Annotated in this window: 212 protein-coding genes, 5 tRNA genes and 5 pseudogenes (2 of these 222 running past the window's edge); 176 read left to right on the plus strand and 46 right to left on the minus strand. The window is 73.4% G+C overall.

Translation table 11 applies throughout. The features are described from left to right. The 3 genes in view from ACF0H8_RS04805 to ACF0H8_RS04815 are tightly spaced (at most 31 nt apart) and all read right to left on the minus strand, a layout consistent with a single transcriptional unit that may run on beyond the window. Positions 1-145 carry the beginning of an NAD(P)/FAD-dependent oxidoreductase gene (locus ACF0H8_RS04805; protein WP_395287850.1) on the minus strand. It extends 1,031 nt beyond the left edge of the window, so 145 of the gene's 1,176 nt are visible here — the first part of the coding sequence; the start codon lies at positions 143-145; the stop codon falls past the left edge of the window. After that, entirely contained in the window at positions 142-657 is a 516-nt protein-coding gene (locus ACF0H8_RS04810) for a pyridoxamine 5'-phosphate oxidase family protein (protein ID WP_395287851.1), read from the minus strand. The genes ACF0H8_RS04805 and ACF0H8_RS04810 overlap by 4 nt, the downstream gene beginning before the upstream one ends. 31 nt (positions 658-688) lie before the next feature. Further along, complete coding sequence (locus ACF0H8_RS04815; RefSeq protein ID WP_395287852.1) at positions 689-1,843, minus strand: cytochrome P450; 1,155 nt, start codon at positions 1,841-1,843, stop codon at positions 689-691. 259 nt (positions 1,844-2,102) lie between these two features. Here ACF0H8_RS04815 and ACF0H8_RS04820 point away from each other — a divergent pair, with 259 nt between their 5' ends. The 25 genes from ACF0H8_RS04820 to ACF0H8_RS04940 all read left to right on the plus strand — a co-directional run bounded on the left by ACF0H8_RS04820 (position 2,103) and on the right by ACF0H8_RS04940 (position 31,496). After that, the gene (locus ACF0H8_RS04820) at positions 2,103-2,297 is read left to right on the plus strand and encodes a ferredoxin (RefSeq protein ID WP_395287853.1); all 195 of its coding nucleotides are present in this window, start codon (positions 2,103-2,105) and stop codon (positions 2,295-2,297) included. A gap of 220 nt (positions 2,298-2,517) precedes the next feature. Next, a complete protein-coding gene (locus ACF0H8_RS04825) occupies positions 2,518-3,303 on the plus strand; it encodes an enoyl-CoA hydratase/isomerase family protein (protein WP_395287854.1) in 786 nt (261 codons plus the stop codon). After that, entirely contained in the window at positions 3,300-4,946 is a 1,647-nt protein-coding gene (locus tag ACF0H8_RS04830; protein ID WP_395287855.1) for an AMP-binding protein, read from the plus strand. Before ACF0H8_RS04825 ends, ACF0H8_RS04830 begins: the two co-directional genes overlap by 4 nt. 10 nt (positions 4,947-4,956) lie before the next feature. After that, positions 4,957-5,850 carry an HpcH/HpaI aldolase/citrate lyase family protein gene (locus ACF0H8_RS04835; RefSeq protein ID WP_395287856.1) on the plus strand — a complete coding sequence of 298 codons (894 nt, stop codon included), beginning with the start codon at positions 4,957-4,959 and terminating at the stop codon, positions 5,848-5,850. A gap of 9 nt (positions 5,851-5,859) precedes the next feature. After that, positions 5,860-6,342 carry a MaoC family dehydratase gene (locus ACF0H8_RS04840; protein ID WP_395287857.1) on the plus strand — a complete coding sequence of 161 codons (483 nt, stop codon included), beginning with the start codon at positions 5,860-5,862 and terminating at the stop codon, positions 6,340-6,342. Positions 6,343-6,428: 86 nt separating this feature from the next. Next, positions 6,429-7,589, plus strand: a complete 1,161-nt coding sequence (locus tag ACF0H8_RS04845; protein ID WP_395290808.1) for an acyl-CoA dehydrogenase family protein — start codon at positions 6,429-6,431, stop codon at positions 7,587-7,589. Next, a complete protein-coding gene (locus ACF0H8_RS04850; RefSeq protein WP_395287858.1) occupies positions 7,586-8,746 on the plus strand; it encodes an acyl-CoA dehydrogenase family protein in 1,161 nt (386 codons plus the stop codon). Before ACF0H8_RS04845 ends, ACF0H8_RS04850 begins: the two co-directional genes overlap by 4 nt. Further along, positions 8,743-9,495, plus strand: a complete 753-nt coding sequence (locus tag ACF0H8_RS04855) for an SDR family NAD(P)-dependent oxidoreductase (protein WP_395287859.1) — start codon at positions 8,743-8,745, stop codon at positions 9,493-9,495. Before ACF0H8_RS04850 ends, ACF0H8_RS04855 begins: the two co-directional genes overlap by 4 nt. Continuing rightward, positions 9,492-10,307, plus strand: coding sequence for an amidohydrolase family protein (locus tag ACF0H8_RS04860; RefSeq protein ID WP_395287860.1), 816 nt, complete (start codon positions 9,492-9,494; stop codon positions 10,305-10,307). Before ACF0H8_RS04855 ends, ACF0H8_RS04860 begins: the two co-directional genes overlap by 4 nt. Next, entirely contained in the window at positions 10,304-11,494 is a 1,191-nt protein-coding gene (locus ACF0H8_RS04865) for a thiolase family protein (protein ID WP_395287861.1), read from the plus strand. The genes ACF0H8_RS04860 and ACF0H8_RS04865 overlap by 4 nt, the downstream gene beginning before the upstream one ends. 25 nt (positions 11,495-11,519) lie before the next feature. After that, positions 11,520-12,284: an SDR family NAD(P)-dependent oxidoreductase gene (locus tag ACF0H8_RS04870; RefSeq protein ID WP_395287862.1), complete on the plus strand. Its 765-nt coding sequence runs from the start codon at positions 11,520-11,522 to the stop codon at positions 12,282-12,284. Beyond that, the gene (locus ACF0H8_RS04875; RefSeq protein WP_395287863.1) at positions 12,281-13,045 is read left to right on the plus strand and encodes a crotonase/enoyl-CoA hydratase family protein; all 765 of its coding nucleotides are present in this window, start codon (positions 12,281-12,283) and stop codon (positions 13,043-13,045) included. Before ACF0H8_RS04870 ends, ACF0H8_RS04875 begins: the two co-directional genes overlap by 4 nt. 58 nt (positions 13,046-13,103) lie before the next feature. Further along, a complete protein-coding gene (locus tag ACF0H8_RS04880; protein WP_395287864.1) occupies positions 13,104-14,294 on the plus strand; it encodes an acyl-CoA dehydrogenase family protein in 1,191 nt (396 codons plus the stop codon). Positions 14,295-14,315: 21 nt separating this feature from the next. Then, positions 14,316-15,551 carry a CaiB/BaiF CoA transferase family protein gene (locus ACF0H8_RS04885; RefSeq protein WP_395287865.1) on the plus strand — a complete coding sequence of 412 codons (1,236 nt, stop codon included), beginning with the start codon at positions 14,316-14,318 and terminating at the stop codon, positions 15,549-15,551. A gap of 158 nt (positions 15,552-15,709) precedes the next feature. After that, complete coding sequence (locus tag ACF0H8_RS04890) at positions 15,710-16,411, plus strand: FadR/GntR family transcriptional regulator (RefSeq protein WP_395287866.1); 702 nt, start codon at positions 15,710-15,712, stop codon at positions 16,409-16,411. Positions 16,412-16,746: 335 nt separating this feature from the next. Continuing rightward, complete coding sequence (locus tag ACF0H8_RS04895) at positions 16,747-17,472, plus strand: GntR family transcriptional regulator (RefSeq protein WP_395287867.1); 726 nt, start codon at positions 16,747-16,749, stop codon at positions 17,470-17,472. A gap of 11 nt (positions 17,473-17,483) precedes the next feature. Further along, entirely contained in the window at positions 17,484-19,010 is a 1,527-nt protein-coding gene (locus ACF0H8_RS04900; protein WP_395290809.1) for an MmgE/PrpD family protein, read from the plus strand. Further along, positions 19,010-19,912: a methylisocitrate lyase gene (gene prpB / locus ACF0H8_RS04905; RefSeq protein WP_395287868.1), complete on the plus strand. Its 903-nt coding sequence runs from the start codon at positions 19,010-19,012 to the stop codon at positions 19,910-19,912. Before ACF0H8_RS04900 ends, prpB begins: the two co-directional genes overlap by 1 nt. Before the next feature lie 38 nt (positions 19,913-19,950). Next, the gene (locus ACF0H8_RS04910; RefSeq protein ID WP_395287869.1) at positions 19,951-21,081 is read left to right on the plus strand and encodes a bifunctional 2-methylcitrate synthase/citrate synthase; all 1,131 of its coding nucleotides are present in this window, start codon (positions 19,951-19,953) and stop codon (positions 21,079-21,081) included. A gap of 40 nt (positions 21,082-21,121) precedes the next feature. Next, positions 21,122-22,174 carry a glucose-6-phosphate dehydrogenase (coenzyme-F420) gene (gene fgd, locus ACF0H8_RS04915; protein WP_395287870.1) on the plus strand — a complete coding sequence of 351 codons (1,053 nt, stop codon included), beginning with the start codon at positions 21,122-21,124 and terminating at the stop codon, positions 22,172-22,174. 117 nt (positions 22,175-22,291) lie between these two features. Then, entirely contained in the window at positions 22,292-25,000 is a 2,709-nt protein-coding gene (gene ppdK, locus ACF0H8_RS04920; protein ID WP_395287871.1) for a pyruvate, phosphate dikinase, read from the plus strand. A gap of 169 nt (positions 25,001-25,169) precedes the next feature. Continuing rightward, the gene (locus ACF0H8_RS04925) at positions 25,170-25,949 is read left to right on the plus strand and encodes an electron transfer flavoprotein subunit beta/FixA family protein (protein WP_395287872.1); all 780 of its coding nucleotides are present in this window, start codon (positions 25,170-25,172) and stop codon (positions 25,947-25,949) included. 13 nt (positions 25,950-25,962) lie between these two features. Further along, the gene (locus tag ACF0H8_RS04930) at positions 25,963-26,958 is read left to right on the plus strand and encodes an electron transfer flavoprotein subunit alpha/FixB family protein (protein WP_395287873.1); all 996 of its coding nucleotides are present in this window, start codon (positions 25,963-25,965) and stop codon (positions 26,956-26,958) included. 53 nt (positions 26,959-27,011) lie between these two features. Further along, positions 27,012-27,938 (plus strand): cytochrome b/b6 domain-containing protein, encoded by a 927-nt coding sequence (locus tag ACF0H8_RS04935; protein WP_395287874.1) that lies wholly within the window; start codon positions 27,012-27,014, stop codon positions 27,936-27,938. Positions 27,939-28,034: 96 nt separating this feature from the next. After that, positions 28,035-31,496, plus strand: a complete 3,462-nt coding sequence (locus tag ACF0H8_RS04940) for a pyruvate carboxylase (RefSeq protein ID WP_395287875.1) — start codon at positions 28,035-28,037, stop codon at positions 31,494-31,496. 311 nt (positions 31,497-31,807) lie between these two features. On the opposite strand, the pseudogene ACF0H8_RS04945 reads toward ACF0H8_RS04940, so the two are convergent. After that, positions 31,808-32,077, minus strand: a pseudogene (locus tag ACF0H8_RS04945) (IS5/IS1182 family transposase); the annotation flags it as partial. Between the two features lie 72 nt (positions 32,078-32,149). On the opposite strand from ACF0H8_RS04945, the pseudogene ACF0H8_RS04950 reads away from it, so the two are divergent. From ACF0H8_RS04950 to boxB, 12 genes and pseudogenes are all read left to right on the plus strand, one after another. After that, a pseudogene (locus tag ACF0H8_RS04950) lies at positions 32,150-32,197 on the plus strand (hypothetical protein); the annotation flags it as partial. A 169-nt stretch (positions 32,198-32,366) separates the two neighbouring features. Then, positions 32,367-33,026 (plus strand): putative PEP-binding protein, encoded by a 660-nt coding sequence (locus tag ACF0H8_RS04955; protein ID WP_395290810.1) that lies wholly within the window; start codon positions 32,367-32,369, stop codon positions 33,024-33,026. Positions 33,027-33,171: 145 nt separating this feature from the next. Continuing rightward, complete coding sequence (locus tag ACF0H8_RS04960; protein WP_395287876.1) at positions 33,172-34,785, plus strand: transposase; 1,614 nt, start codon at positions 33,172-33,174, stop codon at positions 34,783-34,785. A gap of 336 nt (positions 34,786-35,121) precedes the next feature. After that, complete coding sequence (locus tag ACF0H8_RS04965; protein ID WP_395287877.1) at positions 35,122-35,865, plus strand: SDR family NAD(P)-dependent oxidoreductase; 744 nt, start codon at positions 35,122-35,124, stop codon at positions 35,863-35,865. After that, on the plus strand, positions 35,862-36,707 hold the full coding sequence (locus tag ACF0H8_RS04970) for a 3-hydroxyacyl-CoA dehydrogenase family protein (protein WP_395287878.1): 846 nt from the start codon (positions 35,862-35,864) through the stop codon (positions 36,705-36,707). Before ACF0H8_RS04965 ends, ACF0H8_RS04970 begins: the two co-directional genes overlap by 4 nt. 58 nt (positions 36,708-36,765) lie before the next feature. Then, complete coding sequence (gene paaZ, locus ACF0H8_RS04975) at positions 36,766-38,325, plus strand: phenylacetic acid degradation bifunctional protein PaaZ (RefSeq protein WP_395287879.1); 1,560 nt, start codon at positions 36,766-36,768, stop codon at positions 38,323-38,325. Between the two features lie 382 nt (positions 38,326-38,707). Continuing rightward, positions 38,708-39,916, plus strand: a complete 1,209-nt coding sequence (locus ACF0H8_RS04980; protein WP_395287880.1) for an ABC transporter substrate-binding protein — start codon at positions 38,708-38,710, stop codon at positions 39,914-39,916. Between the two features lie 9 nt (positions 39,917-39,925). After that, the gene (locus ACF0H8_RS04985; protein WP_395287881.1) at positions 39,926-40,807 is read left to right on the plus strand and encodes a branched-chain amino acid ABC transporter permease; all 882 of its coding nucleotides are present in this window, start codon (positions 39,926-39,928) and stop codon (positions 40,805-40,807) included. Next, positions 40,804-41,826: a branched-chain amino acid ABC transporter permease gene (locus ACF0H8_RS04990; protein ID WP_395287882.1), complete on the plus strand. Its 1,023-nt coding sequence runs from the start codon at positions 40,804-40,806 to the stop codon at positions 41,824-41,826. The genes ACF0H8_RS04985 and ACF0H8_RS04990 overlap by 4 nt, the downstream gene beginning before the upstream one ends. Next, entirely contained in the window at positions 41,823-42,614 is a 792-nt protein-coding gene (locus tag ACF0H8_RS04995; protein WP_395287883.1) for an ABC transporter ATP-binding protein, read from the plus strand. Before ACF0H8_RS04990 ends, ACF0H8_RS04995 begins: the two co-directional genes overlap by 4 nt. Beyond that, complete coding sequence (locus tag ACF0H8_RS05000) at positions 42,611-43,321, plus strand: ABC transporter ATP-binding protein (RefSeq protein ID WP_395287884.1); 711 nt, start codon at positions 42,611-42,613, stop codon at positions 43,319-43,321. Before ACF0H8_RS04995 ends, ACF0H8_RS05000 begins: the two co-directional genes overlap by 4 nt. A 181-nt stretch (positions 43,322-43,502) precedes the next feature. Further along, positions 43,503-44,981, plus strand: coding sequence for a benzoyl-CoA 2,3-epoxidase subunit BoxB (gene boxB / locus ACF0H8_RS05005; protein ID WP_395287885.1), 1,479 nt, complete (start codon positions 43,503-43,505; stop codon positions 44,979-44,981). 60 nt (positions 44,982-45,041) lie between these two features. Here the strand turns inward: boxB and ACF0H8_RS05010 are convergent, their stop codons facing one another. Beyond that, positions 45,042-45,908: a PaaX family transcriptional regulator C-terminal domain-containing protein gene (locus tag ACF0H8_RS05010; protein ID WP_395287886.1), complete on the minus strand. Its 867-nt coding sequence runs from the start codon at positions 45,906-45,908 to the stop codon at positions 45,042-45,044. Positions 45,909-46,065: 157 nt separating this feature from the next. Between ACF0H8_RS05010 and boxC the strand changes: the two genes are divergently transcribed. Genes boxC through ACF0H8_RS05050 form a run of 8 tightly spaced genes read left to right on the plus strand, consistent with a single transcriptional unit; the run spans position 46,066 to position 53,834 of the window. Then, positions 46,066-47,781 carry a 2,3-epoxybenzoyl-CoA dihydrolase gene (gene boxC, locus ACF0H8_RS05015; RefSeq protein WP_395287887.1) on the plus strand — a complete coding sequence of 572 codons (1,716 nt, stop codon included), beginning with the start codon at positions 46,066-46,068 and terminating at the stop codon, positions 47,779-47,781. Between the two features lie 42 nt (positions 47,782-47,823). After that, positions 47,824-49,422 (plus strand): benzoate-CoA ligase family protein, encoded by a 1,599-nt coding sequence (locus ACF0H8_RS05020; RefSeq protein ID WP_395287888.1) that lies wholly within the window; start codon positions 47,824-47,826, stop codon positions 49,420-49,422. A 27-nt stretch (positions 49,423-49,449) separates the two neighbouring features. Next, positions 49,450-50,481 (plus strand): NAD(P)/FAD-dependent oxidoreductase, encoded by a 1,032-nt coding sequence (locus ACF0H8_RS05025; RefSeq protein WP_395287889.1) that lies wholly within the window; start codon positions 49,450-49,452, stop codon positions 50,479-50,481. Between the two features lie 20 nt (positions 50,482-50,501). Further along, on the plus strand, positions 50,502-50,840 hold the full coding sequence (fdxA, locus tag ACF0H8_RS05030; protein WP_395287890.1) for a ferredoxin: 339 nt from the start codon (positions 50,502-50,504) through the stop codon (positions 50,838-50,840). Further along, complete coding sequence (locus tag ACF0H8_RS05035) at positions 50,840-51,703, plus strand: amidohydrolase family protein (RefSeq protein WP_395287891.1); 864 nt, start codon at positions 50,840-50,842, stop codon at positions 51,701-51,703. Before fdxA ends, ACF0H8_RS05035 begins: the two co-directional genes overlap by 1 nt. Position 51,704: 1 nt before the next feature. Beyond that, entirely contained in the window at positions 51,705-52,256 is a 552-nt protein-coding gene (locus ACF0H8_RS05040) for a gamma carbonic anhydrase family protein (protein WP_395287892.1), read from the plus strand. A gap of 25 nt (positions 52,257-52,281) precedes the next feature. After that, a complete protein-coding gene (locus ACF0H8_RS05045; RefSeq protein ID WP_395287893.1) occupies positions 52,282-52,827 on the plus strand; it encodes a DUF6158 family protein in 546 nt (181 codons plus the stop codon). A 53-nt stretch (positions 52,828-52,880) separates the two neighbouring features. Continuing rightward, positions 52,881-53,834, plus strand: a complete 954-nt coding sequence (locus ACF0H8_RS05050) for an LLM class flavin-dependent oxidoreductase (protein WP_395287894.1) — start codon at positions 52,881-52,883, stop codon at positions 53,832-53,834. A 163-nt stretch (positions 53,835-53,997) separates the two neighbouring features. On the opposite strand, the gene ACF0H8_RS05055 is transcribed toward ACF0H8_RS05050, so the two are convergent. After that, entirely contained in the window at positions 53,998-54,852 is an 855-nt protein-coding gene (locus tag ACF0H8_RS05055; protein ID WP_395287895.1) for a PaaI family thioesterase, read from the minus strand. Positions 54,853-55,065: 213 nt separating this feature from the next. On the opposite strand from ACF0H8_RS05055, the gene ACF0H8_RS05060 reads away from it, so the two are divergent. From ACF0H8_RS05060 to ACF0H8_RS05090, 7 genes are all read left to right on the plus strand, one after another. Next, positions 55,066-55,824 (plus strand): enoyl-CoA hydratase/isomerase family protein, encoded by a 759-nt coding sequence (locus tag ACF0H8_RS05060; protein ID WP_395287896.1) that lies wholly within the window; start codon positions 55,066-55,068, stop codon positions 55,822-55,824. Positions 55,825-56,110: 286 nt separating this feature from the next. Continuing rightward, positions 56,111-57,085, plus strand: a complete 975-nt coding sequence (locus ACF0H8_RS05065) for a siderophore ABC transporter substrate-binding protein (RefSeq protein WP_395287897.1) — start codon at positions 56,111-56,113, stop codon at positions 57,083-57,085. Beyond that, positions 57,082-58,125, plus strand: a complete 1,044-nt coding sequence (locus ACF0H8_RS05070; protein ID WP_395287898.1) for an ABC transporter permease — start codon at positions 57,082-57,084, stop codon at positions 58,123-58,125. The genes ACF0H8_RS05065 and ACF0H8_RS05070 overlap by 4 nt, the downstream gene beginning before the upstream one ends. Continuing rightward, a complete protein-coding gene (locus ACF0H8_RS05075) occupies positions 58,115-59,119 on the plus strand; it encodes an iron chelate uptake ABC transporter family permease subunit (protein ID WP_395287899.1) in 1,005 nt (334 codons plus the stop codon). Before ACF0H8_RS05070 ends, ACF0H8_RS05075 begins: the two co-directional genes overlap by 11 nt. Continuing rightward, complete coding sequence (locus ACF0H8_RS05080; RefSeq protein ID WP_395287900.1) at positions 59,116-59,871, plus strand: ABC transporter ATP-binding protein; 756 nt, start codon at positions 59,116-59,118, stop codon at positions 59,869-59,871. The genes ACF0H8_RS05075 and ACF0H8_RS05080 overlap by 4 nt, the downstream gene beginning before the upstream one ends. A 231-nt stretch (positions 59,872-60,102) precedes the next feature. After that, entirely contained in the window at positions 60,103-63,072 is a 2,970-nt protein-coding gene (locus tag ACF0H8_RS05085; protein ID WP_395287901.1) for an FAD-binding and (Fe-S)-binding domain-containing protein, read from the plus strand. Between the two features lie 144 nt (positions 63,073-63,216). Further along, on the plus strand, positions 63,217-64,353 hold the full coding sequence (locus ACF0H8_RS05090; protein ID WP_395287902.1) for a hypothetical protein: 1,137 nt from the start codon (positions 63,217-63,219) through the stop codon (positions 64,351-64,353). 46 nt (positions 64,354-64,399) lie between these two features. Here the strand turns inward: ACF0H8_RS05090 and ACF0H8_RS05095 are convergent, their stop codons facing one another. From ACF0H8_RS05095 to ACF0H8_RS05105, 3 genes are all read right to left on the minus strand, one after another. Then, positions 64,400-65,512: an alpha/beta hydrolase gene (locus ACF0H8_RS05095; protein WP_395287903.1), complete on the minus strand. Its 1,113-nt coding sequence runs from the start codon at positions 65,510-65,512 to the stop codon at positions 64,400-64,402. A 53-nt stretch (positions 65,513-65,565) separates the two neighbouring features. Further along, on the minus strand, positions 65,566-66,762 hold the full coding sequence (locus ACF0H8_RS05100; RefSeq protein WP_395290811.1) for a homoserine O-acetyltransferase: 1,197 nt from the start codon (positions 66,760-66,762) through the stop codon (positions 65,566-65,568). Positions 66,763-66,824: 62 nt separating this feature from the next. Then, positions 66,825-68,165: a bifunctional o-acetylhomoserine/o-acetylserine sulfhydrylase gene (locus tag ACF0H8_RS05105; protein WP_395287904.1), complete on the minus strand. Its 1,341-nt coding sequence runs from the start codon at positions 68,163-68,165 to the stop codon at positions 66,825-66,827. A 424-nt stretch (positions 68,166-68,589) separates the two neighbouring features. On the opposite strand from ACF0H8_RS05105, the gene ACF0H8_RS05110 reads away from it, so the two are divergent. After that, positions 68,590-70,020, plus strand: a complete 1,431-nt coding sequence (locus ACF0H8_RS05110) for an NlpC/P60 family protein (protein WP_395287905.1) — start codon at positions 68,590-68,592, stop codon at positions 70,018-70,020. Positions 70,021-70,127: 107 nt separating this feature from the next. Here ACF0H8_RS05110 and ACF0H8_RS05115 read toward each other — a convergent pair whose 3' ends face one another. Continuing rightward, positions 70,128-70,634 carry an inorganic diphosphatase gene (locus ACF0H8_RS05115; protein WP_395287906.1) on the minus strand — a complete coding sequence of 169 codons (507 nt, stop codon included), beginning with the start codon at positions 70,632-70,634 and terminating at the stop codon, positions 70,128-70,130. Between the two features lie 152 nt (positions 70,635-70,786). On the opposite strand from ACF0H8_RS05115, the gene dacB reads away from it, so the two are divergent. The 15 genes and pseudogenes from dacB to lysS all read left to right on the plus strand — a co-directional run bounded on the left by dacB (position 70,787) and on the right by lysS (position 86,887). Further along, positions 70,787-72,163 carry a D-alanyl-D-alanine carboxypeptidase/D-alanyl-D-alanine-endopeptidase gene (gene dacB, locus ACF0H8_RS05120; RefSeq protein ID WP_395287907.1) on the plus strand — a complete coding sequence of 459 codons (1,377 nt, stop codon included), beginning with the start codon at positions 70,787-70,789 and terminating at the stop codon, positions 72,161-72,163. Positions 72,164-72,180: 17 nt separating this feature from the next. Then, a complete protein-coding gene (locus tag ACF0H8_RS05125) occupies positions 72,181-73,269 on the plus strand; it encodes a zinc-dependent metalloprotease (protein ID WP_395287908.1) in 1,089 nt (362 codons plus the stop codon). After that, positions 73,269-74,372 carry a tRNA lysidine(34) synthetase TilS gene (gene tilS, locus ACF0H8_RS05130; RefSeq protein WP_395287909.1) on the plus strand — a complete coding sequence of 368 codons (1,104 nt, stop codon included), beginning with the start codon at positions 73,269-73,271 and terminating at the stop codon, positions 74,370-74,372. Before ACF0H8_RS05125 ends, tilS begins: the two co-directional genes overlap by 1 nt. 35 nt (positions 74,373-74,407) lie before the next feature. Next, positions 74,408-74,962: a hypoxanthine phosphoribosyltransferase gene (hpt, locus tag ACF0H8_RS05135; RefSeq protein ID WP_395287910.1), complete on the plus strand. Its 555-nt coding sequence runs from the start codon at positions 74,408-74,410 to the stop codon at positions 74,960-74,962. Between the two features lie 192 nt (positions 74,963-75,154). Beyond that, positions 75,155-77,206: an ATP-dependent zinc metalloprotease FtsH gene (ftsH, locus tag ACF0H8_RS05140; RefSeq protein WP_395287911.1), complete on the plus strand. Its 2,052-nt coding sequence runs from the start codon at positions 75,155-75,157 to the stop codon at positions 77,204-77,206. Positions 77,207-77,351: 145 nt separating this feature from the next. Then, positions 77,352-77,945: a GTP cyclohydrolase I FolE gene (gene folE, locus ACF0H8_RS05145; protein ID WP_395290812.1), complete on the plus strand. Its 594-nt coding sequence runs from the start codon at positions 77,352-77,354 to the stop codon at positions 77,943-77,945. 199 nt (positions 77,946-78,144) lie between these two features. Beyond that, positions 78,145-78,936: a dihydropteroate synthase gene (folP, locus tag ACF0H8_RS05150; protein WP_395290813.1), complete on the plus strand. Its 792-nt coding sequence runs from the start codon at positions 78,145-78,147 to the stop codon at positions 78,934-78,936. Beyond that, positions 78,933-79,898 (plus strand): 2-amino-4-hydroxy-6-hydroxymethyldihydropteridine diphosphokinase, encoded by a 966-nt coding sequence (gene folK / locus ACF0H8_RS05155; protein ID WP_395287912.1) that lies wholly within the window; start codon positions 78,933-78,935, stop codon positions 79,896-79,898. Before folP ends, folK begins: the two co-directional genes overlap by 4 nt. Next, positions 79,898-80,380, plus strand: a complete 483-nt coding sequence (locus tag ACF0H8_RS05160) for a DUF3180 domain-containing protein (protein WP_395290814.1) — start codon at positions 79,898-79,900, stop codon at positions 80,378-80,380. Before folK ends, ACF0H8_RS05160 begins: the two co-directional genes overlap by 1 nt. Positions 80,381-80,562: 182 nt before the next feature. After that, a complete protein-coding gene (locus tag ACF0H8_RS05165; protein ID WP_395287913.1) occupies positions 80,563-81,078 on the plus strand; it encodes a PH domain-containing protein in 516 nt (171 codons plus the stop codon). Continuing rightward, entirely contained in the window at positions 81,075-82,568 is a 1,494-nt protein-coding gene (locus ACF0H8_RS05170) for a PH domain-containing protein (protein ID WP_395287914.1), read from the plus strand. The genes ACF0H8_RS05165 and ACF0H8_RS05170 overlap by 4 nt, the downstream gene beginning before the upstream one ends. 118 nt (positions 82,569-82,686) lie before the next feature. After that, a pseudogene (locus ACF0H8_RS05175) lies at positions 82,687-83,661 on the plus strand (Rossmann-like and DUF2520 domain-containing protein); the annotation flags it as partial. A gap of 183 nt (positions 83,662-83,844) precedes the next feature. Beyond that, positions 83,845-84,615: pseudogene (gene panC / locus ACF0H8_RS05180) on the plus strand (pantoate--beta-alanine ligase); the annotation flags it as partial. Beyond that, positions 84,612-85,115, plus strand: a complete 504-nt coding sequence (gene panD / locus ACF0H8_RS05185; protein ID WP_395287915.1) for an aspartate 1-decarboxylase — start codon at positions 84,612-84,614, stop codon at positions 85,113-85,115. The pseudogene panC and the gene panD, both read left to right, overlap by 4 nt. Before the next feature lie 218 nt (positions 85,116-85,333). Continuing rightward, positions 85,334-86,887, plus strand: a complete 1,554-nt coding sequence (gene lysS / locus ACF0H8_RS05190) for a lysine--tRNA ligase (protein ID WP_395287916.1) — start codon at positions 85,334-85,336, stop codon at positions 86,885-86,887. 66 nt (positions 86,888-86,953) lie between these two features. On the opposite strand, the gene ACF0H8_RS05195 is transcribed toward lysS, so the two are convergent. The 7 genes from ACF0H8_RS05195 to ACF0H8_RS05225 form a co-directional block, all read right to left on the minus strand. Continuing rightward, a complete protein-coding gene (locus ACF0H8_RS05195; RefSeq protein ID WP_395287917.1) occupies positions 86,954-87,286 on the minus strand; it encodes a hypothetical protein in 333 nt (110 codons plus the stop codon). Between the two features lie 92 nt (positions 87,287-87,378). Beyond that, positions 87,379-88,074, minus strand: coding sequence for a uridine kinase (locus ACF0H8_RS05200; RefSeq protein WP_395287918.1), 696 nt, complete (start codon positions 88,072-88,074; stop codon positions 87,379-87,381). Positions 88,075-88,211: 137 nt separating this feature from the next. Next, positions 88,212-89,057, minus strand: coding sequence for an SMP-30/gluconolactonase/LRE family protein (locus ACF0H8_RS05205; protein WP_395287919.1), 846 nt, complete (start codon positions 89,055-89,057; stop codon positions 88,212-88,214). A gap of 38 nt (positions 89,058-89,095) precedes the next feature. Then, on the minus strand, positions 89,096-89,506 hold the full coding sequence (locus ACF0H8_RS05210; RefSeq protein WP_395287920.1) for a cyclic nucleotide-binding/CBS domain-containing protein: 411 nt from the start codon (positions 89,504-89,506) through the stop codon (positions 89,096-89,098). A gap of 104 nt (positions 89,507-89,610) precedes the next feature. Beyond that, positions 89,611-91,134 carry a glycerol kinase GlpK gene (gene glpK / locus ACF0H8_RS05215; RefSeq protein ID WP_395287921.1) on the minus strand — a complete coding sequence of 508 codons (1,524 nt, stop codon included), beginning with the start codon at positions 91,132-91,134 and terminating at the stop codon, positions 89,611-89,613. 102 nt (positions 91,135-91,236) lie between these two features. Beyond that, positions 91,237-91,974 (minus strand): MIP/aquaporin family protein, encoded by a 738-nt coding sequence (locus ACF0H8_RS05220; RefSeq protein WP_395287922.1) that lies wholly within the window; start codon positions 91,972-91,974, stop codon positions 91,237-91,239. Between the two features lie 149 nt (positions 91,975-92,123). After that, positions 92,124-93,881 carry a glycerol-3-phosphate dehydrogenase/oxidase gene (locus ACF0H8_RS05225; protein ID WP_395287923.1) on the minus strand — a complete coding sequence of 586 codons (1,758 nt, stop codon included), beginning with the start codon at positions 93,879-93,881 and terminating at the stop codon, positions 92,124-92,126. A gap of 194 nt (positions 93,882-94,075) precedes the next feature. Here ACF0H8_RS05225 and ACF0H8_RS05230 point away from each other — a divergent pair, with 194 nt between their 5' ends. Beyond that, a complete protein-coding gene (locus tag ACF0H8_RS05230) occupies positions 94,076-94,606 on the plus strand; it encodes an amino-acid N-acetyltransferase (RefSeq protein WP_395287924.1) in 531 nt (176 codons plus the stop codon). A 24-nt stretch (positions 94,607-94,630) separates the two neighbouring features. Here ACF0H8_RS05230 and ACF0H8_RS05235 read toward each other — a convergent pair whose 3' ends face one another. Both ACF0H8_RS05235 and ACF0H8_RS05240 read right to left on the minus strand, forming a co-directional pair. Continuing rightward, positions 94,631-95,056: a hypothetical protein gene (locus ACF0H8_RS05235; RefSeq protein ID WP_395287925.1), complete on the minus strand. Its 426-nt coding sequence runs from the start codon at positions 95,054-95,056 to the stop codon at positions 94,631-94,633. 61 nt (positions 95,057-95,117) lie between these two features. After that, a complete protein-coding gene (locus ACF0H8_RS05240; protein WP_395287926.1) occupies positions 95,118-96,044 on the minus strand; it encodes an A/G-specific adenine glycosylase in 927 nt (308 codons plus the stop codon). Between the two features lie 62 nt (positions 96,045-96,106). Between ACF0H8_RS05240 and ACF0H8_RS05245 the strand changes: the two genes are divergently transcribed. Continuing rightward, a complete protein-coding gene (locus ACF0H8_RS05245; RefSeq protein ID WP_395287927.1) occupies positions 96,107-96,724 on the plus strand; it encodes a hypothetical protein in 618 nt (205 codons plus the stop codon). 46 nt (positions 96,725-96,770) lie between these two features. Here ACF0H8_RS05245 and disA read toward each other — a convergent pair whose 3' ends face one another. Together disA and radA are read right to left on the minus strand one after the other, a co-directional pair. Continuing rightward, positions 96,771-97,814, minus strand: coding sequence for a DNA integrity scanning diadenylate cyclase DisA (disA, locus tag ACF0H8_RS05250; RefSeq protein ID WP_395290815.1), 1,044 nt, complete (start codon positions 97,812-97,814; stop codon positions 96,771-96,773). Between the two features lie 271 nt (positions 97,815-98,085). Beyond that, positions 98,086-99,501, minus strand: coding sequence for a DNA repair protein RadA (radA, locus tag ACF0H8_RS05255; RefSeq protein ID WP_395287928.1), 1,416 nt, complete (start codon positions 99,499-99,501; stop codon positions 98,086-98,088). 204 nt (positions 99,502-99,705) lie between these two features. Between radA and ACF0H8_RS05260 the strand changes: the two genes are divergently transcribed. The 12 genes from ACF0H8_RS05260 to xylB all read left to right on the plus strand — a co-directional run bounded on the left by ACF0H8_RS05260 (position 99,706) and on the right by xylB (position 113,881). After that, positions 99,706-101,220 carry a sugar ABC transporter ATP-binding protein gene (locus ACF0H8_RS05260; protein ID WP_395287929.1) on the plus strand — a complete coding sequence of 505 codons (1,515 nt, stop codon included), beginning with the start codon at positions 99,706-99,708 and terminating at the stop codon, positions 101,218-101,220. Continuing rightward, on the plus strand, positions 101,217-102,227 hold the full coding sequence (locus tag ACF0H8_RS05265) for an ABC transporter permease (RefSeq protein WP_395287930.1): 1,011 nt from the start codon (positions 101,217-101,219) through the stop codon (positions 102,225-102,227). Before ACF0H8_RS05260 ends, ACF0H8_RS05265 begins: the two co-directional genes overlap by 4 nt. Further along, a complete protein-coding gene (locus ACF0H8_RS05270) occupies positions 102,224-103,273 on the plus strand; it encodes an autoinducer 2 import system permease LsrD (protein ID WP_395287931.1) in 1,050 nt (349 codons plus the stop codon). Before ACF0H8_RS05265 ends, ACF0H8_RS05270 begins: the two co-directional genes overlap by 4 nt. A 93-nt stretch (positions 103,274-103,366) precedes the next feature. Further along, positions 103,367-104,416, plus strand: a complete 1,050-nt coding sequence (gene lsrB, locus ACF0H8_RS05275) for an autoinducer 2 ABC transporter substrate-binding protein LsrB (RefSeq protein ID WP_395287932.1) — start codon at positions 103,367-103,369, stop codon at positions 104,414-104,416. Positions 104,417-104,506: 90 nt separating this feature from the next. Further along, positions 104,507-105,481 carry a sugar-binding transcriptional regulator gene (locus tag ACF0H8_RS05280; protein WP_395287933.1) on the plus strand — a complete coding sequence of 325 codons (975 nt, stop codon included), beginning with the start codon at positions 104,507-104,509 and terminating at the stop codon, positions 105,479-105,481. A 45-nt stretch (positions 105,482-105,526) separates the two neighbouring features. Continuing rightward, positions 105,527-107,083 (plus strand): autoinducer-2 kinase, encoded by a 1,557-nt coding sequence (gene lsrK, locus ACF0H8_RS05285; RefSeq protein WP_395287934.1) that lies wholly within the window; start codon positions 105,527-105,529, stop codon positions 107,081-107,083. 18 nt (positions 107,084-107,101) lie between these two features. Then, on the plus strand, positions 107,102-107,491 hold the full coding sequence (locus tag ACF0H8_RS05290; protein WP_395287935.1) for a cupin domain-containing protein: 390 nt from the start codon (positions 107,102-107,104) through the stop codon (positions 107,489-107,491). Between the two features lie 36 nt (positions 107,492-107,527). Then, entirely contained in the window at positions 107,528-108,415 is an 888-nt protein-coding gene (lsrF, locus tag ACF0H8_RS05295) for a 3-hydroxy-5-phosphonooxypentane-2,4-dione thiolase (protein WP_395287936.1), read from the plus strand. Positions 108,416-108,551: 136 nt separating this feature from the next. Next, the gene (locus ACF0H8_RS05300; protein ID WP_395287937.1) at positions 108,552-109,709 is read left to right on the plus strand and encodes a class II aldolase/adducin family protein; all 1,158 of its coding nucleotides are present in this window, start codon (positions 108,552-108,554) and stop codon (positions 109,707-109,709) included. Positions 109,710-109,768: 59 nt separating this feature from the next. Next, positions 109,769-110,932, plus strand: coding sequence for an acyl-CoA dehydrogenase family protein (locus tag ACF0H8_RS05305; protein ID WP_395287938.1), 1,164 nt, complete (start codon positions 109,769-109,771; stop codon positions 110,930-110,932). A gap of 319 nt (positions 110,933-111,251) precedes the next feature. Next, positions 111,252-112,442: a xylose isomerase gene (gene xylA / locus ACF0H8_RS05310; protein ID WP_395290816.1), complete on the plus strand. Its 1,191-nt coding sequence runs from the start codon at positions 111,252-111,254 to the stop codon at positions 112,440-112,442. A gap of 11 nt (positions 112,443-112,453) precedes the next feature. After that, a complete protein-coding gene (gene xylB / locus ACF0H8_RS05315; protein WP_395287939.1) occupies positions 112,454-113,881 on the plus strand; it encodes a xylulokinase in 1,428 nt (475 codons plus the stop codon). Between the two features lie 29 nt (positions 113,882-113,910). Here the strand turns inward: xylB and ACF0H8_RS05320 are convergent, their stop codons facing one another. Together ACF0H8_RS05320 and ACF0H8_RS05325 are read right to left on the minus strand one after the other, a co-directional pair. Beyond that, the gene (locus tag ACF0H8_RS05320; protein ID WP_395287940.1) at positions 113,911-114,579 is read right to left on the minus strand and encodes a potassium channel family protein; all 669 of its coding nucleotides are present in this window, start codon (positions 114,577-114,579) and stop codon (positions 113,911-113,913) included. 60 nt (positions 114,580-114,639) lie between these two features. Then, positions 114,640-116,010, minus strand: a complete 1,371-nt coding sequence (locus tag ACF0H8_RS05325) for a TrkH family potassium uptake protein (protein WP_395287941.1) — start codon at positions 116,008-116,010, stop codon at positions 114,640-114,642. Between the two features lie 158 nt (positions 116,011-116,168). Between ACF0H8_RS05325 and ACF0H8_RS05330 the strand changes: the two genes are divergently transcribed. The 3 genes from ACF0H8_RS05330 (at position 116,169) to ACF0H8_RS05340 (ending at position 117,882) form a co-directional block, all read left to right on the plus strand. Further along, a complete protein-coding gene (locus ACF0H8_RS05330) occupies positions 116,169-117,341 on the plus strand; it encodes an acetoin utilization protein AcuC (protein WP_395287942.1) in 1,173 nt (390 codons plus the stop codon). Positions 117,342-117,489: 148 nt separating this feature from the next. Continuing rightward, positions 117,490-117,705: a helix-turn-helix domain-containing protein gene (locus tag ACF0H8_RS05335; RefSeq protein WP_395287943.1), complete on the plus strand. Its 216-nt coding sequence runs from the start codon at positions 117,490-117,492 to the stop codon at positions 117,703-117,705. Positions 117,706-117,783: 78 nt separating this feature from the next. After that, positions 117,784-117,882 carry a 30S ribosomal protein bS22 gene (locus ACF0H8_RS05340; RefSeq protein WP_005504750.1) on the plus strand — a complete coding sequence of 33 codons (99 nt, stop codon included), beginning with the start codon at positions 117,784-117,786 and terminating at the stop codon, positions 117,880-117,882. A gap of 131 nt (positions 117,883-118,013) precedes the next feature. Here ACF0H8_RS05340 and ACF0H8_RS05345 read toward each other — a convergent pair whose 3' ends face one another. Then, entirely contained in the window at positions 118,014-118,847 is an 834-nt protein-coding gene (locus ACF0H8_RS05345; RefSeq protein ID WP_395287944.1) for an HAD family hydrolase, read from the minus strand. Positions 118,848-118,903: 56 nt separating this feature from the next. Between ACF0H8_RS05345 and ACF0H8_RS05350 the strand changes: the two genes are divergently transcribed. Beyond that, complete coding sequence (locus tag ACF0H8_RS05350; protein WP_395287945.1) at positions 118,904-119,158, plus strand: glutaredoxin family protein; 255 nt, start codon at positions 118,904-118,906, stop codon at positions 119,156-119,158. Positions 119,159-119,262: 104 nt separating this feature from the next. Here the strand turns inward: ACF0H8_RS05350 and ACF0H8_RS05355 are convergent, their stop codons facing one another. Continuing rightward, entirely contained in the window at positions 119,263-119,838 is a 576-nt protein-coding gene (locus ACF0H8_RS05355) for a YceI family protein (protein ID WP_395287946.1), read from the minus strand. A 189-nt stretch (positions 119,839-120,027) separates the two neighbouring features. Here ACF0H8_RS05355 and ACF0H8_RS05360 point away from each other — a divergent pair, with 189 nt between their 5' ends. From ACF0H8_RS05360 to ccsB, 6 genes are all read left to right on the plus strand, one after another. After that, positions 120,028-120,552: a MarR family winged helix-turn-helix transcriptional regulator gene (locus ACF0H8_RS05360; RefSeq protein ID WP_395287947.1), complete on the plus strand. Its 525-nt coding sequence runs from the start codon at positions 120,028-120,030 to the stop codon at positions 120,550-120,552. Positions 120,553-120,671: 119 nt separating this feature from the next. After that, positions 120,672-121,355, plus strand: a complete 684-nt coding sequence (locus ACF0H8_RS05365) for a histidine phosphatase family protein (RefSeq protein WP_395287948.1) — start codon at positions 120,672-120,674, stop codon at positions 121,353-121,355. Beyond that, the gene (locus ACF0H8_RS05370) at positions 121,352-121,948 is read left to right on the plus strand and encodes a TlpA family protein disulfide reductase (RefSeq protein ID WP_395287949.1); all 597 of its coding nucleotides are present in this window, start codon (positions 121,352-121,354) and stop codon (positions 121,946-121,948) included. The genes ACF0H8_RS05365 and ACF0H8_RS05370 overlap by 4 nt, the downstream gene beginning before the upstream one ends. Continuing rightward, complete coding sequence (locus ACF0H8_RS05375; protein WP_395287950.1) at positions 121,945-122,727, plus strand: cytochrome c biogenesis CcdA family protein; 783 nt, start codon at positions 121,945-121,947, stop codon at positions 122,725-122,727. The genes ACF0H8_RS05370 and ACF0H8_RS05375 overlap by 4 nt, the downstream gene beginning before the upstream one ends. Further along, complete coding sequence (locus ACF0H8_RS05380; RefSeq protein ID WP_395287951.1) at positions 122,727-124,526, plus strand: cytochrome c biogenesis protein ResB; 1,800 nt, start codon at positions 122,727-122,729, stop codon at positions 124,524-124,526. The genes ACF0H8_RS05375 and ACF0H8_RS05380 overlap by 1 nt, the downstream gene beginning before the upstream one ends. Beyond that, complete coding sequence (ccsB, locus tag ACF0H8_RS05385; protein ID WP_395287952.1) at positions 124,526-125,512, plus strand: c-type cytochrome biogenesis protein CcsB; 987 nt, start codon at positions 124,526-124,528, stop codon at positions 125,510-125,512. The genes ACF0H8_RS05380 and ccsB overlap by 1 nt, the downstream gene beginning before the upstream one ends. Positions 125,513-125,643: 131 nt before the next feature. Here ccsB and ACF0H8_RS05390 read toward each other — a convergent pair whose 3' ends face one another. Then, a complete protein-coding gene (locus tag ACF0H8_RS05390; RefSeq protein ID WP_395287953.1) occupies positions 125,644-126,267 on the minus strand; it encodes a PLD nuclease N-terminal domain-containing protein in 624 nt (207 codons plus the stop codon). Positions 126,268-126,424: 157 nt separating this feature from the next. Between ACF0H8_RS05390 and ACF0H8_RS05395 the strand changes: the two are divergent. Then, positions 126,425-126,577 (plus strand): annotated as a pseudogene (locus ACF0H8_RS05395) (DUF4229 domain-containing protein); the annotation flags it as partial. Positions 126,578-126,763: 186 nt separating this feature from the next. Here ACF0H8_RS05395 and ACF0H8_RS05400 read toward each other — a convergent pair. After that, on the minus strand, positions 126,764-127,633 hold the full coding sequence (locus ACF0H8_RS05400) for a 1,4-dihydroxy-2-naphthoate polyprenyltransferase (RefSeq protein WP_395287954.1): 870 nt from the start codon (positions 127,631-127,633) through the stop codon (positions 126,764-126,766). A 149-nt stretch (positions 127,634-127,782) separates the two neighbouring features. Then, a complete protein-coding gene (gene menE / locus ACF0H8_RS05405) occupies positions 127,783-129,051 on the minus strand; it encodes an o-succinylbenzoate--CoA ligase (protein ID WP_395287955.1) in 1,269 nt (422 codons plus the stop codon). 60 nt (positions 129,052-129,111) lie between these two features. Between menE and ACF0H8_RS05410 the strand changes: the two genes are divergently transcribed. Continuing rightward, entirely contained in the window at positions 129,112-130,248 is a 1,137-nt protein-coding gene (locus ACF0H8_RS05410) for a DUF3048 domain-containing protein (protein ID WP_395287956.1), read from the plus strand. A gap of 138 nt (positions 130,249-130,386) precedes the next feature. On the opposite strand, the gene ACF0H8_RS05415 is transcribed toward ACF0H8_RS05410, so the two are convergent. Both ACF0H8_RS05415 and ACF0H8_RS05420 read right to left on the minus strand, forming a co-directional pair. After that, positions 130,387-131,355 (minus strand): 1,4-dihydroxy-2-naphthoyl-CoA synthase, encoded by a 969-nt coding sequence (locus tag ACF0H8_RS05415; protein ID WP_395287957.1) that lies wholly within the window; start codon positions 131,353-131,355, stop codon positions 130,387-130,389. A gap of 74 nt (positions 131,356-131,429) precedes the next feature. Continuing rightward, positions 131,430-132,986: a DUF222 domain-containing protein gene (locus ACF0H8_RS05420; protein ID WP_395287958.1), complete on the minus strand. Its 1,557-nt coding sequence runs from the start codon at positions 132,984-132,986 to the stop codon at positions 131,430-131,432. Between the two features lie 241 nt (positions 132,987-133,227). On the opposite strand from ACF0H8_RS05420, the gene ACF0H8_RS05425 reads away from it, so the two are divergent. The 3 genes from ACF0H8_RS05425 (at position 133,228) to ACF0H8_RS05435 (ending at position 137,634) form a co-directional block, all read left to right on the plus strand. Continuing rightward, on the plus strand, positions 133,228-134,214 hold the full coding sequence (locus ACF0H8_RS05425; RefSeq protein ID WP_395287959.1) for an o-succinylbenzoate synthase: 987 nt from the start codon (positions 133,228-133,230) through the stop codon (positions 134,212-134,214). Continuing rightward, positions 134,211-135,998, plus strand: coding sequence for a 2-succinyl-5-enolpyruvyl-6-hydroxy-3-cyclohexene-1-carboxylic-acid synthase (gene menD / locus ACF0H8_RS05430; RefSeq protein WP_395287960.1), 1,788 nt, complete (start codon positions 134,211-134,213; stop codon positions 135,996-135,998). The genes ACF0H8_RS05425 and menD overlap by 4 nt, the downstream gene beginning before the upstream one ends. A 91-nt stretch (positions 135,999-136,089) precedes the next feature. Further along, on the plus strand, positions 136,090-137,634 hold the full coding sequence (locus ACF0H8_RS05435; RefSeq protein WP_395287961.1) for a S1C family serine protease: 1,545 nt from the start codon (positions 136,090-136,092) through the stop codon (positions 137,632-137,634). A 721-nt stretch (positions 137,635-138,355) separates the two neighbouring features. On the opposite strand, the gene ACF0H8_RS05440 is transcribed toward ACF0H8_RS05435, so the two are convergent. After that, a complete protein-coding gene (locus ACF0H8_RS05440; protein ID WP_395287962.1) occupies positions 138,356-139,810 on the minus strand; it encodes an isochorismate synthase MenF in 1,455 nt (484 codons plus the stop codon). Between the two features lie 59 nt (positions 139,811-139,869). On the opposite strand from ACF0H8_RS05440, the gene ACF0H8_RS05445 reads away from it, so the two are divergent. From ACF0H8_RS05445 to ACF0H8_RS05525, 17 genes are all read left to right on the plus strand, one after another. Beyond that, positions 139,870-140,565: a demethylmenaquinone methyltransferase gene (locus tag ACF0H8_RS05445; protein ID WP_395287963.1), complete on the plus strand. Its 696-nt coding sequence runs from the start codon at positions 139,870-139,872 to the stop codon at positions 140,563-140,565. A gap of 331 nt (positions 140,566-140,896) precedes the next feature. Then, positions 140,897-142,183 (plus strand): geranylgeranyl reductase family protein, encoded by a 1,287-nt coding sequence (locus tag ACF0H8_RS05450; RefSeq protein WP_395287964.1) that lies wholly within the window; start codon positions 140,897-140,899, stop codon positions 142,181-142,183. 121 nt (positions 142,184-142,304) lie between these two features. Then, positions 142,305-142,667 (plus strand): NADH-quinone oxidoreductase subunit A, encoded by a 363-nt coding sequence (locus ACF0H8_RS05455; RefSeq protein ID WP_395287965.1) that lies wholly within the window; start codon positions 142,305-142,307, stop codon positions 142,665-142,667. 9 nt (positions 142,668-142,676) lie between these two features. Then, positions 142,677-143,231, plus strand: a complete 555-nt coding sequence (locus ACF0H8_RS05460) for a NuoB/complex I 20 kDa subunit family protein (protein WP_395287966.1) — start codon at positions 142,677-142,679, stop codon at positions 143,229-143,231. Continuing rightward, entirely contained in the window at positions 143,228-144,034 is an 807-nt protein-coding gene (locus ACF0H8_RS05465; RefSeq protein ID WP_395287967.1) for an NADH-quinone oxidoreductase subunit C, read from the plus strand. The genes ACF0H8_RS05460 and ACF0H8_RS05465 overlap by 4 nt, the downstream gene beginning before the upstream one ends. Beyond that, positions 144,034-145,383: an NADH-quinone oxidoreductase subunit D gene (locus tag ACF0H8_RS05470; RefSeq protein ID WP_395287968.1), complete on the plus strand. Its 1,350-nt coding sequence runs from the start codon at positions 144,034-144,036 to the stop codon at positions 145,381-145,383. Before ACF0H8_RS05465 ends, ACF0H8_RS05470 begins: the two co-directional genes overlap by 1 nt. Further along, entirely contained in the window at positions 145,383-146,231 is an 849-nt protein-coding gene (nuoE, locus tag ACF0H8_RS05475) for an NADH-quinone oxidoreductase subunit NuoE (protein WP_395287969.1), read from the plus strand. Before ACF0H8_RS05470 ends, nuoE begins: the two co-directional genes overlap by 1 nt. Then, entirely contained in the window at positions 146,228-147,553 is a 1,326-nt protein-coding gene (gene nuoF / locus ACF0H8_RS05480; protein WP_395287970.1) for an NADH-quinone oxidoreductase subunit NuoF, read from the plus strand. Before nuoE ends, nuoF begins: the two co-directional genes overlap by 4 nt. After that, entirely contained in the window at positions 147,550-150,171 is a 2,622-nt protein-coding gene (locus ACF0H8_RS05485; RefSeq protein ID WP_395287971.1) for an NADH-quinone oxidoreductase subunit G, read from the plus strand. The genes nuoF and ACF0H8_RS05485 overlap by 4 nt, the downstream gene beginning before the upstream one ends. Further along, complete coding sequence (gene nuoH, locus ACF0H8_RS05490; RefSeq protein ID WP_395287972.1) at positions 150,168-151,532, plus strand: NADH-quinone oxidoreductase subunit NuoH; 1,365 nt, start codon at positions 150,168-150,170, stop codon at positions 151,530-151,532. The genes ACF0H8_RS05485 and nuoH overlap by 4 nt, the downstream gene beginning before the upstream one ends. Next, on the plus strand, positions 151,522-152,229 hold the full coding sequence (gene nuoI, locus ACF0H8_RS05495) for an NADH-quinone oxidoreductase subunit NuoI (protein ID WP_395287973.1): 708 nt from the start codon (positions 151,522-151,524) through the stop codon (positions 152,227-152,229). The genes nuoH and nuoI overlap by 11 nt, the downstream gene beginning before the upstream one ends. Next, entirely contained in the window at positions 152,226-153,230 is a 1,005-nt protein-coding gene (locus ACF0H8_RS05500; protein WP_395287974.1) for an NADH-quinone oxidoreductase subunit J, read from the plus strand. Before nuoI ends, ACF0H8_RS05500 begins: the two co-directional genes overlap by 4 nt. Further along, entirely contained in the window at positions 153,227-153,526 is a 300-nt protein-coding gene (gene nuoK / locus ACF0H8_RS05505; protein ID WP_395287975.1) for an NADH-quinone oxidoreductase subunit NuoK, read from the plus strand. The genes ACF0H8_RS05500 and nuoK overlap by 4 nt, the downstream gene beginning before the upstream one ends. Positions 153,527-153,537: 11 nt before the next feature. After that, positions 153,538-155,526 carry an NADH-quinone oxidoreductase subunit L gene (nuoL, locus tag ACF0H8_RS05510; protein WP_395287976.1) on the plus strand — a complete coding sequence of 663 codons (1,989 nt, stop codon included), beginning with the start codon at positions 153,538-153,540 and terminating at the stop codon, positions 155,524-155,526. Between the two features lie 17 nt (positions 155,527-155,543). Further along, positions 155,544-157,145 carry an NADH-quinone oxidoreductase subunit M gene (locus ACF0H8_RS05515; protein WP_395287977.1) on the plus strand — a complete coding sequence of 534 codons (1,602 nt, stop codon included), beginning with the start codon at positions 155,544-155,546 and terminating at the stop codon, positions 157,143-157,145. Then, positions 157,142-158,707 (plus strand): NADH-quinone oxidoreductase subunit NuoN, encoded by a 1,566-nt coding sequence (nuoN, locus tag ACF0H8_RS05520; protein ID WP_395287978.1) that lies wholly within the window; start codon positions 157,142-157,144, stop codon positions 158,705-158,707. The genes ACF0H8_RS05515 and nuoN overlap by 4 nt, the downstream gene beginning before the upstream one ends. A gap of 14 nt (positions 158,708-158,721) precedes the next feature. Continuing rightward, positions 158,722-159,726 (plus strand): polyprenyl synthetase family protein, encoded by a 1,005-nt coding sequence (locus ACF0H8_RS05525; protein ID WP_395287979.1) that lies wholly within the window; start codon positions 158,722-158,724, stop codon positions 159,724-159,726. Here the strand turns inward: ACF0H8_RS05525 and rarD are convergent. Then, entirely contained in the window at positions 159,674-160,678 is a 1,005-nt protein-coding gene (rarD, locus tag ACF0H8_RS05530; RefSeq protein WP_395287980.1) for an EamA family transporter RarD, read from the minus strand. The two genes, ACF0H8_RS05525 and rarD, sit on opposite strands and share 53 nt — an antisense overlap. A gap of 229 nt (positions 160,679-160,907) precedes the next feature. On the opposite strand from rarD, the gene ACF0H8_RS05535 reads away from it, so the two are divergent. After that, complete coding sequence (locus ACF0H8_RS05535; protein WP_395287981.1) at positions 160,908-162,305, plus strand: FAD-dependent oxidoreductase; 1,398 nt, start codon at positions 160,908-160,910, stop codon at positions 162,303-162,305. Between the two features lie 80 nt (positions 162,306-162,385). Then, on the plus strand, positions 162,386-163,249 hold the full coding sequence (gene htpX / locus ACF0H8_RS05540) for a zinc metalloprotease HtpX (RefSeq protein ID WP_395287982.1): 864 nt from the start codon (positions 162,386-162,388) through the stop codon (positions 163,247-163,249). Positions 163,250-163,286: 37 nt separating this feature from the next. Here the strand turns inward: htpX and ACF0H8_RS05545 are convergent, their stop codons facing one another. The 3 genes from ACF0H8_RS05545 to ACF0H8_RS05555 form a co-directional block, all read right to left on the minus strand. Next, entirely contained in the window at positions 163,287-163,931 is a 645-nt protein-coding gene (locus ACF0H8_RS05545; protein ID WP_395287983.1) for an OmpA family protein, read from the minus strand. Positions 163,932-164,032: 101 nt separating this feature from the next. Continuing rightward, on the minus strand, positions 164,033-164,167 hold the full coding sequence (locus tag ACF0H8_RS05550; RefSeq protein ID WP_395287984.1) for a hypothetical protein: 135 nt from the start codon (positions 164,165-164,167) through the stop codon (positions 164,033-164,035). A 324-nt stretch (positions 164,168-164,491) separates the two neighbouring features. Next, positions 164,492-164,989, minus strand: a complete 498-nt coding sequence (locus tag ACF0H8_RS05555; protein WP_395287985.1) for a YajQ family cyclic di-GMP-binding protein — start codon at positions 164,987-164,989, stop codon at positions 164,492-164,494. Between the two features lie 126 nt (positions 164,990-165,115). Here ACF0H8_RS05555 and ACF0H8_RS05560 point away from each other — a divergent pair. Next, a tRNA-Tyr gene (locus tag ACF0H8_RS05560) sits at positions 165,116-165,197 on the plus strand. A 184-nt stretch (positions 165,198-165,381) separates the two neighbouring features. Here ACF0H8_RS05560 and ACF0H8_RS05565 read toward each other — a convergent pair. Beyond that, positions 165,382-167,235 (minus strand): HNH endonuclease signature motif containing protein, encoded by a 1,854-nt coding sequence (locus tag ACF0H8_RS05565; protein ID WP_395287986.1) that lies wholly within the window; start codon positions 167,233-167,235, stop codon positions 165,382-165,384. Between the two features lie 514 nt (positions 167,236-167,749). Here ACF0H8_RS05565 and ACF0H8_RS05570 point away from each other — a divergent pair. The 7 genes from ACF0H8_RS05570 to ACF0H8_RS05600 all read left to right on the plus strand — a co-directional run bounded on the left by ACF0H8_RS05570 (position 167,750) and on the right by ACF0H8_RS05600 (position 171,636). Then, positions 167,750-167,822, plus strand: a tRNA-Thr gene (locus tag ACF0H8_RS05570). A gap of 66 nt (positions 167,823-167,888) precedes the next feature. Next, a tRNA-Met gene (locus ACF0H8_RS05575) sits at positions 167,889-167,965 on the plus strand. A gap of 63 nt (positions 167,966-168,028) precedes the next feature. Further along, a complete protein-coding gene (rpmG, locus tag ACF0H8_RS05580; RefSeq protein ID WP_395287987.1) occupies positions 168,029-168,199 on the plus strand; it encodes a 50S ribosomal protein L33 in 171 nt (56 codons plus the stop codon). 32 nt (positions 168,200-168,231) lie between these two features. Continuing rightward, the gene (locus ACF0H8_RS05585) at positions 168,232-168,705 is read left to right on the plus strand and encodes a MaoC family dehydratase N-terminal domain-containing protein (protein ID WP_395287988.1); all 474 of its coding nucleotides are present in this window, start codon (positions 168,232-168,234) and stop codon (positions 168,703-168,705) included. Continuing rightward, positions 168,702-169,166: a MaoC/PaaZ C-terminal domain-containing protein gene (locus ACF0H8_RS05590; protein ID WP_395287989.1), complete on the plus strand. Its 465-nt coding sequence runs from the start codon at positions 168,702-168,704 to the stop codon at positions 169,164-169,166. Before ACF0H8_RS05585 ends, ACF0H8_RS05590 begins: the two co-directional genes overlap by 4 nt. Before the next feature lie 19 nt (positions 169,167-169,185). Further along, a complete protein-coding gene (locus tag ACF0H8_RS05595; RefSeq protein WP_395287990.1) occupies positions 169,186-170,439 on the plus strand; it encodes an MFS transporter in 1,254 nt (417 codons plus the stop codon). A 9-nt stretch (positions 170,440-170,448) separates the two neighbouring features. After that, positions 170,449-171,636 (plus strand): UDP-N-acetylmuramate dehydrogenase, encoded by a 1,188-nt coding sequence (locus tag ACF0H8_RS05600; protein WP_395287991.1) that lies wholly within the window; start codon positions 170,449-170,451, stop codon positions 171,634-171,636. A 4-nt stretch (positions 171,637-171,640) separates the two neighbouring features. Here the strand turns inward: ACF0H8_RS05600 and ACF0H8_RS05605 are convergent, their stop codons facing one another. Genes ACF0H8_RS05605 through ACF0H8_RS05615 form a run of 3 tightly spaced genes read right to left on the minus strand, consistent with a single transcriptional unit; the run spans position 171,641 to position 174,308 of the window. Next, positions 171,641-172,351, minus strand: a complete 711-nt coding sequence (locus ACF0H8_RS05605; RefSeq protein WP_395287992.1) for an esterase/lipase family protein — start codon at positions 172,349-172,351, stop codon at positions 171,641-171,643. Beyond that, positions 172,348-173,277 carry an alpha/beta fold hydrolase gene (locus ACF0H8_RS05610; RefSeq protein ID WP_395287993.1) on the minus strand — a complete coding sequence of 310 codons (930 nt, stop codon included), beginning with the start codon at positions 173,275-173,277 and terminating at the stop codon, positions 172,348-172,350. Before ACF0H8_RS05610 ends, ACF0H8_RS05605 begins: the two co-directional genes overlap by 4 nt. Further along, positions 173,274-174,308 carry an adenosine deaminase gene (locus tag ACF0H8_RS05615; RefSeq protein WP_395287994.1) on the minus strand — a complete coding sequence of 345 codons (1,035 nt, stop codon included), beginning with the start codon at positions 174,306-174,308 and terminating at the stop codon, positions 173,274-173,276. Before ACF0H8_RS05615 ends, ACF0H8_RS05610 begins: the two co-directional genes overlap by 4 nt. A 98-nt stretch (positions 174,309-174,406) precedes the next feature. Between ACF0H8_RS05615 and ACF0H8_RS05620 the strand changes: the two genes are divergently transcribed. After that, the gene (locus ACF0H8_RS05620; protein ID WP_395287995.1) at positions 174,407-175,684 is read left to right on the plus strand and encodes a phosphotransferase family protein; all 1,278 of its coding nucleotides are present in this window, start codon (positions 174,407-174,409) and stop codon (positions 175,682-175,684) included. Positions 175,685-175,734: 50 nt separating this feature from the next. Here ACF0H8_RS05620 and ACF0H8_RS05625 read toward each other — a convergent pair whose 3' ends face one another. Continuing rightward, positions 175,735-175,881 (minus strand): hypothetical protein, encoded by a 147-nt coding sequence (locus tag ACF0H8_RS05625; protein WP_395287996.1) that lies wholly within the window; start codon positions 175,879-175,881, stop codon positions 175,735-175,737. A 138-nt stretch (positions 175,882-176,019) separates the two neighbouring features. On the opposite strand from ACF0H8_RS05625, the gene ACF0H8_RS05630 reads away from it, so the two are divergent. Continuing rightward, entirely contained in the window at positions 176,020-176,877 is an 858-nt protein-coding gene (locus ACF0H8_RS05630; protein WP_395287997.1) for a ketopantoate reductase family protein, read from the plus strand. Between the two features lie 305 nt (positions 176,878-177,182). Further along, positions 177,183-178,583, plus strand: coding sequence for an alanine/glycine:cation symporter family protein (locus ACF0H8_RS05635; protein WP_395290817.1), 1,401 nt, complete (start codon positions 177,183-177,185; stop codon positions 178,581-178,583). A gap of 29 nt (positions 178,584-178,612) precedes the next feature. Here ACF0H8_RS05635 and ACF0H8_RS05640 read toward each other — a convergent pair whose 3' ends face one another. Beyond that, positions 178,613-179,614: a sensor histidine kinase gene (locus tag ACF0H8_RS05640; protein ID WP_395287998.1), complete on the minus strand. Its 1,002-nt coding sequence runs from the start codon at positions 179,612-179,614 to the stop codon at positions 178,613-178,615. Between the two features lie 79 nt (positions 179,615-179,693). On the opposite strand from ACF0H8_RS05640, the gene ACF0H8_RS05645 reads away from it, so the two are divergent. Then, complete coding sequence (locus ACF0H8_RS05645) at positions 179,694-180,008, plus strand: hypothetical protein (RefSeq protein WP_395287999.1); 315 nt, start codon at positions 179,694-179,696, stop codon at positions 180,006-180,008. Between the two features lie 61 nt (positions 180,009-180,069). On the opposite strand, the gene ACF0H8_RS05650 is transcribed toward ACF0H8_RS05645, so the two are convergent. Beyond that, the gene (locus ACF0H8_RS05650) at positions 180,070-181,287 is read right to left on the minus strand and encodes a pyridoxal phosphate-dependent aminotransferase (protein ID WP_395288000.1); all 1,218 of its coding nucleotides are present in this window, start codon (positions 181,285-181,287) and stop codon (positions 180,070-180,072) included. A 231-nt stretch (positions 181,288-181,518) separates the two neighbouring features. Between ACF0H8_RS05650 and ACF0H8_RS05655 the strand changes: the two genes are divergently transcribed. The 47 genes from ACF0H8_RS05655 to ACF0H8_RS05885 all read left to right on the plus strand — a co-directional run bounded on the left by ACF0H8_RS05655 (position 181,519) and on the right by ACF0H8_RS05885 (position 222,849). Next, a tRNA-Trp gene (locus tag ACF0H8_RS05655) sits at positions 181,519-181,594 on the plus strand. Between the two features lie 99 nt (positions 181,595-181,693). Then, complete coding sequence (secE, locus tag ACF0H8_RS05660) at positions 181,694-181,960, plus strand: preprotein translocase subunit SecE (RefSeq protein WP_395288001.1); 267 nt, start codon at positions 181,694-181,696, stop codon at positions 181,958-181,960. A 78-nt stretch (positions 181,961-182,038) separates the two neighbouring features. Next, a complete protein-coding gene (gene nusG, locus ACF0H8_RS05665) occupies positions 182,039-182,932 on the plus strand; it encodes a transcription termination/antitermination protein NusG (RefSeq protein WP_395288002.1) in 894 nt (297 codons plus the stop codon). A gap of 70 nt (positions 182,933-183,002) precedes the next feature. After that, on the plus strand, positions 183,003-183,434 hold the full coding sequence (gene rplK, locus ACF0H8_RS05670; protein ID WP_395288003.1) for a 50S ribosomal protein L11: 432 nt from the start codon (positions 183,003-183,005) through the stop codon (positions 183,432-183,434). An 86-nt stretch (positions 183,435-183,520) separates the two neighbouring features. Continuing rightward, positions 183,521-184,237 carry a 50S ribosomal protein L1 gene (gene rplA / locus ACF0H8_RS05675; RefSeq protein ID WP_395288004.1) on the plus strand — a complete coding sequence of 239 codons (717 nt, stop codon included), beginning with the start codon at positions 183,521-183,523 and terminating at the stop codon, positions 184,235-184,237. Positions 184,238-184,423: 186 nt separating this feature from the next. Next, positions 184,424-185,479: a hypothetical protein gene (locus ACF0H8_RS05680; protein WP_395288005.1), complete on the plus strand. Its 1,056-nt coding sequence runs from the start codon at positions 184,424-184,426 to the stop codon at positions 185,477-185,479. Between the two features lie 598 nt (positions 185,480-186,077). Next, entirely contained in the window at positions 186,078-186,599 is a 522-nt protein-coding gene (rplJ, locus tag ACF0H8_RS05685; protein ID WP_395288006.1) for a 50S ribosomal protein L10, read from the plus strand. Between the two features lie 80 nt (positions 186,600-186,679). Beyond that, the gene (gene rplL, locus ACF0H8_RS05690; RefSeq protein ID WP_152203511.1) at positions 186,680-187,072 is read left to right on the plus strand and encodes a 50S ribosomal protein L7/L12; all 393 of its coding nucleotides are present in this window, start codon (positions 186,680-186,682) and stop codon (positions 187,070-187,072) included. A gap of 227 nt (positions 187,073-187,299) precedes the next feature. Continuing rightward, positions 187,300-190,809, plus strand: a complete 3,510-nt coding sequence (rpoB, locus tag ACF0H8_RS05695; protein WP_395288007.1) for a DNA-directed RNA polymerase subunit beta — start codon at positions 187,300-187,302, stop codon at positions 190,807-190,809. A 127-nt stretch (positions 190,810-190,936) separates the two neighbouring features. Further along, positions 190,937-194,827, plus strand: a complete 3,891-nt coding sequence (locus ACF0H8_RS05700) for a DNA-directed RNA polymerase subunit beta' (protein ID WP_395288008.1) — start codon at positions 190,937-190,939, stop codon at positions 194,825-194,827. Positions 194,828-195,346: 519 nt separating this feature from the next. After that, positions 195,347-195,721, plus strand: a complete 375-nt coding sequence (gene rpsL, locus ACF0H8_RS05705; protein WP_139930145.1) for a 30S ribosomal protein S12 — start codon at positions 195,347-195,349, stop codon at positions 195,719-195,721. After that, complete coding sequence (gene rpsG, locus ACF0H8_RS05710) at positions 195,721-196,191, plus strand: 30S ribosomal protein S7 (RefSeq protein ID WP_395288009.1); 471 nt, start codon at positions 195,721-195,723, stop codon at positions 196,189-196,191. The genes rpsL and rpsG overlap by 1 nt, the downstream gene beginning before the upstream one ends. Before the next feature lie 72 nt (positions 196,192-196,263). Further along, entirely contained in the window at positions 196,264-198,366 is a 2,103-nt protein-coding gene (gene fusA / locus ACF0H8_RS05715) for an elongation factor G (RefSeq protein WP_395288010.1), read from the plus strand. 122 nt (positions 198,367-198,488) lie between these two features. Beyond that, complete coding sequence (gene tuf / locus ACF0H8_RS05720; protein ID WP_395288011.1) at positions 198,489-199,682, plus strand: elongation factor Tu; 1,194 nt, start codon at positions 198,489-198,491, stop codon at positions 199,680-199,682. Between the two features lie 710 nt (positions 199,683-200,392). After that, positions 200,393-200,701 (plus strand): 30S ribosomal protein S10, encoded by a 309-nt coding sequence (gene rpsJ, locus ACF0H8_RS05725; protein WP_006502853.1) that lies wholly within the window; start codon positions 200,393-200,395, stop codon positions 200,699-200,701. A gap of 11 nt (positions 200,702-200,712) precedes the next feature. Then, the gene (gene rplC / locus ACF0H8_RS05730) at positions 200,713-201,381 is read left to right on the plus strand and encodes a 50S ribosomal protein L3 (RefSeq protein WP_395288012.1); all 669 of its coding nucleotides are present in this window, start codon (positions 200,713-200,715) and stop codon (positions 201,379-201,381) included. Between the two features lie 5 nt (positions 201,382-201,386). Continuing rightward, positions 201,387-202,037: a 50S ribosomal protein L4 gene (gene rplD, locus ACF0H8_RS05735; protein ID WP_395288013.1), complete on the plus strand. Its 651-nt coding sequence runs from the start codon at positions 201,387-201,389 to the stop codon at positions 202,035-202,037. A gap of 2 nt (positions 202,038-202,039) precedes the next feature. Further along, positions 202,040-202,339: a 50S ribosomal protein L23 gene (gene rplW, locus ACF0H8_RS05740; RefSeq protein ID WP_152203533.1), complete on the plus strand. Its 300-nt coding sequence runs from the start codon at positions 202,040-202,042 to the stop codon at positions 202,337-202,339. Positions 202,340-202,375: 36 nt separating this feature from the next. Then, a complete protein-coding gene (rplB, locus tag ACF0H8_RS05745) occupies positions 202,376-203,212 on the plus strand; it encodes a 50S ribosomal protein L2 (protein ID WP_395288014.1) in 837 nt (278 codons plus the stop codon). Positions 203,213-203,230: 18 nt separating this feature from the next. Continuing rightward, positions 203,231-203,512 (plus strand): 30S ribosomal protein S19, encoded by a 282-nt coding sequence (gene rpsS, locus ACF0H8_RS05750; RefSeq protein WP_395288015.1) that lies wholly within the window; start codon positions 203,231-203,233, stop codon positions 203,510-203,512. A 47-nt stretch (positions 203,513-203,559) separates the two neighbouring features. Beyond that, positions 203,560-203,958: a 50S ribosomal protein L22 gene (gene rplV, locus ACF0H8_RS05755; RefSeq protein WP_395288016.1), complete on the plus strand. Its 399-nt coding sequence runs from the start codon at positions 203,560-203,562 to the stop codon at positions 203,956-203,958. Next, positions 203,958-204,782 (plus strand): 30S ribosomal protein S3, encoded by an 825-nt coding sequence (gene rpsC, locus ACF0H8_RS05760; RefSeq protein ID WP_395288017.1) that lies wholly within the window; start codon positions 203,958-203,960, stop codon positions 204,780-204,782. The genes rplV and rpsC overlap by 1 nt, the downstream gene beginning before the upstream one ends. A 3-nt stretch (positions 204,783-204,785) precedes the next feature. After that, positions 204,786-205,205: a 50S ribosomal protein L16 gene (rplP, locus tag ACF0H8_RS05765; RefSeq protein ID WP_395288018.1), complete on the plus strand. Its 420-nt coding sequence runs from the start codon at positions 204,786-204,788 to the stop codon at positions 205,203-205,205. Then, positions 205,205-205,444: a 50S ribosomal protein L29 gene (gene rpmC / locus ACF0H8_RS05770; RefSeq protein ID WP_395288019.1), complete on the plus strand. Its 240-nt coding sequence runs from the start codon at positions 205,205-205,207 to the stop codon at positions 205,442-205,444. The genes rplP and rpmC overlap by 1 nt, the downstream gene beginning before the upstream one ends. An 11-nt stretch (positions 205,445-205,455) precedes the next feature. Then, positions 205,456-205,740: a 30S ribosomal protein S17 gene (rpsQ, locus tag ACF0H8_RS05775; protein ID WP_395288020.1), complete on the plus strand. Its 285-nt coding sequence runs from the start codon at positions 205,456-205,458 to the stop codon at positions 205,738-205,740. Between the two features lie 78 nt (positions 205,741-205,818). Next, the gene (gene rplN, locus ACF0H8_RS05780; RefSeq protein ID WP_395288021.1) at positions 205,819-206,187 is read left to right on the plus strand and encodes a 50S ribosomal protein L14; all 369 of its coding nucleotides are present in this window, start codon (positions 205,819-205,821) and stop codon (positions 206,185-206,187) included. A gap of 1 nt (position 206,188) precedes the next feature. Then, entirely contained in the window at positions 206,189-206,530 is a 342-nt protein-coding gene (rplX, locus tag ACF0H8_RS05785; RefSeq protein WP_395288022.1) for a 50S ribosomal protein L24, read from the plus strand. A gap of 2 nt (positions 206,531-206,532) precedes the next feature. Further along, positions 206,533-207,093 carry a 50S ribosomal protein L5 gene (gene rplE, locus ACF0H8_RS05790; RefSeq protein ID WP_395288023.1) on the plus strand — a complete coding sequence of 187 codons (561 nt, stop codon included), beginning with the start codon at positions 206,533-206,535 and terminating at the stop codon, positions 207,091-207,093. A 1-nt stretch (position 207,094) separates the two neighbouring features. Further along, positions 207,095-207,280 carry a type Z 30S ribosomal protein S14 gene (locus ACF0H8_RS05795; protein ID WP_152203494.1) on the plus strand — a complete coding sequence of 62 codons (186 nt, stop codon included), beginning with the start codon at positions 207,095-207,097 and terminating at the stop codon, positions 207,278-207,280. 54 nt (positions 207,281-207,334) lie between these two features. Further along, entirely contained in the window at positions 207,335-207,733 is a 399-nt protein-coding gene (gene rpsH, locus ACF0H8_RS05800; protein WP_395288024.1) for a 30S ribosomal protein S8, read from the plus strand. An 18-nt stretch (positions 207,734-207,751) separates the two neighbouring features. Next, a complete protein-coding gene (gene rplF, locus ACF0H8_RS05805; RefSeq protein ID WP_395288025.1) occupies positions 207,752-208,291 on the plus strand; it encodes a 50S ribosomal protein L6 in 540 nt (179 codons plus the stop codon). 3 nt (positions 208,292-208,294) lie between these two features. Beyond that, the gene (rplR, locus tag ACF0H8_RS05810; protein WP_395288026.1) at positions 208,295-208,666 is read left to right on the plus strand and encodes a 50S ribosomal protein L18; all 372 of its coding nucleotides are present in this window, start codon (positions 208,295-208,297) and stop codon (positions 208,664-208,666) included. A gap of 34 nt (positions 208,667-208,700) precedes the next feature. Continuing rightward, positions 208,701-209,396: a 30S ribosomal protein S5 gene (rpsE, locus tag ACF0H8_RS05815; RefSeq protein ID WP_395288027.1), complete on the plus strand. Its 696-nt coding sequence runs from the start codon at positions 208,701-208,703 to the stop codon at positions 209,394-209,396. Continuing rightward, positions 209,396-209,578 (plus strand): 50S ribosomal protein L30, encoded by a 183-nt coding sequence (gene rpmD, locus ACF0H8_RS05820; RefSeq protein WP_395288028.1) that lies wholly within the window; start codon positions 209,396-209,398, stop codon positions 209,576-209,578. Before rpsE ends, rpmD begins: the two co-directional genes overlap by 1 nt. Further along, positions 209,578-210,042 (plus strand): 50S ribosomal protein L15, encoded by a 465-nt coding sequence (gene rplO, locus ACF0H8_RS05825; protein WP_395288029.1) that lies wholly within the window; start codon positions 209,578-209,580, stop codon positions 210,040-210,042. The genes rpmD and rplO overlap by 1 nt, the downstream gene beginning before the upstream one ends. Positions 210,043-210,240: 198 nt before the next feature. Then, positions 210,241-211,530 (plus strand): preprotein translocase subunit SecY, encoded by a 1,290-nt coding sequence (gene secY, locus ACF0H8_RS05830; RefSeq protein ID WP_395288030.1) that lies wholly within the window; start codon positions 210,241-210,243, stop codon positions 211,528-211,530. Beyond that, positions 211,527-212,105, plus strand: a complete 579-nt coding sequence (locus ACF0H8_RS05835; protein WP_395288031.1) for an adenylate kinase — start codon at positions 211,527-211,529, stop codon at positions 212,103-212,105. Before secY ends, ACF0H8_RS05835 begins: the two co-directional genes overlap by 4 nt. A 65-nt stretch (positions 212,106-212,170) precedes the next feature. Beyond that, positions 212,171-213,001 carry a type I methionyl aminopeptidase gene (gene map / locus ACF0H8_RS05840; protein WP_395288032.1) on the plus strand — a complete coding sequence of 277 codons (831 nt, stop codon included), beginning with the start codon at positions 212,171-212,173 and terminating at the stop codon, positions 212,999-213,001. 711 nt (positions 213,002-213,712) lie between these two features. Beyond that, the gene (locus tag ACF0H8_RS05845; RefSeq protein WP_395288033.1) at positions 213,713-216,178 is read left to right on the plus strand and encodes a LuxR C-terminal-related transcriptional regulator; all 2,466 of its coding nucleotides are present in this window, start codon (positions 213,713-213,715) and stop codon (positions 216,176-216,178) included. A 1-nt stretch (position 216,179) separates the two neighbouring features. Next, complete coding sequence (locus ACF0H8_RS05850; RefSeq protein WP_395288034.1) at positions 216,180-218,570, plus strand: LuxR C-terminal-related transcriptional regulator; 2,391 nt, start codon at positions 216,180-216,182, stop codon at positions 218,568-218,570. Between the two features lie 180 nt (positions 218,571-218,750). Continuing rightward, positions 218,751-218,972 carry a translation initiation factor IF-1 gene (gene infA / locus ACF0H8_RS05855; protein ID WP_043501486.1) on the plus strand — a complete coding sequence of 74 codons (222 nt, stop codon included), beginning with the start codon at positions 218,751-218,753 and terminating at the stop codon, positions 218,970-218,972. Positions 218,973-219,036: 64 nt separating this feature from the next. Further along, entirely contained in the window at positions 219,037-219,150 is a 114-nt protein-coding gene (gene rpmJ / locus ACF0H8_RS05860; protein ID WP_009740505.1) for a 50S ribosomal protein L36, read from the plus strand. 127 nt (positions 219,151-219,277) lie between these two features. Continuing rightward, entirely contained in the window at positions 219,278-219,658 is a 381-nt protein-coding gene (gene rpsM / locus ACF0H8_RS05865; protein ID WP_395288035.1) for a 30S ribosomal protein S13, read from the plus strand. A gap of 65 nt (positions 219,659-219,723) precedes the next feature. Further along, entirely contained in the window at positions 219,724-220,131 is a 408-nt protein-coding gene (rpsK, locus tag ACF0H8_RS05870; protein ID WP_395288036.1) for a 30S ribosomal protein S11, read from the plus strand. Between the two features lie 140 nt (positions 220,132-220,271). Next, complete coding sequence (locus ACF0H8_RS05875) at positions 220,272-221,291, plus strand: DNA-directed RNA polymerase subunit alpha (RefSeq protein ID WP_395288037.1); 1,020 nt, start codon at positions 220,272-220,274, stop codon at positions 221,289-221,291. A 33-nt stretch (positions 221,292-221,324) separates the two neighbouring features. Then, on the plus strand, positions 221,325-221,987 hold the full coding sequence (rplQ, locus tag ACF0H8_RS05880; protein ID WP_395288038.1) for a 50S ribosomal protein L17: 663 nt from the start codon (positions 221,325-221,327) through the stop codon (positions 221,985-221,987). Between the two features lie 85 nt (positions 221,988-222,072). Further along, complete coding sequence (locus tag ACF0H8_RS05885; protein WP_395288039.1) at positions 222,073-222,849, plus strand: alpha/beta fold hydrolase; 777 nt, start codon at positions 222,073-222,075, stop codon at positions 222,847-222,849. A gap of 39 nt (positions 222,850-222,888) precedes the next feature. Here ACF0H8_RS05885 and ACF0H8_RS05890 read toward each other — a convergent pair whose 3' ends face one another. From ACF0H8_RS05890 to ACF0H8_RS05905, 4 genes are all read right to left on the minus strand, one after another. Continuing rightward, positions 222,889-223,635, minus strand: coding sequence for an ROK family protein (locus ACF0H8_RS05890; protein ID WP_395290818.1), 747 nt, complete (start codon positions 223,633-223,635; stop codon positions 222,889-222,891). A 25-nt stretch (positions 223,636-223,660) separates the two neighbouring features. Continuing rightward, positions 223,661-225,445 (minus strand): selenocysteine-specific translation elongation factor, encoded by a 1,785-nt coding sequence (gene selB / locus ACF0H8_RS05895; protein ID WP_395288040.1) that lies wholly within the window; start codon positions 225,443-225,445, stop codon positions 223,661-223,663. Further along, entirely contained in the window at positions 225,445-226,749 is a 1,305-nt protein-coding gene (selA, locus tag ACF0H8_RS05900) for an L-seryl-tRNA(Sec) selenium transferase (protein WP_395288041.1), read from the minus strand. The genes selB and selA overlap by 1 nt, the downstream gene beginning before the upstream one ends. Before the next feature lie 16 nt (positions 226,750-226,765). Further along, positions 226,766-226,860 (minus strand) — tRNA-Sec (locus ACF0H8_RS05905). A 230-nt stretch (positions 226,861-227,090) separates the two neighbouring features. On the opposite strand from ACF0H8_RS05905, the gene selD reads away from it, so the two are divergent. Further along, positions 227,091-227,159, plus strand: the 5' portion of a protein-coding gene (gene selD, locus ACF0H8_RS05910) for a selenide, water dikinase SelD (RefSeq protein ID WP_395288042.1). It continues 924 nt past the right edge of the window; the window shows 69 of its 993 coding nt (coding positions 1-69); its start codon is at positions 227,091-227,093; its stop codon lies off the right edge, out of view.

Below are 227,159 nucleotides of genomic sequence, written 5' to 3' on the forward strand. Positions count from 1 at the left end.
GCGGGCGGTCGTAGGGCAGGTGCGGCTCCGCGCCCACCATGACGAGGTCCCCCGTGAAGCCCTTGCGGCGCAGCGCCGCCGCCGCTCGAGCGGCGGACAGCCCGGCGCCGACGATGACGATCCTGCCTATGCTGGTCCCGCTCATGGCTGACTCTCCTCGTTGCGTCGGGGGCCGCCCCGCCCGTCGCCGGGCATCTTCCTGGAGTCGTGGCTGGCGGTGATGCGCTCCGGTTTGACCTCGAAGATCACGCGATTCGGGCTGTCCAGTAGGCGGACGAAGGCCTGCGGGTCGGCGGGCGCCATCCTGGCCGCGAAGGCGGGGAAGAACCAGGCCTTGGTGGCGCGGTCGTCGTGAACCGTCACCGTCCCCGCCACCGCCAGCATCTGGCGCGGCAGCGACGTGCCCGCGCCGGAGATGACGAGTGTCACCCGCGGGTCCGCGAGCACGGCGGTGACGTGGGCGCGCCCTCGGACCGCGGTGAGCCAGAACCGCTCGCGGTCATAGAGGAAGCTCATCACCACACCCGAGGGCCACCCCGACGGTGACGTGAACGCGACCGTGCACTCCGAGGCGGTACGGACCAGCCCGTCGCGTCCGCCCTTGTCCAGCCCCAGCCCGCGCAGGTCCTCGATGTCGTCGATGCCGAGTCGGCCCATGGTTGTCGCTACCGACCCGTGGGCCCGCCGCTCAGTCCCGGGCCTTGCCCGCGAACAGCAGCTCGCCGCGCCGCTGCCCGGGCGTGAAGGTGACCGGGATCGAGTGGTAGCCGGCGTTCGTGCCCTGGTCGGGGTAGGCAACCACCCTGTCCATGTCGACCTCGTAGTCCGGCATGCGCTCGAGGATCTGGCGGATCATCTCCCGCGCCATGGCCTTGCCCAGGTGCGAACCCGCGCAGCGGTGGACGCCCACGCCGAACGCCATGTGGCGGTTGGGCCACCGGGTGATGTCCACATCGTCCGGGTTCTCGAACTGGTTCGGGTCGCGGTTGGCGGACCCCCAGCCGAGCAGCGCCCGGTCCCCCTTGCGCACCGGGCAGCCCTGAAACTCTGCGTCCCGGGTGATGGTCCGGGCCAGGGCCTGGGTCGGCGAGAATACCCGGAGAAACTCCTCCACGGCGATGTCCACCATGCTCGGGTCGGCGATGAGCCGCTGGCGCTCCGTCGGATTCTGGTAGAGCCAGACCAGGGCGGACGTGACCAGCGAGGCCGTGGTGCCGACGCCGCCGGAGATGATCAGCTCGAGGATCGAGTAAATCTCCTCGTCCGTCAGCTTGCGGCCGTCAAGATCCGCCTCGATGAAGGCGCTCGTCGCGTCATCGGTCGGGTTCTTGCGCCGCTCGGCGATGTGGGCCTTGACCGTCTGCGTGACCCACGGGACGGCGACGTCCTGGGCGTGCAGATACTCCGGCGAGCCGGGGGGCGCGGAGACCAGGGTATGCATGGCGTCCACGTACAGCTTGTACTCGGAGGCGTCGAGGCCCAGCCAGTCGATGGTGACGGCCGCGGGCACCCCGGCGACGAAGGCGAGGTCGGCGTCACCGGACTCGATGATCTCGTCGATGAAGGCGGTGACGTACTTCTTGATCACGGCGTCCAGCTTCGCGACAGCGGCCGGCGCGGTGACCTTGTTGACCACCTTGCGGTAGGGCCGGAACTCCGGCGGGTCGAGCTCGATCGGGATGTGAAAGCTGGTCTGGGCCTTGGGGATGGTCACCGATAGGCCATCCCCCCCGTACTCGGGCAGACGCCGCGAGGTGAACAGCTCGTCGTCGCGCGCGGCCTCGAAGACGCTCGCGTAGTCCGAGAGCACCCAGTAGCCGCCGTGCGCCTCCGTCCATGCCACCGGGGTCTGCGACCTGAGACGTCGGTAGCTGCCGACCGGATCTGCGGCATGCTCGGGCGAGTGGTGGTCGAAGTGGACCACCGGGCAACGTGGCGCTTGGCTCTGGTCTTCCACGGTTATCTCCTACTCTTCTATGAGTGGGCCATTTCATGATAATAGTTGTATTGTCCGCGACGTCAAGGGGTGTGCCGACCGTCCGGCCCGCGGGAGCCGGGCGCCGGTGACGCTTCTGGTGTCACGATCCACATGGAGGTGCGAGATGAAGGTCAACGCCGACTTGAACCGCTGCCAGGGACATGGTCTCTGCCGGATGGCTGCGCCGGAGGTTTTTGAGCTCGCCGAGGAGGATGGTCACGTCCTCGTGAAGATGCCGAGCGTCCCGCCGGAACTGGAGGACGCTGCGGTCACCGGTGTCGAGGCGTGCCCGGAGCTAGCCCTCTCGCTGCGGGACTGAACCGGGAGGGCCGGCCTCGCCCGTCCATGAGGCACCCTTTCGGCTGGCGCTCGGCGGCGCCCCGCGAGCCGCCGAGTCTCGAAGGCTGGCGTCGCCATGCCCGCTCGCAGGCGCCGCTGAGGTGAGAGGGTTGCACCCTGCATGGCGCCCAGAAACCCTTGAAGACCCGCCAGGACTCTGCTAAAGATTATCAGTGTTCTTGAGTCACAGGGAGGTGACGATGCCCGACGTCGAGGTCGAGCGCAGGGCCGGCGCGGTCTGGATCCGTTTGCAACGGCCTGACCGCCGCAACGCCTACGACATAGAGATGGCCCACGCCGTCATCGATGCCGTGGAAGCAGCCGCCGACGCGTACGCCGTCGTCATCACCGGCTCCGGCGGGAGCTTCTGTGCCGGTGGCGCCCTGGATCAGCTCGATGATCCGGACCCGGAGCAGCTGCGCCGGCTGTTCACGACGTCGCTGCGCATGGTGCAGGCCATCCGGGCGTGCCCCCGGCCGGTGCTCGCCGCGGTCAACGGTGCGGCGGCCGGCGGCGGGAACGAGCTTGTCGTCGCCTGCGACCTCGCCATCGCGGCGCGCGGCGCCACCTTCGGGCAGACCGGCCCGCGGGTCGGGTCCGCTCCGGTGCTCGGGGCCACGAACCTCATGGCCCTGCAGATCGGTGAGAAGCGGGCCAAGGAGCTCAGCATGATGTGCCGGCGCTACAGCGCCGAGCAGGCCCTCGCGCTCGGGCTCGTCAACGAGGTCGTGGACGACGACGCCCTGATGGCCCGCGCCGAGGAGTGGGTGGAGGAAATCAAGCAGCTGAGCCCCCGGTACCTCGAGATCACCAAGACCAGCAGCAACCTGTGGTGGAACCTCGCCCAGGACTCCATGACCACGGGCCTGGGCATGCTCATCCAGGCCATGGGCAGCGACGACATGCAGGAGGGTGCGCGCGCCTTCCTCGAGAAGCGGCGGCCGCGGTTCACCCCGCCGGCACCAGCGATGAGGGAGCCGAGATGACACGGCGGTTCTACACCGACCTCAAGCCCACTTTCACCGACCGGGAGCAGTGGGCGTTGCCCACGGTGCTGCGGGCGCGTGCCTCCGGCACGCCCGACGCGACGTTCCTGGACCTCCCGGAAGAGTCCGCGACCTGGAGCTATGCCGAGGCGCTCGCCGCCGCTGAGCGCGTCGGGCGCAGCCTGCTGGCCGCCGGGGGGGCCAAGGGCGACCGGGTGGTGATCATGGGGGCGAACTCCTCTCGCTTCCTGCGCACCTGGCTCGGCGCCGCCGTCGCTGGCCTGGTCGAGGTGCCCATCAACACCGCCTACGAGCACGACTTCCTCGCCCATCAGATCCGGACGGTCCGGGCGAGCCTTGCGGTCATCGACGACGTCCACGCGGCGAAGTTCGCCGACATCCGGCTGGACGCCGACGACATCCAGCACTTCTACGTGATCGACACGGGCCAGGCGGACCAGGCGGTGGAGCTGCTGAGGGCGCACGGTTGGCTGGCCGACCCGTGGGACGTCCTTGAGCGTGAGTGCGATGCCGTGCTGCCCGAGGTCAGCCCACGCGACCTCGCCGCGGTGTTCTTCACCTCCGGCACGACGGGCCCGTCCAAGGGCGTGGCGATGCCGCACGCGCAGATGTACTTCTTCGCCGACGAGTGCGTCTCCCTCACGCGGCTCACCGCAGAGGACGCGTGGATGACCGTCACGCCGCTGTTCCACGGCAACGCCCAGTTCATGGCCACCTACCCCGCGATGGTCGCCGGCGCCCGCGCCGTCGTCCGGTCCCGGTTCAGTGCGAGCCGCTGGATCGACCAGATCCGCGAGAGCCGCGTGACGGTCACGAACTACATCGGCGTGATGATGGACTTCCTGTCCAAGCAGCCCGAGCGCCCCGACGACGCCGACAACGCCCTGCGGGCCGTCTTCGCCGCGCCGACCGCCGCCTCGCTCGTCGACGCGTTCAAGAAGCGCTACGGCATCGAGGCCTTCGTCGAGGTCTTCGGCCTGACCGAGACCTCCGCGCCGATCATCTCGCCCTACGGGGAGGGCCGGCCGGCCGGCGCCGCCGGGCTGGCGGCCGACGAGTGGTTCGACGTCCGGCTCGTCGACCCGGAGACCGACGAGGAGGTGGAGGTCGGCCAGATCGGCGAGCTGGTCGTGCGCCCCCGGGTCCCGTGGATCGTCAGCCTGGGCTACTTCAACATGCCGGAGAAGACGGCGGAGGCCTGGCGCAACCTGTGGTTCCACACCGGTGACGCCCTGCGCCGCGACGAGGAGGGCTGGTTCTACTTCGTCGACCGCTTCAAGGACGCGCTGCGCCGGCGCGGGGAGAACATCAGCTCCTACGAGGTCGAGACCGCCCTGCTGTCGCACCCCCGTGTCCTCGAGGCCGCCGTCATCGCGGTGCCGGCCGAGGCGGAGGCGGGGGAGGACGAGGTCATGGCCTACCTCATCACCAGCGAGCCCACCACGCCGGAGAGCGTCTGGGACTGGTGCGAACGCCGGATCCCGGCCTTCGCCATGCCCCGGTTCCTGCGCTTCGTCGAGTCCCTGCCCAAGACCCCCAGCCAGCGGGTGCAGAAGGCCGAGCTGCGCAAGCTCGGGGTCACCGCGGACACCCACGACCGGCTGCAGCCGGCCCGGACCTGAGGAGGACCCCGTGCACCCCTACCGTTCCGTCCTCTTCGTCCCCGGCCACAAGCCCGCCTGGGCGGCCAAGGCGGTTGCGGGCGGCGCAGATGCCGTGGTCCTCGACCTGGAGGACTCCGTCCCCGCCGAGCTCAAGGCGGACGCCCGCACCGTCGTCGCGGGCACCATCGCAGACCTGCGCGCCGACGGGGTCGAGGCGGGCATCTTCGTGCGCCCCAACGCCTTGGCGACCGGCCTCGCAGGGGCCGACCTCGAGGCTGTCGTGGTCCCGGGCCTCAGCGGACTGTTCGTCCCGAAGGTACGCGAACGCGACGACGTCCTGCGCTGGGAGACGCTCCTGGACTGGTTCGAGGTCCGCAACGGCGCCTCGAACCTCGAGCTCATCGTCCCGGTGGAGATGGTGGAGGCCATCCAGAACTGTCGCGAGATCGCAGGCGCCTCGCCACGCGTCGGCGCCATGGTCGGCCCGACGGCGGAGCACGCCGACATCGCCCGCGCCGTGGGGTACCGATGGACGCCCGAGGGGACCGAGACGCTCTACCTGCGCAGCCGGGTGCTCCTGGCGTGCCGGGAGTTCGGCCTGCACGCCCTCACAGGCCTCTGGGAGGACCTGGAGAACCTCGACGGGCTGCGCGCGTTCGCCGAGCAGGGCCTTCAGCTGGGCTTCCGCGGCCAGATCGCCATCCACCCGAAGCACGTGGCCACGCTCAACGAGGTCTTCTCTCCGAGCGCGGAGGCGATCGCCTTCCGTGAGGGGCTCATCGCCGCCTTCGAGGAGGGTGCCGCCCGCGGCGACGGCGCGGTGCGCTACAAGGGGCTGCACATCGACAAGGCGCACGCCGACACGGCGCGCGAGTGGCTCGAGCACGCCCGCCGGGTCGTGCCGGAACTTCAGCACCGCTAAGGAGTGATCATGCCCGGTCTGTATTTCGAGGAGCTTGAGGAGGGGAGGGTCTACGACCATCCCTACACCCGGACCATCACGGAGATGGACAACGTCCTGTTCACATCGCTGACCATGAACCCCCAGCCGCTGCACCTGGACGAGGAGTTCGCCAAGACGACCCAGCACGGCCAGCGCCTGGTCAACAGCCTGTTCACGATGGCCCTGGTGGGCGGGATGATCGTGCACGACCTGACCTTCGGCACGACGCTCGGCAACCTCGGTTACGAGCGGGTGGAGTTCCCCAACCCCGTCTTCCACGGCGACACGATCCGCGCCAGCAGCACCATCCTGCGCAAGCGCGAGTCTCAGACCCGGCCCGACCGGGGCATCGTCTGGTTCGAGCACCGCGGCATCAACCAGCGTGGTGAGGTGGTCCATGTCTGCGAGCGCAAGGGCATGATGATGAAGCGCCCTGCTGGAGTGCCCGTGCTCGCCGAGCGGACACGCTGAGGAAGTCACGCACAAACCCCTTGCGGTGAAGGCCGCATCATGGGAATCTATGCCTACCAATATAAGAGATGGAAGGGGTGAGGGACATGCTCGAGGTGCTGGACGACGAGCGGCTCGCCGTCAGGGAGGCCGCCGCAAAGCTGGCCGCCGAGGTCTACGCGCCCCGGGCGCTGGAGTGGGACCAGAACCGCACGACGTTCCCCGAGGGCGAGCGGCGCCGACTCGGGGACATGGGCTTCCTCGGCATCTCCTTGCCGACGGAGTACGGCGGGTCCGGTGCCCCGGTGATCGACGCGCTCGTCGTCATCGAGGAGCTCGCCAAGGAGTGCCGCCCCGCCGCGTTCCAGGTGTTCGAGGCGAACACGGGCCCCGCGCGGGCCCTGGCCATGCTCGGCACGGAGGAGCAGAGGGCCGAGGTGCTGCCCAAGGTCGTGACCGGCGAAGCCACCGTCGCCGTGGCGATCTCCGAGCCCGACGCCGGCTCGGCCGCGACCGACATGACCACCGACTGCCGCGTTGAGGGCGACGAGCTGGTCATCAGCGGCGCCAAGCGCTGGATCAGCGGCGGCGGCCACGCCGACTACTACTACACGTACTGCCGGTTCGACGGCATCCCGGGCGCCAAGGGCGTGGGTGCCGTCCTCGTTCCCGCCACCACACCGGGCGTGAGCTTCGGCGCACAGGAGAAGCTCATGGGCTTTCGGGGCATCCCGTCGGCGGACGTGTATTTCGACGATGTGCGCGTCCCGGCCACGAACCTCATTCGCGGCCCCGGGCACTTCCGCGAGCTGTTCACCGGCTTCTCGATCGAGCGCCTGGGCAACGCCACCATGAGCCTGGCGATCGGCCAGGCCGCGCTCGACCGCTCTCTGGCCTACACCCAGGAGCGCCAGCAGTTCGGACGGCCGATCGTGGAGTTCCAGACCGTCCAGGTCGCGCTCGCCGACATGGTCCTGCAGGTGGAGGCCGCACGCGCCCTGGTGTACCGGGCCGCCGGCGACGCCGGCACCGGGCTGCCGGACCCGCTCAAGGTCTCCCTCGCCAAGGTCACCGCCAACGAGATGGCCAAGCGGGTGACCGACTTGGCGATCCAGCTCCACGGCGGCAACGGCTACACCGAGGAGTACGGCATCGAGCGCCTGCACCGCGATGCCCACGGCTGGGCCATCGCGGGTGGCACGCCCACGATGCAGCGCACCCGCATCGTCTCCGAGCTCCTCGGCCGAACCTTCAGCCAGCGCCGATGAGTACGCACACGACGGTGGAGGGTCCCACCACCACGGAGCTGGGCGCCGCGCACCTTGCGGCGCGCGAGGAGGGGAGGGCGCTGGCGCGAGAGCTGGCGTCCTACGCCGCCGAGGCCGACGAGATGAGCGAGCCGCACGCGGCCATGCGTACGGCGCTCGCCGCCAGCGGGCTGGCCGGGCTCGTGGTTCCGGCCGCGTACGGCGGGCGCCACGACAGCGTCGACGCTCTCGCCGTCACCGTGGTGCGCGAGGAGCTCATGGCCACCAGCGCCCACCTCGACTCGCTGTTCTGCATGCAGGGCATCGGCAGCTTCGCCGTGACCACCGGTGGGAGCGAGGAGCTGCGCAGCCGGTGGCTGCCGCGGGTGGCCACGATGGAGGCCCTCGCGGCACTCGCGCTCACCGAGGACGGCGCCGGCTCGGACCTCAAGGCGGTAGCCACCACCATCACGCAGGAGGGCGACGAGCTCGTCGTCGACGGCTCGAAGTCATGGATCTCCAACGCCGGATGGGCCGACTTCTACTGCGTGCTCGGCCGGGAGGGTGATGGGTACTCGATGGTGCTCGTGCCGGCCGGCACGCCCGGCCTGACCATCACGCCCACACCGACGATCATCGCACCGCACCTGCTCGGCGACCTCACCTTCGACGGCGTGCGGGTGCCGGCGAGCCACCGGCTCGGAGCCCCCGGCAAGGGCTTCTCCCTCGTCTTCGCCACGCTTGGCACGTTCCGGGTCTCGGTGGCCGGCGCCGCCGTCGGCCTGGCCCAGGCCGCCCTGGACGAGGCGGTCCGCCACGCGACCGGCCGTGAACAGTTCGGTCGGCCGCTGAGCGAGATCGGGCCCGTCGGCCAGCTCCTCGCCCGCTCGTGGGCCGAGCTCGAGGCGGCCCGGGTGTTCACCTACCACGCCGCCGCCCGGGCCGCCGCCGACCCGCGCGCCGCGCTGGACGTCTCCTCCATGGCCAAGGTCGTGGCCACGGAGACCGCCGGCCGGGTGGTCGACAGGTGCGTGCAGGTCATGGGCAGGGCCGGCCTGCTGCGCGACAGCGTGATCGAGCGGTGCTACCGGGCGGCCCGTCCCATGCGGATCTACGAGGGCGCCTCGGAGGTCGTGCTCGACTCCCTGGCGCGCCAGCTCACCCGGAGGCCGTCATGAGCGGGCAGGTTCTGGCGGGGCGGGTCGCCCTGGTGACCGGTGCGTCGCGGGGCCTCGGCGCGGCGATCGCCGGCGGTTACGCCCACGAGGGCGCCCAGGTCGTCGGCGCGGCCCGCAGCACCGGCCAGCTCCAGCAGCTGGTGGCGCAGGACCCGGAGCGCATCAGCGCCCTGCAGCTGGACGCCCGCGACCCCCGGTCCGCCACCCAGGCGGTCGAAGAGGTGGTGCGGCGGCACGGGCGGATCGACATCCTGGTCAACAACGCCGGCATCGCGCCGGCCGGGGACTTCCTCACCCAGGATCCCGCGGTGTGGCGCGACACCCTGGAGGTCAACGTCATCGCCCCGATGCTGCTCGCCCAGGCCGCCGGCCGGCACTTCGTGGAGCAGGGCGGCGGGAAGATCATCAACGTCGCCTCGACCACCGGGCTGCGCGGCAAGCCGGTGCTGGTCGGCTACTCGACCTCGAAGGGCGCCGTGCTCCGCATGACCGAGTCCCTGGCCGCCGAGTGGGCCCGGCACAACATCCAGGTCAACGCCATCGCCCCCGGGGCCTTCAGCACCGAGGCGCAGAGAGCGGTCACCGAGGACGCCGACCTGCTCGCCAAGCGGGTGCGCCGTATCCCCGCCAAGCGCATGGGCCGGCCGGAGGAGATCATCCCGCTCGCCGTCCTGCTCGCCTCCGCGGGCTCCGACTTCATCACCGGATCGACGTTCGTCATCGACGGCGGAGAGGCAGGCAAGCTGTGAGGACTCCAGTGCTCGACGCGCACACGCACGTCTGGCCCGACCACATCGCCGCCCGCGCGCTCGCCGGACGGGTGCCGGGCATGGACGCCAGCTTCGACGGCACCGTCGCCGGGCTCCGCGCTGCGATGGACCGCAGCGGCGTCGACCGGGCGGTGGTCATGGGCATCGCCGACCACGCCCGGCACGTGCACCGCACCAACGAGTTCATCGGCGGCCTGCGCTCGGAGCGACTGGTGCCCTTCGGCACGGTGCACCCGGAGCTCAGCGTGGAGGAGAACCTCGACAGCCTGCGCCGCCACCACGTCCACGGCGTCAAGCTGCATCCGCTCTTCCAGGGCTTTAGCCTCGACGACCGGCGGATCTGGGCGCTCCTAGAGGCATTCGACGACGAGTTCCCCGTCATCACCCACGTCGGCAAGGGCGGCACGCCCGAGACCGACCGGCGCGCTACGCCCGCCATGCTGGCCGACATCGTCCGCACCTTCCCAAGGCTGCGCCTGGTGGCCTGCCACTTCGGCGGCTTCCACCGCCTCGATGAGGCCGAGGAGCAGGTCGTGGGGCTTCCGGTCGTGCTCGAGACCTCCTGGCCGCCCACCCTCGCCGGGCTTGATGCTGCCCGCGTCCGCGAGGTCATCCGCCGGCACGGCGCCGACCGCATCGTCTTCGGCTCCGACTGGCCCATGTCGGACCCGGCCACCGAGATCGAGGTCCTGCGGAACCTGGGCCTGACGGAGCAGGAGACCGCGGGCATCCTCGGCGGCAACCTCGCCCGCTGGCTCGTGGGTGCCGATGCGGCGGAGGTGACCGCATGAAGAACGCCGTCATCGTCGACGCCGTCCGCTCTCCGATCGGCCGCGGCAAGGCCGGCGGCGCGCTGTCCGGCCTGCACCCGGTGGACCTGCTCGCCCAGGTCTTCCAGGCACTGTTCGACCGCACCGGCGTGGACCCGGGCACCGTGGACGACGTGCTCGTCGGCTGCGTCAGCCAGGTCGGCGAGCAGTCCGCGACCCCTGGCCGGATGGCCTGGTTGGGCGCCGGCCTGCCCGAGCACGTCCCGGCGGTCACCATCGACCGCAAGTGCGGCTCGAGCCAGCAGGCCCTGCAGTTCGCCGCGCACGGCATCATGGCCGGGGGCTACGACATCGTCGTCGCCGGCGGCGTGGAGTCGATGAGCCGGGTCGTCATGGGCAGCGCCCGCCAGGGCGCCGACCCGTACGGGGAGGGTGTGAACGGCCGCTACGCGCCCGGGCTGGTCGGCCAGGGCATGGCTGCCGAGCTCGTGGCCGCCCGCTGGGGCCTGAGCCGACGCGACCTGGACGAGGTGGCCGTGCGCTCGCACGCCAACGCTGCGGCCGCTGCGGACGCCGGCGGCTTCGACACCGAGATCGTGCCCGTGACGGTGCCCGGCCCCGACGGGCTGCAGCGCGTTGAGCGGGACGAGACGATCCGCCGCGGCACCACCCTGGACCGGCTCGCGGATCTGCGCCCGTCGTTCCACAGCGAGGAGATGGAGCGCCGGTTCCCCGACGTGGGCTGGCACATCACGGCCGGCAACAGCTCCCAGATCACCGACGGTGCCGCCGCCATGCTCGTCATGAGCGAGGAGCAGGCGCGGGCCCTAGGGCTGCGGCCACGTGCCCGGCTCCACGCCTTCGCGCAGGTGGGCGACGACCCCATGCTCATGCTCACCGCTCCCATCCCGGCCACCCGCAAGGTGCTGGACAGGGCCGGGATGTCTGTCGGCGACATCGACCTGTTCGAGGTCAACGAGGCCTTCGCCTCGGTGCCCGTGGCCTGGCAGCGGGAGCTCGGCGTCGAGGAGGACCGGCTCAACGTCCGGGGCGGCGCCATCGCCCTCGGCCACCCCCTGGGCGCCTCCGGCGCCCGGCTGATGACCACGCTGCTCAACGCCCTCGAGCAGCAGGACAAGCAGTGGGGGCTGCAGACCATGTGCGAGGCCGGCGGCATGGCCAACGCCACGATCATCGAACGGATCTAGGGCTCGGGCCCGAGAGGAGAACGACATGCGCATCGACGGCAACGTCTTCGTCGTCACCGGCGGCGCCTCGGGGCTCGGCCTGGCGACGACGAAGGAGCTGCTCGCCCAGGGGGGCCAGGTGGTCATCATCGACCTGGCGGCCTCGGCGGGCGAGCAGGTGGCCGCAGAGCTGGGCGACGCCGCGCGCTTCGCGCCCGCTGACGTCACCGACCCCGCCGCGGTCGACGCCGCGCTGGACCTGGCCGGGTCGCTGGGCACCCTGCGCGGCGTCGTGCACTGCGCCGGCCGCGGCGGCGCCATGCGGGTGGTCGACCGCGACGGCAACCCCGGCTCCCTCGAGCTGTTCGAGACGGTCGTGCGCGTGAACCTCATCGGGACCTTCAACGTCCTGCGCCTGGTCGCCGCGCGCCTGGCGCGCAACGAGCCCGCCGACGGCGAGCGCGGGGTCTGCGTGCTGACCGCCTCCACCGCCGCGTACGAGGGGCAGATAGGCCAGGTTCCCTACGCCTCCGCCAAGGGCGGCATCGTCGGGATGACGCTCGTGGCCGCCCGGGACCTCGGCAGCAAGCTCGTCCGGGTGGGCACCATCGCGCCCGGCGTGTTTGACACCCCGATCCTCGCCAAGGTGCCGGAGAAGGCCCGGGCGGCGCTCGGCGACGGCATCCCGCACCCCAGCCGCATGGGGCAGCCTGAGGAGTTCGCCGGCCTCGCCCGGCACATCATCGAGAACCCCTACATCAACGGCGAGACCATCCGGCTCGACGGCGCGGCGAGGATGGCCGCCCGATGAGCGAGGAGCTGGTCGTCGAGCGCCGCGGGCCGGTGCTCGTGCTGCAAATGAACCGCCCCCACGCCCGCAACGCCATGTCCCTGTCCCTCGCCGAGGAGGTTGCCGCCGCGCTGGAGGAGCTGGACGGCTCGCCCGAGCTGCGCACCGGGGTCATCACAGGCGCCGGTGGCACCTTCTGCGCCGGTATGGACCTCAAGGGCTTCGCCCGCGGCGAACGGCCCGTGGTGCCCGGCCGCGGATTCGCCGGTCTGGTCGAGCGCCCGCCGGCCAAGCCGCTGGTCGCGGCCGTCGAGGGGTACGCGCTCGCCGGCGGCTTCGAGATCGTGCTGGCCTGCGACCTCGTCGTGGCCGCGCGCACCGCCGTTTTCGGTCTGCCCGAGGTCCGCCGCGGACTGACAGCGGCGGCCGGCGGGCTGTTCCGGCTCCCGCGCCGGATCCCGTACCACCTCGCCATGGAGCTGGTGCTGACCGGCCGCCACTGGTCGGCCGAGGAGGCGGCGGCCGCCGGGCTCGTCAACCGGCTCACCCCACCCGGCGGGGCGCTGGAGGAGGCGGTGGACCTTGCGCAGCAGGTGGCCGAGAACGCCCCGCTCGCGCTGGCCGCCTCCAAGCGGGTTCTCGTGGAGTCGGCCGGCTGGCCCCTCGAGGAGGCGTTCGGTCGTCAGCACGAGATCGTGGACCCGGTGCGCCGGTCCGCCGACGCGCAGGAGGGCGCCCGAGCCTTCGCCGAGAAGCGCTCGCCCGTGTGGGCCGGCCGGTGACGGGCGCGAGCGGGGCAGGGACACACACGCGAAGAGGCGGACAACAGGAGGCACAGCAATGACGCATACGCAGACCGGCGCCTTGGCGCTCGGCCAGGACGAGACGCACGAGGACATCCGCGCGGCCGTGCGGGACCTGTGCAAGCAGTTCCGGGACGAGTACTGGCTCGAGCACGACGAGTCTCACGAGTTCCCGTGGGAGTTCTACCGGGCCGTCGTCGAAGGGGGCTGGCTCGGCCTGACCATTCCCGAGGAGTACGGGGGCGGTGGTATGGGGGTCACCGAGGCGGCGATTGTCGAGCAGGAAATCTCCGCCTCCGGCGCGGGCATGAACGGCTGCAGCGCCGTCCACATCGGCATCTTCGGCTTCGAGCCGTTGATCCGGCACGGCAGCGAGGAGCTCAGGCGGCGCTTCCTGCCTCGGGCCGCTACCGGTGACCTGCACGTCTCCTTCGCCGTCACCGAGCCCGACGCCGGGACGGACACGCTCAACCTGTCCACCTCCGCCCGCAAGGTCGACGGTGGCTGGCTCGTCTCGGGCAAGAAGGTGTGGATCACCAAGGCCCAGGAGGCGGAGCGGATGTTCCTGCTGTGCCGCACCTCCCCGCGAGAGGAGGGGCAGGGGCGCACCCGCGGCCTGACCCTCATGTTCGCCGAGATGGACCGCGAGCACGTCTCCATCCGTCCCATCCCGAAGATGGGCCGCAACGCCATCGACACCAACGAGCTGTTCATCGACGACCTCTTCGTCGCCGACGAGGACGTCATCGGCGAGGTGGGCGAAGGCTTCAAGGCCATTCTCGCCGGCCTGAACGCCGAGCGCGTGATCTCCGCGAATGCCGCGATCGGACTGGGCAGGGCGGCCCTGCGTCGCGCCACCGCCTACGCCAAGGAGCGCGTCGTCTTCGGCCGCCCGATCGGGCAGAACCAGCTCATCTCCGGCCAGCTCGCCGAGGCAAGGATCCGGCTCGACGCCGCCGACCTCATGTGCCGGCAGGCGGCGTGGATGATCGACAACGACATCCCCTGCGCGAGGGAGGCCAACGAGGGCAAGTGGCTGGCCGCGGAGGCCGGGTTCCACGCCGCCGACGTCGCCATCAGCGTCCACGGCGGGTACGGGTTCGCCAAGGAGTACCACGTGGAGCGGTACTTCCGGGAGGCGCGGCTGATGCGGATCGCCCCGATCAGCCAGGAGATGGTCCTCAACTACATCGCCGAGCACGTGCTCGGCCTGCCGCGAAGCTACTAGGCAAGGCCGGAGGGATCCCAGATGAGCCACGAAGCAGCGCCGCTGAAGGGCATCCGGGTGCTCGAGCTCGGGAGCATGTACGCCGCGCCGACGGCCGGTCGCATGCTCCGCGACTTCGGGGCCGAGGTGCTCAAGGTGGAGGACCCGGTAACTGGTGACTTCGCCCGGCAGTGGCAGCCCCAGCACAACGGCCTGTCCATCGGGTTCGCCCGGATCAACGCCGGCAAGCGGTCGCTCGGGGTGGACCTGCGCTCCCCACGCGGCCGGGACGTCGTCCTGCGCCTCGCCCCGCACGTCGACGTCGTGGTTGAGTCGTTCCGGCCGGGCCGGCTGGAGCAGTGGGGGCTCGGCTACGACGCGCTGCGCGCCGTCAACGAGCGCATCATCCTCACGCGCGTGAGCGGGTTCGGCCAGACGGGCCCGTACCGGGACCGGCCCGGCTTCGGCACGATCGCCGAGGCGGTGAGCGGCTACGCGTTCCTCAACGGATGGCCGCAGACCCCTCCGACAGCGCCGCCCTTCGGCTTCGCCGACTCGATCGCCGGGATCGCCGCAGCATACGGCACGGCGATGGCGCTCTTCGCCCGCGAGCGCGGCGAAGGCGGCCGGGAGGTCGACGTGGCGCTGTACGAGCCGCTGATGTTCATCCTCGGCGACGCGGTCCTGCGGTACTCGGTCAGCGGCGAGATCACGCAGCGGCAGGGGAACGCCTCGGGCGCCGCGTCGCCGCGCGGGATCTACCAGGCCGGTGACGGCGGGTGGCTGTCGATTGCGGCCTCCTCGCAGAGCATCGCGATGCGGCTCTTCGACGCCATGGCCCGGCCGGAGATGAAGACGGACCCGCGGTTCGCCACCAACGCCGCCCGGATGCAGAACAACGAGCTCGTCCAGGAGGTCGTCCGCGGCTGGGTCGGCTCCATGTCCCGGGACCAGGTGCTGCGGATCCTCGGTGACGCGGACGTCGTGGCGGCCGCGGTCAACGACGCCAGCGACATAGCTGCCGACCCCCACTTCCGTTACCGGACACTGGCGGAGCTGACGGGCTCGGCGCTCGGCAGCGGCATCGTCCCCGGCCCGGTGCTGCACCTCGAGGGCTACGCGGGGCCCGCGTACGATGGCGTGCCCGAGGTGGGCCAGCACACGCGCGAGGTCCTCTCCGAGGTCGCCGGCATGGCGGCGGAGGAGGTGCAAAACCTGGCCGACGACGGGGTGCTGGGGGGTGTGACCCCGTTGGTAGGGGCGGAGGACCGGCTCTGATTCCGCGGCCCGCTATGGGGGCGTAATCAGGGTGCGCCAGTGCGGTCCGTTATCCTCATGCATATGATTAGAGCGGATCGCCGGCTCCCCCGGCATCCGGCTGCCAGGGAGACGATGTGATCGGCAACGGTGTGGGCCATCGGCCCCAGAAGACGGCAATGCTCCTCGCCAAGCGCATCGTGGACGACATCCGCCGGGACGAGCGCGGCACGGGCGACAAGCTGGCGCCCGAGCGCGTGATGCTCGAGAAGTACCAGGTCGGCCGGGGAACGTTGCGCGAGTCGCTGCGCTTCCTGGAGCTGCAGGGGGTCATCTCGCTGAAGCCCGGTCCCGGTGGTGGGCCGACCGTGGAGAAACCGGACTCCTCGACCCTTGCCACGACGCTGCTGCTCCTCCTGCAGTTCGAGAACGCCAAGTTCGAGACCATCGCCGAGGCACGCCGGGGTTTCGAACCGCTGATGGCTCGGCTCGCCGCCGAGAGGATAAGCGAGGACGACCTGAGGATGCTGGAGTCCTCGGTGGACACCATGCGCGGCGGCCTGTCGGACATCGACACGTTCTTGCACACCAACATGGAGTTCCACGAGATCATCGCGTGGTCCTCCAAGAACGCGATGTACGGCTTCCTCATCGACGCACTGGTGGGCATCCTCGACGGCAGTGCGCTGGGCGTCGACTATCCCGTGCACCGGCGCACCGCCGTCCTCAAGGCGCACACCAGCATCCTCGAGGCTCTTCGTGCGCATGACGGAGACGCGTCTGGCGAGGCGATGACCCGGCACATCGACGAGTACGTGCGCTACATCTCGCGGAAGTTCCCAGAGGTGCTCGCCCGTCCGGTCACGTGGGACCTCCTCTGAGCTGATCCGGCGGCGGCCGGGCGCGACCGCGCATCCGCCGGCCCGTCTCGGGGTCCCTCCGCTGCCGGGGGGGGCAAGTTCCTGTCGCTGTGCGATCGGGTCACGCGGCGCCTTCTCGAGTGCCGCTGGTGCCACCGCCTCCGCGCGCCGTGCGCCCCGCCCGCGGGACCTCGTGCAGGGGCTGGCCGGGGCCGGGCGCTCTTGCCCGGGTCGCTCCGGGCCAGCCGCGATCGCTGCATACAAGAGGGGGCTGCCGTAGCGCAAAGCTGGCCTATTCCCGTGCGGGCGCACCAAATCTGTATACAAGCGGCCCCAGTGTGTGTAGTCTCGACGTCATGCGGGCCAGTGAACGCGTCTACGCAGCGCTGCGGGAGGAGATCGTCTCCTGCCGCCTGGCGCCCGGCGCCGAGCTCGGCGAGGTCGAGCAGGCCGCGCGCCTGGGGGTCTCCCGCACGCCGCTGCGGGAGGCGCTGGGCCGGCTGGCCCAGGAGGGGCTTGCCGTGACCGGCAAGGGCCGCACCCTGGTCGTTTCGGACGTCTCCGCGGCTGATGTGCGGCACCTCTTCGAGCTGCGCGAGGCCCTCGAGTGCCAGGCCGCCCGGCTGGCCGCCCGGCGCGGCGATCCAGCCGTCTTTGCCGGCCTCGCGGAGCGGCTCGCCGCCGCCTCCACGCTGCTCAGCGCCGATGACCCGGACCGCGTCGCGTACTACCGGCTGGTGGCCGATCTTGACGACGCCCTGGACCAGGCGATGGAGAGCCCCTACCTGCTGCGCGCGCTGGCCTCCCTGCGCTCGCACGTGGCTCGGGCGCGCCGGCTCTCCCACGACAACCCGGACCGGCTGGTCCGGGCCGCACAGGAGCATCGGCTCATCGCCGAGGCGATCGCCGAGGGGGACGCCACCCTGGCGGCCCAGGCCACGGCCGTCCACCTACGGGCCAGCCTGGCCAACATCCTCGCGAGCCTCACCACCCATCCCTCCGACCGGGCCGCGGGTCCGAAGCTTGCCGACGAGGCCGCCGAGAACGAGCTCGGCGCCCACCCCCGAGAGGTCGTCTCATGATCACCCACCGCATGGTCACCCATCACGTCCGCGTCCACCCCAGCGCGGACAATCTGCCCCGCGAGGAGCAGCTCGCGTGGAAGATCGCCGAGGTCGCCACCGACCCGGTCCCCGTCACCGCGGAGGTCACCGACATGGTGATCAACAGGGTGATCGACAACGCCGCCGTCGCCACCGCCTCGCTGCTGCGCGGACCTGCCGTCGCCGCCCGCGCCCAGGCCATGGCCCACCCCTACGCGCCCGGCTCCACCGTCTTCGGCGCCGAGCGTGCCGACCGGGTCAGCCCTGAGTGGGCGGCGTGGGCCAACGGGGTGGCCGTGCGCGAGCTGGACTACCACGACACCTTCCTCGCCGCCGAGTACTCCCACCCGGGCGACAACATCCCCCCGATCGTCGCCGTTGCACAGCACCTGGCCTCGCGCCGCGGGCTGACCGGGGCGCAGCTCGTGCGCGGCATCGCTACCGGCTACGAGATCCAGGTCGACCTCGTGCGCGACATGAGCCTCCACAAGCACAAGATCGACCACGTCGCCCACCTCGGCCCGTCCGCCGCGGCTGGCATCGGCACCCTGCTCGACCTGGAGCCGGAGGTCATCTTCCACGCCATCGGCCAGGCGCTGCACACCACGACGGCCACTCGCCAGTCCCGCAAGGGCGAGATCTCCACCTGGAAGGCCCACGCCCCCGCCTTCGCCGGCAAGGTAGCCGTCGAGGCCGTGGACCGGGCCATGCGCGGGCAGACCTCGCCCACGCCCATCTACGAGGGCGAGGACGGCGTCATCGCCTGGCTGCTCGACGGCCCCGACGCCGCCTACGAGGTGCCGCTGCCCGCGCCGGGCGAGCCGAAGCTGGCGATCCTGGACACCTACACCAAGGAGCACTCGGCGGAGTACCAGTCGCAGGCCCTGATCGACCTCGCCCGCCGGCTGCACCGGACCCGGCCGGAGCTCGCGGACCCGGCGAACGTCGCCTCGATCGTGATCCACACGAGCCATCACACCCATTACGTCATCGGCTCGGGCGCGAAAGACCCGCAGAAGTACGACCCGACGGCGTCCCGCGAGACCCTGGACCACTCGATCCCGTACATCTTTTCCGTCGCCCTGCAGGACGGGGCCTGGCACCACGTGGACTCCTACGCCCCCGAGCGGGCCGCCCGGCCGGACACCGTGGCGCTGTGGCGCAAGATCACGACGGCGGAGGACCCCGAGTGGACGCGCCGGTACCACTCGACCGACCCGGCGGAGAAGGCCTTCGGCGGCCGGGTGGAGATCACGCTCACGGACGGATCGCGCGTGGTCGAGGAGATCGCCGTCGCCGACGCGCACCCGCTCGGCGCCCGGCCGTTCGGCCGGGAGCAGTACGTGGAGAAGTTCCGCACGCTGGCGGCGGGCATCCTCGACCACGCCGAGATCGAGCGGTTCCTCGCCGTCGCGCAGCGCCTGCCCGAGCTGGGGGCCGGCGAGCTGGGCGAGCTGACCGTCACGGCCCCGGCCGGGCTGCTCGCGACCGTCGACGCCCCGGAGGGGATCTTCTGATGCTGTACTCGACCATCACGCCCGCGGCCAAGCGCGCGGCGCTGCGTGCGCGGCTCGCTTCCGGGGAGCTCCTCCGCTTCCCCGGCGCGTTCAACCCGCTGAGCGCCAAGCTCATCGAGGACAAGGGGCTCGAGGGCGTCTACATCTCCGGCGCGGTCCTCTCGGCCGACCTGGGCCTGCCGGACATCGGGCTGACCACCATGACCGAGGTCGCCGGCCGCAGCCAGCAGATCGCCCGCGTCACGGACCTGCCCGCGCTGGTCGACGCGGACACCGGCTTCGGCGAGCCGATGAACGTCGCCCGCACCGTGCAGGCCCTCGAGGACGCCGGGGTTGCCGGGCTGCACATCGAGGACCAGGTCAACCCCAAGCGCTGCGGGCACCTCGACGGCAAGCAGGTGGTCGACGCCGATACCGCCCTCAAGCGCATCCGTGCCGCCGTCGACGCCCGCCGTGACGCGAACCTGCTGATCATGGCGCGCACCGACATCCGGGCCGTGGACGGGCTGGACGCGGCGGTCCACCGGGCCAGGGCGCTCGTCGACGCGGGGGCCGACGCCATATTCCCCGAGGCGATGCGTGACCTGGCCGAGTTCGAGTCGGTGCGCCGCGCCGTCGACGTGCCGGTGCTGGCCAACATGACCGAGTTCGGCAAGTCCGAGCTGTTTACCACGCGGCAGCTCGCCGACGTCGGGATCAACATCGTCATCTATCCCGTCTCTCTCCTGCGCCTGGCCATGGGCGCGGCGGAGCGGGGCCTCGACACGCTCGAGGAGCAGGGCACCCTGGCGCCGCTGGTGCCGCAGATGCAGCACCGCGCGCGGCTCTACGAGCTCCTCGACTACGAGGGCTACAACCACTTCGACACGTCCATCTACACCTACAAACCCGCCTTGACGTAGGCGGAACTGATCGAGCACGTGAGCGCAAAGGAGCGAGCATGACTGCCCAGACCGAGACCCAGACCGAGCCGCAGATCCGCAAGGGACTCGCCGGCGTCGTCGTGGACACCACCGCGATCTCCAAGGTGAACCCGGAGACCAACTCCCTGCTCTACCGCGGCTATCCCGTCCAGGAGCTGGCCGCAAGGTGCTCCTTCGAGGAGGTCGCGTACCTGCTCTGGCACGGCGAGCTGCCCACGCCCGATGAGCGCGCGGCGCTCGAGCGGGACGAACGCGCGCAGCGCGAGCTCGCGGCCAACGTCAAGGCGGTCATTGACTCCCTGCCCACCACCGCCCACCCGATGGACGTGGTCCGCACCGCTGTCAGCGTCATCGGGACCAACGACCCGACGACGGCGGACGCCTCCCGGGACGCCAACCTGGCGAAGTCCGCGCGGCTGTTCGCACAGCTGCCCGCCGTCGTCGCCTACGCCCAGCGGCGCCGCCGCGGCCAGCCGCTCGTCCCGCCGCGCGACGATCTGGGGTACGCGGAGAACTTCCTGTACATGACCTTCGGCGAGGTGCCGGCCCCTGTCGTCGTCGACGCCTTCCGGGTCTCGCTCGTCCTCTACGCCGAGCACTCCTTCAACGCCTCCACGTTCACCGCCCGCGTCATCACCTCGACGCTCTCGGACCTGTACTCCGCCGTCGTCGGCGCGATCGGGGCGCTCAAGGGCCCGCTGCACGGCGGGGCCAACGAGGCGGTCATGCACGTCTTCGACGAGATCGGCAGCGCCGACCGCGCGGAGGCCTGGCTCGAGCAGGCCCTGGCCGAGAAGCGCAAGATCATGGGCTTCGGCCACCGCGTGTACAAGAACGGCGACTCGCGGGTGCCGAGCATGAAGGCGGCGCTGGACACGCTCATCACCCATTACGACCGGCCGGACATCGCCGCCCTCTACGACAACCTCGAGCGGGCGATGGTCTCGCGCAAGGACATCAAGCCGAACCTGGACTACCCGTCCGGTCCCGCCTATCACCTCATGGGGTTCGACACGGAGATCTTCACGCCGCTGTTCGTCGCGAGCCGCGTCACCGGGTGGACGGCGCACGTCATGGAGCAGCTGGAGGCGAACTCGCTCATCCGGCCGCTCAGCGCCTACGTCGGGCCGGAAGAGCGGCACCTCTGAGGGTGGCGGTTTCGCAGACCGGGCAGGGCAAGGAGGAGCGATGAGGCTGACCATCGGGTACAAGGCGTCGGCGGAACAGTTCGGCCCACGCGAGCTGGTGGAGCTGGCCGTGCTGGCGGAGCAGGCGGGGTTCGATTCGGTGTTCGTCTCAGACCATTTCCAGCCGTGGCGGCACGACGGGGGGCATGCACCCGCCGCGCTGCCCTGGCTCGGGGCGGCGGGTGCCCGGACGGAACGGATCGTCCTCGGCACGTCGGTGCTCACGCCGACTTTCCGGTACCACCCGGCGGTCATCGCCCAGGCCTTCGCGACCCTGGGCGTCATGTACCCAGGCAGGGTGGTGCTCGGCGTAGGCACCGGGGAGTCGCTCAACGAGGTGCCGCTGGGCCTGCACTGGCCGGACGGCAAGGAACGCTTCGCCCGCCTCAAGGAAGCCATCACCCTGATCCGTCTCCTGTGGAGCCAGGACCGGGTGACGTACGAAGGCACCTACTACCGGACTGACCGCGCGACCGTGTACGACCGGCCGGAGCGGCCGGTGCCGATATACGTCGGCGCCTCGGGTCCTGCGGCGACGCGCCTGGCCGGGCGCATCGCAGACGGTTTCATCACCACCTCCGGCAAGGCGGCGCAGCTGTACTCGGAGACGCTGCTGCCGGCGCTGGCCGAGGGCGCCGCCAGGGCGGAACGGTCCCTGGACGACCTGGACCTCATGATCGAGATGAAGGTGTCGTTCGACCACGACCGGTCCAGAGCGCTGACGGACACTCGCGAGTGGGCGGCCCTGGCACTCTCGGCGGAGGAGAAGACCGGCGTGGAAGACCCGATCCAGATGCAGCGCCTCGCCGATGCGCTGCCGCTGGAGAGGGCGGCGTCGCGATGGATCGTCTCGGACGATCCGGATGAGCACGTCGATCGCATCCGGGCGTACACGGACCTGGGGTTCAATCACCTCGTGTTCCACGCGCCCGGACGTGATCAGCGGCGCTTCCTCGAGCTGTACGGCCAAGAGGTGCTGCCACGCCTGCGTCGGTTCCCGGCACCGGCGCGTGGCGCCGCCGCCACTGCGGGCGCTGCACCACTCCGTCCGTAGGTCGGCAGGGTGCAGGGTGCAGGATGCGTAGTCTGGCAAGGGTGACTCAGGTCACCGTCATAGGGTGAGGCGACGGCGCCGGCAAGGTGCCTGGCACGGAAGTCCGGGAGGGCGGCCATGGTTAAGTACGTGTACCGGTTCAGCGAGGGTGACAAGGACCAGAAGGACCTGCTGGGCGGCAAGGGCGCGAACCTGGCGGAGATGACGAAGATCGGGCTGCCGGTCCCGCCCGGCTTCACCATCACCACCGAGGCGTGCCGTGCCTACATGCGCGACGGCCACGTCCCGCCCGAGCTGCGGGTGGAGGTGACGATGGCGCTGCGCGAGATCGAGGACACATTAGGACGCCGACTAGGTGATTTTCATGAGCCGTTGCTGGTCTCGGTGCGCTCGGGGGCGAAGTTCTCCATGCCCGGCATGATGGAGACGGTGCTCAACGTCGGGCTCAACGACGCCTCGGTCAAGGGCCTGGCCGAGTTCTCCGGCGACGAGCGGTTCGCCTGGGACTCCTACCGGCGGCTGATCCAGATGTTCGGCAAGACGGTGCTCGGGATCGACGGGGAGCTCTTCGCCGCGGCGCTGGACGCGAAGAAGGCCGAGGTGCGCGCGGCAACCGACGTCGACCTGGGCGCCGAGGACCTGCACGACCTCGTCGAGACCTACAAGCGCATCGTCCGCGAGCAGTGCGGCCGGGAGTTCCCGCAGCACCCGCGGGAGCAGCTGGACATGGCCATCGAGGCCGTGTTCGGCTCGTGGAACACCGAGCGGGCGCGCCTGTACCGCCGGCGCGAACGCATCCCCAACGACCTGGGCACCGCCGTCAACGTCGTGACGATGGTCTTCGGCAACCTCGGCGAGACCTCCGGCACCGGCGTGGCCTTCACCCGGGACCCCTCCACCGGCCACTCTGGCATCTACGGCGACTACCTGCCCAACGCCCAGGGCGAGGACGTCGTCGCCGGCATCCGCAACACCCTGTCCCTGGCGGACCTGGAGAAGCTGGACCCGAAGTCCTACGCCGACCTCCTCCAGGCGATGCGCCGGCTGGAGACGCACTACCGCGACCTGTGCGACATCGAGTTCACCATCGAGCGCGGCAAGCTGTGGATGCTGCAGACCCGGGTCGGCAAGCGCACGGCCGCCGCGGCCTTCCGCATCGCCACCCAGCTCGTCGACGAGAACCTCATCACCATGGACGAGGCGATCGCCCGGACCACCGGTGCCCAGCTCAGCCAGCTGCTCTTCCCGCAGTTCGACGCCGACGCCGAAAAGGTCCTGCTGACCAAGGCCATGGCCGCCTCGCCCGGCGCCGCGGTGGGCGAGATCGTCCTCGACAACGCCCAGGCCATGGAGCGCACGGCCGCCGGCGCGAAGGTGATCCTGGTGCGGCGCGAGACGAACCCGGACGACCTGCAGGGCATGATCGTCGCCGACGGCATCCTCACGTCCCGCGGCGGGAAGACCTCCCACGCGGCGGTCGTCGCCCGCGGTATGGGCACCTGCGCCGTCGTCGGCGCGGAGGCCGTGGACGTCGACGTCGCCAAGAAGGAGGTTCGGGTCGACGGCCGGGTGCTGCGCCCGGGCGACGTCATCGCCCTCGACGGGTCCACCGGGGAGGTCTTCCTCGGTGACGTGCCGGTGGTCGACTCCCCGGTCATGCGGTACATCTCCCACGGGCTGGAGGCCGGACTCGAGGCCGCGCCCGACGAGTCGACGCGCGAGCTGGTCGAGGCGGTGCACCGCGTCCTCACCCACGCCGACCACGTGCGGCGGATGCGGGTGCGCACCAATGCCGACACCGCCGAGGACGCCCGGCGCGCGCGTGATCGCGGCGCCGAGGGCATCGGCCTGTGCCGCACCGAGCACCAGTTCCTCGGCGAGCGGCGCCGCTACATCGAGCGGGTGGTCCTGGCGGACACCCCCGACGAGCGCGACGCCGCCCTGACCGAGCTGCTGCCGCTGCAGCGTCAGGACTTCGTCGACCTGCTCGAGGTGATGGACGGCCTGCCCACCACCATCCGGCTCATCGACCCGCCGCTGCACGAGTTCCTGCCCGACCTGACCGAGCTGTCCGTGAGGGTGGCGCTCGCCGAGGCGAAGGGTGAGGTGGACGAGCGCGAGGTCAAGCTGCTCGCCGCGGTGCGGCGCATGCACGAGCAGAACCCCATGCTGGGCCTGCGCGGGGTGCGCCTGGGGCTGAAGGTGCCGGGGCTCTTCGCGCTGCAGATCCGCGCCATCGCCGAGGCCACCGTGCAGCTGCGGCAGGCCGGCAAGGACCCGCGGCCGGAGATCATGGTGCCGCTCGTCGGCTCGGTCCGGGAGCTGCAGATCGTCCGGGAGGAGGCCGAGGGCATCCTCGCCGAGGTCGGCCAGGGCGCCGGCACGGTGCTGGACCTGCCGATCGGCTGCATGATCGAGCTGCCCCGGGCCGCGCTGACCGCCCACCGCATCGCCGAGGAGGCGGACTTCTTCTCCTTCGGCACCAACGACCTGACCCAGACCACGTGGGGCTTCTCCCGCGACGACGTCGAGGGCGCGTTCTTCGCCGACTACCTCGAGAACGGGGTGCTGACCATCTCTCCGTTCGAGACGCTGGACGCCGACGGCGTCGGGGCTCTGGTGGTCGCCGGCGTCACCGGCGGGCGCTCGGCGAAGCCGCAGCTGCACATGGGGGTGTGCGGCGAGCACGGCGGCGACCCCGAGTCGATCCACTTCTTCCACGACGCCGGGCTGGACTACGTCTCCTGCTCGCCGTTCCGGGTGCCGATCGCCCGGCTCGAGGCCGGCCGCGCCGCCGCGCTGAACCGGGAGGACGCCACCGCCTGAGCCCCGCATTGTCTTGGGAACGACGGCGGCCACCGGTCATCTGCCGCCCGGCCCCATGAGCGCCGGGCGGCACGCGGTTTCAGATGTCGGTTCGCATGGCTAGATTTTCCTGCGCATGAATGGCATGATTCGGGCTATCCGACAAGGACGTTGCAGGAGGAGCGGGCCCATGAGGATCGTCGTGCTGGTCAAGCAGGTGCCTGATACGTGGGGCGAGCGCAGGCTCAACCCGAGCACGGGACGGGTGGACCGGGCCGCGAGCGACCCCGTCATCGACGAGGTCGGCGAGCGCGCCCTCGAGGCCGCGCTGGCGCACAAGGACTCCCACGACGCCGAGGTCGTCGTCATGACGATGGGTCCGAAGGGAGCGACGGAAATCCTCCGTAAGGGCCTCGCCATGGGCGCGGACTCCGCGGTGCACGTCGCCGACGACGGGCTAGCCGGTGCCGATCTGGTCCGGACCGCCGAGGTCCTGGCCGCCGCGATCCGGCGCACGGGCTTCGACCTCGTCATCGCCGGCAACGAGTCCACGGACGGACGTGGCGGTGTGGTGCCCGCGATGATCGCCGAGCACCTGGGCGTCGCGCACGCCACCCACCTGAACTCCGTGGAGATCATGGACGGCGAGGTGCGCGGCGAGCGCAACACGGAGGTCGGCACCTCGGACCTGCGCGCGGCGCTGCCCGCCGTCATCTCCGTCACCGAGCGGGCGCCCGAGGCCCGGTTTCCCAATTTCCGGGGCATCATGAAGGCCAAGAAAAAGCCGCTCGAGGTGCTCACCCTCGCCGACCTCGGTGCCGAGGTGCTGGCGGGGCAGGGGGCCAACCCCCGCTCCATCGTCCTCAGCGCCGCGGAACGGCCCGCGCGCACCGCCGGCAAGAAGATCGTCGACGACGGAAACGCGGGCAAGGAGCTCGCTGAGTTCCTCGCCGCCGCCCACCTGATCTGACGGAGGAACCACCGTGTCTCATATCGTTGTCCTGATCGAGGTCGCGCCCGACGGGGGCGTCCGCAGTTCGGCGCGGTCCCTGTTGGCGGCCGCGGCCACCATCGGCACGCCGGTCGCCGTCGTGGCGACGCGGCCCGGCGAGGCCTCCGGCGCCGTGACCCAGCTGGGCGAGCTCGGCGCAGAGCAGGTGTACGTCGCCGAGTCGGACGCCGTCGGCGCCGCGGTCGTGACGCCCGTGGTCGCTGCGCTGGAGTGGGTGGTCCGCGAGGTGGGCGCATCCGCCGTGCTCGTCCCGCACTCCGTGGACGGCCGGGAGGCGGGGGCGCGGCTCGCCGTGCGGATGCGCACGGGCCTCGCCGTCGACGCCGTCGGCGTGCGCCTGGACGGGGACCGCATCGTGGTCCAGCACTCTGTATTCGGTGGCACCTACACCGTGGACTCCGCGATCGAGGGAGGGCCCGCCGTCGTCACCGTGCGCGACGGGGCCATCGACGGGCAGGCCCCCGCCGCCACCCCGGCGGTCACCACAGGCCCGGTCGAGCCCGGGACCGCTGCCGTGGTCGACGCCGTCCACACCGCACCGGCCCAGTCGGGCCGCCCGGAGCTGCGCGGCGCCGCCAAGGTCGTCTCCGGCGGACGCGGGCTGGGCTCGCAGGAGAACTTCGCCCTGGTGGAGCAGCTTGCCGACGCCCTTGGCGCCGCCGTGGGCGCCTCACGCGCCGCGGTCGACGCGGGGTTCGTATCCCAGTCGGCCCAGGTGGGACAGACGGGGACCACCGTCTCGCCGGAGCTCTACGTGGCGCTGGGGATCTCCGGAGCGATCCAGCACCGGGCGGGCATGCAGACCGCCAAGACAATCGTGGCGATCAACAAGGACGGCGACGCGCCGATCTTCGACATCGCCGACTTCGGTGTCGTGGGGGACGTGTTCAAGGTGGCGCCGCAGCTCATCGACGCGATCGAGAAGCGCCGCCAGGCGGTCGAGGTCACCGCCGCGTCCGTCGTCTGACGGCGTTCCAGACCGACCGGACAGCCGTCGAGAAGGACGAGGAAGGCATCGTGATGACCACTCTCGCTGACATGAAGAAGAGCCGGTTCGCCAGACTCGTATGGCTTGTCCCGACCGCGCTGGCGCTCCTCGTTGTGGCCGTGCTCCTGGCGCGTTGGCTGCGGGGGCTTCCCGCCGTCGAGACGTTCGTCCACCACTTTCCGGGGGAGACCCGGCTGCCCGAGAGCGCGCCCGTCGGATTCCCCGCCTGGCTGGGCTGGCAGCACTTCCTGAACGTCTTCCTGATGGTCCTCATCATCCGGTCCGGGTGGCTCATCCGGACCACGACCCGCCCACCGGCGTACTGGACCCGGAACAACAAGGGCCTACTGCGCACCCGGAAGTCGCCGCAGAAGATGAGCCTGCACGTCTGGTTCCACCTCAGCCTGGACGTGATCTGGATCTCGAACGGGCTGGTGTTCATCGTCCTGATGTTCGCCACCGGGCAGTGGATGCGGATCGTGCCGACCAGCTGGGAGGTCTTCCCCAACGCCGTATCGGTCCTGGTCCAGTACCTCTCCCTGGACTGGCCGACGGAGAACGGCTGGGTGAACTACAACTCCCTGCAGCTGCTCGCCTACTTCGTCACTATCTTCGTCGCCGCGCCCCTGGCCGCCCTCACCGGCCTGCGGATGTCCCCGGCGTGGCCGGCTAGCTGGAAGCGGATCAACCGGCTCTACCCGATCGAGGTGGCTCGCGCGATCCACTTCCCCGTGATGCTGTACTTCGTCGCATTCATCGTCATCCATGTCGCCCTCGTGCTGACGACCGGGGCGTTGCGCAACCTCAACCATATGTACGCCGTGCGCGACGACGCCGGCTGGCTGGGGTTCTGGATGTTTGCTGCTTCGCTGGCGGTCATCGTTATCGCCTGGGTTGCCGCCCGGCCGGTGATCCTCAGCTCCGTCGCATCCCTCACGGGCAAGATCTCGCGGCGCTGACCTTCCTGGGCTGCGCCGACGTGCCCGGCCCGGGTGCGGCCGTGCGCCACTCAGCCGGCGCCGCCCCCGGAACCCCTGTCGCCAACGAGGAGGACCATGTTCCGCAAGATCCTGGTGGCCAACCGGGGCGAGATCGCCATCCGCGCGTTCCGCGCCGCCTACGAGCTCCGTGCCCGCACCGTGGCGGTCTACCCGTACGAAGACCGCGGCTCGCTGCACCGGCAGAAGGCGGACGAGGCCTACGAGATCGGCACGCGCGGCCAGCCCGTGGCCGCGTACCTGGACGTGCAGGAAATCATCCGCGTGGCGGTGGAGTCCGGCGCGGAGGCGATCTATCCCGGCTACGGGTTCCTCTCCGAGAACTCCGCGCTCGCCCGCGCGGCGGACGCGGCTGGGCTCGCCTTCGTCGGGCCCTCGGCCGAGGTGCTCTCCCGCACCGGGAACAAGGTCATCGCCAAGGAGCAGGCCGCCGCGGCGGGCATCCCGGTGCTGCGCTCCACCCGAGCGTCGGCCGACGTCGACACGCTGGTCGCCGACGCCCGGGAGCTCAGCTTCCCGGTCTTCGCCAAGGCCGTCGCCGGCGGCGGTGGGCGCGGAATGCGCCGTATCGAGACTCCGGGGGAGCTGCGCCCCGCGCTCGAGCAGGCCATGCGTGAGGCCGGCGCCGCGTTCGGCGACCCCACGATGTTCCTCGAGGAAGCGGTCCTGCGCCCCCGGCACGTCGAGGTGCAGGTGCTCGCCGACCAGCACGGGGACGTTGTGCACCTCTTCACGCGTGACTGCTCCGTGCAGCGTCGCCACCAGAAGGTCGTCGAGATCGCTCCGGCGCCGAACCTCGATGACGCGGTCCGTCACCGCCTCCACGTCGACGCCGTCGCCTTCGCCCGGGCGGTGGGCTACGTGAACGCGGGCACCGTGGAGTTTCTCGTCGAGACGGAGGGCCCACGGGCGGGGCAGCACGTGTTCATTGAGATGAACCCGCGCATCCAGGTCGAGCACACGGTGACCGAGGAGGTCACCGACGTCGATCTCGTCCATGCGCAGCTGCGCATCGCGGCGGGGGAGTCGCTGGTGGACCTCGGGCTGCGGCAGGAGAGCATCCGGCTGCGGGGTGCGGCCTTGCAGTGCCGGATCACGACGGAGGACCCGGCGGCGGACTTCCGCCCGGACACCGGGCGGATCACGACCTACCGCTCACCCGGCGGCGCAGGCATCCGCATCGACGGCGGCACCGTACACACCGGCACCCAGGTCAGCCCGTACTTCGACTCCATGCTCACCAAGCTCACCTGCCGCGGCCGGGACTTCCCGACGGCGGTGGGCCGCGCCCGGCGGGCGCTGGCGGAGTTCCGCATCCGGGGCGTGGCGACGAACATCCCGTTCCTCCAGGCAGTCCTGGATGAGCCGGCCCTGGTGGCCGGCGACCTCAGCACCCGGTTCATAGAGGAGCGCCCTGAGCTGCTCACTTCCCGCAAGCCGCAGGACCGCGCGACGAAGGTGCTGGCGTGGCTCGCCGACGTCACCGTCAACCAGCCGCACGGCTCACGGCCCGAAGTGGTGCACCCCGCGGACAAGCTGCCGCTGGTCGCACCGCAGCGGCCGGCCCCCGCCGGGTCCCGGCAGCGCCTGGCCGAGCTCGGGCCCGAGCGATTCGCCCGCGCGCTGCGCGAGCAGACGGCGCTCGCGGTCACCGACACGACCTTCCGCGACGCGCACCAGTCCCTGCTCGCGACCCGGGTGCGGACGAAGGACCTGCTTACCGTCGCGCCGTACGTGGCCCGGATGACCCCCGAGCTGCTCTCGGTGGAGGCCTGGGGCGGGGCCACCTACGACGTCGCCCTGCGCTTCCTCGGGGAGGACCCCTGGGAGCGGCTGGCGGTGCTGCGCGAGGCGATGCCCAACATCGCACTGCAGATGCTGCTGCGCGGGCGCAACACCGTCGGCTACACCCCGTACCCGGAGGTGGTCACCCGCGCCTTCGTGGCGGAGGCCACCGCCACCGGCATCGACGTCTTCCGCATCTTCGACGCCCTCAACGACGTCGCCCAGATGCGCCCCGCGATCGACGCCGTCCTCAAGACGAACGCCGCGGTGGCCGAGGTCGCCCTGTGCTACACCGGCAACCTGCTCGATCCCCGCGAGCGGCTCTACACCCTCGACTACTACCTGAGCCTCGCCGAGCAGATCGTCAGCTCCGGTGCACACGTCCTGGCCGTCAAGGACATGGCCGGGCTGCTGCGACCCGGGGCGGCGGGCCTGCTGGTGCGGGCGCTGCGCGAGCGGTTCGACCTACCGGTGCACGTCCACACCCACGACACCGCCGGCGGCCAGCTCGCCACCCTGCTGGCCGCGGCCGCCGCGGGAGCGGACGCCGTCGACGTCGCCTCCGCGCCGCTCGCCGGCACGACGAGCCAGCCGGCGGCCTCGGCCCTCGTGGCCGCCCTCGCCCACACCGAGCGGGACACCGGGCTGTCGCTGCCGGCGGTCAGCGATCTGGAGCCGTACTGGGAGGCCGTCCGCCGGGTCTACCGCCCCTTCGAGTCCGGCCTGCCCGCACCGACGGGCCGGGTCTACTCCCACGAGATTCCCGGCGGCCAGCTGTCCAACCTGCGCCAGCAAGCCATCGCCTTGGGCCTGGCGGACGACTTCGAGCTCATCGAGGAGATGTACGCCGCAGCCGACCGGATCCTCGGGCGCATACCCAAGGTGACGCCGTCGTCCAAGGTCGTCGGCGACCTCGCCCTCCAACTCGCCGCCAAGCGAGCAAGCCCTGACGACTTCGCGGAGAACCCCGGCGCGTACGACGTGCCGGACTCCGTCATCCGGTTCATGGCCGGCGAGCTCGGCGAGCTACCGGGCGGGTGGCCCGAGCCGTTCCGCACCAGGGTCTTGGCCGGCCGTGAGCCCGACCTGGCCGAGCGGCCCCTGACGCCGGAGCAGGCGTCGGAGCTGGCCGTCCCGGGCGCAGAGCGTCGCGCGACGCTCAACCGGCTCCTCTTCCCCAGCCCGGCCCGAGCCTTCGCCGAGAACCGCGACCGGTTTGGGGACGTCTCGGTCATCGACACCTTGGACTACCTCTACGGGCTCCGGGTCGACCAGGAGCACGTCGTGGAGATCGAGCGGGGCGTGCAGCTGCACATCGGGCTCGAGGCGGTGGGGGATCCGGACGAGCACGGCGTGCGCACCGTCATGACGACGCTGCACGGTCAGCTGCGGCCCGTCTACGTGCGCGACCGAAGCGTCGAGCCGACCACGCGCGCTGCCGAGAAGGCCGATCCCGATGCTCCGGGTCACATCGCCGCGCCCTACGCCGGCGCGGTGACCATGCGGGTGGGCGCCGGTGAGGCTGTCGAACGCGGTCAGCAGCTGGCGACGATCGAGGCGATGAAGATGGAGGCCGCGATCACCGCCCCGGTGGCGGGCCGGGTGCAACGCCTCGCCGTGGCCGCCACGCAGAGCGTCGAGGCCGGTGACCTCTTGTGCGTCGTCGACTTCGTGGAAGCACCGTCGCGGCCCGAGCTGCCCGCCTCACCGGCCCAAGTGGCGACCGCACCGTGAACGCAGCACCGATCCGCTTCGGACGTAAATGGCGGGACCATCGTCCCGGCCGCCAAAACGGACTCCTAATCTCTCGTCATGAGGCTCTCCCACTGCCGTGAGTGCACCGAGGTCCGGGTGGTGGGCGTGGCCGGCGGGAAGCCCGTCCCGCCCCTGCTGCAGACCCTTGGCCTGCGTCCCGGCGCCCGGCTGCGGGTCACCGGCCGGGTCGCCTTCGGGGGCGTCGCAGGGGCCCTGGCCGGCGCGCCGTGGCGTGAGCACCGGCCCGCCGTACCGCCTCTCGGCCCCGCCCCGGGCCGTGTCGGTGCCCACCCGTCCGTGCCGTCCGACCCCTCGGCCAGTTCGACGTCCTGCCGGGCGACCACCGCCAGCAGCGCGACCACCTGCGCCTCGTCCTCGTCCAGGGCGTCGATGTCGAGGTGGGATAGCAACGCGGTGGCGTCCTGCACCAGCGCCGAAACGAGCTCGTCGCGGGCGGCGGGGTCGTCCGCGGCGGCGAGATCGTTTCCACCGCCGACCTCCCGGGCGACCCGACGGTTCCCCGCGATCAGCTGGGTCACGGTGTCCTGGGTCGCGACCGAGGCGGCGCTGGACGACGCCACGGCTGGTCGGTGGTGGACCGGGTCCTCACCCACGCCGACGACGTGCGGCGGATGCGGGCGCGGGCCAACGCCGACACCGTCGAGGACGCCCGCCGCGCGGGGGAGCGCGGGGCCGAGGGGATCGGGCTATGCCGCACCGAGCACCAGTTCCTCGGCGAGCGGGCGCGAGTACATCGAGCGGGTCGTCCTGGCCGAGGAGAAGGGCAAGGTCGACGAGCGCGAGGTCAAGCTGCTCGCCGCGGTGCGGCGCATGCACGAGCAGAACCCCATGCTGGGCCTGCGCGGGGTGCGCCTGGGCCTGAAGGTGCCGGGGCTCTTCGCGCTGCAGATCCGCGCCATCGCCGAGGCCACCGTGCAGCTGCGGCAGGCCGGCAAGGACCCGCGGCCGGAGATCATGGTGCCGCTCGTCGGGTCGGTGCGGGAGCTGCAGATCGTCCGCGAGGAGGCCGAGGGCATCCTCGCCGAGGTCGGCCAGGGCGCCGGCACGGTGCTGGACCTGCCGATCGGCTGCATGATCGAGCTGCCCCGGGCCGCGCTGACCGCCCACCGCATCGCCGAGGAGGCGGAGTTCTTCTCCTTCGGCACCAACGACCTGACCCAGACCACGTGGGGCTTCTCCCGCGACGACGTCGAGGGCGCGTTCTTCGCCGACTACCTCGAGAACGGCGTGCTCACCATCTCCCCGTTCGAGACGCTGGACGCCGACGGCGTGGGCGCGCTCGTGGTCGCGGGCGTCACCGGCGGGCGCTCGGCGAAGCCGCAGCTGCACATGGGGGTGTGCGGCGAGCACGGCGGCGACCCCGAATCCATCCACTTCTTCCACGACGCCGGGCTGGACTACGTCTCCTGCTCCCCGTTCCGGGTGCCCATCGCCCGGCTCGAGGCCGGCCGGGCGGCGGCGCTGGCGGGGGAGGACGCCACGGCGTAGCGCCGGCAGGGGCACCAGGGGTCCAGTGGTCGTCGTCGGCTGAGGCACGTCGCGCGACGCGATCGGGGAAGGTTCGTCAGGCATAGGGCCTGTTGCGAAATGGCGTGGCTCCGAGCTCGGGGCTCGGTGTCTTCGAGAATGGGGTATGGCGAGGGGGTACCGGCCGGTCGATCGGGATCAGCAGTACTTGTTGCCTCCGGATATGCGGGAGTGGTTGCCGCCGGGGCATCTGGTGTGGTTCGTGATCTCGGTGATCGATTCATTGGACATCAGCGAATTCGAGGCCGGGTCCCGGCTCGGCGGGGTGGGCCGGGCGGGGTACGCGCCTCGGATGCTCCTGACGGTGCTGGTTTATGGCTACGCGATGGGGGTCAAGTCTTCTCGGCAGATTGAGCGGTTGTGCCGCAGCGACGTCGCTTTCCGGATTGCGTGTGCCCAGGACGTGCCCGATCACACCACGTTGTCCCGGTTCCGCAAGGACCGGGAGGATGCCGTGAAGGGGTTGTTCACCCAGGTCCTCCAGCTGTGCGGGAAGGCCGGTCTGGCCAAGCTCGGTACCGTCGCGATTGACGGGACGAAGATCGCCGCGAACGCCTCGGACTACGCGTTGCGAAGTGAGAAGTGGTTGCGTGAGGAGGTCGAGAAGATCTTGGCCGAGGCGGAGCAGGTTGACGCCCGCGAGGACGCCCTCTTCGGTGATGCGCTCGGCGACGAGCTGCCCGCCGACCTCGCGGACCCGGTGACTCGGCAGGATCGGATCAAGAAGGCGCTGGCAGATATCGAGGCCGAGAAGTCGGCGAAGGTGGCCGAGCGCAGCGAGAAGGACAAGGCCAAGGCTCAGGCGTGGGTGAAGATGATGTCGGACCCCACCCTGCCTAGTTCGGAACGGGAGCATCCGGGCCGCGCGCCGCGGGGTGTCGATCCGGTGGTGGTGGCGCAAATGCGGCTCGACCGGGCGGTGGCGGCCCATCAGCAGAAGCTCGATAGCTGGGAGCGGCGCCAGGCTCAGGCCGCCGCCCTGGGCCGCACGCCCAGCGGCCGGGCCCCGGTGAGCATGGAGGCGTGCGTCCGGGTCGCCAGGGCGCGTGAGGCGCTGGAACGGGCGAAGGAACGCGCCGCTGCCGGGCCGCCCCCACGGGAGAGGCCGGGTGGGAACGCGAAGGAGTGGTTTCGGAACATCACCGATCCCGACGCCAGGTCCATGGCGACCCGCAAGGGTTGGGTTCAGGGGTACAACGCTCAGCTCGCCGTAAGCCAGGACCAGGTCATCCTCGTCGCCGATGTCGTGCAGAACCCTGCCGACAACGTCGCGTTCGTCCCGATGCTCACCGAGTTGGACGAGGCCGTCCGTGTGCTCACCGCCTGCGGGAGCAGTCAGACAGAAGTAGGCGTGGTGCTGGCAGACGCTGGCTACCGCAGCGTGGAGAACGTCACCGTGCCCGGGCCGGCGCGCCTGATCGCGACCGGCCAGGGCCGCGACGACGCACGCCGCGCTCGACAGGAGCCGACCAGCGGACCACCACCGGAGGGGGCGGATCCGTTAGAAGCCATGGACCACCGCCTGCGCACCCCAGAGGGCCGCGAGCTGTACCGGCAACGCGCGCCGATGGTCGAGGGCACGAACGGCCAGCTCAAAGACGTCATTGGGCTCAGACGCTTCTCCCGCCGCGGGCTCCGAGCGGTGCGTAGTGAGCTCCATTTCGCCGCGACCGTTCATAACATCCTCAAGCTGTTCAGGGCAGCACCCGCAATGGCCTGAATGGGCCACCGGGGGGCCGGCGCGGCCTGCCCCCGGAGCCCTCTTCCAGCGGCCGAGCGGCCGCCCCGCGGCCTAGAAACGCCCTACCGCCGCCGAAACACGGTTCGGAGGCCAGCTCTAACCGCAGCACCTCACCACAAACGACAATGCACGCCAGCAAAGCGCGTCACGCCCCATAGCCTGACGAACCTTCCCCGATGACCCGTCGGTGGGACCCGCGCTACCTCGCCCTGACGGCGAGCACGGGGAGCGGGGAGGCGCCCCGGCCGAAGATCTCGCTCCGACAATACGCGACTAGCGATTGACGACACACCGCAAACATGTAGCATGTCGGACATGCATCGCGACGTGGCGGACCGTGGCGTCGCCCTCGTCATCGGCGGCGGCGGCGGCATCGGCTCCGCCGTCACGCGCGCCCTGTCGGAGGACGGCTACGAGGTCGTGGTCACGTACTCGGCCAACCGCGAGCGGGCCGAGGGGCTGGTCGGGGAGCTCGTGGGGTCGGGCCGCCCCGCTGCCCTCCGCGCGCTCGACGCCACCGACAGCGCCCAGCTGGACGGCGCCGTGCGGGAGCTGGCGGGCGGCGGGCGGCTCACGTGCCTGGTGCACTGCGTCGGCCGGTGGACCTTCACCCACCTGACCGAGCTGACCGATGAGGAGATCGACGAGATCCTCCGGCTGAACCTCGTCTCGACCCTCTACGCGCTGCGCGCGGCGGGCCGGCACGTGGCCGACGGCGGATCGGTCGTCACCGTCTCCAGCGCGGCCACCGACCTGGCTCCGAAGCGCCAGGCGAGCTACGTCGCCGCCAAGGCGGGGGTGGAGGCGGCCTCCCGGGTGGCCGCCAAGGAGCTGGGCGCGCGCGGCGTGAGGGTCAACGTGGTCCGCCCGGGCGCCACCGACACCGGCCTGCTGCGTTCGACGACCTCCCCGCGGGCGATCGAGGCGATGTCCACGGCCAACGTGCTCCGGCGCCTCGGGACCCCCGGGGATGTCGGCGAAGTTGTGTCGTTCCTGTGCTCCGACAAGGCCCGGTTCGTCACCGGGTCCGTCCTCGACGTCGCTGGAGGTCTGCGATGAGCGTTCCCGACCGTGTCGGTGTGATCGGCGGAGGCCGCATGGGCTCCGGCATCGCCCACGCCTTCGTCCTCGCCGGTGCCGAGGTGTGCGTGGTCGAGCGGGACGCCGGCGCGGCGGAGGCGGCCCGCGGGGCGGTCGAGCGCGCGGTCGCCGAGTCCGTCCGGCGCGGCGTCGTCGACCACGCGGGCCCCGTGCTGCAGCGCGTGCGCGTGTCCGCCCGGTACGAGGATCTGGAGGGCGCGGGGCTCGTGGTCGAGGCCGTCCCGGAGAAGCAGCTCCTCAAGGTGGAGTCGCTGCGGCGCGCGGAGGACGTCGTCGGGCCGGGCGCGGTGCTCGCCACCAACACGAGCAGCCTCTCGGTGCACCTCATCGCCGAGGACCTGCAGCACCCCGGGCGGCTCCTGGGCATGCACTTCTTCAACCCCGTGCCCGCGAGCAAGCTCGTCGAGGTCGTCGTGGGCCCCGAGACCGAGGACGACCTGCCCGGGCTGGTCGTCCAGTGGGTAACCGCCCTGGGCAAGACCCCCATCGTGGTCAAGGACTCACCCGGCTTCGCCAGCAGCCGCCTCGGCGTCGCGCTCGGTCTCGAGGCGATCCGCATGCTGGAGGAGGGGGTGGCGAGCGCGGAGGACATCGACGCGGCCATGACCCTCGGGTACGGCCACCCGATGGGGCCGCTGCGGCTGACCGACCTCGTCGGCCTGGACGTGCGGCTGGGGATCGCGCGGTTCCTGCACGAGTCGGTCGGGGAGCGGTTCCGCCCGCCGGGGCTGCTGGTGGAGATGGTCGAGCGGGGGGACCTGGGCCGGAAGACCGGCCGGGGCTTCTACGCCTGGGAATGACCGGCGCGGGCCGGGCGCGACGCGCGGCCGGCCGTGACGGCTGACACGAGGAGGCACGATGCTGCAACGCACGACGGTGCGCGCCCTGGAGAGCTGGACCGAGGGGCGCTGGTGGTCCGCGGACGAGCCCGGCGCCACGGTGCACGACGCGGTCACCGGCGAGGAGGTCGTCACGGTCTCCAGCGCCGGGCTCGACGCCGCCGCGGCCGTGGCCTACGCGCGCGACGTGGGCGGGCCGGCGCTGCGGCGGAGCACCTTCCCCCAGCGGGCCGCGACGGTCAAGGCGCTCGCGCTGGCCCTGAAGGAGCGGCGGGAGGAGCTCGTCGAGCTCTCCGCCCGGACGGGCGCCACGCCGGCCGACGCCTCGGTCGACGTCGACGGCGCCATCGGCACCGCGCTGGTCTTCGCCAGCAAGGCCAAGACCCTGCCGGACGCCAACGTGCTGCCCGAGGGTGACGTCGAGCCGCTCGGCCGCGGCGGCACCTTCGCCGGCCGGCACCTGCTCACGCCGCTGACCGGCGTCGCCGTCGAGATCAACGCCTTCAACTTCCCCGTGTGGGGCATGCTCGAGAAGCTCGCGCCCGCCCTGATAGCCGGCGTGCCCAGCATCGTCAAGCCGGCCACTCCTACCGCCTACGTCGCCGAGCACGCCGTGCGCATCATGGCCGAGTCAGGGCTGCTGCCCGAGGGTGCCGTCCAGCTGGTCAGCGGCGGCGTCGGGGACCTGCTCGACCACCTGGGCGGGCAGGACCTGCTCTCCTTCACCGGCTCGGCGACGACGGCGGCCCGGCTGCGTGGTCACGAGGCGGTCACCGCCCGCTCGCTGCGGTTCAACGCCGAGGCGGACTCGCTCAACGGCACCGTCCTCGGCCCGGACGCGACGCCGGGGACCGAGGAGCTCGATCTCTTCGCCGACGCCGTCGTCCACGAGATGACCTGCAAGGCGGGGCAGCGCTGCACGGCGATCCGCCGCGTGCTCGTCCCCGAGGCGCGCCTCGACGAGGTCGCCGGGGCGATCGCGGAGCGGCTCGCCCGCGTCGTCGTGGGCGCCCCCGGCGCCGAGGGCGTCACCATGGGGGCGCTGGCCGGGCAGGCCCAGCGCGAGGAGGTCCTCGCCGCCGTGGGCCGGCTCCGCGCCGCCGCCACCGTCGTCACGGGCGGCGCCGCACCCGCGGAGGCGGTCGGCGCCGACCCGCGCACCGGCGCGTTCGTCGCCCCTACGCTGCTGCGGGCGGACGACGCCGACCGGGCCGAGGTGCACACAGTCGAGGCCTTCGGCCCGGTCGCGACGCTGCTGGGGTACCGCGACACCGCCCACGCCGTCGACCTGCTGGCGCGCGGCGGGGGGTCCCTGGTCGCCTCCGTCGTCTCCCGCGACCCGGACGTCGTGCGCGAGCTGGTCACCGGCGCCGCCCCGCACCACGGCCGAGTCCTCGTGCTCGACCGCGACAGCGCGGGCGAGAGCACCGGCCACGGCACACCCATGCCCCAGCTCGTGCACGGCGGGCCCGGACGGGCAGGCGGCGGCGAGGAGGAGGGCGGCCTGCGGGCCGTCGCGCACCACCTCCAGCGCACGGCCGTGCAGGGCTCGCCGCGGGTGCTGGAACTCTTCGGCTGAGGCCTCGGGGGCTCGAGCTCTTCGGCTCAGGCGCGGGTACGGGAGCTGGTCCGCTGACGCACGGGGGCGCGGCTCCTGCGGGAGTGACCGGTGCGGCTGGGCCTCGCCGATGCCGCCTGGCGCGTCGAGGCCTCGCCCTCACGTCCGACCTGCTGCATGACGTGTGCGCGCCGTCACCGGTCGCGGAGCGCCGCGTCGCCGGCCACGGCGGCGCGGGCGGACGCGGGGGTGCCGTCGACGACGTCAGGCGACGTGGGCACCGCCCTGGCGCGTGCCGATCGTTGTACGACCGTGTCCTAAACGCACTACAGAAGTCGTTGACCACATCGCAAACCTGTGGAAGATTGCGGATTCCTGAGAAGGCACGTCCAATGGAGGATCAATGCCGTCGACCATCTTCCGCGCCCCCCGCCGCGCGGTCGTCCTGTTCTCCGGAGCTCTCGCCGCGAGCCTGCTGGCCGCCTGCGGCGGCAGCAGCCTGGCCGAGGACGACGCCCCCGGGAGCGCGGCTCCGGAGGATGCCGGCCCCGTCAAGATCGGCCTGTCCGTCCCGCTGTCCGGCGTGTACGCGCCCCTCGGCGAGGACATGCAGCAGGGCTTCGAGCTCTACCTCGAGGAGCACGACAACCAGCTCGGCGGCTACGACGTCGACCTCGTCTCCGTCGACGAGGGCGAGGGCCCGCAGGCCGGGGTCCCGGCCACCCAGAAGCTCGTCACGCAGGACCAGGTCTCCGCCGTCGTCGGCATCGTGAACTCGGCGACCGCCGCCGGGCTGCGGGACACCTTCATCCAGGCCGAGGTGCCGTTCATCGTGGCCAACGCCGGCGCCGACGAGATCACCGCCGAGCCGTCCGACTACATCTGGCGCACCTCGTTCGTGAACTCGACCGTGGGCGGCTCCATCGGTGCCGCCGTGGCCGAAGAGGTCGGTGACGGCTCGGTCTACCTCATCACCGCCGACTACGCCGCCGGCCACGAGCAGGTGGGCGGCTTCCGGGAGGCCTTCGAGGCGGCAGGCGGGAAGGTCGCCGGGGAGTCGTTCACGCCGTTCGGCACCACGAGCGACTGGCAGCCCTACCTCAGCGAGATCCGCAGCTCCGGTGCCGCCGCGGCGTTCTCGTTCTACGCGGGCGCGGAGGCGGTCAACTTCGTCAAGCAGTACGACACCTTCGGGCTCTCCGACTCCGTGAAGCTCTACGGCACCGGGTTCCTCACGGAGGGTGCGGTCCTCGAGGCGCAGGGCGGCGCGGCCGTGGGTACCAAGACCGCCCTGCACTACAGCCACACGATCGAGAGCGACCGCAACGCGGAGTTCGTCGAGGCGTACGAGGCCGCCTACGGCGAGGTGCCGACGGTCTACTCGGTCCAGGCCTACGACGCCGCCGCCGCGCTCGACCTGGCGCTCGAGGACGCCGAGTCCACCGACGGTGCCGGCATCGCCGCGGCGCTCGGCGGCATCGGCGAGATCGACAGTCCCCGCGGGCCGTGGAGCTTCGACGAGTCCCACAACCCCGACCAGCCGTACTACCTGCGCGAGGTCCAGGAGGTCGACGGCGGCCTGGTCAATGTCGCGGTCCGCGAGCTGGGGTAGGAGCCTGCCGTGATCTGGCTCGACGCCAACCTGCCCACCATCCTCAACGGCCTCGCGCTCGCGGCGGTGCTGTTCCTCATCGCCGTCGGGCTGTCCCTGGTCTTCGGCACCATGGACGTCCTCAACCTCGCGCACGGCGCGGTCTCCCTGATCGGCGCCTACATCGGGGTCGCGGTGCTGGGCGGGCAGAGCTCCAACGGGCTGTTCCTGGCGGCCGTGCTCGCCGCGGCCGCCCTGGGACTGCTCGTCGGGCTGCTCCTGGCGGTGCTCACGTCCTCGCTCCACAACCATCTGCGGCAGGCCCTGCTCACGCTGGGCGTCGCCCTGGTCGCGGGGGACCTGCTGCAGGAGGTCTTCGGTGCGGACGTGAAGTCGGTGCCCCCACCTGCCGCGCTCGCCGGCACGGTGGGGGTGCTCGGCAGCCCCTATCCCGTCTACCGCCTGGCGATGGTGGGCGTCGGCATCCTGGTCGCCGTCGTGCTGTACCTGGTGATGGAGCGCACGCGGGCGGGGGCGATCGTCCGCGCCACCGTGGCCGACCGGGGCATGGTCGAGGCCATCGGCATCCGCACCCGGCTCGTCCTGGGCGGGGTGTTCGGTGCGGGCACGGCGCTTGCGGCGGTGGGCGGCCTCGTCGCCGCCCCGGTCCTCGGCGCCCAGCCCGGCCTGGACGACATGATCCTGCTGCTCGCCCTGGTCATCGTCGTCATCGGCGGCCTCGGGTCGCTGCGCGGCGCCGCCGTCGGCGCCCTGCTCGTCGGCCAGGTCCAGACCCTCGGCGTCGCCCTGCTCGACGACTTCGCCTCCTTCCTTCTCTTCGCCGCCATGGCGGCCGTCCTGCTGCTCCGACCGGCCGGGCTGCTGCCCGCCAAGACGGGAGCCCACGCGTGAGCGCCATCGGAGACGTCCTCGCGACCGGCACGGTCGAGGCCGGCGCCGCCGCGCTGCCGCGCCGCAACCCTCGCCGCCCTGCGCTGCGCCGGGCGGTGGTGGTCGCGGCGGTGCTGGTGCTCGCCGCCCTGCCGCTCTTCCTGCCCACCTACCCGATCGGCCTCGGCAGCCGCATCCTGGCCTTCGCCCTGCTGGTCGTCACCGTCGACCTGCTCACCGGCGTCACCGGGCTGCCCACGCTGGGCCAGGTCGCCTACTTCGGCGCCGGCGCGTACAGCGCCGGGATGGTTGCCATCCACGTCACCGACAACGCCGTCGTCCAGCTCGTCGTGGGCGCCGCCGCGGCGGCGCTGCTGGCGGCCGTGACCGGCGCGGTCGCCGTGCGGACCTCCGGCATCGTCTTCCTGATGGTCACCCTGGCCATCGGCGAGCTCAGCCACCGGCTCGCGGACTCCCTGGACGTGATCGGGGCGAGCAACGGTCTCTCCGGCATCCCGGCCATCACCGTGGTGCCCGGCGGGGAGCCGCTGACCATCGCCGGCTACGTGTACTGGTGGGTGCTCGCGGTGTTCCTCCTGGGACTGGCGGCCGCGTTCGTCGTGGTCCGCTCCCCGCTGGGCCGCTCCATGCGCGGCGTGCGCGACGGCGAGCTGCGCCTGCGGGCGCTCGGCGAGGACACCTACCCCGTCAAGCTCCTGGCCTACGTCGTCGCCGGCGCCCTCGCGGGCGCCGCCGGCACCGCGTGGGTGGCGGCCACCCGGTTCATCTCGCCGGGGGACCTGGGGTTCGACATGGCCGCCTTCGCGCTGCTGAGCGTGGTGCTCGGCGGCGCGGGCACGCTGTGGGGCCCGGTGATCGGCGCCGCCGTCGTCATCCTGGTGCGTGACTGGCTCTCCACCTTCGTGGACGGCCGCGGCGGCCTGCTGCTCGGCCTCGTCTTCGTCCTCGCGGTGTTCGTCCTGCCGCGCGGCATCGCCGGCGCAGGCGTCCGGCTCCGCCTCCGAGGGGGTAACCGATGACCACGCCAGCGGGCGACGTCCTGCTCGAGGTGCAGGACCTCAAGCTCACCTACGGATCCCTCAACGCCGTCGACGGCGTCAGCCTCACGGTGCGGGCGGGGGAGCGGCACGCGCTGATCGGCCCGAACGGCGCCGGCAAGTCCAGCCTGTTCGCCACCGTCGCCGGGCGCACGCGCGCCACGAGCGGCCGGGTGGTCTTCGGAGGGCGGGACGTCTCGGCCCTCGGGGAGGCGGCCCGTGCCCGGGCCGGGCTCGTGCGGACCTTCCAGCACTCCAGCCTGTTCCTGGGCATGAGCGTGCAGGACAACGTCCGGCTCGCGGTCGAGCGCGCCGGTGGCCGCCCCCGGCGGCCGTGGCCGAGCCCGCGGCGGGACCGCGCCGTGGCCGAGGAGGCCACCGGCCACCTGCGGGCGGTGGACCTCCTCGACCGGCGCGAGGCGCTCACCGGCGCCCTCTCGCACGGCGAGCGCCGTCAGCTCGAGGTGGCCATGGTGCTCGCCTGCCGGCCGCGCATGGTGATGTTCGACGAGCCGACCGCGGGGATGTCGGTCGCCGAGACCTACCGGTTCGTCGAGCTCGTCGAGTCGCTGCCCCGCGACATCACCGTCTTCGTCGTCGAGCACGACCTCGACGTCGTCTTCCGCCTGGCCGAGCGGGTCAGCGTCATGGCCGCCGGCCGGCTCATCGCCCACGGGGCCCCCGCCGAGGTCCGCGCCGAAGAGAAGGTCCGCGAGGCCTACCTCGGCCGGCCCCGCTCGACCGCGCCGCTGTTCGGAGCCGCCCGATGAACGCACGCCCGCTCCTCGAGGTCGAGGGCCTCGTCGCCGGATACGACGGCAGCCGCGTGCTGCACGGCGTCTCCATGACCGTCGCGCCCGGCGAGGCGGTGGCGCTCCTGGGCCGCAACGGCGTCGGCAAGACGACGTTCATGGAGACCGTGATGGGCCTGGTCCGCGCGAGCGCCGGCCACGTGCGCATCGACGGCGTGGACGTCACCCGCCGGCCCCCGAGCGTCGTCGCGCGGGCGGGCGTGGGGATCGTGCCGCAGGGCCGCCGGGTCTTCGCGCCGCTCACCGTCGAGGAGAACCTCCAGATCTCCGTGCGGAAGAGCTCTGGCGAGTGGACGGTCGAGCGTGTCTACGACCTCATGCCGCGCCTGCGTGAGCGGCGGGGCAACCTCGGCTCCCAGCTCTCCGGGGGCGAGCAGCAGATGCTGGCCATCGGCCGGGCGCTCCTCGGCTCCCCGCGGCTGATGCTCCTCGACGAGCCCTCGGACGGCCTCGCCCCCGCCGTCGTCGACCAGGTGGGGGAGGTGCTGCGCAACCTGGCGGGCACCGGCATGGCGGTGCTCATCGTCGAGCAGGACCTGCACCTCGCCTTCGACGTCGCCTCGCGCGTCAACGTCATGGCCAAGGGCCAGATCGTGCACGCCAGCACGGTCGGCGAGTTCCGGCAGGACGAGAAGCTGGCCCGCAGCCTGCTCGGCGTGGGCTGACGCGTCCGGCGACGCGGGGCTGACCTGCGCCGACGTACGCGGCTCCGCGCGACGGCGACATCGGCCACGGCCCGGCGGCCAAGGGCCTTGCGCCGGGCCATATCGTGCTACAGAATGATGACGACAGTATTGTTCGCCGTCGAACGATACGGCGAGCGTCCCCTAGGAGAAGGACGATCGGATGACCACCATCGACGAGCGTGTCGGAGACGCCCCAGACCCCACCGGGCCCGTCAGCAAGATCGACTACAGCGGGAAGATCCCCAACAACGTCAACCTCTCCACGGACCGCAAGCTCCAGCGGGCGCTCGAGAGCTGGCAGCCGAAGTTCCTCGACTGGTGGAGGAACCTGGGTCCGGAGCTCCCCACCAAGGACGTCTACCTGCGCACCGCCATCGCGGTCGGCCGCGACGGCTGGGCCCACTACGACTTCGTCCCGATGGAGGAGTACCGCTGGGGCATCTTCCTGGCCGAGGGCGACCCCGACCGGAAGATCTCCCATGGCAAGCACAAGGGGGAGCCGGCCTGGCAGGAGGTGCCCGGCGAGTACCGTGCGGACCTGCAGCGGCTCATCGTCATCCAGGGCGACACCGAGCCGGCCAGCGTGGAGCAGCAGCGCAAGCTGGGCGCGACCGCGCCGAGCCTGTACGACCTGCGCAACCTCTTCCAGGTCAACGTCGAGGAGGGGCGGCACCTGTGGGCCATGGTGTACCTGCTGCAGGCGTACTTCGGTCGTGAGGGCCGCGAGGAGGCCGAGGAGCTGCTCAAGCGCAACAGCGGCGACTTCGACAACCCGCGCATGCTCGGGGCGTTCAACGAGGACACCACCGACTGGCTGAACTTCTTCATGTTCACCTACTTCACGGACCGGGACGGCAAGTACCAGCTCGGCGCCCTGAAGGAGAGCGGCTTCGACCCGCTGGCGCGCACCTGCGAGTTCATGCTCAAGGAGGAGGCGCACCACATGTTCGTCGGCACCACCGGCGTCCAGCGGGTGGTGGAGCGCACCGCGCAGCTCATGAAGGAGCACGACACCGACGACGTGCTGCCGCACGGCGGCATCTCGCTGAGCATCGTGCAGAAGTACCTCAACGCCCAGTTCTCCATCTCGCTGGACCTCTTCGGCTCCGAGCTGTCCTCCAACGCCGCGAACTACTACACCTCCGGTCTCAAGGGCCGGTGGATGGAGACCCGCCGCAAGGACGACCACGTGCTGCTCGACGCCGAGGCCGAGCTCACCAAGGTCGTCGACGGCAAGTTGGTCACCGAGAAGGTCCCCGCGCTCAACGCGCTCAACCTGGACCTGCGGAACGAGTACGTGGCCGACTGCGAGAACGGCGTGCGTCGCTGGAACCAGGCGCTCGAGGATGCCGGCCTGCCCCAGCGGCTCTTCCTGCCGCACGAGGGCTTCAACCGTGGCGTCGGCGCCTACGCCGGCGCGCACGTCAGCCCCGAGGGCGAGATCCTCGGCGACGCCGAGTGGGAGGCTCGCAAGGACGAGTGGCTGCCGACGGCGGAGGACCGCGCCGCCGTGGCCTCGCTCATGAAGCCCGAGTACGAGCCCGGCGTCTTCGCGAGCTGGATCGCCCCGCCGGCCCAGGGCATCAACCACATGGGCGTCGAGTTCGACTACGTCCACTTCTGGCAGGAGGACAGCTGAACCCGCCTGCCCACGGGCGTGCTGACGGGCCCCGGCCGGATGCGCCGGGGCCCGTCCGTGTCAGGACCGTTGCTCGGCCGCGACGACGAGCCCGGCCCAGTAGGCCTGCGCCGCCTCGTGCCACTCCTGGTGGCACCGGTCGTAGACCGCCCGGGCGCGCGTGCCCGGCCAGTCCTCCTCGAGCAGCTCGGCGGGCAGCTGGGGGTCGAGGAAGGGGAACTTCCGCCAGGCCTGCAGGAGGCTCACCTGGGCGACGAAGGACTCCTTCTCGCCCACGGCACGCCGGTCGGCGAACTCGGCCACGAAGCGCCGGTAGTCCTCGGCCACCTCGCCCAGCGACCAGGCGGCGCCGACCACGTCCCGCGGGGTGCCGATGTCGGCGGCGGAGCCCACCCACGCCAGCGCGTGCCCCTCGATGCCGAGGTCGTGCACGATCCCGGAGATCTCCGGCAGCCGCCGGGTGTCCGGCACCACCCACAGCCCGGGCGCCGGCGAGCCCATCCCCGCCCACGTCAGGCGGGTGCGCAGGCGGTGGCGCAGCTGGCGCTGGCTCTCCGGGACGGTGACGGCCAGGACCAGCCACTGGCCGTCCCAGTGCTGGCGCTCGCGCGCGAAGCCGTAGATGCGTGCGGCCCCCTCCTCCAGCAGGCGCGTGCCCTCGGGCGACAGGCGCCGCCGGGTGCGCCGCCCCACCTTCTCCGAGGCGAGTAGGCCGTCGGCCGCCGTGCGGGCGAGCGCCTGCCGGGCCGCCTTGTCCTCCACCCCCAGCGCGAGGAGCGCGTCGGTGAACGTCGCCGTCCACACCGGCAGGCGCCGGGGGAGGACGAACTCGCCCAGGATCGTCAGCAGCAGCGACCGGGCGCTGACCATCCCGGTCGCCCGGCGGCGGGAGAGCTGGGGAGCCGTCTCGGCGGCGAGCGTGTCCATGGAGGGAGTGTACGGACGTCGAGGTGTCGCACATCGGCGCCGGTGCCTCGCGGCCATCGTCAAGGTTGCCGCCGTGGACGTACTACAACCTATTGACGGCACACGATTGCGCTGTAGAGTCTACTCAACAACAGTCCCAACGCCGGGAGGTTTCCCCATGACCGTTGTCGCTGACGCTGCCACCGGCCCGGGCGCCGGGGAGCAGGGCGGTGCCGTCACCGTCTCGTTCGACACCTCGCCCGAGCGGTACCGCCACTGGCGTCTGGAGATCGATGGCGATGTTGCCACGCTCACCCTGGCCGTGGACGAGAACGGCGGTCTGGTGCCGGGCTACCAGCTGAAGATGAACTCCTACGACCTCGGCGTGGACATCGAGCTCTACGACGCCGTGCAGCGGCTGCGCTTCGAGCACCCGGAGGTCCGGGCGGTCGTCGTCACGGGTGGGCTGGAGCGCATGTTCTGCGCCGGCGCGAACATCCGGATGCTCGCCCAGTCCAGCCACGGCTGGAAGGTGAACTTCTGCAAGTTCACCAACGAGACCCGCAACGGCATCGAGGACGCCACGGCGACCTCCGGCCAGACCTACATCGCCGCCCTCAACGGCACGGCGGCCGGCGGCGGCTACGAGCTCGCCCTCGCCTGCGACCAGGTCGTCCTGGTCGACGACGGTTCCTCCGCCGTCTCGCTGCCCGAGGTGCCGCTGCTCGGGGTGCTGCCGGGCACCGGCGGGCTGACCCGCGTGGTGGACAAGCGCCACGTCCGCAAGGACCGCGCCGACGTCTTCGCCACCAAGAGCGACGGCATCAAAGGCCAGACCGCCGCCGAGTGGGGCCTGGTGGACGCGGCCGTGCCGCGCGCCCGGTTCGCCGAGGAGGTCCGCCGCCGGGCGGACGAGGCCGCGGCGGCCTCCGCCCGGCCGGCCGGCGCCACGGGCGTCGTGCTCACCCCGCTCCAGCGCACGGAGACCGCCACCTCGCTGGCCTACCCCCACGTGGAGGCCACCCTGCTGCGCGACGAGCGGCGGGTGGAGATCACCGTCCACGCTCCCGACGCCGCGCCGCCCGCCGACGCCGCCGGCGTGCTCGCCCAGGGCGTGGACTACTGGCCGCTGGCCGTCACCCGTGCGCTCGACGACCTCGTGCTCCGGCTGCGCACCAACGAGCCGCTCCTGGGGACCTGGGTGTTCCGCACCCGCGGGGACGCCGAGCAGGTCCTCGCCTACGACCGCCAGCTCGAGGACCTCGCCGGGGACTGGTTCGTCAACGAGGTGCGCCAGTACCTCAAGCGCACGCTCAAGCGGCTCGACGTCACCAGCCGCAGCCTCGTCGCCGTCATCGAGCCGGGCAGCTGCTTCGCCGGCCCGCTGCTCGAGCTGGCGCTGGCCAGCGACCGCCAGTACATGCTCGACGGCGTCTTCGAGGACGTCGACCCCGACGCCGCCCCGGCGACCGTCGTGGTGAGCGGGGCCAATCTCGGCGCCTACCCGATGGGCAACGGGCTGACCCGCCTGGAGTCGCGCTTCTACGGCCACGACGACGCGGTCGCGGCCGTGCGGGCCTGCGCCGGGGAGCCCCTGGACGCCGCGGCCGCCGCAGAGCTCGGCCTGGTGACCATGACGCCGGACGACATCGACTGGGACGACGAGCTGCGCATCGCGCTGGAGGAGCGGGCCTCGCTCTCGCCGGACGCCCTCACCGGCATGGAGGCCAACCACCGCTTCGTCGGCCCGGAGACCGTCGAGACGAAGATCTTCGGCCGCCTCACCGCCTGGCAGAACTGGATCTTCCTGCGCCCCAACGCCTCGGGCACTCAAGGGGCTTTGCGGCGGTACGGCACCGGCCAGCGCGCCGACTTCGATCTCAAGCGGGTCTGAGGCCCCACACCGACCCGAGCGAGAGATACGGAGACGACAACGATGTCAGTGCTCTTCAACGCCGCCGAGTACCTGGTGGACCGCCACGTCGCGGCCGGCCGCGGGGACCGGGTGGCCATCCGCTACGACGGCCAGGACACCACCTACGCCGAGCTGCGGGCGGGCACCGCCCGGGTCGGCGCCGCCCTGGAGGGGCTGGGGGTGCGGCGCGGGGAGCGGGTCATGCTCTTCATGGCCGACACCCTCCAGCTAACCGAGGCCATCCTCGGCGCGTTCCGCGCCGGCATGATCGCCGTGCCGGTCAACACCATGCTGTCGGCCGACGAGCTGGGCGAGATCCTCGCCGACTCCGGCGCCCGGGTCCTCGTGGCCACGCCGGAGTTCGCGGAGACCGCGGCGGACGCGACGGCCGGCTCGCGGGCCGTGACCCACCTCGTCGTCCTCGGCGGCGCCGAGCCCGACGTGCCGGCCCACGTGACCCGTGTGGCGTGGGACGACGCGCTCGCTGCCGTGGAGGGTCCCGGCGTCGCGGTGGCCGACACCATCGAGGACTCCCCGGCGCTGTGGCTGTACACCTCCGGCACCACGGGCAAGCCGAAGGCGGCCATGCACCGGCACGCCAACATCCGGCACGTCGCCGAGACGTACGGCAAGGAGGTGCTCGGCATCCGGCCGGAGGACCGCACCCTGTCGGCGGCCAAGCTGTTCTTCGCCTACGGCATCGGCAACGGGCTGATCTTCCCGCTGTCCGTCGGCGCCACCTCGATCCTCGAGCCGCGCCGCGCCTCCCCGCAGCACATCGCCGAGCGCGCCGCGGCCGATCACCCCACGCTGTTCTTCGGCGTCCCGACGTTCTTCGCCGGGATGCTCGCCGCCGGCCTGCCGCCGGAGACGATGGCCGGGGTGCGGCTGGCGACGTCGGCGGGGGAGGTGCTGCCCGCGGCGCTGCAGCTGCGCTGGACCGAGCGGTACGGCGTGCCGATCCTGGATGGGCTGGGGTCCACCGAGGCGCTGCACATCTTCCTGTCCAACCGCCCCGACGACATCGTTCCGGGGACCAGCGGGCTGCCCGTGCCCGGCTACGAGGTGTCCATCCGCGACGGGGCCGGCGAGCCGGTGCAGCCGGGCACCCCCGGCACGCTGTACGTGCGCGGGGAGTCCATCGCCACCGGCTACTGGTGCCGCACCGAGGCCAGCCGCAGCGTCTTCCAGGGGCACTGGCTGGTCACCGGTGACACCTACGTCCAGGACGAGACCGGCAGGTACACGTGCCTGGGGCGCTCGAACGACATGATCAAGGCCGGCGGCATCTGGGTCTCGCCCAGCGAGGTGGAGTCCCGGCTCATGGAGCACGACGACGTGGCCGAGGCCGCCGTCGTCGGCCTGCCGGACGAGGATGGCCTGGACAAGCCCGTGGCCTGCGTGGTGCTGCGCCCGGGAGCGACCGTGACCGAGCGCGAGCTCATCGCGTTCTGCCGCGAGGGCATGGCGCACTTCAAGGCGCCGCGCTCGCTGCGGATCGTCGACACGCTGCCGCGCACCGCCACCGGCAAGCTCCAGCGCTTCCGCGTCAGGGAGCTGCTCGCCCAGCCGGCCGGCGGCGGGGCGGCGCAGCCCACGAGCGCCGTGCCCGCCAGCTGACCCGACCGCCACCGGAGGGACCCCCTCATGAGCACCTTTCCCGCTCCGCCCGGCGAGTGCGTCGTCGTCGACCTGCTGCTCGTCGGCGCCGGACCCGTCGGTCTGTACGGTGCCTACTACGCCGGCGTCCGGGGCCTGAGCGTGGCCGTCATCGACTCCCTGCCCGAGCCGGGCGGGCAGGTGGCGGCGATGTACCCGGAGAAGCCGATCTACGACATCGCCGGCTTCCCGAGCATCCTGGGCCGCGAGCTCGTGGACAACCTCGTCGAGCAGGCCGGCCGGTACGACCCGGTCTACCTGCTCGGCGAGCAGGCGCTGGGACTGAGCGCCGAGCGCCGGGAGGGGCGGGACCGGTGGCAGGTGACCACCTCCGCCGGCCGGGTCGTGGACTGCGGCGCCGTCGTCGTCACCGGCGGCATCGGCACCTTCACCCCGCGGCCGCTGCCGGCGGGCGAGGAGCTGCTGGGCCGGGGGCTGAGCTATTTCGTGCCGTCGCTCGCCGAGTACGCCGGCCAGGACGTCGTGGTGGTCGGCGGCGGGGACAGCGCCTGCGACTGGGTGCTCGCCCTGGTGCCCATCGCCCGGTCCGTCACCCTCGTCCACCGCCGGAAGGCCTTCCGGGCGCACGCGGCGACCGTCGACGCCGTCCACGCGTCCGGGGCGCGCGTCCTCACCGACGCCCAGGTCACCGCGATCCGCGGGCGGGACGCCGTCGAGGCGGTCGAGATCCGCACCGCGGACGGCGCGGAGGTTCTCCCGGCGCAGCGCGTGGTCGCCGCGCTGGGGTTCCTCGCCGACCTCGGGCCGCTGCGCGGGTGGAACCTCGAGATGCACGACAACCGGCACATCGTCGTCGACCCCACGATGGCCAGCAGCGTGCCGGGCGTCTTCGCCGCCGGGGACATCACCGACTACCCCGGCAAGGTCCGGCTCATCGCCGTCGGCTTCGGGGAGGTCGCCACCGCCGTCAACAACGCGGCCGTGCACCTGGACCCGGACGCCCAGCTCTTCCCCGGCCACAGCACCGACGCCGCACCCGTCCCGGCCCCGGTGGCCTGAGCACAGAAAGAAGGACACCCATGCCCTACGTGATCACCTCGAGCTGCATCGACATCACCGACCAGTCGTGCGTGGAGGAGTGCCCGGTCGACTGCATCTACCAGGGGGAGCGCAAGCTCTACATCAATCCCAAGGAGTGCATCGACTGCGGCGCGTGCGAGCCCGTCTGCCCGGTCGAGGCCATCGCGCAGGACCGCCGCGTCCCGGAGGATCAGGCCGAGTACATCGCCGACAACCGCCGGTTCTTCGAGCTGCCGCTGCCCGGCCGGGCGGAAGCCGTCGGCGCCCCAGGCGGGTCCCGCACGGTCGGGCCCATCGGCGTGGACACCGAGCTCGTCGCCCAGCACGCGGGGAACTGATGCTCGACGGACACCGGCTGCTGGTGGACGCCCACGTCCACGTCCCGCGCCTCGACACCCTCGCCCCCGCCTGGAAGGCGTGGGCCCGCGACTTCGGCCCCACAGGGGTGCTCGAGGAGATGTGGTTGCCCGACGGCACCCCGGACCCGGCCCGCCTGGACGCCCTGTTCGAGACGGAGGGCGTGGACGTCGCCCTCCTGTTCTGCGAGTACAGCCCCAAGGCGACCGGCTACCAGCTCTTCGACGACCTGCTGCCCATCGTCGAGCAGAACCCGCGCCGGTTCCGCCCGGTGGCCAACGTCAACCCGCACCTGCACTTCCCCGTCGATCGCGAGCTCGTGCGCCAGCTCGACCTCGGGGCGGCGGCGCTGAAGCTGCACCCGGTGCACGGCGGGTTCCGGGTGGACGACCCCGCCCTGTTCCCCGCCTACGCGGTGCTGTCGGAGCGGCAGGTGCCGCTGGTGGTGCACTGCGGGACGTCGACGTTCCCCGGTTCGATGAACGAGTACGCCGACCCCGAGCTGCTCTACCCGGTGCTGCGGCTGTTCCCGGACCTCACCGTGGTCCTCGCGCACGGCGGCCGGGGCTGGTGGTACGACTCCGCAGCCTTCCTGGCCCTGTCGAACGAGAACGTGTGGCTGGAGCTCTCCGGGCTGCCGCCCAAGCGGCTGCCGGACTACTACGCCCGCTTCGACCTGGGCCGGCTGGCCCGCCGCTGGATCTTCGGCACCGACTGGCCGGGAGTGCCCGGCGTCGCCGCCAACGCCCGGGCCGTCGCGGGGCTGGGCCTGCCCGAGGACACCCTGACCGGGGTGCTCGGCACCAACGCGGCGGCCGTGTACGCCGGGATCGGGGGACGCTGAGATGCCGGTGTACGCGTACGCCGGCCGCCGTCCGCGCGTGGCGCCCGACGCCTACGTCCACCCCGACGCCGTCCTCATCGGCGACGTCACCATCGGCTCCGAGGCGTCCGTGTGGCCCTCGGCCGTGCTGCGCGGCGACGCCGGCGCCATCGGCGTCGGCGACCGAACCTCCGTGCAGGACGGCACGGTCGTCCACACCACCGCGGAGTGGCCCACGCTCATCGGCGCCGGCTGCGTGGTGGGCCACAACGCCCACCTCGAGGGCTGCACCGTGGAGGACTCGTGCCTCATCGGGTCCATGTCCGTGGTGCTCAACCGGGCGCGCGTGGGCACGGGCTCGGTGGTCGGCGCCGCCGCGCTGGTGCCCGAGGACCTGGCCGTGCCGCCGGGCTCGATGGTGCTCGGCGTGCCCGGCCGGGTCCGGCCGCTGACCGGCGAGGAGCACCTGGAGTGGATCCGTTACGGCGTCGAGCACTACGTCGCCGAGGCGCGCCGGTACCCGGAGGTCCTCCGGCAGGTCGACCTCGACGACTGCCGTACCGCCCTGACGTAAGACCAACTGACGCGGAGGAGACGACATGGAGCGCAACGGGGTGCCCGCCGGCGAGCTGTCCGACGAGGAGCTGGAGCGGCAGGGCGCACGCGCGCACGCCACGCGGAACTGGGTGTTCCTGCACGGCACCGCCCAGCAGTACCAGGCCCACACCGACCGGATGCTCGAGCTGGAGCAGGAGTACCTGCGCCGCCACCCCAAGCGGACCTGGCAGGGCACCGCCCCCGGCCCGTCGGAGGTCGACGACCTCACGCGGCTGCGCACCGCCATGAAGGGCATGCTCCGGCAGATGGAGGAGCTGCTCTCCGAGTTCTCCGCCGTCGTCACCGCCTCGGCCGGCACCTCCGACGAGGAGGCGACCCTCGCGCTGCTGCGCCGCATCGCCGAGGCGCCGGGCGGCCGGATGCACAAGCTCGAGGCGCACCAGGTGGCCCGCGAGGTGGGCCTGGACCGCACCGCCCTGGCCCAGCTCTACACCGCCGAGCCGCCGCTGCTGGCCACCCAGCAGCAGGACCGCGTGATCACCGAGGCCGGCCGGGCGCTGGTGGAGGCGGCGGGAGTGCGGCGGTGACCTCGGCGCGAGCGACGACGGCGGATCCCGCCGCAGCGCCCACCAGGACGGCCGTGGCACGCGCGACGCCGGCCCCGGTGTGGCCGGACGGGTCCGTCCCCGTGGCACTGGGCATCTCCGGCGCGCTGGGGATCGACGGGCGCACGGCCCTGGAGCTGGCGCGGCAGGCGCGCGCGGCCGGGGTCGCAGCCGTCCTCGCGACCGAGGTCAGCAGCGTCGACGCCGTCGCGCTGTCCGCGGCGCTCGCGGCCGTCGCGCCGGACGTGGTCACCGGAACGGGCGTCGTGCCGCTGGGCACGCGCAGCGTGCCCGCGCTCGCGATGGGCGCCTGGACGGCGGCCACGGTGTCCGCCGTGCCGTACCTCCTGGGCGTCGGGGTCTCCACACGGCAGATCGTCGGGGGCTGGCACGGCGCCGCCTACGACCCGTCGGTGAGCACGACCCGGGCGCGGCTGCGCGAGCTGCGCGAGGTGCTCGGCAAGACGCGGCGCGGCTCCTTCGCCCTGCCCGCGGCCGGCCAGGCGGACGTCCGCGTGCTGCTCGGCGCCATGGGGCCGCGCATGGTCGAGCTCGGCCTGACCGAGGCCGACGGCGTCATCGTCAACCACACGCCGCCGGCGCACCTGCCGGGGCCCGTGCCGGGCAGGACCGTGATGGCGTACTGCTGGGTGCTCGCCGCCCCCGACGGCGACCTCCGCGCCCGGCGGGACGTCGTCTCCTACATGATGGCCGAGCCCTACGCCCGGCACTTCGCCCGCCTCGGCTTCGGCGAGGTCGTGGCCGAGGCGCGCGCGCTGCACGCGGCGGGACGCCTGCGCGAGGCGCCGGCCCGGCTGCCGGACGAGCTCGTCCACGCCCTGTTCGTGACGCCGGAGGGCCTGCCGCGCCGGCTCGCGGAGCTCCGCGCCGCGGGCGCGGTGCCGGTCCTCATGCCGGTGACCGGCGCCCGGCCGGCCGAGGAGATGTCCGAGCTGCTCACTCGCCTCCCGGCGATGTCGCTGCGCTGACGTCGCCGCCGTGCGCTCCCGGACCTTCCCACACGTCGACGCGGATCGCGCAGCGCAGGTCCGACGGCGGCGCCGTCCTGCAGTCGGGCCGTTCCGGGGAGCAGGCTGGAGAATGTCCCGGCGGTCACGGGCCTCCTCGGCGCGCGCCCGCGTCCTCGGTGCGTCAGCCGGCGGGCCGCTGCGCCGTCACGGTCGCCACCGTCGCGACCTTGCCGCTCGCGGTCAGGGTGCGGACCTGTGCCACACCGAGGGTGCGCCCGCGGTGGAGGACCTCGGCGGCGACCGTGACCTCGCCGCGCAGGGGGGCCGGGCGCACGTAGCTGATGTGCACCGCCGTCGTGGCGAGCGGGTGCGCCTCGGACTGCAGGGCGACCAGGCCGGCGACCTCGCTCACGCACAGCAGGATCCCGCCGTGCACGTTGCCCATCGGGTTCACCAGCCACGGCGAGGAGGGCAGCGCGAGGCGGGCGCGCGCGTCCCCGCTGATGACCGTCGCGCCCAGGGTCTCGAGAACTCCCGGCCGCGGACGCCCCGGCTCGGCGACGCCGATCGCGGGCATGCCCCGGTCGGCGTCGAAGCCGGGGGTCTCGAGCGTGGCCGGTACGCCGGGGCTGAAACGCAGGCGCTGGCTCGCGAACGCGACGACGCGACCCCGCTCGTCGCGCACCTCGCCGCGTGCCAGCCCGCCCGTCGCATCGCGCGCGACCACGCTGCTCGTGGACCGCAGCGCCGAGCCGTCCATCGAAGGGGCGGCGCAGAGCTCCACCGAGATCTCGGTGGAGACCGCCCAGGAGCCCTCCGGGCGGTCGGCGAGGACGGCGTAGGCGAGTGCGTCGTCCACCAGCACCCCGAGGGACCCGAGGCTCGCGCTGCCGTCCGGTCCCGACATCCATGGCCCCGTGTGCATGGAGCCGCTGACGAGCGCGGAGTCGCCGACGACGTCACTGACCCGGAACAGAGCCTCCGGACCGCCCGAGAGGAAGGGCGTGCGCCGTGTGGTCGTTGTCGTCTGGGGCATCGATGAGTCCATCACTCCCGTCGGCGAGTATTGACGACCAAAGGTAACGGACATCTCGGGACGTGTGACATCTCCGTGCCGCGACGACACGGACGGGAGTCGCGTTCGGGCGCGTCCGGACCCTGTCCGGTGGTTAGATGGGCGGGCTGAGACGGAGCGCGCGGGACCTACCACGACGGCGCGGTACCCCCGCCTGACCACGGAGCGCAGGCCATGACCACGAGCTCGACCCGCACCCTGACCACCCTGCGCGTCGAGGAGCGCCCGGACCGCTGGGTCGTCACGCTGGACCGGCCCGAGGTCCGCAATGCGATCGACAGGGCGATGGTGGACGAGCTCCACGAGGTCTGCGCCGCCCTCGAGGCCGTGCCCAAGGTGCTCATCCTGACCGGCGCGAACGGCACCTTCGCCGCCGGCGCGGACATCGCCCAGCTGCGCGAGCGTCGCCGGGAGGACGCGCTGGCGGGCATCAACTCCTCGCTGTTCGCGCGGATCCAGGGCCTGCCGCTGCCGGTCGTCGCGGCCGTGGACGGCTATGCGCTCGGCGGCGGCGCGGAGCTCGCGTACGCCGCGGACTTCCGGCTCGCCACGCCGCGCGCCCGCTTCGGGAACCCGGAGGGTGGGTTGGGCATCATGGCCGCCGCCGGTGCCACCTGGCGCCTCAAGGAGCTCGTCGGTGAGCCGGTCGCGAAGGAGATCCTGCTCGCCGGGCGCGTGCTCGACGCCGACGAGGCTCTCGCGGTGCGGCTCGTGACGGCGGTCCACGAGCCGGACGAGCTGCTGCCGGCGGCCCACGCGCTCGCGGACCGGATCGGCAGGTCCGACGCGCTCGCGCTGCGCCTGACGAAGGCGGCTTTCCATGCGCCCGCGGCGGCGCACCCGCTGATCGACGAGGTCGCGCAGGCCGTGCTCTTCGAGTCGGAGGCGAAGTTCGAGCGGATGACCGCCTTCCTGGAGCGTAAGGGTCGCTGAACGCCTGAACGCCTGAACGCCTGAACGCCTGACGCCGGGCGCGGTGGCGGGCGGCTTCTCCGCGGACCGGCGGGCGCCTCCTGGGGCCGGGCCCCCGCACGCCGCCGCGCCGTGTGGACCGTGCGTGCGCCGCCCCGCCGGGCCTTCCGTCTCCGCGTGGATCGGCCGGAGGTCTCTCACCGAAAAGTACTACAACTACTTGACGCCGATGCGTCCGGGCGTGGAACATCGGTTCACGAGTTAGGTACGCCTTCCCTCACGGGACGACCGAGCAACGGGAGCCGAGATGACCATCGCCCACCGTCGTGGCCGTGCAGCCGCCGGGACCGTCGTCGCCCTCATGACGCTCGCCGCGTGCTCGGCCACCGCCGCGTCCCCAGGCGGGAGAACCGAGGGGGCCGCCGAGGAGCCGGGCACGGTGACCGTGGAGCACGCGCAGGGCGCCACCGAGATCCCGGCGGACCCGCAGCGGGTGGTGGTGTTCGACATGGGCACGCTGGACACGCTCGACGCGCTGGGCCTGGGGGAGGAGGTCGTGGGGGTGCCGAAGGCGTCGGTGCCCTCGTTCCTGAGCGAGTACGAGTCGGCGGACCTCGCGGACGTGGGCACCCTGCAGGAGCCGGACCACGAGGCACTGGCCCGGCTGGACCCGGACCTGGTGCTGGTCGGCTTCCGGTCGGCGGCGGCCTATCCGGAGCTGAGCAAGGCCTTCCCCACGGTGGACGTGACCTACGAGTTCACCGAGGGCCTGGCCGGGGCGGAGCGGTCGGCGGCGCTGGTCGGGGAGATCTTCGGCAAGGAGGCCGAGGTCGAGGAGCTGGTGGCGCAGCTCGACGCGCAGGTCGAGGAGATCCGCCCGGCCGGGGAGGCCGCGGGGACCGGGATGGTGCTGCAGACCTCCGGCGGGGAGGTCACGCTCAACGGGGCGGCGTCGCGGTACGGGCCGATCTTCACCGACCTGGGCGTGGCCGAGGCGCGGACCGGCGTGGCGGCCGCGCAGCACGGGGAGGTGGTCTCCTTCGAGCTGATCCGGGATGCCAACCCGGACTGGATCTTCGCCGTGGACCGCGACGCCGCCATCGGGCAGCCCTCGGGGCAGGCCGCGGAGCAGGTGCTGGACAACGAGCTGGTCGCCGCGACCACGGCGTGGCAGACCGGCCAGGTGGTCTACCTCGACGGGGAGCGGTGGTACGTCGTCATGCACGGCCTGAACAACATCCAGGCCATGCTCGACGAGATCGGGAAGGCCCTGGCGTCATGACGACCCTCGCCCCTCCGCGCCGGCGCGCGGCGGTCGTCGCACCGGCGCCGGCAGCGATCAGGACCGGCCGCCTCCTTCGCTCGCCCGCCCTGGCCGGTGCCGTCCTCGTCGTCCTCGCCCTCGGCGTGAGCAGCCTGTTCGTGGGTGTCTCCGAGCTCTCCCTCGCCGATGTCGCGTCCGGCCTGGGCGCGGAGCAGGTGCAGACGCTGGTGGTCTCGCGGGTGCCGCGGACGCTGTCGATCGTGCTGGCGGGCTCGGCGATGGCGGTGGTGGGGCTGGTGATGCAGCTGCTGGTGCGCAACAAGTTCGTGGAGCCCTCCACGGCGGGGACCACGGAGTCGGCGGTGCTGGGCCTGCTGGTGGTGACGATCGTGGCCCCGGGGCTGCCGCTGGTGGGGAAGATGGGCGTGGCGGCGGTGTTCGCGCTGGCGGGGACGGCGTTGTTCCTGGGCATCTTGCGGCGGATCCGGCTGCGTTCGGTGGTCGTGGTGCCGCTGGTGGGTCTGATGCTCTCCGGGGTGGTCGGGGCGGTCTCGACGTTCGTGGCCTACCGCGCGGGCCTGCTCCAGGCGGTCTCGTCCTGGACCACCGGGGACTTCTCCGGCATGGTCCGGGGCCGCTACGAGCTGTTGTGGGTGGTGGGCGCGTGCGCGGTGGTCGCGTACCTGGCGGCGAACCGGTTCACGGTGGCGGGGCTGGGGGAGGAGTTCACCACCAACCTGGGGCTGAGCTACCGGCGGGTGCTGGCCCTGGGGCTGGCGATCGTGGCGGTGACCTCGGCGGTCGTCGTCGTGGTGGTGGGCGCGCTGCCGTTCCTGGGCCTGGTGGTGCCCAACCTGGTGAGCCTGGCGATGGGGGACTATCTGCGCCGGTCGCTGCCGTGGGTGGCGCTGGCCGGGGCGGGGTTCGTGCTGGTGTGCGACCTGATCGGGCGCCTGGTGATCTTCCCGGCGGAGATCCCGATCGGCGTGGTCGTCGGCGTGGTGGGCGCCGGGCTGTTCTTGTACCTGCTGCTGCGGCGGCCCGCCGATGCGCGCTGAGCCGGCGCCGGCCGGTCCGGGGGCGGCGGCGGGCGCGCCCGCGGGCCCCCGGCCGGGGCTGCGGCTGGCGGTGCTGGGCGCGGCCGCGGTGGCCGTGGGGGCCTTCTTCGTCGCGTTCGGGGCGCTGGACGCGTTGGCGCTGATCGGGCCGATGCGCGCGCGGCGGCTGGCGACCATGGTGCTGGTGGGGGTGGCGGTCGCGGTCTCGACGGTGCTGTTCCAGACGGTGACGGAGAACCGGATCCTGACCCCGGCGATCATGGGCTTCGACGCCCTGTACGCGCTGATCCAGACCGGGGCGGTGTTCGCGCTGGGCTCGACGGCGGTGATCGCCGTGGCGCCGGTGGCGCGCTTCGGGCTCGAGGTCGCGGCGATGCTGGTGTTCTCGGCGCTGCTGTTCCGGTGGCTGTTCGGCGGGGCGCGCCGCTCGCTGTACCTGCTGGTGCTGGTGGGGATCGTGTGCGGGACGTTCTTCCGGTCGCTGTCGGCGTTCTGGCAGCGGGTGCTCGACCCCAACGAGTTCCTGGTCGTCCAGGACCGGCTGTTCGCCTCGTTCACCGCGGTCGACCCGGCCCTGCTGGCGGTGTGCGCGGTCGTGGTGGCCGGGGCGTGCGGGTGGGTGTGGACGGCGCGGCGGGAGCTGGACGTGCTGCTGCTGGGCCGGGACAACGCCGCCGCCCTGGGCGTGGACCACCACCGGCGCACCATGGCGGTGCTGGTCGCGTGCGCGCTGCTGGTGTCGGTCTCCACCGCCCTGGTCGGGCCGATCACCTTCTTCGGGCTGCTGGTGGCGAACCTGGCCTACCAGGTCGCCGGCAGCCACCGGCACGCCGTCGTGCTGCCCGCCGCGGCCCTGCTGGCGGTGATCACCCTGGTGGGCGGGCAGGCGGTGCTCGAGCACGTGTTCGGCCTGGACACCGTGCTGTCCGTCATCATCGAGTTCCTGGGAGGCATCGTGTTCATCGCCCTGCTCGTGCGAGGGGCCAAGCGGTGATCGAGACCCACGCGCTGACCAAGCGCTACGGCGCCGCGGTGGTCGTGGACGACGTGTCGTTGTCGCTGCCGGCGGGCGGGGTGACGTCGATCATCGGGGCGAACGGGGCCGGGAAGTCCACCGTGCTGTCCATGATCGCGAGGCTGCTGCGGATGGACGGCGGCACCGTGTCCGTGGACGGGCTGGACGTGGCCCGCACCCCCTCGGCCGAGCTGGCCAGGCGGCTGTCCATCCTGCGCCAGGACAACCACCTGGCGGTGCGCCTGACCGTGCAGGACCTGGTCGCCTTCGGCCGCTACCCGCACACCCGGGGCCGGCTGACGGCCGACGACCGCCGCCACATCGCCGCCGCGATGGACTACCTGGACCTGGGCCCGCTGGCCGGGCGGTTCCTCGACGAGCTCTCCGGCGGGCAGCGCCAGCGCGCGTTCGTGGCCATGGTGCTGTGCCAGGACACCGACTACGTGCTCATGGACGAGCCGCTGAACAACCTGGACATGAAGCACGCGGTGGCCATGATGCGCCTGCTGCGCCGCACCGCCGACGACCTGGGCAAGACCGTCGTCGTCGTCGTGCACGACATCAACTTCGCCTCCTGCTACTCCGACCACATCGTCGCCATGAGGGACGGCAAGGTGCTGTGCCAGGGCGGCCCGGAGGACATCATCACCCCCGAGCGGCTGCGCGCCATCTACGACATGGACGTCACCGTCGAGATCATCGGCGGCCGCCGCATCGGCATCTACTACTGACCGGCCGCGCCCTGTCGACCGCCGGCCAACAAGGGGGGCGCGTGCTGGCAGCCCGCCGGGGCAGGGACCTTCGTCCTTCCTGAGCTCCGCACAGTGATCTCTGACGTCGCGGCATGTGGCTCTCCCGGTGCCGTGGGCGTCGAGCCCCTCCCGCGCCCGGTGCGCTGACCGGGCCGTCCACCCGGCGGAAGGCCCCAGGGGCGGCTGGGTGCCCCGTGCGAGACTGGCCCGGTGAGCACGGTCACCGAGAGCGACGTCGTCGCGGCCCTGCGCCGGGTGGTCGACGGCGAGGTGGACGACTCCACCCGCCGCCGCGCGGAGTACGCCACCGACGCCTCCAACTACCGGGTGCCCCCGCGCGTCGTCGTCGCCCCCCAGGACGCGGACGACGCCCTCGCGACGCTCGACGTCGCGCGCCGGCTCGGCGTGCCCGTCACCGCTCGCGGCGGCGGGACCTCCGTGGCCGGCAACGCCGTCGGGACCGGCCTCGTGCTCGACTTCTCCCGGCACATGAACGAGATCCTCAGCCTCGACCCCGAGGCGCGCACCGCCGTCGTCCAGCCCGGCGTGGTGATGTCCAGCCTGCAGGCGGTCGCCGCCCCGCACGGCCTGCGCTTCGGCCCCGACCCCTCCACCCAGAACCGGGCCACCCTGGGCGGGATGATCGGCAACAACGCCTGCGGCCCGCACGCCGTGGCGTACGGGCGCACCGCCGACAACGTCCTCGCGCTGGACGTGGTCGACGGCCTCGGCCGCCGCTTCGCCGCCGGCGCCGGTGACGGCGCGCTGGAGACTGTGCCGGGCCTCGAGGGGCTCGTCCGCGGCAACCTCGCCACCATCCGCACCGCCCTGGGCCGCTTCGGCCGGCAGGTCTCCGGCTACTCCCTCGAGCACCTGCTGCCCGAGCACGGCCAGGACCTCGCCAAGATGCTGGTGGGCACCGAGGGCACCCTGGTCACCATCCTCCAGGCCACCGTCCGGCTGGTGCCCGTGCCCACGGCGCCCGTGGTGGTGGCGCTCGGGTACCCGGACATGGCGACCGCTGCCGACGCCGTCCCCGCGCTGCTGGCCCACCGGCCGCTGGCCGTGGAGGGCATGGACGCCCGGCTGGTCGAGGTGGTCCGCCGCCACCGCGGCCCCGGCGCGGTCCCCGAGCTGCCCGACGGCGCGGGCTGGCTGCTGGTGGAGGTCGGCGCCGAGGAGGGCGAGTCCGACGCCGACGTCCTCGCCCGGGCCCGGGCGCTGGCCGCCGACGGCGGCACCTCCGCGGCAACGGTGGTCCCGGCCGGCGAGCAGGCCGCCGCGCTGTGGCGCATCCGCGCGGACGGCGCCGGACTGGGCGGGCGCACCCCGGCGGGCGAGCCCGCGTGGCCGGGCTGGGAGGACGCCGCCGTCCCGCCCGAGCGGCTCGGGGACTACCTGCGCGACTTCACCGCCCTGATGCGTGACCGCGGCGTCGACGGCCTGCTCTACGGGCACTTCGGGGACGGCTGCGTCCACGTGCGCCTGGACCTGCCGCTGGAGACCCCGGCGGGCATCGGCCCCTCGCGGGAGTTCCTCGAGGCCAGCGCGGACCTGGTGGCCGCCTACGGCGGGTCGCTCTCGGGCGAGCACGGCGACGGCCGCGCCCGCTCGGAGCTGCTGGGGCGCATGTACGCCCCCGAGGTGCTCGACCTCTTCGGCCAGGTCAAGGCCCTCTTCGACCCGGAGAACCACCTCAACCCGGGCGTCGTCGTCGACCCGCGCCCGCTCGACGCGGACCTGCGCCGGCCCTTTGCGCGGCCCACGCCGGCCCGGCGCGGCTTCGCCTTCGCCGAGGACGGCGGGGACTTCGCCACCGCCGTGCACCGGTGCACCGGCGTGGGCAAGTGCCGCGCCGACACCTCCGGCGCCGGCGGCTTCATGTGCCCGAGCTACCGGGCCACGAAGGACGAGAAGGACGTCACCCGCGGCCGGGCCCGGGTGCTCCAGGAGCTCACCAACGGCTCCCTGGTCACGTCGTGGGACTCCGACGCGGTGCGCGACTCCCTCGACCTGTGCCTGAGCTGCAAGGCCTGCTCCGCCGACTGCCCCGCCGGGGTGGACATGGCGAAGTACAAGTCCGAGGTGCTGCACCGGAAGTACGCGGGCAAGCTGCGGCCGCTCAACCACTACGCGCTCGGGCAGCTGCCGCGCTGGACGCGGCTGCTCACCGCCGTCCCGCCGCTGGCCAGGCTGGCCAACACCGTCCTGCGGGCCCGGCCCCTCGCGCAGGCCGTGCTGTGGGCCGGCGGCATGGACCGACGCCGCGAGATGGTCACCTTCGCGGAGGAGACCTTCTCCGCGTGGTGGGCGAAGCGTGACGACGGCGGCAGCCGGGCGGCCGGGACGGGCGACGCCCCGGCGGCGGACGGCACGGGCCCGGCGCCCGCGACCGGCTACGCCGTCGGCGCGGCCACCGCGGATGACGGCGGCGCCGCGGCGGCCGGCGCCGAGACGCCCCGCTTCGTCGTCCTGTGGGCCGACACGTTCTCCGACACCCTCGACACCGCGGGCGCCCGCGCCGCCGTCAGCGTCCTCGAGGGCGCCGGGTACACCGTCATCGTCCCGGACGAGCACGCCTGCTGCGGCCTGACGTGGATCTCCACCGGCCAGCTCGACGGCGCCAAGAAGCGCCTGACGCACCTGCTCGGGGTGCTCGCCCCGTACGCCGCCAACGGCATCCCGGTGGTCGGCGTCGAGCCCAGCTGCACCGCGGTGCTGCGCTCGGACATGGTGGACCTGCTGCCGGACGACCCGCGCGCCCCCATGCTGGCGGCCGGCACGTACACCCTCGCCGAGCTGCTCACCGCCCCGGCCCCGCTGGGCCCGGGCCAGGACTGGCTGCCGCCGTCGCTGGAGGGCGTCGAGGTGGTGGCCCAGCCGCACTGCCACCACCACTCCGTCATGGGCTGGGACGCCGACGCCGCCCTGCTCACCCGGGCCGGCGCGAAGGTCACCCAGCTGGCCGGCTGCTGCGGGCTGGCCGGGAACTTCGGCATGGAGGCCGGGCACTACGAGACCTCTGTGGCCGTCGCCGAGAACGCGCTGCTGCCCGCGCTGCGGGAGGCGGGCGCGCAGGCCGTGTACCTGGCGGACGGGTACTCCTGCCGCACCCAGGCCGACCAGCTCGCCGGCCGCCACGGCGTGCACCTCGCCCAGCTGCTGCTCGGGGCGCGGTAGCGGGCGGGGAGCCGGCGACGCCGCCGCCCGCCCCGGCCGCGGCCGGCGGCGGGCGCGGACCCGCGGCGGCGCGCTCCCGCACGACCGTGAGATGATGGGGACAGAACCCATCCGGTAATCGCGAGACAGTCAGGTGTACGTCGTATGCCGTTCTTCGAGTTCGACGAGGGGCGCCTCGTGCCCGCCCAGTTCGGGCGCCCGGTGGCGGACGACATCGACCCCGACCTGCTGCACGCCGTGCGCGCGCAGGTCCTCGAGCTCGTGCAGCTGCCGCTGTTCCCGGTCTCCTGGCACGACGTCCCGCCGGGCGGCGGCCAGGCGGCGCCGCGCCTGACGGCGATGGACGCCTCGGGGCAGGTGGTGACCGTGGAGGTGGTCGAGCGGCTCGACCCGGCCGCGCTCGTCACCGCGCTCGCCCGGTCCGCGCGCAACGCCGAGCTCGACTGGACGACGCTCGGCGAGCTCTACCCCCGCGGCACCGGCGCATTCCGCCGGGACTGGAACGCCTTCCGCGAGTCCATGCCGCCGCGGCCGGCCCCCGGCCCCCGGCTGATCGTCGTCGCCGGCGCGGTGGACCCGGCCGTGCGGCCCGCGCTGGAGGGCCTCACCGGCGCGGGGGTGGCGGTGCACGAGCTCTCGGTCCGGCAGACGTCTAGCGGGCGGCAGTTCCTCGAGATCAGCGAGCTGCGCCCGCACCGGGCGGTCCCCAGCGGCACCGTGCTCATGGGCCGGACGGTCCAGCACCCCGAGCTCCCGGCGCGGCCGGCCGCCGAGCCCGCCGAGCCCGCCGAGCCGGCCGAGCCGGCTGCGCCGGGCGAGCGCGCACCGAAGGATGCCGGCCGGCCCGCCGGCCCCGGACACGCCCACATCGGCGAGGTCGAGCGGCGGGAGTCCGCGCCGGCCGGCGGCGACCCGGACGACGTCGAGGACACCGTGCCGGTCAGGGCCGCCGCGCCCTCGGACGGCGTGGTGGGCGACGACGCCGCCGACCTCGCGCTCATCGCCCGCGCCCTGGGCGGGGACACTCCGCTGACCTGGGTGCAGCTGCGGCGGGGGGTGCGCCACGACGCCACGCTCACCGCCGACGGGCTGGTCCGGCTCACCGACGGGGCCGCCTTCGACGACCCAGACCTGGCCGCAGCGACCGTCTCGGGCCGCGAGGGCGTGGACGGCTGGCACGTCTGGCGCTTCGGCGAGGCCGGGCCGACCCTGGACGAGGCACGCCACGAGCTGGTCTCGGCGGGCGGGCGCTCCGCCGGGCACGGCCGCCGGCAGGCCTGACCACGGGCGGCCCGGCCGCCGGGTTCTTCCCGCGTCTCCGCGCGCCCTACCGGAGGACGTACGCCCGCGACCACCGCCGAAGCTCGGCGTAGACCCGGCCGCGCACGGCGCGCGCGGACAGCGTGATGTCGTGGATGGCGCCGTCGAAGCGGGCCACGGTCACCAGCGGCCCAAGCTGCAGGGCGCGGCGGCGGATCTGCTCGACGTCGAGCACCGTGTCCGCCTCGCGCATGCCCGCGCTCCACCGCGTGGCGAAGAGCGTGCGGCCCGACGTCATCACCAGGACCGGACAGCTGATCTGCAGCCCCTCCGCCACCTGCGCGTGCCCGGCGAGCACGGCGGAGAGCCAGCCCGGCCGTATGGGCGGGCTGGGGGAGATGCGCCAGACGGCCTCGGGCGCCCACCCCACCACGAACGGGTCGTCGTCCTCCCCCTCGGGCGCAGGCCCGTCGGCCTCCGTCCAGCCCATGAGGGTGCGGTGGTAGAAGCCCGGGTCCGACGTCGGGATGACGGCCTTCGGCTGCAGCCGCGCCAGGCTCCCGATGATCGGCTGCGAGACCGCGCGCAGGAATGGCGAGCCCTGCAGCTCCAGCCAGGGCGAGTTGAGCACGAGCGCCCGCAGCGCGCCGGGGTGACGGTGCGCCCACAGCGCCGCGGTCAGGCCGCCGGTGGAGTGACCCATGAGCACGACGTCGGTGCCCACCCCGAGCTCGGCGCGCACCACCCGCAGAGCCGCGTGGAGGTCCTCGTCGTAGGTGGACAGGCCGGTGACGTACCCCCGGGTCTGGTGCTCACGCAGGGACCGGCCGTACTTGCGCAGGTCGAGGGCGTAGAAGGCGCCCCCCAGCGCCGACCACTGGCGGGCGAGCTCGCGGTGGTGGAAGTAGTCGTTCCAGCCGTGCAGGTACAGCACGGCGAACGTCGGCGAGGACGGCGTGCCCGGCAGGGCGCCGGGGTCGTCGGCGGGCACGTGGCGCACGAGCGTCGCGACGACCTCGCCCTCGTCGTCGTCGAGCAACGGCAGCGTGCGCGCCTGGAAGCCGGCGCCCAGCACGTCGTCCGCCCACCGGTCGGCCGGCGGCGCGGGCGGGAACTCGACGACCTCCTCCGGGACGGCGGTCTCGACGGGCGGTGCTGATTCGGACCTCTTCCGCGCCATGTGCCCATCATGCCCTGCCCCGCCGACGCGCGGCCTGCCCGCCCCGCGCTACCTCAGCGCCACGCCCGCGCGGGGGAGAGGCTGCGGAGGAACCGGCCCAGCGTCGCGGCGACCTGGTCGTGCTCCACGAGGAAGCCGTCGTGGCCGTGGTCGGAGCGCACGTAGGCCACCGGCCCGCTGCGTGGGACGGCAGCCGCGATCCGCTCGGACTCGGCGGGGAAGAACAGCCTGTCCGAGTCGACCGCCACCACGAGGGTCTCGGCCTGCACCTGAGCCAGCGCGGCCTCCACGCCGCCGCGGTCGCGGCCGACGTCGTGGGTGATCATCGTCTGGGTCAGCGTCACGTAGCTGCCGGCGTCGAAGCGCAGCGCCAGCTTGTGGGCGTGATGGTCCAAGTAGGACTGCACGGCGTACCGCCCGCCGCTGAGCGGCTCCTCGGCCTGCTGCGGCAGGCGGCCGAACCGCGCGTCCAGCTCCGCCGGGCTGCGATAGGTGGTGTGCGCGATCTGCCGGGCCAGGCCCATCCCGGCGTGCGGCCCCTGCCCCGGACCCGCGCCGTAGTAGTCACCGCCGCGCCACGCCGGGTCCAGCCGGATCGCGGCGAGCTGCGCGTGGGCCCACGCGATCTGCTCCGCGCTGCCCTGCGCCCCGGAGGCGACGACGGCGATCGCCTCCACCCGCTCCGGCGCCATGATCGCCCACTCGAGCACGCGGTGGCCGCCCATCGACGCGCCGACCACCAGGCGCCAGCGCTCGATGCCCAGCAGGTCGGTCAGCTCGATCTCGGCCGCCACCTGGTCGCGCACGGTCAGGACGGGGAACCGCGAGCCCCAGGGGCTGCCGTCCGGCGCGGCGGAGGAGGGCCCGGTGGAGCCCTGGCACCCGCCGAGCACGTTGGGCGCCACGACGAAGTAGCGGTCGGTGTCGATGGCGCGGCCGGGCCCGACCACCTGCCCCCACCAGCCGCTCTCCGGGGCCTCGCTGGGGTGGGCGGTCACGTGCGAGTCGCCGGTGAGGGCGTGCAGCACGAGGACCGCGTTGTCGCCGGCCTCGTTCAGCTCGCCCCACGTCTCGTACGCGAGACGCACGGCCGGCAGGCGCCCGCCCGCCTCCAGCGGCAGGGCGCCGACGTCGACGAACTGACGGAAGCCGGGGTCGTCCCCCTCCCGCCACGCGCCGGACGCGGGGATGGCCGCGGTGTCGACGGCGTGACGGGCGTGCCGGGCGGGCGGGGAGGGCTGGCCCGGCACGCCCGCCGCCGCGGGCGCGGCCGGGTGGCCGGCCGCGCCCCGCGTCGCGTCGTCGTGCACGCTCACGCGCCAGCGTTCGCGGCCGGCTCCGCGGTGAAGGAGGCGGCGGCCGCGAGGCCGAGGCGCAGGTCGGCGATGATGTCCTCGACGTTCTCGATGCCGACCGCCAGCCGCACCAGCCCGGGGTTGACGCCGGCCGCCTCCAGCTCGGCCGGGCCCAGCTGCGAGTGGGTGGTCGAGGCCGGGTGGATCACGAGCGACCGGACGTCGCCGATGTTGGCCACGTTCGAGTGCAGCTTCAGGGCGTCGACGAAGGCCAGGCCGGCCGCGTAGCCGCCGGCCAGCTCGAAGGCGAGCACCGCGCCGGCGCCCTTGGGGGCGTACTTCCGCGCCCGGTCGTGCCAGGGGGAGGAGGCCAGGCCGGCGTAGGCGACCCGCGTGACCTGCTCCTCGCCCTCGAGGAACTCGGCCACCCGCTGGGCGTTGGCGACGTGCAGCTCGATGCGCAGGGAGAGGGTCTCCAGGCCCTGGCCGATGAGGAAGGCGTTGAAGGGGGAGATGGACGGGCCGAGGTCGCGCAGGAGCTGCACGCGCGCCTTGAGGATGAACGCCGGCGCGCCCAGGTCCTTGTACTTCAGCCCGTTGTAGCTCGGGTCGGGCGTGTTGTAGTTCGGGAACCGCCCCGGGTCGGCCGACCAGTCGAACGTGCCGCCGTCGACGATCACGCCGCCCACCGAGGTCCCGTGGCCCCCGAGGTACTTGGTGGCCGAGTGCACCACGATGTCCGCCCCGTGCTCCAGCGGGCGGATCAGGTACGGGGTGGCGATGGTGTTGTCCACGACGAGCGGCACGCCCAGCTCGTGCGCGACGGCGGCGACGCCCTCGATGTCCAGCACGTCGGACTTCGGGTTGGAGATGGTCTCGCCGAAGAACAGCTTGGTGTTCTCCCGCGCGGCGGCCCGCCAGGACTCCGGGTCGTCGGGGTCCGCCACGAACGTGGTGGTGATGCCGTACTTCGCCAGGGTGTGCTGCAGCAGGTTGAACGTGCCGCCGTACAGGCTCGGGCTGGCGACCACGTGGTCGCCGGCCTCGGCGATGTTGAGGATCGCGAGGGTCTCGGCCGCCTGGCCGGAGGCCAGCAGCAGCCCGCCGATGCCGCCCTCGAGGGCGGCGATGCGGTTCTCGACGGCCTCCTGCGTGGGGTTGTTGATGCGGGTGTAGATCGGGCCGGTCTCCGCCAGGGCGAAGCGGCCCGCGGCCTGCGCGGCGTCGGCGAAGACGTAGGAAGTGGTCTGGTAGATCGGCAGGGCCCGCGCGCCGGTGGCCGCGTCGGGGGCCTGGCCGGCGTGGATCTGCAGGGTCTCGAAGGCCCAGGTCCCCTGCGGGGCGGTCTCGTTGCTCATGGTGGCTCCTTCGTGGTGGAGCGGGCCGACGAGCCGCGGCGGTGCGGTCCCGTCAGCCCGCGAGGGGCTGGGCGGTGACGTGCACGTCCGCCGGTGGTGCCGGCGCCCGGCCCCGCGGCGGCGGAGGCGGGCACGCCGAACGTGCGCGTCAGCGGCACATTCGGCACAGGAACATGTCGGCGACCCTAGAAGTGGCCGCTCTTTCCGGAAACCCGCGTCTCAGGGCACGAGACGCCGGCCCCGTCGCGTCCGGATGCCGGACGGCGCCCGAGCCGGCGTGTTACGGATGTGACTGAAGTTCTCAAAGGTGCAGGTGTTTTCATTTCCGCCGCGGTCCGATACCGTCGTGGAGGCGCCATTTCCCGGCGTCAATCCCGACACGCCGTTCGGCGGTCCGGGCAGGCCAGAGCAAGACGGAGGCACGGTGACGGACTCTCCCCGGCGCGGCAGGCGCGCGATCGCCTCGATCGCGGCCCTCACCCTCGGTGGCACCCTCATCTCGTCCGCGGCCGCCGCGGCGCCCGGCGACGGCGAGGGGATCGCCGCGCTCGAGGTCCAGATCGCGCAGGTCGCGGCCCAGGCGCAGGAGGCCGTGATCGGCTCCCAGCTCGCCAACGAGGACTACCTCCAGTCGCAGGTCGACCTGGAGGCCGCCACCCAGGCGGCGGCGCAGGCGCAGGCCGAGGCCGAGGCGGCCGCGGCCGAGCTCGAGGAGGCGCGGCGCCAGCTCGGTCAGGTCGCCCTCGCGATGTACCGCGACGGCGCGGGGGGCCTCTCCCAGATCACGCCGTACCTCTCTGCCGAGAGCTTCGGCGACGCGATGGCCCGCACCACCACGCTGAACCGCCTGGGCGCGCACGCCGACTCCGAGGTGCAGAGCTTCGAGGCCGTGCAGCAGGTCGCCACCACGCTGCAGGAGCGCGCCGAGCAGGCCGTGGCGACCCAGGAGGCGGCCACGGAGCAGCTCGGCGCGGCCGCCCAGACGGCGGAGGCCACCGCCTCCGCCGCCCAGACGCAGCTCGCCGTGTCCACCGAGCGCAGGGACCAGCTGATCGCCGAGCTCGCGGCGGAGCGCGACACCTCGGTCGAGGAGGAGCGCGCGCGTCAGGACGCCATCGACGCCGAGCGGCAGACCCGGCAGGAGGCCGCCGCGCAGGCGGAGGCGCTCGCCGCCGCGGAGCAGGGCCAGGCGACGGCCGCCCCGGCGCCGAGCGGTGGCGCGACCCCCACGCCCAGCCCGGCCCCCTCCGCGTCCGCCCCGTCGACCCCGGCGCCCTCCGCTTCCGCCCCGTCGACCCCGGCGCCGTCCACGCCCGCACCCGCGCCGTCCACGCCCGCACCCGCGCCGTCCACGTCCACGCCCGCTCCCGCCCCGGCTCCCGCGCCGCCGGCCCCCGCTCCCGCGCCGCCCGCCCCCGCGCCGGCCGCCCCGGCGCCGAAGCCCGCCCCGGCTCCCGAGCCCAAGCCGGCCTACGTGCCGCCCGTGAAGACGTCGGCGGCGCAGACGGCGATCGCGTGGGCTCGCACGCAGATCGGCAAGCCCTACGGCTGGGGCGCGACCGGGCCGAACGCCTACGACTGCTCGGGCCTCACCATGCGCGCCTACCAGCAGGCCGGCATCTCGCTGCCGCGCACGAGCAAGCAGCAGTACAACGCCGGCACCCGCATCCCGCTCGACCAGGTCCAGCCCGGGGACCTCGTGTTCTGGTCGAACAACGGCTCGGCCTCGGGCATCTACCACCTCGCCATCTACAGCGGTAACGGGATGCGAATCCAGGCGCCATACACGGGCGCGGCCGTGCAGGAGGTGAAGATGTACTACGCGAACATCATGCCCTTCGCCGTGCGGCTCTGACCGACCGCCGCAGGCGTCGAAAGGCCCCGCCGTCCTTCGACGGCGGGGCCTTTCGTCACCCGCGGGCCGACCGCGCACCCATCCGGGAGGCGGTCAGCGGCGGGGCGTCAGTGCTTGGCGTGGTCGTAGTAGCCGGTCGCCCTGGCGCGCTCGAGAGACTTGCGGATCTCCGCCTCGGCCTCCTCGCGGCCCACCCAGTGCGCGCCCTCGACGGACTTGCCGGGCTCGAGGTCCTTGTAGACCTCGAAGAAGTGCTGGATCTCCAGCCGGTGGAACTCGCTGACGTCGTCGATCTCCGTGCGCCACGACGCGCGCTGGTCGGCGGCGGGGACGCACAGCACCTTGTCGTCGCCGCCGGCCTCGTCGCGCATGCGGAACATGCCCAGCGCCCGGCACCGGATCAGGCAGCCGGGGAACGTCGGCTCCTCGAGCAGCACGAGGGCGTCCAGCGGGTCGCCGTCCTCGCCGAGCGTGCCCTCGATGAACCCGTAGTCGTCGGGGTAGCGCGTGGAGGTGAACAGCATGCGGTCGAGGCGGATGCGGCCCGTCTCGTGGTCCACCTCGTACTTGTTGCGGTTCCCCTTGGGGATCTCGATCGTGACGTCGAACTCCACGGCTTCCCTTCTTCCGCCCCCTCGCGGCGTCGCCGCCGTGCCGGGGCATTGGTACGGACCCGGCCTGGCCTGGCCGGGTGCTCCTGGGCACTAGTGTGTCCCACGAGCCGGGTCCTGTGCGCACAGGACCGAAACGAGTGGGACGGAGCAGCGTGGTCGGTCGGGCAGTCGGCGCCGCCGCGGCCGTGGTCCTCGTGCTCGGCGGGTACGCCGTCGCCGACGCCGCCGACGTCGTCCCGGGCGTGCTCACCACCCGGCCCACCCCCGCCGACCCCCTGCCGTTCCCGGACGTCGAGCTGCCCGCCGGTGCGGCGGCGCCGCCGGAGGCGCCCGGCCCGGACGCCGACGCCCCCGTGCCGACCGCCGCGGCCCTGGCGGCCCTCGCCGGCGACCTGCGCGCCGACGAGCGCATGGCGGGGAGCTTCGGCATGGTCGTGGCGGACGTCCTCACCGGCGAGGTGCTCCTGGACGACGGCGGCGACACGCCGCGCGTGCCGGCGTCGTCCACCAAGGTCCTCACCGCCGCCGCGGCGCTGGACGCCCTGGGCCCGGAGAGCACGCTCGAGACCACGGTGGTGCGCTCCGGGCGGGACGTCGTCCTCGTGGGCGGCGGCGACGTGCTCCTCGGCGCGGGCGACTCGGACCCGGACGCCGTGGTCGGCCGGGCCGGCCTGGCGGACCTCGCCGCGCAGACCGCCGCCTCGCTGCGCGAGGCGGGCGTCACCGCCGTGGGCGTGGCGCTCGACGACACCCTGTTCACCGGCGCCCCGTACGCCCCCGACGTCACCGGCGCCGACCGGAACTACGTCATGCCAGTCCAGCCGGTCGCCGTCGAGACGGGCGGCGCGATCGGGCCCGGCTACGTCGCCGATCCCGCGCTCGAGGCGGCCGAGACCTTCGCCGCGGCCCTGGGCGCCGAGGGCGTGGAGGTCACCGGTCCCGTGCGTCGCGCCGCGGCGCCCGCCGGGGCCCCGCCGCTGGCCGCCGTCAGCTCCGCGCCCGTCGCGGAGCTGGTCCGGCACATGCTCAAGGTCTCCGAGAACTCCGTCGCGGAGGTGCTCGCCCGCCTGGTCGCCATCGAGCGGGGCGCCGCGGCAGACTTCCCCGGCGCGGCCGCGGCCGTGCCGGCCCAGCTCGGCGACCTGGGCATCGACGTCTCGGGCGTGACCCTGGTCGACGGCTCGGGCCTGAGCGCGCGGAACCGCATCCCGCCGTCCGTGCTCGTCGACGTGCTGGTCGCCGGCGCGGGCGACGCCGAGACCCTGCGCGGCCTCGTGCCCGGGCTGCCCGTCGGCGCGCTCGACGGCACCCTCGCCGACCGCCTCGCGGGGGAGGCGGCGGGCCGGGTCCGGGCCAAGACCGGCACCCTGATCGAGGCGCTGAGCCTCAGCGGCACCGTGGTGACCACCGACGGGCGGCTGCTGGCCTTCGCCGTCCTGACCGACGCCGTCCCGGCCGGGGCGGGGCTCGGCACCCGGACGGCCCTGGACGCCTGGGCGCAGGCGGTCGCGGCGTGCGGGTGCTCCTGACCGGTTACGTTGGTGCCATGAGCAGCCCCGTCGACTGGCAGGTGGCCGTGCGCCGCGCCGGCACCCTCGCCCCGGCCGGGCCGCGTGGGTCGCGGGCCGAGCTGCGCGGCCTGATCCAGGTGCTCCGCGACGCGGCCCGCGAGGCCCCCGGGTACGTCGGCGAGATCACCGGCCTCGACGCCGCCGCGGCCGCCGTGGCCAGCGCCCCGGTGTACGTCGTCGACCGTGCCCGCTGGGCCCAGGCCAACGTGGAGATGTTCGCGCACCTCACCGACGGGCTGCTGCCCATCTCGAAGCTCCCCGGCTCCGCCCGGGTGGCGGGGGAGGAGATGGGCGTCATGCTCGCGCTCCTCTCCCCGAAGGTCCTCGGGCAGTTCGACCCGTTCACCCCCACCGCCGACGGTGCCTCCCGCGGAGCGGGGGAGCCCGCCCGCGGCCGGCTGGTGCTCGTCGCGCCCAACGTGCTCAAGGTCGAGCGCGAGCTGGACCTCGACGCCATGGACTTCCGGCTTTGGGTGTGCCTGCACGAGCAGACCCACGCCGTGCAGTTCGCCGCGGCGCCGTGGCTGGCCGACCACCTGGCGAGCCGCATGCGCGGGCTGCTCGAGGGCGTCGCCGGGACCGAGGAGGGCGCCGACCGGGCCGCCCGCGCCGTCGCGGCGGTGGCCGACACGCTGCGCTCGGTGCTCACCGGCGCCGGCGACGCGCCCGCCCACGACGTCGGCGGCCCGCTGGTGGAGGCCTTCCTCACCGACGACGAGCGCGCCCGGATGGGCGAGGTCGTCGCCGTCATGAGCCTGCTCGAGGGGCACGCGGACGTCGTCATGGACGCCGTCGGCCCCGCCCGGCTGCCCTCGGTGCGGCGCATCCGGGCCGCGTTCGAGAAGCGGCGGGACGGCACGTCGACGGCGGACGTGCTGCTGCGCCGGCTGCTGGGGATGGACGCCAAGGTCGCCCAGTACCGCAACGGCGCCCGGTTCGTCCGCGCCGTCGTCAACCGGGTGGGCCACCGCGGCCTCAACGCCGTGTGGGCCGCGCCCGGGAACCTTCCCCTCCCCGCGGAGATCGCCGACCCCGAGGTCTGGGTCCGCCGCGTCCACGGCTGATGTCCGGACCTCACCCCGCCGTCGCCGCCGCGCGCGCGGGGGTCCGCCGGGTGCTCGCCGACCTCCCGCCGGGCGCGCGGGTGCTCGTCGCCTGCTCGGGCGGTGCCGACTCCCTCGCGCTCGCCGCCGCGGCGGCGTTCGTCGCGCCGCGGGAGGGCTGGCTGGCCGGCGCCGTCGTCGTCGACCACCGGCTCCAGCCCGGCTCGGCGGACGTCGCGGCCCGGACCGCCGGGCAGTGCGCCGCGCTGGGCCTCGAGCCGGTCGAGGTCCGGGCGATCCAGGTGCCGGGCGGGACCCGCGGCACCGGGGCCGGCGGGCCGGAGGCGGCCGCGCGCGAGAGCCGGTACGCGGCGCTGGAGGCGGCGGCCGCGGCAGCCGGCGCCGCCGCGGTGCTGCTCGGCCACACCCTGGACGACCAGGCCGAGACGGTGCTGCTCGGGCTCGCCCGCGGCTCGGGCGCCCGGTCGCTGGCCGGCATGGCCCCCGTGCGGGGGCTGTGGCGCCGGCCGTTCCTGGGCCTGCGGCGCGCCCAGACCGAGGCGGTGTGCGCCGCGCTGGGCCTGGACTTCGTCGTCGACCCCGCCAACGCCGCCGACGGGCCGTGGGCGGCCGCCGACGGCTCGGCCCTGCGCCGAGCCGCGCTGCGCGAGCGGGTGCTGCCCGCCCTGGTCGATGCCCTCGGGCCGGGGGTCGTCCCCGCGCTGGCGCGCACCGCCGCCCAGCTCCGGCGCGACGGCGAGCTCCTCGACGCCCTCGCCGAGGACCTCCTGGCGCGGGCGCTGGCCGCGGCCGGGAGCGGGAACGGCGCGACGGACGGGGCGGCGGACGGCGCGGCGGGCCCCGCAGCGCCGGCCGCCCCGCCGGCGTCCCTCGAGCTCGACGTCGCCGCGCTCGCCGCGGCCCACCCGGCGCTGCGGACCCGCGCGCTGCGGGCCGCGGCGCTACGGGCCGGCGCCCCGCCCGGGGCGCTCGCGGCGGTGCACGTCGCGGCCCTCGACGCCCTCGTCGCGGACTACCACGGCCAGGGCCCGGTGCAGCTGCCCGGGGGCGTCGTCGCCCGTCGGCGGTGTGGCAGTCTTGCCCTTGGCCCGGCGGGCGGCTGACCGACCGCGGGCGAGACCTACGGTGAAGGAGCGCAGTGGACGCGTCGGACATGGGCAACGACCTCGAGAAGGTCCTCCTCAGCCAGGAGCAGATCCAGGCTCGGCTGAAGGAGATGGCCGAGCACATCGACGCCGACTACGCTGGCAAGGACCTGCTGCTCGTCGGCGTCCTGCGCGGCGCCGTCATGGTCATGGCCGACCTGTCCCGCCTGATCCACCTGCCGGTGCAGATGGACTGGATGGCGGTGTCGTCGTACGGCTCCGGCACCAAGTCCTCCGGCGTGGTGCGCATCCTCAAGGACCTGGACAGCGACCTGCACAGCCGCGACGTCCTCATCGTCGAGGACATCATCGACTCCGGTCTCACGCTGTCCTGGCTGCTGTCGAACCTGCGCTCGCGTGGGCCGGCCTCGGTGGAGATCGCGGCCCTGCTGCGCAAGCCCGAGGCGGCCAAGGTGGCGGTGGACGTGCGCTACGTCGGGTTCGACATCCCCACCGAGTTCGTCGTCGGGTACGGCCTCGACTACGCCGAGAAGTACCGGAACCTGCCGTTCGTGGGCACGCTCGCCCCGCACGTCTACGGCGGCTGAGCCCGCGCCCGGCCCGGCCGGTGCGGCAGTCCCTGTGGCGCAGATCGCGGAACACCGGCTCGGCGACAGCCGTTGACCACCGTGCAAGCCCTGCGCGAACAAGCCGGAGCCGCTCACCCGCCGGACGGCTTTGTCATATACCGTCGGGGAAACCGTGCGAGCAGGAGGGACCGGGCGAACAGCCCACACTCGATGAACGCTAAGAATATGGTGCGCGGCCCGCTCATCTGGATCGTGCTGATGATCGTGCTGGTCGTCATGGGCTACTCGCTCATGGGGCAGGGCGGCACCCAGCGCATCGACACCTCCCAGGGCATGGAGCTCCTCGCCGGCGACACCGTCGAGCAGGTGGAGATCACGGAGGGCACCCAGCGCGTCCGGATGACCCTCTCGGAGCCGTTCGAGGCTCCCGACGGGCAGGGCGGCACCGTCGACAAGGGCTCCAGCGTGGAGTTCTACTACGTGGAGCCCCAGGGCGACGCCGTCGTGGACGCCGTCGAGGCCGCCGACCCCGAGCAGGGCTACAACTCCGTGGTGCCCCAGCAGTCCTGGCTGACCTCGCTGCTGCTGTTCGTGCTCCCGATCCTGATCATCTTCATCGTCTTCTGGTGGCTGCTCTCGCGCACCCAGGGCGGCGCCGGCGGCATGATGAAGTTCGGCAAGTCCAAGGCCAAGCTGGTCAGCAAGGAGAACCCGCAGGTCACCTTCGCCGACGTCGCCGGCGAGGACGAGGCCGTCGAGGAGCTCCAGGAGATCAAGGAGTTCCTCGCCGAGCCCGGCAAGTTCCAGGCGGTGGGCGCGAAGATCCCCAAGGGTGTGCTGCTCTACGGCCCGCCCGGCACCGGCAAGACCCTGCTCGCCCGTGCCGTCGCCGGCGAGGCCGGGGTGCCGTTCTTCTCCATCTCCGGCTCCGAGTTCGTCGAGATGTTCGTCGGCGTCGGCGCCTCCCGTGTCCGTGACCTGTTCGAGCAGGCCAAGGCCAACGCCCCGGCCATCATCTTCGTCGACGAGATCGACGCCGTGGGGCGGCACCGGGGCGCCGGCCTGGGCGGCGGGCACGACGAGCGCGAGCAGACCCTCAACCAGCTTCTGGTCGAGATGGACGGCTTCGACGTCAAGACGAACGTCATCCTCATCGCCGCCACCAACCGGCCCGACGTGCTCGACCCCGCGCTGCTGCGCCCGGGCCGCTTCGACCGCCAGGTCGCGGTCGAGGCCCCGGACCTGCACGGCCGCGCGGCCATCCTGCAGGTGCACGCCAAGGGCAAGCCCATGGCGCCCGGCGTGGACCTGAACATGGTCGCCAAGCGCACCCCCGGGTTCACCGGCGCCGACCTGGCCAACGTGCTCAACGAGGCGGCGCTGCTCACCGCCCGCTCGGGCGCGCAGCTCATCGACGACCGCGCCCTCGACGAGGCCATCGACCGGGTCGTCGCCGGCCCGCAGAAGCGCACCCGGGTCATGAACGAGAAGGAGCAGAAGGTCACCGCCTACCACGAGGGCGGCCACGCCCTGGCCGCGGCGGCGCTGCGCTACACCGACCCGGTGACCAAGGTGACGATCCTGCCCCGCGGCCGGGCGCTGGGCTACACGATGGTCATGCCCACCGAGGACAAGTACTCCACCTCGCGCAACGAGCTGCTCGACCAGCTCGCCTACGCGATGGGCGGGCGGGTGGCCGAGGAGATCGTCTTCCACGACCCCACCACGGGCGCGTCCAACGACATCGAGAAGGCCACCGCGATCGCCCGCAAGATGGTCGTCGAGTACGGCATGAGCGACCGCGTGGGCGCCATCAAGCTGGGCACCACGCAGGGCGAGCCGTTCCTCGGCCGCGACATGGGCCACCAGCGGGACTACTCCGAGGGCGTCGCGCAGATCGTCGACGAGGAGGTGCGCCGGCTCATCGAGGCCGCGCACGACGAGGCGTGGGAGATCCTCACCCAGTACCGCCACGTGCTCGACGACCTGGTCCTCAGGCTCCTAGAGAAGGAGACCCTCAACGAGGCCGAGCTCGCCGGGATCTTCGCGCCGGTCCGCAAGCGCCCCGCCCGCCCCGTGTGGCTCTCCTCCCAGGAGCGCCAGGTCAGCGACATCCCGCCGGTCCTCACGGCCGCCGAGCGCGCCCGCCACGAGAACATGCTCCCGCAGGACCAGTCCGCCGCGGCGGGCGAGACGCCGCTGGACGGCGTCGGCCCCATCCCCGACGGCGGCCGGGTCGGCGGTCCGGCCGAGGGCATCTGAGGTGACCGCACCGCAGGGGGACGGCGCCGCCGTCCCCGCCGCGCGGGCCGGCGCCGGCCGGGTCACGGCCCCGGGGGGCCTGTCGCCCGAGGAGCCCGGCATCCCCGGCTCCCCGGACGACGCGGTGGCCACCGACGCCGGGCCGTTGCGCACGCCCGGGCGGGCGGTGCGCCCCTACGACGCCGACGGGGTGCGGCGCGCGATCCGCGACCTGCTCGTCGCGGTGGGGGAGGACCCGGACCGTGAGGGCCTGGTGGGCACCCCCGAGCGGATGGCCCGCGCCTTCGCGGAGATGTTCGCGGGGCTGGACGAGGACCCCGCCGACCACCTCGACGCCGTGTTCGACATCGGGCACGAGGAGATGGTCATCGTCCGGGACATCCCGCTGTACTCCATGTGCGAGCACCACCTGCTGCCCTTCCACGGCGTGGCGCACGTGGGCTACATCCCCGCCGCGAACGGCCGCGTCACCGGCCTGAGCAAGCTCGCCCGCCTCGTGGAGGGCTACGCCCGCAGGCCCCAGGTGCAGGAACGGCTGACCTCCCAGATCGCCGACGCCCTCGTGCAGCGCCTGGAGCCGCGGGGCGTGCTCGTCGTCATCGAGGCGGAGCACCTGTGCATGTCCATGCGCGGCGTGCGCAAGCCGGGATCGCGGACCATCACCTCCGCCGTCCGCGGGCAGATGCGCAACACCGCCACCCGCGCCGAGGCCATGAGCCTCCTGCGCGGCCACCCCTGAGCCCGTCCCGCCGCCGGCCGTGGGCCTCCCCGGGATCCGGCGCCGCGCGGCGCCGCGGCGCGCCCGAGGCTGCGCGTCCGGCAGACGCCCCGCCGCCCGCCGCGCGGGGACTAACCTGGGCCGGGTGAACGCTGCCAGGACGACGGACGTGCCCGCCCCGCTGCCCCGGGCGCTGCACGAGACCGGGCGCACGCTGGTCATGGGCATCGTCAACGTCACGCCCGACTCCTTCTCCGACGGCGGGCAGTGGTTCGACACCGAGGTCGCCATCGCCCACGGGCGGCACCTGGTGGCGCAGGGCGCGGACATCGTCGACGTCGGCGGGGAGTCGACCCGGCCCGGCGCGCAGGCCGTGACGCCGGCCGAGGAGCTCGCGCGGGTGCTGCCGGTGGTCGAGGCCCTCGCCCGCGAGGGGGTCGTCGTGAGCGTCGACACCGTCAACGCCTCCACCGCCGCGGCGGTCGTCGAGGCGGGCGCGGCCATCGTCAACGACGTCTCCGGCGGCCTGGCGGACCCCGCCATGGCGGCGACGGTGGCGCGCGCGGGCGTCGTCTACGTCATCCAGCACTGGCGCGGCACGCCGGAGACCATGAACTCCCTCGCCGTCTACGACGACGTCGTCGCCGAGGTGTGCGCCGAGCTGGAGGACCGCGTCTCCGCGGCCCACGCGGCCGGCGTGCGGGACGAGCAGATCGTGCTCGACCCCGGGCTGGGCTTCGCCAAGGACGCCGGGCACAACTGGGAGCTGCTCGCCCACCTCGGCGACCTCGCGGCGCTCGGGTACCCGCTGCTGGTGGGCGCCTCCCGCAAGCGGTTCCTCTCCGGGGTCGTGGCCCCCGCCGTGGCCGACGAGCCGCTCGCCCGCGACCACGCCACCACCGCCGTCACGGCCCTGGCGGCCCAGGCGGGCGCCTGGTGCGTGCGGGTGCACGAGGTGGCCGCCTCCGCCGACGCCGTGCGGGTCGCCGCCGCGTGGCGGTCCCGCCGATGACGGCACCGGTGACGGGCCCGGACGGGCACGAGCTCGACCAGATCCGGCTCTCCGGCCTGCGCGCCGTGGGCCACCACGGCGTCCACCCCCACGAGCGGGCGCAGGGGCAGCCCTTCGGCGCCGACGTCGTGCTGCACCTGGACACGCGCGCCGCCGCCCGGTCCGACGACCTCGCCGCGACCGTCAGCTACGCCGACGTCGCCCAGGACGTCGTCGCCGTCCTCGCAGGCGAGCCGGTGGACCTGCTGGAGACCCTCGCCGAGCGGATCGCCGGGGTGGTGCTCGCCCGCCCCGGCGTCGTCGCCGTGGACGTCACCGTGCACAAGCCGGAGGCGCCGCTCACGGTCCCGTTCGACGACGTCGAACTGCGCATCCGCCGGCGCGCCACCCCCGGCGTGCTCGGGCGGCGCCCCGCCCGCGAGCTGCCCTTCGTCCTGGCGCTGGGGGCCAACGTCGGCGACCGGCTCGCCACGCTGCGCCAGGCGGTCGCCGACCTCGCCGCCGTCGAGGGCCTGCGGGTGGACCGGGTCTCGCCGCTGGCGCTGACCGCCCCCGTGCTGGCGCCGGGTCAGGACGGGCAGCCGGACTACCTCAACGCCGTCGTCCTGGGCGCCACGACGCTGGCACCGCTGGAGCTCCTCGCCGCCGCCCGCCGGGTGGAGGACGCCCACGGGCGCGAGCGGCGGGAGCGGTGGGGCGCCCGGACCCTCGACGTCGACCTCATCACCGTGGGCGACGTCGTCGCCGCCGCACCCGAGCTGGTGCTGCCGCACCCGCGCGCGCACGAGCGCGCCTTCGTCCTGCTGCCCTGGGCGCGGCTCGCGCCCGGCGCCGTCCTGCCCGGTCCGCACGGCGGGCCGGTGGCCGAGCTGGCGGCCCGGGCCGCCGACCGCGCCGGCGTCCGGTGGGTCGCCGAGGACTGGCTGAGCGGCGAGGTCGCGGGGCTGGAGTCGGCGACGTGATGCGCCGGACCTCGTGGGCCTCGCTCGTCGCCCTGGCCCTCTTGGCCGGACTGGTGGCGTTCCTGGCGCTGTCCTGGATGGACGGGCAGGGCTTGCTGCCCGTGCCCGTGCCGCCGCTGAGCGCGCTGGGCCCGGCCCTGCTCGCCGCGGTGCTGCTGGCGCTGGGACGCAGCGTCCGCCGGCTGGTCCGGCAGGAACCGACGTCGATCACGCCGATCGGTGCCTCGCGCGTGGTGGTCCTGGCCAAGGCGTGCGCCCTCGTCGGCGCGGCGCTGGTCGGCTACTTCGCGGTCCAGCTCCTGCTGACGCTGGACAACCTCTCCGCGCCGCTGCCCCGCGAGCAGGCCTGGAGCGCCGGGCTCGCGCTGCTGGCCTGCGTGGCGCTGGTGGTGGTCGCGCTCGTCGTGGAGCGGTGGTGCGAGGTGCCGCCGTCCGACGACGACCCCGACCGGCCCGGCCGCGGGACCGCGACGGCCGCCTGAGCCGCGCCACCGCCGTCCGGGCCGCGCGACGGCTTCCCGGGCCGCGCGACGGCTTCCCGGGCGGCGCGACGGCCCGCGCCGGGTCGCGACGGCCCCGGCGGGGAGTGCCGGGACGGGGCGGGGATCTGCCAGGATGCCCTGAGCACCGGCGCGCGCCGGCGGCCGGCGAGAGGAGCGCACCGATGAGCACGAGCCCGGCAGGCACCCCCGTGCCCCCCGGCGGGCCGTTCGACCCCGAGGGCATCGTCTTCACGCCCGTGTCGGCCGGGCTGATCAGGGCGCGCCTCGTCGTCCTGGCGCTCACGCTGGCGGTGCCCGCGGTGGGTGCGGTGGTGCTCGGCGTCGTCGTGGGCTCTTGGGCGTGGGCGGCGCCGGCGGCCGTCGCCGTGCTCGCCGGCTGGCTGCTGTGGCTGGTGCCCCGCCAGGTGCGGGCGATGGGCTACGCCGAGGCCGAGGACGACCTGCTGATCCGCACGGGCATCCTGTTCCGTACGCTCACGGTGGTGCCGTACGGCCGGATGCAGTTCGTCGACGTCAAGGCGGGCCCGCTGGACCGGTGGTGCGGCGTGGCCGAGGTCCAGCTGCACACGGCCTCCGCGCAGACGGACGCCAGGATCGAGGGGCTGCCGCCGGCGGAGGCGGCCCGGCTGCGGGACCGGCTGACCACCCGCGGCGAGGCCCGGCTGGCGGGGCTGTGAGCGTCTCCCCGCCCGTCCTCCCGCCCGCCGAGGCCGTCGCCGGCCCCGGGTGGCGCCGGGTCCACAAGGTCACGCCTGTGCTGAACGCCTGGAAGGCCGTCGTGGCCGTCCTCGCCTTCCTGGCGTGGCAGGTCAGCGACCAGGTCACGAACGTGCCGGGTGACCTGTGGGAGACCGTGGCCGAGTACCGCGCCCGGGCCGTGCTCGCCGTCGTCGGCGCGGTGGTGCTCGTGGCCCTCGTCGCCGCCGTGTACTCCATGCTGGCGTGGCGGCGGATGCGCTTCGCCGTCGGCCGCGAGTCCGTGGACCTCCACACGGGCATCCTGTTCCGGCAGGAGCGGCACGCGCGGCTCAGCCGCGTGCAGGCGGTGGACGTCGTGCAGCCGCTGCTCGGCCGGCTGTTCGGGCTGGCCCAGGTCCGCGTGGAGACGGCGGGCGGCGGGGAGTCCAACGTCGTCATCGGCTACCTGCGCGAGCCCGAGGCGCAGGAGCTGCGCAACGAGATCATGGCCAGGGCGCGGTACGAGACCGTCCCCGAGGCCGCGGGGCCCGACGCGGGTCCGGCCGCGGCCCCCGAGGTGGAGATGGGCCAGGTCCCGGCCGGGCGGCTGGTCGTCTCGCTGCTGCTGTCGGGCTCGATGATCTCCTTCCTGCTGGTGCTGGCCGGGCTCGTCGCGGCCGCGGTCGTGACCCGGAGCATCGGGCCCTTCGCCGGCGCGCTCCCGGCCTTCATCGGGTGGGGCGGGTACCTCTGGGGCCGCTTCGCCGGCGAGTTCGGCTTCCGGCTGGCGATCTCGCCCGACGGCATCCGTCTGCGCCACGGGCTGCTCGAGACGCGCGCCCAGACGCTGCCGCCGGGGCGGGTCCAGGCGGTCTCGCTGACCCAGAGCCTGCTGTGGCGCCGCAACGGCTGGTGGCGCGTCCAGGTCAACGTTGCCGGGTACGGGGCCGAGACGCCGGGCCGGCAGGCCCCCGTGGAGACGGTCCTGCTGCCGGTGGGCGGCCGCGGCGAGGCGCTCACCGCCCTGTGGCTCGTGCTGCCCGACCTGGGCGCCGAGGACGCCGAGGCGCTGCTGGACGCCGCGCTGGAGGGCTCCGGCGGCGACGCCGGGTTCCTCCCCAGCCCGCGCCGGGCGCGGTGGCTCGACCCGGTCACCTGGCGCCGCAACGCGGTGCGGATCACGGGCACCGCCCTGCTCATGCGCACCGGCCGGCTCTCCCGCAGCCTGGTGGTGGTGCCGCACGGCCGCACGCAGTCCCTGGCGCTGAAGCAGGGGCCGCTGGAGCGCCGGCTCGGCCTGGCCGACCTGTTCGCCCACTCCGTGCCGGGACCGGTGACGCCGGTCCTCGCGCACCTCGACGCCGACCTCGCCGGCACCTTGCTGATGCGGCAGGCGGAGCGCGCCCGCAGCGCCCGCTCCCTGGAGGCGCCCGAGGACTGGCGCCGCCGCGTGGGCGTCCCCGGTGGCGGGCCGGCGACCACCGCCTGACGCGGCCACGCCGCCGCGCCGTCCGGCGGCGGTCTGACGCGGCCGCCGTCCGAGCGGTCGTGCGCCCCCGGCGGCCGGCGACGGCGCGCCCACGGGCCGGCGCCGGCCCGGCCCACAGATGATCCGCGACCGCCGCCCCTGTAATGATGGGGGCGTGAGCACCGCACCGACCGACCCGCCCGCCCCCTCCCGTCCCGGCAGGCTGGGCGTGGGGGTCGTCGGGGCGGGGCGCGTGGGCGCCGTCCTCGCGGCGGCCCTGCGCGGCGTGGGGCACTCCGTCGTCGGCGCCACGGCGGTCTCGGAGGAGAGCCGTGACCGGGTCGAGGCACTGCTGCCCGGCGTGCCGGTGCTGGAGCCCGACGCCGTGGTCGAGCGGGCGGAGCTGGTCCTGCTCACCGTGCCCGACGACGTGCTGCCGGGCCTCGTGAGCGGGCTCGCCGACCTCGGCCGCTGGCAGCCGGGGCAGCTCGTGGTCCACACCTCCGGGCGGCACGGCACCGAGGTCCTGGCCCCCGCCCGCGCCGCGGGCGCCATCCCGCTGGCCATCCACCCGGCGATGACCTTCACCGGCACGAGCCTGGACATCTCCCGGCTGACCGGTTGCCCGTTCGCGGTCACCGCCGCCGCCCCGGTGCTGCCCATCGCGCAGGCGCTCGTGGTGGAGATCGGCGGCGAGCCGTTCGTGCTGCCCGAGGAGCAGCGGCCGCTGTACCACGCCGCGCTCGCCCATGGCGGCAACCACCTTGTCACGCTCGTCGCGCAGGCCGAGCGCGCGCTCGCGGTGGCCGGCATCGAGGACCCCGGCGCCCTGCTCGCGCCACTGCTGACCGCCGCGCTCGACGGCGCGCTGCGGGGCGGCGAGCTGGGCCTGACCGGCCCGGTCGTGCGCGGGGACGTCGGCACCGTCCGGGCGCACGTCGCCGCACTGAGCGCGCTGGCCAGCGCCGGCCTGGACGACGTGCTGGAGAGCTACCGCGACCTCGGCCGCGCCACCACGCGCCGCGCCCTGGCGAACGGCCGCATCCGCGAGGCCGCCGCGGCCGAGCTCCTCGACGCCCTCGCGGCGCCGGCCGGCGCGCCCGGCCAGGGCGCCGCGGCCGGGCGGGGGCCGGAGCCGACGGGCGGCACCCCGGAGGCGGCGCACCGCACGGGCGGGCACGCTCCCGCGCACGGCGGCGCGCCCGGTCGCGGCCCGCTCGAGCCGGTCGTCGCCCGCACCCGGGCCGAGCTCGCCTCCGCGCTGCGGTCCCAGACCGGCACCCGGGCCCTGGTGATGACGATGGGCGCGCTGCACGACGGGCACCTGACCCTGGTGCGCGAGGCGCAGGACCGCGCGGACCACGTCGTGGTGTCCGTCTACGTCAACCCCTTGCAGTTCGGCCCCGGCGAGGACTTCGAGGCCTACCCGCGGGACCTGGAGGCGGACGTCGCGCTGCTCGCCCGCGAGGGCGTCGACGTCGTGTTCGCCCCGGACGACGCCGAGGCCTACCCGGCGGAGCCGCTCGTCCGCGTCGACCCCGGCCCGGTCGCCACGGTGCTGGAGGGCCGCACCCGGCCCACCCACTTCGCCGGGGTGCTGCAGATCGTGTGCAAGGTGCTGAACCTGGTGCGCCCGGACGTCGCGGTCTTCGGCCAGAAGGACGCCCAGCAGCTCGCCCTCGTGCGGACCATGGTCCGGGACCTGGACATGGGCGTGGAGATCGTGGGCGTGCCCATCCGCCGCGAGCCCGACGGCCTGGCCATGTCGAGCCGCAACGCCTACCTCTCGCCCACCGAGCGCACCCGGGCGCTCGCGCTCTCCCGGGCGCTCGAGGCGGGGCGACGGGCGGCGGAGGAGGGCGCCGCGGCCGCCGTCGCCGCGGCACGTGACGTACTCGACACCGCCGAGGGCGTCGCGCTCGACTATCTTGCTCTGGTCGACCCGGACACGTTCGTCGCGCTCCCCGGCGACGCCACCGGGCCCGGCCTGCTGGCCGTCGCCGCACGCGTGGGCGCGACCCGGCTCATCGACAACACGACCGTCCAGCTGGGAGCGAGGCACCCATGAGCACCACGCCGAGTTCCTTGGTGCGCCCGATGATGATCGGCAAGATCCACCGGGCGACGATCACCGAGGCCGACCTGCACTACGTCGGGTCCATCACCGTCGACGCCGACCTGCTCGACGCCGCCGACCTCCTGCCCGGGCAGCAGGTCGACGTCGTCGACGTCACCAACGGCGCGCGGCTGACCACGTACGTCATCCCGGGCGAGCGCGGCAGCGGCACCCTGTGCATCAACGGCGCCGCCGCGCACCTGGTGCACGCCGGCGACCTCGTCATCATCATCGCCTACGGCCAGCTGAGCGACGCCGACGCCCGGACGTACACGCCGCGCGTGGTGTTCGTGGACGAGCACAACCGCATCGTCGACGTCGGCGACGAGCCCGGGCAGGTCCCCGACCACGACGCCGCGGAGGCCAACCACGTCAGGCCGTCGGGCATCCCGGTGGCCGACTACCGCCGCACGCAACCGCCCGCGCCGGGCACCCCCGAGTTCGCGATCTGAGCCCGGGCGGCCCGGCGCGCCGCTGTGACGTCGAACCACGTCGGCCCGGGAGACCCCGGCACCCGTGGCGGGCGGCCCAGGGTCGACGGGCGTCCGGCGCCGACCTAGAACACCGGCGCCACAGATGGCACGGTCGCACGACGGGCACGCGTCTTGTGACGTCGAACCTCACGCGGGGCCGCGAGGGCCGCCGCGCGCGTGGCGGCTACCCTTGTCCGGTGACCGAGCAGACCACCGAGCAGCCAGGCCGCCCCTTGACCGGAGCGCAGGAGGAGGCCGACCACCTCCCCGAGCAGGTGCGGGTGCGCGCGGAGAAGCGCCAGCGGCTGCTCGACTCGGGCGTCGACCCCTATCCGGTCACCCTGCCGATCACCACCACCATCGCCGAGGTGCGCGCCGCCTTCGACCGGCTCGAGGCCGGCGAGGAGACCAGCGACGAGGTCGGCGTGGCCGGGCGGGTGATGTACCTGCGCAACACCGGCAAGCTCTGCTTCGTCACCCTCCAGGACGGCGAGGGCAACCGCCTGCAGGCGATGCTGTCGCGCGCGGCGGTCGGCGAGGAGCCCCTTTCGGCGTTCAAGACCGACGTCGACCTCGGCGACCACCTCTTCGTCCACGGGCACGTGGGCAAGTCGCGTCGCGGCGAGCTCAGCGTCTTCGCGGACTCGTGGCAGCTCGCCGCCAAGGCATTGCGGCCGCTGCCCAAGACGTACGAGAACGAGGCCGGCGAGCAGGTGGCCCTCTCCGAGGAGGGCCGGGTCCGCCGTCGTCACCTCGACCTCATCATGCGGCCGGCGGCGCGCCAGATGCTGCGCACCCGCTCGGCGGTGGTGAGGTCGCTGCGCCGGTCCCTGGACGGCCGCGGGTTCCTCGAGATCGAGACGCCGATGCTGCAGATCCAGCCCGGCGGCGCGGCGGCGCGGCCGTTCGTGACGCACATGAACGCCTACGACGTCGACCTGTACATGCGCATCGCGCCCGAGCTCTACCTCAAGCGCGCGGTGGTCGGCGGCGTGGAGAAGGTCTTCGAGATCAACCGGAACTTCCGCAACGAGGGCGCGGACTCCACGCACTCCCCGGAGTTCTCCATGCTGGAGGCCTACGAGGCCTACGGCTCCTACGACACCATGGCGGAGCTGACCCGCGACATCATCCAGCGCGCGGCCGTCGACGCCTTCGGCGCCACCACGGTCACCCTCGACGACGGATCGCAGTACGACCTCGGCGGCGAGTGGGCGCAGATCAGCCTGTTCGACTCCCTGTCCGAGGCGCTCGGGGAGGAGATCAGCCCCGAGACCCCGGAGGAGCGGCTCCGCGTGCACGCCGAGCGGCTCGAGGTCGAGCTCGCGCCGCACTACACCCACGGCAAGATCGTCGAGGAGGTCTGGGAGCACCTGGTCGCCCACAGGCTCCACGCCCCCACGTTCGTGCGCGACTTCCCGGTGGACACCTCCCCGCTCACCCGCGCGCACCGCTCCAGGTCCGGCGTGGTGGAGAAGTGGGACCTGTACGTCCGCGGCTTCGAGCTGGCGACGGCGTACTCCGAGCTCGTCGACCCCGTCGTCCAGCGCGAGCGCTTCGAGGCGCAGGCCCTGGCCGCGGCGGCCGGCGACCCCGAGGCCATGGTCCTCGACGAGGAGTTCCTCGAGGCCATGGAGCAGGGCATGCCGCCCGCCGGCGGCATGGGCATGGGCATCGACCGCCTCCTGATGGCCCTGACCGGCCACGGCATCCGCGAGACGATCACCTTCCCGCTGGTCAAGCGCCGCTGACCGGGCGCCCGCCGCTGCGCCCGGCGACGCCTCGGGCAGTGCCGCGGGCCTCCCCGGCCTGACGGCTCAGGCCGTCCCGGCCTCGGCTGCGGCCCGACGCCGCCGCCGGCGCCACAGCGGCCAGGCGACGGCAGCCAGCAGCGCGACCAGGACGAGCCAGGGCAGCAGCACGCCGAGGCCGACCAGCAGCCCGCCGGCGAGCGTGGTGACGACGTCGCGGCCGTCCTCGGCGCCGCCGCCGGCGTCGTCGGCGGCCTCCGCACCGACCGCCCCGCCGTCGGCGACCTGGCCACCGCCGGCCCCGCTCTCCGCGGTACCGGACGCGCCGGGCGGGTCGGTGCAGGCGGCCAGCACCAGCACGGCGACGAGCAGGGTGAGGACCGCGCGCAGGGCTCTCATGGCCGCAACCTAGGGGCTGCCGGCCGTCCCTGGGACGGTCGTTGCCAAGTCGTGACCCTCAGGAGAGAGCGCCACTGCACCGGGCGCCGGCGTCAACGGCCCGCGAGCAGCCGCACGATCTGCCGCTCCGCCTCCTCGACCCGGACCGGCCGGGCGCCCTTGGCCGTGAGGTCGGCGATCATCCCCGGCTCGTTGCGGTAGTGCGCGAGCCCCCGGCGCACCAGGGTCAGCGGCGGCTTGCGCGCCTCGCCGAGGTCCCGCATCAGCCGGAACCAGAAGGTCTGGGCCCGCGGGCGCCAGATGCACAGCGCGTCGGCGAGGATGTCCTCCTCCCGGCACGCCTCGACGATCTCGGCGGCGAAGATGCCCTCGGCGATGAAGAGGGGGAAGCCGTCCAGCGTCAGCTGCGTCGTGCCGGTGCGCCGGTTCGTCGGGATGTCGTACACCGGGAGCTCCGCGTGGCCCGTGCTCGCCAGCTCCACCAGGGTGGCGACCGCCGCGGCGCGGTCCCAGCTCGCGGGGCTGTCCCAGTCCACGATCCCGTAGCGGTGCGGCAGGTCCGGGTGGTCGCCGTCGAGGTAGAAGTCGTCCAGCGACACCACGGGCAGCCCCAGGCGGCGGGTCAGGGAGGTCTTGCCCGACCCGGAGGGCCCGGTGAGGAGGACGACGCGGGCCGTGGGCCGGCGCGATCCGGGCGGGAGCTCGAACAGGCCCTCCTGGGCGCCGAGCTCGAACAGGTCCTGGCCGGCGTCGTCCGCCCGGCCCGCGCCGCCAAGAACCTGCGTCATGCTCGGGTCCTCCCTCAGGTCGTCCTGGAGCGCCGGTGCGGCGGCTGCGTGCGGCACGGCCCGCCCGGGCCCAGACAAGGATAGGCCGGGCGGTGGGCGGGTCCGCGCCGCGCCCCGGCGCGTTCCTTCCGCGGTGCTCAGCCGCCGTAGGGGAGCACGGGCTTGCCGGGCACGTCGACGCGCAGCCGGAAGACGGCCCCCGCCTCCGGCTCCGGGTCCTCGAGCTTCTCCCGCGAGGTGGTGACGTACAGGTCACGCCCGTCCGCCCCGCCGAGCGTGCACGCGGTGGTCAGCCGCACCGGCAGGTCCACCTCGGTGAGGATCTCGGCGCCCGCGGAGTAGCAGCGCACCTTGCCGACGCGGTTGAGCGCCACCCACACGTTGCCCGCGGAGTCGACGCACAGCCCGTCCGGGCGGCCGCCGTCGCCGGAGTGGAAGGGGCGCCGGTTCGTGAGCTCCCCGTCGACGACGTCGAAGACGTCGGTGCCGCCCGTCTGGGTGTCGTTGTAGTAGGCCCGCGAGCCGTCGGGGGCGAAGTCGATGCCGTTGGAGGTCGTCACGGCCGGCAGGACGACGCTCACCTGGCCCGCCGGGGTGATGCGGTACAGCTTGGCCGCGCCGGGCGTCTTCTCGTACGGCATGGACCCCGCGTACAGGTTGCCGGCCGGGTCGCACCCGCCCTCGTTCATCCGCACGCCGGTGTCGGCCCACATCTCGGGCAGGGCGCGGGGCGCGTCGTCGGGGCCGTCCGCCAGGCCCAGGCCCCGCTCCAGGCCGACGACGTAGCCGCCCGCGGCGCGCGGCCGCACGAAGGCGGCCACCGTGCCCACGTGCAGCCGGTCGACCGAGCCGTCGGCGCGCAGCGTCAGCAGGTCTCCGGCGAGCATGTCGACCCAGCGCAGCCCGCCCCAGGTCTCGGACCACACCGGGCCCTCGCCGTGGTAGCACAGGGGGTCCGTGATCTGCTCGGGAGTCATAGTCATGGGGTCAGTCTCGCCGACATGGCGCCGCGACGCCGACCTCAGCGCTCCAGCTCGCCGAGCAGCACCTCCATCAAGTCCCGCAGCGAGACCATGCCCACCGGCTCGCCGCCCTCCACGACCGGGACGTGGCGCACGCGTGCGGCCATCATCCGCCGTGCGACCGCGAGGACCGTCTCGTCCGGGGCGGCCGAGACGAAGTCGGGGGTGAGCACGTCCTCGGCGAGGAGGTGGTCCGGGTTCGCGCCGTCGGCCAGGTGCGCGACGAGGTCCCGCTCGCTGACGATGCCCGCGATGCCGTCCTCGACCAGCACGGTGACCGCGCCGATCTCGTTCGCGGCCAGCGTCTCGGCCACCTCACGCAGCGTCGCGTCGGCGTCCACGGAGGCCACGGGCGAGCTCATCAGGCTGGAGACGGGATCGGTCATCCGCCCGCCCGGTGTGGGAACCATGAGCGGCCGGCTCCTTCCTGAGGGCCGGGTCGGGTGGTCGGCGAGCCGGCCGGCGACCCGGGCGCCGAGCCGGCCGGCGGAGCGTTCCGCCGGCCGGACCACCGCTACCGCACGTCCTCGTCGACCCAGTCGAAGGTGCGGGTGACGGCCTTCTTCCACAGCCGGTAGGTGCGCTCGCGCTCCGCCTCGTCCATCTTCGGCGTCCAGCGCTTGTCCTCCGCCCAGTTGTCGATGACGTCCTGCTCGCCGGCCCAGAACCCGACGGCGATGCCGGCCGCGTAGGCCGCGCCCAGGGCGGTGGTCTCGGCGACCTGCGGCCGGACGACGTCGACGCCGAGGATGTCGGCCTGGAACTGCATGAGGGTCTCGTTGGCGATCATGCCGCCGTCGACCTTCAGCTCCGTGAGCTCGACGCCGGAGTCGGACTGCATGGCGTCCTTGACCTCCCGGGTCTGGTACGCCGTGGCCTCCAGGGCGGCGCGGGCGATGTGGCCCTTGTTGACGTAGCGGGTCAGGCCCACCAGCGCGCCGCGGGCGTCGGACTTCCAGTACGGGGCGAACAGCCCGGAGAACGCCGGGACGAAGTACGCGCCGCCGTTGTCCTCCACCGTCCTGGCCAGCTCCTCGACCTCCGGGGCGGAGGAGATCAGCCCGAGGCTGTCCCGCAGCCACTGCACCAGGGCGCCCGTGATGGCGATGGACCCCTCCAGGGCGTACACCGCGTCGTTGTCGCCGATCTTGTAGGCGACCGTGGTCAGCAGACCGGCCTTGGAGGGCACCGGCTCCGTGCCGGTGTTCAGCAGCATGAAGTTGCCGGTGCCGTAGGTGTTCTTGGCCATGCCGACCTCGAAGCACGCCTGGCCGAACGTCGCCGCCTGCTGGTCGCCCAGGATGCCGGCGATCGGCACGCCCGGCACGAAGCCGCCCTCCCGGCCGTTGCCGTAGACCTCGGAGGAGGAGCGGATCTGGGGCAGCATGGACATCGGGATGCCCATGTCCCCGGCGATGTCCTCGTCCCAGCTGAGAGTCTCCAGGTCCATGAGCATGGTCCGCGAGGCGTTGGTGACGTCGGTGGCGTGGACGCCGCCGTCGACGCCGCCGGTCATGTTCCACAGCACCCAGGCGTCGGTGTTGCCGAACAGCAGGTCGCCGCGCTCCGCCTTCTCGCGCGCGCCGTCGACGTTGTCGAGGATCCACTTGACCTTCGGGCCCGAGAAGTAGGTCGCCAGCGGCAGGCCGACCTTCTTCTTGTACCTGTCCTGGCCCTTACGGCCGCCGAGCTCGTCGACGATCTTGTCGGTGCGGGTGTCCTGCCAGACGATGGCGTTGTAGACCGGCTCGCCGGTGGTCCGGTCCCACACGACCGTGGTCTCGCGCTGGTTGGTGATGCCGACGGCGGCGATGTTGCGGTGGGTGAGGTTCGCGCGGCTCAGGGCCGTCGCCGCCACCTCGCGCACGTTCCGCCAGATCTCCGTCGGGTCGTGCTCGACCCAGCCGGCCCGCGGGAAGATCTGCTCGTGCTCCTTCTGCCCGGTCTCGACGATCTGCCCGGAGTGGTCGAAGACGATCGCGCGCGAGCTCGTGGTGCCCTGGTCGATCGCGAGGACGTACTTCTGCTCGTCAGCCATGGTGTTCCTTTCACGTCGTTGTGACGGCGGCGCCCGCGGCGCCGGCGGTGGTTTCTGGCGATGGGGCGGGACGGTGCCGGCGGGCCGGTCCCGGCGCGGCCGTCAGAGGACGGCCGCGGCGGAGAGGCCGGCGAGCACGCCACCGACGATCGGGCCGAGGATCGGGACCCAGGAGTAGCCCCAGTCGCTGGAGCCCTTGCCGCGGATGGGCAGGATCGCGTGCGCGATGCGTGGGCCCAGGTCGCGGGCCGGGTTGATGGCGTAGCCGGTGGGCCCGCCGAGGCTCAGGCCGATGCCGACGACCAGGAGGGCGACGGCGAGGGGACCCAGCTCGCTGGGGGTGTTCCCGAACATAAGGATGACGAACACCAGGACGAAGGTGCCGATGACCTCGGTGACGAAGTTCCAGCCGTAGCTGCGGATCGCCGGCCCGGTGGAGAACACCGCGAGCTTGGTGCCCGGGTCGGCCTCCTCCTGGAAGTGCTGGCGGTAGGCGGCCCAGGCGAGGACCGCGCCGAGGAAGGCGCCGACGAGCTCGCCCGCGATGTAGACGAGCACGGTGCCGAGCTCGGCGGCGACGGCGGCGATCTCCTCGGTCCCGCCGCGCAGGTCCGCCCCGTTGGCCCACAGGCCCAGGGTGACCGCGGGGTTGATGTGGGCGCCGGACCGGTACGCCACGAAGACGCCCGCGAAGACGGCGAGACCCCACCCGAACGTGATGACGATCCAGCCGCTGTTGAAGCCCTTGTTGCGCGGCAGGACCACGTTGGCCACGACGCCGCACCCCAGCAGGGTCAGCATGGCGGTGCCCATCACCTCGGAGAAGAAGATGTCCAGCATGGAGAGTTCCACTGTCCACTCACTTTCTGGTCACGTCGTTGTGCCAGGTCGCGCGCCGGGCGGCGCTGGGTCGGAAGGGGAGCACCCAGTCAAGAGCATGATGCTCGCCCCGGGGCGTTTTCGACAGGTGTATCGGCCGCGTTCCCCGGTCAGGTCCGGCTCCCAGCGCCGAGCGCCACGAGCGGCACCAGGTCCTCCGCCCGCAGCCGTACCTGCGCGGCGGCGGCGTCCGTGCCCTCGCGCTGGGCGGCGAGCACGGCCTCGGCGACCGCGCGGTAGTTCTCCTTCTCCCGGGCGGCCGTGGCGTCGTCCCAGCCCAGAAGCGGGGCGGCCACGGCGGCGATCTCGTCCAGCGCGGCGACGCCGCGGTCGGGGCTCTCGAAGTCCAGCCGGACGCGGTGGGTGAGGATGTCCTCCAGGTGCAGGGCGCCCTCGTGGGTGACGGCGAAGGCCACCTCGGCGCCCAGGTATGCCGGTGCCTGCTCGAGCGGGCGGCCCAGCGCCGGGTCGGCGTCGATCATGTCCAGCAGCACGGCGATCTCCGAGCCGTACCGGCCCAGCAGGTGCTCGACCCGCTCGGCGGTCCACCCCAGGCGGCGGGCGATCGCCCCACGCTGACGAGTGACAGCCTGCAGGCCCTCGGCGCCGACCAGCGGCGTCGTGGCGGTGACGGAGGGCAGGGCGCGGGCCCGCGCGGGCCCGAGCACGAAGTCCACCGCGTCCTTGGCCATGACGCGGTAGGTGGTGAGCTTCCCCCCGGCGATGACGGTCAGCCCGGGTGCGGCCTCCGTGACGGTGTGCTCGCGCGAGACCTTGGTGGACTTCGACTCGTCGGCGTCCTTCGTGCCCGGCTGCAGCAGCGGCCGCAGGCCGGCGTAGGTGCCGATGATGTCCTGGCGGGTGAGGTTGCCGGCCAGCACCGCGTTGGCGTGCTCGAGGATGTAGTCGATGTCCGCGGACGTGGCCACGGGGTGCTGGCGGGCCTCGTGCCAGGCGGTGTCGGTGGTCCCGATGACCCAGTACCGCTCCCACGGGATGATGAACAGCACCGACTTCTCGGTCCGCAGGAACAGTCCCGTCTGGCCCCTGATCCGGTCCTTCGGCACCACGATGTGCACGCCCTTGGAGGCGAGCACCTTCAGGCCGCCCTCGCCGCCGCCGAGCGCCTCCGTCTCCTCGGTCCACACGCCCGTGGCGTTGACGACGTGCCGGGCGGTGACGTGGCGCGTGGCGCCGGTTTCCAGGTCGGTGATCTCGGCGCCGGTCACCCGGCCCACGGCGTTCTTGCTCAGCGCCGTCACCTGGGTGCGGGAGGCCGCCAGGGCGCCGTAGCCGGCGGCGGTGCGCACGAGGTCGATCACCAGGCGGGCGTCGTCGACCCGGGCGTCGTAGAACCTGATCGCGCCGATGAGGTAGTCGTCCCGCAGGTCGGGGAAGAGGTTCTCGGCGCCCCGCTTGGTGTAGTGCCGCTGGACGGGGACGCCGGCGTGGCCGCGCGAGCCCAGCTGGGCGAGGGCGTCGTACATGCCCACGCCCACCGCCGAGTACGCCCGCTCGATCACCCGCCGCTTCAGCGGCCACAGGAACGGCTGAGCCTTGACGAGGTGCGGGGCGGTGGTCGACAGCAGGATGCCGCGTTCCTTCAGCGCCTCGGCGACGAGCTTGAAGTCGAGCTGGTAGAGGTACCGCAGCCCGCCGTGCACCAGCTTGCTCGACCACTGGGACGTGCCGCCCGCCCAGTCCTGGGCCTCGACGATCGCTGTGCGCAGCCCGCGCGTCGCGGCGTCCAGCGCGATGCCCGCGCCCGTGACGCCGCCCCCGACCACCAGGACGTCCACGCCCTCCTCGTCACTCATCGCCGCCAGCGCGGCCTCCCTCGACTCCCTTGTCAGGGCGGACCTGCTCATGTGCTTCCTCCTCGGCCGTGCGTGGCCCGCTGTCGCGGAGCAGCAGCACCAATGCTGGCCGCGGCCGCACGCCCGCGCAACGGTGGACGACCGTCGGATGGCCCCGTCACCGACCTCGTGGTCGACGAGCGCGACCGCATGGGCGGTGCTGGACCGGTCCGGGAGCCGGTCCGCCGCGTGCCAGGATCGGGGTCGTGAGCATCGCAAACACAGGCACCGTCGTCGTGCGCCAGGCCCGCCCGGCCGACGTGCGTGCGATCTTCGACCTGGTCAGGCCGTACGCCGACGCCCGGATCCTCGTGGCCAAGGAGCTGATCGACTACTTCGAGGCCGTGCAGGAGTTCGTTCTGGCGGAGCTGCGCACCGGCGAGGGGCCCACCCGGGTGGTGGGGTGCGGCGCGCTGCACGTGCTGTGGGACGACATCGCCGAGGTACGCACCCTCGCCGTCGACCCGGCGGTGCGGGGCACCGGCGCGGGCCACCGGCTGCTGGAGGCGCTCGTCGCCCGCGCCCGCGACCTGGGGCTCCGACGCCTGTTCTGCCTGACCTTCGAGGTCGACTTCTTCACCCGGCACGGCTTCCGCGTGATCGAGGGGACGCCCGTGGGCACCGACGTCTACCAGGAGATGCTGCGCTCGCACGACGACGGCGTGGCGGAGTTCCTCGACCTCGCCCGGGCGAAGCCGAACACCCTCGGGAACACGCGGATGCTCCTGGAGCTGTAGGCCGGCGGACGCGGGCCCGGCCGGTCAGCGGCGCAGCAGGTGCAGCACGACGGCGAGCTGCGCGCTGACCAGAGCGCACGCGACGACGGCGACCACCGCACCCGGCCGCAGCGCCACCCACCCCGCGCCGCCCAGGACGAGCGCCGCGGCCAGCACCCGCTCGCACGTCCCGAGCCGGGCGCGCACCGCTGTCGTGACCGCGTGGGGCTCGGCGCCGCGCAGGACCCGGCGCAGGCCGAGGCCGGCCACCGCGGCCGCCGCGAGGGCCACCGACTGTCCCGCCGCCAGCATCGTCAGCCCCGGAAGCACGGGTCCGCCCGTGCCGGTCAGCAGGGCGATGGCCAGGCCCATCGCGCCGAGGGCGAGGCACGCGCCGGCGCAGACCATCAGCGTGGTGCGCAGCGCCCGGACGGCCCGCGCCACCGCCAGGTCCTCACCGGTGCTGCTCACGGCAGGCAGGGTAGCGCGGGGCGGCATGCCGGGCGTCCGCCCGCCTCCCCGCCCGCGGCGGTCAGGGCAGCCGGTACGCGCCCGCCCGCGCGCCGTCGCCGGCGACGACGAGGCCGTCCTGGACCAGCGACGCCAGCGCCCGGGCCGGCTGGTCACGGTCCGGCAGCGCCGCGGGGGCCGCGCCGTCCGCGGCCGCGGCCAGCAGGTCCTCGCCCAGGCACCAGCCGTCGTCGGGTCGCGCGCGCAGGTGCGCCATGATCCGGCCGCGCGCCTGCCGGTCGGTGCCGTGCCAGGCCTGGGTGCGCCGGCGGGACGCGTGCTCGTCGGCCGGGCTGCCGGCCGCGCGCCACGCGCACCGCTCCCGCAGCGGGCACGCCGGGCAGCGGGGGGACCGGGCGGTGCAGACCAGTGCGCCGAGCTCCATGACGCCGACGTTCCAGCGGACGGACTCGGCGTCGTCGGCGGGCAGGTAGGTGGCGGCCCGCTCGCGCTCGGCGCGGCCGAGGGAGGGGGCCGGCAGGGCACGCCCCTCCAGCGCCCGGCCCAGCACCCGGCGGACGTTGGTGTCCAGCACGACGGCCCGCCGCCCGTGGGCGAAGGCCGCGACCGCGGCGGCGGTGTAGGGCCCGATGCCCGGCAGGGCGAGCAGCTCCTCCTCCGTGCCCGGCACCACGCCGCCGTGCTGGGCGACGATCGCCCGCGCGCAGTCCTGCAGGCGCAGCGCCCGGCGGGGGTAGCCCAGGCGGTCCCACGCCCGGAGCACGTCGGCCGGCCGGGCCCCGGCCAGGTCGCCGGGGGTGGGCCAGCGTTCGAGCCACTCCCGCCACGCCGGCTCGACGCGGACGACAGGGGTCTGCTGGAGCATGATCTCGCTGACCAGCACCGCCCACGGGGAGGTGCCCGGCCGGCGCCACGGCAGGTCACGGGCGTTGTCGGCGTACCAGGAGAGCACCGTCCGGTGCACCGGGTGGACGGAAGTGATCGTCACACCCCAGTGTGCCCCGGCGTGGGTGCGCCGGGGCGCAGCGGCCCCGTCGTACGGTCGGGGCCGTGGCAGACACCCGACGCACACCGCCCGCCGGGACCCGGCCAGCCGGGCCGGTCCGCCGCCGCCCGAGCCGGGCGACGATCATCCGCCGCCGGATCGTGGCCCTGCTGATCCTGCTCGCCGTCGCCGCGCTGGTCGTGTGGGGCGTGAGCGCCGCCGTCCGGGCGCTGGTGGGGGACCGGGAGATCGCCGTCGCAGAGGCGACGCCGACGCCGACCGGCCCCACCGACCCCGGCCCGTGCGAGCCGCGCGACCTCGAGGCGGACCTGACGCCCGCGGCCTCCGGCACGGGGCAGCCCGTGACCTTCACCCTCACGCTCACCAACGACGGCGCCGCGGCGTGCCTGACCGACGCCGGGCGCGGGTCGCTGGTCGTGACGGTGCGCTCCGGCTCGGACCGGGTGTGGTCCTCGGCCGACTGCGTGGGGGAGGCGGCGCCGCGCGAGCTCCTGCTCGACACCGGCGACTCCACCGAGACGAAGCTGACCTGGAACGGCTCGCGCTCAGCCGCCGGCTGCGCCGGCGGCCAGGGCGCCGCCCGGGAGGGCACCTACCGTGCGGAGGCCACGCTCGACGGCGCTTCCCTGCAGGGCGCCGACGCCACCTTCAGCCTGGGCTGAGCGGGCGGCCGTCCGCAGCCGCCGGCGTCAGCGCCGCGGGCGGGGTCTAGGCGAAGCGCTCGAGGATGGAGGACTCGGCCAGGCGGGAGAGCCCCTCGCGCACGGCGCGGGCGCGGTGCGGCCCGACGCCCTCCACGGCCTGGAGGTCCTCGGTGGTGGCCGAGAGCATCGCCTGGAGGTTGCCGCAGTGCGCGACGATCGCCTCGGCGGTCGAGGCGGGCAGCCGCGGGATCTTCGCCAGCACCCGGTAGCCGCGCGGGGAGAGGGCGGAGTCCAGCGCCTCGCCGTCGGGCCCGCCGACCCCGAGCGCGCGGGCGATCGTGGGCATGTCGATCAGCTCGGCCGAGGTGAGACGCGCCAGGGACTCGAGCACGTCGCGAGGGGTGGCACGCACGGCGTCACCGAGGTAGTCCCGCAGGATGAGGGTGCGGTCGGGGTCGATGCCCGTCACCAGCTCCTCGAGCTGGAGCGAGAGCAGGCGCCCGTCGGTGCCCAGCTCGATGACGTACCCGTCGATCTCGGAGGAGATCCGGGAGACCATCTCCAGCCGCTGCACGACGGTGACGACGTCGCGGACCGTGACCAGGTCCTCGATCTCGAGGGCGGAGAGGGTGCCCGAGACCTCGTCCAGGCGGGCCTTGTAGCGCTCGAGCGTGGCCAGGGCCTGGTTCGCCCGCGAGAGGATGACGTCGGAGTCTTCGATCACGTGGCGGTGCTGGTCCACGTAGAGCGCGACCGTGCGCATGGACTGGCTGACCGAGATGACCGGGTAGCCGCTCTGCTTCGCGGCCCGCTCGGCCGTGCGGTGGCGCATGCCGGACTCGGAGGTCTCGATGGCGGCGTCCGGGAGGAGCTGGGCGTTGGCCCGGCGGATGCGCCGGTTGGCGAAGTCCACGACGACCGCGCCGTCCATCTTGGCCAGCTCGCGCAGCCGCGTGGCGGAGAACTCCACGTCCAGCTCGAAGCCGCCGGAGCACATCGCCTCGACCGTCTCGTCGTAGCCGAGGACGACGATGGCGCCGGTGCGCCCGCGCAGGATGCGCTCGAGCCCGTCCCGCAGCTCCGTGCCGGGAGCGACCGCGCGCAGCATCGCCCGGAGGTTGCCGTCGGAGGGGATCTCGGGCACGAAACCTCACAGGGGTGGTCGGAGCGGTCGCGGGGGATCCCCCGCGCTCATACTAAGGGGCCCCTACAGGGGCGGAGGAGCGGACGGTCCGGGGCGCGGGCGTGTCGGCGTCACGATTCGGTCACGGCGAGCCGGGCGACGGCGCAGCAGGGGCTGCGGCACCTTGCCGACGCTCCGACCACGGCGCGCAGCGCGCAGCGCACGGCGCTCGGCTCGACGCGTCCGGCGCCCGGCGTCACGTCGCGGAGGCCCGCCAGGCCGCCGCGGCCGCCTCCTGCAGGTTGTCCACGGGGTGCACCGCAAGGCCGGGGACCTCCGTGAGGTCCGCCGCTCCCTGGTGGGGCACCAGGGCCCGGGTGAAGCCCAGCCGGGCGGCCTCCGCGAGGCGCCGCTGGACCCCGACCGTGGTGCGCACGTCCCCGGTCAGACCGACCTCGCCGACCGCGACGATGCCCGGTGCGAGCTCGTGGTTCTCGGCGGCGGAGAGCACGGCGAGCGCGACGGCGAGGTCCACCGCCGGCTCGACGGCCCGCGCCCCGCCGACGGTGGAGACGTAGACGTCCGCGGTCGCCAGCCCCAGCGCCAGGCGGGACTGCAGCACCGCCAGCGTCATGGCCACCCTCGAGGACTCCAGCCCGGACGTGGTGCGCCGCGGGGAGCTGAGCGTGGAGCGGGTGACCAGCGCCTGGACCTCGGTGGGCATCGGGCGGCGGCCCTCGAGGGAGATGGTGACGCACGTGCCCGGGACGGCGGTGCGCCGGCCGGACAGGAAGAGCCCCGACGGGTCGGGCAGCCCGGTGATGCCGGCGTCGCCCAGGTCGAAGCAGCCCACCTCGTCGGTCGGCCCGTAGCGGTTCTTCACCGCGCGGACCATGCGCAGCCGCGAGTGCCGGTCGCCCTCGAACTGGCACACGACGTCCACGAGGTGCTCGAGCACGCGCGGGCCCGCGATGGAGCCGTCCTTCGTGACGTGCCCGACGAGCAGCACCGGGATGCCCCGCGTCTTGGCGAGGTGGATCAGCGACGAGGTGACCGCTCGGACCTGGCCGACCCCGCCCGCGGAGCCGTCCACCGCCGAGTCGGCGATGGTCTGGACCGAGTCGACCACGAGCAGGGCGGGGTCCGCGTTGTCCACGTGCCCGAGCACGGTGGCCAGGTCCGTCTCCGCCGCCAGCAGCAGGTGGGGCGTGAGGGCGCCGATGCGCTCCGCCCGCAGGCGCACCTGGCTGGCCGACTCCTCCCCGGTCACGTAGAGGACCGGACGGCCCTGCCCGGACGGGCCGGCGGAGACCGCGGCCGCCTTCGCGGCGACGTCCAGCAGCAGGGTCGACTTGCCCACGCCGGGCTCGCCCGCGAGCAGCACGACGGCGCCGGGGACGATCCCGCCGCCGAGGACCCGGTCGAGCTCGCCGACGCCGGTGCTCCGGGCGCGGGCCGCCTCGACGTCGACCTCGTCGATCGGCCGGGCGGGGGAGGACGGCGCGAGCGCGGCCCGGACCCGCGTCACCGCCGGGGCGCCCGCCTCCTCGACGGTGCCCCATGCCTGGCACTCCCCGCACCGGCCCACCCACTTCGCGGTCGACCAGCCGCACTCGCTGCAGCGGAAGGCGGGCCGGGAGGGGCGGGCGACCTTGGTCGCGGTGGGGCTCATGCGGCAACGGTAGGCGGGGGCGGTGACACGGCCATGCGTCGCTCGTGGAGCCGTTCCCGGTGACGAGGCGCCGCGGATCGGCCGTGACCGGATCGTTACACATTTCTACCGCTAATTGCTTGCTTTATCCGTCCGTGCGGCCCTACGTTCTGAGCGTCTGCTCAAGCACTGATCAGATGCTCACAACGTCGTGAAGGATCCAGCGTGTCTGCAACCAGCATCGACCATGACAGGCGGCATGCGGTAGCCGTCGTCGAGGGGCTGTGGAAGTCCTACGGCGGGATCCCGGTCCTCAAGGGCGTCGACATCGACGTCCAGCCGGGGGAGATCCACGCGCTCGTCGGCGGCAACGGCGCCGGCAAGTCGACCCTGATGAAGGCGATCACCGGGGTGGTCACGCCCGACGCCGGCCGGATCCTCATCGGCGGCAACGAGGTCCGAAACCTCTCTCCCCGGGCCGCGCACGCCAACGCCGTCTACATGGTCCCGCAGGAACCACAGCTCTTCCCCAACCTGTCGGTGCTCGAGAACGTCGTGCTCTCCCTCGGTGGACGACGCGCCGGGCGCCGGCGGGTCCAGGAGGTCGTCGACTCCCTCGCCCACCCGATCGACCTGGACGCGAGGGCGGGCGAGCTGTCCATCTCCGACCAGCAGCTGGTGGAGATCGTCCGGGGCATCCTCCGTGACGCCCGGCTCCTGATCGTCGACGAGCCCACCGCGGCGCTGACGGCGCGGGAGGTGGACCAGCTCTTCGAGCGGCTGCGGTCGCTGGCGGCGTCCGGGGTGGGCATCTTCTACGTTTCCCACCGGATGTCCGAGATCTTCGCCCTGTGCCACCGCGTGACCGTGCTCAGGGACGGTGCGATGGTCCTCCAGGAGCGGACGGCGGACACCTCGGTGGACGAGCTCGTCCGCGCGATGGTCCCCGACTCGGTCGCGGAGCGGGCCGGCGGGCGGCCGAAGCCGGCCGCGCGCCCCGGCGCCGGCGCCGCGCTCGAGCTCCGGGGGCTCACCGGGCAGGGCTTCCGCGACGTCAGCCTGCTGGTGCTCCCGGGCGAGGTGCTCGGCATCGCCGGCGTCGTCGGGACGGGGCGCACGGAGCTGGCGGAAACCGTGTTCGGGCTGCGCCCGGGGACCGGGACCGTCCTGCTGGGCGGCGAGGAGTACACCGGGCGCAGCGCCCGGCGCTCCCTCGCCCGGGGCCTGTCCTACGTCCCGGAGGACCGCCACGCTCACGGCGTCTTCCTCGTCGGGACGATCGTGGACAACTGCAGCTCGACGGTGCTGGACCGAATCAGTCGTGGGGGGCTGATCCGTACGGAACTGGACCACGCGGTCACCGACCGCTTCGCACGCGACCTGGCCCTGCAGCAGGGCAGCCGGACCCGGAAGGTGGGGAACCTCTCCGGCGGCAACCAGCAGAAGGTCTCGCTCGCGAAGGCGCTCGCACCCGAGCCGAAGGTCATCATCCTCGACGAGCCCTCGCGTGGCGTCGACGTCGCCGCGCGGGCGGACCTGTACCGGCTGGTGACGCAGCTCGCCGCGGGTGGCCTCGCGGTCGTGCTCATCTCATCCGACTTCGAGGAGATCGTCGAGCTGAGCACCCGGGTGCTGGTCATGCGCGACGGCCGGGTGGCCGGTGAGCTCACCGGGCCCGAGATCACGCTCCCCGCCGTCCGTGACGGCGCCTTCGGGACGATCGAGGAGGTGGCGTCATGAGGCAGGTCCTCAAGCACCGCGAGGCCGTGACGGTCATCGGCGTGGTGATCCTGTTCGCGGCCGTTGCGGCGGTGCACCCCAGCTTCGTCTCGGGCGGCAACCTGGCACGGGTCGCCAACTCGACCGTCATCCTCGCGCTGCTCGCCGCGGGGAGCGCCGTCGTCATCATCACCCGCAACATCGACGTGTCGGTCGGCTCCACGATGGCGCTCACGGGCATCGTCGGTGCGCTGATGCTCCGCGGCGGCACGCCCATCCCGGTCGCCGTGGTGGTCGTGCTGGCGCTGGGGGCGCTGCTGGGGGCCGTCAACGGCATCGGCGTGACCTACGGGCACGTGCCATCGATCGTCATGACGCTCGGCACCCTGGCCGCATACCGCGGCATCTCCTTCCTCATCACCGGCGGCTACTCGGTCGAGAACATCCCGACCGCCTACCGTCGCGTGGGGACGCTGGAGCTGCTCGGCCTGCCGGTGCTGGTGTGGGGCGCCGTCGCCGTCCTTTTCGGGGTCGGGCTGCTCATGGGGCGCACGCGCCTGGGCCGGCACGTCTACGCGACCGGCGACAACCTCGGCGGCGCCCACCTGATCGGTGTGCGCACCAACGGCATCGTCATCTTCGCCTACGCCGCCTCAGGGCTGCTCGCGGCCGCGGCGGCGCTGGTGTTCCTGGCCCAGATCGGGTCGATCAGCAACCAGGCCGGTCAGGGCATCGAGATGCGCGCCATCGCGGCGGCCGTGATCGGCGGTGTCGCCCTCTCCGGCGGAGTCGGCACCATCGCCGGCGCAGTGGTCGGAGCCGTGTTCATCACGACCGCCACCAGCTCGCTCAGCTTCCTCGGCATCCCCGGCTTCTGGGCGGACACCGTGATCGGCGCGATCCTGCTCGTCGCGCTCTTCGCCGACGCCCGGGTTCGTGCCGCGCTCGACCGCCGCCGCCTGGCGGAGCGGTACCGCGTCCGTCAGGACCGCCGTGAACTGGTCTTCGAAGGTGAGGTGCGCCCATGAGCGCCGTCATGTCCCAGCTGCGCCGGTGGGGCCGGTGGGAGACCGCACTCGTGGCGGTCCTGGTCCTGGAGGTGCTGTTCTTCGGCGCGATGAACCCCCGGTTCCTCGACGCGGACCGCCTGCTGTTCTCCATGTCGGACTTCGTCTACCTCGGCATCGTCGCCCTTCCGCTCGCCGTGGTGATGATGACGGGCGGCATCGACATCAGCTTCGGCTCGGTCGCCTCGCTCGCGGCGATCGTCACCGGCGTCAGCTACCAGGCGGGGCTGGACATCTGGCTGGCGGTGCTGGCCGGCCTCGCCGCGGCGGCCGCCGCGGGCCTCGTCAACGGCGCCTCCATCGTCGCGACCGGTGCCCAGCCCATGGTGATCACGCTCGGGTCGCAGTTCCTGTTCGCCGGCCTGGCCCTCGGCGCCTCGGGGCTTGGGGGCGTCTCCTCCTTCGAGGGTATCTCCGGCCTGCCCGAGTCCTTCCTCTCCCTCGGCGGCGGCCGGACGTTGGGAGTGCCCAACATGCTGCTGATCTTCGCGCTCGTCGCGGTCCTCTTCGCCGTGCTGCTCGGCCGGACCACCTTCGGCCGGCAGGCGCGCCTCATCGGCGCGAACCCGCGGGCGGCCCGCTACGCCGGGTTCAGCACGAACCGGGTCCTGATCGTGAGCTACCTGCTCACCGCGCTAGGCGCCGGGATCGTCGGCCTCCTGCTCACCTCCTACGTGGGGTCGGCCCGGGCGGACATCGGTGTCGGCCTCCTCATGCCGACCCTCACGCTCGTCGTCATCGGCGGCGTGTCGATGTACGGCGGCGAGGGCACCATCGGCGGCGTCGTGATCGCGACCTTCGTCATCGGTTTCCTCCAGCAGGGACTGCGGTTCATGGGGCTCTCGGAGAACCAGGTCGCCGTGGCCACCGGGGCCGCGCTGGTGATCGTCGCCAGCGTCCGCTGGTGGACGGGCCACCTGTCGGAGTCGTGGAAGAACCAGCGGGTACGTCGCGCCGGGTCCCGCCCGGCGCGGAACGAGGAAGCAGTCCCCGCGCCCACCCCCTGAGGTGGCGGGGAACGGCACGCGGCGCACCGACGCGAGCGTGCTGCCAGCAGCGATCCGCCGGCGGCGGCGTCGCACGACGATTGGAAACGTTCGATGAAGAATCGCATCAAGATCGCGGCGGGACTCGCTGCCGCGGCTCTCGCCCTCACCGCGTGCTCGTCAGCCGAGGGTGACAGCGGGAGCGGTGGCACCGCGGACCAGCCCCAGGTGGCCTTCATCCCCAAGCTCACGGGCGTCGGCTTCTTCGAGGGCGGCGGCGCCGGCGCCGAGGCGGCTGGTCCGGACCACGGGCTCGACGTCCAGTACCTCGGGTCGCCGGAGGCGTCGGTGGCCAAGCAGGTCGAGCTGATCAACTCCTACACGCAGCAGGGCTACCAGGGGATCATCGTCTCGTCGGTCTCTCCCGACGGCCTGTGCCAGTCCCTCAAGCAGGCCATGGACCAGGACGTCGTCGTGCTGACGTGGGACTCGGACACCAACCCCGAGTGCCGGCAGTTCTACGTCAGCCAGGGGACCCCGGACCAGCTCGGCTCCCTGCTCGTCGAGATGGTCACCGAGGACCTCCCCGCCGACGAGGCGGCCAAGGTGGCCTTCCACTACTCCAGCCCCACCGTCACCGACCAGAACCAGTGGGCCGAGGTGGCCAAGGGCATCATCGCCGAGGAAACCTCCTGGGAGGTCGTCGACACGGTCTTCTCCGAGAACCAGACCGAGCTCGCCGTGCAGCAGGCCGAGGCGCTGATCAACGCCAACCCCGACCTGAAGGCGATCATCGCGCCCGACGCGAACGCGCTCCCCGGCACCGCCCAGGCCCTGGAGAACCTCGGCCGCGAGGACATCATCCTGGTGGGCTTCTCCACGCCCAACGTGATGAAGGAGTACATCAAGAACGGCACGCTCAAGCGGTTCGCGCTATGGGACGTGGAGCAGCAGGGCGCCCTGTCCGTCGCGGTGGCGGCCCACCTGCTGGAGGGCAACGAGCTCAACGTCGGGGACACCCTGGAGGCCGACGGCTTCGGGACGCTCGAGGTGCAGCCGAACTCCGTCCAGGGTTACGACTACGAGGCAGAGGGCAACGGCATCATCGTGATGCCCGAGCGCACCGTCTTCACCGCGGACAACATCGACGACTACGACTTCTAGCCGGTCCGGGGTGGGGCGTGCGGCGCCCCACCCCGGCGGCTCGAGGCCACACCCCCCGGGCTCCGGCGGGGACGACAAGAAGGGGCGACCGTGCTCAGGAGAGCTGGCGAGGAGTGGGAGGCGGAGGAACAGCTCCTCCGTGTCGCGTGGTACTACTACGTCGACCAGCTCACCCAGGACGAGATCGCGAAGCGGCTGGCGGTATCGCGGCCGTCGGCCGGACGGCTGCTGGAGCGTTGCCGCCAGAGCGGCATCGTGTCCTTCACGATCGGCTCGGACCACTTCGACGCCTTCAAGGTCGGGCGCAAGCTTAAGGACACCTTCGGGCTCCGTGAGGCGCTCGTCCCGCCCGCGCTCGACGACGCCGCCCTGGACCAGGCCGGCACCAACCGGCGGCTGGCGCGCGGCGGGGCGCAGTACCTGCAGAACCACCTCAAGCCCGGGGACATGCTCGCCATGGGCTGGGGCGACACCGTGCAGGCGACCGTCGACCACGTCGCCGTCGACCTCATGACGCGGGTCAGCACCGTGACGCTGACCGGCGGGGTGAACGCCTACGTGAGCACCCTGCGCAGGGTCCGGGGCCCGGCCGCCGAGGGCTGCACCGACGCGGTCATCCCGGCGCCGATCGTGGTGTCGTCCCGGGAGCTCGCCCAGGCCCTCCGGCAAGAGGCCGGCGTGCGCGAGGTCATCGACCTCTCCCGCAACGCCGACCACGCGCTCGTCGGCATCGGCGCGGTGACCGGTCAGGCCACCCTGGCGCAGCTGGGGTACGTGACCGACGACGAGCTCGCCGTCATCGCCGAGGCGGGCGCGGTGGGGGACATCTTGGGCATGTTCTACGACGAGCAGGGGCGCATCGTCGACCTGCCGATCCACGACCGCCGCATCGGCATCGGCATCGACGAGCTGCGCGCCGTCCCCAACGTGGTGGGCGTCGCGGGCGGCCCGAACAAGCTCCGCGCGATCCGCGGGGCGCTGCGTGGCGGGTACCTCGACGTGCTCGTCACCACGGAGGAGGTCGCGCGCGCGCTCCTCGAGGCCGAGGGCGTGGCCGTCGACTGACGCGCCCCGGCACCGCTACATCCAGCACCAGGAGAGGTCAGAAGAGTGAGTCATGTCCTAGCCGTCGACGCCGGCACGGGATCGTGCCGTGCGGTGGTCTTCGACGCCCTCGGCACCCCCGTCGCCACCAGCAGCAGGGCTTGGGAGCACGACCCCGAGCCCGGGATCCCGGGGTCCATGGGGTTCGCCGTCGACCGGAACTGGGCCCTCGTCGTCGACCTCGTCCGGGAGGCCCTCGCCACCGCCGGGGTCCCCGCCGCCGAGGTGGTGGCCGTGAGCGCCACCTCCATGCGGGAGGGGCTCGTCGTCCTCGACGCGGAGGGCCGGGAGATCTGGGGATGCGCCAACGTCGACGCCCGCGCCGGTGCCGAGGTGGCCGAGCTCGCGGCCCGCGGCGGCGTGGAGCAGCAGGTGTACCACCGCTCCGGCCAGACCTTCGCGCTCGCGGCGCAGCCGCGGCTGCTGTGGCTGGCACGGCACCGCCCCGAGGTCTACGACCGCGCCCGCACGGTCCTCATGCTCAGCGAGTGGGTCCTCTACCGGCTGTCCGGCGTGCGGGCCATGGAGCCGTCCAACGGGTCGACGTCGGGCATGGTGGCGCTGGCGACCAGGGACGCGGACGACGAGCTGGCCTCGATCTGCGGCCTGCGCACCGGGCTGCTGCCCGATGTCGTCGAGCCGGGCACCGTGCTGGGGCCCGTGACCTCGGCCGCTGCGCGCGACACCGGCCTCGACCCGGGCACCCTGGTCGTGGTCGGCGGCGGCGACGCCCAGCTGGCCGCCCTCGGCGTCGGACTGACCGAGCCCGGCCAGGCGCTCGTCGTCGCCGGCACCTTCTGGCAGCAGGTGGTGAACCTTCCCGAACCCGTCACCGACCCTCAGATGCGGGTGCGCGTCAACGCGGCGGCGCTGCCGGGGCTGTGGCAGGCGGAGGCCATCGCGTTCCACGCCGGGACGGCGGTGCGCTGGTTCCGCGACACCTTCGCCGGCCCGGAGGTGGCCGCGGCCCGAGCGGACGGGCGGGACCCGCTGGACGTGCTCACGGAGGCCGCCGCGGAGATCCCCATCGGTTCGGAGGGAGTCATCCCCATCTTCTCGGACGTCATGAACTACCGGCGCTGGAAGCACGCGGCGCCCTCCTTCCTCAACCTCTCGCTGGACGGCGGCCCTCGCCTCCGGTCGGCGATGTTCCGCTCGCTCCTGGAGAACGCGGCGATCGTGGCGCGGGAGAACCTGGCGCTCGTGGAGGACTTCACCGGCGCGCACCCGGACCGGGTGGTCCTCGCCGGGGGCTCGGCGAAGAGCCTCGTGTGGACGCAGATCGTCGCGGACGTGCTGGGCCGCCCCCTGCGGATCCCCGCCGTCACTGAGGCCACCGCACAGGGCGCGGCCGCCTGCGCCGCGAGCGGCGCGGGCCTGTTCGCCTCCCCGGCCGAGGCCGCGGCGGGCTGGGTGCGGTGGGACCGCGAGGTGGAGCCGGACCCTGCGCACCACGAGGCGTACGAGGACGTCGTCGACCGGTGGTCGCGGGCGTATGCCGCGCAGCGCGCACTGATGACAGCGGGACTGACCACGCCCATGTGGCAGGCCCCGGGAACCTGAGAAGAAAGAGAATCGACGATGGAGACGAGCAAGGTCGACAGCGCGCCGTACCGCTTCGGCGAGTACGGGCCCGGCTACCTGCTGAGAGGCCCGCGGACGGACTTCGGCGTGGTGCGCCTGCGCCCCGGGGACGACGCCTCGAACCACTACCACGCGCAGATCGAGGAGACCTTCGTCGGCCTCGAGGGTGAGGCGACGCTGTGGCTCAACTGCACGGAGCGGTACGTGCTTCGGGCGGGTGACGTGTACCGGTGCGAGCCAGGGGAGATGCACTACTTCGTCAACGAGTCGGGCTCCGACTTCCGGGCGCTCTTCGTCAAGGCTCCCTACGACCCGGCCGACGGCGTGCAGGTGCCCTGGACGCCCGGCGAGCCCGTGCCGGACCGCGCCGCGCACGCGAACAGCTGACCTACCTCCCACCAACCACCGATCGGACGGACCCACATGGCTGACCTCGACGGCAACCTCGCCGCCAAGAACTACCACCTCGACACCCCGCAGGACTCGGAGGGCTTCCACGTCAAGGGCGCAGCGAGCCTGGACTTCGGCATGAAGCACCGGCTCGGCCGCATCTTCGACGCCGCGTCCGGCAGGACGGTGATGCTCGCGTTCGACCACGGCTACTTCCAGGGCCCCACCCGCGGGCTTGAGCGAGTCGACCTCAACATCGTGCCCCTCGTCCCAGAGGCGGACGCGCTCATGGCCACCCGCGGCATCATCCGCACCGTGATCCCGCCTAGCAGCACCAATGCCCTCGTCGTGCGGGCCTCGGGCGGGCCGTCCATCCTCAAGGAGCTGTCGGACGAGCGCATCGCGATGGACATCTCCGACGCGGTCCGCATCGACGCCAACGCGGTGGCGGTCCAGGTGTTCATCGGGGGCGAGAACGAGACGCAGTCGGTGCACAACATGACCCGGCTCGTCGACGCCGGGCTCTCGCACGGCATCCCCGTCCTGGGCGTCACCGCGGTCGGCAAGGAGCTCACCCGGGACGCGCGCTACCTCGGCCTGGCCACCCGGATCATCGCCGAGCTCGGCGCGCAGATGGTGAAGACCTACTACTGCGAGGAGGGGTTCGCCGAGGTCACCGCCGCCTGCCCGGTGCCGGTGATCATGGCCGGCGGGAAGAAGCTGCCGGTCGCCGACGCCCTCACCATGGCGCGCCGCGCCATCGACGAGGGGGCCGCCGGCGTCGACATGGGCCGCAACATCTTCCAGCGTACGAACCCCCTCGCCATGATCCAGGCCGTCCGGGCGGTGGTGCACGCCGAAGTGACCGCCCAGGAGGCGGCGAGGCTGTACGCGGACCTCTCGGGCGGTGCCGAGGACTGATCCCGCGGGCCCTGCGCCGCGCCACCCCGTGTCGCGCAGGGCGACTCGGGCCCCCTTGGAGCCGCCGCCGTAAGGCGGAGGAAGGAACAAGAACGTGCGCCACATGGCCCCGTGGACGACACCGTCCGGTGTGGACGTGGCAGCGGCTCCGCCGACCGACGCCGTGGAGCGCCTGGTCGGCGAGACGCTGCACGCCTCACGACTCCTCGGGCGCGACCCCTTCCTCGTGCTGCACGGCGGCGGCAACACGTCGGCCAAGACGGCGGACCACCTCTGGGCGAAGGCCTCCGGCTTCGACCTCGGGCAGCTGGGCCGCGAGGGCCTGGTCCAGCTCCGCAACGACGTCCTCGCCAGGATGCTGGCGACCTGGGGGCTGAGCGACGGCGAGATGATGGCCGGCTACGAGAAGGCCACCGTCGGCACGGGCGCTCCCGCGCCGACCATCGAGAGCCTCCTGCACCACGCCCTGCCGCTCGCCTCGGTGCTCCACACCCACGCCGACGCGATCGTCGCGCTCACGGACACGGTCCACGGGCCCTCCCTCCCCGCCGAGGCGCTCGGGGACGGCGTCATCGTCCTGCCGTACGTGATGCCGGGGTTCGACCTCGCCACCACCGTCGCCGCGGCCCGGCGGGACCGCGGTGACGGGGCCCGCGCCGTGGTCCTCGCCCACCACGGGCTCTTCACGATGGGCGACGACCCCCGCGAGGCCTACGAGCGCCACGTCGAGCTGGTGGCCCGCGCCGAGGACTTCGTCGCCAGCGAGACGGGCCTCGCGCTCGCCGCCCCGCTGCCCGTCACCGGAGGGGACGTGGCGCCGGCCGGCCTGGACGGGCTGCGCGAAGACCTGGAGGCCCACGCGACCGTCCCTCCCCACGTCGCCGCCTGGCAGGACGGGGAGGTTCGGGAGTTCATCAGCCGGCCGGACCTGCACGAGGTCTCGCAGCGAGGGCCGACCACGCTGGAGCACGTGATCCGGACCAAGCGCGTCCCGATGATCGACGGTGACGTCGCCGGGTACGTGCGCCGGTACGCCCACTACGTCGAGCGGCACAGACAGCGATCCCCGGCCGTGCGCATGCTCGACCCCGTTCCTCGGGTGGTCCTCGACGGCACCCTCGGGCTGGTGACGACCGGGCCGGACGCGCGCGCCGTCGGCGCGGTGCGGGACATCTACCGGCACACCATCCGGATCATCACCGCTGCCGAGAGGCTCGGCGGGTACCGGACGATGAGCGAGGCGCAGGCTTTCGACATCGAGTACTGGGAGCTGGAGCAGCGGCGGCTGCGGTGACGGGACCCGGCGGCACCGGCATAGGGTCGCCGGAGGAACCGACCGCAGAAGGGCTGCCCATGACGTCCCACCGTCAGGTCCTCACCGAGGACCTCCTCGACCGTATCCGCGAGCGCGCGCCCCGCTACGACGCCGAGAACGCCTTCTTCGACGAGGACCTCGCCGACCTCAAGGAGGCGGGGTACCTCAGGGCCTTCGTGCCGGAGGAGCTCGGCGGCGCGGGGCTCACCCTGGAGGAGATGGCGAGCGAGCAGATGCGCCTCGCCGCGGCGGCGCCGGCCACGGCGCTCGCCGTGAACATGCACCAGGTGTGGGTCGGCGTCGCCCGGGTGGTGCACGCCCGGGGGGACTCCTCCACCGACTTCATCCTCTCCGAGGCCGCCGCCGGCGAGGTGTTCGGCTTCGGCGTCTCCGAGGCCGGCAACGACCTGGTGCTCTTCGGCTCCGTCAGCGAGGCCCGGCCCGACGGCGAGGGCGGGTACTCCTTCCACGGCACCAAGATCTTCACCTCGCTCGCCCCCGCCTGGACGCGCCTGGGCACCTTCGGCACCGACTCCTCCGGCGACGACGGGCCCCACAACGTCTGGGGCTTCGTCACCCGCGACGGCGGCGGCGTGGAGACCGTCGGGGAGTGGGACACGCTCGGCATGCGCGCGTCGCAGTCCTTCTCCACCCGGCTGGACGGCGCGCACGCCTCCGCCGACCGCGTCGTCCGCCGCATCCCGCCCGGCCCGACCATGGACCCGTTCGTCTTCGGCATCTTCGCCAACTTCGAGATCCTGCTGGCCTCCGTCTACGCCGGGCTGGCGCGCCGGGCGATCGAGGTGGCGGTGGAGACCGTGAAGAAGCGACGGTCGCTGAAGAACGACGCCCCCTACGCCCACGACCCGGACATCCGCTGGCGCCTGGCCGACGCCGCGATCCAGCTCGACGCGGTCTACCCCCAGATCACCCTGCTGGCCCGCGACGTGGAGAACCAGGCGGACCGCGGCGCGCTGTGGATGCCGCAGCTGTCGGCGGTGAAGTCCCGCGCGACCGAGGTGGCCCTGGACGTGGTCACCAAGACGATGCGGGCCGCGGGCGGGTCCGCGTACTCGAACGACAGGGAGCTCTCGCGGCTGTACCGCGACGTCCTCGCGGGCATCTTCCACCCCAGCGACGACGAGTCCGTCCACGCCGCGTGGGCGAACGCGCTCCTGGGACCGGTGACGCCGAAGGCCTGAGTGCGACCGGCGGGAGCTCCTCGCCGGCCCGGCGGGCCGACGCCTGGGGCGCTGCTCGCGATGATCCGGTCCTCGATCACCTCCTCGGCGAGCCGCGAGGTCGTCGAGCGGGTCATGCCGGTGGCCGCGGGGAGCGAGGCGCGGGAGAGTGGCTCCGCGGAGGCGAGAGGAGCGCCCGGGTGAGGACGACGGAACCGTCCTCGCGAAGGGACGATCGCCGGGCGGGCGCTCCCCGCCGCCGGGGGAGCGCCCGTTGCGCGTGCACGGGGCTGTTGGTCATGGGCCCTACAACAGATCTCGACGAGGAGAGAGAACCATGATGGTGCGCAAGCCCACCCCCGAAGACCGCTTCTCCTTCGGCCTGTGGACCGTCGGCTGGACGGCCCGTGACCAGTTCGGCGAGGCGACCCGTCCGGCGCTCGACCCCTGGGAGTACGCGACCAGGCTCGCCGAGCTCGGTGCCTGGGGCGTCACCTTCCACGACAACGACGTGGTCCCGTTCGGCGCCGACGACGCCACCCGCGAGGAGATCCTCACGACCTTCAAGAAGGCCGTGGACGACGCGGGCCTCGTGATCGAGATGGTCACCACCAACACGTTCAGCCACCCGGTGTTCAAGGACGGCGCCCTCACCTCCAACGACCGGTCCGTGCGCCGCTTCGCCCTGCGCAAGATCCTGCGCAACGTCGACCTCGCCGCCGATCTCGGCGCGGAGACGTTCGTGATGTGGGGCGGCCGGGAGGGCAGCGAGTACGACAACGCCAAGGACGTCCACGCCGCCCTGAACCGCTACGCGGAGGGCATCGACACCGTCGCCGGCTACATCAAGGACAAGGGGTACGGGCTGCGCATCGCCCTGGAGCCCAAGCCCAACGAGCCCCGCGGTGACATCCTCCTGCCCACGGTGGGCCACGCCCTCGGCCTCATCGCCCGGCTCGAGAACGGTGACGTCGTGGGCCTGAACCCCGAGACCGGCCACGAGCAGATGGCGGGGCTCAACTACACCCACGGGCTGGCCCAGGCGCTGTGGTCGGGCAAGCTGTTCCACATCGACCTCAACGGCCAGCGCTCGATCAAGTTCGACCAGGACCTCGCGTTCGGCCACGGCGACCTGCTCTCGGCGTTCTTCACGGTCGACCTGATCGAGAACGGCTTCCCGGGCGCCGGGCAGGACGGCCCCATGTACACCGGGCCCCGCCACTTCGACTACAAGCCGTCGCGCACCGAGGGCTTCGACGGCGTGTGGGACTCCGCGCGGGCGAACATGGAGATGTACCTGATGCTGGCCGAGAAGGCGAAGGCCTACCGGGCCGACCCCGAGGTCCAGGCGGCCCTGGAGCAGGCCGGCGTGCTGGAGCTCTCAGAGCCGACCCTGGGCGAGGGCGAGACCCTCGAGGCCTTCCTCGCCGACCGCAGCGCGTTCGAGGACTTCGACGCCGAAGCCGCCGCCGAGCGGGACTTCGGCTTCGTGCGCCTCCACCAGCTGGCGCTGCGCCACCTCGTCGGCTGAGCGGGGCGGGCATGCGCGAGACGCTCATCGCGGGGATCGACTCCTCGACCCAGTCGTGCAAGGTGGTGGTGCGCGACGCCGCCACGGGCGCGCTGCGCCGGTTCGGGCAGGCCCCGCACCCGGACGGCACCGAGGTCGATCCCGCGGCGTGGTGGGACGCCCTGCAGGCGTCGGTCGCCGCGGCCGGCGGGCTCGACGACGTCGCCGCCGCGAGCGTGGCGGGCCAGCAGCACGGCCTCGTCGCGCTGGACGCCGAGGGAGAGGTCATCCGCCCAGCGCTGCTGTGGAACGACACCCGCAGCGCGGGGGCGGCGCGGGACCTGGTCGCCGAGCTGGGCCCGGCCGCCTGGGCGGGGGCCACCGGCTCGGTGCCGGTCGCCTCGCTCACGGTCACCAAGCTGCGCTGGCTCGCCGACCACGAGCCGGAGAACGCCGCCCGCGTGGCGGCCGTGGCGCTGCCGCACGACTGGCTGACCTGGAAGCTGGGCGGGGCGACGAGCTTCGACACGCTGGTCACGGACCGGTCGGACGCCTCGGGCACGGGGTACTTCGACACCGCCCGCGGCGTCTACCGGCGCGACCTGCTGGCGCTCGCGCTGCGGCGCGACGACGTCGAGGGCATCGTGCTGCCCCGCGTGCTCGCCCCCGGGTCCGAGGCGGGCCGCGGCGACCCCGCGGCCGGCCTCGACCACGTGGTGCTCGGCCCGGGCGCCGGGGACAACGCCGGCGCCGCGCTCGGCCTGGGGATGGTCCGCGGCGACGTGGCCATCTCCATCGGCACCTCGGGCGTGGTCAGCGCCGTGGCCCCCGAGCCGGTCGCGGACCCCACCGGGCTGGTGGCCGGGTTCGCCGACGCCACGGGCTCGTTCCTGCCGCTGGCGGTCACCCTGAACGGCTCCCGCGTGCTGGACGGCGCGGCGCGGCTGCTCGGGGTCGACCACGCCAGCCTCAGCGAGCTGGCGCTGGCCGGCCCCTCGGGCGCCGGAGGCCTGACGCTGGTGCCGTACCTCGAGGGGGAGCGGACCCCGAACCTCCCCGAGGCCACCGGGTCGCTGCTCGGGCTCACGGTGTCGACCATGACACCGGAGCACCTCGCCCGCGCCGCGGTGGAGGGCCTGCTGTGCGGCCTGGCCGACGGGCTCGAGGCGGTCGCGGCCCAGGGGGTCCCGGTCGAGCGCATCCAGCTCATCGGCGGCGCGGCCCGCTCGGCGGCCGTGCGCCGGGTGGCGCCCGGCATCCTGGGCCGGGCCGTGCAGGTGCCGGTCCCGGGCGAGTACGTCGCCGACGGCGCGGCGCGCCAGGCCGCCTGGGTGCTGTCCCAAGCTCCGGAGCCGCCCACCTGGAGCACGGCGGAGGTCCGCACGTACGAGGGCGAGCCCACGCCGCAGGTCCGTGAGCGGTACGCCGCCCGCCGCCACCTCGTGGCCAACCGCGACTGACGCGCCTTCCTCCCCGCGGGGGGCGCCGGCTACGGGCGGTGCGCGAACCGCTCCAGGAGCCCGGAGTCGCCGCTGACGATGAGCAGGTCGTCCGCGCCGATGCGGGTGTCCTGCGACGCGTACTCGAACGGCTCCCCCGGCGGCTTCACGCCGATCACCGTGATGCCGTAGCGCTCGCGGATCTTCGACTCCCCGACCGTGAAGCCGTGGGTCTCGCGCGGCGGGCGCATCTTGACGATGGTGAAGCCGTCCTCCATCTCGATGTAGTCGAGCATGCGGCCGGACACCATGTGGGCCACGCGCTGGCCGGCGTCGTACTCCGGGTACACCACGTGGTGGGCGCCGATGCGGCGGAGGATGCGGCCGTGCTCGGCGCTGATCGCCTTGGCCCAGATCTGCGGCATCTCGATGTCGACGAGGTTGCCCGTGATGAGCACGGAGGCCTCGAGGTAGGAGCCCACGCCGACGACCGCGACGGGGAAGTCCTCGGCGCCGAGCTGCTCGAGCGCCTCGGGGTTGGTCGCGTCGGCCTCCACCACGGGCAGCCGGTTGGACCACTGCTGCACCAGGACCGGGTCCTTCTCGACGGCCAGGACGTCGCGGCCGAGCCTGTCCAGAGTCGCGGCCATGGCGGCCCCGAACCGCCCGAGGCCGATCACGAGCACGCCGGCGTCCCGGGACTCGGGCTTCTCTGCCATTCCTCAGCTCCTTGGTCGGCCACGCGCGGGCCGTGGTCGATTGTCCACCCTCGGCGCGCCTCAGCCGATGATGGGCCGCTCGTTGGGCATGCGGATCACGCGGCGGCGCTCGCGGAGCGCCAGGGCCGCGGCCACGGTCATGGTCCCCGTGCGGCCGGCGTACATGAGCGCCACGAGAACGTACTTGCCGGCGTCGGGAAGGCCGGGGGTGATGCCGGTGCTGAGCCCGACCGTCGCGAACGCGGAGATGACCTCGAACAGGATCACGTCCAGACGCAGGTCCGTGACCATCAGCAGCAGCAAGGTGGAGACGCCTACCAGCGTCGAGCCGATGAAGGCCACCGAGACCGCGAGCCGCACGGTGGAGGAGCCGATGCGGCGGCCGAAGGCCTCGATGTCACGGTCGCCCCGGGCCTCGGCGACGATCGCCAGCACCAGCACCGCCAGGGTGGTGACCTTGATGCCGCCCGCCGTGGAGGCGCTGCCGCCCCCGACGAACATCAGGGCGTCCATCATGAACCAGGTCGCCTCCCGCATGTCCCCGACGTCCACGGTCGACAGGCCCGAGGAACGCGGCGCTAGAGCGTGCACGAGGCTGACCAGGATCTTCTCGTCGGCGGGCAGCTGTGCGAGGGTCGCGCGGTTCGTCCACTCGAACATGGCGATCGCGAAAGTCGCGCCCAGCGCGAGCGCCCCGTACGTCACCAGGCTGAGCTTGGCGTGCAGGCTCCACCGGCGCGGGGTGCGCCACAGCCGCGCGACGTTGAGGATCACCGGGAAGCCGATGGCCCCGAAGAACGTACCGAAGACGATGGGCAGGCCGAGCCACCAGTCGCCGGCGTACGGGGTGAGGCCGCCCTCGACGATGACGAAGCCGGCGTTGTTGAAGATGCTCAGCGCCATGAACAGGCCGTGCCACAGCGCCGATCCGAAGCCGTTCCCCTGCTGGAGGAACCAGGGCACGAGTATGAGGGTGAGCACTGCTTCGAAGACAAGGGAGGCGACGACAACCGCCCGGATCAGGGAGCCGACCTCGCCCAGCCGGGCGGTTTTCGTCTCGCTGGCGGCGAGCATCCGCTGGGTCAGACCGATGCGTCGTGAGACCGCGAGGCCGAGGATCGAGGCGAGGGTCATGACACCCAGGCCGCCGATCTTGATACCGACGAGGATCGCGGCCTGACCGAATGGGGACCAGTAGGTCGCCGTGTCGACCGTGACGAGGCCGGTGACGCACACGGCCGAGGTGGCGGTGAAGAGCGCGTCGACGAACGGGGCGCGCTCTCCGGACGCCGTGGCCGCCGGGAGGGAGAGCAGCGCCGTCTCCAGGGCGATGATCGTCGCGAAGACCAGGAGCGCGAGGCGGGCGGGGGAGTTGCGGGCGATGCGGTCGACCCAGTCCCGGACGGCACCCAGCGCGTCGGGTATCGCCACCCTCGCCACGAGACCCCCTAGTTTCCGACGGTCACCCCCGGGCAGGGGGCGGCGCGTGGCCCGCGGCGGCGGGCCACGCCCCACCTTGGCACAACGGGCCCTGCGCCACCCGCACGGACGGCACCGTGCCGGGGCGGTGGTGCCGCTACGGTGAGGCGGTGCCCACCGCCGCGCTGCTGGTCTGGTCCGAGGACCTCGTCAGCTACGACTTCGGTCTCGCCCACCCCATGACGCCGGTGCGGCTGCTGCTGACCCACCGGCTCCTGGCCGACCTCGGGGTGCTCGACGGGCTGCGCACCGTCCCCGCCCCGGTCGCCGCCGACGAGGACCTGCTCCGCGTGCACACCCCCGAGTACGTCGCCGCGGTGCGCCGGGCCGAGGAGGACGGCCGGCCGCGACCCGAGCACGGCCTCGGGGACGAGGACACCCCCGTGTTCGGGCAGGTGCACACCGCCTCGGCGCGGATCGTCGGCTCGACCCTCGCGGCGGCGGGGGCGGTGTGGCGGGGGGAGGCGGACCGGGCGGTCAGCATCGCCGGGGGCATGCACCACGCGATGCCGAACCGGGCCTCCGGGTTCTGCGTGTACAACGACGCCGCGGTCGCGATCTCCTGGCTGGTCGAGCAGGGGGCGCGCGTGGCCTACGTCGACCTGGACGCCCACCACGGCGACGGCGTGGAGCGGGTCTTCTGGGACGACGACCGGGTGCTCACGATCTCGGTGCACCAGCACCCGCGCAGCCTCTTCCCGGGCACCGGCTACGCGCAGGACATCGGCTCCGCCCACGCCCGCGGCACGGCCGCCAACGTGGCGCTGCCCGCGGGGACCTCCGACAGGGCCTGGCTGCGCGCCGTGGAGGCGGTGGCCGCGCCGCTCGTGCGCGCGCACGCCCCCGACGTCCTCGTCACCCAGCACGGCTGCGACTGTCACGGCAGCGACCCCCTCGCCCAGCTGGACGTCTCGGTCGACGCCCAGCGCGCGGCGCAGCTGCTCATGTCCGAGCTCGCCGATCGGGACACGTCCGGGAAGTGGGTGGCGCTCGGAGGCGGCGGCTACGAGGTGATCGGGGTGGTGCCGCGGGCGTGGGCGCACCTGGTGGCCACTGCCGCGGGCCGGCCCCTCGACCCGGGGACGGCCGTGCCGGAGGCGTGGCGCGCGCACGTCCGCGAGCTCGCGGACGTCGCGGCGCCGACCACGATGACGGACGGCCGCGACGGCGCCTTCGCCCGGTTCTCGGACGGGTACAACCCCGACGACGACGCCGACCGGGCGATCCTTGCGACACGCCAGGCCGTCTTCCCCTGGCACGGCCTCGACCCCCTGCTCGACTGAGGAGCGCGGGCCGGCGACCGGCGGCGGGGGCCGCGAGGCGTTCGTCACAAGCCGCGCGTGGGAAGCATTTCGTCCACGAGCCGGTTAGCCCTATATTTCGGATCGGAGATACCTGCCGCCAGGGCGGGCACGAACAGGACGGGTGGACATGGCCGAGCAGCAGGGAGCGCCGCGTTTCCTCACCGTCGCCGAGGTCGCCGAGCTCATGCGGGTGTCCAAGATGACGGTCTACCGCATGGTGCACGCGGGCGAGCTGCCCGCCGTGCGGATGGGGCGGTCCTTCCGCGTGCCGCAGGTCGCGGTGGAGAACCTCATCAACGAGGGCCTCGGCGAGTGGGGCCAGGCGTCCGCCGGCGGTCGTTGAGGGTAGGATCGTCCCGTTCTGCGCGTGGCCGCGTTCGTCGCGCGCGCCCAGCTACGTCTGCAACTGAGAGGTCCCCCTATGGGCTCGGTCATCAAGAAGCGCCGCAAGCGCATGTCCAAGAAGAAGCACCGCAAGCTGCTCCGCAAGACCCGTCACCAGCGTCGCAACAAGAAGTGACGCCCGGGCGCCCGGTGGCGCCCGTGACCCCAGGCCCGGCCGCGTGCCGGGCCTGAGTCGTCACCGGGCCCGAACCCCTCGGCGCGGGCCCTGAGGCCAGCGGGTCCGCCTGGCCCTGCGGCACCTGGGCGCTACGGCACCGGCTCCGCGGCCGAGCGCCCCGCGCGCTGACGCAGCACGCCGCGGACGACGACCGCGACCGCCCACGCGGTGCCGGCCCACCGGGCCGATCGGGCGCCGCGGCGCAGGTCCTGGCGCATCGAGCGGCGGCGCCGGCCGAAGTCGCGCACCGTCCACCCGGCCGCGGCGGCGTGCAGCCGCATGCGCGGCTCCGGGTTGATCGCGCACGGGTGCGCCACCGAGCTCAGCAGCGGCACGTCGTTGACGGAGTCGCCGTAGGCGTAGGAGCTGTCCAGCTCGATGCCCCTCGCGGCGGCCAGCGCCCGCACGGCCGACCGCTTGCCCGGCCCGTGCAGCAGGTCGCCCTCCAGCCGGCCGGTGTAGTAGCCGTCCACGCTCTCCGCCCGGGTCCCGATCGAGCCCGTGGCGCCCAGCCGGCGCGCGATGAGGTCCGAGATCTCGACCGGGGTGGCGGTGACGAGCCACACCTCGTGCCCGGCGGTCAGGTGGTCGCGGAGCAGCGCGCGGGTGCCCGGGAAGACGCGGCTGCCGAGCACCTCGTCGTAGACGTCCTCGCCGATGGAGACGATCTCGGCGACCGACAGGCCGCGGCTGATGCGCAACGCCCGCCCCCGCACCGCGGCGATGCGGTCCAGGTCCTCCCCGAAGAGCATGAACGCCGCCGCGTGGCGGGCGAAGAACGCGATGTCCCGCAGCCGGAACAGCCGGCGCCGGTAGAGCTCGCGGGCGAGGTGGTAGCCGCTCGCGCCGCGGATGACGGTGTTGTCGACGTCGAAGAAGGCGGCCGCCCGCCCCGGCGCGGCGGGAGCCTGAGCAGCTGGCACCTTCCCAGCGTAACGGCGGCCGCGCCGGCGCGACGACGGCGCGTAGGGTCTGGCCCATGAGCCCCACCGCCGACGTCCCCCGCGTGGTCCTGTACGGCCGCGCCGGCTGCCACCTGTGCGACCAGGCACGCGCCATGCTCGAGCGCCTGCGCGAGGAGACGGGGGAGGGGTTCGCCGAGGTGGACGTCGACGCCGACGCGGGCCTGCGCGAGCGGTACGGCGAGCTGGTGCCCGTGGTGACGGTGGACGGGGTGCAGCAGGGGTACTGGCGCATCGAGGCCTCGCGGGTCCGCGCGGCGCTCGCCCGGTAGGCGCCGCCCCGGCGAAGGTGCACGGACGACGACGGCGGTGCCTGGGGAGCAGGCACCGCCGTCGTGGCAGCGAGGGGCGGCCGGGCCGCCCGTTCAGGCGAGGATCAGGCCTGCGCCTCGGCGTCGGCCGCGCCGGCGGCGGCGGTCTCGGTCGGGGTGGCCTCGACCTCGAGGAGGATCTTCACCTTGTCGCCCACGAGGAAGCCGCCGGTCTCCATGGCGGCGTTCCAGGTGAGGCCGAAGTCCTTGCGGGAGATCTCGGTGGCGGCGGAGAAGCCGACGCGGTTGGCGCCGAAGGCGTCCACGACCGCGCCGTTGAACTCCACGTCCAGCTCGATTGGCTTAGTCACGCCGTTGATGGTCAGGTCGCCCTTGAGGGTGAACTCCTCGCCGGAGCCCTCCACGCCGGTGGAGACGAAGGTCCAGGTCGGCTTGTTCTCTGCGTCCCAGAAGTCGGCCGAGCGCAGGTGGCCGTCACGGTTGGCGTCGCCGGTGTTGATGGAGGACGCGTCGATGGTCACGGTCGCGGAGGAGGCCGCGAAGTCCTCGGCCACGGTGAGGGAGCCGTCGAACTTCTCGAACTTGCCGCGGACCTTGGAGATGCCGGCGTGGCGGACCGTGAACGAGACGTCGGTGTGGGCCTGGTCGATGACGTAGGTGCCTGCGGGGATGCTGGCCATGGTTGCTCCTTGTGAGGCCGGAAATAGTTGACGCCTCAACTATGACGGATGGTTCTCGGTGTCGCAAGGGGTTTCGGTGCGCGTTCTTGCGCGCTGGGAGGAGCCCCGGGGAACAATGGCGGACGGCGTGCCCGATGATTGACCATGGCGAGGGTGCCGTGCCTGCCCGGCGCGAGGAAGGTGAGTGGGATGACCGCGAGCGCGCGGACCTCGGTGCGCTGGCTCGACGAGGAGCAGCAGCACAGCTGGCGCCAGCTCCTGCGGGGCTCGGCGCAGCTCTTCGAGGACCTCAACCACGACCTGGAGCAGCAGTCCGGCCTGTCGATGAGCGAGTACGAGGTGCTGGTGCGCCTCTCGGAGGCCGAGGGGCGCACGCTGCGGATGTCCGCGCTCGCCGCCGACCTCGTCCACTCCCGCTCCCGCCTCACGCACACCATCCGACGCATGGAGCAGGCGGGGCTGGTGGAGCGGCGCACCTGCGCGGAGGACCGCCGGGGCGTCAACTGCACGCTCACCGCCGCCGGGTACGCGCGGCTGGAGCAGGCCGCCCCGGGGCACGTGCAGTCGGTGCGGGACCGCCTGGTGGACCGCATCACCCCCGAGCAGCTGCGCCTGTTGGGGGAGATCATGGCCACGTTCGTGCACGGCGAGGAGCCCGGGCACACCCCGCCCGGGCGGCACGGCGGCTCGGAGGGGACCGGCTGGGCCCACTAGGCGCCCGCGGCTGGTCCGCCCCTCCGGGGCCGTCCTGGGAGCGCCGCCACGACGGTCCTCCCGGTGCCGTCCGGACGTGGACGCACGGACCTCCCAGCGGAGTTTGCGACACTGGGGCCATGCAGCGAACGACGGTCCACCTCATGCGGCACGGCGAGGTGCACAACCCGGACGGCATCCTGTACGGGCGGCTCCCGGGCTACCGGCTCTCCGGCCGCGGCCAGGCGATGGCCACCCGCGTCGCCGACGTGCTGCACTCCGGCGGGCACGACATCCGCGCCGTCATCGCCTCCCCGCTGCAGCGGGCCCAGGAGACGGCCGGGCCGACCGCCGCGGCGTACGGCGTCGGCGTCGCCGAGGACGCGCGTCTGATCGAGGCGATCAACCACTTCGAGGGTGTGGCCGTGAACCGGGACCGCTCGGTCCTGGCCCATCCGCGCAACTGGCACGTCTACCGCAACCCGCTGCGCCCCAGCTGGGGCGAGCCGTACCGGGAGCAGGTCGCGCGCATGAGCGGCGCGATCTCCTCCGCGCTCACCCTGGCCGCCGGCGGCGAGGCCCTGCTGGTCAGCCACCAGCTGCCGATCTGGGTGACCCGGCTGTTCCTCGAACGGCGCCCGCTGGTCCACGACCCGCGGCGCCGGCAGTGCGCGCTGGCGTCGCTGACGTCGCTGACCTTCGACGGGCGCAGGCTGGTGGGCCTGAGCTACTGGGAGCCCGCGGGCGAGCTGCTGCTGGGCGCCGAGGACATGGTGCCCGGCACCTCGGCGGCCGAGGAGAACGTCGGCGAGGGCCGCTCGTGAGCGCGCGCACGCGGGGAGCGCTCGCCGCGGTCGGTGCCGGCGCGCTCGCGCTGTCGCTCGCCGCCTGCGCGCCCGGCGGGACCGGCCAGGCGGCGGGCGCGTCCGCCGACGTCGGCTACGTGGCGGGTGACGGCTCCTTCGCGACCTGGGAGCCGGAGGAGCGCGGGGACGCCGTCGAGCTGGCCGGCACGACGTACGCCGGCGAGACGGTCGACCTGGCCCACTGGCGCGGCGACGTCGTCGTCCTCAACTTCTGGTACGCCGCCTGCCCGCCGTGCCGGGCCGAGGCGCCCGACCTCAAGGCCCTGCACGACGACTACGCCGACCGGGGCGTGCGCCTGCTCGGGGTCAACCCCCGCGACGACGCCGGGGCGGCACAGGCCTTCGAGCGCACCTTCGAGGTGCCGTACCCGTCGCTGCACGACGAGGGCGCCCGGGCCGTCGCGGCCATGGAGGGCGTGGTGCCGCTGCAGGCCATGCCGTCGACCGTGGTGCTCGACCAGCAGGGCCGCGTCGCGGCCCGCATCCTCGGCCAGCTCGACCCCGACATCCTGCGCGGCCTGGTGGACGACACCCTCGCCGAGGAGGCGTGACACCGGCCGTGTGGGGTGACATCGCGCAGGTCTTCGAGCGGACGGTGCTCGACGGCTCCATGCTGGCGGCGCTACCCGTGGCCGCGATCGCGGGCCTGATCTCCTTCGCCTCCCCGTGCGTGCTGCCGCTGCTGCCCGGCTACGTCGGCTACCTCGGCGGGATGACCGGGGCCGGCACCGACCCCGCGCCCGGCCGCGGCGGCCAGCGCCGCCTGCTGACCGGCGTGCTGCTCTTCGTGGCCGGCTTCACGGCGGTCTTCGTGCTCCTGGGCGTGGTCTTCTCCCTGGCGGGCATCGCGCTGCAGCAGCACCTCGACCTGATCATGCGGGTCATGGGCGCGGTAGTCGTCGTCATGGGCCTGGCCTTCATGGGGGCCGTCCCCGCCCTGCAGCGCGAGCGGCGTCTCCACCTGACGCCGCGGCAGGGCGTTTGGGGCGCGCCGGCCCTCGGCGTCGTCTTCGGGCTGGGCTGGGCGCCGTGCATCGGCCCGACCCTCGCCGCCGTGCTGAGCCTGTCCTTCGGCGGCGCCGACCCCGCCCGCGGGGCCGCCCTCGCCGTCGCCTACTGCCTGGGGCTGGGCGTGCCGTTCGTGGTCCTGGCGATGGCCTTCGCGCGCTCCACCCGCACCCTGGGCTTCCTGCGCCGGCACCGCCGGGGCATCCAGCTCGCCGGCGGCGCCCTGCTGGTCCTGCTGGGCCTGGCGCTCCTCACAGGCGTGTGGGGCACGTTCTCCGGGTACCTCCAGGGCCTGGTCGCAGACTTCGAGACGGTGGTGTGATGGCGCGGCTGCTGCGGAGCAACGACGCCGACCCGACGAACCTCAGCTCCAAGGCGGGCCAGCAGGCCGCGGGCCTGGAGGGGCCAGCTGCTGAGGGGGCGCCCGGCACGGGCGACGGCGCACGCAAGCCCGCCCCGGGCGGGGCCCGCGGCGCGGCCGCCTCACCGGGCGGCGCCGCCACCCAGCCGGCGCTCGGGCTGCGCGGGTGGCTGCGCTGGATGTGGCGGCAGCTGACGAGCATGCGGGTGGCGCTGATGCTGCTGCTGCTCCTCGCCGTCGCCGCCGTGCCCGGCTCCTTCTTCCCGCAGGAGCCCCAGGACCCGGCGGCCGTGGACCAGTACTTCACCGACCACCCGGACCTCGCGCCGTGGCTGGAGCGGCTGGGCTTCTTCGACGTCTACGCCTCGCCCTGGTTCGCCGCCGTCTACCTGTTGCTGTTCACCTCGCTCATCGGGTGCATCGTGCCGCGCATCGCCGTGCACTGGCGCGCCCTGCGGTCGCAGCCGCCGCGCGTGCCGCGCACCTTCCGGCGCTTCCCGGTGCGGGGCGAGCGCGTGGTGCCGGGCGCTCCCGCGGACGTCGAGCGCAAGGTCATGGCGGCCCTCAGGGGCCGCTACCGGGCGGTCGTGACCGACGACGGCATCACCGCCGAGCGGGGCTACCTCCGCGAGACGGGCAACCTGCTCTTCCACCTGTCGCTGGTGAGCATCCTGCTCTCCCTGGCGGCGGGGCAGCTGTTCAGCTACCGAGGGCAGGCCGTGGTGGTGGAGGGGCAGTCCTTCGCCAACTCGGTGGTCGCGTACGACTCCTTCGACCCCGGCACCTTCTTCGACCCCGGCTCGCTCGAGCCGTTCACCTTCACCCTGGAGGAGTTCACCTCCGAGTTCACGGTCGACGCCCAGGCCCGCGACTTCCAGGCGCACGTGACCGTCACCGAGCCCGGCGGCGAGACCCGGCGCGAGACCATCCGGGTGAACCACCCCATGAGCGCCGGCGGCGCCAACGTCTACCTCTCCGGCAACGGGTTCGCCCCCCGGGTCACGGTCCGTGACGGCGCCGGCGAGGTGGCCTTCTCGGGGGCCGTGCCGTTCCTGCCCGAGGACGGCGTCTACACCTCGCGCGGCGTCATCAAGGTCCCCGACGTCAGCGCCGGCCAGGAGCAGCTCGGCCTCACCGGCGCCTTCCTGCCCACCGCCGTCGTCGCACCCGACGGCAGCGGCGCCTTCTCCATCCACCCCCAGCCCAACGACCCCCTCATGGTGCTGACGCTCTGGGCCGGTGACCTGGGCCTGGACGCCGGGGTGCCGCAGAACGTCTACGTGCTCGACACCGACGGGATGCGCCAGGTCCACGAGGAGGCCCCGGACGGCTCGGCCGGCTCGGCGGAGGACGGTCAGCAGCCGGTGACCCTGTACCTGCGGCCGGGCGAGACCGTCGAGCTGCCCGAGGGGCTGGGGACGGTCACCTTCGACTCTCTGCCCCGCTTCGCCGCGCTCGACCTGCGCTACGACCCCTCGCTCCCGTGGCTGCTCGGCTCCGCGGTCGCCGCGATGCTGGGCCTGTTCGGGTCGCTGTTCGTGCCCCGCCGGCGCCTGTGGGTCCGGCTCACGGCAACCGACGGCGGCACGGCCGTCTCCGCGGCGGCGCTCGCCCGCGGGGACGACCCCGGCCTCGCCGCGGACCTCGACCGCGTCCTGTCAGCCGCGGGTGCCCCGGTGCACAATGAACCGGCCGGCCGCTCCGGCGCCGCGGCCGCGACCACGACCGCCGGGGCGTCCCCGGCCCAGGAAGGACACTGATGCCCGAGAGCACGCTCGGCCAGCTGAGCACGGTGCTGGTCTACGGCGCGATGGCGGCCTACACCGTCGCCCTCGTCGCCTTCGCCGTCGACCTGTCGGGTCTGCGCGACCGCGGGCCGGAGGGCCGCCGGCGCAGGGCCGTGGGCATCGCGATGGCCACCACCTGGCTCGGTGCCGTGCTGCACCTCGCCGGCGTGGCGACGCGCGGCCTCGCAGCGGGCCGGGTGCCCTGGGCGAACATGTACGAGTTCTCGATCCTGTCCACGCTCATGGCCGTGGCGCTGTTCCTGGGCCTCCAGCGCGGCCGGGACATGCGGTTCCTGGGCACGTTCGTGATGGGCCCGGTGCTGCTCCTCATGGGCGTCGCCGTCTCGGTGCTGTACGTACGGGCCGACGGCGTGCAGCCGGCTCTGGACAGCTACTGGCTGGTCATCCACGTCTCCGTGGCCACCCTCGCGACCGGCGTGTTCGTCGTAGCCGCCACGCTCTCCGCGATGCAGCTGTTCAAGGAGCGGTCGGAGCTGCGCGCCTCGCACGCGGACGCCGACGGCCCGCGCGGGTCCGGTGCGCCCGACGCGCGCGGTGCCGGCCTGGGCACCGCCGTCGCCGCGGCCCCCGCGACCGCCCCGCGTCAGCGGCTCTGGGGCCGGCTGATGGAGGTCGTGCCGTCCTCGGCGGAGCTGGAGCGGCTGGCGTTCCGGCTCAACGCCGTGGCGTTCATGATGTGGACCTTCACGATCATCGCGGGCGCGATCTGGGCCGAGCACGCCTGGGGTCGCCCGTGGGGGTGGGACCCCAAGGAGGTCTGGTCCTTCGTGGTGTGGGTGGTCTACGCGGCCTACCTGCACGCCCGGGCCACGCGCGGCTGGGAGGGGCGCCGGGCGGCGTACCTGTCGCTCTTCGGCTTCGCGTGCATCCTCGTGAACTACTTCGGCGTCAACCTGCTCTCCGACACGAGCCTGCACTCCTACAGCGGCCTGGGCTGATCCCCGGGCCGAGCGTCGTGGTCGTGGCGGGCGCGGCCGCCTGACGTCTCGCAACGGGCGTGGCCGCTGAGCTCCGCGGCCGCACGACGGCGGCGCGTGCGTCCGGGCACGGGTCCCGCCGTGGCGCGCGTTCAGGCGCGCGGGGTGCCGGTGTCCTCGCCGTCGCCGTCCGGCGTCGCGGCGGGTCCGTCGGCGGCGTCGCCGGACGAGCTGTCGCCGCCGGTCCCCCTGGGCGCGCCCCCCGAGGCGGCCGAGCCTCGGGCTCCGCCCGTCCCGGCCGCCCCGGCGCCGTCGGTGCCGTCGGCGCCGTCGGCGCCGTCGCCGTCGCCCGGGCCGCCCGCACGCCCGGCGGTGCCCGCGTCCTCGGCGGTGCCCGCCTTCCCGGCGGTGCCCGCGTCGCCGGCCGCGCCGCGCTTCTGCCGGGCCGCGCGGCGACGCTCCGCCTCCAGGCGGGCGAGGAAGTCGGGGTCGTCGTCAGGGGCCACCGGCCCGCTGCGTCGTCCTGGCCGGGACGGGCCGGGCGACCACTGCCCGGGCCGGCGCGCGGCGCCGCCCCGGCCGCCGGTCTCTGCCCGCGCGACCCGGCTGATCACCAGCCACGCCACAGCCCCGAGGCCCGGGAACACCAGGATGAGAACCACCCACCCCGCCTTGGGGATGCCCGCGGGCATCGAGGGGCCGGGCGTCCGCACGCAGTCGATGAGCGCGTAGATGATCACTGCGAGAAGGAGGACGACTGCCACGACCCTAGGCATACCACCAGGGTAATCGGGCCGCGTCGGGAGGTCCGTGGGGACGGCGAGCGCCATGTGCGCCGGAGCGGCGGCAGGCGTCGCCGGACCGCCGGTGGCCGCGGGCCTGCTCAGCGGCTCCTCACCGTAGGCTTGGCAGGTGCGTCTCCTCCTCTACACCGTGCTGCGGATCCTGCTCGTCCTCGTCGCGGCCGGCGTCCTGTACCTCGTCGGCATGCGCTCGTGGCTGCTGTGGGTCACGGCGATCGTCGTCGGTGCGCTGCTGTCGTACCTGCTGCTGCGTACCCAGGGGAAGGCCGCCGCCGCGGTGCTCGCCGAGTACGACCCGCTGCGCGCGGAACGCCCGAAGTTCTCGCCCGGCGTCGAGGAGGACGCCGCCTACGAGGACGCCCTGGTCGAGAACGCCGACGCCCCGGCGCCCGGCCCGGCGACCGGCCCGGCGACCGGCCCGGCGACCGGTCCGGCGACCGGCCCCGAGGACACGGCCGCCGCCAGCACCCTAGAGCGCGAGCCCGAGACCGAGGAGGAGCCCGAAGCCGAGCTGGAGGAGCCCCGTGTCGCGCAGCACCACGATGAGGTCCCGGCCGACGGCGCCCCCGAGCACGACCCGGGACACCCGCAGGGCCCACGGCGCGAGCAGCAGCACGAGCAGCGCCCACGGTGACTCGAGCGCGCACAGCGCGCCGAGCACGAGCGGCAGCCACACCATGCCGGCGTAGGCCAGGCGCGCGCGCCGCTCACCGAGGCGGACCGCCAGCGTGGTCTTGCCCACCCGTGCGTCCGTGGGGATGTCGCGGATGTTGTTGACCATCAGCAGCGCGCACGCGACGAGCCCGACACCCGAGGCGCCCGCCCACGCCGTCCACGGCAGGGCGTGGGTCTGCGTCCAGGTCGTCCCGAGCGTCGCCATCAGCCCGAAGAACAGGAAGACGCCGACCTCGCCCAGGCCCAGGTAGCCGTACGGGTGCTTCCCGCCGGTGTAGCCCCACGCCGCGACGAGCGCCAGGCCGCCGGCGGCCAGCAGCCACCACGAGCCGGAGACGGCGACGAGGACGGCGCCGAGCAGCGCGCCGACGCCGAGGCTGAGGAGCGCTGCCCGCTTGACCGAGCGGGGGCTCGCCTTGCCTCCGCCGGTCAGGCGCGGCGGGCCGGTGCGGACGTCGTCGGTCCCGCGCACGCCGTCGGAGTAGTCGTTGGCGAAGTTCACGCCCACCTGCAGGGCGAGCGCCACGCCGGCGGCGAGCAGCGCGCGACCCACCGAGGCCTGGCCCGCTCCGGCCGCGGCGCCGGTGCCGATGAGCACCGGTGAGACAGCAGCGGGGAGGGTGCGCACGCGCGCGCCCTCGAGCCAGTCGGTGAGCGTGGCCATGAATCTCCGTCCGTGCTGAGTGGGGTGCCGGCGCGATGCCGTGGCGCCGGCGGACGCACCAGGATATCGGCGCGCCGCGCGGCCCCCGTGGCGGCCGGCCGCCCCCGCGGCGGCGCCGTGCGGGCTGTGGTGCCGGCGTCGCTCCTGCGTCAGCGACCCCCGCCGTGCCGCTGCACCCCGGCCCGGCCGGGCTCGGCGAGCGCCGCGGCGGCGAGCCGGGCGGCGGCCCGCCGGTCGACCTTCCCGGGCCCGCGCAGCGGCAGCGCGTCGAGCGTGAGGAGCGCACGGGGAGCGTGCGCCGCGCCGAGCCTGTCCGTGACGAACGCACGCACGTCCGCCAGCGACGGCGGTGCCGTCCCAGGCGGGGCGGTGACGACGGCGGCGACCAGCTGGCCCCACTCCGCGTCCGGCACGCCGACCACCACGGCCTCCGCGATGCCCGGCTGCTCCCCCAGCACCCGCTCGACCGCGGCCGGCGCCACCTTGATGCCGCCGGTGTTGATGGCGTCGTCGACCCGGCCGAGCACCGTGAGTCGGCGGGTGCCGTCCGGCAGGGCGGTCAGCGCCCCGCGGTCGGAGGTCCGCAGCCACCGCTCGCCGCCGCGGGCGACGAACGTCCGCGCGTGGGCGGCGGCGTCGTCCAGGTAGCCCGAGGCCAGGACGGGGCCGGAGATCTCGATCCGGTCCTCCTCGGCCAGGCGCACGGACACGCCGGGCAGCGCGACGCCGTCGTACACGCACCCGCCCCCGGTCTCGGTCATGCCGTAGGTGGTGACCACGCGCAGGCCCGCGTCCCGGGCACGCTCCAGCACCCGCGGGGGAAGGGCGGCGCCGCCCACGAGGATCGCCTCGAGACGGGCCAGGGGCGCCGTCGCCCCCGCCGCGAGCACCCGGACGAGCTGGGTGGGGACGAGTGAGAGATACCCGGGGACGTCGTCGCGCAGGTCCCGCGCGGCCTCGGCGAGCGCCTCGGGAGTGAAGCCCTCAGAGGTGTCGAGGACCACCGGGGCCGTGCCGGCCAGCACGGACCGGACGAGCACCTGCAGCCCGGCCACGTGATGGGTGGGCACCGCCAGGAGCCACTGGCCCGGGCCGGCGAGCCGCTGCTCGGTCGCGCGTGCGGAGGCGGCCAGGGAGTCGGCGCTCAGGGCGACGAGGTGGCCGAGGCCGGTGGTGGACCCGGAGGTCCGCAGGACGACGGCGGTCCCCGGCGGCACGGGCAGCGCCAGGCGGTCGCGCAGCGCGGTGAGCGCCGCGGCGCCGTCCTGGCGCGGGGCGTGCGGCACGAGGACCTCGGGGGCACCCGCGAGCACCCGGCGCAGGGCCGTGGTCAGCGCGGCGACGGCGTCGGGAGCGGTGCCGCCGGCCACCGCCGTGAGCTGGGCGCCCGCGGGGGGCGGCACGGGCGCGGAGTTCACCGGTCAAGGTTAGGTGCGGCACTACCCTGGTGCCGACCTCCCCGTCAGAGAGCAGGAACCATGAGCGCCCCCCGCCCCACCCGTGCCGTGCCCGGCGCGTCCGCTGCCGCCGGACGCCCTGGGCGGCGCCGGTCCCGCCGGGGGGCGCGGGCGCTGGCGGCAACTGTGGTGGCGACGCTGGCGCTCGTGGCGTGCTCCTCGCGGGAGCCCGCTCCCGAGCCGACGCCGGCGCCCTCGGTGACGTTGGGCGCGAAGGAGCGGCCGGCGCCGCTGCCGGCGCGGTGGCCGCTGACCGGCGTGGCCGGTGAGGTGGCGGAGCGGCCCGCGATGTCGGTGAAGATCGAGAACTCGGCCGCAGCCCGGCCGCAGACCGGCCTGGAGGACGCCGACGTCGTCTGGGAGGAGATGGTGGAGGGCGGTATCACGCGCTTCAACGCGGCGTATCACTCCACCGTGCCGGGAGAGATCGGCCCGATCCGGTCGGTGCGACCGATGGACGCGGCCATCTCCGGGCCGCTAGGGGGCCTCCTGGTCATCTCCGGTGGGCAGCCGCAGTTCGTGCAGCAGATGCGCGACGCCGGGCTGCAGGCGCTCAGCAACGACGAGGGCGCGCCGGGCATGTACCGCGTCGGCTTCCGGAGCGCACCGCACAACGTGTACGGGGCGGGGCCCGAGCTCCTGGCTCAGGCAGACGGCGGTCACTCGGCGCCTCCGCCGGAGCAGTTCTTCTTCGCGTGGGAGCCGGAGCACGCCACGGCCGTGAGGGCCGGCACGCCGGCGTCGGTCATCGACGTGCGCTTCCCGGCGAGCCAGCCCGGCTGGACGTGGGACGCGGCCGCGGACGCCGGCCGCGGCGCCGGGCCGGGGGAGTGGGTCCGGGACGAGCGGGACGTGCCGCAGGTCTCGGCGGACGGCGACCGGATCACGGCCAAGAACGTCGTGGTGCTGAGGGTGCAGGTGGTCGACACCGGCACGCGGGACCCCGGCGGCAACCCCGTCCCGGAGACGGTGCTCACGGGGACCGGCGAGGCGCTGGTCGCCACCGGCGGGCACGTCGTCTCCGGCACCTGGTCGAAGCCGGGCACGTCGGACCCGCTGACCTTGACGGACGGCGCCGGCGCGGAGATCGAGCTGGCCCCTGGCAACACCTGGGTGGAGCTGGTTCCGGTCGACGGAGGCGGCGTCACCGTCGGGTAGGGCGCCAGATCGCCGCGGTGCCAGCACCCCGGCGGTGCCTGGTGGCTCGCGCCGCCGGTCGGCGGCCCGGCTCTCCCGCGCGGCCGTCCTAGGCCCGGGCGCGCTACCCGGCGCGTGGGCCGCAAGGCTCCCAACCACTCAGTAGTAGTACGGGAAGCGTGACCAGTCCGGGTCGCGCCGCTCGAGGAAGGCGTCCCGGCCCTCCACGGCCTCGTCAGTCATGTACGCCAGGCGGGTCGCCTCCCCGGCGAACACCTGCTGGCCGGCGAGGCCGTCGTCCGCCATGTTGAACGCGAACTTCAGCATGCGGATGGCCTGCGGCGACTTCGTGGCGATGATGCGGGCGTACTCGAGCGCGACCTTCTCGAGCTCGGCGTGGTCCGCGACCTCGTTGACCACGCCCCAGCGCTCGGCGTCCTCGGCGGAGTACTCGCGGGCGAGGAAGAAGATCTCCCGGGCGCGCTTGTCGCCCGCCTGACGGGCGAGCAGCGTCGACCCGTAGCCGGCGTCGAAGGAGCCGACGTTGGCGTCCGTCTGCTTGAAACGCGCGTGCTGGCGCGAGGCGATGGAGAGGTCGCACACCACGTTCAGGCTGTGCCCGCCGCCCGCGGCCCACCCGCTCACCGCCGCGATGACCACCTTGGGCATGGTCCGGATGAGGCGCTGGACCTCGAGGACGTGCAGCCGGCCGGCGCGGGCGGGGTCGATCTGCTCCCGGCGCCGCTCCACGGGGGCCTCGTCGTCGGAGCCGTCCGTCTCGTAGCGGTAGCCGTCCCGGCCGCGGATGCGCTGGTCGCCGCCCGAGCAGAACGCCCAGCCGCCGTCCTTGGGGCTCGGGCCGTTGCCGGTGAGGATCACGGCCGCGACGTCGGAGGTCATCCGTGCGTGGTCGAGCGCCCGGTAGAGCTCGTCGACGGTGTGGGGGCGGAAGGCGTTGCGCACCTCCGGCCGGTCGAAGGCGATGCGCACGACGGGCAGGTCACGCTCGGTGCCGCCGCTGCGGTCCACCCCGCGGTGGTACGTGATGTCGGTGAAGTCGAAGCCGACCACGTCCCGCCAGACGGTCGGGTCGAAGGTCTCGGAGACGCGGGTGGGGAGGTCGATCACGCGGCCCACGATAGCCGCGGGAGCTGGCCCGCCCTGCCGGTGACTGCGCCGCGGCGCCGGGCAGCGGACCCTCGTCAGAACGGTGGCGGTGCGTCGTCGGTCGACCCGTCGGGTGCCCGTTCTCGCCCGGGCGCCGTCAGCGGGTGACCGGTGCGTGGGTGGAGGGCGGTGATCGAGCCGTCGGACTCGCGCCGGTAGCGCAGCGACGTCGCCCGCGACGTCCACTCGAACACGCCACCGGCGAGCTGACGCACCCGGAAGGCGCCCACGGTCTTGAGCCGGTGGTCCGTCGAGCAGGCAGACCCGAGGTTCCACAGCGCGGTGCGCCCGCCGCCGGGACCGCGTCCGAACGGGACGGTGTGGTCGAGCTCGCAGCCGCTTGCGCGGGCCCCGCAGCCGGGCCGGAAGCAGGTACCGTCGCGTGCCCGGACCAGCTCGGCGAGGTCGGGAGGGGGTCTGTACCGGGTGCGGCCCACGTCGAGCACCGTGCCGCTGAGCGGGTCGGTCACCAGACGCTTCCACGTCCCGCCGAGCGCGAGCGCCCGGGCCGTGGCCGGGTCGATCGCGCCGTACCCGTCGAGCTCCCCGGCGGCGTCGCCACCCAGGAGCGTCGACAGCGGCACCGTGACCTGGACCCGCACGGGTACCCCGCCGACCTCCCCGACAGGGAACCACGGCGGCGGTGACTCGCTCCCGGGAGCGTTCGAGCCGTCCCCGCCGGTGCCGGCGTCCGCGCCGGTCGCCGCGGAACGCGGGTCCAGGGCAGAGACCGCGCCCGCGTCCCGGTTCTCACCGGAGGCCTCGTCCTTGCCGGCGGCGGCACTCCCGTCCGGCCGAGCCCCGGGTGGGACGCCGAAGCCACCGCGCCTCAGCGCGTCGGCGCCCAGGGAGGCGAGCACGTCGGCGCGGAGCTGGTCGACGGTGCGCTTGTCCCCGGCTGCCTTCGCCGCCCGCGCCGCGCCGTCCAGGGCGAGGTCCAACGAGATCGCGTCCTCGGCGGGGAGCACCGCAAAGACGGACGCCATGCCGTCCGGGAGGGACTTCGGGTGGCAGACCCGCCGGAGCTGCCGCGCGTGCCGATGACGAGCGCTCGCCTCGTGGGGATCGACGTCCACGAGGGCGCGGTTGAGGTCCCTGGCGAGCTGCGCGTGCGTCCGGCCGGGGGCGCCGGGCAGCACCGCGTCCTCGACTGCCAGGGCCACGGGTGCCGGCCGGTGCTCGAGCGCCGAGACGATCAGGTCCGCCTTGCGGGGGTCGAGCGCCCCGCGCAGGAGCGCCTCGCCGGTCGCCCAGAACGGACCCGTCAGCATGAGGGCCTTCTTGACCATGGTCGCGGCGGAGCGATGGCTCGTCGCGAGGCGCATGGCGAGCTCAACCGCGACGGCGTCCTCGGCGTGGCCGGAGCCGGCGGCCACCGCCTGCACGACGAGCGCGGCGACGGCTTCGTTGCGGCGCGCGTGCGCCCACGAGACGAGCCGCGACCACAGGGCCACGAGCTCGACCAGGTTGGCGGCGTCCTCGCCGTCCGGCGCGACGCCGCCGATGGCGTTGGCGAGGTCCAGGCCGTAGAGCTCCGCGGCGGCGTCGAGCCGTTCCGCCAGGGGCGCCGGTTCACGCTCGTCATCGAACATGTGTACGACGCTATCGGTGCCCACCGACATCCTGTCGGCGTCCTGCCGGTACGGTTCTGCTGCGTTCTCCCGAGCGGACAGGAGTCATGGATGGCTCGTGGCGGGGATCGTTTGGCTGCACTGGCGGAGAGCGGCGCGGGCGCCGCCTGAGCGGCTCAGGGCGGCGCCGTAAATGGCTCGGGCGGCCGCCCTGAGCTGCCCGGCGGGGCCGATGACGGCGGGGCCTCCTATCCTGGCCATTATGCCCGCCACGCCCGCTCCCACCCTCCCGCCGGTGCGGGCCGTCTACTCCACCCCGTTGCGCGCCCGCTTCCGCGACCTCGCCGCCCGTGACGGCGTGCTGGTGCGGGGAGAAGCGGGCTGGGGGGAGATCTCGCCCTTCTGGGACTACGACGCGCGGGAGTCCGCCGCGTGGCTGCGTGCGGGGCTGGAGGCCGCCGAGGAGGGCTGGCCGGCGCCGGTGCGCGCCCGGATACCCGTCAACGTCACCGTGCCCGCCGTCGGGCCGGAGCAGGCGGCGCGCATCGTGGCCGCCTCGGGCGGGTGCACGACGGCGAAGGTCAAGGTGGCGGAGACCGGGCAGTCGCTGGCCGAGGAGCAGGCCCGGCTGGAAGCCGTGCGCGGCGCGCTCGGCGCCGGCGGGCGGATCCGCATCGACGCCAACGGCGGCTGGGACCTCGACACCGCTGTGGACCGGCTGCGCCACCTGGAGCGGGCCGCGGGCGGGCTGGAGTACGCCGAGCAGCCGTGCGCCACGGTGGAGGAGCTGGCGGCGCTGCGGCGCCGGACGGACGTGCCCGTCGCCGCCGACGAGTCGATCCGCCGGGCGGAGGACCCCCTGGCGGTGCGCCGGGCGGAGGCCGCCGACGTCGTGGTCCTCAAGGTGCAGCCGCTCGGGGGGGTCCGGGCGTGCCTGGACCTGGCGGAGGAGGTCGGGCTGCCGGTGGTGGTCAGCTCGGCCCTGGAGAGCTCCGTCGGGATAGCGGCCGGCCTGGCGCTCGCGGCCGCGCTGCCCGCGCTGCCCTACGCCTGCGGCCTGGCCACCGTGCACCTGCTCGAGCGTGACACCGTCGAGGACCCCCTCCTGCCCGTGGGCGGGTCGATCGCGGTGCGGCGCCCCGAGCCGAGCGAACGGTCGCTGGACGCCGTGCGCGCCGACGACGAGGTCCGCGTGCGCTGGGAGTCGCGGCTGGCCGAAATCATGGCGGTCGCGGGGGCGCCGCGATGAGCGCCGGCGGCGGGGTGCACGGCGGGCACGTGGAGGAAGGTCCCGTCGTGCCGACCGGCTCGGCGGAGCCTCCCGGCCTCGGGCACCTGGAGCCGTCCACGGCGACCGCCCGCGAGCTGGTCACCGCGCTGGTGGCGCACGGGGTCCACGACGTCGTCCTCGCCCCGGGCTCGCGCAGCGCGCCCCTGGCCTACGCCCTGCAGTCGGCGGAGGCGGCGGGCTGGCTCCGGCTGCACGTGCGCATCGACGAGCGGGTGGCCGGGTTCGTCGCCCTCGGGCTCGCCCGGGCGACCGCCAGCCCGTCGGCACGCCCGGTCGCGGTCGTGACGACGTCCGGCACCGCCGTCGCCAACCTGCACCCGGCCGTGCTCGAGGCCTCCCACTCCGGGCTGCCGCTCGTCGTCGTCAGCGCCGACCGCCCGCACGAGATGCGCGGCACGGGCGCCAACCAGACCACCGACCAGGTGGGCATCTTCGGCTCCGCGACGCGCTCCGCCGTAGACGTGCCGGCCGGTGCGCCGGGCGGGCCGCGGCTGGAGCAGGTGGTCACCCGCGCGCTCGCGGCCGCCCAGGGTCTGCGCACGAACCACCCGGGCCCCGTGCACCTCAACGTCGCGCTGCGCGACCCGCTCGCGCCCGCCGCACCGTGGGCGCCGGGTGCGCCGCCGCAGCCTCGCCATGTCGTGGCCCCGGCCGCGCGGCCGGGGGCGGTCGTGCTCCCGCCGGGCCCGCGGACCGTGGTCGTGGCGGGAGACGGTGCCGGCGCGGAGGCACGCGCCGTCGCCGAGGGCGGCGGGTGGCCACTCCTCGCCGAGCCGACCTCCGGCGCCCGCGCCGGCGCGAACGCCGTCGGCCCGTACCGGCTGCTCCTGGCAGAGCCCGGCCTCGGCGGCGCCGTCGAACGGGTCGTGCTCTTCGGCCACCCCACCCTCTCCCGGCCGGTCACCGGGCTCCTGTCGCGGAAGGGTGTCGAGGTTGTCGTCGTCGCGCCGCGCGGGCCGTGGACCGACGTCGCCGGCACCGCGGCGCACGTGGTGGGCGCGGTGGAGCCCCGCGGCCGGGACGACGACGAGTGGCTGACGCGCTGGCGCCGCGCCGGAAAGGCCGCGCAGGCCGCCGTCGACGAGGTGCTCACCGCGTCGGGCAGGCCGCTCGACGGGCTGCTGCTCGCCCGGCACGTCGCGCGCGCCGCCGGGCGGGGAGACGAGCCGCGCGCCCTCGTCGTCGGCTCCTCCAACACGGTGCGCGACCTCGACCTGGTCGCCGCCCCCTGGGACGCGGCGACCCTGCCGGTGGCCGTCGCGAACCGGGGCCTCGCCGGCATCGACGGCACCATCTCCACGGCGACCGGCCTGGCGCTCGGCCTCGAGGAGCCCGTGCGCGCCGTGATGGGCGACCTGACGTTCCTCCACGACGCCGGCGGGCTGCTCCGCGGGACGCTCGAGGACGAGGTGGACCTGCAGGTCGTCGTCCTCAACGACGGCGGCGGCGGCATCTTCGCCACGCTCGAGCACGGCGCGCCCGAGCGGGCCGACCAGTTCGAGCGGATCTTCGGCACCCCGCAGGCCGTGGACGTCGCGGCGCTCGCCGCGGCCTACGGCGCCAGGCACGTGCGGGTGGAGGACGGCGGCGAGCTCCGGACCGCGCTGGCCGACCCGGTGCGCGGGCGCAGCGTCCTGGAGGTGCCGGTGGACCGGCGGGAGGTCCGGGCGCAGCGGTCGGCGCTGGCCGGCCAGGCCCGCGCCGCGGTGCGCGAGTCGCTGCGCGCGGGCACACGCGCCTGAGCGACCGCCTTCCCAGCAAGCTCCCAGGTTTCGCCAAGGCGCTCGTCAGGTCGCCGTTGTTACATGGTCTCGCCACGAAGACGGAGGAACCATGAGCGACAACGAGCAGCAGACCCGCCCCTGGCGGGCCGCCAGGCCGCAGGACGGCGCCCACCAGGACGGTGCTCAGCACGGCGCCGCGGCCGGGCACGGCGCCGCACAGGCGGGGCAGCCCACCCAGGAGGTGCCGCGCACCGCGGCCGACGGCGCGTCCCGGCCCGGCGGCGCGGGCTGGAGCAACCCGTACGCATCCCCGGCCGGCACGTACGGCAGCGGGTACGGCGCCGGCTCGGGTCGCGACGGAGGCGGGTACGGCGCCGGCGGGTCGGCCCCCGGGTCCTACGGCACCCAGCACGGCTACGGCGGGTACGGCACCGGGAACGGGTACGGCACCGGGAACGCGCCCGGAGCCTCCCCGTCGCCCGGCGGTCCCGGCCACGACGGCCCGCAGAAGGACGGCAGGGGCCGCCGCCCCGGGTGGGGCGCCATCGCCGGCACGGCCGCCGCCGCCGCGCTGCTCGCCAGCCTCGGCACGGCGGGGATCACGGGCGCCCTGGACGACGGCGCCCCCACCGCGAGCATCTCCGGCCAGCAGGACGACTCGTCCTCCAGCTCGGACCCGGTGGTCACGTCTACCACGGACGACCCCGACTGGGCCAACGTGGCGGCCGCCGTCCAGCCGAGCGTCGTCGCCATCGACGTCCGGACGGCGGGCGGCGCCGGGGCCGGCTCCGGCGTCGTCATCGACGACGAGGGCCACGTGCTGACGAACGACCACGTCGTCGGCGACGCCGTCGAGGGCGGCCTCCAGGTGACCCTGGCGGACGGCCGCATCTACGCCGCCACCATCGCGGGCACCGACCCGGCCACGGACCTGGCGGTCATCACCATCACCGACCCGCCGGAGGACCTGCAGCCCGCCACGCTCGGCAACTCCGACGAGGTGCTCGTGGGCGACCCCGTGGCGGCGGTGGGCAACCCGCTGGGCCTGAGCAACACCATGACCACCGGCATCGTCTCCGCGCTCGACCGGCCGGTCTCCACCACCGAGGAGGCCCAGGGCTTCGGCCAGCCGGGCACGCGGGTGGTCACCAACGCCATCCAGGTCGACGCCGCCATCAACCCCGGCAACTCCGGCGGGCCGCTGTTCGACGCCGCGGGCCGAGTGATCGGCATCAACAGCTCGATCGCCTCCATGCCGACCGCCAGCGGCTCCGCGGGCAACATCGGGTTGGGCTTCGCCATCCCCGTCAACCTCGCCAAGCAGGTCGCCGACCAGCTCATCGAGAACGGCGTCGCCGAGCACGCCTACCTCGGCGTGACCATGACCGACGGCACGGCAACCGTCGACGGCACCACCAAGGCCGGGGCCGAGATCCAGGGCGTCGAGCCCGGCACGCCCGCGGCCGACGCCGGGATCCAGCCGGGCGACGTGATCGTGGCCGTCGACGGCGACCAGGTCAACGGCGCGGAGTCCCTCACCGGCTTCGTGCGCCAGTACGCCAGCGGCGACGAGGTCACCCTTACCCTCGTGCGCGACGGCGAGGAGGTCGAGGTGACCGCCACCCTCGCCGCGCGCGAGGACCAGCGGATCTGACCGCGCAGGGCTGGGAGCGCGGGTGCGCCAGAGGGCACCGGGCGCTCACAAGGCGTGCGAGAAAGTACGGAGGCCGGGGCGGCGCGTGCCGCCCCGGCCGTCGTCGTTCGGCGTGTGCTGCTGCGGCGGTCGTCGTTCGGCGTGTGCTGCGGCGGTCGTCGTTCGGCGCGTGTCGCGGCGGCCGTGCCCGCACTGCTCGCCGCTGCTCGATCCGGTGCGTCCACGCGCTCCCTCGACGACCCTCGGGGTCATCGCTTGCGAGTGTGACGTTGTTGGGGTCCGGGTGCGCCAGTGTGACGTTGTTGGGGTCCGGGTGCGCCAGTGTGACGTTGTGGGGCGTTCGGGTGCCTCCGAATGCCCAACTTCGTCGCTCTCGGCGCGGGGCGGGACGGTGGCGCGAGCGTGACGTTGTGGGAGTCCCGGGCGCGCGAGTGCGACGTTGTGGGGCGTTTGAGGGTCCCTCGAGTGCCCGACTTCGTCGCTTTCGGCCGCGCGGGGGCGGGACGGTGGCGCGAGTGTGACGTCGGGGTCGCAGGTGCCCGAGGCCGATGTTGTGGCGCTCGACGGCCTCCGAGCGCGCTACGTAGCGGGGGCCACGCCGGGCGGAACATGCCCACTCTCCCGGGATTCAGCGCACGCGCACGGGCACGGGCTCGGCGCACGGGGGGCGACCGCACTGGCACGGGGTCGACGGCGCGGGCACCCGACAGGCATCCAGCGGCTAGGACAGCGCCTCGCGCATGGGGCGCAGCTTCGCCTCGGACTCGGCCAGCTCGGCGGCGGGGTCCGAGGCGGCCACCACGCCGCAGCCGGCGAACAGCCGCACCTGGCGCGGGTCGTCGGCGGAGAGCTCGCCGGAGCGCAGGCCGATGCCCCACTCGCCGTCGCCGTCGGCGCCGATCCACCCGACCGGGCCGGCGTACCGCCCCCGGTCCATCCGCTCGGCCTCGGCGAGGATCGCCGTCGCCTCGCGGGTCGGCGTGCCGCCCACCGCGGCGGTGGGGTGCAGGGCGGCCGCGAGCGCCAGGCTCGACGGCCCGTTCCCGCCCGTCGTGTGCGACCGGAACGTGCTCGGATGCCCGAGGTCGTGGGCCACGACGCCGGTGACGTCGCTGGCCAGGTGCATGACGTTCGGCAGGTGCAGCACGAACGGCGCCTCCGGGACGTTCATCGAGGCGCAGTACGGACGCAGCGCCCGCACCAGCGACGCCACGGCCAGGCGGTGCTCCGCGAGGTCCTTGGAGGAGCGGGCGAGCGTGGCGGCCCGGCGCAGGTCGTCGGCGTCGTCGCCGGTGCGCCGGATCGTCCCGGCCAGCACGCGAGAGGCCGCCAGCCCCTTCTCGCGGCGCACCAGGAGCTCCGGCGTCGCGCCCACGAGGTGGTCGACGGCGAAGGTCCAGCAGGACGGGTAGTCGGTGGCGAGCCGCCGCAGCAGGTGGCGCAGGTCGAGCGGGCCGGCGGCGGTCGCGACGACGTCCCGCGCCATCACCACCTTCTCGACCTCGCCCGCCCGGATGCGCCCGACCACCTCGGCCACCGCGCGGCTCCAGCCGTCGGAGGTGAGCGAGCCGTCGCTGTAGGTCACCGGCCCGGGGGCGGCCACGGGGGAGGGGACGGGCAGCCGAACGGCATCGGGGGCCGCGGCGTCGGCGGAGACGGTGGTCACCCAGCAGCGGCCGTCCCGGCGCCCGACGACGACCTGCGGCAGCACCAGCGCGCCGCCGGCGGGGGAGTCGGGGGAGAAGGAGAAGGAACCGAACGCGACAGCCCCGCTGCCGGGGAGCCCGACCTCGTCCTCGACGTCCAGCGCCTCCGCCACGCGAGCCCAGGCGACGTCGGCGTCGCGGATGCGGTCCGCGCCGGCCGTCTCGATCCGCACGGCCTGGCCCCAGCCGACGATGCCCTCGCCGTGGCGCACCCAGGAGAAGGTCGACGCGGGGTCCGGCGTCGGCAGCAGCGCGACGAGGTCGCCCACGTCGTCGACCTCGACGCTGCGCACGCGCAGGCCGCCGGCGGCGGACGGACCGGCCGGGCGGAGCTGCGGGCGGAGGTCGGGGGAGGTGAGGACGGACGTGGCGGCGCTCGCCACGGGAGGCACCGCCGCGAGACGGGGACGCGGCGAGGGCTCGCCGGGTGCGACGGCGCGCGCGGCGGCGTCGTGCTCGGACCTGGTCATCGCTGGCAAGGATAGGCCCGCAGGTCTCGCACCCGCCCGGCACCTGGGATGATGGCGGCATGAGCCGAGCCAGCCTCGAGAAGAAGCCCCGTGAGGTCGCCGGGATGTTCGACGGCGTCGCCCGGCGCTACGACCTGACCAACGACGTCCTCTCCCTCGGGCAGGACCGCATCTGGCGCGTCGCCACGCGCAAGGCCGTGGGCGCCCGCCCGGGAGAGCGCGTGCTCGACCTCGCCGCCGGGACCGGGACCTCCTCGGAGGAGTACGCCGACGCCGGCATCGACGTGGTCCCGTGCGACTTCTCCACCGGGATGGTGGCCGTGGGCAAGAGCCGCCGGCCCGACCTGCCCTTCGTGGCCGGGGACGCGACGGCGCTGCCCTTCGCCGACGAGAGCTTCGACGCGGTCACGATCTCGTTCGGCCTGCGCAACGTGGTCGACACCGACCGCGCCCTGCGGGAGATGCTGCGGGTGACGCGCCCGGGCGGGCGGCTGGTGGTGTGCGAGTTCTCGCGGCCGACGTTCCCGCCCTTCCGGAGCGTGTACGAGCTCTACCTCGGCCAGGTGCTGCCGCGGATGGCGTCGCTGGTCTCCTCCAACACGGACGCGTACACCTACCTCACCGAGTCGATCCGCACCTGGCCGGCGCAGCGCGAGCTTGCGCGCACCCTGCAGCGGGCGGGCTGGCGCAAGGTGGCCTACCGCAACCTCTCCGGCGGGATCGTCGCCCTGCACCGGGCGGTCCGGCCGGCCTGACGGTCCCGCCCGCGTGAGCCTGCGGGCCCGCCGAGGCGGGCCCGGCGGGCATCGGGTGAGCCGGACGGCGTCGCCCGGCTGCGGTGTCGGGGACCGTGCCGCACGCTGGAGTGTGCGACGGCGGGCGCGCAGCAGCGGCAGGGCGAGCGGGAAGCACACCGGAACGCGTAACCCGCGCCGAAGGTCCTGCCCGGGCGCGGCGGAGAAGCGGAACACTCAACAACACTTAGGCAATCCTTACGAGACGGTTTGGGTCGGCATTTGTACACTCCCCGAGAACGGGCTATGGGGCCCGACGAGCTTTCCTGGAGCGACGACGTGGGGACCGAGCGTGACTGAGGCGGATGCTGACGTCATCGTCGTCGGTGCCGGACCCGGCGGCTCGGCCACCGCGCACTACGTGGCGCAGACCGGGCTGCGGGTCCTGCTGCTGGAGAAGGGCACCTTCCCGCGCGACAAGGTCTGCGGCGACGGGCTGACCCCGCGGGCCGTGGCCGAGCTCATCCGCATGGGCGTGCCCACGCCGGAGTCCGACGGCTGGATCCGCAACCACGGGCTGCGCACCTTCGGCGCGGGGCACATGGTCGAGCTGCCCTGGCCCGAGCTGGCCGAGATGCCCAGCTACGGCCTCGCCCGCTCCCGCCTGAACCTCGACGAGACCCTCGCCCGCCACGCGGTCGCCTCGGGGGCCGAGCTCCGCGAGGGCACCCTGGTCACCGGCCCGGTGCGCCACGAGCGCTCGGGCCGCATCCTCGGCGTGCGCGCACGGCACGTGGACGCCGACGGCCACCGGTCCGGCGAGGAGACCACCTACCGAGCCCCGGTCGTCGTCGACGCCGGCGGCGTCTCCGCCCGCCTGGCCACCGCGATGGGCATCGAGAAGGACATGAACCGGCCGATGGGCGTGGCCGTGCGCACGTACTTCCGGTCCCCGCGCCACGACGACCCGATGATGGAGTCGCACCTGGAGCTCTGGGACGGCCCGCCCGGCCGGTCCAACCTCATGCCCGGGTACGGGTGGGTCTTCGCCCTGGGCGACGGCACGGTGAACGTCGGCCTGGGCTCGCTCAGCGCCACCGCCAGGGCCACCAAGCTGGACTACAAGGGCCTGTTCCGCAGCTGGATGCGCAACGTCCCCGAGGAGTGGGGCTTCACCGAGGACAACCAGGTGGGCGAGCTGCGCAGCGCGGCGCTGCCGATGGCGTTCAACCGCAAGCCGCACTACTCCCAGGGGCTGCTCCTGGTGGGCGATTCCGGCGGCATGGTCTCGCCCTTCAACGGCGAGGGCATCGCGTACGCGATGCAGTCCGGGCGGGTGGCCGCGGACGTCGTCTCCCAGGCGCTGGCGCGGCCCTCGCACTACGCGCGCGAGAAGGCGCTGCGCACCTACCCCAAGATCCTCGCCGACGAGCTCGGCGGCTACTACACGCTGGGCCGCGCGTTCGCGCACCTGATCGGCCGGCCCGAGGTCATGCGACTGTGCGTGCGGTACGGCCTGCCCCGCGCGACGCTCATGCGCTTCACCATGAAGCTCCTCTCGGACGGCTTCGACCGCCGCGACGGCGACTGGATGGACCGCGTGATCACCGCCCTGACGAAGGCGGTGCCGGCGTCATGACGATCCGGACATGCCGGGCGGCTCCCGGGACCTATGTCCTACGTCACTACCTCTACGCTGTCTTGGGGACCTCGGTCACACCCGGGGGCCCCGCCCGCGTCCGCACACGCACGGAGGAACGATGACGAACCCGTATGTCCCGCTTCTCGTGATGATGGGGGTGGCGGCGGCGATGGCCGTGGGCGGCCTGGTGACGAGCGCGCTCATCGGGCCCAAGCGGTACAACCGGGTGAAGGTGGCGAACTACGAGTGCGGCGTCGAGCCCACGCCGCGCGCGGCGCACTCCGGGCGCTTCCCGGTGAAGTACTACCTGATCGCCATGACGTTCATCATCTTCGACATCGAGGTGGTCTTCCTCTACCCGTGGGCGGTGGCGTTCTCCGAGCTCGCCGTCTTCGGCCTGGTGGCCATGCTCGGCTTCATCTTCCTGATCACGGTGCCCTACCTGTACGAGTGGCGCCGTGGCGGGCTCGAGTGGGACTGAGGTGACGAGATGGGTCTAGAGGAGAAGGTGCCGTCGGGCTTCCTGCTGACGACGGTCGAGAAGGTCGTCGGGTGGAGCCGGAGCCGGTCCCAGTGGCCGGTGACGATGGGTCTGGCCTGCTGCGCCATCGAGATGATGGCTGCCGGCACCCCCCGCTTCGACATGTCCCGGTTCGGCCTGGAGGTCTTCCGGGCCTCGCCCCGCCACGCGGACCTGATGATCGTCTCCGGGCGGGTCAGCCAGAAGATGGCGCCGATCGTGCGCAACGTCTACGACCAGATGCCCGAGCCCAAGTGGGTCATCTCGATGGGTGTGTGCGCGTCCAGCGGCGGGATGTTCAACAACTACGCGATCGTCCAGGGCGTGGACCACATCCTCCCGGTCGACGTCTACCTGCCCGGCTGCCCGCCTCGTCCGGAGATGCTCATCAACGCGATCCTCGAGCTGCGCGAGCAGGTCAAGTCCGCGCCGCTGGGCGTCAACCGCGAGGAGGCCGCCCGGGCCGCCGAGGAGGCCGCGCTGGCCGCCACGCCGACCTCTCACATGAAGGGCCTGCTCGCGTGAGCGACCGGAACGACGAGAAGCAGTCCGCGGCCGACGCCGCCAAGCCCGGCGACGTGACCGCCGGCGTCGGTCACCCGGCCACGGCGTCCGCGGCCGAGGGCGGGGCGCAGAACGTCCCCGCCACCCGCGGCGGGCGCACCCAGCTAGAGGTGGTCGCCACCCGCCGCGGCATGTTCGGCACCCAGGACACCGGGGACACGTCCGGCTTCGGGGGGCTGGTCAGCACCATCGCCATGCCGCCCGCCTCGGAGCGGCCCTACGGCGGCTGGTTCGACGAGGTCGTCGACGTCCTCGTCGAGCTGCTCGAGGCCCAGGGCCTCGACCCCGACCAGGTCATCGAGAAGGTCGTCGTCGACCGTGGCGAGCTGACCCTGTTCGTCGCGCGCGACCACATCGTGACGGTGTGCCGGGCGCTGCGCGACGACCAGGACCTGCGCTTCGAGCTGTGCCTGGGCGTCTCCGGCGTGCACTACCCCGGCGACGCCGGCCGCGAGCTGCACGCCGTCTACCACCTCGTGTCCGTCACCCACGCCCGGATGCTCCGGCTGGAGGTCGCCGTCGCGGACGCCGACCCCCGCATCCCCACCGTGGTGGACGTCTACCCCGGCAACGACTGGCACGAGCGGGAGACGTGGGACCTGGTCGGCATCGTCTTCGACGGCCACCCGGCGCTGGCCCGCACCGCCCTGCCCGACGACTGGGTCGGCCACCCCCAGCGCAAGGACTACCCGCTCGGCGGCATCCCGGTCGAGTACAAGGGGGCCGTCGTCCCGCCGCCCGACACCCGGAGGTCGTACCGCTGATGTCCGCTTCCACCAATGCCCGTCCCGCGGCCGCCCGCGCCGCGGACGACGCCCCGGGCGTCCACGAGTACGTCGCCGAGGGCGGCGACTGGGCGGAGATCGCCGCCGAGGCCGAGCGCCTGGGCGAGGAGCGCATCGTCGTCAACATGGGCCCGGTGCACCCCTCAACGCACGGCGTGCTGCGCCTGATCCTCGAGATCGACGGCGAGACGGTCCGCGAGCTGCGCGTCGGTACGGGGTACCTGCACACCGGCATCGAGAAGAACATGGAGTACCGCAACTGGACCCAGGGCGTGACGTTCTGCACCCGCATGGACTACGTCGCCCCCTTCTTCCAGGAGGTCGGGTACTGCCTCGGTGTCGAGAAGCTCCTGGGGATCACCGACGAGGTGCCGGCGCGCGCCACTCTGATCCGGGTGCTCCTCATGGAGCTCAACCGGATCGCCTCCCACCTGGTGGCCATCGGCACGTCCGGCAACGAGCTCGGCGCGACGACGATGATGACCGTCGCGTTCCGCGGCCGGGAGGACATCCTGCGGATCTTCGAGCGCATCACCGGCCTGCGGATGAACCACGGGTTCATCCGGCCCGGGGGCGTCGTGCAGGACCTGCCCGCGGGCACCACCGACTACATCCGTGAGCTGCTCCCCAACGTGCGGCTGTCCGTCAAGGAGCTGCAGGACCTGACGGTGGAGAACCCCATCTTCAAGCTTCGTCACGTCGACGTCGGCTACATCTCGGTGCCCGCCGCGATGGCGCTCGGCCTGACCGGCCCCTGCCTCAGGGCCGCCGGCCTGCCGCTGGACATGCGCAAGCTCCAGCCGTACTGCGGGTACGAGACGTACGACTTCGACGTGCCCGTGCGGGACAAGTCCGACGCGTACAACCGGGTCATGGTGCGCTTCGACGAGTGCTACCAGTCCCTGCGGATCGTCACCCAGGTCCTCGAGCGGCTCGACGCCGCGCCGGGGCCGGTGATGGTGGCGGACAAGAAGGTCGCGTGGCCGGCGCAGCTGTCCATCGGCAGCGACGGGCAGGGCAACTCCCTGGAGCACATCAGGGAGATCATGGGCACCTCCATGGAGTCCCTCATCCACCACTTCAAGCTGGTGACCGAGGGCTTCCGGGTGCCGGCCGGGCAGGTGTTCCAGACCCTCGAGCACGCCCGCGGCGTCATGGGCGTCCACCTCGTCTCCGACGGCTCCACGCGCCCCTACCGGGCGCACTTCCGGGACCCGTCGTTCTCCAACCTCCAGTCCACGGCGATGATGACCGAGGGCGGCATGCTGGCCGACGTCGTCGTGGCGCTGGCCTCCATCGACCCCGTGCTGGGAGGGGTGGACCGCTGATGAGCGACGCTTTCGCACCCGAGGTGGACGCGCGCCTGCGCGCCGAGGCCGCCGAGGTCATCTCCCGCTACCCCGACCCCCGCTCGGCGCTGCTGCCGCTGCTGCACCTGGTGCAGTCGGAGGACGGCTACGTCAGCCCCCGCGGCGTCGCGCTGTGCGCGGACCTGCTCGACCTCTCCCGTGCCGAGGTCTCGGCCGTGGCGACGTTCTACAGCCAGTTCAAGCGCCACCCCAACGGGGAGTACACGGTCGGCGTGTGCACCAACGCCCTGTGCGCCGTCATGGGCGGGGACATCATCTGGGACCGGCTCTCCGAGCACCTGGGCATCGGCACCGACGAGACGACCGCCGACGGGAAGATCACCCTCGAGCAGATCGAGTGCAACGCCGCGTGCGACTACGCGCCCGTGGTGATGGTCAACTGGGAGTTCTTCGACAACCAGACCCCGTCCTCGGCCGTCGCCCTGGTGGACCAGATCGCCGCCGGCCAGCCGGTGCACCCCACCCGCGGCGCCAGCACCGTGGGCACCTTCAAGGAGATCTCCCACGTGCTGGCCGGGTTCGAGGACGGCCGGGCGGACGAGGGTGTCGGCGCGGGCGAGCGCACCCTCCTGGGGCTGCGCATCGCCCGCGAGAACGGGTGGACCGCGCCCGAGGTGGTCCCGGACGGCGCGGCCGGAGCGGCAGCAGCAGCGGACGGTGCCGGCGGTGCTGACATTGCGGGCACCGAGGCGTCCGGCGCCGCTCCCGTGGGCGCCGTGCAGTCCGGCGCCGAGCGCGAGCCGACGACCCCGTCGGACACGAGCGCCGGCCCGATCCGCGACGAGGCGAAGGGGAACGTCGAATGAGCGTCACCGCCCCGGGTCGGCTCACGCCGGTCCTCAGCGACATCTGGGACGTGCCCCAGTCCTGGAGGCTCGGCACCTACCGCGACCGTGGCGGCTACGAGGGCTGGGCCAAGGCCCTGACCATGGCCCCCGAGGACATCGTGAACCTGGTCAAGGAGTCCGGCCTGCGCGGCCGCGGCGGCGCCGGGTTCCCCACCGGGCTGAAGTGGTCCTTCCTGCCCAAGCCCGACGGCGGGCCGCGCTACCTGGTCGTCAACGCCGACGAGTCCGAGCCGGGCACCTGCAAGGACGTCCCGCTCATGCTCGCCAACCCGCACTCGCTCATCGAGGGCATGGCGATCACCTCCTACGCCATCGGCGGGCACCACGCCTTCATCTACCTGCGCGGCGAGGTCGTGCACGTCTACCGCCGGCTGCTGCAGGCGGTCCGCGAGGCCCGCGAGGCCGGGCTGATCGGCACGGGCCTGGGCCCGGACGGCGACTACGACCTGGAGATCACGGTGCACGCCGGCGCGGGCGCGTACATCTGCGGCGAGGAGACGGCGCTGCTGGACTCCCTCGAGGGCCGCCGCGGCCAGCCGCGCCTGAAGCCGCCGTTCCCGGCGGTCGCGGGGCTGTACGCCCGGCCGACCGTGGTCAACAACGTCGAGTCCATCGCCTCGGTGCCGGGCATCCTGCGCCACGGCAAGGACTGGTTCACCGCCATGGGGACACCGAAGTCCACCGGCCACGGCATCTTCTCGGTCTCCGGGCACGTGCGGAACCCGGGCCAGTTCGAGGTGCCGTTCGGCATCACCATGCGCGAGCTCATCGAGCTCGCCGGCGGCATGCGCGACGGCCACCGGCTGAAGTTCTGGACCCCCGGCGGGTCCTCCACCCCGATCTTCACCGAGGCCGAGCTCGACGTGCCGCTCGACTACGACTCCGTCGGTGCGGCCGGCTCCATGCTGGGCACCCGGGCGCTCATGGTCTTCGACGAGACGACCTCGGTGGTGCGCGTCGTCGCCCGGTGGACGGACTTCTACCAGCACGAGTCCTGCGGCAAGTGCACGCCCTGCCGCGAGGGCACCTACTGGATGAAGCAGGTCCTGCACCGGCTCGAGGCCGGCAAGGGCCTGCCCAGCGACGTCGACCTGCTGCTCGACGTCTCCGAGAACATCGCCGGGCGCTCCTTCTGCGCCCTGGGCGACGCCTCCGCCACGCCGATCCAGAGCGGCATCAAGCACTTCCGCTCCGAGTTCGAGGCGGGCACCCACACCCCGGCCTGGGAGCTGTTCCCGTACGAGGCCTCGGCGATCTTCAGCGAAGCAGGTGTGCGATGACTGCCACGACCCAGAGCCCCACGACGACCCCGGTCGAGCTGCTCACCGTCACCATCGACGGCGTCGAGGTGCAGGTGCCCAAGGGCACCCTGGTCATCCGGGCGGCGGAGCGGGCAGGCATCGCGATCCCGCGGTTCTGCGACCACCCGCTGCTGCGGCCCGCCGGCGCGTGCCGCCAGTGCCTCGTGGAGGTGGCGACGCCGGACCGCGAGGGCAACGTGCGCAAGATGCCCAAGCCGCAGGCCTCCTGCACGATGGAGGTCACCCCCGGCATGGTGGTGTCCACCCAGCACACCTCCGAGGTCGCCGAGAAGGCCCAGCACGGGATCATGGAGTTCCTCCTGATCAACCACCCGCTGGACTGCCCGGTCTGCGACAAGGGCGGGGAGTGCCCGCTGCAGAACCAGGCGCTCAGCAACGGCCGCGCGACCACGCGGTTCGTCGACATCAAGCGAACGTTCCCCAAGCCGCTGAAGATCTCCACGCAGATCCTGCTCGACCGCGACCGGTGCATCCTGTGCCAGCGGTGCACCCGGTTCTCCGCGGAGATCGCCGGCGACCCCTTCATCGCGCTGCAGGGCCGCGGCGGCGGCGCGCCCGGGCGCGAGCGGCACGCCCTCAACGGCTCCCAGATCGGCACCTTCGATTCCAAGGTGCTCGGCATCTCCGCCGACGACGACGTCCCCGCCGTGCGGGCGGTAGACCTCACCGGGCCCGACGGCGAGGCCGGCGTGGCCGGGTCGCTGTTCTCCGGCCCGCTCGGCGTCGCCGAGACCGACAGCTCGGGCCGGCCGTTCTCCTCCTACTTCTCCGGCAACACCATCCAGATCTGCCCCGTGGGGGCGCTCACCTCGGCGACCTACCGGTTCCGGGCGCGGCCCTTCGACCTCGTCTCCACCGAGTCCGTGGCCGAGCACGACGCCGCCGGCTCGGCCATCCGGGTGGACCACCGCCGCGGCGTGGTGCTGCGCCGCCTGGCGGGGGAGGACCCCGAGGTCAACGAGGAGTGGATCACCGACAAGGACCGCTTCGCCTTCACCTGGCAGAGCGCCCCCGACCGGCTGACCCTGCCGCTGGTCCGCGACGACAGCGGCGAGCTGGTGCCCACCAGCTGGTCCGAGGCGCTGGACATCGCCGCCCGGGCGCTGGCCGCGGCCAGGGACGCCGGCGGCGTCGGGCTGCTGCCGGGCGGGCGCCTGACCCTCGAGGACGCCTACGCGTGGTCGAAGTTCGCCCGCGTCGTCGCCGGCACGAACGACGTGGACCACCGCGCCCGCGTCCACACCGGCGAGGAGGCGCAGTTCCTCGCCCACCACGTCGCCGGCGCCGGGCTGGGCGTGACCTACGCCGACCTGGAGCGCGCCGGCCAGGTGCTGCTCGTCGGCCTCGAGCCCGAGGACGAGTGCGGCACGATCTTCCTGCGCCTGCGCAAGGGCGTGCTCGCCGGCACCGTGGGCGTGGCCACCGTCGCCCCGTTCGCGACCCGCGGCACCACCAAGATGCGCGCCGACCTCGTCCCGGCCGTGCCCGGCGAGGAGCCGCTGGTCCTCGAGCAGGTCCGCTCCGGCGGCCGGTTCGACGCGCTGGCGGGGCGCCTGTCCGAGCCCGGTGCCGTCATCCTCGTGGGGGAGCGGGCCGCCGCCGCGCGGGGCACCCTCTCCGCCGTCACCGCGCTGGCCGAGCGCACCGGCGCCAGGGTGGCGTGGGTGCCGCGCCGCGCCGGCGAGCGCGGGGCCGTGGACGCCGGCCTGCTGCCGAACCTGCTTCCCGGCGGCCGCCAGGCCGCCGACCCCGCCGCCCGCGTCGACGCCGCCGCCGTCTGGGGCGTCGAGCACCTGCCGACGGCCTCTGGCCGGGACACCACCGGGATCCTCGCCGCGGCCCGCGACGGGGAGCTCGGCGCCCTGGTCGTCGGCGGCGTGGAGCCGCTCGACCTGCCCGACCCGGCGCTGGCCCGCGAGGCGCTGGCCGCCGCCGGCTTCGTGCTCCAGCTCGAGGTGCGCCGCTCCGAGGTCACCGCGCACGCCGACGTCGTGCTCCCGGTGGCCCCGCCGGTGGAGAAGCCGGGCACCTTCGTGAACTGGGAGGGGCGGGTGCGCGCCTTCGGGCAGGTGCTCGTCTCCCGCGCGCTGTCCGACCGGCAGGTGCTCGACGCCCTGGCGGCCGAGATGGGCGTGACCCTCGGGCTGCGCGAGCTCAAGGCCACCCACGACGAGCTCACCGAGCTCTCCGGGTGGGAGGGCGCCCGGGCGTCGGCCCCGTCCGCCGCGCCGCCGCCCGCGCCCCTGGTGGGCGGCGGCCGCGCGGTGCTCGCCACCTGGAAGCCGCAGCTCGACGCCGGGCGCGGCCAGGACGGCGAGCCGCACCTGGCCGGCACCGCGCACCGCCCGGTGGTGCGGGTGTCGCGGGCCACCGCGGCCGCCCTGGGCGCCGCCGACGGGGCGCCGCTGACCGTGACCGGGCCGGCGGGCAGCATCACGCTGCCGCTGGCGACCACCACCATGCCGGAGAACGTCGTGTGGCTGCCGGAGAACTCCCCGGGCTCGAGCGTGCACACCATGCTCGGCGCGGGCGCCGGTGCCGTCGTCACCCTGGCGCTGCCTGAGGAGGAGCGATGACCGCCCCCGTGCTGGCGGCCTCGGCGCTGCCGACGGCCGACTTCAGCGAGGACACCTGGTGGATCTGGGTGGTCAAGGCCGTCGCGATCCTGGCCTTCCTCGTGGTGTCCGTGCTCTTCGCCCTGTGGGTGGAGCGGCGCGGCCTGGGCCGCATGCAGACCCGCCCCGGCCCGAACGTCACCGGGCCGCTCGGCTTCGGGCAGGCCGTCGCCGACGCCCTCAAGCTCGTCCTCAAGGAGGACTTCTGGCTCAAGGGCGCGGACAAGCTCATCTACCTCCTCGGCCCGTTCATCGCCGCGTTCTCCGCGTTCATGGTCTACGCGGTGCTGCCGTTCGGTCCCGAGGTGTCGATGTTCGGGATCACCACCCCGCTGCAGCTGACCGACATGCCCGTCGCCGTCGTCTACATCCTCGCGATCACCGCGCTCGGGGTGTACGGGATCGTCCTGGGCGGCTGGTCGTCGAACTCCACCTACCCGCTGCTCGGCGCGGTGCGGTCCTCGGCCCAGATCATCTCCTACGAGCTGAGCATGGGCCTGTCGCTGGTCAGCGTCTTCCTGGTCTCCGGGTCGATGTCGACCTCGCAGATCGTGGACGCGCAGACCCAGATGTGGTGGATCGTCTCCCTGCTGCCGGCGTTCGTCATCTACTTCGTCTCGATGGTCGGCGAGGTCAACCGGCTCCCGTTCGACCTGCCCGAGGCCGAGGGCGAGCTGGTCGCGGGTCACATGGTCGAGTACTCCTCGATGAAGTTCGCGTGGTACTTCCTCGCCGAGTACATCAACATGATGAACGTCTCCGGCGTGGCCGTGACCCTGTTCCTGGGCGGCTGGCGGGCGCCGTGGCCGCTGTCGGCCATCGGCGACGGCGTCCTCAACACCGGCTGGTGGCCGGTGCTGTGGTTCGTCGTCAAGGTCTGGCTGCTGATGTTCGCCATGATCTGGATCCGCGGCACGCTGCTGCGCTTCCGCTACGACCAGTTCATGAAGCTCGGCTGGAAGGTCCTCATCCCCGTCGCGCTGGTCTGGCTCGTGGCCGTGGCGATCATCCAGGGCGTGCGCCAGTTCGCCGACGTGGACCTGACCACGATGCTGCTGTGGATCGCGGGTGCCTTCGGGGTGCTCATGGTCGTGCTGCTGCTGTGGCCGGACGGGAAGCGGCCCGAGGAGCCGGAACGGGCCGAGGCGCGCGGCGGGCGCGCCGACATCGTGCCCGCCACCAGCGACTTCGACGCCTTCGCCGGCGGGTACCCCGTGCCCCCGCTGCCGGGGCAGACCCTCCCCCCGTCGCCGCGCCGCGCGCGGCGCGAGGCCGCGATGGCCGCCGCGCAGAACGAGAAGGAGCGCAACGATGTCCGATGACAAGGGCCGCGGCCTGGGCCGCCGGCAGGAGCGCCGCGGCGAGGTGGCCAGGGTCGACCCCGAGGCGCTCGGCCCGGCGAAGAAGGGCCCGGTCGGGAAGTTCTTCGCCCCGGTCGCCGGGTTCGGCGTGACGATCTCCTCGATGTTCCGCCCCACGGTCACCGAGCAGTACCCCTTCGAGAAGGTGCCCACCCAGCCCCGCTACCACGGCCGGCACCAGCTCAACCGGTACGCCGACGGCCTGGAGAAGTGCATCGGGTGCGAGCTGTGCGCCTGGGCGTGCCCGGCCGACGCCATCTACGTCGAGGCCGGCAACAACACCCCCGACGCCCAGTACTCCCCGGGCGAGCGGTACGGCCGCGTGTACCAGATCAACTACCTGCGGTGCATCTTCTGCGGGCTGTGCGTCGAGGCGTGCCCCACCCGCGCGCTGACGATGACCAACGAGTACGAGCTCGCCGGGCCCACCCGCGAGGGGCTGATCTACGAGAAGCAGGACCTGCTCGCCCCGATGCTCGAGGGGATGCTGGCCGCCCCGCACCCCATGGTCGAGGGCACCGAGGACGACGACTACTACCGCGGCGCGGTGACCGGACCGACCCAGGCGCAGGCCGACTGGGTGCGTGAGCACCGCCCGCAGGACCCGACGCTGCGCACCGCCCGCACCGTCGAACCAGCCAGGGAGAGCGCGAAGTGACCACACCCGCCGTGCTGCCGCTGACCCTCGCCGAGACCGGCACCGTCAGCGACGGGGAGACCGCCCTGTTCTGGGTGCTGGCGCCCATCATGGTCGTCGGGGCGCTCGGGCTGCTGTTCGCCCGGCGCTCCGTGCACGCCGCGTTGTCCGTGGTGCTGGTGATGGTCTGCCTGGCCTTCCTCTACGTGGCGCAGGACGCGCCCTTCCTCGGGGTCGCGCAGGTGGTCGTCTACACCGGCGCCATCATGATGCTGTTCCTGTTCGTGCTGATGCTCGTGGGCGTGGACGCCTCGGACTCCCTGCACGAGACCATCCGCGGGCAGCGCTGGGTCGCCGTCGTCGCGGGACTCGGCCTGGCCCTGGTGCTCGGCGGCGTGGCGGTCTCCGCGACCATGCCCCGCCCGGTGGGACTCACCGCGGCCAACATCGACTCCAACCCGGTGGGCGTGGCGCGGCTGATCTTCTCCGACCACGTCTTCACCATGGAGATCACCGGCGCGCTGCTGATCACCGCCGCCGTCGGCGCGGTGACCCTCACGCACCGCGAGCGGCTGCGGCCCAAGGCCACCCAGCGCGACGTCGTCGACGCGAAGATGCGCGCCTTCGCCGACGGGCGGGCCCGCATCAACCAGCTCCCCGCGCCCGGCGTGTACGCCCGCAGCAACGCCGCCACCGCGCCGGCCCTGTCCGCCGGCGGCGAGCCGATCGAGGACTCCGTGCCCCGCGTCATCCGCATCCGCGGCCAGCAGCGCACGCTCGCCGACGCGAGCCCCGAGGCCGTCGAGGCGCTCACCCGCGCCGCCCGCGGCGAGGAGACCGCCGGCCTGCACGGCCCGGCGGCGACCCGCGCCGTCGGGCAGGCCGCCATGCCGGGCATGCGCGGGGAGGCGCCGCCCGCCCCAGACCTGCCCGGCGCGCCGGGCCCCGAGCGCCGCGCCGTCGAGGAGGCCTCCCGGCTCGCCGTGGAGCACTCCGACGGCGCCACCGAGGAGGAGCGATGAGTCTCGTCAACTACCTCGTGCTGGCGGGGATCCTCTTCGCCATCGGCGCCGCCACGGTGCTGGTGCGCCGCAACGCGATCATCGCCCTGCTCGGCGTGGAGATCATGCTCAACTCCGCCAACCTGGCGCTGGTGACCTTCTCCCGGCTGCACGGTGACCTCACCGGCCAGGTCGTCGCGTTCTTCGTGATGGTCGTCGCCGCCGCCGAGGTCGTCGTCGGCCTGGCGATCATCGTGTCCATCTTCCGAACCCGCAGGTCCGCGTCGGTCGACGACGTCAACCTGCTGAAGAACTGACGGGGGCAGGCGTGAGCGCCACTCTGGGTTCTCTGACCGTGCCCGCAGCACTGCCGGCCGCCGTCGCCGAGGGCGCCGCGGCCGGGGGCGCCGCGGCCTACGCCTGGCTCCTCGTCGCGCTGCCGCTGGTCGGCGCCGGCGTGCTGCTGGTGCTCGGCCGGCGCGCCGACCGCTGGGGCCACTGGCTCGGCGTCGCCGCCTCCGCCGCGGCCTTCGTCGTGGGCGTCGCCGTCCTCGTCCAGCTGCTCGGGCTGCCCGCCGAGCGGCGCACGCTCGACCTGCACCTGTTCAGCTGGATCCCGGCCGGGGAGCTGGCCGTCGACGCCGGCCTGCGGGTGGACCCGCTGTCCATGACGTTCGTGCTGCTCGTGACGGGAGTCGGCACGCTCATCCACGTCTACTCCGTGGCCTACATGGAGCACGACCCCGACCGGCGCCGGTTCTTCGCCTACCTCAACCTCTTCGTCGCGGCGATGCTGCTGCTCGTGCTGGCGGACAGCTACGCGCTGCTGTTCGTCGGCTGGGAGGGCGTGGGCCTGGCCTCCTACCTGCTCATCGGGTTCTGGAACCACAACACCGACTACGCGGTGGCCGCCAAGAAGGCGTTCGTCATGAACCGCGTCGGCGACGTCGGCCTGCTCCTCGCGATGGCGGTCATGTTCGCCGCGTTCGGCGCGGTGGACTACGCGACCGTGCTCGGCGCCGCCGGCGGCGCGGGCGAGGGCGTGCTCACCGCGATCGGGCTGCTGCTCCTGCTGGCCGCCACGGGCAAGTCCGCCCAGTTCCCGCTGCAGGCCTGGCTGGGCGACGCCATGGCCGGCCCGACGCCGGTCTCCGCCCTGATCCACGCCGCCACCATGGTCACCGCCGGCGTCTACCTCGTGGTGCGCTCCGGCCCGATCTACTCCGCCGCGCCCGACGCGCAGCTCGCCGTGGCGATCGTCGGCGCGATCACCCTGCTCTTCGGGGCGATCGTCGGCTCCGCGAAGGACGACATGAAGAAGGTGCTCGCCGCCTCCACCATGTCCCAGATCGGCTACATGATGCTGGCCGCCGGGCTCGGCCCGATCGGGTACGCCTTCGCGATCTTCCACCTGGTCACGCACGGCTTCTTCAAGGCCGGCCTGTTCCTCGGCGCCGGCTCCGTCATGCACGCCATGGGCGACCGCGTGGACGTGCGCGGCTTCGGCGGGCTGGCGAGGTACATGAAGATCACCTGGGTCACGATGGGCCTGGGCTGGCTGGCGATCCTCGGCATCCCGCCCTTCTCCGGGTTCTGGAGCAAGGACGCGATCATCGAGACGGCGTTCGTCGGCGAGGGCTGGCGCCCGTGGGTGTTCGGCACGATCGCACTGGTGGGGGCGGGCATCACGGCCTTCTACATGTCGCGCCTGTTCTTCATGGTCTTCCACGGCGAGGAGCGGTGGAAGGAGCAGCCGAAGTCGGCGGAGCTGCACCCGCACGAGTCCCCCGCGCTGATGACCGTGCCGATGATCGTCCTGGCGGCCGGGTCCGCGGGCCTGGGCTGGCTGATGGCCGCCGGCGACGGCTTCGTCCACTGGCTCGAGCCCGTCACCGGCGACGTCTCCGCCGCGCACGAGGAGCTCCCCGTGCTCGGGATGCCCGTCATCATGATCGCCACCATCGTCGTCGTGCTCCTCGGCGCGTTCCTGGCCTGGCGCATGTACGGCGCCGCCCGGGTGCCGCGCACCGCGCCGCGCGGGTCGCTCCTCACCCGCGCCGCCCGACGGGACCTGTACCAGGACGCCGTCAACGAGGGCGTGTTCATGCGGCCCGGGCAATACCTCACCCGCTCGCTGGTCTACGCCGACTCCGCGATCGTCGACGGCGCCGTCATGGGTGTCGCCCGGTCCGCCTCGGGGCTGGGCGGCGTGGTCCGGCGGCTGCAGAACGGGTACGTGCGGTCCTACGCCGCGCTGATGCTCGCCGGAGTGGTGCTTGCCCTAGTCGTCGTCCTCGCCTCCCGCGTGCAGGCCTGAAGGGGTACTGGAGTCCCATGCAAACGAATGACGCAGCCTTCCCCTGGCTGACCGTGCTCGTCGTGGTGCCGCTGCTGGCGGCCGCCGCGCTGTGGCTGGTCCGCCCGCTGCACAAGGTGGCGCGCCCCTACGGCCTGGCGGTCTCGCTGGCCGTGCTGGCCGGCGCGGTGGTGATGGCCACGCAGTTCGACCTCGGCGCCGCCGGGCAGCAGCAGCTCACCGAGCTCGCGCCGTGGATCCCGCAGCTCGGCGTCTCCTGGGCGCTCGGCGTCAACGGGCTCGGCCTGGCGATGGTCCTGCTCGCCGTGTTCCTGGTGCCGCTGGTCCTGCTGGCCGCCTGGCACGAGATGGACGTGGTGCCCGCGGGCGCCGTCGTCGAGCGCCGCCAGATGGGCTTCGTCGCCCTGGTGCTGGCGCTCGAGTCCCTCATGATCCTGGTGTTCGCCGCGCGGGACGTGTTCCTCTTCTACATCGCCTTCGAGGCCATGCTCTTCCCGGTCTACTTCCTCGTCGGCAGCTACGGCGGCCCGCGCCGCCGCACCGCCGCGCTGAAGTTCCTGCTGTACTCCCTCGCCGGCGGCCTGATCATGCTCGTGGGCGTCGTCGCGGTGTACCTGGCCGGCCCCGGCGGGGAGCAGGGCTTCCTCATCGACACCCTGGCGGGCAACCTCGACGTGCCGGTGGCCGCCGAGCGGCTGCTGTTCCTCGCCTTCTTCGTCGCCTTCGCGATCAAGGCCCCGATGTGGCCCGTGCACACCTGGCTGCCCGACACCGCCCAGCAGTCCCCGGCCGGGGCGTCCGTGCTGCTCGTGGGCGTCCTGGACAAGGTGGGCACCTTCGGGATGATCGTGCTCTGCCTGCCGCTGTTCCCGGGCGCGTCCGAGTGGGGCGCGCCGGTGATCATCGCCCTGGCGCTGGTGTCCATCATCTACGGCGGCCTGGTGGCCATCGGGCAGAAGGACGTCATGCGCCTGATCGCCTTCACCTCGGTGAGCCACTTCGGGTTCATCGTGCTCGGCATCTTCAGCCGCGACCAGGTCGCGCTGACGGGCGCCATGATCTACATGGTCGCCCACGGCGTCTCGACGGCGGCGCTGTTCCTCGTCGCCGGGTTCCTCACCCGCCGCGGCGGCACCCAGCAGATCCCCGCCTACGGCGGCATGCAGCGGGTCACCCCGGTGCTCGCGGGGTCCTTCCTGGTCGCCGGTCTCGCCACCGTCGCGCTGCCCGGCCTGAGCGGGTTCGTCCCCGAGTTCCTGGTGCTGCAGGGCACCTTCCGGGTCTCCGTCCTCGCCGGCGTGATCGCCGTCGCCGGCGTGATCATCGCCGCGCTGTACATCCTGCTGCCCTACCAGCGGATCTTCACCGGCCCCAAGGTCCCCGAGCTCGCCCGCATCCCCGACCTGGACGCCCGCGAGAAGTGGGTGGTCGGCCCGCTCGTCGCCGCCATGCTGGCGCTCGGCTTCTACCCCGCCCCCGTCATCGACGCCGTCACGCCGGTGGCCGAGGCGGTCGCCCTTGACCGGCCCAGCTCGCTGCGGGCGGCGGACGCGCCACCCGACGACGGCGGTAGCGCCGCGGCCGTGGAGACCAACGAGGAGGAGGGGAGCGCCCGGTGAACACCTTCGTGGCTCCTGAGGTGGACTGGGGCGCCCTGACGCCCGTCCTGATCCTGCTGGCCGCCGCCGTCGCGGGCGTGCTCGTCGAGGCCTTCGTGCCGCGCGGCGCCCGCCGCGGGGTGCAGCTGCTGCTCAGCCTGCTCGCCACCGCCGGCGCCCTCGTGGCCGTGGTGTGGCGCTGGACCGTGGTCCAGGACGCCGGCCCGACGGCGGTCGTCGGCGGCGCCGTCATCGAGGACGGCCCGGCGCTGGCCGTCCAGGCCCTGCTCGCCGTCTTCGGCCTGCTGGGCCTGCTGGTGATCGCCGACCGCACGGAGACGGGTGAGGGCGCGTTCGTAGCGCAGGCCGCCACCCGGCCCGGCTCGGTCGACGAGGCCGACGCCACCCGCACCGGCATGGCCCAGACCGAGGTCTACCCGCTGGTGCTGTTCTCCCTGTCGGGCATGTTCGTCTTCGCCTCTGCCGGTGACCTGCTGACGCTGTTCGTGGCGCTGGAGGTGCTCTCCCTGCCGCTGTACGTGCTCTCCGGCCTGGCGCGGCGCCGCCGCCTGCTGTCCCAGGAGGCGTCGCTGAAGTACTTCCTGCTCGGCGCGTTCGCCTCGGCGTTCGTCATCTTCGGCATCGCCCTGCTGTACGGCTACTCCGGCACCATCCGGCTCGAGGGGCTCGCCCAGGCGGTGCCCGCCACCGTGGGCATGGACTGGCTGCTGCTCGCCGGCGTGGTGATGCTGCTCACCGGCCTGCTCTTCAAGATCGGCGCGGTGCCCTTCCACGCCTGGACGCCGGACGTGTACCAGGGCGCGCCGACCCCGGTCACCGGGTACATGGCGGCCGCCACCAAGCTCGCCGCGTTCGCGGCGCTGCTGCGCGTGGTCTACGTGGTGCTGCCGGACATGGGCTGGGACCTCGAGCCGCTCATGTGGGGCGTGATCATCCTGACCATGCTGGTCGGCACGGTGCTCGGCATCGTCCAGACCGACGTCAAGCGGATGCTGGCCTACTCCTCGATCGCGCACGCCGGATTCATCCTCATCGGGGTGATCGCGCTGCGCAGCGTGGGCATCGCGGCGGTGATCTTCTACCTGCTCGCCTACGGCGTGGCGACCCTCGGGGCGTTCGCCCTGGTCACTCTGGTGCGGGAGCGCGACCCCGAGGGCAACGTCACCGGGGAGGCGACGCACCTGTCCCAGTGGGCCGGGCTCGGGCGGCGCAACCCGGCCCTCGCCGTCGCCATGGTGGCTTTCCTGCTGTCCATGGCGGGCATCCCGCTGACGGCCGGTTTCATCGGCAAGTTCTGGGTCTTCTCCGCGGCCGTCGACTCCGGTGCGTGGGTGCTGGTGCTGCTGGCGGTCCTCGCCTCGGCGGCGACGGCGTTCTTCTACGTGCGCCTCGTCGTGCTGATGTTCTTCACCGAGCCGGACGGCGAGACCACCGCCGTCGTCTCCTCGGAGGGCCTGACCACCGTGGCCGTGGCGGTGTGCGCCGTGGCCACCGTGCTGCTGGGCGTCCTCCCCGGGCCCGTCCTGTCGCTGGCCACCGACGCGGCGGTGTTCCTTCCTTGAGTACCGTTCCTCTCGTGACTACCTCCATCCTCCCCCTGGGCGACCACGACCTCGAGGAGCGGCTGCTGCCGCGGCTCGCCGAGGTCGAGGAGCGCCTGCGCGGTGCCGTGGTCGGCGCCGACGAGCTCGTGGACGCCCCGGCGGCGCACCTCGCCGCCGCCGGCGGCAAGCGGCTGCGGCCCCTGCTGACCCTCCTGGCCGCGGAGCTGGGGGAGGGCACGAACGAGGCGGTGCTCACGGCCGGCGTGGCCGTCGAGCTGACGCACCTCGCGACGCTGTACCACGACGACGTCATGGACTCCGCGCCGATGCGGCGCGGCGCGCCCGCGGCGCACGAGGTGTGGGGCAACTCGGTCGCGATCCTCACGGGGGACCTGCTGTTCGCGCGCGCCTCGCAGATGATCGCCCGGCTGGGCCCCGAGGCCGTGCGGGTGCACGCGGAGACGTTCGAGCGGCTGTGCCTGGGGCAGCTGCACGAGACGCTCGGCCCGGCCGACGGCGAGGAGCCGGTGGCGCACTACATCCGGGTGCTCGCGGACAAGACCGGCTCCCTCATCGCCGCCGCCGCCCGCTACGGCGCGACGTTCTCCGGGGCAGGTGCCGACGTGGCCGAGATCCTCACTCGCTACGGCGAGAAGGTCGGCGTGGCCTTCCAGCTCGCCGATGACGTGATCGACCTGTCCTCGGACGCCGCCACCACCGGCAAGACCCCGGGCACGGACCTGCGCGAGGGCGTGGACACCATGCCGGTGCTGCTGCTGCGCCGGCGCGCCGCGGCCGGCACGCTGGACGCCGCGGGCGTGGCGCTGCTGGACCGGCTCGGCTCGGACCTGGGCTCGGACGAGGCGCTGACGGCGATCGTCGCCGACCTCCGCGGGCACGACGTCGTCGCCGAGGCGCGCGACCTCGCCGCCCGCTGGGCCGAGGACGCCGTCGCCGAGCTCGCCCCGCTGCCGGCGGGGGACGTCAAGGACGCGCTCGGCGCGTTCGCCGGGCTGCTGGTCGACCGGCTGGCGTAGCCGGTCGCGGGCGGTGCCGCCAGCCGTCGAGCGTGAGCACGGCGATGGCCAGCCACACCAGCGCGAACCCGGCCCACCGCTCCGGCGGCATGGGCTCGCGGAACAGGAGCACGCCGACCAGGAGCTGCAGCACCGGGGTGAGGTACTGCAGCATGCCGATGACGCTCAGCGGCAGCCGGCGCGCGGCGGCGCCGAACAGCAGCAGCGGGACGGCGGTCAGCGGCCCGGACACCGCCAGCAGCAGCATGTGGGAGAGGCGGTCGTCGCCGCCGGCGCCGAAGGTGCCGGCGCCCGACTGGGCGAGCCACAGCAGGTACCCCAGCGCGAGGGGGAACAGAGCCGTCGTCTCCACGGCGAGCCCCGGCAGCGCGCCCACGGTGCGGCCGACCCGGTTCTTCGCCAGCCCGTAGAGGCCGAAGGAGACCGCGAGCGCCAGGGCGATCCACGGCAGCTCGCCGTAGCCGACGGCGATGACGATCACCGCCAGGGCGCCGATCCCCGTCGCCACCCACTGCAGCGGGCGCAGCCGCTCGCCCAGCACGGCGACGGCGAGCAGCACCGTGACGAGCGGGTTGATGAAGTAGCCCAGGGCGGCGTCGACGGTGTGACCGGAGTTGACGCCGTAGACGTAGACCAGCCAGTTGGTGGCCACGAGCACCGCGGCCAGGGCCAGCTGCGCGACGGCGCGGGGCCGGCGTAGCACGTCCGCGAAGCCGCGCAGCGCACGGGTGACCAGCAGCGCGAGGAGGCAGAAGCCGAGGCTCCACACGGCCCGGTGCGCCACGATCTCGACCGCGCTCGCCGGCTCGAGCAGGCGGAAGTACAGCGGGAAGGCGCCCCACAGCAGGTAGCAGGCCAGGCCGAGCGCCAGGCCCAGCCGGTCGGCCTCGGAGGTGCCGGCCGGCGCCGGCCGCTCGCCGGTGACTGGGCCGGGGGAGGGAGGAACGGTCACCGGCCCACTCTGGCACCAGCCGAGCCCCGCGGGGTACCGACCGGCCGACAGCGCGTGGCCCGGCGCGCGTCGCCGCCCGCCCGACGGCGGGCGGGCGTGCTCCGGCGGCCGTGAGGCTGCTCACCGGCTGGCCCCCTGGCCAGGGCCCTAGACTGGACGCTGGATTTTCCAGGTCGGCCGCGCCCCGGCGCGCCGCGCGGCCGAAGACACGCAAACCGAAGAGGTATCTGTGAGCAGCTCCCGCCCGCTGAGCGTGGCACTGGTCGGTGCCGGTCCCGCCGGCATCTACGCCGCCGACATCCTGTCCAAGTCCGGGCTGGAGGTGAGCATCGACCTGTTCGAGCGGCTGCCCGCCCCCTTCGGGCTGGTGCGCTACGGCGTCGCGCCCGACCACCCGCGCATCAAGCAGATCATCGTCGCGCTCTACAAGATCCTCCAGCGCGGGGACATCCGGCTCATCGGCAACGTCGAGGTGGGCACGGACGTCACCCTGGAGCAGCTGCAGCAGCACTACGACGCCGTCATCTTCTCCACCGGCTCCGACCGGGACGCCCCGCTGAACGTTCCCGGCATCGACCTGCCGGGCAGCTTCGGCGCGGCCGACTTCGTCTCCTGGTACGACGGGCACCCCGACGTGCCCCGCACCTGGCCGCTGGAGGCGCGGGAGATCGCCGTCGTCGGCGTGGGCAACGTGGCGCTGGACGTCGCACGCATGCTGGCCAAGCACGTCGACGACCTCATGGTCACGGAGATCCCGGACAACGTCGCCGCGGGGCTGCGCGAGAACCCGGTGACCGACGTGCACGTCTTCGGCCGCCGCGGCCCGGCGCAGGTGAAGTTCACCCCGCTGGAGCTGCGGGAGCTGGGCAAGGTGCCGGACGTGGACGTCATCGTCTACGACGAGGACTTCGAGTTCGACGAGGGCTCGGAGGAGGCCATCCGTTCCTCCAACCAGACCAAGCAGGTCGTCAAGACCCTCATGGACTGGACCCTGAAGGAGGAGGCCGACCGCACCGCCTCCCGCCGCATCCACCTGCACTTCCTGCACCGCCCCGTCGAGATCCTCGGCGACGGCCGGGTGGAGGCCATCCGGACCGAGCGCACCGAGCTGACCGGCGACGGGTCCGTCCGCGGCACCGGGCAGTTCGTCGACACCCCGGTCCAGGCCGTGTACCGGGCGGTGGGGTACTTCGGCTCGCCCGTGCCCGGGCTGCCTTTCGACGAGCGTGCCGGCGTCATCCCCAACACCGAGGGCCGCGTGCTGGGCGAGGACGGGGAGTACCTGCCCGGCGTCTACGCCACCGGCTGGATCAAGCGCGGGCCGGTCGGGCTGATCGGCTCCACCAAGTCCGACGCGCAGCAGACCATCGCCCACCTGGTCGAGGACGCGCAGGCCGGGCTGTTGCACGCGCGCGGCTCGGACGTCGGCCACGACGCCATGCTCGCCGCGCTGGAGGCCGCCGGGGTGCGGTACACCACCTGGGAGGGCTGGGAGCTCCTGGACGCCTTCGAGCGGGCGCTGGGGGAGAGGTACGACGGCATCGAGCGCGAGCGGGTCAAGGTCGTCCAGCGTGAGACCATGACGGCGATCTCCCGCGGCGAGGAGCACGACGGCCGCCTCCTGTAGAGGGAACCGGTCCGCGCCTGTCCGCGTTCACCTGGTAACGGCCGGCGCACGCCGCCAGGACCAGGAGGAGCAGAGCCAAGATGACCGACCGGCACCACAACGGGCTGAAGACCACGCTGCTCTTCGCGGTGATGTGGGCGCTTCTGCTGGCCATCGGCGGCCTCCTCGCCTCCGGGACCGGCAGCTCGTCGTTCATCTGGATCTTCGCCGGGCTCGGGCTGCTCTCGACGTTCTACAGCTACTGGAACTCCGACAAGCTGGCGCTGCGGGCGATGGCGGCGCGCCCGGTGAGCGAGGCGGAGGCGCCGATCCTCTACGCCATGGTGCGCGAGCTGGCCACGTCCGCCCGGCAGCCGATGCCCCGCATGTACATCTCGCCGACGGCGCAGCCCAACGCCTTCGCCACCGGTCGCAACCCGCAGAACGCCGCGGTGTGCGTGACGGAGGGCATCCTGCGGATGCTGGAGCCGCGCGAGCTGCGCGCGGTCCTCGGGCACGAGCTCATGCACGTGTACAACCGCGACATCCTCACCTCCTCGGTGGCGGCCGCCTTCGCGGGCCTGATCACCTCGGTGGCGCAGTTCATGGTGTTCTTCGGCGGCAACCGGGAGCGCGGGGGCAACCCGCTCGCGATGCTCGCGACGGCGCTGCTCGCCCCGATCGCCGCGTCGCTGATCCAGATGGCGATCTCCCGCACCCGGGAGTTCGACGCCGACGAGGACGGCGCCCAGCTCTCCGGCGACCCGCTCGCGCTGGCCTCGGCGCTGCGCAAGCTGGACAGCGGCACCGCTGCCCGCCCGCTGCAGCCCTCCCAGCGCATGGAGAACGTGAGCCACATGATGATCGCCAACCCGTTCCGGGGCGGCGGGATGTCGAGGCTGTTCTCGACGCACCCGCCGATGCAGGAGCGGATCGCGCGGCTGGAGCGCATGGCGGGCTACTGACAGGGTCCCCGCGGGACCCTAGCGAGGGTCCGGGCGGTCACTCGACCGGCACCTCGGTGATGCGCCACGGGTTCCCGCCCACGACCGTGCCGGCCCCGCCGACCTCGACGGCGTCGTTGAGCATGAGGTCGGCGAGCGGGCGGCGGCTCGTCTCGTCGTCGGCGTCCGTGCCGTGCGGCGCAGGGCCGCCACCGTCACACGGACCTCGCCCTCGGCGGCGACGAGCACGACCCTTCTGCACCCTCGCCGACCGGTCCCTGCGGCAGGGGCGCCCCGGCGGCCGCGTCCGGCATCGCGGCGGCGGGGTCGTCACCGGGCGCGAACACGAGCTCGACCCGGCGGTTGAGCGCCCGAACCTCTGCGGAGGTGCCCCCGGCCGTGGGGTCGGACTCGCCCCGGCCCTCGACGGTGACATCGAAGGAGGCAGGTCGACCAGCTCGCCGAGGCGCTGGGCCACCGCCTGATCGCGACGCTGCGAGAGGTCGAGGTTGTGCTCGTCGGTGTCGACGTCGTCCGTGTGGCCGACGACGGTGAGCGCGCCGCCGTCGGCGCCCGCGAGCTGGGAGGCGGCGGCCGCGCGGGCTGCGTCGGCGTCGGGGGAGAGGTCGGCGGAGTCGACGGCGAAGAGCACGTCGGTGGCGATGCCGACCGTCCCTTGCGCCTCCGTCTCGCGGGCCCGCACGTCGCCGCCGGCGAGCTCCCGGTAGGACTCGAGCGGGTGGACCGGTGCGGTCAGATCCGCCGGGGTCGCCTCGATGGCCGCGGCGACCTCGGCGGCGTCCTTCAGGGCACGGCCGGCGCGATCGGGCCGGGGGCAGGAGCCTCGTCGACGACCGGCACGCCGGTGACCAGCCCCAGGTGGGGGAGGACGGCGGTCGCCTCTCCTGCCGGCGTGGCGAAGGCGGCGTGGAAGGACACCGGCTCTCCGGCGGGCTCCAGCTCGAACGCCCCGCCTCGACCGCCCGGTCACCGTCAGCGTCGTGCGCCGTCGGCGACACGGTCCCGGCGGCGGCGTCCACCAGGCGGATCCCGTCGGGCGCGACCCGGCCGATGGCGTCGCGGGCAAGGGCTGCGGCTCATGCTCCCGGGCCCCGCGAGCGACCCCGGCCCCCGGCCGCGGCCCCGGCCCCGGGCGCGGCTGGGACCGGCCCCGCCCCGGCCACGGCCCGAGGCCGGCCCCCAGGCCTGGCACCTGTCCCGTAGGCCTGCCGGTCAGCCGCGCCTGCGGGTAGGAAGGAGAGGTCAGCGGTAGTTGACGAACTGCAGGGCGGCGTCGATGTCGTCCGCGCCCTTGAGCAGGGCGATGACCTGCTGGAGCTCGTCGCGGCTCTTGGACGTCACCCGCACCTCGTCGCCGGTGATCTGCGTCTTGACGCCCTTGGGTCCCTCGTCGCGCACCCGCTTGGTGATCTTCTTGGCGACCTCCTGGCTCAGCCCCTCCTTGATGTTGCCGACCAGGCGGTACTCCTTGCCAGAGGCCTTCGGCTCCCCGTCACCGGTGTCGAGGGACTTCAGCGAGATGCCCCTCTTGATGAGCTTGGACTGCAGGACGTCGAGAACAGCCTTGACCCGCTCGGGAGAGTTCGCGGTCATGGTGATCACCTCGCCGGCGAGAGTGACCGAGGCACCGACGTTCTTGAAGTCGTAGCGCTGCGCGATCTCCTTCGCGGCCTGATTGACGGCGTTGTCCACCTCCTGGTGGTCCACCTTGCTGACGATGTCGAACGAAGAGTCGGCCACGGGTTCTCCTTACGGTCGGATTGGGCGGGCGCGCGAGAGGCTGCCTGTGACGATCGTCGCGACAGGCCGGTTCACGAGCACCCCGGAGTTGTTGCTATCGTTCCATCTGCACCTTCCGGGGAGCGAGGCGAGTTGCCCGAGCGGCCAAAGGGAGCTGACTGTAAATCAGCCGCGGAATGCTTCGCAGGTTCGAATCCTGCACTCGCCACTGACCGGCCCATCACCTGCACGAGCGGTGATGGGCCGTTGTCGTACCTAGGGCGAGCGCTCGCGCCGCGACGGTGAGGAGGCCGGTTCGTCAAGATCGCACGCAGGTGCGCGTTGGCGGGTGCTGGGGTCGGCGACCGATCCGACTGTGGGCCCCCGAATCCGGCTGTGGCCGTGCCCACCGGTCAGAAGGGTGGGGGGTCGTCGGGGTGGTCGAGGTTGGTGATGGTGCCCCCCGGGTTGCGGCGGTAGCGGTGGCCGGAGGGGGTGGTGAAGTCGAAGACGCCGGGGCGGGGCTGGGTGACCTTGAGGGCGCCGAGGGTCTTGAGGAGGTGGTCGCGGGCGCAGAGGTGGCCGAGGTTGTGGTGGGCGGTGGTGCCGCCGTGGGCCCAGGGCGTGGTGTGGTCGAGCTGGCAGGCGTGGGCGGGCACGGAGCAGGTGGGGTTGACGCAGGTGCGGTCGCGGGCCTGGAGGTGGCGGACGAGGTCGGCGGGTGGGCGGTAGGTGGTGCGGCCGACGTCCAGGACGGCGCCGGTGAGCGGGTCGGTGACCAGGCGGCGCCAGGTGCCGCCGGCGGCCAGGGCGCGGGCGACGTCGGGGGTGATGGGGCCGTAGCCGGCGAGCTCGGCGACGTCGTCGTCGGGCTGGTCGAAGAGGTCGGCGGGGTCGCCCGGCGGTGCGGCGCCCGGCGGGGCGGCGCCGGGCGGGGCGGCGCCGGGGACGCTGTCGCCGGATCCGGGGACGGTCGGGGGGCCGGGTGGTGGCATGGCGACCGAGAGCGGGACGGTGACCCGGATCTGGGCGTGCGTGGCGGACAGGCGCATGGCGGGCGGGAGGGGGATGCCGGCCGGGGTTCCCGGGGGGCCGGCGGGGCACGGCGCCGTCCGGCGTGCCTGCCGGCGCAAGAGCGCGGCCCGCCGGGCGGCGCGCCCGCGGTGCCCCGGCTCGGGTGACCGGGCCGGGTGCCCGCGGCGGCGGGCCGGGTGCCCGCGGCGGGCCGGGTGCCCGGGGCGTGGGGCCCGGGCGGCGGGGCCGGGGCCGGGGGGACCCGCCGGGGTCGTGGCGGGCGGGGTGCCGGCCCAGCCGGTGGTCAGGGCGTGGGCGGCGAGGGTGGCCAGGGTGTCGAAGCGCAGCTGGTCCAGGGTGCGGGGGTCGCCGTCGGCCTTCGCGGCGCGGGCGCCGGCCTCGGCGGCCAGGTCCAGGGCGATGAGGTCGGGGGCGGGGCCGACCAGGCGCATGGCGGCCTGCCCGTCGGGCAGCGGGCGCAGGCGCTCGGCGCGGCGGGCGGCGCGGGCGGCACCGGCGCGGGCGGCGCCGGCGTGGGCGTCGGCCGCGAGCAGGGCCCGGGTCAGGTCCCGCAGCAGCTGGGGCTGGGTGCGCAGGGCCGCGCCGGGCAGGACCGCGGCCTGCACCGCCCAGGCGGTCGGGCCGGCGTGGCCGTGCAGGGTGGTCACGATGGTGTGGGCCTTGCGCGCGTCGATCCACCCGCTCTCCAGCGCCTCGGTGGTGGGGGCGAGCGCCCCGCCGAAGGCCCGGCCCAGCGCGATGGTGCGCCGGGCCTCGGCGCAGGTGACGCCCAGGCGCAGGGCGATCTCCTCCGCGGCGGCGCTGACCGTGCGGGCCCGCCCGGTGGGCAGCACCTGGGTGGCGGTCATCGCCGGGCGGGCGGCCACCGCGGCGGCGGTGCGGGCGGTGCGGGCCGCGGCCCAGGACTCCAGGCGCTTGTAGCCGGCCAGGACCTCCACCGCGACGTAGTCGTCCACCGCGCCCAGGTCGACGCCCTCCAGGACCCGGGCCAGCTCCGGGCCCGGGGCCAGCTCGCGCAGCGCCGCCACCGCGGCCCGGTCCGCCCCGGGTGGGCCGTCGACGTGGAAGAACACCGCCACGTCCCGCGCCAGCGGCGCGACGTCCCGCTCGACCAGCTCGCTGCTGCGGGCATTGCCCGGATGCACCCGGCAGCACCCCAGCGTGCAGTGCAGGCACGCCCCCGCGGCGTCCGCGTCCCCGCCCCGGGCCTCGCCGTCCGCCTCCCTCGACATGCGTAGAACATATGTTCGACCACCGACATTCGAGCGCGAGCGTGTGTGAGTACGAGCGCGCGTCGAGGGCGGCCTGTGGTGTTCTGCCCGTCGGGGGTGTGTGGGTGTGTGGGTGTGTGGGTGTGTGGGTGTGTGCGGTTGGGTATGTGGTGCGGAGTGCGCGGGCACGGGGGCCGAACTCGGACGGCGTCGCGGCGCGAACGGGAACCTCATTCCGCGTGCGGGGCCGCTGTGCGTGAGGCGTCCGGCGGGGCGAGGCGTCTCGTGGCCACGCTCGAGGATGGCGAGGATGGCGAGGTTGGCGCCGTCGTCGCCCCCCGCCGGGCGTGTCTGGCGAGGTCGTGCGCCGGGCTCGAGCCGGCGCTTGCCGGTGGCCGGGTGCGTTCCGCCCTCCGCCGGGGTGCGATCCGGGCGCGTTTCCGGGCGTCCCCGACCGGTGTGAGTGGACTCACGCACCTGCCGGCCCATCCGGATTTCACGTTCGGCCGCGGCGGCATGTAGGCTCGTTCGCGCTGCCCCGATAGCTCAGTCGGCAGAGCGTCTCCATGGTAAGGAGAAGGTCAAGGGTTCGATTCCCTTTCGGGGCTCTGGTCTACGGACCGCCACCACCATCCACGCGCAGCGGGTAAAGTGGTGCGGTCCGCTAGGTCCGAGGCGGGGTAGCTCAGTTGGTGAGAGCGCACGACTCATAATCGTGAGGTCGCGGGTTCGAGCCCCGCCCCCGCTACCAGGAATGAACCAGACGATGCAGCCGGGAATGGCCGCTCGCACGATCGATACGTGAGGAACAGCCGTGGCCAGCAAGTCCACCGACATCCGCCCGAAGATCACCCTCGCGTGCGAGGTGTGCAAGGAGCGCAACTACATCACCAAGAAGAACCGTCGGAACAACCCCGACCGGCTCGAGCTGGCGAAGTACTGCCCGCGCTGCAACGCCAAGACCACGCACCGCGAGACCCGCTGACCCTCCCGGTCCGCCCTGGATAGTCTGGGGCGATGACCGAGAGCAGCAACCGCCCCACCGGCGTCGACCAGACGCTCGTGGGGCGCACTTATGCCCCCACGGAGACCTACGAGGTCTCCCGCGTGAAGATCGCCGAGATGGCACGCGCCACCGGCGCCACGCACCCCGCGCACTACGACCCCGACGCGGCCTGGGCGCTCGGCTACGAGGACGTCGTCGCACCGCCCACCTTCGCCGTGGTCGTCGCCCAGCGCGCCGAGCAGGCCTACGTGGCCAGCCCCGAGTCGGGCATCGACTTCTCCCGCGTGGTCCACGCCGAGGAGCGTTTCACCCACCACCGCCCCATCGTCGCGGGCGACCGCCTGCGCACCGCTGTGCACGTGGACAAGATCGTCGAGCGCGGCGGGATCACCCTGGTCACCACGCGCGCCGAGATCGCCGACGAGACCGAGGCCCCGGTCTCCACCGTCGTCTCCGTCCTGGCCGTGCGGGGGGAGGACCGATGAGCGACCACGAGACCACCGCGGAGACGACCGACCGTCCCTCGCGCCCGGTCCTCACCGAGCTCGAGCCGGGCCGGGAGCTGTTCTCCCGGACCTTCGCGGTCGACCGCGACCTGCTGGTGCGCTACGCGGGCGCCAGCGGCGACTTCAACCCCATTCACTACAACGACCGCTTCGCCCGCGAGGTGGGCCTGCCCGGCGTCATCGCCCACGGCATGGCCACCATGGGGCTCGCCGCCACCGCGGTCGTGGACTGGGCCGGCGACCCGGGCGCCGTCGTCGACTACGGCGTGCGCTTCACCCGGCCGGTGGAGGTCCCCGACCCCGGCCACGCGGAGGTGAGCGTGGTCGGCACGGTGGCCGCCGTCGACCTCGCCTCCTCCACCGTGCGGCTGAGCCTGGCCGTGACCTGCGCCGGGGTGAGCGTGCTCGCCAAGGCGCAGGCGGTGGTCCGGCTCGGGTGACGGCTCGGGTGACGGCGGCGTGACGACGCCCGGCCCCGGCGTGACGGGCACCGCCGAGGGCCGCGTGGCAACTCGTGCGGCGTGGGCCACGTTCGTGGTGTTCGCCCTGAACGGGCTGGTGTTCGCCAATTGGGCCTCCCGGCTGCCGGCGGTGCGCGACGCGCTCGGCCTCAGCCCGGCCCAGCTGGGGGTGCTGCTGCTCGTCGGCTCGCTCGGCTCGGTCGTCGCGCTGCCGCTGACCGGGGCCCTCGTCCAGCGCGTAGGGACGGCCCGCGCCGTGGTCGGCGCCGCCACCGTGAACGTGGCGGCCTTCGCGCTCGTCGCCCTCGCCGTCGGGGCGGGGGAGGCGGCCTGGCTCGCCCCGGCCCTATTCGTGGCGCAGATGGGCATCGCCGGGTGGGACGTCGCCATGAACCTCGAGGGCGGCGCCGTCGAGCGGACCCTCGGGCGGTCGATCATGCCCCGCTTCCACGCCGGCTTCTCCCTCGGCACGGTCCTCGGTGCCGGCTTGGGCGCGCTGGCGGCGTGGGCGGAAGTCTCCGTGACCGCTCACCTCATCTCGGTGTACGCGGTGATCTGGGTGGCCCTCCTCGTGAGCCTGCGCTGGTTCCTGCCCGACGACGCCGCCGCGCACCCGCGCCCCGACGGCCACGCCGACCGCCGCGCGCGCCTGCGGCACGCGTTCGGCGCCTGGCGCGAGCCGCGCACGCTGCTCATCGGCGTCGTCGTCCTGGCCGCCGCGCTGACCGAGGGCGCCGCGAACGACTGGCTGGCGCTGGCCGTCGTGGACGGCTTCGCGCAGCCCGACGCGGTGGGCGCCATCTTCTTCGGGATCTTCGTGGCGGCGATGACCGCGGTGCGGCTGGTCGGCACGGAGCTGCTGGACCGCTACGGCCGCGTCACGGTGCTGCGCCTGTGCACCGCGGTCGCCGGCGTCGGCCTGCTGCTGTTCACCCTCTCCCCGGGCCTGCCCGGCGCCCTGGTGGGCGCCGTGCTGTGGGGCGCCGGGGCGGCGCTGGGCTTCCCGGTGGGCATGTCCGCCGCGAGCGACGACCCGCTGCACGCGGCGCCGCGCGTCTCGGTGGTCTCCTCCATCGGCTATACCGCCTTCCTCGCCGGGCCGCCGCTGCTCGGCCTCCTCGCCGAGCACGTCGGGTACCGCGCGGCCCTGCTCGCGATCGTGGTGCCGCTGCTGGCCGGGCTGCTGGTCGTGCCCGCCACCCGGCCGCCCGGGGCCAAGATCACAGGGCGGCCCGGCACCGGACGCCCGTAACCTGGGAAGGTGACAGCCACCCCGTCCTCCGCCGTGACCTCGCTCGCCGCCCCGACGGGCGCGCCGTTCGCCGGCGCCACGCCCACCCTCGCCGAGCTGACCACGCTGCGGGTGGGCGGGCCGGTGGCCTCCTACGTCGAGGCGTCCAGCGAGGCCGAGCTGGTCGACGCCGTGCGCGCCGCCGACGAGGAGGGCACCGAGGTCCTCGTGCTCGGCGGCGGGTCGAACCTCCTGGCCGCGGACGAGCCGTTCCCCGGCCTGGTGGTGCGCGACGCGCGCCGGTCCATCGAGGGGACCGCGGACAGCAGCTGCGCCGGGGCCGCCCTGACCGTCCCCGCCGGCCAGCCGTGGGACGAGGTCGTCGCCACCGCCGTGGAGCACGGCTGGATGGGCCTCGAGGCGCTCTCGGGCATCCCCGGCTCCACCGGTGCCACGCCCGTGCAGAACGTGGGCGCCTACGGCCAGGAGGTGGCCGAGACGCTCTCGTCGGTGCGGGTGTACGACCGGCTCGAGCGCCGCACCCGCATGCTCGCCGTGGGCGAGCTGGGGCTGGGCTACCGCACCAGCGTCCTCAAGCGCTCCCTCACCGATCCCGCCGCCGGGGGCGGGCGGACCTGGGGCCCGACCCCCCGGTACGTCGTCCTCGAGGTCTCCTTCCAGCTGCGGCTGGCCACCCTCTCGGCGCCCGTGCGCTACCCCGAGCTCGCCCGCACGCTGGGCGTCGCGGTCGGGGCCCGGGTGCCCGCCGGGGACGTGCGCGCGGCCGTGCTCGAGCTGCGCCGCGGCAAGGGCATGGTGCTCGACGGCGGCGACCACGACACGTGGTCCGCCGGCTCCTTTTTCACCAACCCGATCATGCCCGTCGAGGAGGCCGACCGGCTGCTGCCCGCCGAGGCCCCGCGCTACGCCGTGAGCGACCACACCCGCATCGGGCAGATCGGCGCGGCCGCCCCCGTGGTGGAGGGCGTGGTCAAGACGTCGGCGGCGTGGCTGATCTCCCACGCCGGCTTCGAGAAGGGCTTCGGGCTGGGCGCGCCCGCGAGCCTGTCCACCAAGCACTCCCTCGCCGTGACCAACCGGGGCGGGGCGACGGCGGCGGACCTGCTCGCCCTGGCGCGCGCGGTCCGCGACGGCGTGCGGGACGCCCTCGGCATCGAGCTCGTCCCCGAGCCGGTGCTCCTCGGCGCCACCCTCTGACGGCTCAGCGCGGCGCCAGCTCCGCGACCGCGCGCGCGACCTCCGCGAGGGCCTGCGGGTCCGCGAGCACCCGGAAGTGCCCGGAGGCGGCGACCTCTACGTTGCGGCGCGCCCCCGGCAGCCGTGAGCCGCCGGGGATGTGCGGGTCCCAGGCCGGCACGAGCGCGACGATCCGGTCGTCCACGTCCCGCTCGCGGGCGAGCGCGAGCAGGCCGCGGTCGCGTGGTGACAGCCGGCGCACCGGGGACCAGGGCGGGAAGAAGGCGGCGTAGGACGAGCCCGCCCAGGGCGTCGCGACGGCGACCATGCCGGCCACCCGGGCTCCGCCGTCGCCGCGCATCAGCGCCTTGCCGATGAGCCCGCCCTTGGAGTGGGCCACGACCACCACCCCGCTCAGGTCGGCCTGCTCCAGGTACGCGGCCGCCCGGGCGGCGCCGTCGGTGACGTCGCGCCAGTTCAGCCCGAGCGTGCTGACCACGTGCACGCGGTGCCCGGCGGCGCGCAGGTGCGTGGCCACGGGCTCCAGGAAGCGCCACGACTCGTAGATACCCGGGAGCAGCAGCACCGGCGCGCGCGCGGAGGCGCCGCCCTCCAGCCGGAACGCCTCCGGGCGGGAGCGGCGCAGCCAGCCGGCGCCGGCGCGGGCCAGCCCCCGCGCGGCGAAGGCGTAGTCCGCCGCCCACGCCGGGAGGGAGAATCCCGGCTCCCGCCTCACCGCGCCGCCCCGGCCCGTCCCTGCGTGCCCACGGGGGCGGGCGCCGGCGCGTCGGCGGGCGGCCGGGCGAGGGCGACGGCGGCCGCGGCCACCTCGGCCGGACGGCTGTACATGACAGCGTGCGCCCCGCCGGGCACGGTCCGCGCCGTTCGGGGCGGGCCTCCCGCACGGGTGGGCACCGCCGCCAGCGACTCCACCCACGACGCCGGGGCGACGGCGTCGTTGTCGCCGCGCAGCAGCGTGACCGCGCCGGCGACGTGCGCGAGCCGGTCCTCGATCCGGTAGCGCATCATCTCGGGCAGCACCGCCAGGTACCACGGCGCCCCCGCCCGCACGTACGAGGCGGCGACGGCGACGCTGACGCGGACGGGCTCGTGCGCCGTCGTCCGCGCGAAGCGCAGCAGCTGCGCGGCCACGCTGCGGGCGGAGGCGTCCACCACCGGCCCGACGAGCACCGCACGGGAGTAGCCGGCGTGGCCGGCCAGGAGCTCGACCGCGACCTGGGTGCCCATGGAGTGGCCCACGAGCACCGGGTCCCGCACGCCCCCGGCGCGCAGCACGCCGTCGACCACCGCGGCGAAGTCGGGCACGGACAGCCGGCGGGGCGGGTCCGGCAGGCCGGCGAACCCGGGGAGGTCGAGCACGTGCACGACGCCGTGCCGGGACAGCTCCTCCGCGAGCGGCCGGAAGTACCGCCCGGAGGCGCCGATCCCGTGCAGGAGCAAGAAGGCCGGGGCGGGGGCGCCCGGGAGGCCGTGGGGCAGCGCCGGGTCCACCGGGGCGGTGCCGACGCGGTGCAGCCGCACCCAGACGCCGTCGCGGTGGAGGAGCGAGCTGGTGACCCGCCGGCCCAGCGAGCGGCCGAGCATGCCCTGCAGGGTGACGGGCCGCAGCCGCCGGCGGCCCGGCCCCCGCGCGCCGGTCATGCCACGGGCACGACGTCGGCGGCCAGCCACGCGTCGACGTCGGCGAGCATCGCGCGCTTGGAGGCCTCGGAGGCCAGCGACGCCCGGATCGAGCTGCGGGCCAGCTCGGCGAGGGCGGCGTCGTCGAGCCCGTGGGCCTCGCGCGCGATGCGGTACTGGTCCACCAGGCGGGAGAGGAACAGCAGCGGGTCGTCGGCGCCGAGGGCCACCTGCGCGCCGGCGTCGAGCAGCTGCGGCACGGGTACGTCCCGGGCGTCGTGGTAGACCCCGAGCGAGACGTTCGAGGCCGGGCAGACCTCGAGCGCGATGCCGGCGTCGACGATCCGCGCCAGCAGGTCAGGGTCCTCGGCGGAGCGGACGCCGTGGCCGAGGCGCGCCGGCTTCAGGTGGGCCAGGACGTCGCGCACGTGCTCGGGGCCGAGCAGCTCCCCGCCGTGGGGCACGCCCGCGAGGCCCGCGTGGCGGGCGATGCGGAACGCCGGCGCCCAGTCCGCGGTGCTGCCGCGCCGCTCGTCGTTGCTCAGCCCGAAGCCGATCACCTGGCCCGGCCCGTCGCCGGCGTGCTTGGCGGCCAGGCGGGCGAGGGCCCGGGCGTCGAGCGGGTGGCGGGTCCGCGAGGCGGCGACGATCACGCCGACCTCCACGCCCGTGGCCGCCCAGGCGGCGCGGGCCTCGTCCAGGACGATCTCCAGCGCCGGGGTGATGCCGCCGACGAACGGGGCGTAGGAGGTGGGGTCCACCTGGAGCTCCAGGCGGCGGGACCCCTCCGCGGCGTCGTCCTCCGCCGCCTCCCGGACGATGCGGCGCATGGCCGCCTCGGAGCGGACCACCGCCCGCGCGGCGTCGTAGCTGCGCTGGAACCGGAACCAGCCGCGCTGGTCGGCGGGCACGTGCAGGGGGTCGGCGTCCAGCAGGTGCTCGGGGAGCTTGATGCCCTGCTCCCGCGCGAGCTCGGCCAGCGTGGAGGTGCGCATGGACCCCGTGAAGTGCAGGTGGAGATGTGCCTTCGGGAGGCTGGCCAGGTCACGCATCTTGACGAGTGTGCCACCTGCGCCGCTGTGGACGCAGGCGCAGCCCGCGGGATCGTGTCCGCCGCCGGGCGGCGGCACGGGCGTGGTGAACTTGTCCCATGAGCGTCCCCGCCGCTGCCCGTCACGAGCCGGCCGACGTCGCCCTGCTCACGGGCCCGGAGGCGGGCACCATGCTCGCCGGCGCGCTCGGCGCGGAGGGCGGGAGCCTCGTGGACTGGCACGTGCACACGGTGCACCACCGCCCCGGCGCGGGCGTGACGGTCGGGTACACGGCCACGGTGGAGCGGCGGGCGCCCGACGGCGACGGCCGGGTGCGCACGGAGGAGTACCTGTGCGCGACGACGGCGCGGCTGAGCCACGGCGCCGGGCCCGGGCTGGTGCGCCTCGAGCAGGAGGGCGGGGGCCCCGCCGTGCACCTGTGGCGCCACCCGGCCGACCCAGAGCTGCCGGCCCTGCCGGTCGCGTGCGACGCCGCCGCCCTGAGCCGGCGGCTCGGCGCCCCCGTCACGGTCGAGCTCCTCGCCTACCGGCCGACCCGCCGGGCGGTCCTGCGCGTGCGGCGCGCCGAGGAGCCGGCGGTCGCCGCGTACCTCAAGGTCGTGCGGCCCTCGGGGGCGCACGTCTTCGTCGACCGGCACCGGATGCTCGCCTCCGCCGGGGTGCCCGCCCCGCAGGTGCTGCGCGCGGACGACGACGGCCTGGTGCTGCTCGCCGAGGGGCAGGGCACGCCGCTGGCGAACCTGCTCGCCCGCGGGCTCGGGCGCACGGCGCCCAGCGTGCTGACGGCGCTGCTGCGGACCCTCGACACGCTGCCGGCCGCGGCGCTCGACCTGCCGCGCCGGCCCGCCTGGTCGGAGCGGGCCCAGCACTACGCGCACGCCGCCGCCACGGTGCTGCCCCAGCACGCCGCCCGCGCCCGGGCGCTCGCGGACGGCATCGACGAGCTCCTGGCGGTCTCCGACCCCGGACCCGTCGTGCCCACCCACGGAGACTTCTACGAGGCCAACGTGCTCATGGACCCCCAGGAAGGCGTCCATTCGGTGACCGCGCTGCTCGACGTCGACGCCGTCGGGCCGGGGCACCGGGCCGACGACCTGGCGTGCCTGCTCGGGCACATCAGCGTCCTGCCGCACCTGGCCCCGAGCACCTACCCGCACGTGCCGGACGTGCTCGAGCAGTGGACCCGCGCCTGCGAGCAGCTCGTCGATCCCGTGACCCTGCACGCCCGGTGCGCCGGGGTGGTGCTGTCCCTCGTGGCGGGTGCCCGGCGGTCCGACGGCGGTCAGTGGCGCGCCGACGCCGAGGGCCGCCTCGCCCGCGCCGAGGGATGGCTCGCGCGCGGGCGGGAGCTGCTCGCCCAGCGCGGCCCGCACTGACCGACCGGCGCGGAGCATGAGAGCTCCCTCATGATGCCCTCCTCGTCCTCTCACGACGAGCCGAGAGAGTTGTCCCAGCGGGCCGGAGCGGCCCGCGTGGACGAGGAGGAAGTCACGAGCAGGAAGTTCTGGGCCATCGCCGGCTCGCTGGGCGTCGTCGGGGCCATGGGCGGCATGACCGCGGCCGTCGCGGACACCCCGCACCGTCGCCGTCCGCGGACTGACGGCTGCGGCGCGGGGAGCGGCCGCAGCCGTCGCCTCACGCGCTGCCGTCGCCTCTCGCTGCTCTCGGCGTTCGATAGCCTCGGTCCGCCGTCGCGTCGGGAGGAGCCGGGATGATCGCCGTCGTCGGACCAGGGGCCGTGGGCGGGCTGCTCGCCGCGCTGCTGCACCGGGCGGGGGAGGACGTCGTCGCCGTCGCCCGCCCGGGGACGGCCGAGCGGCTCGCCGCGGACGGGATCGTCGTGCGCTCCGAGCACTTCGGCGACCTCACGGCGCACGTGCCGGTCGCGACCGCGGTGCCCGAGGGCGCCGCCGTCGTCCTGGCCGTGAAGGCCCCGGGGCTGGACGACGTCCTGCCCGGCGTCGTCGCGGCCCGGCCCACCGAGGTCGTCGCGCTGCTCAACGGCACCGGGCACGCCGCGGCGCTGCACGCCACCGGCCTGCGGGCCTCCTGCGCCGCCATCCAGGTGGAGTCGGCCCGCGAGGACGGCGTCATCGTCCACCGCGGCGGCTACTGCGTCGTGACCGTCCCCGACGACGCGGCCGGGTGGCAGGTGCCCGCCGCCCTGGCCCGCGCGGGCGTGACGGTGCGCCAGGGCGGCTCCGAGACCGAGGTGCTGTGGCGCAAGTACGGCTTCCTGGCCCCCACCGCCCTGCTGACGAGCTGGACCGACCTGCCCGTCGGGGCGGCGCTCGAGCGCGAGCCCGCCACCGCCGACGCCCTGGCCCGCGAGGTCGCCGCGGTGGCGACCGCCGACGGTGCCCCCACCGACGCCGCGCAGGTCGCGGCGGCCCTGCGCCGGCTGCCGGCGACGCTGCGGTCGTCCCTGCAGCTTGACCTGCTCCGCGGCGGCCCGAACGAGCTCGAGGCCATCGGCGGGAACCTGGTCGAGCTCGGGCGCCGGCACGGCGTCCCCACGCCGGCCGCGGAGCGGGTGGTCGAGGACCTCCGGCGGCGCGCGGGGCCCTGAGGCCCGGTGCCTGCCGGCCCGGTCAGCGTGTGACGTCGACTAGCCGGTACCCCATGCCCCGCACGGTGACGATGGGGTCCGGGTCAGTCTCGCACCGAACCCGGGGTCGGGGTCCCGGAGCGGTCCCCGTCGCGGCTGCCGGGCGCCGCAGGCGTCGGGGCCGCCGCAGGATGATGCGGCGACATGCCGTGGCGCGTGTACCGGCCCGTCGGCTCGCTCGGTATCCTCGCCCGATCCCGGGCGCGTGGCACAGGCCACAGCGTCCGCCGAACGGGGAGGGAGAAACCGTGGAGCAGATCGCGCGCATGCTGGCGGACGCCGGCTCGGTGGTGTGGGGACCGTTCGTCCTCATCCCGCTGCTGCTGGGGACTGGCCTGTACCTCACCGTCCGGCTGGGCGGCCTGCAGTTCCGCAAGCTCGGCCCGGCGCTCCGCCTGGCGCTGGTCCAGCGCGCGGACGAGGGCGCCGACGGCGACATCTCGCACTACCAGGCGCTCACCACGGCGCTGGCCGCCACCGTGGGCGTGGGCAACATCGCCGGTGTGGCGACGGCGATCCACGTCGGTGGTCCGGGTGCCCTGTTCTGGATGTGGGTCACCGGCCTCCTCGGGATGGCGTCGAAGTACTCCGAGGCGTTCATGGGCGTGCGCTTCCGCACCACCGACGCACGCGGGGAGAAGTCCGGCGGCCCGCAGTACTACCTCGCCCGTGCCATCCCGAACCGGCTCGGGCTCGTGCTCAGCGTGCTGTTCGCCGTCTTCGCCGTGCTCGCAAGCTTCGGCATCGGCAACATGACGCAGTCGAATACGGTGGCGACATCAGTCGAGGGCTCCTTCGGCGTGCCCACCTGGGCGACCGGTCTGGTGTTGACGGTGTTCGTCGGGGCGGTGCTCATCGGCGGGATTCGGTCCATCGGCAGGGTCACCGCCGGGTTCGTGCCGATGATGATCGTGTTCTACGTCCTCGGGTCTCTCGTGGTGCTGCTGCTGAACGTCGGCGACATCCCCGCCGCGCTCGTCCTGATCCTCACCGACGCCTTCACCGGGACGGCGGCCGCCGGAGGCTTCCTCGGGTCCACCTTCATCCTCGCCCTGCAGTTCGGCGTGGCCCGCGGGATCTTCTCCAACGAGTCCGGCATGGGCTCCGCGGCGATCGCGGCCGCCGCCGCGAAGACGCGCCACCCGGTGCGCCAGGGGCTGGTCTCGATGACGCAGACCTTCATCGACACCTTGATCGTGGTGTCGATGACCGGGCTCGTCATCATCACCACGGGCGCGTGGGACAGCGGCATCGAGGGCGCCGGCATGACCGCGGAGGCCTTCAACGAGGGCCTGCCCGGCGGGTGGGGCCACTACCTGGTGACCATCGCCGTGGTCTTCTTCGCCTTCTCCACGGTGCTGGGCTGGGCGTACTACGGCGAGCGCTGCGTGGAGCGGCTCGTCGGGATCAGAGGTGTCGCGCCGTACCGGGCGGTGTTCACCCTCGTCGTGCTCCTGGGTGCGACGACCCAGCTCGACGTCGTGTGGAGCTTCTCGGACGTGATGAACGGGCTGATGGCGATCCCGAACCTGGTCGGGCTGCTGTTGTGCTCCGGGCTGATCGCGCGCGAGACGCGGTCCTACCTCGCGCTCGATCCTGACCTGCGCCACGAGCCGGCTATGCACACCCTGGACGGGCCGGTGGCGGTGGAGCGCGGCAGACCCTGACCCCGCCCCGGGCGCCGGGCCGGTCCCGCCTACTCCTCCGCGCCGACGGGCTCCGCGGGCACTGTCTCGGCGACGGCGCCCCCGGCCGGCAGGTCGAGGGTGAACGTCGAGCCGGCGCCCGGCCGGGAGTCCAGGCGCACCTCGCCGCCGTGGGCGCCGGCGATGGCCGCGACGATGGCCAGCCCCAGGCCGGCGCCCTCGCTCCCCCCGCCCCGCGCGAAGCGCTCGAAGATCCGCTCCTGGTCCTCCGGCGCGACGCCGACGCCCTCGTCGCGCACCCACAGCAGGAGCCGCCCGCCGCGCAGGGCCGAGCCGAGCGCGATGGTCGAGCCGGGCGCGGAGAACTTCACCGCGTTGGCGGCGAGCCGGAGCAGCGCCTGCGTGAGCCGCTGGGCGTCCACGTCGACGTGGGCCTCGAGCCGCGCGTCCACGAGCCAGCGCCGGTCGCCGAGCGTGCGGGCCTGGTCCAGGACGTTGTCGGTCAGCTCGCCGACGGAGGTCGGGGAGCGGCGCACGAAGTCCGGCTGCTCGGCCTTGGCGAGCAGGACCAGGTCGTCGGCCAGCCGGTGCATGCGGTCGAGCTCGCTCAACGCCAGCTCGCGGGTGGCGGCGGCGTCGTCCGGGTCGGTGGGGTCCATGAGCTCCAGGTGCCCGCGCACGATCGTGATCGGCGTGCGCAGCTCGTGCCCCGCGTCGTCGAGCAGCCGCCGCTGGGAGGTGAAGGCGTCCTCGAGCCGGGAGAGCATGGCGTTCACGGTGCGGGTGAGGTCGGAGAGGTCGTCGTCGCCGCGGACCTCGATGCGGCGGGACAGGTCCGTGTCGGTGATGGCCTCGGCCGTCTCCCGCAGCTGCCGCACTGGGGCGAGCAGCCGCCCGGCCAGCGCCCACGCGAGAAGGGTCAGGACGACGAGCGCGCCGACGCACAGCGGCGCGTAGGAACGGAACGTCTCGTCGACGGCGGCGAGCTCGGCCGTGCGGTCGAAGGCGACGACGAGCGCGCCGCCGCCCCCGCCCGTCACGGTCACCGGCATCACGGCGTAGCGGGTACTCCGACGTGGCCGTCTCCGCCGAGCCGATCCGGCCCCGTCCCTCCGCGACGACGTGACTGAGGTGGGCGACGAGCTCGGCGTCGCCGTTGATGTCCAGGCCCGTTGGCAGCACCAGCTCCAGGCTCGTGCCCACGAACCCGGCCATGCCCTCGTGCTCGGCCGGGACCTCCCGCTGCATGCCGGCGAAGAGCAGGCCCGCGACGTCCGCGAACCGCGCGCCCGTGGCCGGGTCCACCGCCTGCGCGGCGAACGTGGAGAACTCCTCCACCGTGCGCCGCAGGCTCGCGTCCATGCTCGCGTCCACCCGGTCGCGCTGGAACAGCCAGGCGGCGCCGCCGGCCACGGTCAGGGTGAACGCGGTCAGCGCCACGACTGAGACGGTGATGAGAAACGCGTGAGGCCGCCCCGAGGGGCGGCCTCACGGCGGATGGGCGGGCTCAGGCCAGCAGCTCCTGGATGCGCCCCACGCCCTCGGCGAGGTCGTCGTCGCCCAGGGCGTAGCTCAGCCGCAGGAACCCGCTGGGGCCGAAGGCCTCGCCCGGCACCACCGCGACCTCGACCTCCTCCAGGATGAGGGAGGCGAGCTCGGCCGACGTGGTGGGCGTGCGGCCCCGGATTGTGCGGCCCAGCACGCCCTCCACGTCAGGGTAGGCGTAGAACGCGCCGCGCGGGGTCGGCAGCTCCACGCCGTCGATCGCCCGCAGCATCTCGGTCATGGTGCGCCGCCGGCGGTCGAACGCCGCCCGCATCACCCCGACGGCCGAGAGGTCGCCCGCCAGGGCGGCGATCGCCGCCCGCTGGGAGACGTTGGCGACGTTGGAGGTCAGGTGCGACTGGAGGTTGGTCGCGGCCCTGATGACGTCCTTGGGTCCGATCATCCAGCCCACGCGCCAGCCGGTCATCGCGTAGGTCTTCGCCACGCCGTTGAGCACGATGGAGGTGTCCACGAGCTCGGGCACGGCGCGCTGGATGGGCGTGAACACGGCGTCGTCGTAGAGGAGGTGCTCGTAGATCTCGTCGGTGATCACCCAGATGCCGTGCTCGACGGCCCACCGGCCGATCGCCTCGGTCTGCTCGGGGGAGTAGACCGCGCCGGTCGGGTTGGAGGGCGAGCAGAACAGCAGGACTTTCGTGCGCTCGGTGCGCGCGGCCTCGAGCTGCTCGACGGTGACCAGGTACCCCTGGTCCGCCCCGGCGAAGACCTCCACCGCACGGCCACCGGCCAGCTTGACGGCCTCGGGGTAGGTGGTCCAGTACGGCGCCGGCAGCAGGACCTCGTCGCCCGGGTCGAGGACGGCGGCGAAGGCCTCGTACACGGCCTGCTTGCCGCCGTTGGTCACGAGGACGTCGTCGGGGGAGACCTCGTAGCCGGAGTCCCGCAGCGTCTTGGCCGCGATGGCCTCCCGCAGGGCGGGCAGCCCCTTGGCGGGGGTGTACCGGTGGTTGGTCGGGTCCTGGGCAGCGGCGACGGCGGCCTCGACGATGTACTCCGGCGTCGGGAAGTCCGGCTCGCCGGCGCCGAAGCCGATCACCGGCCGGCCGGCGGCCTTGAGGGCCTTGGCCTTGGCGTCCACGGCCAGGGTGGCGGACTCGGCGATCGCCGCCAGGCGTGCGGACACGCGCGGCTTGGTCACGGGGGTGGTGGGTGCGCTCACGGCGCCTATCGTGGCACGGGGGTGCCGGGCGGCACAGGCTTCGCCCAGCCCGTGGGCGCGGGGCCGCGGTCGCCGCGGCTCGGCGGGCCCGGGAGCCGTGTGATGAGCGTCCCTGGGCGTCCGGTTCGACCTACGGGGGTCGGAGGCCGTACACTCGACGCCGGTGGTCGACGTCCGCCACGCTGGACCGTGCCCGTGAGGGCGGCCGGGGTGGCGCCGAGGACCGCTGATAGGGCAGTGGCGCAATTGGTAGCGCACCGGTCTCCAAAACCGGCGGTTGTGGGTTCGAGTCCCTCCTGCCCTGCCAGGGCGGCGTACGTGCGCCGACCTCCGGCCTCGCCACGCGGCGGGCCGAACCGCCCGGCCCCGGGCGGAAGGACCTGGCCGGAACCGTGAGGAAGAACCTGTGAGCGAGTCTGCTAGCGCGACCTCGGGCCGGCCCGAGCGCGCCCGCAGCGCGTCCGGGCCGGACGCCAAGAAGCGAGGGTTCTTCGGCCGCATCATCCTGTTCGTGCGGCAGGTGCTGGCCGAGCTGAAGAAGGTTGTCCGGCCCACGCGCAGCGAGCTGCTGACCTACTTCGCCGTCGTGATCGTCTTCGTGCTCGTGATCATGGCCTTCGTCGGTGTGCTGGACCTGTCGTTCGGCCGGCTCGTCCTGTGGGTCTTCGGCTGAGCCTGATGTCGCCGTCCGCCCGCCCGTCGCTGGCTGACCCGCCAGCGAAGTCCGATCCGATCAGAAAGCAGGTCGCCCGTGCCTGAGAACCTCGAGCCTACGAACCTCGACGAGGCGTCGGCCGAGCCCGACCAGCCGGAGGTCCCCGCCGCCGCGGGCGACGTCGACGTGCCCGATGACGCGACCGGCGCCGACGAGGCGCAGCAGCTGCAGACCCCTGAGACCGACGAGGAGCCCGCCGGCGAGGACCTCCTCGCGGACGAGCCCGCCGGCGAGGACCTCCTCGCGGACGAGCCCGCCGGCGACGCGGCGGCCGAGGACGTCCCCGCGGAGGAGACGGCCGCCGAGGAGCCCGAGGACGAGGACCCCGCCGAGGCGTTCCGCAAGGAGCTGCGCTCCCTGCCCGGCCAGTGGTACGTCGTGCACACCTACGCCGGCTACGAGAAGCGCGTGAAGACGAACCTGGAGAACCGCATCCAGAGCCTCAACATGGAGGACTACATCTACCAGGTGGAGGTCCCCATGGAGGAGGTCGTGGAGATCAAGAACGCGCAGCGCAAGATCGTCAACCGCGTGCGCGTCCCCGGCTACACCCTCGTGCGCATGGACCTCACCGACGAGTCGTGGGGCGCCGTCCGCCACACGCCCGGCGTCACCGGCTTCGTGGGCAACACCCACCAGCCCGTGCCGCTGACCGAGGACGAGGTGTTCTCCATGCTCGCCCCCACCATCCGCGCGCAGGCCGGGGGCGCGGCCCCCGCCAAGGCGGCCGCCGGCGGTGCGACGTCGACGCCGATCAAGGTGGACTTCTCGGTGGGCGAGTCGGTCACCGTCACCGACGGGCCGTTCGAGACCCTGCCCGCCACCATCTCCGAGATCAGCCCCGAGAGCCAGAAGCTCAAGGTGCTCGTCACGATCTTCGGCCGGGAGACGCCGGTCGAGCTGTCGTTCTCGCAGGTCGCCAAGATCTGACGGGACGACTCCCGCACCCCGCCGGGCTCCTCCGGCGGGACCCAGAGGAAGAACCGTAAGGACCCCGAACATGCCCCCCAAGAAGAAGGTTGCAGGCCTGATCAAGCTCCAGATCCAGGCTGGCGCCGCGACCCCCGCGCCGCCGATCGGCCCCGCGCTGGGTCAGCACGGCGTCAACATCATGGAGTTCTGCAAGGCCTACAACGCGGCCACCGAGTCCCAGCGCGGCAACGTGATCCCGGTCGAGATCACGGTCTACGAGGACCGCTCCTTCACCTTCGTCACGAAGACCCCGCCGGCCGCCGAGATGATCAAGAAGGCCGCCGGCGTGGCCAAGGGCTCCGCCACCCCGCACACGGTCAAGGTCGCCACGATCACCCGTGAGCAGGTGCAGGAGATCGCCCGCACCAAGCAGGAAGACCTCAACGCCAACGACATCGAGGCCGCCGAGAAGATCATCGCCGGCACCGCCCGTTCCATGGGCATCACGGTCGAGGGCTGACCAACACATCCGTCAGCGCCCCCTGAGGGGCGCGAAGTGGCAGGGTCCGCGCGGACCCGCAGACCACGACTGCACAGGAGAAGCAGATGGCAACGCGCAGCAAGAACTACCGCAAGGCCGTGGAGAAGATCCACGACGGCGAGGTCTACCCCCCGCTCCAGGCCGTCCGCCTGGCCAAGGAGACCGCCACCACCAAGTTCGACTCCACCGTCGAGGTCGTCTTCCGCCTCGGCGTCGACCCCCGCAAGGCAGACCAGATGGTGCGCGGCACCGTCAACCTGCCGCACGGCACCGGCAAGACCGCTCGGGTCCTGGTCTTCGCCGTCGGTGAGCGGGCCAACCAGGCCATCGAGGCCGGGGCGGACGAGGTCGGTGGCGACGAGCTGATCGAGAAGGTCGCGGCCGGGTACACCGACTTCGACGCCGCCGTGGCGACGCCGGACCTCATGGGCAAGGTCGGCCGTCTCGGCCGCGTGCTCGGCCCCCGTGGCCTCATGCCGAACCCGAAGACCGGCACCGTGACGATGGACGTGGCCAAGGCCGTGTCCGACATCAAGGGCGGCCGCATCGAGTTCCGCGTGGACAAGCACTCCAACCTGCACTTCATCATCGGCAAGGCGAGCTTCGACGAGAGGGCGCTGGTGGAGAACTACGCCGCCGCCCAGGAGGAGGTCCTGCGCCTGAAGCCGGCCAGCTCGAAGGGCCGGTACATCACCAAGGCGACCGTCACCACCACGATGGGCCCGGGCATCCCGCTCGACGCCACCAAGACGCGCAACCTCACCACCGAGGACGCTTCCTGACGTAGCCCGTCGCACGCCGGCTGGCCCGGTCCCCGCTCGGGGGCCGGGCCTGATCGCGTGTGCGGGTGTCTGCCGCCGGTTCCCGGGCGGACGGTTGCCGCCGCGTGCGCGCCGGGCTGCGCCGTCGTCCACAGAACCCCTCGGGCGCGGTCGCGGGCGTGCGGCCGCCTCGGGCACCGTGGCGCCGTGGACGAGAGCCTCGCGGAACCGCCCGTGCTGCCCCAGCCCCTGCTCGTGCGCGAGCTCGGCAGGGCAGAGGTCCGCGCCGCGCGCCGTGACGCGCGCCTGGTGCGGGTGCGCAACGGCGCCTACCTGGCCCCCGACCCCGGATGGGACCGGTGGAGGCAGCGCGAGGCGGTCGCCCTCGCGGCGTGCGTGGCCGTGGCGAGCAGCCTGAGGTGCGAGTACGCGTTCAGCCATGCCACCGCCGCGCTCATCCACGGCTGCTGGCTCTGGGGCGTGGATCCGCTGACCCATATCACCCAGCCCACGCCGCCCAGCAGCCTCGTGGTGGGCGGGGTCAAGCGCCACCACGGGAGCCTCCCGGACGACGACGTCACGCTGGTGAACGGGCTGCGCGTGACGAGCCTCGAGCGCACCGTGGAGGACTGCGCGCGGACCATGAGCGCGCGGGCGGCGCTGGCGGTCGCGGACAGCGCCCTCCGCATGCTCGCCAGGGCCGACCGGGGCGCGCGGGACCGGTCCTCCGCGCAGATGGAGGAGGTGCGCCGCCAACTGCTCGCCCGCCTCGACGCCACGCCGGGAAGGCGGGGACTCGTGCGGGCCCGTGCCGTCGTTCGTCATGCGGACGGGTTCGCGGAGTCCGCCGGTGAGAGCGACCTGCGCTGGATCGCCCTGGCCCGGGGCCTGCCGAGGCCGACGGCGCAGCTTCCGGTGGTGACCGGGCAGGGTCGGTTCTTCGGCGACGTCGGATGGCGGCTCGCGGAGCCGGGCTCCGGATCGAAACCGTGGGCGGTCGTCATGGAGTACGACGGTGCCGGGAAGTACGAGCCCCGGGCGGGTGAGGCGCCCGGGATGGCGCTGTACTCCGAGAAGTCACGGGAGGACGCCATGCGGGAGGCCGGCGTCGTGGTGCTGCGCTTCGGCATGGCAGACCTGCACCAGCCGGAGGCGACATTTGCGCGGATGTGCCGGGCCTTCCCGCCCGCGTTGCTTGCGCGGCTCAGGCCCATCCCCGGCCTGCAGATGCATGTGGTGAGCAGGAATCCAACGGCGTCCTAGGGGCGGGCGGTCGCACGGCCCCCTTCCGGCCAGGGCCATACGCGAGCCGGTAGGTTTGCGTCTCGAAACAGGGCGTTCGTGTCGCGAAACAGTGGATTCGTGTCGAGACAGTTGGGAAATCCCCGCTGGTTGGACACATAACAACTGGGTCGACACCGAAAGCCGCTGGTTGCGCGCCGGAATCCCCTGGGTGAACGCGAATGGCCCCTGGTTGGGCGCCGGAAGCGCTGGATTGCTGCCGCAAGCCGCTGGTTGGGCGCCGCAAGCCGCTGGTTGGGCACCGGAAAGCCTCGGCCGAACGGGCCTGCCGGTGCACCGCTCGCCGGACGGTGGCCGACGCGCCCGCTCGACGGTGGCGGACGTCATAGCAGGGCGGATCCCGCGGCGTTTGCCACCGGACGTCGCCGGCCGGTACCGTGTTCCCTGCCAAAGACCGCCGGTCGCCCGTGCAGACGGGGCCAAGTCCGCAGCAGCGGAGCCAGCGCAGGTGAGTACAAAGCTTCCCGCCCTCGTGGCGGTCCGAGCCCCGTGCCTGCCTGCACGGGGCTTCTTCGTTGTCCAGGACCGACGACCGTGCGTCACTACCGGAAGGAGGGCCATGGCGAGGCCTGACAAGGCGGCAGCGGTTGCCGAGCTCGCGGAGCAGTTCCGTGGGTCCAGCGCCGTCCTGCTGACCGAGTACCGCGGGCTCAGCGTCGCCCAGCTCAAGCAGCTGCGCCGCTCGCTCGGCGGTAACGCAAGCTACGCCGTGGTGAAGAACACGCTGACGGCCATCGCGGCGAAGGAGGCCGGCGTCGACGTGCTCGACGGCGACCTCACCGGCCCGACGGCGGTCGCCTTCGTGACGGGCGAGCCCGTCGAGGCTGCCAAGTCGCTGCGTGACTTCGCCAAGGCGAACCCCCAGCTCGTGATCAAGGGCGGCGTCCTGGAGGGCCGGAAGCTCTCCGCCGAGGACGTCACCAAGCTCGCCGAGCTCGAGTCCCGCGACGTGCTGCTGGGCAAGGCAGCCGGCGCGTTCAAGGCCGCGCTGTTCCAGGCTGCCTACCTCTTCACCGCGCCGGCCACCAAGGCCGCGCGCACCATCGAGGCCCTGCGCGAGAAGCAGGCCGCCGAGGCCTGATCCCCCCGGGGACAGGCACCGGCACGCACCACCCACACCCTCTGCTCGCGTAGCAGGACAGTCAAGGAAGGAACGCCACCATGGCGAAGCTCAGCACCGAAGAGCTCATCGAGGCTTTCAAGGAGCTCACCCTCATCGAGCTCTCCGAGTTCGTGAAGCAGTTCGAGGAGACCTTCGAGGTCACCGCCGCCGCCCCCGTCGCCGTCGCCGCCGCGCCGGCCGCCGGTGGTGCCGCCGGTGGCGAGGAGGCCGCCGAGGAGAAGTCCGAGTTCGACGTCATCCTCGAGTCGGTCGGCGACAAGAAGATCCAGGTCATCAAGGAGGTGCGCGCCCTGACCTCCCTCGGCCTGAAGGAGGCCAAGGACCTCGTCGACGGCGCCCCGAAGCCCGTCCTGGAGGGCGTCGCCAAGGACGCGGCCGACAAGGCCAAGGAGCAGCTCGAGGGCGCCGGCGCCACCGTCACCCTCAAGTGACCCCCTCCGGCGACAGGCGCCACGCCCGGCGCGACGCCTGATCGCCGGCAGCTCGAGGACGAGGCCCGCACCAGCAGGTGCGGGCCTCGTCCTCGTACGAGCGCCGCTGGACACGCACACACCCGGCGGCTATGCTGTCGCTTTGCGCTGACCTGTGCCCGTCAGGATCCCACCCGCTCCCACGCTGGTCAACGCGTGTGCCACCCATTCGCAGGGAAGGACCCCCTTTGGCTGCCTCGCGCACCTCTTCTGCACCTACTGCTGACGCTATCGCGAACCGCACCGCATCGCGGCGCATCTCGTTCGCCAAGATCCACGAGCCGCTCCAGGCCCCGAACCTGCTGGGCCTGCAGACCGAGAGCTTCGACTGGCTGCTCGGGAACGACGCCTGGCGCGCCCGCGTCCAGGCCGCGGCCGAGGCCGGCGACACGAACGTGCCCACCACCTCGGGCCTGGAGGAGATCTTCGCGGAGATCTCCCCGATCGAGGACTTCGGCCAGTCGATGTCCCTGAGCTTCCGGGACCACCGGTTCGAGCCCCCCAAGTACACCGCGGAGGAGTGCAAGGAGAAGGACTTCACCTACGCGGCGCCGCTGTTCGTCACCGCCGAGTTCGTCAACTACACCACCGGCGAGATCAAGTCGCAGACGGTGTTCATGGGCGACTTCCCGCTCATGACCGAGCGCGGCACCTTCATCATCAACGGCACCGAGCGCGTCGTCGTCTCGCAGCTGGTGCGTTCCCCGGGCGTCTACTTCGAGAAGGTCGCCGACAAGACCTCCGACAAGGACGTCTACACCACCAAGGTCATCCCGAGCCGCGGCGCCTGGCTCGAGTTCGAGATCGACAAGCGCGACACCGTGGGCGTGCGCATCGACCGCAAGCGCAAGCAGTCGGTCACCGTGTTCCTGCGCGCCCTGGGCATGACCGAGTCGGAGATCCGCGAGGAGTTCGCGGACTTCCCGGTGCTGCTCGAGACCCTGGAGAAGGACAACGTCCACACCCAGGACGAGGCGCTGCTGGACATCTACCGCAAGATCCGTCCGGGCGAGCCGCCCACGGTCGAGGCCGGCCGCACGCTGCTGGAGAACTACTACTTCAACGCCAAGCGCTACGACCTCGCCAAGGTCGGCCGGTACAAGATCAACAAGAAGCTCGGCATGACCACCGAGCTGGCCGAGTCCGTCCTGCGCATCGAGGACGTCACCGCGGCGATCAAGTACCTGCTCGCGCTGCACAAGGGCGTCGAGGAGCTCGACGGCACCCGCAACGGCGAGCCGGTCAAGGTGCGCGTCGAGACCGACGACATCGACCACTTCGGCAACCGCCGCATCCGCGCCGTCGGCGAGCTCATCCAGAACCAGGTCCGCACCGGCCTGTCCCGCATGGAGCGCGTCGTCCGCGAGCGGATGACCACCCAGGACGTCGAGGCCATCACGCCGCAGACGCTGATCAACATCCGCCCCGTGGTGGCGTCGATCAAGGAGTTCTTCGGCACCTCCCAGCTCTCGCAGTTCATGGACCAGAACAACCCGCTGGCCGGCCTGACGCACAAGCGGCGTCTGTCCGCGCTGGGCCCGGGTGGTCTGTCCCGTGACCGCGCCGGCATGGAGGTCCGTGACGTCCACCCGTCGCACTACGGCCGCATGTGCCCCATCGAGACCCCTGAGGGCCCGAACATCGGCCTCATCGGCTCGCTGGCGACCTACGCCCGCATCAACCCGTTCGGGTTCGTCGAGACCCCGTACCGCAAGGTTGTCGACGGGCACGTCACGGACGAGGTGGTCTACCTCACTGCCGACGACGAGGACCGCCACATCATCGCCCAGGCCTCGGCCCCGGTCGGCGACGACGGCAAGTTCGTCGAGGACCGCGCCCTGTGCCGCCTCAGCGGCGGCGAGCCGGCCCTGGTGCCGGTGGACGAGATCGACTACATGGACGTCTCGGCCCGCCAGATGGTGTCCGTCGCGACGGCCATGATCCCGTTCCTCGAGCACGACGACGCCAACCGCGCGCTCATGGGCGCGAACATGCAGCGCCAGGCGGTGCCGCTGCTGCGCAGCGAGGCCCCGCTGGTCGGGACCGGCATGGAGCGGCGCGCCGCCGTCGACGCCGGGGACGTCATCGTGGCCAACAAGCCCGGCGTCGTCACCGAGGTCTCGGCCGACGCCGTGCACGTGGCGGCCGACGACGGCACGAACCAGATCTACCGCGTGGCGAAGTTCCGCCGCTCCAACCAGGGCAACTCCTACAACCAGCGCGTGCTGGTGGACGAGGGCGCCCGGGTGGAGGTCGGCTCGGTGCTCGCCGACGGCCCCGCCACCGACGAGGGCGAGCTCGCCCTGGGCAAGAACCTCCTCGTGGCGTTCATGTCCTGGGAGGGCTACAACTACGAGGACGCCATCATCCTGTCCCAGCGCGTCGTCTCCGACGACCTGCTGACCTCGATCCACATCGAGGAGCACGAGGTGGACGCCCGCGAGACGAAGCTGGGCGCCGAGGAGATCACCCGGGACATCCCGAACGTCTCCGAGGACGTGCTGGCCAACCTCGACGAGCGCGGCATCATCCGCATCGGCGCCGAGGTCAGCTCCGGCGACATCCTCGTCGGCAAGGTGACCCCGAAGGGCGAGACCGAGCTGACCTCCGAGGAGCGCCTGCTGCGCGCCATCTTCGGCGAGAAGGCCCGCGAGGTCCGCGACACGTCCCTGAAGGTCCCGCACGGCGAGTCCGGCATCGTCATCGGCATCCGCGAGTTCTCCGCGGACAACGACGACGAGCTGCCCCCGGGCGTGAACCAGATGGTCCGCGTCTACATCGCCCAGCGCCGCAAGATCACCGAGGGTGACAAGCTCGCCGGCCGTCACGGCAACAAGGGCGTCATCTCCAACATCCTCCCGGTCGAGGACATGCCGTTCCTGCCCGACGGCACCCCAGTGGACGTCATCCTCAACCCGCTCGGCGTGCCCGGCCGCATGAACGTCGGCCAGGTCCTCGAGCTCCACCTGGGCTGGATCGCCGCGCAGGGCTGGGACGTCACCGAGGCACGCAGGGCGGCCGAGGAGTGGACCCGGCACATGGGCGACGACGCGGTCGTCGCCGCGCCGCGCACCCCCGTCGCCACCCCGGTGTTCGACGGCCTCCAGCACGAGGAGCTCACCGGGCTGCTCGCGCACACGACGCCGAACCGCGACGGCGAGCGCATGGTGGGCGTCGACGGCAAGGCGCAGCTCTTCGACGGCCGCTCCGGCGAGCCGTACCCGGAGCCCATCTCGGTCGGCTACATGTACATCCTGAAGCTGCACCACCTGGTGGACGACAAGATCCACGCGCGCTCGACCGGCCCGTACTCGATGATCACGCAGCAGCCGCTGGGCGGTAAGGCCCAGTTCGGCGGCCAGCGCTTCGGCGAGATGGAGGTGTGGGCCCTCGAGGCCTACGGCGCCGCCTACGCCCTGCAGGAGCTGCTCACCATCAAGTCCGACGACGTCACCGGCCGCGTGAAGGTGTACGAGGCCATCGTCAAGGGCGAGAACATCCCCGAGCCGGGCATCCCCGAGTCCTTCAAGGTGCTCATCAAGGAGATGCGGTCGCTGTGCCTGAACGTCGAGGCACTGGACGCCGAGGGCAACGCCATCGAGCTGCGTGACGCCGACGACGAGGTGTACCGCGCCGCCGAGGAGCTCGGCATCGACCTCTCGCGCCGCCCGGACGCGAGCAGCGTCGACGAACTCTGAGCCCGCGGGCCGGCCGCCGGCGCCGGGGGGACGCACGGAACACGTCCCCCCGGCGCCCGGCGGCACCGACGGCCGCGGCGCTCAACTAATGCTGTACACGGTGTTCTACCGGAGGAAGTAGGAACCCTTGCTCGACGTCAATGTCTTCGACCAGCTGCACATCGGTCTCGCGACCGCAGCCGACGTGCGCGAATGGTCGCACGGTGAGGTCAAGAAGCCCGAGACGATCAACTACCGCACGCTGAAGCCGGAGAAGGACGGCCTCTTCGGCGAGCAGATCTTCGGTCCCACCCGGGACTGGGAGTGCGCGTGCGGCAAGTACAAGCGCGTGCGCTACAAGGGCATCATCTGCGAGCGCTGCGGCGTGGAGGTCACCCGCTCCAAGGTCCGCCGCGAGCGGATGGGCCACATCGAGCTCGCCGCGCCCGTCACCCACATCTGGTACTTCAAGGGCGTGCCCTCGCGCCTGGGGTACCTGCTCAACCTCGCGCCGAAGGACCTCGAGAAGGTCATCTACTTCGCGGCCTACATGATCACGGAGGTCGACGACGAGGGCCGGCACGACGACCTGACCATGCTCCAGAACGAGATGGACCTGGAGAAGAAGCAGGTCGAGAACAAGCGCGACGCCGACATCGAGGCCCGCGCCCAGCGCCTCGAGGCGGACCTGGCCGAGCTGGAGGCCTCCGGCGCCAAGTCGGACGCGCGGGAGAAGGTCCGCAAGTCCGCCGAGCGCGAGATGGCCCAGATCCGCAAGCGCGGCGACCAGGACCTCGAGCGCCTCGAGCGCGTGTGGGACCGGTTCAAGAACCTCAAGGTCGGTGACCTCGAGGGCGACGAGCTGCTCTACCGCGAGCTGCAGGCCCGCTACGGCATCTACTTCAAGGGCGCCATGGGCGCCGAGGCGATCCAGAAGCGCCTGGAGACCTTCGACCTGCAGGCCGAGGCCGAGTCGCTGCGCGAGACCATCGCCACCGGCACCGGGCAGCGCAAGACCCGCGCCCTGAAGCGGCTGAAGGTCGTCAACGCGTTCCTGACCACCGGCAACTCGCCGATGGGCATGGTGCTCGACTGCGTCCCGGTCATCCCGCCGGACCTGCGCCCGATGGTGCAGCTCGACGGTGGCCGCTTCGCCACGTCGGACCTGAACGACCTGTACCGCCGCGTCATCAACCGCAACAACCGCCTCAAGCGGCTGCTGGACCTGGGCGCGCCCGAGATCATCGTCAACAACGAGAAGCGCATGCTCCAGGAGTCCGTGGACGCGCTCTTCGACAACGGCCGCCGCGGGCGTCCGGTGACGGGCCCGGGCAACCGCGCCCTGAAGTCGATCTCCGACATGCTCAAGGGCAAGCAGGGCCGGTTCCGCCAGAACCTGCTCGGCAAGCGCGTCGACTACTCCGGCCGCTCGGTCATCGTCGTCGGCCCCACGCTGAAGCTGCACCAGTGCGGCCTGCCGAAGCAGATGGCGCTGGAGCTGTTCAAGCCCTTCGTCATGAAGCGGCTGGTGGACCTCAACCACGCCCAGAACATCAAGGCCGCCAAGCGCATGGTCGAGCGGTCCCGCCCGCAGGTGTGGGACGTCCTCTCCGAGGTCATCCGCGAGCACCCGGTGCTGCTCAACCGCGCGCCCACGCTGCACCGCCTGGGCATCCAGGCCTTCGAGCCGCAGCTGGTCGAGGGCAAGGCCATCAAGCTCCACCCGCTCGTCTGCGGCGCGTTCAACGCCGACTTCGACGGCGACCAGATGGCCGTGCACCTGCCGCTGAGCGCCGAGGCGCAGGCCGAGGCCCGCATCCTCATGCTCTCGAGCAACAACATCCTCAAGCCGTCCGACGGCCGCCCGGTGACCATGCCCTCGCAGGACATGATCATCGGCCTGTTCCACCTCACGTCGGACCGCGAGGACGCCAAGGGCGCCGGACGCTCCTTCTCCTCGGCGGCCGAGGCGATCATGGCCTTCGACGCCGGCGAGCTGGACCTCAACGCCGTCGTCAAGGTGCGCTTCCCCGAGCTGGTCCCGCCGCAGGGCTGGACGCCGGCGGAGGGCTGGGAGGAGGGCGAGCCGATCGTCCTCGAGACCACCCTGGGCCGCGCGCTGTTCAACGAGCTCCTGCCCGTGGACTACCCGTACATCAACGGCGTCGTCGACAAGAAGGTGCTCGGCGCCATCGTCAACGACCTGGCGGAGCGGTACCCGAAGGTGGAGGTCGGGGCGAGCCTCGACGCGCTGAAGGAGGCCGGGTTCCGGTGGGCGTCGCGCTCCGGCGTCACCATCGCCATCTCCGACGTCGTGGCCCCGGAGGCCAAGGCCCACATCCTCGAGAAGTACGAGGGCGAGGCGGAGAAGATCCAGGACCAGTACGACATGGGCCTGATCACCGACGACGAGCGCCGTCAGGAGCTCATCGACATCTGGACGCAGGCCACCAACGAGGTCGACGAGGCGATGCGGGTGAACTTCCCGCAGCGCAACACCGTCTTCCGGATGGTCTCCTCCGGTGCCCGTGGTAACTGGATGCAGGTGCGCCAGATCGCCGGCATGCGTGGCCTCGTGGCGGACCCGAAGGGCGAGATCATCCCGCGCCCGATCAAGTCCAACTACCGCGAGGGCCTGTCCGTCCTGGAGTACTTCATCGCCACCCACGGCGCCCGCAAGGGCCTCGCGGACACGGCCCTGCGCACCGCCGACTCCGGGTACCTCACCCGTCGTCTGGTGGACGTCTCGCAGGACGTCATCGTCCGCGAGGACGACTGCGGCACCCGCATGGGCCTGACGATGACCATCGCCGAGCCGGGCGCCGACGGCGGCCTGGTGCGCGCCGACACGGTGGAGACCTCGGTCTACGCCCGCACGCTGGCCGTCGACGTCAAGGACGCCGAGGGCAACGTGCTGGCCCAGGCCGGGGACGACGCCGGCGACGTGCTCATCGAGCGCCTCGTCGAGTCCGGCGTCACCGAGGTCAAGGTGCGCTCCGTGCTCACCTGCGAGTCGCGCGTCGGCACCTGCGCCAAGTGCTACGGACGCTCCCTGGCCACCGGCAAGCTGGTGGACATCGGCGAGGCCGTCGGCATCATCGCCGCGCAGTCCATCGGCGAGCCCGGCACGCAGCTGACGATGCGTACCTTCCACACCGGTGGTGCCGCCTCCGCGGAGGACATCACCCAGGGTCTGCCGCGTGTCCAGGAGCTGTTCGAGGCCCGCACCCCCAAGGGCGAGGCCCCGATCGCCGAGGCCGCCGGCCGGGTCAAGATCGACGACACCGAGCGCACGCGCAAGATCGTCATCACCCGCGACGACGGGCAGGAGGACGCCGTCTACCCGGTGACCAAGCGCGCCCGCCTGCTGGTCGAGGACGGCGAGCACGTGGCCGTGGGCAGGCAGCTCATCGCCGGTGCCGTGGACCCGAAGAAGGTCCTGCGCATCCTCGGCCCGCGCGCCGCGCAGAAGCACCTGGTGGAGCAGGTCCAGGAGGTCTACCGCTCGCAGGGCGTGGACATCCACGACAAGCACATCGAGGTCATCGTGCGGCAGATGCTGCGCCGCGTCACGGTGCTCGACTCCGGCGACTCGCGCCTGCTGCCCGGTGAGCTCATGGAGCGCACCCGGTTCGAGGACGAGAACCGCCGCGTCGTCTCCGAGGGTGGCACCCCCGCCTCCGGCCGTCCGGAGCTGATGGGCATCACCAAGGCCTCGCTCGCCACCGACTCGTGGCTCTCCGCCGCCTCCTTCCAGGAGACGACGAAGGTGCTCACCGAGGCGGCGATGAGCAGCCGGCGCGACCCGCTGCTGGGCCTGAAGGAGAACGTCATCCTCGGTAAGCTCATCCCGGCCGGGACGGGCCTGCCCCGCTACCACGAGGTGGTCGTGGAGCCGACCGAGGAGGCCAAGGCCCAGGCGTTCAGCCGCATGGGCTACAGCGACATCGACTTCGCCCCCGCCAGCCAGGGCTCCGAGTCGATCCTGCTCGAGGAGCTGGACTTCGGCCCCGACACCTACGGGCTCGAGTTCCGCTGACCCCAGCGGTGAGGAGGCGGGGCCGGGGGTGCGCCCCCGGCCCCGCCTCGCACGTCCGGGTCCCCGCCCGTGCGGCGGGCCCACGACCGGGTCCCCGCCCGTGCGGAGGGCCCAGCACCAACGCAAGAACCGGGCCCGACGGCGGCCCCGCCGTCGCCGGCCCACGTGGCGCACCCCACGCCGGGGCCGCCCGCCACGCTTTGACGCCCCGATCCGCCGCAGAGTACTCTGGTCGGCGGTGCCCGCGACATCGGGCTCTCGTGCGTGCGCCTCTCACGTCGGTCATGGCCCCCCGCGGCCGCGGCAGGAGCGGGGTCCGCAGGCGTCTTCGCCAGCTGGGTTGCCCGGCGTCCGCCCCCTCAGACGGTGGCAGACCCAGGGCGTCCGGGGCTGGTCGACACGCCCGACAACGGGGGCAGGGGGAGCGAGCCTGGACGGGCCGCACGGCCCGGGCCGGTCGACCCCCATGGTCGGGCGAGCAGCAATGACACAGCAAGAGAACTTCGAGACGGAGACGTAGTGCCTACGATTCAGCAGCTGGTCCGCAAGGGCCGCAGCCGCAAGGTCGGGACCTCCAAGACGCCGGCCCTCAAGGGCAGCCCGCAGCGTCGTGGTGTGTGCACCCGCGTGTACACCACGACCCCGAAGAAGCCGAACTCGGCCCTGCGTAAGGTCGCCCGCGTGCGCCTGTCCAGCGGCATCGAGGTCACCGCGTACATCCCCGGTGTCGGCCACAACCTCCAGGAGCACTCGATCGTGCTCGTCCGCGGTGGCCGTGTGAAGGACCTGCCCGGTGTCCGCTACAAGATCGTCCGCGGCGCGCTCGACACCCAGGGTGTTCGCGGTCGCCAGCAGGCTCGCAGCCGCTACGGCGCGAAGAAGGAGAAGAAGTAATGCCTCGTAAGGGCCCCGCCCCGCAGCGCCCCCTGGTCGTCGACCCGGTCTACGGCTCGCAGGTCGTCACGCAGCTCGTGAACCGCGTGCTGCTGGACGGCAAGAAGTCCACCGCCGAGCGCATCGTCTACGACGCCCTCGAGGGCGTCCGCGACAAGACCCAGAGCGACCCCGCCGTCGTGCTCAAGCGCGCGCTGGACAACATCCGGCCCTCCCTCGAGGTCCGCTCCCGCCGTGTCGGTGGCGCCACCTACCAGGTCCCGGTCGAGGTCCGCACCTCCCGGCAGACCCAGCTGGCGCTGCGCTGGCTGGTCGGCTACGCCCGCTCGCGCCGCGAGAAAACCATGACCGAGCGGCTCATGAACGAGATCCTCGACGCGTCCAACGGTCTCGGTGCCGCGGTGAAGCGCCGCGAGGACACGCACAAGATGGCGGAGTCCAACAAGGCGTTCGCGCACTACCGCTGGTAGTCCCGGCTGCGCCGCCGCCCCGCGGCGGCGCACCCCTCCTCCAGACCCGACACGACCCGAAGAGAGCCTCACGTGGCACTTGACGTGCTGACCGACCTGACCAAGGTCCGCAACATCGGCATCATGGCGCACATCGACGCCGGCAAGACGACGACGACCGAGCGGATCCTGTTCTACACCGGCATCAACTACAAGATCGGCGAGACGCACGACGGCGCCTCGACGATGGACTGGATGGAGCAGGAGCAGGAGCGGGGCATCACCATCACCTCCGCGGCCACCACCTGCTTCTGGAAGAACAACCAGATCAACATCATCGACACCCCCGGCCACGTGGACTTCACGGTCGAGGTCGAGCGCTCGCTGCGCGTCCTCGACGGCGCCGTCGCCGTGTTCGACGGCAAGGAGGGTGTGGAGCCCCAGTCCGAGACGGTGTGGCGCCAGGCGGACAAGTACGACGTCCCGCGCATCTGCTTCGTCAACAAGATGGACAAGCTCGGTGCGGACTTCTACTTCACCGTCAAGACCATCGAGGACCGCCTCAAGGCCACGCCGCTGGTCATGCAGCTGCCGATCGGCTCCGAGAGCGAGTTCGCCGGCGTCGTCGACCTGGTGGGCATGCGCGCCCTGACCTGGCACGGCGACGTCAAGATCGGCGAGGACTACACCGTCGAGGAGATCCCGGCCGACCTGCAGGACAAGGCCGAGGAGTACCGGGCCCGGCTCGTCGAGCAGGTCGCGGAGTCCGACGAGGAGCTGCTGGAGAAGTACCTCGGCGGCGAGGAGCTGACCGAGGCCGACATCAAGAAGGGCGTGCGCGCCCTGACGGTGTCCTCCCAGGCCTACCCGGTCTTCTGCGGCTCGGCGTTCAAGAACAAGGGCGTGCAGCCCATGCTCGACGCCGTGATCGACTACCTGCCCTCCCCGCTGGACGTCCCCGCCGTGCAGGGTCACGCCGTCGGCGACGAGGAGACGGTCGTCGAGCGCAAGCCCGACGAGAAGGAGCCCTTCTCGGCCCTGGCGTTCAAGGTCGCCGCCCACCCGTTCTTCGGCAAGCTGACCTACGTGCGCGTGTACTCCGGCAGGGTCTCCCAGGGCGTGCAGGTGCTGAACTCCACGAAGGGGAAGAAGGAGCGCGTCGGGAAGATGTTCCAGATGCACTCCAACAAGGAGAACCCCATCGAGGAGGCGCACGCCGGCCACATCTACGCGTTCATCGGCCTCAAGGATGTCACCACCGGTGACACCCTGTGCGCGATCGACGCCCCGGTGGTCCTGGAGTCGATGACCTTCCCCGAGCCGGTCATCCACGTGGCCATCGAGCCCAAGACCAAGGGCGACCAGGAGAAGCTGTCCACGGCCATCCAGAAGCTCGCCGAGGAGGACCCGACCTTCTCCGTCGAGCTCGACGAGGAGACCGGCCAGACCGTCATCGGCGGCATGGGCGAGCTCCACCTGGACATCCTCGTGGACCGCATGCGCCGCGAGTTCAAGGTCGAGGCGAACGTCGGCAAGCCGCAGGTCGCCTATCGCGAGACCATCCGCCGCAAGGTCGAGAAGGTCGACTACACGCACAAGAAGCAGACCGGTGGCTCCGGCCAGTTCGCCAAGGTGCAGGTCACCTTCGAGCCCATGGACACCGCCGAGGGCGAGCTGTACGCCTTCGAGAACAAGGTCACCGGTGGCCGCATCCCGCGCGAGTACATCCCGAGCGTGGACCACGGCATCCAGGACGCCATGCAGTCCGGTGTCCTCGCGGGCTACCCGCTGGTGGGCGTCAAGGCGGTCCTGCTGGACGGCGCCTACCACGAGGTCGACTCCTCGGAGATGGCCTTCAAGATCGCCGGTTCGATGGTGCTCAAGGAGGGGGCCCGCCGCGCGGACCCCGCGCTGCTCGAGCCGGTCATGGACGTCGAGGTGCGTACGCCCGAGGAGTACATGGGCGACGTCATTGGCGACCTCAACTCCCGCCGTGGCATGATCCAGTCGATGGAGGACGCGAGCGGCGTCAAGATCGTCCGCGCCCTCGTGCCGCTGTCCGAGATGTTCGGCTACGTCGGCGACCTCCGGTCCAAGACCCAGGGTCGTGCGGTGTACTCGATGCAGTTCGACAGCTACGCGGAGGTTCCTCGGAACGTCGCCGAGGAGATCATCAAGAAGACCCGGGGCGAGTGAGTCCCACAGGTCGACCCTGCAAGTAACCCATAACCGACCCGTAGGATCCCATCCGCCCCGGCGAGAGCAGCCCGCACCCGCCAGAGCTGTGAGACAACTACCCAAGTCCCAGGAGGACCCCAGTGGCGAAGGCCAAGTTCGAGCGGACCAAGCCGCACGTCAACATCGGCACGATCGGTCACGTCGACCACGGCAAGACGACGCTGACCGCTGCCATCACCAAGGTGCTGGCTGACAAGTACCCGGACCTGAACACGTTCACGCCGTTCGACCAGGTCGACAACGCTCCTGAGGAGCGCCAGCGCGGTATCACGATCAACGTCTCGCACGTCGAGTACCAGACGGAGAAGCGTCACTACGCGCACGTCGACGCCCCGGGTCACGCCGACTACATCAAGAACATGATCACCGGTGCTGCCCAGATGGACGGCGCGATCCTGGTCGTCGCCGCGACCGACGGTCCGATGGCCCAGACCCGTGAGCACGTCCTCCTGGCCCGTCAGGTCGGCGTCCCCTACCTGCTCGTGGCGCTGAACAAGTCCGACATGGTCGAGGACGAGGAGATCCTCGAGCTCGTCGAGATGGAGGTCCGCGAGCTGCTGTCGTCCCAGGGCTTCCCCGGCGACGACGTGCCGGTCATCCGCGTCTCCGCGCTGAAGGCGCTCGAGGGCGACCCGCAGTGGGTCAAGTCCGTCGAGGACCTCATGGAGGCCGTGGACGAGAACGTGCCGGACCCGGTCCGCGACATCGACAAGCCCTTCCTCATGCCGATCGAGGACGTCTTCACCATCACCGGCCGCGGCACCGTGGTCACCGGTCGCGTCGAGCGCGGTCAGCTGAAGGTGAACGAGGAGGTCGAGATCGTCGGCATCCGTCCCGACAAGCAGAAGACCACGGTCACGGGCATCGAGATGTTCCGCAAGCTGCTCGACACCGCGGACGCCGGCGAGAACGTCGGTCTGCTCCTGCGCGGCACCAAGCGCGAGGACGTCGAGCGCGGCCAGGTCGTCTGCAAGCCGGGCTCGATCACCCCGCACACCAGGTTCGAGGGCCAGGTCTACATCCTCGCCAAGGACGAGGGCGGCCGTCACAACCCGTTCTACTCGAACTACCGCCCCCAGTTCTACTTCCGGACCACGGACGTCACCGGCGTCATCACGCTGCCCGAGGGCACCGAGATGGTCATGCCCGGCGACAACACCGACATGACGGTGGAGCTCATCCAGCCCATCGCCATGGAGGAGGGTCTCGGCTTCGCCATCCGCGAGGGTGGCCGCACGGTCGGCTCGGGTCGAGTCACCAAGATCATCGAGTGATCTGACGCCGGGTTCACCCGGCCAGCGGTACCCACGAGGGCCCGGCAGCGCCAGCTGCCGGGCCCTCGGCCTGTCCCCGCCCCGCGGCGAGACGTCACTCGCTCCCCGAGACGTCACTTGCTCCCCGCTGTCACTTGCTCCTCGAGTCGTCACTTGCTGCGCGAGTCGTCACTTGCTGCCCGATGGGTCAGCGTCCCAGACCCGCCCCGTCCCGCGGTTGTCGTGACCGGTACCGATGTCCCGTCGTGGCCCCGCACCGGCAGGCCCACGCCTGCCGTGCGGCCGGCCGAGCGGGCCACCGGGCCGTGGCGCGGGCGGTGGGGCCCCGCCACGTCTCGCGGGGTGGGGGAGGGGCGGTGGGCAGCCTCACAGGGCCGCGGTGTCAAGCAGGCTCGCGGGCCGGGCGGGTCGGCTGGTAACGTAGCGGAGCCGGTGTGCGCACGTGTGCACCTGCCAGGCGTGAGCGGCCTCTCAGCCCGAGAGCCGCCGTCGATTGGCCAAGCGGCCCGTCGGTCTGGCAGACTAGACCGGTTGCCTGGGGCCCTGCCCCAGACGTCATGACTGCTGGAGCGGGCGCACCGCACGTTCCCACAAGCATCACAACGACCAACCCCGTACCGGGGAACCCGGTCGGCGTGTGCCGCGAACCGCGACACGCCCGAGTGCGGGGGTCGGTACAGGTAGCGGTACGAGAGAGGTTAGACGACGCCATGGCGGGACAGAAGATCCGCATCCGGCTCAAGTCCTACGACCACGAGGTCATCGACAGCTCGGCGCGCAAGATCGTCGACACGGTGACCCGCGCTGGTGCGACGGTCGTGGGCCCGGTGCCGCTGCCGACGGAGAAGAACGTCTTCGTCGTCATCCGTTCGCCCCACAAGTACAAGGACAGCCGCGAGCACTTCGAGATGCGCACGCACAAGCGGCTCATCGACATCGTCGACCCGACGCCCAAGGCCGTCGACTCGCTCATGCGACTCGACCTGCCGGCGGACGTCAACATCGAGATCAAGCTCTGAGGACTCCTGCAATGACTACGACTTCCCAGCAGGCTGCTGGCACCGCCGTCAAGGCGCTGCTCGGCACGAAGCTCGGCATGACCCAGGTCTGGGACGAGGCCGGCCGCCTCGTGCCCGTCACGGTCGTCCAGGTGGGCACGAACGTGGTGACGCAGGTGCGCACCCCGGAGACGGACGGCTACAGCGCCGTCCAGCTCGCCTTCGGCCAGATCGACCCGCGCAAGGTCACCCAGCCGCTCAAGGGCCACTTCGGCAAGGCCGGGGTCACCCCCCGCCGCCACCTGGCCGAGATCCGCACCGCCGACGCCGCCGAGTACAGCCTCGGCCAGGAGATCACCGCGGAGGCCTTCGAGGCCGGCGCGCGGGTCGACGTCGTCGGCACCACCAAGGGCAAGGGCACCGCGGGTGTCATGAAGCGCCACGGCTTCGCCGGCGTCTCCGCCTCCCACGGTGCGCACCGCAACCACCGCAAGCCGGGTTCCATCGGCGGCGCCTCCACGCCCTCGCGCGTGTTCAAGGGCCTGCGCATGGCCGGCCGGATGGGCAACGCCCGCCACACCACCCAGAACCTGACGATCCACGCGGTCGACGCCGAGAAGGGTCTCCTTCTCGTCACCGGCCCCGTGCCCGGCCCCAAGGGCGGGATCGTGCTGGTCCGTACCGCCGCGAAGGGGGCGTGAGCCGCATGGCAAACACGCAGACCGTCGACGTGCTGGACGCCGCGGGCGCCAAGGCCGGCCAGGCCGAGCTCCCCGCGGAGGTCTTCGACGTCCAGACGAACGTTCCGCTGATCCACCAGGTCGTCGTCGCGCAACTCGCCGCCGCGCGCCAGGGCACCCACGCCACCAAGACCCGCGGCATGGTCCGCGGCGGTGGCAGGAAGCCCTACAAGCAGAAGGGCACCGGCCGCGCCCGCCAGGGCTCGACCCGCGCCCCGCAGTTCGCCGGCGGTGGCACCGTCCACGGCCCGCAGCCGCGCGACTACTCCCAGCGGACCCCCAAGAAGATGAAGGCCGCCGCCCTGCGCGGCGCCCTGTCGGACCGCGCCCGCGCCGGCCGCGTCCACGTGGTCAGCTCCCTCGTCGAGGGTGAGGCCCCGAAGACCGCCGCCGCGCTGGCCGCGCTGCGCAACGTCGTCGCCGAGCGCACCGCGCTGGTCGTCGTCGAGCGCACCGACGAGCTGACGGTGAAGAGCCTGCGCAACGTGCCCACGGTGCACCTGCTCTGGGTCGACCAGCTCAACACCTACGACGTCCTGGTCAACGACGACGTCGTGTTCACCGCCGGCGCGCTGGCCACCTTCGTCGGTGGCGGCAGCGAGGAGGAGTCCAAGTGAGCATCGAGGCGAGCAAGAACCCCCGGGACATCATCATCAAGCCGATCGTCTCGGAGAAGAGCTACGGCCTGATCGACGAGGGCAAGTACACCTTCGAGGTCGACCCCCGCTCGAACAAGACCGAGATCAAGAACGCCATCGAGAAGATCTTCGACGTGAAGGTCGCCTCGGTGAACACCGCGAACCGGCAGGGCAAGACCCGCCGGACGAAGTTCGGCCTCGGCAAGCGCAAGGACACCAAGCGCGCGATCGTCACGCTGCGCGAGGGCTCCATCGACATCTTTGGCGAGGTGGCCGGCTGAGGCCGGCTCCACCAGAGGGATTGAGGATCGACACCCATGGGAATCCGTAAGTACAAGCCGACGACGCCGGGCCGCCGCGGTTCGAGCGTGGCCGACTTCGTCGAGATCACCCGGTCCGAGCCGGAGAAGTCGCTGGTCCGCCCGCTCAGCAAGTCCGGTGGCCGCAACGCCACCGGTCGCGTGACCACCCGCCACAAGGGCGGCGGCCACAAGCGCGCCTACCGCGTGATCGACTTCCGCCGTCACGACAAGGACGGCGTGCCGGCGAAGGTCGCGCACATCGAGTACGACCCGAACCGCACCGCGCGCATCGCGCTGCTGCACTACGCGGACGGCGAGAAGCGCTACATCATCGCGCCGAACAAGCTCAAGCAGGGCGACCGCATCGAGCAGGGCCCGGGCGCGGACATCAAGCCCGGCAACAACCTGCCGCTGCGCAACATCCCGGTCGGCACGGTCATCCACGCCATCGAGCTGCGGCCCGGCGGCGGCGCGAAGATCGCCCGCTCCGCCGGCGCGTCCGTCCAGCTCGTCGCGAAGGACGGCCCGTACGCCCAGCTGCGCATGCCCTCGGGCGAGATCCGCAACGTCGACGCGCGCTGCCGCGCCTCCATCGGCGAGGTCGGCAACGCCGAGCAGTCGAACATCAACTGGGGCAAGGCCGGCCGTATGCGCTGGAAGGGCAAGCGCCCGACCGTCCGCGGCGTCGTCATGAACCCTGTCGACCACCCGCACGGTGGTGGTGAGGGCAAGACCTCCGGTGGTCGCCACCCGGTCAGCCCGTGGGGTCAGCCCGAGGGCCGTACCCGCCGTCCGAACAAGCCGAGCGACAAGCTCATCGTGCGCCGTCGCCGCACCGGCAAGAAGCGCTGATAGGGAGAGGGCGACGACATGCCGCGCAGTCTGAAGAAGGGTCCCTTCGTCGACGACCACCTGCAGAAGAAGGTGGACGTCCAGAACGAGAAGGGCACCAAGAACGTCATCAAGACCTGGTCCCGCCGGTCCGTGATCACCCCCGACTTCATCGGGCACACCTTCGCGGTGCACGACGGGCGCAAGCACGTCCCGGTCTTCGTCACCGAGTCGATGGTCGGCCACAAGCTCGGGGAGTTCGCCCCGACCCGCACCTACCGCGGGCACGACAAGGACGACCGCAAGGCCCGCCGCCGCTGAGGCGGGGGTCTTCCACCCGAGCAGACACCGACAAGTAAGGCAGGAACATGGAAGCCAAGGCGCAGGCGCGATTCGTCCGCGTCACGCCCCAGAAGGCGCGCCGCGTCGTGGACGTCGTCCGCGGCAAGGGCGCCGATGAGGCTGTGGCGGTTCTGCGGTTCGCCCCGCAGGCGGCGGCCGAGACCGTGCGCAAGGTCGTCGAGAGCGCGATCGCGAACGCTCGCGTGAAGGCCGACGAGGCCAGCGAGGCGTTCGACGAGAGCAAGCTCGTCGTGCTGGAGGCCTACGTGGACGAGGGCCCGACCCTGAAGCGGTTCCGGCCGCGCGCCCAGGGCCGTGCGGCCCGCATCCTCAAGCGCACCAGCCACATCACCGTCGTCGTGGGCGAGGCTCAGAGCAACGGCGCGGCCAAGAAGGCCGCCGGCACGAAGGGGAGGACCCGCTAGTGGGTCAGAAGGTCAACCCGACCGGGTTCCGGCTCGGCATCACCACCGATCACCGTTCGCGCTGGTTCGCCGACAGCACCAAGGCCGGCCAGCGGTACCGCGACTACGTGCGCGAGGACGTGGCGATCCGTCGCCTCATGTCCGCCGGGCTCGAGCGCGCGGGTATCTCCAAGGTCGACATCGAGCGCACCCGCGACCGCGTGCGCGTCGACCTGCACACCGCCCGCCCGGGCATCGTCATCGGGCGCCGCGGCGCGGAGGCCGACCGCCTGCGCGGGGAGCTGGAGAAGCTCACGGGCAAGCAGGTCCAGCTGAACATCCTCGAGGTCAAGAACCCCGAGGTGGACGCCCAGCTGGTCGCCCAGGGCATCGCCGAGCAGCTCGCGAGCCGCGTCTCGTTCCGCCGCGCCATGCGCAAGGGCATGCAGTCCGCCCAGCGCGCCGGCGCCAAGGGCATCCGGGTGCAGTGCTCCGGCCGTCTCGGCGGCGCGGAGATGTCCCGCTCGGAGTTCTACCGCGAGGGGCGCGTGCCGCTGCACACGCTCCGCGCGAACATCGACTACGGGTTCTTCGAGGCCCGCACCACCTTCGGCCGCATCGGCGTGAAGGTGTGGATCTACAAGGGTGACCAGACCGAGAAGGAGTACGCCCGCGAGCAGGCCGACTCCGCCTCCCGCGCCCCGCGTGGTCGTGGCGAGCGCCGTGGCGGCGCCCGTCGCGGCGCCGAGGGCCGCGGCGGCGAGTCCCGCGCGCAGGAGGCTCCGGCGGAGCAGGCCGCTCCGGCGGCCACCGACACCTCGGCCAACACCGGAACGGAGGCCTGAGCCGTGCTCATCCCCCGGCGGACCAAGCACCGCAAGCAGCACCACCCCACGCGCCGCGGCGTGGCGAAGGGTGGCACCACGATCGCGTTCGGCGAGTACGGCATCCAGGCCCTGGAGGGCGCGTACGTCACGAACCGGCAGATCGAGGCCGCTCGTATCGCCATGACCCGTCACATCAAGCGTGGCGGCAAGGTGTGGATCAACATCTTCCCCGACCGTCCTCTGACGAAGAAGCCGGCCGAGACCCGCATGGGTTCCGGCAAGGGCTCGCCGGAGTGGTGGATCGCCAACGTCAAGCCCGGCCGCATCATGTTCGAGCTCGCCGGCGTCGATGAGGGGCTGGCACGCGAGGCCATGAGCCGCGCGCAGCACAAGCTCCCGATGAAGACGCGTTTCGTGCGTCGTGAGGGTGGTGAAAGCTGATGGCCATCGGCACCAAGGGGCTCAGCCCCGCTGACCTGGACGGCATGGACAACGACCGTCTGGCCGAGGAGCTGGACAAGGCCAAGGCCGAGCTGTTCAACCTGCGGTTCTCCGCGGCGACCGGGCAGCTCGAGGACCACGGCCGGCTCAAGGCCGTGCGCCGGGACATCGCCCGCATCTACACGATCGTGCGCGAGCGCGAGCTCGGCATCCGAACCGCGCCCAGCAGCGAGAAGTGAACGAGGTCCCAGTGAGCGAGAACCAGACCGTCGAGCCGGCGGAGCAGCGCAACTTCCGCAAGACGCAGCGCGGCTACGTCGTCAGCGACAAGATGGACAAGACCGTGGTGGTGGAGGTCGAGGACCGCGTCAAGCACGCGCTCTACGGCAAGGTCATCCGCCGCACCAAGCGGGTCAAGGCGCACGACGAGACCAACCAGGTCGGCATCGGCGACCTGGTCCTCATCATGGAGACCCGCCCGCTCTCCGCGACCAAGCGCCACCGCGTGGTCGAGATCCTCGAGAAGGCCAAGTAAGCCCGGCCTCCCAGCCCACCATCCGTTCGGCCAGGCTCGCGAACGGCGAGAACCGGCACGACGACAGGAGTACACGTAATGATCCAGCAGGAGTCGCGGCTGAAGGTCGCCGACAACACCGGTGCCAAGGAGATCCTTTGCATCCGTGTGCTCGGCGGCTCGGGCCGGCGCTATGCCGGCATCGGCGACACCATCGTCGCCACCGTCAAGGACGCCATCCCGGGCGGCAACGTCAAGAAGGGTGACGTCGTCAAGGCGGTCGTCGTCCGCACCGCCAAGGAGCGGCGTCGCCCGGACGGCTCGTACATCAAGTTCGACGAGAACGCGGCCGTCATCCTCAAGGGCGACGGCGAGCCTCGCGGCACGCGCATCTTCGGCCCCGTGGGCCGGGAGCTGCGTGACAAGAAGTTCATGCGCATCGTCTCTCTCGCGCCGGAGGTGCTCTGACATGGCGAAGATCAAGAAGGGCGACCTGGTGGTCGTCATCGCCGGCCGGGACAAGGGCAAGCAGGGCCGGGTGCTCGAGGTCCGCAAGGACGACGACCGCATCGTCGTCGAGGGCGTGCAGCGCGTGAAGAAGCACACCAAGGTTGGCCAGTCCAGCCGCGGCGCGCGCACGGGTGGCATCGAGACCGTCGAGGCCCCCATCCACGTCAGCAACGTGATGCTGGTCGACCCGGAGACCAAGAAGGGCACCCGGGTGGGCTACCGCACCGAGCAGGTCGAGCGCGACGGCCGGACCCGCACCGTGCGGGTCCGGGTGGCCAAGCGCTCCGGTAAGGACATCTGAGCATGAGCGAGACCACCACCCTCCCGCGCCTGAAGCAGCGCTACCGCGACGAGATCGTCGGCGCGCTCCGCGAGGAGTTCCAGCACGCCAACGTCAACCAGGTCGCCGGGCTGACCAAGATCGTGGTCAACATGGGCGTCGGGGACGCGGCACGCGACTCCAAGCTCATCGAGGGCGCGATCCGCGACCTGAGCCTCATCACCGGCCAGAAGCCGCAGGTGACCAAGGCCCGCAAGTCCATCGCGCAGTTCAAGCTGCGCGAGGGCCAGCCGATCGGCGCCCACGTGACGCTGCGCGGCGACCGCATGTGGGAGTTCCTCGACCGCCTGCTCTCGCTCGCGCTGCCCCGCATCCGCGACTTCCGCGGCCTGAGCGCCAAGCAGTTCGACGGCCACGGCAACTACACGTTCGGCCTGAACGAGCAGTCGATGTTCCACGAGATCGACCAGGACAAGATCGACCGCGTGCGCGGCATGGACATCACGGTCGTCACCTCGGCCACAACCGACGAAGAGGGGCGGTCGCTGCTGCGCCGCCTGGGCTTCCCTTTCAAGGAGGACTGAGATGGCGAAGACCGCCCTGATCCAGAAGGCGAACCGCAAGCCGAAGTTCGGCGTGCGCGCCTACACCCGGTGCCAGCGCTGCGGGCGCCCGCACTCGGTGTACCGCAAGTTCGGGCTGTGCCGCATCTGCCTGCGCGAGATGGCCCTCGCCGGGCAGCTCCCGGGCATCACCAAGTCCAGCTGGTAACACTGACGTCGCAGGTCCCGCGAGGAAACCGCGACGAGGAAGGGCCGAGGCCCGATGACTATGACAGACCCCATCGCAGACATGCTCACGCGTCTGCGTAACGCCAACTCGGCGTACCACGAGTCGGTGACCATGCCGTACTCGAAGCTCAAGGCGAACATCGCGGAGATCCTCAAGTCCGAGGGCTACATCGCCGGCTGGAAGGTCGAGGACGCCGAGGTCGGCAAGAAGCTGACCCTGGACCTCAAGTTCGGCCCCAACCGTGAGCGCTCGCTCGCGGGTGTGCGCCGGGTGTCCAAGCCCGGTCTGCGCGTGTACGCGAAGTCGACGAACCTGCCCAAGGTCCTCGGCGGCCTGGGGGTGGCGATCCTGTCCACCTCCTCCGGCCTGCTGACCGACCGTGAGGCGCAGAACAAGGGCGTGGGCGGGGAAGTCCTCGCCTACGTCTGGTGACCAGGAAGGAGATCAACCATGTCCCGAATCGGTAAGGTCCCCGTCCCGGTCCCCGCTGGCGTCGACGTCACCCTCGAGGGTGCCGACGTGACGGTCAAGGGGCCCAAGGGCACCCTGACGCACACCGTGGCCGCCCCCATCACCGTCGCTCGCGGCGAGGACGGCGCCCTCGTGGTGACCCGTCCGGACGACGAGCGCGGCTCGCGCTCGCTGCACGGCCTCACGCGCACGCTGCTCGCCAACATGATCACCGGCGTCACCCAGGGCTACACCAAGGCCCTGGAGATCGTCGGCACCGGTTACCGCGTGCAGGCCAAGGGCTCGAACCTGGAGTTCGCCCTCGGCTTCTCGCACCCCGTGACGGTCGAGGCGCCGGAGGGCATCACCTTCGAGGTGCAGGGCCCGACGAAGTTCTCGGTCAACGGCATCGACAAGCAGCAGGTCGGCGAAGTCGCGGCCAACATCCGCAAGATCCGCAAGCCGGAGCCCTACAAGGGCAAGGGCGTTCGCTACGCCGGCGAGCAGGTCCGCCGCAAGGTCGGAAAGGCTGGTAAGTAAGCGATGGCTATCACCGTCAAGGGCAAGGGCAAGGCCGTCGCCCGCGTGCGGCGCCACCAGCGCCTGCGCAAGCGGATCTCCGGCACCTCCGAGCGTCCCCGCCTCGTGGTCACCCGCTCCGCGCGTCACATGGTCGCCCAGCTGGTGGACGACACCACCGGCCGCACGGTGGCCTCGGCGTCCACGCTCGAGGCCGACCTGCGCGGCGCCGAGGGCGACAAGACCGCCAAGGCCCGCCGCGTGGGCGAGCTCGTCGCCGAGCGTGCGAAGGCCGCCGGCGTCGAGGCAGCGGTCTTCGACCGGGGCGGCAACAAGTACCACGGACGGGTCGCGGCGGTGGCCGACGGCGCCCGCGAGGGTGGCCTGACCCTGTGACCACGCTGACCGTACGAGAGCAGAGGAACATCTGATGGCTGCACCGCAGCGAAGCAGGACCGGCTCCGGTCCCGCCACCGGCTCGGGCGAGGGCCGCGACGGCGGCAACCGTCGCGAGGGCCGTCGCGGCGACCGTCGCGACAACCGCCGCGGCGCCGAGGAGAAGAGCAACTACATCGAGCGCGTGGTCACGATCAACCGCGTCGCGAAGGTGGTCAAGGGTGGTCGGCGCTTCAGCTTCACCGCCCTGGTCGTGGTGGGCGACGGCGACGGCACCGTCGGCGTCGGCTACGGCAAGGCCAAGGAGGTGCCCGCGGCGATCGCCAAGGGCGTGGAGGAGGCGAAGAAGAACTTCTTCCGCGTCCCCCGCGTCAAGCGGACCATCCCGCACGCGGTGCAGGGCGAGGCCGCCGCCGGCGTCGTCTTCCTGCGCCCGGCCTCCCCGGGTACCGGGGTCATCGCCGGCGGCCCGGTGCGCGCCGTCCTCGACTGCGCGGGTGTCCACGACATCCTCAGCAAGTCGCTCGGCTCCTCCAACGCGATCAACATCGTCCACGCCACCGTGGCGGCGCTGAAGATGCTCGAACAGCCGGAGGCCGTCGCGGCCCGCCGCGGCCTGCCGCTGGAGCACGTGGCCCCGGCCGCGCTGCTGCGCGAGCGCGCCGAGGGCGAGGCCAAGGACCGCGAGGCCAAGGCCGCCGCGGGCGAGCAGGTCGGGGTGGGTGCGTGATGGCCCAGCTCAAGGTGACCCAGACCAAGTCCGTCATCGGCGGCAAGCAGAACCAGCGTGACACCCTGCGCACCCTGGGCCTCAAGCGCATCGGCGACACCGCCGTGCGCGAGGACCGCCCCGAGGTCCGCGGCATGATCACCACGGTGGCGCACCTCGTCACCGTCGAGGAGGTCGACTGATGTCCGACACCACGAACAACGGCGCGCCCCTGCGGGTGCACCACCTTCGTCCGGCCCCCGGCGCCAAGACCGCGAAGACCCGTGTGGGTCGCGGTGAGGGCTCGAAGGGCAAGACCGCCGGCCGCGGTACCAAGGGCACCAAGGCCCGGTACCAGGTGCCGGAGGCCTTCGAGGGCGGGCAGATGCCGCTGCACATGCGGCTGCCCAAGCTCCGGGGCTTCAAGAACCCGTTCCGCACCGAGTACCAGGTGGTCAACCTGGACAAGCTCGGCGCGCTGTACCCCGAGGGTGGCTCCGTCACCGTCGAGGACCTGGTCGCCAAGGGCGCCGTGCGCGCCGGCCGGCCGGTGAAGGTCCTCGGCACCGGTGAGCTCGGCGTCAAGCTCGAGGTCGCCGTGGACGCGTGGTCCGCGTCGGCGAAGGACAAGATCGAGGCCGCCGGCGGGACCATCTCCGCCAAGTGAGCCAGCGAGCGGGCGGTCCGGCACCAGCCGGGCCGCCCGCTTCGTCGTACCCGGCGGGCGGGCGCGGCGCCGACGCAGGCCCCGCGGAGCAGTGGCCCGGCCGTTCCCGGCCAGGGCCGCATCCGCGATAGTCTGACCGGCGGCCCGTGCCGCACGAGCGGCCAGCAGGCCCACGGGCCCAATCAGCAGGAGGATAGATTGCTCGGCGCATTCGCCCAGGCGTTCCGCACGCCTGACCTGCGGCGCAAGCTGCTGTTCACCCTCGGGATCATGGCGCTGTTCCGGCTGGGGACCTTCATCCCCGCCCCGGGGGTGTCCTACGCCAACGTCCAGCAGTGCCTCGCCCTCGCCGGCACCGGCGACCTGATGGGGATCGTCAACCTCTTCAGCGGCGGTGCGCTCCTGCAGCTGTCGATCTTCGCGCTCGGCATCATGCCGTACATCACCGCGAGCATCATCGTCCAGCTGATGCGCGTGGTGATCCCGCGCTTCGAGGAGCTGCACAAGGAGGGCCAGTCCGGGCAGTCCAAGCTGACCCAGTACACCCGGTACCTCACCATCTTCCTGGCGATCCTGCAGTCCGCCGTCATCGTGACGGTGGCGAACAACGGCCTCTTCCCCGGGTGCACGGTCCCGCCGATCCCGGACGACTCGCCGCTGGCCCTGCTGCTGACCATCACGGCGATGACCGCCGGCACCGGCCTGGTGATGTGGCTCGGCGAGCTCATCACCGAGCGCGGCGTCGGCAACGGCATGTCGCTGCTGATCTTCACCTCGATCGTGGCGAGCTTCCCCTCCGCGGTGGTCTCCATCGCGGGCGGCACCAACGGCGTCGTCAACGCCCTGGTCATCGTGGGCCTGCTGCTCGTCGTGACCCTGCTGGTCGTGTTCGTCGAGCAGTCCACGCGCCGCATCCCGGTGCAGTACGCCAAGCGCATGGTGGGCCGCCGCCTGTACGGCGGCTCGTCCACCTACATCCCGATCAAGATCAACATGGCCGGCGTCATCCCGGTGATCTTCGCGTCGTCCCTGCTCGCGCTGCCCACCCTGGTCGCCCAGTTCGGGGACCAGTCCGCGCGGTGGGTGCAGTGGGTGATCGTCAACGTCGCCGACCCGCAGGCGCCGCTGTACATCGCGATCTACGCCGTCCTGATTTTGTTCTTCACCTACTTCTACACGTCGATCACCTTCAACCCCGACGAGGTGGCCGACAACATGAAGCGGTACGGCGGGTTCATCCCCGGCATCCGCGCCGGGCGGCCCACCGCCGAGTACCTGCAGTACGTCCTCTCCCGCATCACCACCGCCGGCGCGCTGTACCTGACCCTGGTGGCGCTGCTGCCCACCATCGTCATGGCGCAGATGAACATCACCCAGCTCGTCCTGGGCGGCACCTCGATCCTCATCGTCGCCGGCGTCGGCCTCCAGACCGTGCGGGAGATCGACTCCCAGCTCCAGCAGCGTCACTACGAAGGGTTCCTCAGATGAGCGCACGCCTCGTCCTCCTCGGCCCGCCCGGGGCCGGCAAGGGCACCCAGGCCGCCCGGATCTCCGAGCGCCTGGGCGTCCCGGCCATCTCCACCGGCGACATCTTCCGCGCCAACGTGGCGGAGCAGACCGAGCTGGGCAGGCGCGCCCAGCGGTACATGGACGCGGGCGAGTACGTGCCCGACGAGGTCACCAACGCGATGGTCCGTGACCGCCTGGCCCAGCGCGACGCGGCGGACGGCTTCCTCCTCGACGGCTACCCGCGCACCGCGGACCAGGTCGCCGAGCTCGACGGCATGCTCGCCGACGCCGGCACGGAGCTGACCGCCGTCGTGGAGCTCACCGCCGACACCGACGAGGTGGTGGCCCGCATGCTCAGGCGCGCGGCGGAGCAGGGACGCCCGGACGACACGGAGGTGGTCATCCGCCGGCGCCTGGAGGTCTACGCCGAGCAGACCGCCCCGCTGGCGGACCGCTACGCCGGGCGCGGGCTGCTGCTTCGGGTGGACGGCCTGGGCGGCATCGACGAGGTCACCGAGCGCATCATGGGCGCGCTGGCGTCCCGCCTCGGCTGACGGCACCACCGACCACGCGGCGCGGTCCGGCACGGACCGCGCCGCTGCGCCATCTAGGAGCGAGCATGTTCGGCCGCGAGAAGATCGAGTACAAGACCCCGGACCAGGTCAGGGCCATGCGCCGGGCCGGGCTGGTCGTGGCCGACATCCACGCCGCGCTGCGCGAGGCCGTCGCCCCCGGCATGACCACCGCCGACCTCGACGCGGTCTCCGCCGAGGTCATCGCCCGGGCCGGCGCGAGGCCGAACTTCCTGGGCTACCACGGCTTTCCCGCCACGGCGTGCATCTCCGTCAACGAGGTCATCGTGCACGGCATCCCGGGCGACCGGGTCGTCCAGGCCGGGGACGTGATCTCGTTCGACTGCGGCGCCGTCGTGGACGGCTGGCACGGCGACGCGGCCTTCTCCATGGTCGTCGGCGGGGCGGACCCGCAGGACCAGGCCCTCGTCGACGTCACCGAGGACGCGATGTGGGCGGGGATCGCCGCGCTGGCCACCGGCTCCCGGCTGGGGGCGGTGGGCGACGCCGTGGAGGACGTCGTCGAGGAGGCAGCGGCGACCCGCGGCGTCCCGCTCGGGATCGTCCAGGAGTACGTCGGGCACGGCATCGGGACCGCGATGCACCAGCCGCCCGAGGTCCTGAACTACCGCACCCGCGACAAGGGCCCGCGCCTGCGCCCCGGCATGGTGCTGTGCGTCGAGCCCATGCTCACCGCCGGCAGCCCCGACAACACGGTGCTCGAGGACGACTGGACCGTCGTCACCCTCGACGGCTCGCGCGCCGCGCACTTCGAGCACACCGTGGCGCTGGGGGAGCGGGGCATCTGGGTGCTCACCGCGCCCGACGGCGGGGCGGAGCGGCTCGCCGCGTTCGGCGTCGAGGTCGCGCCGCTCTAGCGCGGAGGGGGCGCTGCGCGCCCCGCGCCGCGGCACCGCCCGGCTGGTCCGGGTGAGCCGCAGGCTCACCCGGGCCGGGCCCGGCTCACCCGGGCCGGGCCCGGCTCACCCGCCGGCCGCCGTCTCCCGCTCCGGCCGGTCACCCGCCTCATCCCCGGACTTTCGGGCACGCCTCACCTCCGGCCCCGCGCCGCCGTCCCGGGCCCGGCTGGTTGCCTCGTCCCACAGCGGCAGGCCGCCCGGGTGGTCGACGGGCGCCACGGAGACGGAGGCGTGCGGTGGTCAGGCGAGACGGGACGGCGAGGGCCGTCGGTGCGGCGGGAGCGGTGGCATGGCCGTCGCGGTAGCGCGCCTCCAGCCCGCCGTCCGCGCGCCGCGGGTGAGGGGCACCGCGGCCGGCAGCGCCCCCGCCGGGCCGGTGCTCGGCGGGAAGGGCGCCTACTGACGAACACCGAGCAGACCGTGGCCGTGGGCCGCGGCGACGACGGGCCGGCGGCCCGGGAAGGAGGCCCCCGGGCCGCACGACGACCTCACCCCCGCCTCGCCACTCACGGGCGGACGGGCACCCCCGCATGCCCCCTAAACATGGGGTGATCGTTCCGCAACGACAGATGTGGACGATCGCCTACTGTGGGGCGCGCCGGGGCGGTCTCCCGACCGCCGCGGCCGGCGCGGCGCTCGTGCGGCGCTCGGTGCTCGGGTGGGGGTGACATGGTCGACGTTGCACCGGAAGTGGTGACCCGGCGCCCCCGCACGCCCCGGAATGTCGTGGTCGAGCCCGGGCTCCTGGAGCTGCTCGCGGCGCGGGCCCCGCTGACGGTGGTGCGCGGGCCGCGCGGCTTCGGCAAGACCACCCTCCTCGGCACGTGGCTGGACGGTCTGGAGCCCGGCGAGCCGGTCGTCTACCTGCGGCTGACGGCCGAGTGCAACGACGCCGAGACGTTCTGGCGGTGGCTGGCGCACGCCGTGCGGGCGGCGGGCGTGGAGGTGGACGACGGCGGCACGCGGGCCGGCGTGGTCGCCGCGCTGTCCGCCCGGCCCGAGCCGCTGACCATCGTCATCGACGACTACCACCACGCCGGGCGCCGCGACGCCGCGGCCGACATCGACGACGAGATCGTCGAGCTCGTCCGCCAGAACGACCAGCTCTACGTCGTCGTCGCGACGCGCACCAGCCGGGTGCTCGAGACCACGGGGTCGCTGTCGATCGACGTCACCGTCATCTCCCCCCGCGAGCTGCGGCTGTCCGCGCCGGCCGTCGCCGCGCTGGCCGCCCGGACCGGCGTGGCGATCGCCGAGCCCGCCGCGGCCCTGCTCGCGGACGGCTTCGGCGGGTGGCCGGCCGCCATCCGGGACGTGCTGGTGCGCTCCCGCGGGGACGGCGGGCGGGTCAACCTCGCGCTCGCGGACCAGTACATCGCCACCATGGTCCGGGACCTGCGCCACGAGGCGGTGCGCAGCTTCATGCTCCGCACCGCCGTGCCCGAGGAGTTCGACGCCGAGCTGGCGCGGCTCGTGGCTCCGGACGAGAACGTCCTGACCATCCTGCGCAACGTGCGCGCGGCCGGTCTGCTGCGCGAGGAGATCCGGGACGAGCGCCGGGTGTACTCCTACGCCCCGCTGGTGCGCCAGGCGCTGGTGCGGGTGCTCGCCGAGAGCCGCCCCGAGCAGCTCCGCGAGGTCCACACCACCCTCATGGACCGCCACCTGGCGGCGGGCGACCCGGTGCGCGCGATCCTGCACGCCGTGCACGCCGAGCAGTGGGCCGAGGCCGAGCGGCTGCTGCAGGAGCACTGGCCGCGGCTGATCACCCAGGAGCCGTGGTCCCTGGTGGCCGCGGCCCAGCTGGTGCCGCCGGAGGTCGCCGCCGCCCGGCCGCTGCTGCGGGTCGCGCGCGAAGAGGTCGGGCCCTCGCTGGCGCAGGAGGACGCGCTCGCGGTGCAGGGCTGGCCCACGGGGGACCTGCGGGGCATCACCGCCGAGCTGGTCGGCCAGGACAGCGCCGTCCAGCACGACGAGGCCTCGCTCGCGCTGCTGCAGTGGGGCGTCGCCGCGGTGATGGCCGGGGACCTCGGCACCGCCCTGTACGCCTTCGGCCGGTGCCGCGAGCGGGCGCACCAGCTGCCCGGCGCGGAAGCCACGGTCCAGGCCGCGACGGCCGGACTGGCCGCCGCCCACGCGCTGCTGGGCGACGTCGACATCGCCGCGGAGTGGCTCGCCGACCCGGTGCTGGCCGAGGTGCCGCTGCGCGGGGCCGGCACGGAGCCCCTGGCCGCGACCGCCGTCCGTATCGCCCGGGTGCTCGTGGCCATGGACGGCCTGCACGAGGACCTGCCCGAGCTCGTCGACGCCCTGGGCGAGCGGCACCGGCGCGACGAGGTGTGGGCGCTGATGGTCTACGTGCGCGCCGCGCACGCCGCGCTGGGCGGCGGCGCCGGCGAGGTCGCCCGGTGGGCGGCGAACCTGCGGGCCGCCCGCCACTACCTGCCACGCGCCGGGCTTGCGGAGAGCCTGCTGCGGACCGGGCTGGTCGAGACCCTGCTGGCCGGCGGCATGACCGCGGCGGCGCGCCAGGCCGCCGAGGACCTGCCGGTCTCCGCCGTGAGCCTGTCGGTGCTCGCCCGGCTCAGCCTGGCCGACGGCGACTACTCCCGGGCCCTGGCGCACGCGCGCACCGGGCTGGCCCACCCGCGGCTGAGCCAGCGCTCCGCGCTCGAGTGCCACCTCGTCCTGGCAGGCGCCCACCACGCCCTGGGCGAGCGCCTCGCGGCGCGGCGCGCGTTCGGCCGGGCGGTGGAGGTCGCCCTCGGCTCCGGGCTGCGCCGTCCGCTGCTGACCATGCCCTACCCGACCTTCACCCACCTCGCCGGCGACGACGCCGAGACGCTCGCCCTGTGGCCGGCCCGGCTGCGCCCGGCCCTCGCCGAGACGCCCACCCTGGTGCCGGCGCGCCCGGCCGAGCCGCTGAGCCGGCGGGAGCGGCAGGTGCTCGAGGCGCTCGCACGGCACGCCGGCGCCGTGGGCGTCGCGCACGAGCTGGGCCTGTCGGTCAACACCGTCAAGACTCACCTGCGGGCCGTCTACCGCAAGCTGGGCGTGGGCAGCCGCGAGGAGGCGCTCGTCGCGGCCGCCGGCCGGAGCTCCTCCGGGCCCGGTGCGGTGTGGGCCGAGGGCTGACGTGCGTGCGCAGCTGGGGGCCGGACTGCCCCGGGTCTCGAGCACCTTCTCGCCGACGGAGCGCGCCCGCGCCGCGCTGGGCGGGCTCCCCTCGGTCGTGGTGCTCCGGGCGCCGCGCGGGCACGGCAAGTCGAGCACGGTGGCGCACTGGCTGCGCCGGACCGACCTGCCCGACCACGACGTCGCCTGGCTGACGCTGCCGCGGACCGCCGGCCGCGACGAGCTGTGGCGCGCGCTGGGGGCGGCCGCGCGCCGGGCCGGCCTGACCCCCGGGGAGGACGGGCGGGGCTGGGACGACGTCGCCCGGGCGGCGCGGCGCCGGCGCCGCCGCGTCGTGCTGGTCGTGGACGGGCTGGACCGGGTCCGCGACGAGGACGTGGACGAGGAGCTGGTGGGCCTCGTCCAGGAGCACGAGGAGCTGCACCTCGTCCTGCTCATGCGCACCCAGCGGCCGGTGGAGGCGCTCGCACGCGTGGCGCTCGACACCGTCGTGCTCCAGCGCGAGGACCTCGCGCTCGACGCCGCGCACGTGACCGAGCTCGCCCGGGCCGCGGGCCGGCCGGTCTCACCGGCCGAGGCGCGGCGGCTGAGCGAGGAGCTGGGCGGCTGGCCCGGGCTCGTGCGGGCGGCCCTGCTGACGGCGGGCCGGGGGGACGGGGGCGAGCTCGTGCTCGACGCCGCCAGCCTCGCCGACTACCTCCGCCTGGTCCTGCAGGACGCCGAGCTGGCCGAGATCGCCCCGCACCTGGCGGCGCTCGCCGTGCCGGACCGGGTCACGGACGACGTCGCCGCCGCCCTGCTGGGCCGCGACGGCCGGGCCGCGGTGCTGCAGCGGGCGCGCGCGGCCGGCCTCGTCAACCAGCACGGCGGCGCCCTGGTCTACCCGGCCATCGTGCGCCAGCTGCTCCGCCGCGTGCTGCGCGAGGACGCCCCGGACAGGTACCGGGCCCTCAACGAGGCGATGGTGGAGCACCACCGGCGCGAGGGCGACGCCGTCGGCGCACTGCGTCACGCGGTGCGCGCCGAGAACCCCTCGGTGGTCCTCGACGTCGTGGAGGAGGCCTGGGACCGCCTGCTGCGCGCCCCGGGGGCCTTCCGGGACGCCCTGTCCCGGGTCCCCGCGGACGCCCTGGGGGCGAGCGCGAAGGGCGTCGTCGCGCGCGAGCACGTCCGCCCGGCGACGGTCGCCGACTCCTTCCAGCTGGCGCTGGTGAGCGGGCTGCGCCCGGGCGTCGGCTGGGAGGGCGCGCCCGCCAGCCACTTCGACGGGCAGATGGCCCCGCTGCTGGTGGAGGTGGGCACCCGTGCCCTGCTCGACGGGGAGCTGCTGCGGGCGGCGCACGCGTTCGCCGACGCCGTCGTGCAGGCGGAGGGCGGGGAGGCGGGGGAGGGGCGCGCCGGCGCCGCCCTGAGCCTCGCGCTGCTCGGGCACACGGGGGCCGCCCGGCGGTACCTCGAGGCGACCGGCGGACCCGACGGACCGGGTGCGCCCGGCGGCACGGACGGGGGCCCGCTCGCACGTGTCGCGGGGGCGCTGGTGCCGGCGCTGCTGGAGCTGGACCGGCTCGCGCCCGTGGACCTCGCCGCCGACCTCGACGTGCCGGCCGAGCTGGCCGGCCTGGGCGCCGTCGGCCTGTACGTCCGGGCCGGGGCCGCGCTCCTGCGGGGGGCGGGCAACGAGATGACCGGCGAGCTCGAGCGGTTCCGGCACGGGCCCGCGGGCGACGTCCCGCTGGCGGAGGGCCTGCTCGTCGCCGCCCTGGTCGACCTCTACCTCGCCGCGGGACGCGGCGACCGCGTGCGCCACCTGCTCGCCGGGCTCCCCGCCGGGCGCCGGGACGGCTGGACCCGGACGGCGCGGGCGCGCGGCGCCGTCTACGCCGGCGAGCACGACCTCGCCCTCCAGGTCACCGCCGGCGCCGTGGAGCTGGCCGCGCTGCGCCCCCGGACGGCGCTGAAGCTCAGCCTGGCCCGCGCCGTCGCCGCGCACCGGACGGGCCGGCGGCACGTGGCCACCGAGGCGCTGGAGCTCGCCTCGTCCCTGGCGGGCGGGACCGGCATCGTCCGCCCGTTCGCGATGGTGCCCCGCGGCGACCTCGAGCAGGTGGCCGCGGTGGCCCCGGCCGCCCGAGCGGTGCTCGACCGGCCCGAGCTGGCCGTGTCCGCCGAGCCGCTGCCGCCGCCGGCGTCGGTGCGGCTCTCGCGCAGCGAGCTGCGCGTGCTGGGGGAGCTGGCCACCGGCCGGCCGGTGACGCACGTGGCGCGCCGCCTGTTCGTCTCCGAGAGCACCGTCAAGACCCAGGTGCGCAGCATCTACCGCAAGCTCGACGTGCACACCCGCGCCGACGCCATCGCGCGGGCCCGCGTCCTCGGCATCCTGCCGCCGCAGTGACCCCGCCCGGTGCGCACGGCGGGCGCCGCCCAGGGGTGCGGGCGCGTGAGGGCGGTCACCGGCGTCCCGGTTCCACCGGCCTGGGCGATGCCGTAGGATGATCCGCTGGGCATGGCTTCACTCCTCCGTCAGGCGGCGTGGGCCGGCACCACGACGAGATCAACTACGTTAGCGGGGGTCATGGCGAAGAAGGACGGCGTCATCGAGATCGAGGGCAGTGTCGTCGAGGCGCTCCCCAACGCGATGTTCCGCGTTGAGCTGAGCAACGGGCACAAGGTCCTCGCCCACATCTCGGGCAAGATGCGCCAGCACTACATCCGGATCCTCCCCGAGGACCGGGTGGTCGTCGAGCTCAGCCCGTACGACCTCACCCGGGGTCGCATCGTCTACCGCTACAAGTAACCACCACGATCGCAACGCCGTCGTGACGAGCCCTGGCTCGTCCATGCGCGGCGGCGGAGGAAACATGAAGGTCAAGCCCAGCGTCAAGAAGATCTGCGACAAGTGCAAGGTCATCCGCCGTCACGGCCGCGTGATGGTGATCTGCGAGAACCTGCGCCACAAGCAGCGCCAGGGCTGAGGCCCTGAACCGCCGGGTCTCCCGGCACCACGCACCACTGCCGCAAGGCAACCCTCGGTTCGGAGGCCGGGGCCCGCAGCAGCGGGAGGGTGGTGCACAGACCTCCGACCCACAACAGGAGTGAAAGTTGGCACGTCTCTCTGGCGTCGACCTCCCCCGCGAGAAGCGGCTCGAGGTTGCGCTCACCTACATCTACGGAGTCGGGCGCACGCGCGCCAAGGAGACTCTCCAGGCCACCGGCATCAGCCCGGACCTGCGCGTCAAGGACATGACCGACGCGGACCTCGTCGCGCTGCGTGACTACATCGAGGGCAACTTCAAGGTCGAGGGTGACCTCCGCCGCGAGGTCGCCGCGGACATCCGCCGCAAGGTGGAGATCGGCTCCTACCAGGGCCTGCGGCACCGCCGCGGCCTGCCGGTGCACGGCCAGCGCACCAAGACCAACGCGCGTACCCGCAAGGGCCCGAAGCGCACCGTCGCCGGCAAGAAGAAGGCCGGCAAGAAGTAGTAGTCCGATCCGGCGCCCCGGCGCAGGACCGGTCCGACGACCTCTCCAGGAGAAGAAAGCCCCACATGCCTCCCAAGACCCGTACGGCGACCGCGGCCCGCAAGCCGCGCCGCAAGGAGCGTAAGAACGTCTCCCACGGCCACGCCTACATCAAGAGCACCTTCAACAACACCATCGTCTCCATCACCGACCCGACCGGCGCCGTCATCGCCTGGGCGTCCTCGGGCCAGGTCGGCTTCAAGGGCTCCCGCAAGTCCACGCCGTTCGCCGCGCAGCTGGCCGCCGAGGCCGCGGCGCGCCGCGCGCAGGAGCACGGCATGAAGAAGGTCGACGTCTTCGTCAAGGGGCCCGGCTCCGGCCGTGAGACCGCGATCCGCTCCCTGACGGCCGCCGGCCTCGAGGTCGGCTCGATCCAGGACGTGACGCCGCAGGCGCACAACGGCTGCCGCCCGCCCAAGCGCCGCCGCGTCTGAGCGGTACCGGGCAGCGGGGTGTGCGCAAGGCGCACACCCCGCTCCCGCGCCCCACAGCCTCACCCTGCCGGACGGACCGATGACCGGCAGGTCCTCGCCGTGGCGTCATATAGCGGACGCCGGCTGAAAGGAACACTCAAGTGCTCATTGCACAGCGCCCCACGCTGACCGAAGAGGTCGTCACCGACTACCGCTCGCGGTTCGTCGTCGAGCCCCTGGAACCGGGCTTCGGCTACACCCTCGGCAACTCCCTGCGCCGCACCCTGCTGTCCTCGATCCCGGGTGCCGCCGTCACGTCGATCCGCATCGACGGCGTCCTCCACGAGTTCTCGACCGTCCCCGGGGTCAAGGAGGACGTCACCGAGATCATCCTCAACATCAAGAACGTCGTCGTCTCCTCGGAGAACGACGAGCCCGTCGTGATGTACCTGCGCAAGCAGGGCCCGGGCGTCGTCACCGCCGGTGACATCACCCCGCCCGCGGGCGTGGAGGTCCACAACCCCGACCTGCACATCGCCACGATCAACGCCAAGGGCAAGCTCGAGATCGAGCTGACCGTCGAGCGTGGCCGCGGCTACGTCTCCGCCGTGCAGAACAAGAGCGCGGACGCCGAGATCGGGCGCATCCCGGTGGACTCGATCTACTCCCCGGTGCTGAAGGTGACCTACAAGGTCGAGGCCACCCGTGTGGAGCAGCGCACCGACTTCGACAAGCTCATCGTGGACGTCGAGACGAAGAACGCGATCAGCCCGCGCGACGCGCTCGCCTCCGCCGGCAAGACGCTGGTCGAGCTCTTCGGGCTGGCCCGTGAGCTCAACGTCGAGGCCGAGGGCATCGAGATCGGCCCGTCCCCGACGGACGCCGCGCTCGCCCAGGACCTGGCGCTGCCCATCGAGGACCTCGGGCTGCTGTCCCGCTCGTACAACTGCCTCAAGCGCGAGGGCATCCACACCGTGGGCGAGCTCGTCGCCCGCAGCGAGGCCGACCTGCTCGACATCCGCAACTTCGGTGCGAAGTCGATCGGTGAGATCAAGGAGAAGCTGGCCGGCCTGGGCCTGAGCCTGAAGGACAGCCCGGCCGACTTCGACCTCTCCGCCCACGCCGCGGCTGAGGACGACGCCTACGGCGACATCCAGTTCAGCGACGAGCAGCCCAGCTGACCTGCTCACCCGACACATCTACTAGGAGTAACCATGCCTACCCCTCCCAAGGGTCCCCGTCTGGGTGGCAGCCCCGCGCACGAGCGGCTCATGCTGGCCAACCTGGCCACGGCGCTGTTCGAGCACAAGAAGATCACCACCACGGAGACCCGCGCCAAGCGCCTGCGCCCGGTGGCGGAGAAGCTGATCACGCTCGCCAAGCGCGGTGACCTGGCCTCGCGCCGCAAGATCCTCACCACCGTGCGCCGCAAGGACGTCGTCGCGGAGCTCTTCGAGCAGACCGCGCCGCAGCTCGCCGAGCGCAACGGCGGCTACACCCGCATCACCAAGGTCGGCCCCCGCAAGGGCGACAACGCCCCCATGGCCGTCATTGAGCTGGTGCTGGAGCCGCTGAGCCCGAAGCAGGCCACCGTCCGCGAGGCCGAGAAGGCCACCCAGCGGGCCGCCGAGGCTCCCGCCGCCGAGGCCGCCGAGGCTCCCGCCGCGCAGGCGGAGGAGGCCGAGGTCGCCGAGGTGACCCAGGCCCCCGAGGTCGCCGAGGCCATCGAGGCCGAGACGAAGACCGACGCGGTCGACGGCGAGTCGGCGCAGGAGCAGCAGGTGGCCGCCGCCGAGCAGTCCGCCGCCGCCGAGAGCGCCCAGGCCCGCGACGCCGAGGCGAAGCAGGAGTGGGGCCCGCAGGACCGTCGCGCCTGATCCCACACCGCCCGCCAGTGGGCGACCCGAGGCCCGGCTCGTGGAACGAGCCGGGCCTCGGGCGCATCAGTGGCACGCTTCCCACGTGACCACGTTCGGAACGCGCGCGCCGGCGCCCGCGCGCCCCACTTGTGCCGCCACGCCCGCCCCGCCGCCGACGGTGCTCCTGGTCCACGGCATCCGCACGTCCGCGACGATGTGGCGGCGCCAGGTCGAGGCGCTCGGCGCCGCGGGCGTGCCCGCCGTCGCGCCGGACCTGCCGGGCCACGGCACCCGCGGCGGCGAGCGGTTCACCGTCGCCGGGGCGGTGGCGGCGGTGGAGGAGGCGGCGGCGCGGGTGGAGGGGCCCCTCGTCGTCGCGGGGCTGTCCCTGGGCGGGTACCTGGCGGTGCACTGGGCCGCGCTGACGGCGCACCGCGTGGACGCGGTGGTCGCCGCCTCGTGCAGCACCCAGCCGCGGGGCGTGCCGCTGTGGGTCTACCGGCGCCTCGCCGGCCTGATCGGCCGGCTGCCCGACGCCGGCGCCGGGCTCAACGACCGCCTGGCCCGCCGCTTCCTGCCGCCCGACGCCCTCACCGACGTCATCGCCGGCGGGATGACCGTGTCGGTGATGGAGAACGTGCTCGCCGGCATGGCAGACATCGACACCCTGGCCGACCTGCGCGCCATCGACGCGCCCGTCTGGCTGGTCAACGGCCGCTGGGACCACTTCCGGGCCGAGGAGAGGCGGTTCCTGCGTGCCTGCGCGGACGGCCGGCTCGTCGTCGTCCCGCGGGCGACGCACCTGGTCTCCCTCGTCCAGCCGGTCGCCTTCAACAGGATCCTGCTCGACGTCGTCGAGCACGCGCGGGCCGCCGCCTGAGGGCCCTCACCCGCCGGGCGGGGCGCCGCGGCCGCGCCGCTAGCGCAGCCGCAGCTCCCAGGCGCGCACGCCGCCGATGATGCCGGCGCTGTTGGGGACGATCACGACGTCGTCGCCGAGCTTGTCCACCACCTGCGGGGAGATCCGGCGGGAGTTGCCCCCGCCGAGGTAGAGCCGGTCCCACAGGTACATCGGGCGCATGACCTCCACGAGGCGGCGCACCCGCCGGGACCAGTGCGCGTCGCCCAGCCGCAGCCGCTCGTGCTCGCCGATGAAGTCGTCGTAGGTCAGGCCCCACCGGATCGGGCCCTGGCTGAGCTCGACGTGCGGGGCGAGGACGCCGCCGTCGAAGACGGCGTTGCCCAGGCCGGTGCCCAGGGTGACGATCATCTCCAGGCCCGCCCCGGCCACGACGCCGGCGCCGTGCACCTCCGCGTCGTTGAGCACGAGGACCGGCACGCCGAGCGCCTCCTCGAGGGCGTGGCGCATATCGAAGCCCGACCAGTGCAGCACCAGCTCGGGCAGCACGCGGGTGCGCGGGCCGGCGCGGGTGATGTAGTGCGGGGTGGCGACGACGACGCCGTGGCGGAGCATCCCCGGCATCCCCACGGTGACCCGGGCGGCCGGCGGCAGCTGCCCGGCGAGCGACACGATCGTGCTGACGAGCCGGGTGGGCGGCAGCGGGTAGGGGGTGGCGGTCCGCACGGGCGGGGCGTGGACCGTGCCCGCCTCGTCGAGCACGGAGGCCTTGATGCCGCCGCCCCCGCAGTCCACAGCGAGGGTCATGACGGGCGGCTGCACGGCGCCGACACTACCGTGCGGCCACCTCGCGGCGGTCGTCGGGCAGGCGGCGGGTGAGTCCGCGGCGGTCCAGGTGTTCCAGCAGGGGCAGCACCACCCGGCGGGAGGTGCCCAGGTGCGCCCGGGCGGCGCTGGTGGTGAACGGCTGGTCCAGCTCCGCCAGCCGGGCCACCGCCCGCGCGGCGGCGTCGGCGGGCAGCACGATGCCCGGCGCCGGCCGGAGCAGGCGGCCCGCCCGGGCCGCGGCCGCCAGGGCCCGCTCGTCCAGGCCCAGCTCGCGCAGCCGGTCCGCGGTGGGCGCCGCGAACGGCGCGGCGGCCAGCTCGCCGTCGAGCGCGGCGAGCGCCCGCTCCACCTCCGCCGGCAGGCCGGTGGCGCCCGCCGTCACCCGCCCCGCCACGAGCCGGAGCGGCGGGCGCAGCACGGCGGGCAGCACCCCCGCGGGGAGCCCGACGCGCGCCGCGAGGGCGGCGGGCGGCACGCCCGGGTCGAGCGGGTGGGCGGCATCGTGCTCGCGCACGAGCCGCTCGGCGTCCCGCGCGGCGGCGGCCGCGCGGGCGTCGGAGACGAGCCAGTCCCCGGCGCGCACCCCCGGCGCCGCGTCCGGGACCGGCACGCCGATGCGCCGCAGGAGCCCGGCCCCGGCCACGCCGCGGCGCCGCAGCTCGGCGGCGAGGTCGGGGACGCCGGTGGCGCCGGCCAGGGCTCCCGCGCGGGCGGCGGCCGCGCCCCGGCGGTCCAGGGCGGGCGGGGCCGGGTCCAGCACCGTGACGCCCCACAGGGCGCGGCTGCCGGGGTCACGCAGGATCGCCCGGTCGCCCACGCGCAGCGGCAGCGGACGGCGGAGCACGAGCCGGGCCAGGCCGGGGCCGAGGGGCCGGTGGTGGACGGCGACCGACGTGGCGCCCACGTGCAGCAGCGGCCGCGCCGGGGGCGTCGCCGGCGACGCGGCGCCCGCCGGGCCGGCGCCCGGGAGGGCGACGGCGGACGGATGGAGCCGCACGTCCACGACGGTCGTGGCGTGCCAGGCGCCGGGCGTGACCAGGACGTCGCCGCGGGCGAGGTCCTCGACGTCCCCGGCCAGGTTCAGCGCCACCCGGGCCACGCCGGCGGCCGCCTCGACGGGCACGCCGAGGGACTGCACGGACCGGACCCGCACCTCGCGGCCGTCGTGGTCGAGACGTTGCCCGGCGGCGACGCGCCCGGCGGGCAGGGTGCCGGTGACCACCACGCCCGCCCCGCGGACGCCGAAGCGCCGGTCGACCCACAGGCGGACGTCCGCGGCCGGGTCGGGGTCCGGCAGGTCGCGGAGCATGGCGGCGAGGGCGGCGCGCAGCCGGTCCAGGCCCTGCCCGGTGCGCCCGCTGACCGCGAGGACCTCCGCGGCCGCGAGCGAGGTGCGGGCCAGCTCCACGCGGGCGCGGGCGGCGGCCGGCGCGGGGTCCGCGAGGTCCGCCCGGGTGACCGCCACGACGCCGTGCCGCACGCCGAGGGCGTCCAGCGCCGCGAGGTGCTCGGCGGTCTGCGGCATCCACGGGTCGTCGGCTGCGACCACGAGCAGCGCGGCGGGCACCGGCCCGATGCCGGCGAGCATGGTCGGGACGAACCGCTCGTGACCGGGGACGTCGACGAACGCCACGTCCCCGACGTCCAGCCGGGTCCACGCGTACCCCAGCTCGATCGTCAGCCCGCGGCGCCGCTCCTCGGCGAGCCGGTCCGGGTCCGTCCCGGTCAGGGCGCGCACCAGGGTGGACTTGCCGTGGTCGACGTGCCCGGCGGTGGCGACGACGTGCATCAGCCGGCCTCCACGGCGGCGCCGAGCGCGGCCCGCGCCGCGGCGACGACCACGGCGTCGTCCTCCGGCGGGACGGCCAGCAGGTCGAGCAGCAGCCGGTCCCGCTCCACGTGGCCGACCACCGGCACGGCTCCCAGCCGCAGCGGCGCGGCCAGCCCGGCCGGCAGGGCGACGGCGGCGGAGGGCAGCTCCACCCCGGGCGCGCCGCCGCCCCCGACCGCGCCCGTGGACCGCACCGCAGCGGCCGGCGGGCCGAGGGCCGCCGCGATCGCCTGCGCCCGGGCGAGCAGCGCGGCGGGGTCGGCCGCGAGGGCGGCGACGACGGGCGGCGGCGGCCCGGTCAGCGTCGCCTCCAGCGCGGCCAGGGTCAGCTTGTCCACCCGCAGGGCGCGGGCGAACGGGTGCCGCCGCAGCCGTTGCACCAGGCCGGCCTCGCCCAGCAGCAGGCCGCACTGCGGCCCGCCGAGCAGCTTGTCGCCGGAGGCGGTCACGAGCGTGGCGCCGGCCCGCAGAGTGCTGGCCGCGTCCGGCTCGGCGGGCAGCCGCGGGTGCGGGGCGAGCAGGCCCGAGCCGATGTCCGCGACCACGGGCACGCCCACGGCGCCGGCGAGCTCGCGGACGCCGACCGAGGCGGTGAACCCGGAGACGACGAAGTTCGAGGGGTGCACCTTCAGCACGAAGGCGGTGCTCTCGTCGACGGCGGCGGTGTAGTCCGCCAGGCGTACCCGGTTGGTGGTGCCGACCTCGCGCAGCATGGCCCCGACGGCCTCGAGGAGCTCGGGGATCCGGAAGCCGTCGCCGATCTCCACGAGCTCGCCGCGCGCGACCACCACGCTGCGCCCCGCGGCCAGCGCGAGGGTGACCAGCGCCAGCGCGGCCGCGCCGTTGTTCACCACGTGCGCGTCCCCGGCGTCGGGCACGGCGGCGCGCAGGGCCTCCAGCGCGCCCCGGCCGCGCTTCCCCCGCCGGCCGGTGGCGAGGTCCAGCTCGACGTCGGTGGCGCCGGCCGCGACGTTCACGGCCGAGACGGCCGCGGCGGACAGCGGAGCCCGGCCGAGGTTGGTGTGCACGACCACCCCGGTGGCGTTGACGACCGGGCGCAGCCGCGTGGCCGCGGCGGGCAGCGCCGCGACCGCCGCGTCCGGGACCTCCTCGGCGGTCAGGTCGCCGGCCCGGAACCGCTCCTGGGCCGCGGCCACGGCCCGCCGCACCAGGCGGTCGCCCAGCCGGCCCGCGGCCTCGCGCAGCCGCGGGTCGGCCAGCACCAGGTCGGTGCGCGGCGTCGCCCGGCGTCTGTCCTGCAACGGCTCCTCCTGAAGATGGCGGAGGCGGACGGGAATCGAACCCGCCTGGCCGAGGTGCTCGGCCACTACGGTTTTGAAGACCGCGCCCGTCACCAGACGAGGTACGCCTCCGTGGCACACCCTAAGGCCAACGGCGTGACGCCCGTCACCACGCGGGGGTGCCGGCCCGGCGCCAGGACAGTGCCGCGGCCCGGCGCCGAGAATGCGCTCAGCTCCCGTCCGAGCCGGGAACGGGAAGCCAGGGCATTCTCGGCGCGGCGCGTCCCTCTGCGCCGGCGGCCGGGGGCGCCGGGGCGGCCGGGGCCTGGACCTGCGCACGCCCGGACCCTAGGGTGGCGCGCGTGACCGCCACCACACCCGGACTGCGCCTGACCCAGTACGCCGCCGGCGGCGGGTGCGCCTGCAAGGTG

The organism is Georgenia sp. AZ-5 (genome assembly GCF_043952095.1).
Lineage (GTDB): Bacteria > Actinomycetota > Actinomycetes > Actinomycetales > Actinomycetaceae > Georgenia.

Coding starts and splice junctions, on each gene's coding strand:
- ACF0H8_RS05055 (WP_395287895.1), bottom strand. CDS start 54,852: ATGCCCCAGACGACAACGACCACACGGCGCACGCCCTTCCTCTCGGGC.
- rpsS (WP_395288015.1), top strand. CDS start 203,231: ATGCCGCGCAGTCTGAAGAAGGGTCCCTTCGTCGACGACCACCTGCAG.
- ACF0H8_RS05410 (WP_395287956.1), top strand. CDS start 129,112: ATGAGCGCCCCCCGCCCCACCCGTGCCGTGCCCGGCGCGTCCGCTGCC.
- ACF0H8_RS05270 (WP_395287931.1), top strand. CDS start 102,224: ATGAGCGCCGTCATGTCCCAGCTGCGCCGGTGGGGCCGGTGGGAGACC.
- ftsH (WP_395287911.1), top strand. CDS start 75,155: ATGAACGCTAAGAATATGGTGCGCGGCCCGCTCATCTGGATCGTGCTG.
- glpK (WP_395287921.1), bottom strand. CDS start 91,134: ATGGCTGACGAGCAGAAGTACGTCCTCGCGATCGACCAGGGCACCACG.
- ACF0H8_RS05035 (WP_395287891.1), top strand. CDS start 50,840: ATGCTCGACGGACACCGGCTGCTGGTGGACGCCCACGTCCACGTCCCG.
- ACF0H8_RS04865 (WP_395287861.1), top strand. CDS start 10,304: ATGAAGAACGCCGTCATCGTCGACGCCGTCCGCTCTCCGATCGGCCGC.
- ACF0H8_RS05320 (WP_395287940.1), bottom strand. CDS start 114,579: ATGGCAGAGAAGCCCGAGTCCCGGGACGCCGGCGTGCTCGTGATCGGC.
- selB (WP_395288040.1), bottom strand. CDS start 225,445: ATGCACGTCGTCGCCACCGCCGGGCACGTCGACCACGGCAAGTCCACC.
- rplA (WP_395288004.1), top strand. CDS start 183,521: ATGGCAACGCGCAGCAAGAACTACCGCAAGGCCGTGGAGAAGATCCAC.
- ACF0H8_RS05515 (WP_395287977.1), top strand. CDS start 155,544: ATGCAAACGAATGACGCAGCCTTCCCCTGGCTGACCGTGCTCGTCGTG.
- ACF0H8_RS05000 (WP_395287884.1), top strand. CDS start 42,611: ATGAACGCACGCCCGCTCCTCGAGGTCGAGGGCCTCGTCGCCGGATAC.
- ACF0H8_RS04880 (WP_395287864.1), top strand. CDS start 13,104: ATGACGCATACGCAGACCGGCGCCTTGGCGCTCGGCCAGGACGAGACG.
- ACF0H8_RS04900 (WP_395290809.1), top strand. CDS start 17,484: ATGGTCACCCATCACGTCCGCGTCCACCCCAGCGCGGACAATCTGCCC.
- ACF0H8_RS05365 (WP_395287948.1), top strand. CDS start 120,672: ATGCAGCGAACGACGGTCCACCTCATGCGGCACGGCGAGGTGCACAAC.
- nuoI (WP_395287973.1), top strand. CDS start 151,522: ATGTCCGATGACAAGGGCCGCGGCCTGGGCCGCCGGCAGGAGCGCCGC.
- ACF0H8_RS04970 (WP_395287878.1), top strand. CDS start 35,862: ATGAGCGTTCCCGACCGTGTCGGTGTGATCGGCGGAGGCCGCATGGGC.
- ACF0H8_RS05060 (WP_395287896.1), top strand. CDS start 55,066: ATGACCACGAGCTCGACCCGCACCCTGACCACCCTGCGCGTCGAGGAG.
- ACF0H8_RS04935 (WP_395287874.1), top strand. CDS start 27,012: ATGACCACTCTCGCTGACATGAAGAAGAGCCGGTTCGCCAGACTCGTA.
- ACF0H8_RS04965 (WP_395287877.1), top strand. CDS start 35,122: ATGCATCGCGACGTGGCGGACCGTGGCGTCGCCCTCGTCATCGGCGGC.
- ACF0H8_RS05640 (WP_395287998.1), bottom strand. CDS start 179,614: ATGCCGGTGACCGTGACGGGCGGGGGCGGCGGCGCGCTCGTCGTCGCC.
- ACF0H8_RS05585 (WP_395287988.1), top strand. CDS start 168,232: ATGACCGAGAGCAGCAACCGCCCCACCGGCGTCGACCAGACGCTCGTG.
- ACF0H8_RS05225 (WP_395287923.1), bottom strand. CDS start 93,881: ATGAGCAGGTCCGCCCTGACAAGGGAGTCGAGGGAGGCCGCGCTGGCG.
- ppdK (WP_395287871.1), top strand. CDS start 22,292: ATGGTTAAGTACGTGTACCGGTTCAGCGAGGGTGACAAGGACCAGAAG.
- ACF0H8_RS05075 (WP_395287899.1), top strand. CDS start 58,115: ATGCGCGCTGAGCCGGCGCCGGCCGGTCCGGGGGCGGCGGCGGGCGCG.
- fgd (WP_395287870.1), top strand. CDS start 21,122: ATGAGGCTGACCATCGGGTACAAGGCGTCGGCGGAACAGTTCGGCCCA.
- folK (WP_395287912.1), top strand. CDS start 78,933: ATGACGGCACCGGTGACGGGCCCGGACGGGCACGAGCTCGACCAGATC.
- nuoE (WP_395287969.1), top strand. CDS start 145,383: ATGAGCGACGCTTTCGCACCCGAGGTGGACGCGCGCCTGCGCGCCGAG.
- nuoK (WP_395287975.1), top strand. CDS start 153,227: ATGAGTCTCGTCAACTACCTCGTGCTGGCGGGGATCCTCTTCGCCATC.
- tilS (WP_395287909.1), top strand. CDS start 73,269: ATGTCCGGACCTCACCCCGCCGTCGCCGCCGCGCGCGCGGGGGTCCGC.
- rplJ (WP_395288006.1), top strand. CDS start 186,078: ATGGCGAGGCCTGACAAGGCGGCAGCGGTTGCCGAGCTCGCGGAGCAG.
- nuoF (WP_395287970.1), top strand. CDS start 146,228: ATGAGCGTCACCGCCCCGGGTCGGCTCACGCCGGTCCTCAGCGACATC.
- ACF0H8_RS05105 (WP_395287904.1), bottom strand. CDS start 68,165: ATGAGCAACGAGACCGCCCCGCAGGGGACCTGGGCCTTCGAGACCCTG.
- ACF0H8_RS05045 (WP_395287893.1), top strand. CDS start 52,282: ATGGAGCGCAACGGGGTGCCCGCCGGCGAGCTGTCCGACGAGGAGCTG.
- ACF0H8_RS05210 (WP_395287920.1), bottom strand. CDS start 89,506: ATGGTTCCCACACCGGGCGGGCGGATGACCGATCCCGTCTCCAGCCTG.
- rplQ (WP_395288038.1), top strand. CDS start 221,325: ATGCCTACCCCTCCCAAGGGTCCCCGTCTGGGTGGCAGCCCCGCGCAC.
- boxC (WP_395287887.1), top strand. CDS start 46,066: ATGACCGTTGTCGCTGACGCTGCCACCGGCCCGGGCGCCGGGGAGCAG.
- ACF0H8_RS05040 (WP_395287892.1), top strand. CDS start 51,705: ATGCCGGTGTACGCGTACGCCGGCCGCCGTCCGCGCGTGGCGCCCGAC.
- rplX (WP_395288022.1), top strand. CDS start 206,189: ATGGCGAAGATCAAGAAGGGCGACCTGGTGGTCGTCATCGCCGGCCGG.
- rplN (WP_395288021.1), top strand. CDS start 205,819: ATGATCCAGCAGGAGTCGCGGCTGAAGGTCGCCGACAACACCGGTGCC.
- ACF0H8_RS05470 (WP_395287968.1), top strand. CDS start 144,034: ATGTCCGCTTCCACCAATGCCCGTCCCGCGGCCGCCCGCGCCGCGGAC.
- ACF0H8_RS05360 (WP_395287947.1), top strand. CDS start 120,028: ATGACCGCGAGCGCGCGGACCTCGGTGCGCTGGCTCGACGAGGAGCAG.
- ACF0H8_RS05265 (WP_395287930.1), top strand. CDS start 101,217: ATGAGGCAGGTCCTCAAGCACCGCGAGGCCGTGACGGTCATCGGCGTG.
- panD (WP_395287915.1), top strand. CDS start 84,612: ATGAGCACCACGCCGAGTTCCTTGGTGCGCCCGATGATGATCGGCAAG.
- ACF0H8_RS05160 (WP_395290814.1), top strand. CDS start 79,898: ATGCGCCGGACCTCGTGGGCCTCGCTCGTCGCCCTGGCCCTCTTGGCC.
- ACF0H8_RS05485 (WP_395287971.1), top strand. CDS start 147,550: ATGACTGCCACGACCCAGAGCCCCACGACGACCCCGGTCGAGCTGCTC.
- ACF0H8_RS05195 (WP_395287917.1), bottom strand. CDS start 87,286: ATGAGAGCCCTGCGCGCGGTCCTCACCCTGCTCGTCGCCGTGCTGGTG.
- rpsK (WP_395288036.1), top strand. CDS start 219,724: ATGCCTCCCAAGACCCGTACGGCGACCGCGGCCCGCAAGCCGCGCCGC.
- rpsG (WP_395288009.1), top strand. CDS start 195,721: ATGCCTCGTAAGGGCCCCGCCCCGCAGCGCCCCCTGGTCGTCGACCCG.
- ACF0H8_RS05390 (WP_395287953.1), bottom strand. CDS start 126,267: ATGCCTAGGGTCGTGGCAGTCGTCCTCCTTCTCGCAGTGATCATCTAC.
- ACF0H8_RS05400 (WP_395287954.1), bottom strand. CDS start 127,633: ATGGCCACGCTCACCGACTGGCTCGAGGGCGCGCGCGTGCGCACCCTC.
- ACF0H8_RS05350 (WP_395287945.1), top strand. CDS start 118,904: ATGAGCCCCACCGCCGACGTCCCCCGCGTGGTCCTGTACGGCCGCGCC.
- ACF0H8_RS04855 (WP_395287859.1), top strand. CDS start 8,743: ATGAGCGGGCAGGTTCTGGCGGGGCGGGTCGCCCTGGTGACCGGTGCG.
- ACF0H8_RS05460 (WP_395287966.1), top strand. CDS start 142,677: ATGGGTCTAGAGGAGAAGGTGCCGTCGGGCTTCCTGCTGACGACGGTC.
- ACF0H8_RS04850 (WP_395287858.1), top strand. CDS start 7,586: ATGAGTACGCACACGACGGTGGAGGGTCCCACCACCACGGAGCTGGGC.
- ACF0H8_RS05220 (WP_395287922.1), bottom strand. CDS start 91,974: ATGCTGGACATCTTCTTCTCCGAGGTGATGGGCACCGCCATGCTGACC.
- menD (WP_395287960.1), top strand. CDS start 134,211: ATGAGCGCCGGCGGCGGGGTGCACGGCGGGCACGTGGAGGAAGGTCCC.
- ACF0H8_RS05205 (WP_395287919.1), bottom strand. CDS start 89,057: ATGACTATGACTCCCGAGCAGATCACGGACCCCCTGTGCTACCACGGC.
- ACF0H8_RS05455 (WP_395287965.1), top strand. CDS start 142,305: ATGACGAACCCGTATGTCCCGCTTCTCGTGATGATGGGGGTGGCGGCG.
- ACF0H8_RS05420 (WP_395287958.1), bottom strand. CDS start 132,986: ATGTTCGATGACGAGCGTGAACCGGCGCCCCTGGCGGAACGGCTCGAC.
- prpB (WP_395287868.1), top strand. CDS start 19,010: ATGCTGTACTCGACCATCACGCCCGCGGCCAAGCGCGCGGCGCTGCGT.
- ACF0H8_RS05380 (WP_395287951.1), top strand. CDS start 122,727: ATGGCGCGGCTGCTGCGGAGCAACGACGCCGACCCGACGAACCTCAGC.
- rplF (WP_395288025.1), top strand. CDS start 207,752: ATGTCCCGAATCGGTAAGGTCCCCGTCCCGGTCCCCGCTGGCGTCGAC.
- boxB (WP_395287885.1), top strand. CDS start 43,503: ATGACCACCATCGACGAGCGTGTCGGAGACGCCCCAGACCCCACCGGG.
- ACF0H8_RS05620 (WP_395287995.1), top strand. CDS start 174,407: ATGAGCGTCCCCGCCGCTGCCCGTCACGAGCCGGCCGACGTCGCCCTG.
- radA (WP_395287928.1), bottom strand. CDS start 99,501: ATGAGCCCCACCGCGACCAAGGTCGCCCGCCCCTCCCGGCCCGCCTTC.
- rplD (WP_395288013.1), top strand. CDS start 201,387: ATGGCAAACACGCAGACCGTCGACGTGCTGGACGCCGCGGGCGCCAAG.
- xylA (WP_395290816.1), top strand. CDS start 111,252: ATGGTGCGCAAGCCCACCCCCGAAGACCGCTTCTCCTTCGGCCTGTGG.
- ACF0H8_RS05630 (WP_395287997.1), top strand. CDS start 176,020: ATGATCGCCGTCGTCGGACCAGGGGCCGTGGGCGGGCTGCTCGCCGCG.
- ACF0H8_RS05025 (WP_395287889.1), top strand. CDS start 49,450: ATGAGCACCTTTCCCGCTCCGCCCGGCGAGTGCGTCGTCGTCGACCTG.
- rpsH (WP_395288024.1), top strand. CDS start 207,335: ATGACTATGACAGACCCCATCGCAGACATGCTCACGCGTCTGCGTAAC.
- ACF0H8_RS04820 (WP_395287853.1), top strand. CDS start 2,103: ATGAAGGTCAACGCCGACTTGAACCGCTGCCAGGGACATGGTCTCTGC.
- rpsJ (WP_006502853.1), top strand. CDS start 200,393: ATGGCGGGACAGAAGATCCGCATCCGGCTCAAGTCCTACGACCACGAG.
- folP (WP_395290813.1), top strand. CDS start 78,145: ATGGGCATCGTCAACGTCACGCCCGACTCCTTCTCCGACGGCGGGCAG.
- ACF0H8_RS05095 (WP_395287903.1), bottom strand. CDS start 65,512: ATGGCGCGGAAGAGGTCCGAATCAGCACCGCCCGTCGAGACCGCCGTC.
- ACF0H8_RS05340 (WP_005504750.1), top strand. CDS start 117,784: ATGGGCTCGGTCATCAAGAAGCGCCGCAAGCGCATGTCCAAGAAGAAG.
- rplR (WP_395288026.1), top strand. CDS start 208,295: ATGGCTATCACCGTCAAGGGCAAGGGCAAGGCCGTCGCCCGCGTGCGG.
- rpmC (WP_395288019.1), top strand. CDS start 205,205: ATGGCCATCGGCACCAAGGGGCTCAGCCCCGCTGACCTGGACGGCATG.
- ACF0H8_RS04845 (WP_395290808.1), top strand. CDS start 6,429: ATGCTCGAGGTGCTGGACGACGAGCGGCTCGCCGTCAGGGAGGCCGCC.
- ACF0H8_RS04980 (WP_395287880.1), top strand. CDS start 38,708: ATGCCGTCGACCATCTTCCGCGCCCCCCGCCGCGCGGTCGTCCTGTTC.
- rplO (WP_395288029.1), top strand. CDS start 209,578: ATGTCCGACACCACGAACAACGGCGCGCCCCTGCGGGTGCACCACCTT.
- rplB (WP_395288014.1), top strand. CDS start 202,376: ATGGGAATCCGTAAGTACAAGCCGACGACGCCGGGCCGCCGCGGTTCG.
- ACF0H8_RS05090 (WP_395287902.1), top strand. CDS start 63,217: ATGCCGTTCTTCGAGTTCGACGAGGGGCGCCTCGTGCCCGCCCAGTTC.
- ACF0H8_RS05435 (WP_395287961.1), top strand. CDS start 136,090: ATGAGCGACAACGAGCAGCAGACCCGCCCCTGGCGGGCCGCCAGGCCG.
- xylB (WP_395287939.1), top strand. CDS start 112,454: ATGCGCGAGACGCTCATCGCGGGGATCGACTCCTCGACCCAGTCGTGC.
- ACF0H8_RS05355 (WP_395287946.1), bottom strand. CDS start 119,838: ATGGCCAGCATCCCCGCAGGCACCTACGTCATCGACCAGGCCCACACC.
- disA (WP_395290815.1), bottom strand. CDS start 97,814: ATGCTGCGCGCGGTCGCTCCCGGCACGGAGCTGCGGGACGGGCTCGAG.
- ACF0H8_RS04940 (WP_395287875.1), top strand. CDS start 28,035: ATGTTCCGCAAGATCCTGGTGGCCAACCGGGGCGAGATCGCCATCCGC.
- ACF0H8_RS04995 (WP_395287883.1), top strand. CDS start 41,823: ATGACCACGCCAGCGGGCGACGTCCTGCTCGAGGTGCAGGACCTCAAG.
- rplK (WP_395288003.1), top strand. CDS start 183,003: ATGCCCCCCAAGAAGAAGGTTGCAGGCCTGATCAAGCTCCAGATCCAG.
- ACF0H8_RS05445 (WP_395287963.1), top strand. CDS start 139,870: ATGAGCCGAGCCAGCCTCGAGAAGAAGCCCCGTGAGGTCGCCGGGATG.
- ACF0H8_RS05010 (WP_395287886.1), bottom strand. CDS start 45,908: ATGGACACGCTCGCCGCCGAGACGGCTCCCCAGCTCTCCCGCCGCCGG.
- ACF0H8_RS05125 (WP_395287908.1), top strand. CDS start 72,181: ATGAGCAGCCCCGTCGACTGGCAGGTGGCCGTGCGCCGCGCCGGCACC.
- ACF0H8_RS05335 (WP_395287943.1), top strand. CDS start 117,490: ATGGCCGAGCAGCAGGGAGCGCCGCGTTTCCTCACCGTCGCCGAGGTC.
- rplL (WP_152203511.1), top strand. CDS start 186,680: ATGGCGAAGCTCAGCACCGAAGAGCTCATCGAGGCTTTCAAGGAGCTC.
- ACF0H8_RS04840 (WP_395287857.1), top strand. CDS start 5,860: ATGCCCGGTCTGTATTTCGAGGAGCTTGAGGAGGGGAGGGTCTACGAC.
- ACF0H8_RS05845 (WP_395288033.1), top strand. CDS start 213,713: ATGGTCGACGTTGCACCGGAAGTGGTGACCCGGCGCCCCCGCACGCCC.
- infA (WP_043501486.1), top strand. CDS start 218,751: ATGGCGAAGAAGGACGGCGTCATCGAGATCGAGGGCAGTGTCGTCGAG.
- ACF0H8_RS05065 (WP_395287897.1), top strand. CDS start 56,111: ATGACCATCGCCCACCGTCGTGGCCGTGCAGCCGCCGGGACCGTCGTC.
- ACF0H8_RS05610 (WP_395287993.1), bottom strand. CDS start 173,277: ATGACCGGCGCGCGGGGGCCGGGCCGCCGGCGGCTGCGGCCCGTCACC.
- ACF0H8_RS04875 (WP_395287863.1), top strand. CDS start 12,281: ATGAGCGAGGAGCTGGTCGTCGAGCGCCGCGGGCCGGTGCTCGTGCTG.
- rplV (WP_395288016.1), top strand. CDS start 203,560: ATGGAAGCCAAGGCGCAGGCGCGATTCGTCCGCGTCACGCCCCAGAAG.
- ACF0H8_RS04885 (WP_395287865.1), top strand. CDS start 14,316: ATGAGCCACGAAGCAGCGCCGCTGAAGGGCATCCGGGTGCTCGAGCTC.
- ACF0H8_RS04895 (WP_395287867.1), top strand. CDS start 16,747: ATGCGGGCCAGTGAACGCGTCTACGCAGCGCTGCGGGAGGAGATCGTC.
- ACF0H8_RS05165 (WP_395287913.1), top strand. CDS start 80,563: ATGAGCACGAGCCCGGCAGGCACCCCCGTGCCCCCCGGCGGGCCGTTC.
- fdxA (WP_395287890.1), top strand. CDS start 50,502: ATGCCCTACGTGATCACCTCGAGCTGCATCGACATCACCGACCAGTCG.
- ACF0H8_RS05305 (WP_395287938.1), top strand. CDS start 109,769: ATGACGTCCCACCGTCAGGTCCTCACCGAGGACCTCCTCGACCGTATC.
- ACF0H8_RS04830 (WP_395287855.1), top strand. CDS start 3,300: ATGACACGGCGGTTCTACACCGACCTCAAGCCCACTTTCACCGACCGG.
- rpsE (WP_395288027.1), top strand. CDS start 208,701: ATGGCTGCACCGCAGCGAAGCAGGACCGGCTCCGGTCCCGCCACCGGC.
- ACF0H8_RS04910 (WP_395287869.1), top strand. CDS start 19,951: ATGACTGCCCAGACCGAGACCCAGACCGAGCCGCAGATCCGCAAGGGA.
- ACF0H8_RS05635 (WP_395290817.1), top strand. CDS start 177,183: ATGCTGGCGGACGCCGGCTCGGTGGTGTGGGGACCGTTCGTCCTCATC.
- ACF0H8_RS05795 (WP_152203494.1), top strand. CDS start 207,095: ATGGCGAAGACCGCCCTGATCCAGAAGGCGAACCGCAAGCCGAAGTTC.
- ACF0H8_RS04925 (WP_395287872.1), top strand. CDS start 25,170: ATGAGGATCGTCGTGCTGGTCAAGCAGGTGCCTGATACGTGGGGCGAG.
- ccsB (WP_395287952.1), top strand. CDS start 124,526: ATGCCCGAGAGCACGCTCGGCCAGCTGAGCACGGTGCTGGTCTACGGC.
- ACF0H8_RS04890 (WP_395287866.1), top strand. CDS start 15,710: ATGCTCCTCGCCAAGCGCATCGTGGACGACATCCGCCGGGACGAGCGC.
- paaZ (WP_395287879.1), top strand. CDS start 36,766: ATGCTGCAACGCACGACGGTGCGCGCCCTGGAGAGCTGGACCGAGGGG.
- ACF0H8_RS04825 (WP_395287854.1), top strand. CDS start 2,518: ATGCCCGACGTCGAGGTCGAGCGCAGGGCCGGCGCGGTCTGGATCCGT.
- ACF0H8_RS05890 (WP_395290818.1), bottom strand. CDS start 223,635: ATGACCCTCGCTGTGGACTGCGGGGGCGGCGGCATCAAGGCCTCCGTG.
- ACF0H8_RS04955 (WP_395290810.1), top strand. CDS start 32,367: ATGCTGGGCCTGCGCGGGGTGCGCCTGGGCCTGAAGGTGCCGGGGCTC.
- ACF0H8_RS04870 (WP_395287862.1), top strand. CDS start 11,520: ATGCGCATCGACGGCAACGTCTTCGTCGTCACCGGCGGCGCCTCGGGG.
- ACF0H8_RS05590 (WP_395287989.1), top strand. CDS start 168,702: ATGAGCGACCACGAGACCACCGCGGAGACGACCGACCGTCCCTCGCGC.
- rplC (WP_395288012.1), top strand. CDS start 200,713: ATGACTACGACTTCCCAGCAGGCTGCTGGCACCGCCGTCAAGGCGCTG.
- ACF0H8_RS05200 (WP_395287918.1), bottom strand. CDS start 88,074: ATGACGCAGGTTCTTGGCGGCGCGGGCCGGGCGGACGACGCCGGCCAG.
- lsrF (WP_395287936.1), top strand. CDS start 107,528: ATGGCTGACCTCGACGGCAACCTCGCCGCCAAGAACTACCACCTCGAC.
- rpmJ (WP_009740505.1), top strand. CDS start 219,037: ATGAAGGTCAAGCCCAGCGTCAAGAAGATCTGCGACAAGTGCAAGGTC.
- map (WP_395288032.1), top strand. CDS start 212,171: ATGTTCGGCCGCGAGAAGATCGAGTACAAGACCCCGGACCAGGTCAGG.
- ACF0H8_RS05565 (WP_395287986.1), bottom strand. CDS start 167,235: ATGTCGAGGGAGGCGGACGGCGAGGCCCGGGGCGGGGACGCGGACGCC.
- ACF0H8_RS05440 (WP_395287962.1), bottom strand. CDS start 139,810: ATGACCAGGTCCGAGCACGACGCCGCCGCGCGCGCCGTCGCACCCGGC.
- htpX (WP_395287982.1), top strand. CDS start 162,386: ATGACCGACCGGCACCACAACGGGCTGAAGACCACGCTGCTCTTCGCG.
- ACF0H8_RS04810 (WP_395287851.1), bottom strand. CDS start 657: ATGGGCCGACTCGGCATCGACGACATCGAGGACCTGCGCGGGCTGGGG.
- rplE (WP_395288023.1), top strand. CDS start 206,533: ATGAGCGAGACCACCACCCTCCCGCGCCTGAAGCAGCGCTACCGCGAC.
- rpmD (WP_395288028.1), top strand. CDS start 209,396: ATGGCCCAGCTCAAGGTGACCCAGACCAAGTCCGTCATCGGCGGCAAG.
- lsrB (WP_395287932.1), top strand. CDS start 103,367: ATGAAGAATCGCATCAAGATCGCGGCGGGACTCGCTGCCGCGGCTCTC.
- ACF0H8_RS04960 (WP_395287876.1), top strand. CDS start 33,172: ATGGCGAGGGGGTACCGGCCGGTCGATCGGGATCAGCAGTACTTGTTG.
- ACF0H8_RS05615 (WP_395287994.1), bottom strand. CDS start 174,308: ATGCGTGACCTGGCCAGCCTCCCGAAGGCACATCTCCACCTGCACTTC.
- ACF0H8_RS05425 (WP_395287959.1), top strand. CDS start 133,228: ATGCCCGCCACGCCCGCTCCCACCCTCCCGCCGGTGCGGGCCGTCTAC.
- nuoH (WP_395287972.1), top strand. CDS start 150,168: ATGACCGCCCCCGTGCTGGCGGCCTCGGCGCTGCCGACGGCCGACTTC.
- ACF0H8_RS05290 (WP_395287935.1), top strand. CDS start 107,102: ATGGAGACGAGCAAGGTCGACAGCGCGCCGTACCGCTTCGGCGAGTAC.
- ACF0H8_RS05020 (WP_395287888.1), top strand. CDS start 47,824: ATGTCAGTGCTCTTCAACGCCGCCGAGTACCTGGTGGACCGCCACGTC.
- ACF0H8_RS05835 (WP_395288031.1), top strand. CDS start 211,527: ATGAGCGCACGCCTCGTCCTCCTCGGCCCGCCCGGGGCCGGCAAGGGC.
- ACF0H8_RS05070 (WP_395287898.1), top strand. CDS start 57,082: ATGACGACCCTCGCCCCTCCGCGCCGGCGCGCGGCGGTCGTCGCACCG.